198 protein-coding genes, 10 tRNA genes, 1 other RNA gene and 1 pseudogene (2 of these 210 cut by a window edge) are annotated in these 230,686 nt (G+C 66.1%); 131 read left to right on the plus strand and 79 right to left on the minus strand.

Annotation, left to right across the window (positions count from 1 at the left end):
- The 4 genes from M2390_RS03500 to M2390_RS03515 form a co-directional block, all read right to left on the minus strand.
- Positions 1-1,166: the 5' portion of an ABC transporter substrate-binding protein gene (locus M2390_RS03500; RefSeq protein WP_259177069.1), read on the minus strand. The gene continues 214 nt to the left of window position 1, outside the view; only the first 1,166 of its 1,380 coding nucleotides appear in the window; the start codon lies at positions 1,164-1,166; its stop codon lies off the left edge, out of view.
- 21 nt (positions 1,167-1,187) lie between these two features.
- A complete protein-coding gene (locus M2390_RS03505; protein ID WP_259177372.1) occupies positions 1,188-2,894 on the minus strand; it encodes a glycoside hydrolase family 13 protein in 1,707 nt (568 codons plus the stop codon).
- Between the two features lie 209 nt (positions 2,895-3,103).
- Positions 3,104-4,135 carry a LacI family DNA-binding transcriptional regulator gene (locus M2390_RS03510; protein ID WP_259177072.1) on the minus strand — a complete coding sequence of 344 codons (1,032 nt, stop codon included), beginning with the start codon at positions 4,133-4,135 and terminating at the stop codon, positions 3,104-3,106.
- A gap of 255 nt (positions 4,136-4,390) precedes the next feature.
- On the minus strand, positions 4,391-4,912 hold the full coding sequence (locus tag M2390_RS03515; protein WP_259177074.1) for a HEAT repeat domain-containing protein: 522 nt from the start codon (positions 4,910-4,912) through the stop codon (positions 4,391-4,393).
- A 100-nt stretch (positions 4,913-5,012) separates the two neighbouring features.
- Here M2390_RS03515 and M2390_RS03520 point away from each other — a divergent pair, with 100 nt between their 5' ends.
- The gene (locus tag M2390_RS03520; RefSeq protein WP_259177075.1) at positions 5,013-6,332 is read left to right on the plus strand and encodes an InlB B-repeat-containing protein; all 1,320 of its coding nucleotides are present in this window, start codon (positions 5,013-5,015) and stop codon (positions 6,330-6,332) included.
- A 48-nt stretch (positions 6,333-6,380) separates the two neighbouring features.
- On the opposite strand, the gene M2390_RS03525 is transcribed toward M2390_RS03520, so the two are convergent.
- The 3 genes from M2390_RS03525 to M2390_RS03535 all read right to left on the minus strand — a co-directional run bounded on the left by M2390_RS03525 (position 6,381) and on the right by M2390_RS03535 (position 10,436).
- Entirely contained in the window at positions 6,381-7,847 is a 1,467-nt protein-coding gene (locus M2390_RS03525; protein ID WP_259177077.1) for a class I adenylate-forming enzyme family protein, read from the minus strand.
- Between the two features lie 90 nt (positions 7,848-7,937).
- Complete coding sequence (locus M2390_RS03530; protein ID WP_259177078.1) at positions 7,938-9,320, minus strand: aminopeptidase P family protein; 1,383 nt, start codon at positions 9,318-9,320, stop codon at positions 7,938-7,940.
- Between the two features lie 93 nt (positions 9,321-9,413).
- Complete coding sequence (locus tag M2390_RS03535) at positions 9,414-10,436, minus strand: endonuclease/exonuclease/phosphatase family protein (protein WP_259177081.1); 1,023 nt, start codon at positions 10,434-10,436, stop codon at positions 9,414-9,416.
- A 74-nt stretch (positions 10,437-10,510) separates the two neighbouring features.
- Between M2390_RS03535 and M2390_RS03540 the strand changes: the two genes are divergently transcribed.
- Entirely contained in the window at positions 10,511-11,383 is an 873-nt protein-coding gene (locus tag M2390_RS03540; protein WP_259177082.1) for a PHP domain-containing protein, read from the plus strand.
- Positions 11,384-11,442: 59 nt separating this feature from the next.
- Here the strand turns inward: M2390_RS03540 and M2390_RS03545 are convergent, their stop codons facing one another.
- Positions 11,443-12,993, minus strand: coding sequence for a DEAD/DEAH box helicase (locus M2390_RS03545; RefSeq protein ID WP_259177373.1), 1,551 nt, complete (start codon positions 12,991-12,993; stop codon positions 11,443-11,445).
- Between the two features lie 164 nt (positions 12,994-13,157).
- Here M2390_RS03545 and M2390_RS03550 point away from each other — a divergent pair, with 164 nt between their 5' ends.
- Positions 13,158-13,850: a ferritin-like domain-containing protein gene (locus tag M2390_RS03550; protein WP_259177085.1), complete on the plus strand. Its 693-nt coding sequence runs from the start codon at positions 13,158-13,160 to the stop codon at positions 13,848-13,850.
- A gap of 98 nt (positions 13,851-13,948) precedes the next feature.
- On the opposite strand, the gene M2390_RS03555 is transcribed toward M2390_RS03550, so the two are convergent.
- A complete protein-coding gene (locus M2390_RS03555) occupies positions 13,949-14,173 on the minus strand; it encodes a DUF3107 domain-containing protein (protein WP_030148536.1) in 225 nt (74 codons plus the stop codon).
- 180 nt (positions 14,174-14,353) lie between these two features.
- Here M2390_RS03555 and M2390_RS03560 point away from each other — a divergent pair, with 180 nt between their 5' ends.
- From M2390_RS03560 to M2390_RS03570, 3 genes are all read left to right on the plus strand, one after another.
- On the plus strand, positions 14,354-17,827 hold the full coding sequence (locus M2390_RS03560) for a PD-(D/E)XK nuclease family protein (RefSeq protein WP_259177089.1): 3,474 nt from the start codon (positions 14,354-14,356) through the stop codon (positions 17,825-17,827).
- Between the two features lie 2 nt (positions 17,828-17,829).
- The gene (locus tag M2390_RS03565) at positions 17,830-21,168 is read left to right on the plus strand and encodes an ATP-dependent DNA helicase (protein ID WP_259177090.1); all 3,339 of its coding nucleotides are present in this window, start codon (positions 17,830-17,832) and stop codon (positions 21,166-21,168) included.
- 109 nt (positions 21,169-21,277) lie between these two features.
- Positions 21,278-21,901, plus strand: coding sequence for a TetR/AcrR family transcriptional regulator (locus M2390_RS03570; RefSeq protein ID WP_259177091.1), 624 nt, complete (start codon positions 21,278-21,280; stop codon positions 21,899-21,901).
- 197 nt (positions 21,902-22,098) lie between these two features.
- Here M2390_RS03570 and M2390_RS03575 read toward each other — a convergent pair whose 3' ends face one another.
- A complete protein-coding gene (locus tag M2390_RS03575) occupies positions 22,099-23,313 on the minus strand; it encodes a phosphotransferase (RefSeq protein ID WP_259177093.1) in 1,215 nt (404 codons plus the stop codon).
- A 95-nt stretch (positions 23,314-23,408) separates the two neighbouring features.
- Here M2390_RS03575 and nudC point away from each other — a divergent pair, with 95 nt between their 5' ends.
- Both nudC and M2390_RS03585 read left to right on the plus strand, forming a co-directional pair.
- A complete protein-coding gene (gene nudC, locus M2390_RS03580) occupies positions 23,409-24,464 on the plus strand; it encodes an NAD(+) diphosphatase (RefSeq protein WP_259177095.1) in 1,056 nt (351 codons plus the stop codon).
- Between the two features lie 2 nt (positions 24,465-24,466).
- A complete protein-coding gene (locus M2390_RS03585; protein WP_259177098.1) occupies positions 24,467-26,197 on the plus strand; it encodes an ATP-dependent helicase in 1,731 nt (576 codons plus the stop codon).
- On the opposite strand, the gene M2390_RS03590 is transcribed toward M2390_RS03585, so the two are convergent.
- Together M2390_RS03590 and M2390_RS03595 are read right to left on the minus strand one after the other, a co-directional pair.
- Positions 26,169-27,038: a TOMM precursor leader peptide-binding protein gene (locus M2390_RS03590; RefSeq protein ID WP_259177099.1), complete on the minus strand. Its 870-nt coding sequence runs from the start codon at positions 27,036-27,038 to the stop codon at positions 26,169-26,171. The genes M2390_RS03585 and M2390_RS03590 overlap by 29 nt on opposite strands.
- A gap of 172 nt (positions 27,039-27,210) precedes the next feature.
- A complete protein-coding gene (locus M2390_RS03595; protein ID WP_396822480.1) occupies positions 27,211-28,599 on the minus strand; it encodes a zinc-dependent metalloprotease in 1,389 nt (462 codons plus the stop codon).
- Between the two features lie 177 nt (positions 28,600-28,776).
- On the opposite strand from M2390_RS03595, the gene M2390_RS03600 reads away from it, so the two are divergent.
- Together M2390_RS03600 and M2390_RS03605 are read left to right on the plus strand one after the other, a co-directional pair.
- Positions 28,777-29,526 carry a CD225/dispanin family protein gene (locus M2390_RS03600; RefSeq protein ID WP_259177100.1) on the plus strand — a complete coding sequence of 250 codons (750 nt, stop codon included), beginning with the start codon at positions 28,777-28,779 and terminating at the stop codon, positions 29,524-29,526.
- Positions 29,527-29,624: 98 nt separating this feature from the next.
- Entirely contained in the window at positions 29,625-30,740 is a 1,116-nt protein-coding gene (locus M2390_RS03605) for a PDZ domain-containing protein (protein WP_259177101.1), read from the plus strand.
- A 46-nt stretch (positions 30,741-30,786) separates the two neighbouring features.
- Here M2390_RS03605 and M2390_RS03610 read toward each other — a convergent pair whose 3' ends face one another.
- Positions 30,787-31,152 carry a nuclear transport factor 2 family protein gene (locus M2390_RS03610; RefSeq protein WP_259177103.1) on the minus strand — a complete coding sequence of 122 codons (366 nt, stop codon included), beginning with the start codon at positions 31,150-31,152 and terminating at the stop codon, positions 30,787-30,789.
- Between the two features lie 20 nt (positions 31,153-31,172).
- Complete coding sequence (locus tag M2390_RS03615; protein ID WP_259177104.1) at positions 31,173-31,883, minus strand: SDR family NAD(P)-dependent oxidoreductase; 711 nt, start codon at positions 31,881-31,883, stop codon at positions 31,173-31,175.
- Positions 31,884-31,957: 74 nt separating this feature from the next.
- Here M2390_RS03615 and M2390_RS03620 point away from each other — a divergent pair, with 74 nt between their 5' ends.
- From M2390_RS03620 to M2390_RS03645, 6 genes and pseudogenes are all read left to right on the plus strand, one after another.
- On the plus strand, positions 31,958-32,608 hold the full coding sequence (locus M2390_RS03620; protein WP_259177105.1) for a TetR/AcrR family transcriptional regulator: 651 nt from the start codon (positions 31,958-31,960) through the stop codon (positions 32,606-32,608).
- A 103-nt stretch (positions 32,609-32,711) separates the two neighbouring features.
- On the plus strand, positions 32,712-35,633 hold the full coding sequence (locus M2390_RS03625; RefSeq protein WP_396822484.1) for a UPF0182 family protein: 2,922 nt from the start codon (positions 32,712-32,714) through the stop codon (positions 35,631-35,633).
- Between the two features lie 135 nt (positions 35,634-35,768).
- A tRNA-Met gene (locus M2390_RS03630) sits at positions 35,769-35,845 on the plus strand.
- A gap of 130 nt (positions 35,846-35,975) precedes the next feature.
- Positions 35,976-36,052: transfer RNA gene (locus tag M2390_RS03635), tRNA-Met, on the plus strand.
- A gap of 498 nt (positions 36,053-36,550) precedes the next feature.
- Complete coding sequence (locus M2390_RS03640) at positions 36,551-37,405, plus strand: carbon-nitrogen hydrolase family protein (RefSeq protein WP_259177107.1); 855 nt, start codon at positions 36,551-36,553, stop codon at positions 37,403-37,405.
- Between the two features lie 174 nt (positions 37,406-37,579).
- Positions 37,580-37,789 (plus strand): annotated as a pseudogene (locus M2390_RS03645) (CHY zinc finger protein); the annotation flags it as partial.
- Between the two features lie 173 nt (positions 37,790-37,962).
- Here the strand turns inward: M2390_RS03645 and M2390_RS03650 are convergent.
- Entirely contained in the window at positions 37,963-39,159 is a 1,197-nt protein-coding gene (locus M2390_RS03650; protein ID WP_259177108.1) for an aminotransferase class I/II-fold pyridoxal phosphate-dependent enzyme, read from the minus strand.
- A gap of 203 nt (positions 39,160-39,362) precedes the next feature.
- Between M2390_RS03650 and M2390_RS03655 the strand changes: the two genes are divergently transcribed.
- The 5 genes from M2390_RS03655 to M2390_RS03675 all read left to right on the plus strand — a co-directional run bounded on the left by M2390_RS03655 (position 39,363) and on the right by M2390_RS03675 (position 45,653).
- Entirely contained in the window at positions 39,363-41,432 is a 2,070-nt protein-coding gene (locus M2390_RS03655; protein WP_259177109.1) for a S1C family serine protease, read from the plus strand.
- 168 nt (positions 41,433-41,600) lie between these two features.
- Entirely contained in the window at positions 41,601-42,671 is a 1,071-nt protein-coding gene (locus tag M2390_RS03660; protein WP_259177111.1) for a glycosyltransferase family 2 protein, read from the plus strand.
- The gene (locus M2390_RS03665) at positions 42,668-43,480 is read left to right on the plus strand and encodes a CDP-alcohol phosphatidyltransferase family protein (protein ID WP_030148556.1); all 813 of its coding nucleotides are present in this window, start codon (positions 42,668-42,670) and stop codon (positions 43,478-43,480) included. The genes M2390_RS03660 and M2390_RS03665 overlap by 4 nt, the downstream gene beginning before the upstream one ends.
- Positions 43,473-44,381, plus strand: coding sequence for a glycosyltransferase family 2 protein (locus M2390_RS03670; protein ID WP_259177114.1), 909 nt, complete (start codon positions 43,473-43,475; stop codon positions 44,379-44,381). The genes M2390_RS03665 and M2390_RS03670 overlap by 8 nt, the downstream gene beginning before the upstream one ends.
- Positions 44,382-44,423: 42 nt before the next feature.
- Positions 44,424-45,653: a CDP-glycerol glycerophosphotransferase family protein gene (locus M2390_RS03675; protein ID WP_259177115.1), complete on the plus strand. Its 1,230-nt coding sequence runs from the start codon at positions 44,424-44,426 to the stop codon at positions 45,651-45,653.
- On the opposite strand, the gene M2390_RS03680 is transcribed toward M2390_RS03675, so the two are convergent.
- The 5 genes from M2390_RS03680 to M2390_RS03700 all read right to left on the minus strand — a co-directional run bounded on the left by M2390_RS03680 (position 45,650) and on the right by M2390_RS03700 (position 50,014).
- The gene (locus M2390_RS03680) at positions 45,650-46,651 is read right to left on the minus strand and encodes a hypothetical protein (RefSeq protein WP_259177116.1); all 1,002 of its coding nucleotides are present in this window, start codon (positions 46,649-46,651) and stop codon (positions 45,650-45,652) included. The two genes, M2390_RS03675 and M2390_RS03680, sit on opposite strands and share 4 nt — an antisense overlap.
- A 39-nt stretch (positions 46,652-46,690) precedes the next feature.
- On the minus strand, positions 46,691-47,437 hold the full coding sequence (locus M2390_RS03685) for an ABC transporter ATP-binding protein (RefSeq protein ID WP_030148560.1): 747 nt from the start codon (positions 47,435-47,437) through the stop codon (positions 46,691-46,693).
- The gene (locus M2390_RS03690; RefSeq protein ID WP_259177117.1) at positions 47,437-48,243 is read right to left on the minus strand and encodes an ABC transporter permease; all 807 of its coding nucleotides are present in this window, start codon (positions 48,241-48,243) and stop codon (positions 47,437-47,439) included. Before M2390_RS03690 ends, M2390_RS03685 begins: the two co-directional genes overlap by 1 nt.
- 116 nt (positions 48,244-48,359) lie before the next feature.
- Entirely contained in the window at positions 48,360-49,052 is a 693-nt protein-coding gene (locus M2390_RS03695; protein WP_259177118.1) for a phosphocholine cytidylyltransferase family protein, read from the minus strand.
- A 221-nt stretch (positions 49,053-49,273) separates the two neighbouring features.
- On the minus strand, positions 49,274-50,014 hold the full coding sequence (locus M2390_RS03700; protein ID WP_259177119.1) for a hypothetical protein: 741 nt from the start codon (positions 50,012-50,014) through the stop codon (positions 49,274-49,276).
- A gap of 166 nt (positions 50,015-50,180) precedes the next feature.
- Here M2390_RS03700 and M2390_RS03705 point away from each other — a divergent pair, with 166 nt between their 5' ends.
- The 6 genes from M2390_RS03705 to M2390_RS03730 all read left to right on the plus strand — a co-directional run bounded on the left by M2390_RS03705 (position 50,181) and on the right by M2390_RS03730 (position 56,660).
- Positions 50,181-50,987, plus strand: a complete 807-nt coding sequence (locus tag M2390_RS03705) for an ABC transporter ATP-binding protein (protein WP_259177121.1) — start codon at positions 50,181-50,183, stop codon at positions 50,985-50,987.
- Entirely contained in the window at positions 50,963-52,504 is a 1,542-nt protein-coding gene (locus M2390_RS03710) for a hypothetical protein (protein WP_259177124.1), read from the plus strand. Before M2390_RS03705 ends, M2390_RS03710 begins: the two co-directional genes overlap by 25 nt.
- Before the next feature lie 39 nt (positions 52,505-52,543).
- A complete protein-coding gene (locus tag M2390_RS03715; protein WP_043321534.1) occupies positions 52,544-52,834 on the plus strand; it encodes a DUF3039 domain-containing protein in 291 nt (96 codons plus the stop codon).
- Between the two features lie 312 nt (positions 52,835-53,146).
- Positions 53,147-54,535 (plus strand): MFS transporter, encoded by a 1,389-nt coding sequence (locus M2390_RS03720; RefSeq protein ID WP_259177127.1) that lies wholly within the window; start codon positions 53,147-53,149, stop codon positions 54,533-54,535.
- Positions 54,532-55,686: a LacI family DNA-binding transcriptional regulator gene (locus tag M2390_RS03725; protein WP_259177129.1), complete on the plus strand. Its 1,155-nt coding sequence runs from the start codon at positions 54,532-54,534 to the stop codon at positions 55,684-55,686. Before M2390_RS03720 ends, M2390_RS03725 begins: the two co-directional genes overlap by 4 nt.
- Positions 55,683-56,660 carry a nucleoside hydrolase gene (locus M2390_RS03730; protein ID WP_259177130.1) on the plus strand — a complete coding sequence of 326 codons (978 nt, stop codon included), beginning with the start codon at positions 55,683-55,685 and terminating at the stop codon, positions 56,658-56,660. The genes M2390_RS03725 and M2390_RS03730 overlap by 4 nt, the downstream gene beginning before the upstream one ends.
- 48 nt (positions 56,661-56,708) lie before the next feature.
- On the opposite strand, the gene M2390_RS03735 is transcribed toward M2390_RS03730, so the two are convergent.
- On the minus strand, positions 56,709-58,019 hold the full coding sequence (locus M2390_RS03735) for a nicotinate phosphoribosyltransferase (protein ID WP_259177131.1): 1,311 nt from the start codon (positions 58,017-58,019) through the stop codon (positions 56,709-56,711).
- Between the two features lie 295 nt (positions 58,020-58,314).
- On the opposite strand from M2390_RS03735, the gene M2390_RS03740 reads away from it, so the two are divergent.
- From M2390_RS03740 to M2390_RS03765, 6 genes are all read left to right on the plus strand, one after another.
- Complete coding sequence (locus tag M2390_RS03740; RefSeq protein ID WP_259177132.1) at positions 58,315-58,809, plus strand: aromatic ring-opening dioxygenase LigA; 495 nt, start codon at positions 58,315-58,317, stop codon at positions 58,807-58,809.
- Positions 58,810-58,980: 171 nt separating this feature from the next.
- A complete protein-coding gene (gene murI, locus M2390_RS03745) occupies positions 58,981-59,847 on the plus strand; it encodes a glutamate racemase (RefSeq protein ID WP_121686991.1) in 867 nt (288 codons plus the stop codon).
- A gap of 27 nt (positions 59,848-59,874) precedes the next feature.
- A complete protein-coding gene (gene rph / locus M2390_RS03750) occupies positions 59,875-60,618 on the plus strand; it encodes a ribonuclease PH (protein ID WP_030148573.1) in 744 nt (247 codons plus the stop codon).
- Positions 60,615-61,226 (plus strand): RdgB/HAM1 family non-canonical purine NTP pyrophosphatase, encoded by a 612-nt coding sequence (rdgB, locus tag M2390_RS03755; RefSeq protein WP_030148574.1) that lies wholly within the window; start codon positions 60,615-60,617, stop codon positions 61,224-61,226. Before rph ends, rdgB begins: the two co-directional genes overlap by 4 nt.
- 93 nt (positions 61,227-61,319) lie before the next feature.
- On the plus strand, positions 61,320-62,228 hold the full coding sequence (locus tag M2390_RS03760) for a cation diffusion facilitator family transporter (RefSeq protein ID WP_259177137.1): 909 nt from the start codon (positions 61,320-61,322) through the stop codon (positions 62,226-62,228).
- Between the two features lie 261 nt (positions 62,229-62,489).
- Positions 62,490-70,292 carry a hypothetical protein gene (locus M2390_RS03765; RefSeq protein WP_259177138.1) on the plus strand — a complete coding sequence of 2,601 codons (7,803 nt, stop codon included), beginning with the start codon at positions 62,490-62,492 and terminating at the stop codon, positions 70,290-70,292.
- A gap of 177 nt (positions 70,293-70,469) precedes the next feature.
- Here M2390_RS03765 and M2390_RS03770 read toward each other — a convergent pair whose 3' ends face one another.
- Positions 70,470-71,180 carry a DedA family protein gene (locus M2390_RS03770; RefSeq protein WP_259177140.1) on the minus strand — a complete coding sequence of 237 codons (711 nt, stop codon included), beginning with the start codon at positions 71,178-71,180 and terminating at the stop codon, positions 70,470-70,472.
- 251 nt (positions 71,181-71,431) lie between these two features.
- On the opposite strand from M2390_RS03770, the gene M2390_RS03775 reads away from it, so the two are divergent.
- From M2390_RS03775 to M2390_RS03785, 3 genes are all read left to right on the plus strand, one after another.
- Positions 71,432-71,773, plus strand: coding sequence for a DUF732 domain-containing protein (locus tag M2390_RS03775; protein WP_259177141.1), 342 nt, complete (start codon positions 71,432-71,434; stop codon positions 71,771-71,773).
- Positions 71,774-71,903: 130 nt separating this feature from the next.
- Positions 71,904-72,362: a hypothetical protein gene (locus tag M2390_RS03780; RefSeq protein WP_259177142.1), complete on the plus strand. Its 459-nt coding sequence runs from the start codon at positions 71,904-71,906 to the stop codon at positions 72,360-72,362.
- 219 nt (positions 72,363-72,581) lie between these two features.
- Positions 72,582-79,727: a DUF5979 domain-containing protein gene (locus tag M2390_RS03785; protein ID WP_259177377.1), complete on the plus strand. Its 7,146-nt coding sequence runs from the start codon at positions 72,582-72,584 to the stop codon at positions 79,725-79,727.
- Between the two features lie 60 nt (positions 79,728-79,787).
- Here the strand turns inward: M2390_RS03785 and M2390_RS03790 are convergent, their stop codons facing one another.
- Positions 79,788-80,618, minus strand: coding sequence for an aldo/keto reductase (locus tag M2390_RS03790; RefSeq protein WP_259177144.1), 831 nt, complete (start codon positions 80,616-80,618; stop codon positions 79,788-79,790).
- Between the two features lie 67 nt (positions 80,619-80,685).
- Positions 80,686-80,770: transfer RNA gene (locus M2390_RS03795), tRNA-Leu, on the minus strand.
- 64 nt (positions 80,771-80,834) lie between these two features.
- On the opposite strand from M2390_RS03795, the gene prfB reads away from it, so the two are divergent.
- The 6 genes from prfB to ssrA all read left to right on the plus strand — a co-directional run bounded on the left by prfB (position 80,835) and on the right by ssrA (position 85,893).
- Positions 80,835-81,944: a peptide chain release factor 2 gene (prfB, locus tag M2390_RS03800; protein WP_030148581.1), complete on the plus strand. Its 1,110-nt coding sequence runs from the start codon at positions 80,835-80,837 to the stop codon at positions 81,942-81,944.
- A 98-nt stretch (positions 81,945-82,042) separates the two neighbouring features.
- Complete coding sequence (ftsE, locus tag M2390_RS03805) at positions 82,043-83,017, plus strand: cell division ATP-binding protein FtsE (protein ID WP_259177146.1); 975 nt, start codon at positions 82,043-82,045, stop codon at positions 83,015-83,017.
- Entirely contained in the window at positions 83,014-83,934 is a 921-nt protein-coding gene (gene ftsX / locus M2390_RS03810; RefSeq protein WP_121686982.1) for a permease-like cell division protein FtsX, read from the plus strand. The genes ftsE and ftsX overlap by 4 nt, the downstream gene beginning before the upstream one ends.
- Before the next feature lie 98 nt (positions 83,935-84,032).
- Positions 84,033-84,509 (plus strand): SsrA-binding protein SmpB, encoded by a 477-nt coding sequence (gene smpB, locus M2390_RS03815; protein WP_259177149.1) that lies wholly within the window; start codon positions 84,033-84,035, stop codon positions 84,507-84,509.
- Between the two features lie 112 nt (positions 84,510-84,621).
- Positions 84,622-85,359, plus strand: a complete 738-nt coding sequence (locus M2390_RS03820) for a tyrosine-protein phosphatase (RefSeq protein WP_259177151.1) — start codon at positions 84,622-84,624, stop codon at positions 85,357-85,359.
- A gap of 162 nt (positions 85,360-85,521) precedes the next feature.
- Positions 85,522-85,893: a transfer-messenger RNA gene (ssrA, locus tag M2390_RS03825) on the plus strand.
- Positions 85,894-85,988: 95 nt separating this feature from the next.
- Here the strand turns inward: ssrA and M2390_RS03830 are convergent.
- On the minus strand, positions 85,989-86,786 hold the full coding sequence (locus M2390_RS03830; protein WP_259177152.1) for an inositol monophosphatase family protein: 798 nt from the start codon (positions 86,784-86,786) through the stop codon (positions 85,989-85,991).
- 126 nt (positions 86,787-86,912) lie between these two features.
- Between M2390_RS03830 and M2390_RS03835 the strand changes: the two genes are divergently transcribed.
- Positions 86,913-86,988: transfer RNA gene (locus tag M2390_RS03835), tRNA-Lys, on the plus strand.
- Positions 86,989-87,167: 179 nt separating this feature from the next.
- Here the strand turns inward: M2390_RS03835 and M2390_RS03840 are convergent.
- Complete coding sequence (locus M2390_RS03840) at positions 87,168-89,027, minus strand: fibronectin type III domain-containing protein (protein WP_259177153.1); 1,860 nt, start codon at positions 89,025-89,027, stop codon at positions 87,168-87,170.
- 202 nt (positions 89,028-89,229) lie between these two features.
- On the opposite strand from M2390_RS03840, the gene M2390_RS03845 reads away from it, so the two are divergent.
- Positions 89,230-90,219 carry an ATP-binding cassette domain-containing protein gene (locus tag M2390_RS03845; RefSeq protein ID WP_259177154.1) on the plus strand — a complete coding sequence of 330 codons (990 nt, stop codon included), beginning with the start codon at positions 89,230-89,232 and terminating at the stop codon, positions 90,217-90,219.
- Entirely contained in the window at positions 90,216-91,070 is an 855-nt protein-coding gene (locus tag M2390_RS03850; protein WP_259177156.1) for an ABC transporter permease, read from the plus strand. Before M2390_RS03845 ends, M2390_RS03850 begins: the two co-directional genes overlap by 4 nt.
- Before the next feature lie 74 nt (positions 91,071-91,144).
- On the opposite strand, the gene M2390_RS03855 is transcribed toward M2390_RS03850, so the two are convergent.
- The gene (locus tag M2390_RS03855) at positions 91,145-91,759 is read right to left on the minus strand and encodes a TetR/AcrR family transcriptional regulator (protein ID WP_259177159.1); all 615 of its coding nucleotides are present in this window, start codon (positions 91,757-91,759) and stop codon (positions 91,145-91,147) included.
- A 102-nt stretch (positions 91,760-91,861) separates the two neighbouring features.
- Here M2390_RS03855 and M2390_RS03860 point away from each other — a divergent pair, with 102 nt between their 5' ends.
- The 4 genes from M2390_RS03860 to M2390_RS03875 are packed head-to-tail and all read left to right on the plus strand — an operon-like array spanning position 91,862 to position 96,416.
- Positions 91,862-93,313: an FAD-dependent monooxygenase gene (locus tag M2390_RS03860; protein ID WP_259177160.1), complete on the plus strand. Its 1,452-nt coding sequence runs from the start codon at positions 91,862-91,864 to the stop codon at positions 93,311-93,313.
- 21 nt (positions 93,314-93,334) lie between these two features.
- Complete coding sequence (locus M2390_RS03865) at positions 93,335-94,117, plus strand: alpha/beta fold hydrolase (RefSeq protein WP_259177162.1); 783 nt, start codon at positions 93,335-93,337, stop codon at positions 94,115-94,117.
- Positions 94,114-95,490 carry an MFS transporter gene (locus M2390_RS03870; RefSeq protein ID WP_259177163.1) on the plus strand — a complete coding sequence of 459 codons (1,377 nt, stop codon included), beginning with the start codon at positions 94,114-94,116 and terminating at the stop codon, positions 95,488-95,490. Before M2390_RS03865 ends, M2390_RS03870 begins: the two co-directional genes overlap by 4 nt.
- Positions 95,491-95,501: 11 nt before the next feature.
- Entirely contained in the window at positions 95,502-96,416 is a 915-nt protein-coding gene (locus M2390_RS03875) for an AvrD family protein (RefSeq protein ID WP_259177165.1), read from the plus strand.
- A gap of 59 nt (positions 96,417-96,475) precedes the next feature.
- Here M2390_RS03875 and M2390_RS03880 read toward each other — a convergent pair whose 3' ends face one another.
- Positions 96,476-99,673 carry a BTAD domain-containing putative transcriptional regulator gene (locus M2390_RS03880; RefSeq protein ID WP_259177166.1) on the minus strand — a complete coding sequence of 1,066 codons (3,198 nt, stop codon included), beginning with the start codon at positions 99,671-99,673 and terminating at the stop codon, positions 96,476-96,478.
- A 112-nt stretch (positions 99,674-99,785) separates the two neighbouring features.
- Positions 99,786-100,100: a putative quinol monooxygenase gene (locus tag M2390_RS03885; protein ID WP_259177168.1), complete on the minus strand. Its 315-nt coding sequence runs from the start codon at positions 100,098-100,100 to the stop codon at positions 99,786-99,788.
- A 146-nt stretch (positions 100,101-100,246) separates the two neighbouring features.
- On the opposite strand from M2390_RS03885, the gene M2390_RS03890 reads away from it, so the two are divergent.
- Both M2390_RS03890 and M2390_RS03895 read left to right on the plus strand, forming a co-directional pair.
- Positions 100,247-100,322, plus strand: a tRNA-Lys gene (locus tag M2390_RS03890).
- 138 nt (positions 100,323-100,460) lie between these two features.
- Positions 100,461-100,536, plus strand: a tRNA-Lys gene (locus tag M2390_RS03895).
- 60 nt (positions 100,537-100,596) lie between these two features.
- On the opposite strand, the gene M2390_RS03900 is transcribed toward M2390_RS03895, so the two are convergent.
- Positions 100,597-101,511, minus strand: a complete 915-nt coding sequence (locus tag M2390_RS03900) for an NAD(P)-dependent oxidoreductase (RefSeq protein WP_259177169.1) — start codon at positions 101,509-101,511, stop codon at positions 100,597-100,599.
- Between the two features lie 96 nt (positions 101,512-101,607).
- Between M2390_RS03900 and M2390_RS03905 the strand changes: the two genes are divergently transcribed.
- From M2390_RS03905 to M2390_RS03920, 4 genes are all read left to right on the plus strand, one after another.
- Positions 101,608-102,666, plus strand: coding sequence for a D-2-hydroxyacid dehydrogenase (locus M2390_RS03905; RefSeq protein WP_259177170.1), 1,059 nt, complete (start codon positions 101,608-101,610; stop codon positions 102,664-102,666).
- Positions 102,667-102,714: 48 nt separating this feature from the next.
- Positions 102,715-103,506, plus strand: coding sequence for an IclR family transcriptional regulator (locus tag M2390_RS03910; protein WP_259177171.1), 792 nt, complete (start codon positions 102,715-102,717; stop codon positions 103,504-103,506).
- A gap of 158 nt (positions 103,507-103,664) precedes the next feature.
- Positions 103,665-105,056, plus strand: coding sequence for an MFS transporter (locus M2390_RS03915; RefSeq protein WP_121686967.1), 1,392 nt, complete (start codon positions 103,665-103,667; stop codon positions 105,054-105,056).
- Entirely contained in the window at positions 105,056-105,823 is a 768-nt protein-coding gene (locus tag M2390_RS03920; protein WP_259177172.1) for a fumarylacetoacetate hydrolase family protein, read from the plus strand. Before M2390_RS03915 ends, M2390_RS03920 begins: the two co-directional genes overlap by 1 nt.
- Before the next feature lie 180 nt (positions 105,824-106,003).
- Here the strand turns inward: M2390_RS03920 and M2390_RS03925 are convergent, their stop codons facing one another.
- The 3 genes from M2390_RS03925 to M2390_RS03935 form a co-directional block, all read right to left on the minus strand.
- Complete coding sequence (locus M2390_RS03925; RefSeq protein WP_030148604.1) at positions 106,004-106,597, minus strand: helix-turn-helix domain-containing protein; 594 nt, start codon at positions 106,595-106,597, stop codon at positions 106,004-106,006.
- An 87-nt stretch (positions 106,598-106,684) separates the two neighbouring features.
- Complete coding sequence (locus tag M2390_RS03930; protein WP_030148605.1) at positions 106,685-106,870, minus strand: hypothetical protein; 186 nt, start codon at positions 106,868-106,870, stop codon at positions 106,685-106,687.
- An 86-nt stretch (positions 106,871-106,956) separates the two neighbouring features.
- A complete protein-coding gene (locus M2390_RS03935) occupies positions 106,957-107,757 on the minus strand; it encodes a sugar phosphate isomerase/epimerase (protein ID WP_259177174.1) in 801 nt (266 codons plus the stop codon).
- A 91-nt stretch (positions 107,758-107,848) separates the two neighbouring features.
- On the opposite strand from M2390_RS03935, the gene otsA reads away from it, so the two are divergent.
- From otsA to serA, 10 genes are all read left to right on the plus strand, one after another.
- Positions 107,849-109,366, plus strand: coding sequence for an alpha,alpha-trehalose-phosphate synthase (UDP-forming) (otsA, locus tag M2390_RS03940; protein WP_259177176.1), 1,518 nt, complete (start codon positions 107,849-107,851; stop codon positions 109,364-109,366).
- The gene (gene otsB / locus M2390_RS03945) at positions 109,363-110,220 is read left to right on the plus strand and encodes a trehalose-phosphatase (RefSeq protein ID WP_259177177.1); all 858 of its coding nucleotides are present in this window, start codon (positions 109,363-109,365) and stop codon (positions 110,218-110,220) included. Before otsA ends, otsB begins: the two co-directional genes overlap by 4 nt.
- 16 nt (positions 110,221-110,236) lie before the next feature.
- On the plus strand, positions 110,237-111,931 hold the full coding sequence (gene ilvD, locus M2390_RS03950) for a dihydroxy-acid dehydratase (protein ID WP_187977860.1): 1,695 nt from the start codon (positions 110,237-110,239) through the stop codon (positions 111,929-111,931).
- Positions 111,932-111,979: 48 nt separating this feature from the next.
- Positions 111,980-113,797: an acetolactate synthase large subunit gene (locus M2390_RS03955; RefSeq protein ID WP_259177182.1), complete on the plus strand. Its 1,818-nt coding sequence runs from the start codon at positions 111,980-111,982 to the stop codon at positions 113,795-113,797.
- Between the two features lie 3 nt (positions 113,798-113,800).
- The gene (ilvN, locus tag M2390_RS03960; RefSeq protein ID WP_121686964.1) at positions 113,801-114,310 is read left to right on the plus strand and encodes an acetolactate synthase small subunit; all 510 of its coding nucleotides are present in this window, start codon (positions 113,801-113,803) and stop codon (positions 114,308-114,310) included.
- An 83-nt stretch (positions 114,311-114,393) separates the two neighbouring features.
- The gene (gene ilvC, locus M2390_RS03965) at positions 114,394-115,419 is read left to right on the plus strand and encodes a ketol-acid reductoisomerase (RefSeq protein ID WP_121686963.1); all 1,026 of its coding nucleotides are present in this window, start codon (positions 114,394-114,396) and stop codon (positions 115,417-115,419) included.
- Between the two features lie 162 nt (positions 115,420-115,581).
- Complete coding sequence (locus M2390_RS03970) at positions 115,582-116,217, plus strand: DUF4166 domain-containing protein (RefSeq protein WP_259177188.1); 636 nt, start codon at positions 115,582-115,584, stop codon at positions 116,215-116,217.
- A gap of 48 nt (positions 116,218-116,265) precedes the next feature.
- Positions 116,266-116,760, plus strand: coding sequence for a hypothetical protein (locus M2390_RS03975; protein WP_259177189.1), 495 nt, complete (start codon positions 116,266-116,268; stop codon positions 116,758-116,760).
- Positions 116,760-117,284: a hypothetical protein gene (locus M2390_RS03980; protein WP_259177190.1), complete on the plus strand. Its 525-nt coding sequence runs from the start codon at positions 116,760-116,762 to the stop codon at positions 117,282-117,284. The genes M2390_RS03975 and M2390_RS03980 overlap by 1 nt, the downstream gene beginning before the upstream one ends.
- Before the next feature lie 132 nt (positions 117,285-117,416).
- The gene (gene serA / locus M2390_RS03985) at positions 117,417-119,006 is read left to right on the plus strand and encodes a phosphoglycerate dehydrogenase (protein WP_259177192.1); all 1,590 of its coding nucleotides are present in this window, start codon (positions 117,417-117,419) and stop codon (positions 119,004-119,006) included.
- 70 nt (positions 119,007-119,076) lie between these two features.
- Here serA and M2390_RS03990 read toward each other — a convergent pair whose 3' ends face one another.
- The 4 genes from M2390_RS03990 to M2390_RS04005 all read right to left on the minus strand — a co-directional run bounded on the left by M2390_RS03990 (position 119,077) and on the right by M2390_RS04005 (position 122,310).
- Entirely contained in the window at positions 119,077-119,259 is a 183-nt protein-coding gene (locus M2390_RS03990) for a YegP family protein (RefSeq protein WP_259177194.1), read from the minus strand.
- A 1,027-nt stretch (positions 119,260-120,286) separates the two neighbouring features.
- Complete coding sequence (locus tag M2390_RS03995) at positions 120,287-120,991, minus strand: hypothetical protein (protein ID WP_259177195.1); 705 nt, start codon at positions 120,989-120,991, stop codon at positions 120,287-120,289.
- Between the two features lie 54 nt (positions 120,992-121,045).
- Positions 121,046-121,705, minus strand: coding sequence for a hypothetical protein (locus M2390_RS04000; RefSeq protein ID WP_259177197.1), 660 nt, complete (start codon positions 121,703-121,705; stop codon positions 121,046-121,048).
- Between the two features lie 50 nt (positions 121,706-121,755).
- Positions 121,756-122,310: a TetR/AcrR family transcriptional regulator gene (locus M2390_RS04005; protein WP_259177198.1), complete on the minus strand. Its 555-nt coding sequence runs from the start codon at positions 122,308-122,310 to the stop codon at positions 121,756-121,758.
- Positions 122,311-122,399: 89 nt separating this feature from the next.
- Between M2390_RS04005 and M2390_RS04010 the strand changes: the two genes are divergently transcribed.
- Positions 122,400-123,917: an MFS transporter gene (locus M2390_RS04010; protein ID WP_259177199.1), complete on the plus strand. Its 1,518-nt coding sequence runs from the start codon at positions 122,400-122,402 to the stop codon at positions 123,915-123,917.
- Positions 123,918-123,965: 48 nt separating this feature from the next.
- Here M2390_RS04010 and M2390_RS04015 read toward each other — a convergent pair whose 3' ends face one another.
- Positions 123,966-125,207 carry an FAD-binding oxidoreductase gene (locus M2390_RS04015; RefSeq protein ID WP_259177202.1) on the minus strand — a complete coding sequence of 414 codons (1,242 nt, stop codon included), beginning with the start codon at positions 125,205-125,207 and terminating at the stop codon, positions 123,966-123,968.
- 211 nt (positions 125,208-125,418) lie between these two features.
- Between M2390_RS04015 and M2390_RS04020 the strand changes: the two genes are divergently transcribed.
- The 8 genes from M2390_RS04020 (at position 125,419) to M2390_RS04055 (ending at position 133,355) form a co-directional block, all read left to right on the plus strand.
- Complete coding sequence (locus M2390_RS04020; RefSeq protein WP_259177203.1) at positions 125,419-126,906, plus strand: glycosyltransferase family 39 protein; 1,488 nt, start codon at positions 125,419-125,421, stop codon at positions 126,904-126,906.
- A complete protein-coding gene (locus M2390_RS04025) occupies positions 126,903-127,415 on the plus strand; it encodes a hypothetical protein (RefSeq protein ID WP_259177204.1) in 513 nt (170 codons plus the stop codon). Before M2390_RS04020 ends, M2390_RS04025 begins: the two co-directional genes overlap by 4 nt.
- A 74-nt stretch (positions 127,416-127,489) precedes the next feature.
- Complete coding sequence (locus M2390_RS04030) at positions 127,490-128,548, plus strand: 3-isopropylmalate dehydrogenase (protein WP_259177205.1); 1,059 nt, start codon at positions 127,490-127,492, stop codon at positions 128,546-128,548.
- A 19-nt stretch (positions 128,549-128,567) separates the two neighbouring features.
- Complete coding sequence (locus M2390_RS04035; protein ID WP_121686947.1) at positions 128,568-129,677, plus strand: branched-chain amino acid aminotransferase; 1,110 nt, start codon at positions 128,568-128,570, stop codon at positions 129,675-129,677.
- Positions 129,678-129,751: 74 nt separating this feature from the next.
- Entirely contained in the window at positions 129,752-130,519 is a 768-nt protein-coding gene (locus tag M2390_RS04040; protein WP_259177208.1) for a fumarylacetoacetate hydrolase family protein, read from the plus strand.
- A 201-nt stretch (positions 130,520-130,720) separates the two neighbouring features.
- Positions 130,721-132,235 carry a glutamate--tRNA ligase gene (gene gltX / locus M2390_RS04045; protein ID WP_259177210.1) on the plus strand — a complete coding sequence of 505 codons (1,515 nt, stop codon included), beginning with the start codon at positions 130,721-130,723 and terminating at the stop codon, positions 132,233-132,235.
- Between the two features lie 5 nt (positions 132,236-132,240).
- Positions 132,241-133,227 carry an NAD(P)/FAD-dependent oxidoreductase gene (locus tag M2390_RS04050; RefSeq protein WP_259177211.1) on the plus strand — a complete coding sequence of 329 codons (987 nt, stop codon included), beginning with the start codon at positions 132,241-132,243 and terminating at the stop codon, positions 133,225-133,227.
- 56 nt (positions 133,228-133,283) lie between these two features.
- A tRNA-Gln gene (locus tag M2390_RS04055) sits at positions 133,284-133,355 on the plus strand.
- A gap of 153 nt (positions 133,356-133,508) precedes the next feature.
- On the opposite strand, the gene M2390_RS04060 is transcribed toward M2390_RS04055, so the two are convergent.
- From M2390_RS04060 to M2390_RS04080, 5 genes are all read right to left on the minus strand, one after another.
- The gene (locus M2390_RS04060) at positions 133,509-134,945 is read right to left on the minus strand and encodes a sugar porter family MFS transporter (RefSeq protein ID WP_259177212.1); all 1,437 of its coding nucleotides are present in this window, start codon (positions 134,943-134,945) and stop codon (positions 133,509-133,511) included.
- A 159-nt stretch (positions 134,946-135,104) separates the two neighbouring features.
- On the minus strand, positions 135,105-136,334 hold the full coding sequence (locus tag M2390_RS04065) for an ABC transporter permease (protein WP_259177213.1): 1,230 nt from the start codon (positions 136,332-136,334) through the stop codon (positions 135,105-135,107).
- Positions 136,331-137,017: an ABC transporter ATP-binding protein gene (locus tag M2390_RS04070; protein WP_259177215.1), complete on the minus strand. Its 687-nt coding sequence runs from the start codon at positions 137,015-137,017 to the stop codon at positions 136,331-136,333. The genes M2390_RS04065 and M2390_RS04070 overlap by 4 nt, the downstream gene beginning before the upstream one ends.
- Positions 137,014-138,126, minus strand: coding sequence for a peptidoglycan-binding protein (locus M2390_RS04075; RefSeq protein WP_259177216.1), 1,113 nt, complete (start codon positions 138,124-138,126; stop codon positions 137,014-137,016). The genes M2390_RS04070 and M2390_RS04075 overlap by 4 nt, the downstream gene beginning before the upstream one ends.
- The gene (locus tag M2390_RS04080) at positions 138,126-138,644 is read right to left on the minus strand and encodes a hypothetical protein (RefSeq protein ID WP_259177217.1); all 519 of its coding nucleotides are present in this window, start codon (positions 138,642-138,644) and stop codon (positions 138,126-138,128) included. Before M2390_RS04080 ends, M2390_RS04075 begins: the two co-directional genes overlap by 1 nt.
- A gap of 180 nt (positions 138,645-138,824) precedes the next feature.
- On the opposite strand from M2390_RS04080, the gene M2390_RS04085 reads away from it, so the two are divergent.
- Genes M2390_RS04085 through M2390_RS04100 form a run of 4 tightly spaced genes read left to right on the plus strand, consistent with a single transcriptional unit; the run spans position 138,825 to position 142,198 of the window.
- Complete coding sequence (locus tag M2390_RS04085; protein WP_259177219.1) at positions 138,825-139,493, plus strand: response regulator transcription factor; 669 nt, start codon at positions 138,825-138,827, stop codon at positions 139,491-139,493.
- The gene (locus M2390_RS04090) at positions 139,486-140,754 is read left to right on the plus strand and encodes a HAMP domain-containing sensor histidine kinase (RefSeq protein ID WP_259177220.1); all 1,269 of its coding nucleotides are present in this window, start codon (positions 139,486-139,488) and stop codon (positions 140,752-140,754) included. The genes M2390_RS04085 and M2390_RS04090 overlap by 8 nt, the downstream gene beginning before the upstream one ends.
- Positions 140,755-140,801: 47 nt before the next feature.
- Positions 140,802-141,530 carry a GntR family transcriptional regulator gene (locus M2390_RS04095; protein WP_259177221.1) on the plus strand — a complete coding sequence of 243 codons (729 nt, stop codon included), beginning with the start codon at positions 140,802-140,804 and terminating at the stop codon, positions 141,528-141,530.
- Positions 141,530-142,198, plus strand: coding sequence for a GntR family transcriptional regulator (locus tag M2390_RS04100; RefSeq protein ID WP_259177223.1), 669 nt, complete (start codon positions 141,530-141,532; stop codon positions 142,196-142,198). Before M2390_RS04095 ends, M2390_RS04100 begins: the two co-directional genes overlap by 1 nt.
- Before the next feature lie 55 nt (positions 142,199-142,253).
- On the opposite strand, the gene M2390_RS04105 is transcribed toward M2390_RS04100, so the two are convergent.
- From M2390_RS04105 to gmd, 16 genes are all read right to left on the minus strand, one after another.
- Positions 142,254-142,907 carry a GntR family transcriptional regulator gene (locus M2390_RS04105; RefSeq protein ID WP_259177225.1) on the minus strand — a complete coding sequence of 218 codons (654 nt, stop codon included), beginning with the start codon at positions 142,905-142,907 and terminating at the stop codon, positions 142,254-142,256.
- A 107-nt stretch (positions 142,908-143,014) separates the two neighbouring features.
- Positions 143,015-144,106, minus strand: a complete 1,092-nt coding sequence (locus tag M2390_RS04110) for a polysaccharide pyruvyl transferase family protein (RefSeq protein WP_259177226.1) — start codon at positions 144,104-144,106, stop codon at positions 143,015-143,017.
- 9 nt (positions 144,107-144,115) lie between these two features.
- Complete coding sequence (locus tag M2390_RS04115) at positions 144,116-144,745, minus strand: low molecular weight phosphatase family protein (RefSeq protein WP_259177227.1); 630 nt, start codon at positions 144,743-144,745, stop codon at positions 144,116-144,118.
- Positions 144,742-146,220, minus strand: a complete 1,479-nt coding sequence (locus tag M2390_RS04120; protein ID WP_259177228.1) for a polysaccharide biosynthesis tyrosine autokinase — start codon at positions 146,218-146,220, stop codon at positions 144,742-144,744. Before M2390_RS04120 ends, M2390_RS04115 begins: the two co-directional genes overlap by 4 nt.
- 129 nt (positions 146,221-146,349) lie before the next feature.
- Positions 146,350-146,841 (minus strand): hypothetical protein, encoded by a 492-nt coding sequence (locus tag M2390_RS04125; protein ID WP_259177229.1) that lies wholly within the window; start codon positions 146,839-146,841, stop codon positions 146,350-146,352.
- Positions 146,842-147,093: 252 nt separating this feature from the next.
- The gene (locus tag M2390_RS04130; RefSeq protein ID WP_259177230.1) at positions 147,094-149,280 is read right to left on the minus strand and encodes an Ig-like domain-containing protein; all 2,187 of its coding nucleotides are present in this window, start codon (positions 149,278-149,280) and stop codon (positions 147,094-147,096) included.
- Positions 149,281-149,332: 52 nt separating this feature from the next.
- Positions 149,333-150,166 carry an exopolysaccharide biosynthesis polyprenyl glycosylphosphotransferase gene (locus tag M2390_RS04135; protein ID WP_259177231.1) on the minus strand — a complete coding sequence of 278 codons (834 nt, stop codon included), beginning with the start codon at positions 150,164-150,166 and terminating at the stop codon, positions 149,333-149,335.
- 49 nt (positions 150,167-150,215) lie between these two features.
- Complete coding sequence (locus M2390_RS04140; protein WP_259177232.1) at positions 150,216-150,926, minus strand: GntR family transcriptional regulator; 711 nt, start codon at positions 150,924-150,926, stop codon at positions 150,216-150,218.
- A 188-nt stretch (positions 150,927-151,114) separates the two neighbouring features.
- Positions 151,115-152,119: an Ig-like domain-containing protein gene (locus M2390_RS04145; RefSeq protein ID WP_259177234.1), complete on the minus strand. Its 1,005-nt coding sequence runs from the start codon at positions 152,117-152,119 to the stop codon at positions 151,115-151,117.
- A 121-nt stretch (positions 152,120-152,240) separates the two neighbouring features.
- Positions 152,241-154,427 (minus strand): Ig-like domain-containing protein, encoded by a 2,187-nt coding sequence (locus M2390_RS04150; protein WP_259177236.1) that lies wholly within the window; start codon positions 154,425-154,427, stop codon positions 152,241-152,243.
- 41 nt (positions 154,428-154,468) lie between these two features.
- Entirely contained in the window at positions 154,469-155,134 is a 666-nt protein-coding gene (locus M2390_RS04155) for a GntR family transcriptional regulator (protein WP_259177237.1), read from the minus strand.
- Positions 155,135-155,294: 160 nt separating this feature from the next.
- Positions 155,295-156,635, minus strand: coding sequence for an Ig-like domain-containing protein (locus M2390_RS04160; protein WP_259177238.1), 1,341 nt, complete (start codon positions 156,633-156,635; stop codon positions 155,295-155,297).
- Positions 156,636-156,656: 21 nt separating this feature from the next.
- Entirely contained in the window at positions 156,657-157,949 is a 1,293-nt protein-coding gene (locus M2390_RS04165; protein WP_259177239.1) for a hypothetical protein, read from the minus strand.
- 170 nt (positions 157,950-158,119) lie between these two features.
- Complete coding sequence (locus tag M2390_RS04170) at positions 158,120-159,382, minus strand: hypothetical protein (protein ID WP_259177241.1); 1,263 nt, start codon at positions 159,380-159,382, stop codon at positions 158,120-158,122.
- 3 nt (positions 159,383-159,385) lie between these two features.
- Positions 159,386-160,342, minus strand: a complete 957-nt coding sequence (locus tag M2390_RS04175; protein ID WP_259177242.1) for a GDP-L-fucose synthase — start codon at positions 160,340-160,342, stop codon at positions 159,386-159,388.
- A gap of 6 nt (positions 160,343-160,348) precedes the next feature.
- Complete coding sequence (gene gmd, locus M2390_RS04180) at positions 160,349-161,377, minus strand: GDP-mannose 4,6-dehydratase (RefSeq protein WP_259177243.1); 1,029 nt, start codon at positions 161,375-161,377, stop codon at positions 160,349-160,351.
- 162 nt (positions 161,378-161,539) lie between these two features.
- On the opposite strand from gmd, the gene M2390_RS04185 reads away from it, so the two are divergent.
- From M2390_RS04185 to M2390_RS04205, 5 genes are all read left to right on the plus strand, one after another.
- Positions 161,540-162,304 (plus strand): WecB/TagA/CpsF family glycosyltransferase, encoded by a 765-nt coding sequence (locus M2390_RS04185; protein WP_259177244.1) that lies wholly within the window; start codon positions 161,540-161,542, stop codon positions 162,302-162,304.
- On the plus strand, positions 162,304-163,446 hold the full coding sequence (locus M2390_RS04190) for a glycosyltransferase family 4 protein (RefSeq protein WP_259177245.1): 1,143 nt from the start codon (positions 162,304-162,306) through the stop codon (positions 163,444-163,446). Before M2390_RS04185 ends, M2390_RS04190 begins: the two co-directional genes overlap by 1 nt.
- Positions 163,443-164,852, plus strand: coding sequence for an O-antigen ligase (locus M2390_RS04195; protein ID WP_259177246.1), 1,410 nt, complete (start codon positions 163,443-163,445; stop codon positions 164,850-164,852). Before M2390_RS04190 ends, M2390_RS04195 begins: the two co-directional genes overlap by 4 nt.
- Positions 164,845-165,675 carry a glycosyltransferase family 2 protein gene (locus tag M2390_RS04200; protein ID WP_259177248.1) on the plus strand — a complete coding sequence of 277 codons (831 nt, stop codon included), beginning with the start codon at positions 164,845-164,847 and terminating at the stop codon, positions 165,673-165,675. Before M2390_RS04195 ends, M2390_RS04200 begins: the two co-directional genes overlap by 8 nt.
- 189 nt (positions 165,676-165,864) lie before the next feature.
- Positions 165,865-166,869: an LCP family protein gene (locus M2390_RS04205; protein WP_259177249.1), complete on the plus strand. Its 1,005-nt coding sequence runs from the start codon at positions 165,865-165,867 to the stop codon at positions 166,867-166,869.
- A 214-nt stretch (positions 166,870-167,083) separates the two neighbouring features.
- Here the strand turns inward: M2390_RS04205 and M2390_RS04210 are convergent, their stop codons facing one another.
- Positions 167,084-167,287: a hypothetical protein gene (locus tag M2390_RS04210; protein WP_187977909.1), complete on the minus strand. Its 204-nt coding sequence runs from the start codon at positions 167,285-167,287 to the stop codon at positions 167,084-167,086.
- 201 nt (positions 167,288-167,488) lie between these two features.
- Between M2390_RS04210 and M2390_RS04215 the strand changes: the two genes are divergently transcribed.
- From M2390_RS04215 to M2390_RS04225, 3 genes are all read left to right on the plus strand, one after another.
- Entirely contained in the window at positions 167,489-168,214 is a 726-nt protein-coding gene (locus tag M2390_RS04215) for a hypothetical protein (RefSeq protein WP_259177252.1), read from the plus strand.
- Positions 168,211-169,020, plus strand: a complete 810-nt coding sequence (locus M2390_RS04220; protein ID WP_259177253.1) for a zeta toxin family protein — start codon at positions 168,211-168,213, stop codon at positions 169,018-169,020. The genes M2390_RS04215 and M2390_RS04220 overlap by 4 nt, the downstream gene beginning before the upstream one ends.
- Before the next feature lie 297 nt (positions 169,021-169,317).
- Positions 169,318-171,273: a right-handed parallel beta-helix repeat-containing protein gene (locus tag M2390_RS04225; RefSeq protein ID WP_259177254.1), complete on the plus strand. Its 1,956-nt coding sequence runs from the start codon at positions 169,318-169,320 to the stop codon at positions 171,271-171,273.
- Here M2390_RS04225 and M2390_RS04230 read toward each other — a convergent pair.
- Entirely contained in the window at positions 171,270-171,680 is a 411-nt protein-coding gene (locus M2390_RS04230; RefSeq protein WP_259177255.1) for a VOC family protein, read from the minus strand. The two genes, M2390_RS04225 and M2390_RS04230, sit on opposite strands and share 4 nt — an antisense overlap.
- Before the next feature lie 158 nt (positions 171,681-171,838).
- On the opposite strand from M2390_RS04230, the gene M2390_RS04235 reads away from it, so the two are divergent.
- The 7 genes from M2390_RS04235 to M2390_RS04265 all read left to right on the plus strand — a co-directional run bounded on the left by M2390_RS04235 (position 171,839) and on the right by M2390_RS04265 (position 177,104).
- On the plus strand, positions 171,839-172,777 hold the full coding sequence (locus tag M2390_RS04235) for a carbohydrate kinase (RefSeq protein WP_121689067.1): 939 nt from the start codon (positions 171,839-171,841) through the stop codon (positions 172,775-172,777).
- A gap of 242 nt (positions 172,778-173,019) precedes the next feature.
- A tRNA-Glu gene (locus M2390_RS04240) sits at positions 173,020-173,095 on the plus strand.
- A gap of 78 nt (positions 173,096-173,173) precedes the next feature.
- Positions 173,174-173,249: transfer RNA gene (locus M2390_RS04245), tRNA-Glu, on the plus strand.
- Between the two features lie 119 nt (positions 173,250-173,368).
- A tRNA-Glu gene (locus tag M2390_RS04250) sits at positions 173,369-173,444 on the plus strand.
- 91 nt (positions 173,445-173,535) lie between these two features.
- Positions 173,536-174,417: a DMT family transporter gene (locus M2390_RS04255; RefSeq protein WP_259177259.1), complete on the plus strand. Its 882-nt coding sequence runs from the start codon at positions 173,536-173,538 to the stop codon at positions 174,415-174,417.
- 366 nt (positions 174,418-174,783) lie between these two features.
- Entirely contained in the window at positions 174,784-175,788 is a 1,005-nt protein-coding gene (locus tag M2390_RS04260; RefSeq protein ID WP_121689065.1) for a TerC family protein, read from the plus strand.
- Between the two features lie 77 nt (positions 175,789-175,865).
- Complete coding sequence (locus M2390_RS04265; protein WP_121689064.1) at positions 175,866-177,104, plus strand: MFS transporter; 1,239 nt, start codon at positions 175,866-175,868, stop codon at positions 177,102-177,104.
- Here the strand turns inward: M2390_RS04265 and M2390_RS04270 are convergent.
- Positions 177,101-178,315 carry an NAD(P)/FAD-dependent oxidoreductase gene (locus M2390_RS04270; protein ID WP_259177261.1) on the minus strand — a complete coding sequence of 405 codons (1,215 nt, stop codon included), beginning with the start codon at positions 178,313-178,315 and terminating at the stop codon, positions 177,101-177,103. The two genes, M2390_RS04265 and M2390_RS04270, sit on opposite strands and share 4 nt — an antisense overlap.
- 17 nt (positions 178,316-178,332) lie before the next feature.
- Entirely contained in the window at positions 178,333-179,019 is a 687-nt protein-coding gene (locus tag M2390_RS04275) for a TetR/AcrR family transcriptional regulator (RefSeq protein ID WP_259177262.1), read from the minus strand.
- Between the two features lie 179 nt (positions 179,020-179,198).
- Here M2390_RS04275 and M2390_RS04280 point away from each other — a divergent pair, with 179 nt between their 5' ends.
- Both M2390_RS04280 and M2390_RS04285 read left to right on the plus strand, forming a co-directional pair.
- Positions 179,199-180,623 (plus strand): MDR family MFS transporter, encoded by a 1,425-nt coding sequence (locus tag M2390_RS04280; protein WP_259177263.1) that lies wholly within the window; start codon positions 179,199-179,201, stop codon positions 180,621-180,623.
- 93 nt (positions 180,624-180,716) lie between these two features.
- Positions 180,717-181,298, plus strand: coding sequence for a hypothetical protein (locus M2390_RS04285; RefSeq protein WP_259177265.1), 582 nt, complete (start codon positions 180,717-180,719; stop codon positions 181,296-181,298).
- Positions 181,299-181,357: 59 nt separating this feature from the next.
- On the opposite strand, the gene M2390_RS04290 is transcribed toward M2390_RS04285, so the two are convergent.
- From M2390_RS04290 to M2390_RS04320, 7 genes are all read right to left on the minus strand, one after another.
- Positions 181,358-181,546 carry a DUF5302 domain-containing protein gene (locus M2390_RS04290; protein ID WP_259177267.1) on the minus strand — a complete coding sequence of 63 codons (189 nt, stop codon included), beginning with the start codon at positions 181,544-181,546 and terminating at the stop codon, positions 181,358-181,360.
- Between the two features lie 39 nt (positions 181,547-181,585).
- Entirely contained in the window at positions 181,586-182,386 is an 801-nt protein-coding gene (locus tag M2390_RS04295; RefSeq protein ID WP_259177268.1) for an ABC transporter ATP-binding protein, read from the minus strand.
- Positions 182,383-183,243: an ABC transporter ATP-binding protein gene (locus M2390_RS04300; RefSeq protein WP_259177270.1), complete on the minus strand. Its 861-nt coding sequence runs from the start codon at positions 183,241-183,243 to the stop codon at positions 182,383-182,385. Before M2390_RS04300 ends, M2390_RS04295 begins: the two co-directional genes overlap by 4 nt.
- Positions 183,240-184,103, minus strand: a complete 864-nt coding sequence (locus M2390_RS04305; protein WP_259177271.1) for an ABC transporter permease — start codon at positions 184,101-184,103, stop codon at positions 183,240-183,242. Before M2390_RS04305 ends, M2390_RS04300 begins: the two co-directional genes overlap by 4 nt.
- On the minus strand, positions 184,100-185,077 hold the full coding sequence (locus M2390_RS04310) for an ABC transporter permease (protein ID WP_259177378.1): 978 nt from the start codon (positions 185,075-185,077) through the stop codon (positions 184,100-184,102). Before M2390_RS04310 ends, M2390_RS04305 begins: the two co-directional genes overlap by 4 nt.
- Positions 185,078-185,086: 9 nt before the next feature.
- Complete coding sequence (locus tag M2390_RS04315) at positions 185,087-186,595, minus strand: ABC transporter substrate-binding protein (protein WP_259177273.1); 1,509 nt, start codon at positions 186,593-186,595, stop codon at positions 185,087-185,089.
- Between the two features lie 101 nt (positions 186,596-186,696).
- Entirely contained in the window at positions 186,697-187,440 is a 744-nt protein-coding gene (locus tag M2390_RS04320) for a DUF1684 domain-containing protein (protein WP_245601266.1), read from the minus strand.
- Between the two features lie 397 nt (positions 187,441-187,837).
- Between M2390_RS04320 and M2390_RS04325 the strand changes: the two genes are divergently transcribed.
- Positions 187,838-188,548: an Abi family protein gene (locus M2390_RS04325; RefSeq protein WP_259177276.1), complete on the plus strand. Its 711-nt coding sequence runs from the start codon at positions 187,838-187,840 to the stop codon at positions 188,546-188,548.
- 383 nt (positions 188,549-188,931) lie between these two features.
- Here M2390_RS04325 and M2390_RS04330 read toward each other — a convergent pair whose 3' ends face one another.
- Positions 188,932-189,510: a dihydrofolate reductase family protein gene (locus tag M2390_RS04330; RefSeq protein WP_259177278.1), complete on the minus strand. Its 579-nt coding sequence runs from the start codon at positions 189,508-189,510 to the stop codon at positions 188,932-188,934.
- 169 nt (positions 189,511-189,679) lie between these two features.
- Here M2390_RS04330 and M2390_RS04335 point away from each other — a divergent pair, with 169 nt between their 5' ends.
- The 6 genes from M2390_RS04335 to M2390_RS04360 all read left to right on the plus strand — a co-directional run bounded on the left by M2390_RS04335 (position 189,680) and on the right by M2390_RS04360 (position 195,867).
- Positions 189,680-190,369 (plus strand): FadR/GntR family transcriptional regulator, encoded by a 690-nt coding sequence (locus tag M2390_RS04335; protein WP_030149583.1) that lies wholly within the window; start codon positions 189,680-189,682, stop codon positions 190,367-190,369.
- A gap of 139 nt (positions 190,370-190,508) precedes the next feature.
- Entirely contained in the window at positions 190,509-191,945 is a 1,437-nt protein-coding gene (leuC, locus tag M2390_RS04340) for a 3-isopropylmalate dehydratase large subunit (RefSeq protein ID WP_259177282.1), read from the plus strand.
- An 11-nt stretch (positions 191,946-191,956) separates the two neighbouring features.
- Positions 191,957-192,577 carry a 3-isopropylmalate dehydratase small subunit gene (leuD, locus tag M2390_RS04345; protein WP_030148664.1) on the plus strand — a complete coding sequence of 207 codons (621 nt, stop codon included), beginning with the start codon at positions 191,957-191,959 and terminating at the stop codon, positions 192,575-192,577.
- 13 nt (positions 192,578-192,590) lie between these two features.
- Positions 192,591-193,961, plus strand: a complete 1,371-nt coding sequence (gene murA / locus M2390_RS04350) for a UDP-N-acetylglucosamine 1-carboxyvinyltransferase (RefSeq protein ID WP_030148665.1) — start codon at positions 192,591-192,593, stop codon at positions 193,959-193,961.
- A 9-nt stretch (positions 193,962-193,970) separates the two neighbouring features.
- Entirely contained in the window at positions 193,971-194,765 is a 795-nt protein-coding gene (locus M2390_RS04355) for a 1-acyl-sn-glycerol-3-phosphate acyltransferase (RefSeq protein WP_259177284.1), read from the plus strand.
- A gap of 25 nt (positions 194,766-194,790) precedes the next feature.
- Positions 194,791-195,867, plus strand: coding sequence for an NAD(P)H-dependent glycerol-3-phosphate dehydrogenase (locus M2390_RS04360; protein ID WP_396822543.1), 1,077 nt, complete (start codon positions 194,791-194,793; stop codon positions 195,865-195,867).
- A gap of 83 nt (positions 195,868-195,950) precedes the next feature.
- Here the strand turns inward: M2390_RS04360 and M2390_RS04365 are convergent, their stop codons facing one another.
- The gene (locus M2390_RS04365) at positions 195,951-196,442 is read right to left on the minus strand and encodes a DUF3515 domain-containing protein (protein WP_259177288.1); all 492 of its coding nucleotides are present in this window, start codon (positions 196,440-196,442) and stop codon (positions 195,951-195,953) included.
- Between the two features lie 74 nt (positions 196,443-196,516).
- On the opposite strand from M2390_RS04365, the gene thiL reads away from it, so the two are divergent.
- The gene (thiL, locus tag M2390_RS04370; RefSeq protein WP_259177290.1) at positions 196,517-197,524 is read left to right on the plus strand and encodes a thiamine-phosphate kinase; all 1,008 of its coding nucleotides are present in this window, start codon (positions 196,517-196,519) and stop codon (positions 197,522-197,524) included.
- A 107-nt stretch (positions 197,525-197,631) separates the two neighbouring features.
- Positions 197,632-198,042, plus strand: a complete 411-nt coding sequence (locus tag M2390_RS04375; RefSeq protein ID WP_259177291.1) for a hypothetical protein — start codon at positions 197,632-197,634, stop codon at positions 198,040-198,042.
- A 31-nt stretch (positions 198,043-198,073) separates the two neighbouring features.
- Here the strand turns inward: M2390_RS04375 and rsmD are convergent, their stop codons facing one another.
- Complete coding sequence (gene rsmD, locus M2390_RS04380) at positions 198,074-198,634, minus strand: 16S rRNA (guanine(966)-N(2))-methyltransferase RsmD (RefSeq protein WP_121689045.1); 561 nt, start codon at positions 198,632-198,634, stop codon at positions 198,074-198,076.
- 68 nt (positions 198,635-198,702) lie between these two features.
- Between rsmD and M2390_RS04385 the strand changes: the two genes are divergently transcribed.
- From M2390_RS04385 to M2390_RS04430, 10 genes are all read left to right on the plus strand, one after another.
- Entirely contained in the window at positions 198,703-201,000 is a 2,298-nt protein-coding gene (locus tag M2390_RS04385; RefSeq protein ID WP_259177292.1) for an ATP-dependent DNA helicase RecG, read from the plus strand.
- Between the two features lie 98 nt (positions 201,001-201,098).
- On the plus strand, positions 201,099-201,599 hold the full coding sequence (gene coaD, locus M2390_RS04390; protein WP_121689044.1) for a pantetheine-phosphate adenylyltransferase: 501 nt from the start codon (positions 201,099-201,101) through the stop codon (positions 201,597-201,599).
- A gap of 12 nt (positions 201,600-201,611) precedes the next feature.
- Positions 201,612-202,658, plus strand: a complete 1,047-nt coding sequence (locus tag M2390_RS04395; protein ID WP_259177294.1) for a nitronate monooxygenase family protein — start codon at positions 201,612-201,614, stop codon at positions 202,656-202,658.
- A 321-nt stretch (positions 202,659-202,979) separates the two neighbouring features.
- Complete coding sequence (locus M2390_RS04400; RefSeq protein WP_051701566.1) at positions 202,980-203,474, plus strand: DUF177 domain-containing protein; 495 nt, start codon at positions 202,980-202,982, stop codon at positions 203,472-203,474.
- Between the two features lie 3 nt (positions 203,475-203,477).
- Positions 203,478-203,681, plus strand: coding sequence for a 50S ribosomal protein L32 (gene rpmF, locus M2390_RS04405; protein ID WP_030148676.1), 204 nt, complete (start codon positions 203,478-203,480; stop codon positions 203,679-203,681).
- Between the two features lie 11 nt (positions 203,682-203,692).
- Positions 203,693-204,403: a ribonuclease III gene (rnc, locus tag M2390_RS04410; RefSeq protein ID WP_121689042.1), complete on the plus strand. Its 711-nt coding sequence runs from the start codon at positions 203,693-203,695 to the stop codon at positions 204,401-204,403.
- A 1-nt stretch (position 204,404) separates the two neighbouring features.
- A complete protein-coding gene (gene mutM / locus M2390_RS04415; protein ID WP_259177297.1) occupies positions 204,405-205,415 on the plus strand; it encodes a bifunctional DNA-formamidopyrimidine glycosylase/DNA-(apurinic or apyrimidinic site) lyase in 1,011 nt (336 codons plus the stop codon).
- A gap of 173 nt (positions 205,416-205,588) precedes the next feature.
- Entirely contained in the window at positions 205,589-205,981 is a 393-nt protein-coding gene (locus M2390_RS04420) for a nuclear transport factor 2 family protein (protein ID WP_259177298.1), read from the plus strand.
- Between the two features lie 186 nt (positions 205,982-206,167).
- Positions 206,168-206,569 (plus strand): DUF1622 domain-containing protein, encoded by a 402-nt coding sequence (locus tag M2390_RS04425; protein ID WP_259177300.1) that lies wholly within the window; start codon positions 206,168-206,170, stop codon positions 206,567-206,569.
- 480 nt (positions 206,570-207,049) lie between these two features.
- A complete protein-coding gene (locus tag M2390_RS04430; protein WP_259177381.1) occupies positions 207,050-207,244 on the plus strand; it encodes a helix-turn-helix domain-containing protein in 195 nt (64 codons plus the stop codon).
- A gap of 39 nt (positions 207,245-207,283) precedes the next feature.
- On the opposite strand, the gene M2390_RS04435 is transcribed toward M2390_RS04430, so the two are convergent.
- Positions 207,284-207,895 (minus strand): M23 family metallopeptidase, encoded by a 612-nt coding sequence (locus M2390_RS04435; RefSeq protein ID WP_259177302.1) that lies wholly within the window; start codon positions 207,893-207,895, stop codon positions 207,284-207,286.
- A gap of 336 nt (positions 207,896-208,231) precedes the next feature.
- Between M2390_RS04435 and M2390_RS04440 the strand changes: the two genes are divergently transcribed.
- The 9 genes from M2390_RS04440 to M2390_RS04480 all read left to right on the plus strand — a co-directional run bounded on the left by M2390_RS04440 (position 208,232) and on the right by M2390_RS04480 (position 218,560).
- Entirely contained in the window at positions 208,232-209,053 is an 822-nt protein-coding gene (locus M2390_RS04440; protein WP_259177303.1) for a hypothetical protein, read from the plus strand.
- A 34-nt stretch (positions 209,054-209,087) separates the two neighbouring features.
- Positions 209,088-209,651: a PH domain-containing protein gene (locus M2390_RS04445; protein ID WP_259177304.1), complete on the plus strand. Its 564-nt coding sequence runs from the start codon at positions 209,088-209,090 to the stop codon at positions 209,649-209,651.
- A gap of 21 nt (positions 209,652-209,672) precedes the next feature.
- Positions 209,673-210,620, plus strand: coding sequence for a hypothetical protein (locus M2390_RS04450; protein ID WP_259177305.1), 948 nt, complete (start codon positions 209,673-209,675; stop codon positions 210,618-210,620).
- Between the two features lie 60 nt (positions 210,621-210,680).
- Positions 210,681-211,148 carry a hypothetical protein gene (locus M2390_RS04455; protein WP_259177306.1) on the plus strand — a complete coding sequence of 156 codons (468 nt, stop codon included), beginning with the start codon at positions 210,681-210,683 and terminating at the stop codon, positions 211,146-211,148.
- A gap of 103 nt (positions 211,149-211,251) precedes the next feature.
- A complete protein-coding gene (locus M2390_RS04460) occupies positions 211,252-212,259 on the plus strand; it encodes a zinc-binding dehydrogenase (RefSeq protein WP_259177307.1) in 1,008 nt (335 codons plus the stop codon).
- Positions 212,260-212,382: 123 nt separating this feature from the next.
- Entirely contained in the window at positions 212,383-216,030 is a 3,648-nt protein-coding gene (smc, locus tag M2390_RS04465) for a chromosome segregation protein SMC (protein ID WP_259177309.1), read from the plus strand.
- Between the two features lie 44 nt (positions 216,031-216,074).
- On the plus strand, positions 216,075-216,950 hold the full coding sequence (gene ftsY / locus M2390_RS04470) for a signal recognition particle-docking protein FtsY (RefSeq protein WP_121689032.1): 876 nt from the start codon (positions 216,075-216,077) through the stop codon (positions 216,948-216,950).
- Positions 216,951-217,012: 62 nt separating this feature from the next.
- The gene (locus M2390_RS04475; protein ID WP_259177310.1) at positions 217,013-217,510 is read left to right on the plus strand and encodes a DUF2004 domain-containing protein; all 498 of its coding nucleotides are present in this window, start codon (positions 217,013-217,015) and stop codon (positions 217,508-217,510) included.
- 9 nt (positions 217,511-217,519) lie between these two features.
- Positions 217,520-218,560, plus strand: coding sequence for a GNAT family N-acetyltransferase (locus M2390_RS04480; protein ID WP_259177311.1), 1,041 nt, complete (start codon positions 217,520-217,522; stop codon positions 218,558-218,560).
- Positions 218,561-218,573: 13 nt separating this feature from the next.
- On the opposite strand, the gene lipA is transcribed toward M2390_RS04480, so the two are convergent.
- A complete protein-coding gene (gene lipA / locus M2390_RS04485; RefSeq protein WP_259177383.1) occupies positions 218,574-219,539 on the minus strand; it encodes a lipoyl synthase in 966 nt (321 codons plus the stop codon).
- Between the two features lie 182 nt (positions 219,540-219,721).
- Positions 219,722-220,420: a lipoyl(octanoyl) transferase LipB gene (lipB, locus tag M2390_RS04490; protein ID WP_259177313.1), complete on the minus strand. Its 699-nt coding sequence runs from the start codon at positions 220,418-220,420 to the stop codon at positions 219,722-219,724.
- 111 nt (positions 220,421-220,531) lie between these two features.
- Here lipB and ffh point away from each other — a divergent pair, with 111 nt between their 5' ends.
- Positions 220,532-222,088 carry a signal recognition particle protein gene (gene ffh, locus M2390_RS04495; protein WP_187977943.1) on the plus strand — a complete coding sequence of 519 codons (1,557 nt, stop codon included), beginning with the start codon at positions 220,532-220,534 and terminating at the stop codon, positions 222,086-222,088.
- An 82-nt stretch (positions 222,089-222,170) separates the two neighbouring features.
- Here the strand turns inward: ffh and M2390_RS04500 are convergent, their stop codons facing one another.
- A complete protein-coding gene (locus tag M2390_RS04500; RefSeq protein WP_259177315.1) occupies positions 222,171-222,752 on the minus strand; it encodes a hypothetical protein in 582 nt (193 codons plus the stop codon).
- Between the two features lie 110 nt (positions 222,753-222,862).
- On the minus strand, positions 222,863-223,414 hold the full coding sequence (locus tag M2390_RS04505) for a hypothetical protein (RefSeq protein WP_259177316.1): 552 nt from the start codon (positions 223,412-223,414) through the stop codon (positions 222,863-222,865).
- Positions 223,415-223,654: 240 nt separating this feature from the next.
- Between M2390_RS04505 and M2390_RS04510 the strand changes: the two genes are divergently transcribed.
- The 3 genes from M2390_RS04510 to M2390_RS04520 are packed head-to-tail and all read left to right on the plus strand — an operon-like array spanning position 223,655 to position 226,439.
- Positions 223,655-224,743 (plus strand): hypothetical protein, encoded by a 1,089-nt coding sequence (locus M2390_RS04510; RefSeq protein ID WP_259177317.1) that lies wholly within the window; start codon positions 223,655-223,657, stop codon positions 224,741-224,743.
- Positions 224,734-225,357, plus strand: a complete 624-nt coding sequence (locus M2390_RS04515; RefSeq protein WP_259177318.1) for an ATP-binding cassette domain-containing protein — start codon at positions 224,734-224,736, stop codon at positions 225,355-225,357. The genes M2390_RS04510 and M2390_RS04515 overlap by 10 nt, the downstream gene beginning before the upstream one ends.
- Positions 225,354-226,439, plus strand: coding sequence for a hypothetical protein (locus M2390_RS04520; RefSeq protein WP_259177320.1), 1,086 nt, complete (start codon positions 225,354-225,356; stop codon positions 226,437-226,439). The genes M2390_RS04515 and M2390_RS04520 overlap by 4 nt, the downstream gene beginning before the upstream one ends.
- A gap of 32 nt (positions 226,440-226,471) precedes the next feature.
- On the opposite strand, the gene M2390_RS04525 is transcribed toward M2390_RS04520, so the two are convergent.
- Entirely contained in the window at positions 226,472-227,437 is a 966-nt protein-coding gene (locus M2390_RS04525; RefSeq protein ID WP_259177321.1) for a LacI family DNA-binding transcriptional regulator, read from the minus strand.
- Between the two features lie 246 nt (positions 227,438-227,683).
- Between M2390_RS04525 and M2390_RS04530 the strand changes: the two genes are divergently transcribed.
- The 4 genes from M2390_RS04530 to M2390_RS04545 all read left to right on the plus strand — a co-directional run.
- A complete protein-coding gene (locus tag M2390_RS04530; protein ID WP_030148698.1) occupies positions 227,684-228,505 on the plus strand; it encodes an ABC transporter permease in 822 nt (273 codons plus the stop codon).
- Complete coding sequence (locus M2390_RS04535; RefSeq protein WP_245601267.1) at positions 228,502-229,314, plus strand: ABC transporter permease; 813 nt, start codon at positions 228,502-228,504, stop codon at positions 229,312-229,314. Before M2390_RS04530 ends, M2390_RS04535 begins: the two co-directional genes overlap by 4 nt.
- Entirely contained in the window at positions 229,311-230,318 is a 1,008-nt protein-coding gene (locus tag M2390_RS04540) for an ABC transporter ATP-binding protein (RefSeq protein ID WP_259177323.1), read from the plus strand. Before M2390_RS04535 ends, M2390_RS04540 begins: the two co-directional genes overlap by 4 nt.
- 117 nt (positions 230,319-230,435) lie before the next feature.
- Positions 230,436-230,686: the 5' portion of an extracellular solute-binding protein gene (locus tag M2390_RS04545; RefSeq protein WP_259177324.1), read on the plus strand. It continues 832 nt past the right edge of the window; 251 of the gene's 1,083 nt are visible here — the first part of the coding sequence; the start codon lies at positions 230,436-230,438; its stop codon lies beyond the right edge, outside the window.

Genomic DNA, 230,686 nt, shown 5'->3' on the forward strand with positions numbered 1-230,686 from the left:
TTGATCCACTCGCGGGACTCATCCAGGGTGGCCTTGTCGAAGATCGGCAGGGCCGGGGTGCCGACGGCCTGGTTGGCGGCGGCAAGGGTCTTGGCATCGGTGATGGCCGCGTCCTTGTCCAGGTACTTCTGCAGGTAGTAGAAGTTGATCCACTTGACCGCGGCCTTCTTCTGAGCCTCGCTGGCCTTACCGTTGACCACCGAGAGGGTACCGCCGCCGAGCACGGCGCCGTCCTTGCCCTCAAGCGGCAGGGTGGTGATGCCGTAGTGGGCCGGGTCCATCTGGTTTTCGCGGATCAGCGCGGTGTAGAGGTCGCTTCCGCCGGTGAACATGCCGATCTGGCCCGAGGCGAATGCCTTGTTGATGGTTCCCCAGTCGTAGAGGAAGTTCGAGCCCATCGAGTTGTCCTCCCAGCGCAGGTCCTTGAGGAACTGCAGGGACTTCTTGGTGGCGTCGGTGTCGAGGGTCGCGGTGACCTTGTCACCCTTGATCTCCTCCATGCGTCCGCCGTGGGCATAGGTGGCCACGGTGGTCTGCCATCCACCGGTGGCGCCCTGGGTCATCTGCATGTAACCGGCGGCACCGGTCTTCTCGGAGATGGTCTTGGCGGCCGCGCGGACCTCTTCCCAGGTTGTCGGCGGCTTGTCGGGGTCCAGGCCCGCCTGCTTGAACAGGTCGCGGTTGTACTGCAGACCGTTACCGTAGGCCTCGCGCGGGACGGCGAAGATGTGCCCCTTGTCGTCGGTGCCGGCCGAGAGCACGTTCTGGTTGAACTTGTCGTAGAACGGCAGCGCCTTGACCTCTTCGGTGATGTCGGCGATCTGACCGTTTTCGATCAGGGTCTGACCGTCGGTGAAGGGGATGGTGTAGACGATCGGCAGGGTGCCACCGGCGAGCAGCGCGGGGAAGGTGTCGGCCTTCCACTCGTACTCGACCGGCTTGATCTTGATGTCCGGGTTGGCCTTTTCAAACTGCTTGACCTGCTCGTTGAACGCGTCAAACGCCGCCTGCTCGGTTCCGGGGATCAGGCTGACCACCGAGAGCTCAACCTTGCCGTCGGCGGATTCGCCGCCGCCCGGGTTGGCGCCGTTCGAGCAGGAGGCCAGGAGGCCGATTGCTGCCAGTGCGGAGACCGTGAGGGTCAACGCTTTAATGGGTGACTTCATTGTCATTGCCTTTCGTTGTGATTAGTTGGTGCGGGAGGGGTGCTGCGTGAGCCGAAGCCACGCGGTGGTGTCGGCGGGCAGGAGACCGCCTTCGAGGGGGGAACTGGAAAGTAGGAGCTGTGCACGCTCGGGAAGCGCGAAGGGTTCACCGGAGAAGTTGGTGACGCTGATGAATCCGTCGGCTCGGGCGAAGGCCAGCACCTCGGGGCCGAAGCCCGCGTGGTCGGCCGCGGTGAGCCAGCGGAAGGGGCCGTCTCCGAGCGCAGCATCGCGCTCACGGAACTCCAGCATCCGGCGGTACAGGTTCAGCATCGATCCGGGATCCTTGCGCTGAGCCTCAACCGTGTAGGTGTTCCAGTCGGCCGGCTGGGACAGCCAGGTCGGCGCGGTGGAACCCTCGGGTTCGAAGCCGAACGGGGGCTCCTGACCGGACCAGGGCAGCGGCACGCGGCAGCCATCGCGACCCGGGTCCACACCGTTCGAGCGGTGGAACATCGGATCCTGACGCTCCTCATCGGGCAGGTCCTCTACCTCGGGCAGACCGAGCTCGTCGCCCTGCCAGATGTAGAGGGAGCCGGGCAGCGCGGCGGTCAGCAGCGCGGCGGCGCGGGCACGACGGGTACCCAGGGCCAGATCGGTGGGGATCCCGCGACGCTTCTTGAGGAACTCGAACGAGGAGTCCTCACGGCCGTAGCGGGTGACCACGCGGGTCACGTCGTGGTTGGAGAGCACCCAGGTGCAGGGGGCACCGATCGGGGCGTGGGCATCACGCATCAGGTCGATCGAGGCACGCAGCTCCTCGGCCTTCCACTGCCGCGTCATGAAGTCGAAGTTGAATGCGGTGTGCATCTCATCGGGGCGCAGATACGCGGCGAAGCGCTCGGCGTCGGGCAGCCAGATCTCACCGATCAGCGCGCGGCCTCCCAGCGGTGCCCGGTCGCGGTACTCCTCGGCCACCCGGCGCCAGCCGCGGTAGATGGTGTGCAGCTCGTCGCGGTCGGTGTTGGGGTGCTCGCCGGGACCCGGGTTCTCGGGGATCTCGGGCAGGGCGGGGTCCTTAACCAGCAGGGCCGCCGAGTCGATCCGAATGCCCGCTACGCCGCGGTCGAACCAGAAGCGCAGGATGTCCTCGTGCTCCTGGACCACCTCGGGGTGGGACCAGTTGAGGTCGGGCTGTTCGGGATCAAACAGGTGCAGGTACCACTCGCCCGGGGTGCCGTCCGCATTGGTGAGGCGGGTCCAGGTGGGGCCGGCGAAGTTGTTGGGCCAGTGGGTGGGCGGCTGATCGCCGTTTTCGCCGAGTCCCGGGTGGAACCAGAAGCGGGCGCGCTCGGGGGAGCCGGGCTCCGCCGCCAGGGCCTGCTGGAACCAGCGGTGCGCGGCCGAGACGTGGTTGGGGACCACGTCCACGATCGTGCGGATGCCCAGGGCCAGTGCGTCCTGGATCAGTGCCTCGGCCTCGGCCAGGTCTCCGAATGCGGGGTCGATCCGGCGGTAGTTGGCCACGTCGTAGCCGCCATCGGCCAGCGGGGACTCGTACCACGGGGTGTACCAGATCGCGTTGATGCCGAGTTCCTTGAGGTACGGCAGGCGCTGGCGGACTCCGCGGAGGTCGCCGGTGCCGTCGCCGTTACCGTCGGCAAATGAGCGGGGGTAAATCTGATAGATCGTGTCCCCGCGCCACCACGAGTTGGTGGAGGGGGTAAGAAGGGTGCCGAGCGCGTCGATGGACGCCTCGGGGGAGTCGACCGCGGCGGTCGTGGGGTGTTCAACGGTCCTGGACAAACCAGCGCCTCTGTTTCCTGTGCGTAATCCGTGGCGTCACTCGTGTACCGGTTGGGGCAGGAACCCGACCAACGCCGTTGTTGAAACCTAAATGTAAGGGAAGCGACAGAATCACGCAAGAAGGACACAGAACGTAAGAAATTTACAAAGATTTACTCTCTTTTGCGCGCGGAGCGGGTGCGCATCGGCGCGGTGGAGCCTCGCACCACCAGTTCGGGCTCAAACAGGAACTCGTCCCGGGTGGCCGAATCCTCGCCGATCTGACGCAGCAGGAGCTCCACCACCATGCGTCCCATCGTCTCGATCGGCTGACGGATCGTGGTCAGCGGAGGTTCAACCGCGTTCATCAGGGCGGAGTCGTCATAGCCCACCACCGAGACATCGGCGGGCACGCTGAGCCCCGCCCGACGCACCGCACGGATCGCGCCGAGGGCCAGGAGGTCGCTCGCACAGACAAAGGCGGTGGCGTCGGTTTTCTGCAGCAGGCGGGTTGCCGCAACCTGTCCGGCCTCGAGTGAGTAGAGCGAGTGGATGACCCGGTTGCCGTTGAAGTCCACGCCGTTCGCGGCACCCCAGCGCAGCGCGGCCTGATACTTGCGCTGTGAGGGGACGTGGTCCTTGGGGCCCAGAATCAGGCCGATCTGGGTGTGCCCGAGCTGGTGCAGGTGGACCAGCGCCTGCTCCATCGCAACCGCATCGTCGCAGGAAACCGTGGCGACATCCAGGCCCTCGGCCAGGGCGTTGACAAAGACAAACGGCAGGCCGAGCTCGGTCAGGCGGTCGTAGTGTTCGTGGCTGGCGTCGGTCTCCGCGTAGGCGCCGCCGGAGAACACAACTCCGGAAACGCGCTGGGAGAGCAGCAGATCCACATAGTCGGCTTCGGAGATCCCGCCGGTGGTCTGCGTGCACAGCACCGGGGTGTAGCCGTTTTGAGCGAGCGCCCCGGAGACCACCTCGGCGAAGGCGGGGAAGATTGGGTTCTGGAGTTCGGGCAGGACCAGGCCCACCAGGCGGGCGCGTTCCCCGCGCAGACTGGATGGACGCTCATACCCCAGCACGTCGAGGGCGGTGAGCACCGCGTTGCGGGTGGTCTCGGACACCCCCGGTTTTTCGTTGAGGACGCGACTGACGGTCGCCTCACTCACGCCTACCTTGCGGGCTACCTCAGCGAGTCTTCGTGACATGTCGCCACACTAGCAAGTTCTTGCAACAAAAAGTAAGCCTTTTGCGTAGATTCGGTCCGGCTGGGTAAGTTCATCCCCGATTAGCCCCGGAGTGCGACCAAAATAATCTCAAACCGGTGCCGAGGACCGGCGTGGCGCAAGGGGGCGGTGCTTTCGAATGGGCTCGGCTAGCCCGCGCTGATCGGCGCGCCGGTTGTCAGGTACTCGATCAGTTCGGATGTTACTGCTGTAACTAGGCTGTTACAGCGATGCCGGCTACGCGGTGTGTGGGCCGCCGGCGAGGATCGGGTCGTGATCAAAAACCGGGATGGCCTCGGTGCGGACCACCGATTCCGGAGCCTGGGCGTAGACGGCGGCTGCGGCGAGGGTGCGCAGCAGCGGATCCTCCTGCTCGGCCAGGGCCAGGCCCACGAGCACACGAATGGCGGAGTCGGGCAGGTCGCAGCGGGCTAGACCTCGCAGAGCCCACACGCGCAGATCCTCGTCGGGGTCGCGATTGGCCACGCCGGCCAGGATCTCGCCGATCAGGTTGCGCGCGGCATCCAGCTCCTCATCGAAGAGGCGGCCGGGTTCCTCCCCATCGATCGCCGCGATCAGCGCCAGGGCGCGGGCGGCCTCGGTGCGCACGGCAGGATCTTCGGCGGTGTCTTCAACCAGGGTGATCAGGAAGTCGACCCGGTCGGAGTCGGCACCGGCTTCGCAGCCGCGCAGGAGTCTGGCGCGACGATCGGGGTCGGCGCTTCGGAAGGCATCGATCAGATCCACGGTGGCGGTCATGCCTCTATTCTGCGCGCTCGAATGAAATCTGGCCAGAGAAAGTCGCGAATTGTGAAACAATACATTGTTTAGTGTTTCTGGTAGTTACGAGGGAGTAGCAGTGGGTTCTCATTCTTTCCAACGGGTGGCGGTGATCGGCGCGGTTTCCGGGCTCGGTCTGGCCGGCATCCTTGCCGGAGTTGTGCCGGCCGGCGCCGCCGATTCGGCAACCTGTGACGCCGGCGGCGTCCCGATTGGCCCGGCGATCTGCGAGGTCACCATCAACGGTGGATCCTCGGCAACCTTCACCCCGACCGCCGAAATGACCTCGCTTGAGGCGCTGGTTGTGGGCGGTGGAGGAAGCGGCACCGTGAGTGACAACGGCGACTATTACGCGGGAGGGGGTTCCGGGGGCGTGGTGGAACTCCAGGGGTTTGATGCCGATCCCGCACGTCCGCTGGAGATTGCCGCCGGTAACGCCGGGGTCGTCAGTAGGGTGAGCCAGCCCGGTGTTCCCGAAGTTCTGGCTTATGCGGGCCCGCGCGGTACAAACGGCAACTCGGGTCTTGGCGCCTCCGTCGGGAACGGAGAAAATCCGAGAAACGGGGTTACCCCGGCCCAGCTTGCCGCTGCGGGATCACCATTCGCCGATGACACTCGCTGCTTCGGCGGCGGTGGTGCCTTCGTCGCCTCGACGGCGGTTGAGGCCAGCATTCCGGCCCTGTGCGGCGCGGGTGCGGTGAGCCTGAGCGGGGCCGGCTCGTCAATTGGCGTGGCCCTGGCAAACAGTGGAGCCGGCGGCGGCGCGGTTCAGGCGATCGCGGGGCGCGGGAGCACGAATGGGGGATCGGGTGTTGTGATCCTTCGGTGGAAGCAGCTTCGGGTCGTCAACGTTTCGTTTGACCTCGGTGGGCACGGCTCCGCCATTGAGCCGCGGGCGATCGCCATCGGCGGGCTGTCGGAGCGTCCGGCCGACCCCACCGCCGAGGGATTCACCTTCGAGGGGTGGTTCACCGATTCGGCGCTGACCCGGGAGGCGGACTTCTCGGCCCCGCTCACCGCGGATCGGGTCTACTTTGCCAAGTGGGCCCTGGTAGCCGTGGAGCCGACCCCGACCCCGACGCCGACTCAGCCCGAGTCGACGCCGACTCAGCCCGAGTCGACGTCGACTCCGACCGCGACGCCGACCCAGCCGGGGTCCACGCCGACCTCGACGCCGTCCGACCCGGCCTCCGTGCCCCCGGTTACAGCCTCACCGAGCGCACCCGCTCCGGGGGCCTCGACGAGTGCGGTGCCGTCGCCTTCGGCCGGTCCGGTGCAGGCCGCCGGCCTCGCGCACACCGGTGCCGACGCCGGCCCCACCTGGATCGCCCTCGCGGTGGGGGCGCTGGCAGCCGGACTGGCGATGACCGGGTTTGCCGTTCGCCGTCGTCGCGGATAGGTTGCCGGACACGGGGTGGTGTGGGGGTTTTCCCCCCTGCACCACCCCTTACGCGTGCAGCGTGGGGGCCGTCGGCGATTCGGAGAAACGCGCCGTGAGTTCCCGGCGCAAAACCTTGCCCCCGCCGTTGCGCGGAATCTGCTCGACGCGGACAATCAGCGTGGGCAGACCGTGGCTGATGTTTTCATTCAGGGACCGGACGAAGCCGTCCGCATCAAACCCCTCGCGGGGAACCAGGGCGAGGCCGAACCTGGAGACGCCCCCGCGATCACGATAGACAAATCCCGCGGCATCGCGAACCAGCGGATCCTCGAGAGCCCGGTGGTCCAACACCGTTGGGTCAAGCTTCACCCCGTCGGCGTTGAGAACCTCGGACTCCCGCCCGGCCAGGACAAGCTTGCCGTCGACAGTGAGCATCCCGAGATCGCCGGGGTAGTACCACCCGTCGGTGAAGGCCGCGGCGCTGGCTTCCGGATCGTTTAGATACTCGGTGGCCATATGGGTGTTTTGGTAGCGGATACGACCCACGACACCCGGCGCGAGCACCGAGTCCGTGGCATCCACGATTTCGATGCGGGCGGTGGGTGAAACCTCGCCGAGGTCGGTGGGATCGGAACTGTCTCGATAGCGGGCGCTCACCAGCAGGCCCTCGGTCGACCCATAGGCCATGTGCAGCTCACAGCCGTCGGCTACCGCGCGCATGCGTGCGGCCACGATCGGAGACAGTGCCGCCCCGGCGGTGAATACCGTGTCCAGCAGCGGGAGTCGTTCCCCGCGTTCCTCAAGCCTTTCCAGCACGGAAGCCACCTGAGCGGGGGAGCCCTTAAGCGCGGTGGCACCCGACTGGCGGGCAAGCTCGATGGTGTGGTCCGGATCGCCGGGATTCACCAGCCAGAACGTGTTCTCGGATCGGACGCTGGCGTAGAAGGCGGCAAAACCGAAGAGGGAACCCGGAGGCATCATCATCAGGAATGGTGCCCCGCGCAGCCAGGTTGTGTCGGGATCGGCGGTGAGGGTATCCAGGGCGCCGAACGATGTGGCAATGGCCTTGGGGCGTCCGGTGGTGCCGCTGGAAAAATGTATGCGGGCGGGGAAATCCCGATCGAATTCGATCACCGGATCATTCGAGGCGACGCGTGCCTCGGCGCGACGGAGAAGCTCGGCGTCAACGATGAGGGTACGCTCCCACCGACGGGTGTTGGAGGCCGTCACCAGCAGGATGCCGGTGGGAATCGAGTCGCTGGGAATGTGTGCGGCTAACGGGACCCCGGTGGCCCCCTCGTGCCAGAGGGCCAGGGTGAAGAGCAGGTCCAGCGTGGCCGGCAGCTCGAGGGCGACCAGATCGCCCGCCCGCACCCCCTGCGCGCGCAGTTCGGCCGCGATGCCGTCTACCGAGCGCAGGGCCGCGGCGCGTCCGATGCGGAGGGCACCGGTGTGAACGAACGCGTCGTCCGGGTGTCGCACGGCGGCGTTGCGAAACGCGAGATAGGGGGAGGGGATCTTCGTCGAACTCATTGCTACAGAATATCGCGTTTATCGAATCCGCGTGTTAACCAAACGTGGCGACCCCTCACGAATGAGGGATCGACACGTAAAGGTATGAGCCTAGGCGTTGAGGCGCGCGATCCACGCCTCGACATCGTCCGCGGTGCGCGGGATGTGAGCCGAGAGGTTTTCGGCACCGTCGGCGGTGACCAGGATGTCGTCCTCGATCCGCACGCCGATTCCGCGGAACTCCTCGGGCACGGTCAGGTCGTCGTTCTGGAAGTACAGACCGGGCTCGATCGTGAAGATCATGCCCTCCTCGACGATGCCATCGTGATAGAAATCACGGCGGGCCTGGGCGCAGTCGTGCACGTCGATGCCCAGGTGGTGGCTGGTGCCGTGCACCATGTATCGGCGGTGGTACTGGTTCTCGACCAGCAGCGACTCCTCGGCCGAAACCGGCAGCATGCCCCACTCGGCGGTCTTCTCGGCGATCACGCGCATGGCCTCGGCGTGGATCTCCTTGAACACGATGCCCGGACGCACGATCGCCAGGGCGGCGTCGGCGGCCTCGCGCACGGCCTCGTAGACCTTGCGCTGCACGTCGGTGAAGGTGCCGTTGATCGGCAGGGTGCGGGTGATGTCCGCGGTGTACAGGCTCTCGACCTCGACACCGGCATCCACCAGGATCAGCTCGCCCGGGGTGACCGCGCCGTCATTGCGGGTCCAGTGCAGGATGCACGCGTGGGATCCCGAGGCGGCGATGGTGTCATAACCGACGGTGTTGCCGTGCTCGCGGGCGTGGGCGTTGAAGACGCCCTCGACCACGCGCTCGCCCCGCGGGGAGGCGATGATGCGGGGCAGCTCGGCGATGAACGCGTCAAAACCGCCGGCGGTGGCGTTCACAGCCTCGCGCATCTCGGCGATCTCGAAGGAGTCCTTAACCAGGCGCAGCTCGGAGACGAACCGGGTCAGGTCCTCGTCGTGGTCGATGCGCAGGTCCGAGTCGGTGGCCACAAACTCATCCAGGTGGGCGGTGGCCAGGTTCAGGTCGGCGGCGACCTGGGCGAGGGAGGGGCGCGGGCCGATCCAGAACTCGCCGATCGCGTGGTTGGCGTAGAACTCATCGGAGTCGCGGCCGGCGCGCTCGCGGAAGTACAGGGTGATCTCGTGACCCTCGCCCGCGGGCTCAAACACCAGCACGGCGCCGGGCTCGGAGTCGGCACCCCAGCCGGTCAGGTGGGCAAAGGCCGAGTGGGCGCGGAACGGGTAGTCGGTGTCGTTGGAGCGCTGCTTGGGGTCGCCGGCCTCGATCACCACGCGCGCACCGGTGAACGCGGCGCTCACCTCGGCGCGGCGCTTCTCGGCAAACGCCGCCTGGACGCGCGCGGCGGGCAGCTCATCCGTGCGGTCGGCCCACTGGGAGCCGATGTAGTCCTGGAAGCGATCGGATCCGGGGGTGGTGGATCGGGCGTCCTTGGTCTCTTCGCTACTGGTAGTCATGCCTTACATTCTCGCACTGTTCGTGCCCCGGTTTAAAGCACCTGGCGTGTCTGTCTGCCTCGGGGCGCTCACCGCGGTGTCGCGCGTTACCGACTAGTCCGCGGCGGCCGGTTCCAGGCGCACGGTGATCGGGCGGTGATCGCTGCCCGCCTGATCGAACTCGCTGTGCACCTTCATGCCGGCGATGTCCCAGATCGGGGTGGCGAAGACGTGGTCGATCGGGGAACCCAGCAGCGCCGGGATGCTCGTGGGCCAGGTGCCGAGGGCGGCGGTGCGGGTTGCCTGGCCCGCGTCGTTGCAGCGGCCCAGGGCTGCACCGTCACGGCCGAGGCCGGCCATACTGTCCACGGTGGCGTTGAAGTCGCCGGCGATGATGACGTTCTCGGCATCACACTGTGCGGCCAGCCAGGCCAGATCCTCGCGCCAGTTGTGCATCTGCGGGGTCGAGGGGGAGACCGCATGGCTTGCGATGATGGTGGGTCCGCGCCCATCGGCGGGTCGGAGCACCACGCTGGGCACCACGAGCGTGTTCGAGGCACCCACACCGTTGCTGCTGGCCTGCGTGTATGCGCCGAGCGAGGGGGAGACCAAAACCGTGGTTGAGCTGGCGGCCGCAATCTTGCCGAACGACTCGGTAAACACGTTCATGGGTTTGCCGGCGGCCTTCATTGCGGCGGCCACCTCGAGTCCGGTCTGATTGCGTGTCTCGGGCAGGGCGACGATATCCGCCCCGGAGTCCAGCGCGAGCTTGGCGATGGTGGCCGAACCCATCGCGTTACCCTTGGTGTTCCAACTGAGCACGTTGATGCTGCTCTCGGTTTTTGCCGGCATCGCATTGTTGTCAAACCCGCGGTAGACCAGGATGCCGGTGTTGGCCACGGCTCCGAGGAACATGACCACGGCCATGCTGCCGGCGAATCCGCGCAGCGGGCGAATGATCCCGATGATTAAAAAGAGGATCAGCGCGGCGACGCAGCAGGCCACCAGGAGGCCGCGCATCGCGGTGATCTGGGCGACGATCACGGTGGTCTGGAGTCCAAACAGCGGGGGCCAGGTCACGATGAGCAGGCCCAGTGCAACCGCAAGGGTGAGGAGTGCGCCGAGGAACTTGAACATGACCCGGTCAGGATATCGGGCGAAATCTGGGAGTTCCCGGGAGGATGCTGAGCATGCGGCCTACACTGGTCAGTATGCCCCTGCAATCCTCCCTCCGTGGTCCCGCCGATCTGCACACTCATTCCAGCATCTCCGACGGCACCGAAACCCCCGGAGAACTGGTGCGGGCGGCGGCTGCGGCCGGATTGGGCACGGTCGCGCTGACCGACCACGACACCACTGCGGGCTGGCCCGAGGCGATGGTTGCGGCCCCTGAAGTGGGGGTGAACCTGATTCCCGGAATGGAGCTGAGCACCCGCCACAACGGCATGAGCGTGCATATGCTCGCCTACCTGTTTGATCCCTCCAATCCCGCGCTCCTGGCCGAAACCGAGCGCATCCGGGTGGCCCGCAAGACACGCGCGGCCGAGATCGTGGAAAACATTCGGGTGGACTATGACCTCACCTGGGAGGATGTCCTCGCCCAGACCACCCCGGGGGCCTCGATCGGGCGTCCGCACATTGCCGACGCGCTTGTGGCCCGCGGCCACTCGACCGATCGCAGCGCCGCGTTTGACACCATCCTGCACCCACGCAGCGGTTACATCATCCCGCTCTATGCGCCGGATCCCATCGTGGCCATTCGGATGATCCGTGAGGCCGGCGGTGTGCCGGTCATCGCCCACCCGGCCACCGGAACCCGGGGGCGCCTGATCCCCGAGGACGTGGTCGCCGAGATGGTTGAGGCGGGACTGTTTGGGATGGAGATCGACCACCGCGAGAACACCCCCGAGGGGAAGTCGTGGCTGCGGGCGCTGGCCGCCCGCTACAACCTGGTGCTCACCGGATCCAGCGACTATCACGGGGCCGGCAAGCCTAACCGGCTGGGGGAGAACACCACGCCGAGCACCGTTGTGGACGCGATCGTGGCCGAGGCCACCGGGTTCGCCCCGATCATCGCCGGCTAGCTCACATACACAACGCCCGCCCCGTCCGAGTCGGAGGGGCGGGCATTGAGTCTCTGCGGCTATTCGGCGGCGGGAGCGGCCTCGGCGGGAGCTGCACCCTCACCGCGACCGCGACCACCACGCGAGCGACGACGACGGCGCGGAGCACCCTCGCCATCCTGCGGTGCCGAGGCGGTAACCGGGGCACCCTCAACCGGGGTGACGCCGGCGGCGGGACCGGCAGCCGCGCCGCCACCGCGGGTGCGACGACGGTTACGCGAGGGGCGAGTGGAGTCTCCGCCGACCTCACCCGAGCGTGCGGGACGCTCGGCGCGAGCCTGACCTTCGCCACGAGCCTGACCTTCGCCGCGTGCCGGACGCGATCCGTTGCCACCGCGGGCACCACCGCTGCGGGCGGCACCCTCGCGCGGGGCCGCCGGGGCGGCGGGCTTCAGGCGGCCCTTGGTGCCGGCGGGGATGTTGAGGTCCTCAAACAGGTGCGGGGAGGAGGAGTAGGTCTCGGTGGGCTCGGGCTGACCGAACTCCAGCGCCTTGTTGATCAGGGCCCACTTGTGCAGGTCTTCCCAGTCGACGAAGGTGACGGCGATACCGGTCTTTCCGGCGCGGCCGGTGCGGCCCACGCGGTGCAGGTAGGTCTTCTCGTCGTCGGGGATGGTGTGGTTGATCACGTGGGTCACATCGTCCACGTCGATTCCGCGGGCGGCCACATCGGTCGCGATCAGCACGTCCTTCTTGCCCGCCTTGAATGCGGCCATGCCGCGCTCGCGCTGCTCCTGGCCGAGGTCTCCGTGCACGGCGGTCGCGTTGAAGCCGCGGTCGTTGAGCTCGTCCATCAGGCGGGCGGCGGCACGCTTGGTGCGGGTGAAGATGACGGTCTTGCCGCGGCCCTCGGCCTGCAGGATGCGGGCGATAACCTCGTCCTTGTCCAGCGAGTGCGCACGGTAGATGACGTGCTTGATGTTGGCCTGGGTCAGACCCTCATCCGGGTCGCTCGCGCGAATGTGGATGGGCTTGGTCATGAACCGGCGCGACAGGGCGACGATCGGACCGGGCATGGTGGCCGAGAACAGCATGGTGTGACGCTCGGCGGGGGTCTTGGAGAAGAGACGCTCGATGTCGGCCAGGAAGCCCAGGTCGAGCATCTTGTCGGCCTCATCCAGCACCATTTCCTGGATCTTGGAGAAGTCGAGCAGGCGCTGGTTGTTGAGGTCGATCAGTCGGCCCGGGGTACCCACGATGACCTGGGCGCCGGCCTTGATCTCCTCGATCTGACCCTCATAGGCCTTGCCGCCGTAGATGGCGGCGATCTTGGTGGGACGGTTGCTGGCAGCCAGCACCATGTCCTCATACACCTGGACGGCCAGTTCGCGGGTAGGAACCACGATCAGCGCCTTGACGCCGGGCTCGGGGTTGTCGCCGAGGCGCTGCAGTACCGGGAGACCAAAACCGAAGGTCTTACCGGTACCGGTCTTGGCCTGGCCGATGATGTCCTGGCCGGCGATGGCCAGCGGGATGGTCTGTTCCTGGATCGGGAACGGCGCGGTAATTCCCTTACCGGCGAGGGCGTCCACCATATCCTGGGCGACGCCGAGTTCAAGAAAAGTCACGATATTTAATGCCTGTCATGCAGTGATGTGGTCTACGCCAACGGATTCTGCGTGCGGGCGTAGGGTCCCATTCCAACGATGAGACACTCCCAGCTTACCGGGACGCGTAGACTGAGCGTGTGATTTCCTGGTTTCGGCGGCGTGGCCCCTCCTCAAACGAATCCCAAGTGGTACTGCGCGAGAGCACGGTTCCCACCACCCGGGTGGACTTTGCTGAGCTTGCCTCCGACACCTCCGACTTCCTCGGGCAGTCGGCCTACTTGCAGCTCGCGGTGTTCCAGCAGTACTCGGCGATCAGCCGCGACAGCGGTCGCCTGCTGACCACCGAGTTGATCGCGGGGCCCGCCGGGCTTGCGCTGCGTAAGCATCATGAGCTGGTGGGCGAGATTCGCCGTCGCGGCGAGGATCCGCAGCTGCTGATGGCCCCCTACGTGCCGGCGATCGACCGCCTGCTGGGCATTGCCCGCGGCGACTCGATCAACGAGGGGCTGCTGGGCCTCTACATCACCCAGGGCTTCCTGGACGACTTCTTCCGCGGCCTGGCCGCGCGCCTGCCCGCCGATCTGGCACCCCGGATGGAGCGCGTCCTCGGGGCTGATAACGGCTCCTCGGTGGTGGTGGGAATCCTGCGCGATGCGATCATCGAGGATCCCCGCCGCGCCCACCGCCTGGCCCTCAGCGGACGCCGCCTGGTGGGCGACATCATGCTGGTGTGCCATGCGGCGCTGCGCCTCGAACCGGTGGGCACCGACACCACCGATCGCGCGCCGGGAAACACCCCCGAGCGGGTCGAGCCGGTGTTCACCGAGCTGATCGGTCGGCACACCCAGCGTATGGATGCGCTGGGCCTGACCGCCTAGCCCCCGACCGCCCAGCCCGCGACCGCACATCGCCCGAAAACAGCGCAGCGCCCCACCGAAATGGTGGGGCGCTGCGCGGTACGGCGGAAGCAGGCTACCTAGCCCACAAAACCGATGCGACGGGTCTCTTCGCTGCCGATCTCAACATAGGCTACCGAACCGGTGGCCACGATGTAGCGCTTGCCCTTGTCGTCGGTGAGGGTGAAGTGCGGGGTGCCGGAGCTGATTGCGTCGCCGACAATCTTCTCGACGTCGGCCGCGCTCTGGCTGGATTCGAAGCCGAGTTCGCGGGGGCTGTTGATGATGCCGATACGGATATCCACGTTGGTGCCTTTCGGTTGCCGGGGAACGGATCCTGGGTTGATTCCAGCGTACGACACCGCCGCCCACCGAAACCCGTTATCCGCGCGTGCCCAGAGCGAACACGCGTCGCGCCGAGTCGGTGGTCCCCGCATCGGCGGTGTCTTCCGGGGGATATCGGTGGCTCACGCTAGCGTGGGAGCGTGAGCGAATCCGAACCCCTCGATCAAGACCGGTTGTCCGCGAGCCTGGATAACAGCCAGCGTGCCGTGCGGGATCTCCGCGACGGTGCCCACGCGGCGGTGCACGGTGCGCCCGGTTCGGGGAAGACGCACACGCTGACCGAGGTGGTGGCCGACCGGATCATCACCCGCGGCTATCCCACCGACGATGTAGTCGTCTTGGCAGCCGACCGCCGATCGGCCACCGCGCTGCGGGACACCCTGGCGCTGCGGATCGACCGTCCCACCCGGGGCCCGCTGGCGCGCACCCTGGGCTCGCTGGCCTTTAGCTTTGTGACGGCCGCCGCGGTGGCCGACGGGGTGACCGTTCCGCGGCTGCTGACCGGTGCCGATCAGGATACGATCCTCGCCGATCTGCTGGCCGGAGAGGTGGAGGACGAGGTCACCGCCTGGCCCGAGAGCCTGGGACCCGATGTGCGTGCGCTCGGCGGCTTCCGCACCGAACTGCGTGAGCTGATGATGCGGCTCGTGGAAACCCGCACCCGCCCCGCCGAGCTGGCCCGCCTCGGGCACCAGCACGAGCGTCCCGAGTGGGTGGCCGCGGCCGCATTCATCGCCCGCTATGAGCACGTGATGGACCAGTATTCGCAGCCCCGATTGGACGCCGCCGAGGTGATCGCCGAGGCAACCACGCTGCTGCGTGAGGGTCGCGTTTCGGCCCCGCGCCTGATCATCGTGGACGACTTCCAGGAGCAGGGACCGGGCACGCTGGGATTCCTGGCGGCCGCGGCCGCCGCGGGATCCACGATCCTGGCGTTCGGGGACCCCGACGTGGCCAGCGCAACCTTCCGCGGCTCCGATCCGGCGGCGCTCAGCGGACTCAACCTGATTCTGGGCGCCCCGGTGGAGACGTTCACCCTCACGCAGGTGCATCGGCACGGCCCCGAGCTGCGCGCCGTGATCACCGAGCTGAGCGACCGGGTGGGTGCCGCCGGACGGGTCGAGCATCGCCGCGCGGCCTCGGTGCTGCCCGCCCAGCCCGCGCCCGCCGCGGACACCACCGGCGACGCCGCCACACCGCCCACCGAGCAGTCCGCCACGCCGCCCGCCGATTTGGCTGCCGACAACCCCGTGGGCCAGGCCTCCGGGGTCGCCGCACAGGCCCCCGTCCACCCGGCCGACGAGTCCGAACGGGGACCCTGGAAGGTTCCGCCCACGCTGCCGGTGGTGCGCATTCGCGCGACCTCCCCGGCGGCCGAGCAGCAGGCGATCGCCCGGATGCTGCGCGAGCGCCACGTGTATCACGGGGTGCCCTGGTCGCAGATGGCGATCGTGGTGCGCTCCTCGGCGTCCATTCCCGTACTGGCTCGGGCGCTGGCGATGGCCGACGTCCCCACCTCGGCGGAGACCGCCGGCGAGGCCCTGCGTGACCGGTATGCGGCGCGCGCGCTGATCCTGGCGCTCGCCGTCGCCCTCGAACGCATTCCGGTGACCGCCGCCCGCTACACCGAACTGCTGCTGGGGCCCCTGGGCGGCTTTGACGGGATCGGCCTGCGCCGTCTGCGTCGCGCGCTGCGTCACGAGGAGCTGCTGGGTGGAGGGCATCGGGGATCGGATGATCTGCTGCTTGAGGCCCTCGCCGCCCCCGGAAGATTCGCAACCCTCGACACCCCCGGTGCGCGCCGAGCCCAGCGTTTCGCCGAAACCCTGGCGCAGGTGCGGGCGGGTTATGCGGCGGGCAACAGCGCCGAGGAGCTGGCCTGGATCGTCTGGGACCGCAGCGGGCTGGAGAAAACCTGGACCACGCAGCTGGGCCAGGGGGGCCTGCTCGCCGAGGAGGCCAACACCAACCTGGATGCGGCGGTCGCCCTGTTCACCGCGGCCAAGCGCGCGGCCGAACGCGACCCCGATGCCGACGCCGGTATCTTTATCGACTCACTCCTGGAGGCCGACCTGGGGGAGGACTCGCTGGCGCCGCGGGCGCGCGGGGAGGCCGTCTGGATCGGCACCCCGAGCGCGGTGGTGGGCCGCGAGTTCGACGTGGTGGTTGCCGCCCGGGTGCAGGCCGGTGCCTGGCCCAACCTCCAACTGCGCGGGGCGCTGCTGTATCCGCAGCTCTTCAGCCTGGTGGTCGCGGGCCTGCCCACGACCCTGCTGGATGCGCGGGCCGAACTCCTCTCCGACGAGCTGCGCCTCTTTGTTCTCGCATGTTCGCGGGCGCGCACCCAGCTGGTGGTGTCCACCACCGATGGCGATGACGAACAGCCCTCGCCCTTCCTCCGCTTCCCGACCCTCGATGGTGCGCCCGTGCGCACCGGGACCGGCGAGTATCCGCTGACCCTGCGCGGCATGGTGGGTGCGCTGCGCCGCCGCCTGGTGCGCGCTCACGAGGCTGGGCGTCCCGAGGAGGCTGCCGAGGCGGCAAGCCTGCTGGCTCGACTATCGGACGAGGGGATCGCCGGGGCCTCCCCGGATTCCTGGTACGGTCTGGCGGAGCCCTCCACCACCGAACCGCTGGTGGACTTGAAGGACCCCGACGCACGCGTGCGGGTCTCGCCCTCGCGGATGGAGGCGTTCGAGAAGTCGCCGCTGAACTGGTTCATCGAGGACGTGGCGCGGCCGCCAAGCACCGTGGCGGCGGGCATCGGCACGATCATCCACGAGGCGTTTGAGCGCGCGGGGATGATCCCCGCGGACCAGATCACCCCCGCCGATATCGCCCCCGAGCGGCTGTGGGAGCACGTCTCTGAGCGCTGGGGTGAGCTCAGGTTTGAGGCACCCTGGCTGGCTCAGCGGGAGCGCGCCGGCGTGGACGAAGCCCTGGTGGGTGTGGCCGCCTACCTCTCCGACGCCCTACGCGCGGGCAACGTGGTGCTGAGTACCGAGGGCGGGTTCCGGCTCGAGGTGGGTCAGATCATCATCGGTGGCTCGATCGACCGGATCGAGCGGCGTCCGGCCACCGGAGCGGACACCGAACCGGTGATCGTGATCATCGACCTCAAGACCGGGCGCAGCATTCCCACCCAGAAGTCGATGCTGACCCACGCCCAGCTCTCCGCCTATCAGCTCGCGCTGACCCGCGGGGCCGTGTATACCGAGGTGCCGGATGAGGCCGCTGCCGAGGCATCCACCGGTGCGGCTGCGGTCGCGGCTCACGTTGCTCCACTGGCCGATTCGCCAGCCGACGCGACCGCCGAGGCACCCGTTGCCCCGGTCGCAGCCCCCGCAGAACCCGCGGTCCGCCGCCACCCGATCACCGGGCGCTCGGGCGGCGCGATGCTGCTCTACGTGCGCACCCCCACGGTCAAGGCCTACGCCGAGCGTGTGCAGGAGGTCCAGACCGAGGAAGAGCTTGCGGCCTTTGAGGAACGCGTGGAAACCGTGGGCACCGGCATGGCCGCCGCGACCTTCGTCGGCGTCTTCGGCGAGGGCGAGCACGATCCCCTCACCCGCCTGACCTACCGTATCCACCTCATCGCGGCCGTCTCGGAGTAATCATGACCCAGTCGAATCAGACCCCCGCCCTGAGCGCGCTCGACATCGCCGCGCTGCTGGGGCTGCCCGCCCCCACCGCCGAGCAGATCGCGGTGATCGAGGCTCCGCTGGAACCCGCCCTGGTGGTGGCCGGCGCCGGCAGCGGGAAAACCGAGACGATGTCGAATCGGATCGTCTGGCTGCTTGCCAACGGCCACGTCCGGGTGTCCGAGATCCTCGGACTCACCTTCACCCGCAAGGCCGCCGGTGAGCTGGCCGAGCGGGTTCATCAGCGCATCACCCAGCTGCGTCAGGCGCTCGCGGATCGGGGCGGTCAGGGCGTCGAGATCGACGTGCTCGAAGCCCCCACCATCGCGACCTATAACGCGTTTGCCAGCGGCCTGTTCCGGGAGTATGCGGCGCTGATCGGTCGGGAGGCCGACGCCACGGTGATCGGTGAGGCCTCGGCCTGGGCGCTCGCGCGTCGGGTGCTGATCGAGAGTAAGGATCCGCGGCTGGTCGAATCCGCCCGCCCGCTGCCCGCGCTCGTGCAGGGGGTGCTGCGGGTCTCCCGCGGGATCAGCGATAACGATGCGCGCGAGCACACCGAGAAGATCGTCGCCCTGGCCGAGGAGTTCCAGGGCCTCACCCAGCTGCCGATCAACGATGAGACCACCGGCAAGCGCAAGCGCAGCCCGAATAAGGACCTGGTGGCCGCGGCCGCCGATCTGGCCGAGCTGCCGATGCTGATCGAGCTCGCCGATGAGTATGCGGCCCGCAAGCGCACCCGTGGGTTCATCGAGTTCTCCGATCAGGTCGCGCTGGCCCTGGAGATCGTGCGCACCCTGGAGCGGGTATCGGTCGAGTATCGGGCCCGCTATCGGGTGGTGATCCTGGACGAGTATCAGGACACCTCGGTCGTGCAGACCGAGCTGCTGTCGCGCCTCTTCGGTGGGCACGGGGTCATGGCCGTGGGCGATCCCAACCAGTCGATCTACGGCTGGCGCGGGGCCTCGGCGGCCAACCTCGCCCGCTTCTCCCGCGACTTCTCGGTGGCCCGGACCCCGGGATATCGCCCCGCGGACACCGCCGCGCGCTTCACCCTGTCCACCTCCTGGCGAAATCCGGGCCTGGTCCTGGACGCGGCCAACGCCCTGGTGGCGGCCCTGCCGGTGGCCGAGGGCGTCCCGGTCAAGACCCTGGCTCCGGCAACGTTCGCCGGTCCCGGTGGTGTGCGAATCGCCTTCGAGCAGACCGTCGAGGATGAGGCTGAGGCGGTGGCCGAGTGGTTTGCCGCCGAGCTGGATCGTCCGCGCGGAGACAAGGAGCGTGGCGAGAAGGCTCGCTCGGCCGCGCTGCTGTGCCGCTCGCTGAAAAAGGTGGATCCCTTCCTGCGCGCCCTCGAAGCCCGCGGGGTTCCCTACCATGTGCTCGGACTGGCCGGGCTGCTGGACCAGCCGGTAATCGTGGACCTGGTGTGTGCGCTGCGGGTGCTGCACGACCCGAGTGCCGGATCCGAGCTGATCCGTCTGCTGGCCGGCGGCCGCTTCCGCATCGGCCCCCGGGATCTGCGCGCGCTGGGCAACCTGGCCCGCTGGCTCGGGGAGCGCGATCACCGCCTCGCCCGGGTGCCCCAGGAGGTTCGCGATAAGCGCTTCGGATCCGCCGATGCCGAGGACAACCCCTCACTCGTGGACGCCCTCGACTTCCTGGAAAACGCCCCCGCCGATCACAAGGCGCTGGCGGATTTCACCCCGATCGCGCTGGAGCGCATGCGCGAGGCGGCAACCCTGCTGACCGGACTGCGTCGCCGGGTGGGCCTCGGCCTGCACGAGTACGTGGGCCTGGTGGCCCGAGAGCTGGGACTCGACCTCGAGGCCGCGGCGAATGAGCACCAGGTGCTGGCCGGGCCGAGTCTTGAGGCGTTCGCCGAGCAGATCACCGCGTTCTTGCAGGTGGATGAGACCGGCACCATCGGGGCGTTCCTGGAGTGGCTGGAACAGGCCGAGCAGCACGAAAACCTCAGCCCGCGCGGCGAGGAACCCGAGCCGGGGACCGTTCAGGTACTCACGATCCACGGGGCCAAGGGCCTGGAGTGGGACAGCGTCGCGGTCCCGCGCATGGTGTCCGGGGAACTCCCCGGAACCCCGCGCAGCCGCCGCGGCTGGACCGCGTTTGGCGAGCTGCCCTATGCGTTCCGCGGTGATGCCGCCGAGCTGCCCGAGCTCGCCTGGCGCGGGCTTGAGAGCCAGCCCGCGTTTGAGCTGGCCTATGCGAGCTTCGGCGATCAGATCGACACCCAGCACGCACACGAACAGCGCCGTCTGGCCTATGTGGCGGTCACCCGGGCCAAGGACACGCTGCTGCTCTCGGGATCGTTCTGGACCAATGCGGTCAAGCCGCGCGAGCCCGGGGCGTACCTCTACGAGGTTGCGCAGGCGGTGCCCGTGGCCTGGGGCGGGGACGCACGCTACGAGGATCCCAGCCTGCCCTCCTCGCCGCTGGAGGAGGAGAACCCGCGCACCGATCAGATCCGCAGCCTGGTGTGGCCGCGGGATCCGCTGGGGGAGCGACGCCGGGCCGTGACCGCGGCGGCCGCGGCGATCCGGAGCGCCGATCCGCGCCCGCTCGATCCCGAACACCCGAGCGAGGATGCCAGCAACGTGGATCTGCTGCTGGCCGAACGCCATCACATCCTCACCGGTGGACCGGCCCGGGTGGATCTGCCCGCACGCATCCCCGCATCCAGGTTCAAGGACTTTGTGGTGGATCCGATCCAGGTAGCCGCGCGCATTGCCCGCCCGGTCCCCGAGCGTCCCTACCGCCAGACCCGGCTGGGAACCCTGTTCCACGACTGGGTCGAGCATCGTGCGGGCCTGATGGGATCGCAGGAAACCATCGACGCCCAGATGTGGGAGATCGACGACGAGGAACTCGGGGGCACCCTGGCGCCCGTTGCCGAGGCCGAACGCGAACGTCTCGAGGAGCTGCAGGCCACCTTCCTGCGCTCGGAGTGGGCGGACCTGGCACCGATCGCGGTGGAAATCGAGATCAACTATCGCCTGGCGGGCAAGCTGATCATCTGCAAGCTCGACGCCGTCTATGAGCGTGAGGGGCGCATTCAGATCGTCGACTGGAAAACCGGGAAGGCGCCACGTTCGGACGAGGAGCTGCGCGAGCGTCAATACCAGTTGGCGCTCTACCGTGAGGGCTACGCTCGCTGGACCGGAACCGACCCGCGCCTGATCGACGCCGTGTTCTACTATGTGGCCGATGATCGGGTCCTGCGCCCGGAAAAACTCTCCGACGCAGACGAGCTGGTCCGGGCCTGGGAGAGGGCCGTGGCGACCCACTCGATGTAACCTGCGTATGGCCCCCAAACGGGGCCTATCGCGGGCCGAACGGGACCCCTATTCTGGGCACAGATGACCGGTCCAACCGGCACCGGCCGCAACCTGGTCAGGGGGACCAATGAGCGAACAGCGTCGAGATGTAATTATTTCAGCCGCGGGCACCATGATCGCGGAGTCCGGCCTCGCCGGCCTCAGCATCGCCGCGGTTGCACGGAATGCGGGATTTGGGCCCGCGACCGTGTACTCACTATTTCCAGCCAAAAATAACCTGATCGCCGCGGTCACGGTGCATGCGTATTCGGTCATGGCGAATCGCATTCGAGCGGCGATCGGTCACGATGATCCATTCCGCAGCCAGCGATCGGCCGCCGAACGCCTAGACACCGTGGTGCGCGAATTTGCCCGGGTTGTGCTGGGCGAGCGGGCGTTTGCCACGGCCCTGATTCATGAGCCCGCGGGCCCCGAGGTGGTGCGCGAACGCGTGTATTGCCGTCGGGACGCGGCAACCCTGGTTGAGGAGATCCTGCAGGACGGTGTTGCCAGCGGGGAACTGCCCGAGCAGCCCACCGCCCTGATCGCCGGGGCGATTGTGGGAGCCCTGATCGAGGGCCTGGTGGGTGGAAACTCACCCAGCTCCGCCGAACTCGCCGGAAATCCCGCGGGGGAGGGCGCCTGTGTGGATGCGCTCTCGCGGTTTATCCGGGGTGCCAGCGGGATCCCCGGAGAGCTGCTGGTGGCCTAGCCAGAAAAGCGTGAAGACAACGCCGCGGTCCGAGCTGATCGGACCGCGGCGTTGGTTGTCTACATCGCGGGTGAGTGGGCGGTTCGGATCGTCCTGAGCCGCCTGAGCCGCCTGAGCCGCCTGAGTTGCCTGGGCTGCCTGGACCGCCCGGATCTCCTGGCAGCCCGTGCCTTCGGGCAGACTGCGCCGTCGGGGAGCTAGCGCCCCGAGCCGCCTGTGCCCTCTGAGGTACCCGCGCCGCCCGAGGGAATCTCGCGGGTTTCCTCCTGATCGGGATCACCCGTCCCGGAGGCACCGTCGGCGTTTCCCGCGGATTCGGAGCCGTCCTCACCCAGGACATCCTCGGGCAGACCAATCGGCCCGGTCTCATTGGAGACCGCGGTTTCCTCATCAAAGTCGTAGGTGTCGGTTTCCATACCGATCTGCGCGGTGGAGGGCGTGGTTTTTGGGGTGCTCTTGAGCAGGGTCTCAACGTCCCCCACGGCAAGCACCGGGTCGGCCTCGGGATTGATCGGCTCGGAGAGGTTGCCCAGGACGCTGTCCACGAGCCCGTCGAGCAGCCCCACGGCGTCCTCGATGACCTCCTGGTTGCGGGTGTCCAGTCCGTGCAGGAGCCAGCGCGCCAGTTCGAGTTCGGCGTGCAGCAGCGCCCGCTGCCGGATAAACCGATCCGGGGTGCGGGTGCAGGACATCCGGTAGGAGGCAAACACATCATCGGCGGCCTCGGGGGCCGCGCTGAGCCAGTGCAGGTCGCGGGCGGGATCGCTCACCCGCAGGCCGCTCCACCCGACCAGTCCGCTGACCACCGGTCCCACCTCATGGTCGGTGATCAGGAAGGATTCTGCGCTAAGGGTGCCGTTGATGACCACGGGCTGGAACTGCCACAGGCTGTCATCGTTGGCGGCGTCGCTCCAACGCTGGCGGATCGCCGCGGGCAGACGCCGGGTGGAGGCCGCCCGTTCGATCACGTTCAGGGCTTCGTTACGGCACTGTGCGGCGGTCAGGGCGGGCAGTCCGATCTCGGTCACGAAGGAGGCGGGCAGGGTGTGGATTGCGGCGATGGCCCCGCCGATCGAGGTGGCGACCCCGTCCCCCGGGGGAATGTATGCGGCGGGCACATGGAAACCGGGCAAGAATTTGGACACCACGATCCGGCCGGGGCTTGCCGGTGCCTGGCCGATGACGGTGGGCACCTCGAACGGCAGACGGCTGCGAATGCCCGCGGTCATGGCCTGGAGGGCGATGAGTTCGATGGCCTGTTCGCCGGCCGCACGCTCGTTGCTGGGGATGCGCACCACGACGTCCTCGTCGGTGCCGGTACGCAGGAGCGCCGAGTCGAAATCTCCGGATCCATCAAGTGCCAGGGTCCCGCTTGCACGCACCTCGAGTCCGGGCACCGCAGCGGTCGCCAACGCGGCTAGAGTTAAATGCGATCTGACCATGTTCTCTAGGTTAGATCGCGACGACCCGTGATGCGGGCCGCCACGCCCGTTCACAGAGGGAGCCCATGTCCAATCATCTTCAGGCCGCAGCCGACAATTCGGACCGTTTCGGCATCCTCGCCGACCTTCCACTCTCCCGCAGCGAGATTGACCGCGACTATACAACCCGCGAGAATCCGGACCTGGCGATCGAGCTGCTCGCCGATGCCGACGCTCGGTATCTGCTGATGCGCGCGGGAACCACCGCGGTGGAACACGCCCGATTGCGCCTGTTTCGGGCCAGTGAGCTCCCCGCCGATATTGCGACGCTGCCGCCAACCTACCTGGGCCGTGCGCTCCGCGATGAGGCGGGTACCCCCGCCGGGGCTCGCATCGTGAGCCTGGATCTTGACGTGCTGAACGGCGCGGATGCCGCCGGAAGCGAGGCCGATGATGCCGCCGCCCGGGTGCACCCGGGCGGCGAATGGGGGAGCCTGCGGGACTTCGGAGCGGTGTTTGAGGCGCGCGATGCCGGGCTGCTCACCGAGGCTCTGGCCCTGGTGAACTGGCACCGGTCGAGCACCTTCTGCTCCCGCTGCGGCCACCCGACCGAGGTGCGACAGGCCGGGTGGTCGCGACACTGCCCGAACTGCGGGGCCGAGCATTTCCCGCGCACCGACCCGGCGATCATCGTGTTGGTCACCGACGCCGAGGACCGGGTGCTGCTGGGTTCCAACGCACTGTGGCGGGCGGGACAGTACTCGCTGCTGGCCGGCTTTGTCGAGGCGGGGGAGTCCCTGGAACAGGCCGTGGTGCGCGAAATCTTCGAGGAGGCCGGGGTGCGCGTGGTGGATCCGCGCTATCGCGGGTCCCAGCCCTGGCCGCTGCCGCGCTCGCTGATGCTCGGCTACACGGCGCGGGTAGCGGCGGATCAGGACCCCCGTGCGGTCACCCCCGACGGCGAGGAGATCCTCGATCTGCGCTGGTTCTCCCGGGAGAGCCTGCGCGCCGAGGCGGGCACCCTGACCCTGCCCGGAACCACCTCGATCGCTCGCGCCCTGCTGGATGACTGGCTGAGCGCCGACGGCGGAGGAGACATCGCCGCCGCCCAGGCCGACCGGTCGGGACCCGCCTGGGCATGAGCATGAACCTTCAACCGGTATCCACCGATCCCGAGGCCCTGCTGGCGGGGCTGGATCCCGACCAGCGTGTGGTTGCCGAGTCCCTCGGCGGCCCGGTGTGCGTGCTGGCGGGTGCCGGCACCGGAAAGACCCGGGCGATCACCCACCGAATCGCCTACGGGGTGGCGACCGGTACCTTCGCGGCGAACCGGGTATTGGCGCTGACCTTCACGACCCGGGCCGCGGCCGAACTGCGCTCCCGGCTCCGGGTGCTCGGGGCCCATGGAGTATCGGCGCGAACCTTCCACTCGGCGGCTCTGAGCCAGCTGAACTACTTCTGGCCGCACACCGTGGGCGGGGCCTTCCCCACCCTGATCAGCGGTAAGGGCAAACTCCTGGGTCAGCTCGCCGAGGCCCGCAGGCTCCGCCTGGACACCGCCGCGCTGCGTGATCTGGCCGCCGAGATCGAATGGCGCAAGGTCAGTGGGCTCAGCATCGAGCAGTATGCGGAGTCGGACCGGCCCGGTATCGGCTCGATCTCGCTCGAGCAGGTGGCGACCCTGCAGCAGGGATACGAGGATCTCAAGGATGAGCGCAAGCAGCTCGACTTTGAGGACGTCCTGCTCACCTGTGTGGGCATGATCCACTCCGAGGCCTCGGTGGCGATGCAGGTGCGCGAACAGTTCCGGCACTTCGTGGTGGACGAGTACCAGGACGTTTCTCCGTTGCAGCAGCAGCTGTTGGATGCCTGGCTGGGCCCGCGCAACGATCTGTGTGTGGTGGGTGATGCCAGCCAGACGATCTACACCTTCGCCGGGGCACGCAGCTCCTATCTCTTGGATTTTGAACGCAACTATCACGACGCGACCATCGTGCGTCTGGAGCGGAACTATCGCTCCACGGCCCCCATCATTAAGGACGCCAACGCCCTGATGCGGGGACGGGCGGGCGCCCTGGAACTGCGGGCCGCGGACACCACCGCCTCGACCGATACCGCGGGCCGCGCGGCCGCGAGCCCGGCACCGATCACCGCCCGCTTCCGCGACGATCTTGCCGAGGCGCGCGGGGTGGTCTCCCGGATCCTTGAGCTGCATGAGTCGGGAACCGAGCTCGCCGACATCGCGATCCTGTTCCGGGTCAACGTGCAGTCCTCGGTGTTTGAACAGGCCCTGAACGAGGCCGGTCTGGCATTCCGTATGCACGGCGGGACCCGCTTCTTTGATCGGCCCGAGATTCGTCAGGCCCTGATGGAGCTGCGCGGAGCATCGGTATCGATCGTGGGTGAGCCGCTGTTCAAATCGGTGAGCGACGTGCTGCGTGCCCACGGCTGGACGGTGGATCCACCCGAGCAGCCCGGCGCGCTGCGCGAACGCTGGGAGGCCCTGAACACGCTGATGGACCTGGTGGACCGCGCGGCACCGGGCACAACCCTGCGCATGTTTACCGATGAGCTCCTGGAGCGTCAGGCGGCCGGAGCCGAACCCACCCAGCAGGCCGTCACCCTGGCCACGATGCACTCGGCCAAGGGCCTGGAGTGGGAGACGGTGTTCCTGGTGGGACTCAGCGAGGGACTGGTGCCGATTAGCTACGCCACCACCGAGACGATGGTGGATGAGGAGCGGCGACTCATGTATGTGGGCATCACCCGCGCCCGCTCGCGCCTGATGCTCTCCTGGGCGGAGGGCGCACCGCGCGGTGGTGGGAGCCGAATGCCGTCCCGTTTCCTCACGGAAATGGGGCACTCAACCCGTTAGTCCCGGGTCCCGAGCCCGCGGGGTCGCCGGCACCGCAGGCGCACTCGGGGTGCGGGAAGATCTGTTCTCGCCGACCGCGGATCGAGGACCCATCCATCACCAGGATCCCCGTGCGGAGCTCTCGGCTATCCGCCCGCAGCCGCGCATGGACCGCAGCCAACACCGGCCCCACGGCCAGGGCCGAGAGCGGCGGTTGAGCGCTTGCTGCCAGGCTCCGATGTGCCTGAATCGCCAGGGATGCCCAGGTGGGATCGCGGGCCGCCGCGGAGCGCTGGACGCACCCGATGCACGGGCCGGTGCCGGGTTCCACGAGCGGGCCGATTCGCACCTGACGATCCCAGCACACCACGGCCAGGTGGGGGATCTCCTCGGAGAGCCAGGGGGCGTAGCGGTGGGGCGGAATCACAAAGTTATCCACCAGGACCACGAGCGCGGGGCGCCGGGTGGCCGCGAGCGTGGTGCGTGGAGGATCCAGCCGCACCGAATCCGCGGTCTGCGCGATCGCGCGTACCAGCGGGTGCGGATGCCCGCGGAACTGTCCCAGAATTGCCCATCGGGGAATGCGCGATCGGCGGCGGTCCGGACCCGCGTCGGGATGGTCCTCGAGCGCGGGATCGAGCACCCTGAGCAGCGCATGAACCTCCGCGATGGTCAATCCGCCCCGTGCCCCGAGCTCCTCCAACAGGGACACGGTGGCACCGGCGCAGAGCGCCCCCAGCAGGTGCTCAACCGCGGGCGTCACGGCGGTGAGGGTGATGGCGGCGGGTGGGTCAAAACCGATCTGAAACTCGGTTGGGGTGCGCCACAGCAGCGGAAGGGTGGGGTTGAGTTTGATCATCATGGATCGAGTGTGCGCCCCGGCGCTCCGGATCACCCGGACATGCGCTGTGCGAATGGGGCGGACTCGGGACACAGCTCCCGCCGCCTGACCGGTCTGTCCGGTGCAGCCCCCCCCCGAACACACACATGCGCGAGATCCCGAGGGATCTCGCGCATGTGTGTGTTCGCCTTGATTAGGCCGTGGGGGTGTCCGGACCAGGCTCGGTCGAATCGGTCGAGCTGCCGTCGGTGCTTCCGAATTCGCCGCGCAGCAGCGCATCCAGGGCGTCATCCATTTCATCGCGCTCGGGTGCCTCGCCGCGGGCCAGCGCGGTGAGGCGGGCAATGAAGCCCTCGGGGTCGTCGATGTCCGCGGCGGTCGGCACCAGATCCGGGTGTGCCCAGAGTGCGTCGCGTGCCTCGGTACCCACGGCCTCGGTCACGGCCTGCCACAGCGCCGCGGCTTCGCGCAGTCGGCGCGGACGCAGTTCCAGACCCACCAGCGCGGCGAAGGCCGATTCGGCGGGGCCGCCGGTCGCGCGACGACGACGCACGGTTTCGGCGATAGCCTGAGCCCGCGGCAAACGCACGGTGGCCTGGGCCGTGACCACGTCGACCCAGCCCTCGATCAGCGCGAGGGTGGTTTCCAGCGATGCCAGCGAGGCGAGCTGAGACTCGGTCTTGGGCGGAATCAGCGAGCCGTTGCTCAGCGCGCTGCGCAGCTGCTCGGGGTTACTCGGGTCAAAGTCCTCGGCCAGGGATTCCATCGCGTCGATGTCGATCGAGATACCGCGGGCAAACGCGGTAATCGCGGAAATCAGGTGCAGGCGCAGCCAGCGGGCATTGCGGAACAGGCGCGCGTGCGCGAGTTCGCGCACGGCCAGGTAGAGCTGAACCTGATCGGTGGGGATATCCAGGCCCTCGCCAAAGGCGGCGATGTTCTGGGGGACCAGGACCGCGTGGTTATCCTCCATCAGCGGGATGCCGATGTCGCCACCGGACACCACCTCGCTGGAGAGCTGACCCACAACCTGTCCCAGCTGCATCGCGAACAGGGCACCGCCCACGCTGCGCAGCATCTGGCTGGCACCGGCGATCATGCCTCGCAGCTCCTCGGGTGCCTGCTCCTGCAGGACCGTGGCGAGCGCATCGGAGATGCTGCTGGCAACCGGCTCGGCCACCTCGGTCCAGACCGGCATGCTCAATCGGGCCCATTCGGCACGGCTGACCAGGGTCGGGGAGGCGCTCAGCTCGGAGAATGTGGTCGCATCGGCGAGCCACAGCGAGGCCACGTTGAGAGCCTGTTCTAGAGCATGGCGCTGCTCCTCGGGGGTGTCCACGCTCTGGGCGTTGGCGATCTGGCGTGCCTGATCTCCGGCCACACCCCAGTTGACGCCGCCATCGGTGGATCCGCGCATCGCGTTTTGCAGCTGGCTCAGCATGGCCGAGAGCGCGGCGGGATCGGCGGGCAGACCGGCGGCACCGGCGAGCTGCGACGGGTCGATACCGCCCTGCCCGGAGATGAACCGGTTCAGCATTTCGCGGAACTCGTCCTCGGGGTTGCCTGCGTTTTCGTCTGGCACGTGTGCCACCTTTCCGAATGCTCCAAGTAGCCCTTTCTACGCTACAGGTAGGTCCCGAAGCGGCATCGGTTTTTCGGGCAATTATCGTCCGCCCGCCGCGAACAGTGTGCGTGCCGAGCCGAAAACCGGGCCCCGGACAAATTCATGGTTGGATGGAGGAGTAACATCCCCGAAGGAATGGACCCGAGTATCAGCCCGCACACCCCGGATCATGACGCTGGCGACCCGTCGGCGTCGTTCCCGCATGAGGTGAACGAGGTGGATCCGGCCCAGGCCCTTCCCAGCTTCCCGGCGCCGCTGGACCGTGCGGCCCCCGAGGCTACCGATGCCGAACCCGCGCTGCTCCGTGAGACCGAGGTGGTGCCGCTGCGTCCCAACCTGGCGCTGGCGATCACCGGAACAATTCTGTTTTTCCCGGTCGGAATCTTTGGCCTCTGGCAGTGCATCCTGGCCCGGCGCGGCCTGGCCACCGGTGCCGGCGCGGTGGCGATTCAGCGCGCCGGACGCGGTCGCACCCTGTCCATCGTCGCCGTATGTGTGGGGGCACTGGGCTGGCTGATGGTGGTGCCGCTGTGCCTGCTTTTGGGATTAGGGGTTGCGGTGAACAGCGGCGGCGTCGCGGGAACCCGGATCGTGGATGTGACGCCCGCCGAGGGGTCACGGACCATCAGTGTCGAGTTCCGGGCTTCCTCTCCCGTACCCGCCCGCTATACCGTGCTGCGTCCGGATGGCTCCGAATACTCCGACACCCTGATCGCGTTGAAACCCATTCGGCTGGATATCGGGGTGGGCGATTATGCGGAGATTCGGATTGTCAGCGAACAGCCCGACGGCGAGGTCTCCTGCACGCTGCGTGGCGAGGATGAGGAACTCACCACCCAGCACGGCGCGGGCTTCGCCCTGTGCGGTGTCGCCGGTGTGGAGTGAGTGGATCTCAGTGAATTTGAGGTTTCCAGGCCCTAGTCTGGATGTCTATGCCCCATCATGGCTCCCATGGTGCGGCTCTGTGTTGAGGAAAGGCCCCCGTGTCGCTATTTGAACAGCCCCATGCCGCACAGCAGAGTGACCCGCGTGCGCGTCGTCGCCGCACCGGTTGGGTGTTTCTGCTGGTCGCGATGGGCCTTTTGCTGATTCTGGCCTTCGCCCCGAGTACCTATCTGGTGCAGCAGCCGGGCCCGGTGGAAAACACCCTGGGCACCACGATGATCAAGAACAAAGAGGTCCCGATCATCGAGATTAACGGTGAGCAGACCCATAAAACCACCGGCAACCTTGACCTGCTGACGGTTCAGCTGCTGGGCGACCGTGAGCGTCCGGCCACCTGGCTCAGCGTGATCGGTTCCTGGTTTGATCGGGAGCGCACCGTGGTCCCGATTGACGAGATCTACCCGGCCGGTGTGACCACCGATCAGCGCAATGAGCAGAACCAGCAGCTCATGGTCAGCTCCCAGCAGGACGCGATCGCCGCGGCACTCAAGCACCAGGGGTATGCGGTTCCCTCGCACCTCCGGGTCACCATGATTCAGGGCGGTGCTCCGGCCGATGGCAAGCTCAAGGTCGGCGATGAGGTCGTTTCGGTCAACGGAACCCCGGTGGAAGACCTCGAGGGTGTGCAGAAGCTGGTCAAGGAGAACGGGACCGAGAAGGCGCTGACGATGGAGGTCACCCGCGATGGTGCCCCGCTGAAAATCGATATGACGCCGACCCTGGCCACCGCGAGCGACGGCTCCCAGCGCGCGGTAATCGGCGTGGGCACCGGTGAGGTGTTCGATTTCCCCTTCGAGGTCAAGATCAACCTGGCCGACATCGGTGGACCCAGCGCCGGCATGATGTTTGCCCTGGGGATCATCGACAAGCTCTCCGGTGATGATCTCACCGGCGGCGCGCATGTGGCCGGCACCGGAACCATCGATGCGGCCGGAACCGTGGGGCCGATCGGCGGAATTCGGCAGAAGCTCTACGGGGCCAAGAACGCCGGGGCAACCTACTTCCTGGCCCCCGCCTCGAACTGTGACGAGGTCGTGGGTCACGTGCCCGACGGGCTGCGGGTGTTCTCCACCGAGAAACTGACCGACTCGCTGAAGGTCCTGGATACGATCAAGAACAAGGGCGACCTCGACGCCCTCCCCACCTGCAAGTAGGGTGGGGAGGCCGCCGTGCCCGTTAGCCGAGCGGCGTCGGGCGCACCTAGACGTGATAGTGCTCGATGAGCCACTCATCATCGACCCGGGTGAGCAGCACGGTGAGGTGTGTGGCCACCACCGGGCGTCCCGGCGCGGCGAAGTCCACGGCGAGGAAGGCGAGGATTGTGTGCTCACCCAGTGCCCGCACGTCGAGCGGGGTGAACGTCGGTGTCAACCCGATGGGCTGGTGGGCGTAGTAGTCGGCGACGCCCGCACGATCGCGTTCGGGGCCGGGCCGCAGTCCCTGGAAGACCGGCGTCGCCGTATAGAGGTCGGCAATGCGGGCGGTATCTCCGGTCGCCACCGCGGCACCCCAGCGGTTCAGTGCCGTGGTGAGGATGTCCCGGGCTTCGGACTCTGTTGCGTTCATTTTTGAGCCGTCCGACATCACTAGTGGCCCGCGCTCTGTCCGCCGTCGACGTGCAGGATCTCACCGGTCACGAATCCCGCATCCTCGAGATAGAGCACACCGCGCACGATGTCCTGGATGTCACCCATGCGTCCGAGCGGGTGCATGCCTGCATAGGTCGCGTGATATTCCTCGGGGTGCATGGGGGTGCGAATGATGCCGGGGGAGACCGCATTGACCCGCACGCCGCGGTCGGCGTATTCGATTGCCAGCCCCCGGGTTGCCGCGGTGATGCCACCCTTGGTGAGCGCGGCCAGGGCCGCGGGAACTCGGGCATCGGCGTGCTCGACCAGCGTGGTGGTGATGCTGACCACGTGGCCGGAGCCGGACTCGATCAGGGCCGGCATCGCCGCCTGAGTCAGGTGGAAGAAGCCGCCGATATTGGTGCGGATGGTGGCCTCATAGTCCGCGGAGGTGAACGCGGTCAGCGGCTGGGAGGCGAAGAGTCCCGCGTTATTGATGACGGTGTCGACGCGTCCAAAGCGCTCGAGGGCCGCGCGTACCGCGCGTTCGGCGGTTGCTGGATCTCCGATGTCCCCGGCGATGGCCACAATGTCCGGGTCGGTATCCTGCTCGATCGAACGTGAGGTCGCGATGACCCCGTATCCGCGCTCGCGGTAGGCGGCGACCAGGCTGGCGCCGATGCCCTGGGATGCGCCCGAGATAATGGCGACGCGCTGCTGATTATTCATGATGATGTCTCCTATAGACGGTCGGTCAACTAATGACATTTCCATTAATAGATGACCGGTCGTAAAATAGCAACATGGGACGAACCTCGGATGGCCGCGAACGACTCCTCGCGGCGGCCGCCCGCCTTCTCGGGCAGCGGCCCTATAACGCGATCGGAGTCGCCGAAATCTGCGCGGAAGCGGGGGTTCAGAAGGGCAGCTTCTACTACTACTTCGAGTCCAAGCAGGCGCTCGCGCTGGCGGTGGTGGATGCTCACTGGGAGATACAGGGTGCGCAGTGGGCGCAGATTCTGAGTGCGCCGGTGGGCATTCGCGAGCGTCTGCAGAATCTGTTTACGCTGACCGCTGAAGTCCAAACCGATTCCCTGCGCGACACCGGGGCGATCACCGGATGCCTCTTCGGGAACCTGGCGCTGGAAATGCGGGGGCAGGATGAGGTCATTCGAGACCGGCTGCAGGTCATCTTTGAGGAGCAGCTGGATCTAATCGAGGCCGCGCTCACCCAGGCCGTCCAGGCCGGAGATCTTGCACCCTCCCTGGTGCCGGCGCGGGACACCGCGCGTGCACTGGTTGCTCAGCTGGAGGGGCTGGTGCTGTTTGCCAAGGTGTTCAATGATCCCGCACAACTGGATCGTCTCTGGATCACCAGCCTGAACATTCTGGGAACAACCGGTGCCGCACCGGTTACACCGGCTACCCCCGAAGTGGGGACACCCGCCTCCTAGGGGAGTGCCGACAGCGACATGAAATTGCGCCGCCGGGCGGGACTCGCCCGGCGTTTCCCGCGTAGACTGGGGTAACGACCCCGAATACCAACGAAGGCCTACTGTGACGTCAGCATCAAATACTGCATCAACTTCAGCCCCCAGAAAAAAGAGGTCTCCCCTTGCCCTGACCGTGATTATCGTCGGCGTGCTCGTCGTCGCATTCTTCGCGTTCTCCGGCTTCTATACGGACTTCCTCTGGTATGACCAGCTGGGATTCACCGAGGTGCTTGCCACCCAGTGGATCGGGACCAGCGCCATGTTCCTGATCGGTTTTATCGGCATGGCGGTGCCGGTGTGGCTCAGCATTCAGCTGGCCTACCGCCTGCGGCCGGTCTATGCCAAGCTCTCCAGCCAGCTGGATCGCTACCAGGAACTGATCGAGCCGCTGCGTCGCCTGGCGACCTACGGCATTCCGGTAGTCCTGGGCCTCTTCGCGGGTCTTTCGGTGGCCGGACGCTGGAAGGAGGTTCTGCTGTGGTTCAACTCGACCCCGACCGGAACCACCGACCCGCAGTTTGGTCTGGACGCGTCGTTCTACATGTTCGACCTCCCCTTCTTCCGCGGCGTGGTGGCCTTCGCCTCCGCCGTGATCCTGCTCAGCCTGATCCTCACCGCCGTGGTGTCCTACCTCTACGGTTCGATTCACCTGAGCGGTCGCGAGCTGCGCATCTCCAAGCACGCCCGCGTGCAGATCGCCGTGCTCGCCGGCGTCTACCTGCTGCTGCAGGCCGTGTCGATCTGGCTTGACCAGTATGCGACCCTGACCACCGTGTCCAGCCGGTTCACCGGTGTGAACTATGCCGATGCCAATGCGACGATCCCCGGCAAGATGATCCTCGCCGGTATCGCCGCCCTGGTGGCCATCCTGTTCTTTGTGACCGCGTTTGTTGGCCGCTGGCGCCTGCCCGTGGTGGGTACCGCGCTGCTGCTGGTGTCCGCGCTGGTTCTGGGCCTTGCCTACCCGGCGCTGGTTCAGCGCTTCCAGGTTCAGCCGAACGAGAAGGCCCTGGAAACCCCCTATCTGCAGAAGAATATCGACCTAACCCGGGCGGCCTACGGGCTGAGCGATGTGGAAGAGATTCCCTACGCCGCCACGACCGATGCCGAGCCGGGCGCACTGCGTCAGGACGCCGAGACCACCGCAAACATCCGGATCATCGACCCGGCCGTGGTGACCAAGTCGTTCCAGCAGCTGGAGCAGTTCAAGCAGTACTACAGCTTCCCCAAGGTTCTGGACGTTGACCGCTACGAGATCGACGGCCGCAGCCAGGACGCCGTGGTCGCCGTGCGTGAGCTCAACCAGGCCGGCCTGGACGCCAACTGGGTGAACTCCTCGCTGGTCTATACCCACGGCTATGGCCTGGTTGCCGCCTACGGTAACAAGCGCTCCTCCGATGGTCAGCCCGTCTTCATGCAGTCGGGAATCCCCTCCACCGGTGAGCTGGGTAAGTTCGAGCCGCGGGTGTACTTCGGTGAGCAGTCGCCGCGCTACTCGATCGTGGGCGCCCCCAAGGGCACCGACCCGATCGAGCTGGACTACCCGGCCAGCCGCGAGGGTGACCAGCAGGCCTACTACACCTTCTCCGGTGATGGTGGACCCAAGCTCGACAACATCTTCAAGAAGCTGGTGTACGCGCTGAAGTTCCAGTCCGAGCAGATCTTCCTGTCCTCGGATGTGACCAACGACTCGCAGATCCTCTACGACCGCGACCCGGCGGCCCGCGTGAAGAAGGCGGCCCCGTACCTCGACCTGGACTCGGACCCGTACCCCTCGGTAGTGGACGGCCGGATCGTCTGGATCGTGGATGGATACACCACCTCGGCCGACTTCCCCTACTCGAAGACCGTGAGCCTGTCGAACTCGATTCAGGACTCCGAGGGTGGACAGTCCTTCGCGCTGGATGACATCAACTACATGCGCAACTCGGTCAAGGCGACCGTGGACGCGTATGACGGTTCGGTGAAGCTCTACGCGTGGGACACCGATGACGCGATCCTGAAGACCTGGCAGAAGATCTACCCCAACACGATCCGCCCGATCTCCGAGATGAGTGGTGACCTGCTGAGCCACGTGCGCTACCCGAGCGACATGTTCAAGGTGCAGCGCAAGATCCTCGGTGACTACCACGTCACCAACGCCGGCCAGTTCTTCTCGGAGACCGACAAGTGGATCACCCCGTCCGACCCGCAGTCCAAGAAGGACGACCCGCGCCTGCAGCCGCCGTACTACCTGACGATGCAGATGCCGGGTCAGGACAAGCCGAGCTTCTCGCTCTACTCGTCCTTCATTCCGCCGGGCAAGGGTGAGGACAGCCGTAACGTGCTGACCGGCTACCTGGCCGCCGATGCAAACGCCGGAAACGAGAAGGGTAAAAAGAGCGCCGACTACGGCAAGCTCCGATTGCTCACGTTGACTTCGGGGGATGCGATCCCCGGACCGGGTCAGGTGCAGAACACGTTCAACGCGAACCAGGAGGTCTCGAAGGAGATCAACCTGCTGAAGCAGGGTCAGACCGAGGTGATCAACGGTAACCTGCTGACGGTTCCCGTGGGTGGCGGTCTGCTCTACGTCCAGCCCGTGTACGTGCAGTCCAGTGGTACCACCAAGTTCCCGCTGCTGCAGCGTGTGCTGGTGGCCTTCGGTGACAAGATCGCGTTCAAGTCGACGCTGGATGAGGCTCTGGATGAGCTCTTCGGTGGAGACTCGGGTGCGAGCGCCGGCGACGGCGGCATCGTGCCGACCGAGCCGGGTGGGACCGAAAACCCGGGAACCGGTGAACCGGATCCCGGTACCGAGACCCCGAGCACCGATGCGCCGGTGGACCCGGCTAAGGCCGAGGACCTGCGCACCGCCCTGAATGATGCCGCCCAGGCCATGAAGGACAAGCAGAAGGCGCTCGAGTCGGGAGACTGGGCCGCCTATGGCACCGCCGACAAGGCGCTGAGTGACGCGGTTGACCGCGCCAACGCCGCGCTGAAGTAACCGGCACCCGCACGAATGGCGTCATCCCTCGGGTGGCGCCATTCGTGTTGTGAGGGTGGGGGAGGACCCGCGCCACGCCGACGGAATCGCTCGATTGGCGCTTCGTGGATCTACTCGGTAGAGTAATAAACGTAACGCGGGATGGAGCAGCTCGGTAGCTCGCTGGGCTCATAACCCAGAGGTCGTAGGTTCAAATCCTGCTCCCGCAACCATGGTGGAAACACCCTAATCCCCGGATCGAAAGATCCGGGGATTTTTTGTTGCCTGGCCCCGCGGGGGACGCGCCGACCCCGCGGCTCGAATTGGTTCGTCTGCGGGGGCGTGATAAGCTAATAAACGTAACGCGGGGTGGAGCAGCTCGGTAGCTCGCTGGGCTCATAACCCAGAGGTCGTAGGTTCAAATCCTGCCCCCGCAACCATCGCGACAAGATCGCAAGAAAAGGCCCCCGGATTCCGGGGGCCTTTTGCTATGCCCTGTACGCCGCAGGGCTGCCGCGGTGCGGCGACAATGTGGCACACAGATTGCGACAGCACTCTCGGTGCTCGGGAATGCCCGCCATAGTCTTTACTTAGTGATTCACCCGGTTCTGAGATTCGGGTTCAAAGAGTCGGCACCGCAGCAGTGCGGTGTGGGATATGTGGTCGGGGGACCCCGTATCACGTGGATCATTCGGGTCGACCGTTACCTTGGGGGGAACACGGTCGACCATTAGCCTGAACGATCCACCCCGGGACCGACCGCACGCTCGGGTCCCGGGGTGGATCGAATTGGGAGTGCGTGATGCGACACGCATCCGAAGCTCTGGACGCACGCTCGGATCGCTCAATGATCCCCGCCCGGCCTCGTTCAACTGCACGTCCGTGCACCACGCCGCGGGGGCCGCCACCTCGGCGTTCCCGGGGCTAGGCTGGATTCCATGACCGTCGAGACCCAGGACTCCGCCATCGTACGTGTGGCCGTCGGACAGTTCGCCCCCGATGACCAGCCCGACCACAATCACACCGAGATGCTTCGACTCGCCCGCGCCGCGCGGGATCGTGGTGCCCAGCTGATCGTGTTCCCCGAGTACTCCGCCTGGTTCCGGCCGCCCTTCGGCCCCGAGGTGCGCGAGTTTGCCGAGCCTTTGGACGGTGCCTTCGTTCAGCGGATCTCGGCGATCGCCCGCGAGCTGGGGCTGTGGATTGTGTTTGGGATGTTTGAGTCCCTGGGCACCGATCACGTCTCCAACACCGTTGTCGCCCTGGATCCGAGTGGTCGTATTCAGGCGCGCTACCGCAAGCGGCACCTGTACGACGCCTTTGGCACCCGGGAGAGCGACTGGATCGCCCCGGGCGACACCTCGGGTCCCGACGAGCTCTTCCGGATCGATGGGCTCACCTTCGGGCTTCAGACCTGCTACGACCTGCGCTTCCCCGAGTCCTCCCGAGTGCTGGTGGATGCCGGCGCCGACGTCATCCTGGTGCCCTCCGAGTGGGTTCCGGGTCGACACAAGGAGCATCACTGGGCCACGCTGACCGCGGCTCGGGCGATCGAGAACACCGCCTATGTGGTGGCCGCCGATCAGAGCGCACCGGGGGGCATCGGAGCCAGCGTGATCGTTGACCCGGCCGGGATCGCGCTGGCGACCCTTGGCGCGGAAACCGGTCTGGCCCTGGGAGACCTCGATCCGGCCCACATCGAGGGTGTGCGCGAAACCAATCCGGCGCTCTCGCTGCGCCGCTATCGGGTCCTGCCCCGTGCCGGATCGCCGCTCCCCACAAAAACCGAATAGATCCGCGGATTTACGCGAGATTTCGCTATCAATCGTCGCTCCTGGCATCGCTTTTGCCCCCCAACTGGGGCCGCTTTACCGGCCCTAATCTGGGGAAAAACCTCGGAAATACCTGTGATTTGCGGTAATCTCGGTGGCACATGAGCAAACGAAAAATGCCTTGGGGAGGGCAACGTGCGAGTATATGGAGCAACCCTGGACGAGGAGACTCGTTGCGTTCACTATTCCGGTGATCGCGACATTGTCGCATTCCTCGTGCCGTGCTGCTCTCGCTATTACCCGTGTTTCCGCTGCCATGATGAAGACGCCGATCATCGGCTTGAGCGTTGGCCGCGCTCAGCCTGGGGTGAATCGGCGATTCTGTGTGGGGCGTGCTCAGCCACGCTGACAATCGCGACGTACCTGGAGATAGATCGCTGCCCCGACTGTGCGGCACGGTTTAGCTCGGACCTCGCGGTGCACGCCCCACACTTCTTCGATGCCGAACGGACGGCCATGTTGGCCACTGAGCGTCCGGCAATGTTCGCCACCGAGCGTGAAATCGAGCGCGCGGCAGCCTAGACCGTGAGGGTCTCCAGACGGGTAAGTGCCTCGCTGAGAACCTCGTCCCGCTTACAGAACGCGAAGCGCAGCAGACTGCGGGTGTGATCGCGATGTTCGGGCAGGACAAAGGCCGACACCGGAATCGCCGCGATTCCGATTTTTCCGGGGAGCTCGCGCGCCAGCTCGGTCGCATCGGCAAAGCCCAGCGGCGCGGTATCGGCGACGATGAAATACCCGGCGTCGGGTAGCGATACTCCGAATCCGGCCGCTGAGAGTCCCGCTGCCAGGCGATCGCGGCGTCCTCGCAGCGTTGCTGCGATCCCGGTGAAGTAGGTGTCGGGCAGGCGTAGTCCCACCGCAATCGCCGGCTGGAACGGGGCGCCATTGACGTAGGACAGGAACTGCTTGACGGTGGTCACCCGGGTGATGAGCTCCGCCGGGCCGCTGATCCAGCCGATTTTCCATCCGGTGGTGGCAAATGTCTTGCCGCCCGAGGAGATGGTCAGCGTGCGTTCGGCCGCGCCGGGGCGCGTGACCACGGGCACATGGGTGCGCTCGAAGGTCAGATGCTCGTACACCTCATCGGTCACGATAATCGCGTCGTGACGGTGGGCGAGCTCCACCAGCAGGTCCAGGATCTCGGTTGAGAGCATGACGCCGGTGGGGTTATGCGGGGTGTTCACGATGATCAGCCGAGTGCGGTCGGTAATGACTCGCCGCAGCTCATCGGGATCGGGAGTAAACGTCGGGGCGTGCAGCGTTGCGGTCACGTGGGTGGCACCGGCCAGCGCGATCAGGCCGCCGTAGGCGTCATAGAAGGGTTCGAAGGTCACCACCTCGTCCCCGGGCTGGGTGAGACCCAGGATGGTGGCCGCGAGGGCCTCGGTGGCGCCCGCGGTGACCAGGATCTCGGTGTCGGGATCGGGGGTGTCGCCCCAGAAGCGAGAACGGTGCTCGGCGATTGCCAGGCGTAGGTCCGCGGTCCCGCGTCCGGGCGGGTACTGATTGACGCCGGCGGCGATGGCCTCCCGGGCCGCGTTCAGGACCTCGCTCGGGCCGTCCTCATCCGGAAATCCCTGCCCCAGGTTGATCGCCCCGGTTGCACTCGCCAGGGCGCTCATCTCGGAGAAGATTGAGGCGGCCGGGGCACCCGTGGGGGAGAGGAGCCCCGCACCTCTTGCGGCTCGAGACCAACCAGCGAGAGCGTTCATGCCCAGTCCTTTTGCTAAAGAATGTGTAAGGGTCGGCGTCATTTCCGGCCCGCTCCAGCCTAGCGGCGGCTACGATGAAGAAGTCGTATCGTTACGGAACCCCGGAAATCCGGGGCAAAACAGGGCGCTGGATACTCCACAGCTGGCGCTTAAGAAACGTTCAGGTTCGCACGACAAGCTGGCTGTGCTTGGAAGGAGCAATCATGACTCACAACCCTCACGAGGTCGATCCGACTACCGGGGCCGACGGCACCGGCGAAACGTCCGCCGTTACCCCCAACACCACAGACGCCACGGACACCCAGACCGAGACGCGGGTTCTGCCCGAAGTATCGGCCGACCAGACCGAGACCGCGGTTCAGCCCGAGGTGCCGGCCACCGATGCCCCCGCCGCACACCGTGCCACGGAAGCCGCACCGGCCAGCCCGGCCGGATCGGCAGCGCCGGTGAGCCCGGCCGCCCCGGTCACCCCCGCCGCGCACCAGGCCACCGAGCCGCGTCCGGCTCCGCCGCTGCCCACCCACGACGGATACACCGCCGCGGGCCCCGCCCAGTCGCAGCAGCCGGCGACCCCCGCCTACCCGTCGGCACAGCAGCCGACCAACGCGTATAGCGCCGCACAGCAGCACACGGATCACCAGCCGACGGCACAGCAGCCCACGGCATCGACCCACGCCGCTCAGCCCGCGAGCCCGGCCCAGCACACCGCGCCGACCCAGCCCGTGCAGCCCGCAGCCCCGGCACCGACCGCTGCGACCACCCCGATTCAGCCCGGACACGCGGCTCAGCCCACCGCGGCCACCACGCCGATCGCCCCGGCCGCTCACGGTGCCGCGCCCACCGCGGCCACCACCCCGCTGGCACCGGGTGCCCACGCCTCGACTCCGGGGGCCTACGGGGCCGCGGCTCCCGCCTACCCGGGGGCCGCTCCGGCCTACCCCGGCTCGGGTGCCCAGCACCCCGGTGCCCACGCCGCCGGCGGATCCGGCTTCGGTGGCACACCCCCGAACTCGGGGAACGCCTTTGCGGCCCCCGGGCCTAAGAAGCGTCGCGCCCCCGTCCTGGTGGTCGCGGGCTTCGCGGTTGGTGCCCTGCTCGGCGGTGGAATCGGTGCGGCCACCTATGCGCTGATCGCCCCGAACCAGTCCCACATCTCCTCCACCGGAAACGTGGGTGCCGGCACCGTCTCGGTCAACGATGAGACCAAGGTCGACCAGATTGCCGCCGCCGCCCACCGTGCGCTGGCCAGCACCTTCACCATCTCGGTGCAGTCCCAGGGCGGCAGCGCGACCGGTTCCGGTGCCGCGCTGACCAAGGACGGTTACATCGTCACCAACAACCACGTGGTCACCCTGGATGGTGCCACCACGGATGTGGCCATCAAGGTGCAGGACAGCAACGGTCGTCGCTACGACGCCAAGGTTGTTGGCAGCGACCCGCTGAACGACCTCGCCGTGATCAAGGTGGACGGCGTGAGCGACTTCACCCCGATCAACTTCGCCGACTCCGACAAGCTCAATGTCGGCCAGGCTGCCATCGCCGTGGGTGCCCCGCTGGATCTGCCGAACTCGGTGACCAACGGTATTGTCAGCGCGCTGAACCGCTCGCTGAGCCTGCCCTCCACCGCGGTGCCGAAGAATGATTCCAGCGCCGGCGGAAACGACCAGAACGGTGATTCGGGTAACTCCGACGGTCACAACTGGGGCTTCGACCTGCGCGGTCAGAACCCGCAGACTCAGCAGCCGAGCCAGCAGAAGGCTCAGGTGCCGATCGGCGTGATCCAGACCGATGCTCCGATCAACCCGGGTAACTCCGGTGGACCGCTGGTGGACTCCAGCGGATCGCTGATCGGTATCAACGTGGCCATCGTGGACCCGGGTAAGAGCGACAACAGCACCCAGGGTGCCAGCGCCGGTCTGGGCTTCGCGATCCCGTCGAACACCGTCAAGCGGATCACCGACGAGATCATCAAGACCGGAACCGCAACCCACGGCCTGCTGGGTGCCTCCGTTCAGGATGCCTCGACCGTGGCCGATGCGACCACCGCCGGCGCCCTGATCAAGGACGTCACCGCGGGTGGACCCGCCGAGGCCGGCGGACTGCGTGCCGGTGACATCGTGACCGCCGTGAACGGCAAGCCCGTCTCCAGCGCCAACGACCTGACCGCTCAGGTACGTGCCTACGCCCCGGACACCAAGGTGGAGATCACCTACGTACGAGGCACCACCCAGGGCACCGCCAACGTGACCCTGGCGACCCTCTCGGTGAAGTAGGCCCGATCCCTCGGCTTCCTTCCAGAGCCACCGCGCGCCCGTCGTGTTTTCCAACACGGCGGGCGTCGCCGTTTCTGGGGACGTGAACACCCGGCTGCGGCGTTCCCGCAGCATGACCCCGGATGAGACTGATACGCTCTAGTTCGGACAATACCGCGAGCGGAGACCATGTCGGAGCATTTTTCTGCCCCTTCCGAGACCACGTTACCCGGCGTCTCATACGTTATGCCGGTGCTCAACGACGTCACCCACGTACGTGCGGCCGTTGATTCACTGTTGGCTCAGGACTATACCGGCCCCTTTGAAGTGGCGATCGCCGTGGGGCCCAGTATCGACGGCACCAATGAACTGGTGGCCGCCCTCTCGGCCGAGGACCCCCGGATTCGGGTGATCGACAACCCGGTGGGTTCCACCCCGGCCGGGCTCAACATCGCCATTCGTGCCACCACCCTGCCCATCGTGGTGCGGGTGGATGCCCACTCGGTGCTGCCGCCCAACTACACCTCGGTGGCGGTAGAGACGATCCTGCGCACGGGTGCCGCCAACGTGGGCGGCATCATGGATGCCCGGGGCACCACCCCGTTTGAGCAGGCGGTGGCCCGAGCCTACGGCAGCCGGGTGGGACTCGGTGGCAGCCCCCATCACGTGGGTGGTACCCAGGGGCCGGCCGAAACCGTCTACCTGGGTGTGTTCCGTCGGGATGCGCTGGAGGCCGCGGGGCTCTTTGACGAGCGGATCAAACGCGGTCAGGACTGGGAGCTCAACCACCGCCTGGCCAAGGGCGGCGAAACGGTCTGGTTCACCCCCGACATGCGTGTGGTCTATCGTCCGCGACCCAGCCTGAACCGGCTGATTCGCCAGTTCTTCTCCACCGGCCTCTGGCGCGGGGAGCTCAGCCGCACGTTCCCGAGCCGGGGAATCATCCGCTACTTTGCGCCGCCGCTGATGGTTCTCGTGGTCACCGTGGGCATCATTTTGGGCATTATTGGCACGGTGGAAGCCGTGCTGGGCACCCCGAATCTGCTGGTGTGGGGATGGGTGGCGCCGGCCGGCTATGTGCTGTTGGTGTTGCTGGCCACCCTCACCGTGGGATCCAAGGATTCCCCGCGGGCGATGGCCTGGTTCCTGCTTGTCATCCCGTGTATTCACTTCTGTTGGGGCATCGGGTTTATCCTGGGATATCTCTCCCTTGCCGGGTCCACCTCGGCGCTGAAAAACGAAGGTAAGAACCGCCGATGACCGACTCTCAGCCTCGCTACACCCGACCCGGCTCGCTGGCCGAGCTGCGCGCCGTGGCTCAGCCGCCGGAGGTTCGATCCCGACGCAACGCCGAGCACTGGGTCGCCTCGCTGTATCTGCGTGACCTCTCGCCGTATCTGACCATGGCGCTGCTGCGAACCCGGATCAGCGCCAACGGTGTCACCGGCATCATGATCCTCACTGGATGGTGTGTGGCCGGAGTCCTGCTGATCCCCGGCATCTGGGGTGCGGTACTCGGCCTCATCTTCGGCCAGCTGCAGATGCTTGTGGACTGCTCGGATGGCGAGGTGGCGCGCTGGCGCAAGACCTCGTCCCCGGCTGGCACGTTCTTGGACTCGGTGGGACACTACTCAACCGAGACCCTGATCCCCATCGCGCTGGCCATTCGCGCCGCCGGCTACCCGTTCGAGGCCCCCGAGGACTACCTCTGGACCACCCTGGGCATGGGGCTCGCGATCGTGATCATTCTGAACAAGGCGCTCAACGACATGGTCCGCAATGCCCGTGCCGCCTACGGTGCCCCCAAACTCACCTACAGCGTGAGCGAGTCGGCTCCGCAGCCGGGTCTGCTGCAGGCGGCCCGTCGGATCGCCCGCTTCCTGCCCTTCCACCGCCTGTTCCACTCGGTGGAGCTCACCATGGTGATCTTCGTGGGGGCCGTGGTGGGACTGTTCATCGGCGGCGAGCTGGCGATGCGCGGGACCCTGGTGTTCCTGCTGGTCTTTGGCATCATCACCCTGTTTGGGCACTTTGTGGCCATCATGACCTCGAAGCGGCTGCGTGCCTAGCGGCGGAGGCTCCGGCACGGACCGGGCCGGCGCGGGTCAGCCGAGCGTGGGCGTCGCGATCCTCACCCAGGGTCGTCGCCCCGAGGAGCTGCGCCGCGCGATCGACAGTGTGCTCGCCCAGACCGGCGTTCACCTCGACATCGTGGTGGTGGGTAACGGCTACCAGCCGGTGGATCTGCCCGCGGGTGTGCGCGCCCACGCCCTGGCCACCAACGAGGGCATCCCCGCCGGGCGTAACCGCGGTGCGGCGCAGGTTTCCGGGGAGTACATCTACTTTCTCGATGATGACGCCTGGTTACCCGACACCGACTACCTGTCCCGGGCGATCGGGCTGATCCGGGCCGACCCCAGCATCGGTCTGGTGCAGCCGCGGATGATGGATCCCGAATCGGGGGAAACCCTGCGACACTGGATCCCGCGCGCGGGCAGCCCCGACCCGAGCGAATCCGGTCCGGCTTTTTCCTGCATGGAGGCCTCGATCCTGCTGCCGCGCGCGGTCTTTGACCGCACCGGCGGCTGGGCGGAGCCGTTCTTCTATGCCCATGAGGGGATCGAACTGGCGTGGCGGGTGTGGGATCAGGACCTGCGCGCCTGGTACGCGGGAGACCTGCGGGCGTTCCACCCCGTCGTGCAGCAGACCCGGCACAGCCAGTATTATCGGTTAACGGCGCGTAACCGCGTCTGGATTGCCCGGCGTAATCTCCCGCTGCCGCTGGGGATCGCCTACGTGGGAATCTGGACCCTCGCCACAATCGCCCGATGGTGGCGCAAACCTGAGGCGCTTAAGCCCTGGTTTGGCGGCTGGCGCGAGGGAATTCGCACACCCCCGGGTGGACGCATGCGCCTGAGCTGGCGCACAATTTGGCGGATGACCCGGGCCGGGCGTCCACCGATCTACTAATCTGCAACGAACACAACGTAAACGACTGGATACGAAACGTACATGGGTGTCATCTCCGACGGCCGCAAGGCTCTAAACCTCCTCGGCGAGGCGATCGCGAATCGCCGTGCGCGGGCCGATCTTGCCCATCGGCTGGCCGCACTGACCCCGCTGACCCCCGGTCACTTCAAGATCGCCGTCTATTTTGCCGATGGCAAGGTCAACATGTACCAGATGCGTCAGTGGTATCAGCCGCTCGCGGGTCTCGCCGAAAAGTGGCCGGTGGTTGTGCTCACCCGCACCGCGACCGCGGCCGCGCAGCTCCTGGAGGAATCCCCGCTGGATGTGGCCTACGTGCGCACGGTCCGCGAGCTGGAGGACACCCTCGAGGAGCAGGACATTCGTATCGTGTTCTACGTCAATCAGAACGCCAAAAACTTCCAGATGTTCCGTTACGGGCGTCGCTGGCACGTGTTTATCAATCACGGTGAGAGCGACAAGATGTATATGACCACGAACCAGTTCAAGTCATATGACTACGCCTTCATCGCCGGAGACGCCGCCCGAGAACGGCTCACCCAGGCGCTGTGGGACTACGATCTGGATCGCCGCACCTTCGCGATCGGTCGCCCGCAGGCCGATCACTTCGCCGGTCGACTGCCGTTTGTTCCGGATGAGCGCACCGTGGTGCTTTACGCCCCCACCTGGGAGGGGGACCGGGCCTCGGCGGCCTATGGATCCATCGCGACGCATGGTGTCACCCTGGTCAAAAACCTGCTGGCCACCGGACAGCATCGGGTGATCTATCGCCCGCATCCGCGGTCGGGCGTCATGGACCACGCGTATGCGCAGGCCAATCGCGAGATCATTTCGATGATCCAGCACGCCAATCATGCCGACCCCCAGGCCAAGCACGTCTACGACCAGGGCATCGAGCTTGGGTGGCAGCTCGCCGCCTCGGACGTGGCCATCGTGGACATCTCGGCAATGATCTACGATCGCCTCGCCGTGGGCAAGCCCGTGCTGGTTACCCGTCCGGTGAACCCCGCGGCGGAGATCGACGCGGGCGGCTATCTGCAGGAGTGTGAGTGGCTCACGACCGAGGGGGCGGCACGGATTGTGGCCGAGGTTGGGCGGGTGCGCGATGACGCCGACGCGACCGCCCGTTTGCGCCGCTGGTCACGCCACTACTTTGGCGACACCAGCCCGGGGGAAGCGACCGCACGCTTCCACGCGGCCGTGGACACCCTGATGGAGCGGTGGGACGAATACGCCGCCCAGGAGAACGCCTAGGCGAGATTCTGAGGGTCCTCGGGCCGCGATGTGCGGTTCTTCCCGGGGGCCTCGGGCTTTCCGGGGCGTCGACGTCCGGGTAGGGCTCGCGGGATCTTCTCACCCAGGTCGCGGATGCCCGAGCGGACACGTCCCACCAGGGGCTCGGCGCGTTCCAACGGTTCGAGCTCCTGGGGAAGACGCACGGGGGCCGGGCCAAAGGCCGTGCGCGCGCTGGTGACTACCCCGCGCCCGGCCACATGGTTGCCCACCCCGCCGATGGCCGCGCCGATGCCAAAGGGCACGGCCTTGCCCACCAGGGTGGTGCCCTGGGTGGCGACAAAGTGCTTCATGAAGCGAGACTTCACCTGGTCGGCAAAGGGACCCATCACCATTTGCGGCATCGAGGAGGCAATCGTGCGTCCCCAGTGCGCCCGGCGGCTGTTACCCTGCCCGAGCATATCTCCGGTGAAGTTCTTGACCAGGTCGCTGCCGGCATTGCCGAGCATCAGGGTCATCACCAGGGCGCGCGCCCGTAGCGGATCATTCACGGCGATCCCGTGGACCTCGGCCACCGACTGCGCAAACAGGGCGGTGGCCTCCAGGAAACCGGCGGTCTCCACGCCGGAGAGGGCGATGGTGATGCCGGTACCGATCGCGGGCACCATCGCGGTGGCCCCGACCGCGGCGCCGCCGGAGGTGACGGCGGTCAGATAGCGGCGCTCCAGGATGCGCACCATCTGATCACCGGTGGCATGGGGATGGCGGCGACGAATCGAGCGAATATGTGCGAGCACCAGCGGACGCTGAACCGAAAGCAGGCGGTCGATCCCGCGGACCCAGGCTGGATCGGTCGTCGAGCCCACGGGGCCCGGCTTACCGGGGCGACGTGAAGCGCCCTGGATCGCCGACGCGGTGGTGTCGGGGAGCAGGACCGCATCGATGCTGGCGGGATCAGCGGGGGAGCGTTCGGGCTCGGGAACCCCCGTCACCACGTAGACCGGTGGTTTCTTCGCCATGCGTGCCCCTTCCCCCCTGTCCGGACGGGTCCGCCCGGATTAGGACGTGGGATTATTATAATCCTCGTTATAGCGATCGAGAACCTCGCCGATAGGCCCATCCAGGACCAGCTTTCCCTTGTCAAGGTACAGGCCCCGGCTGCAAAAACGCCGAAGGTCACGTTCGTTATGCGAGACGAAGAACAGGGTTCTCCCCGCCGAAAGCAACTCGTCGATGCGGCGGTAGCACTTCTCGCGGAACGACTTATCGCCCACCGCCAGCACCTCGTCCACCAGGATCACCGGCTCATCCAGCTGCGCGATTACCGAGAACGCGATGCGCACCTTCATGCCGCTGGAGAGGTGCTTATACGGGGTGTCAACAAAATCCTGGATCTCGGCAAAGTCGATGATCTCATCAAATCTTGCGGCGACCTCGGCCTTGGACATGCCGTGTAGCCCGGCGGTCAGATACACGTTATCGCGCACCGACAGGTCGCTGACAAAGCCGCCGGTGATCTCGATCAGCGGTGCAACTCCGGCCCCGACCCGAACGCGACCCTCATCGGGCAGGATGACGCCGGCCACCAGCTTGAGCAGCGTGGACTTCCCCTGGCCGTTTCGGCCGACCACGCCGATGGCCTCGCCGGGTGCCACGTCAAAGGTGAGGTTGCGGAACGCCCAGAACTGGTTCGGGCGCGCCCGCCGCTTACGTCCGGCGAACAGGTCCTTGAAGCTGCGGCGACGGGCCTTATTGCGGCGGAACTGGATGCCCAGGTCGGTCACCGAGATGATCGGTTCGGTCATTAGATCTCCTTGAGAACCGCGCGCTCACAGCGCCGGAAGACGAGCAGGCCGATGCCCAAAACCACCACCGAGATGATGACGGACATGATCACCGGGAAGGCCACCAGCTGTTCGGGATAGAGCCCCGAACGATACAGCGCAAAGATGCCGCTCAGCGGGTTCAGCGCGGCCCAGGACTGAATCTCCTTGGGCATGTCCAGGGTCGAGTAGACGATTGGGGAGGCGTAGAACATGAAGCGCAGGATGAGTTTCACGGCGCGCTCCAGATCACGGAAGAACACCACCAGCGGTGCCACGATCAGACCGATGCCCAGCACCAGGGTTGCCTGCAGGATGATCGCCAGCGGATACGTCCACACCAGGGACCAGTTGGCGTGCGCCCCAAAAATCACCGCAAAGATCACCAAAACCGGGATCGAAGCCAAAAACTCCAGCCCCTTGGAGAGCACAAGCCGGGCGACCCAGATGGTGCGGGGGATCGAGGTGGAACGCACCAGCTTGGCCTCGCGCAGGAACGCGCGGGTGCTGTCGGAGATGGTTCCGGTGAACCACATCCAGGGGAGCAGGCCGGCGATCAGAAAGACGATATACGGGTCCTCGCCGATCGTCCCGTCCCGCTTGAAGACCACAACAAACACAAACCAGTAGATTCCGGCCATGACCAGCGGGTCCAGGATGGACCAGAAATACCCCAGGGCACTGGTGGAATAGCGCACACGCAGGTCCCGTTTGGTGAGCAGCCAGAGCGCGCTGCGATAGCGCTCGGCGCGGGAACGGCGCGGCCGGGGTGGGGTGGTCGTACTCATCACAGCCTCAATCTACCGGCAAAAACGCAACACCCTGTGACGCCGACCCGCAGGCGGGCCGAAGACTCGGGGTGTTCAAAGCGTGGGAAATGGGTGGCTACCCACCCGCACACAATCTAGACGAAGAGGTTCGCGCGCTCGAGATCCTCGGCGAAGTCGACCTCGACCGCGTAGAAGTCGGAGATGTTCATCGGCTCAACCAGCATGCCGTCCTGCTCGATGGCGAGCTCGATGCCGCGCTCAAAGTAGTCCTGGTCATCCACGCGACCCAGCTGACGCAGCAGCGCAGCCTTATCGCTCGAGGAGACGTAGTTGATGCCCACGGCCTCGCCGAGACCGCCCTTGACGGTCTTGGAGAGTTCCTTGATGTATCCCTCGGCGCCGACCGTGTACTTGACCTCCTCATCGGAGACCTTGTCGGTGTTGACGGTGACAAACGAGGAGTCGGTGGCCACAACCTTGGCCGCGCGAACCAGAACCTCGGGGTCAAAGACCACGTCACCGTTCATCCACAGCACGCCGCCGTTGGAGGAGGCTGCCAGGGCGCGCATCAGCGACTTGGAGGTGTTGGTCTGGTCGTACTGCTCGTTGAAAACGAAGTCGGCATCCGGGAATGCCTCGATGATGTGCTCAAGCTTGTAGCCCACCACCACGGTGATCTTGACCTTCTTGCCGAAGGCGTGGTGGATGTTGTCGAACTGCTGCTGCATGATGGTGCGGCCGTCGCTGAGTTCGGTCAGTGATTTGGGGAGCGAGCGCCCCAGACGCGTGCCCATGCCCGCGGCGAGGATTACTACCTGTGTCGTCAATGTAACTCCCTATCAGAGCGGTGTTGCATCCGGAGTGGGCGGGTTTGCCAGTTGTTCACCGGACAGATGTTGTATGCGCACTCCGTCATGCACCTGATCTACGTTAGCCCGCAAATGCCCAGTTCGGGGCACAGGGCGGAGGGTCGTTGTCGTTTCGTAACACGACGTTCGGATATTTCTCAGGTTTGAGTTGTGCCACGCGGCCGGTCCTAACCGGGATCTTATCCATCGGTTGGTAGTTTGTAAATGCAGGGAAAACCGCGGAAATCCGAGCCGCGTCGGTGCGCCGGGCACGGTCGAAACTCCGGTAACGAAGACGTAAAAATGATGGGGGCATCAACTGTGGGAACCACAGAATCAGGGCCGCAGCCGGAGGCGAATGCCGAGCGGGACGCCGAAGGATCCAAGTCGGCGGCCGACTCGTCAACACCGGTGACCTCCGCGGGCGTGCGCAAAACCGCCGCCGGTTCATCGGGAACCGGCGCGCCCTCCGCCGCTCGGAAACCCCCGGCGGCGAAAAAGGCGCCGGCGGCGAAAAAGGCTCCGGCGAAGCCCCGCACTCCGCGCGCGACCACGGCCAAGACCGCCGCGGCGCAGGCGGCCCCCGTGCGTCCGCAACCCGTCAAGGATCCGTCCGATTCCGGTGCGCTGCCTCGGGATTCGGAGGAGAGCGCCCCCGCGACGGTGCCCGCGAAAAAGGTCGCGGCGAGAAAGGCTCCGGCGAAGAGGGCGCCCGCTGCCAAGGCTCCCGCGAAGACGACTGCGGCTGCGGCTCCGACCTCGGAAGCTCCGGCGGCAACGTCCTCCGCGAAAACACCTCCCGCTTCGAAGGCTCCGGCGACGAAGGCTCCGGTGGTGAAAGCTTCGGCGACGAAGGCACCGGCTACGAAGGCCCCGGCGGCGAATGCACCGGCTGAGAAGGCGCCGGTGGCGAAGGCTCCTGCTAAGAAAGCTCCGGCCAAGAAAGCTCCGGTCCGGAAGGCTCCCACGGCTGCGGCTGCGGCTGCGGCTGCGCAAGACTCCGCTCAGGCGACTCAGGCGACTCAGGCGACTCAGGCGACTCAGGCAGGTCCGGCGGTTCCGGCCGGATCGGCCCAGTCCGCGAAGACCTCCGCGAAGGCAGCCCCGGTGGCGGCGACACCCGCGACGAAGACCGCGACCTCCGCCGAGCCCACCGAGGACGTCCTGGTGGTGCGCGGGCTGACCCGTCACTATGGCGGCACCCACGCGGTGGACAACCTGGATCTGCGTGTGCCCACCGGCACGTTCTCGGCAATCGTTGGACCCAACGGCGCGGGCAAGACCACCGCACTGTCGATGATCACCGGGCTGCTGCGTCCCGACGCTGGAGAGATTCTGGTCAACGGGGTCGATGTGTGGGCGGATCCGGACCGGGCCAAGCGCACCATCGGAGCCCTGCCCGACCGCATGCGGCTGTTTGAGCGTCTCACCGGTGCACAGTTCCTGCACTACTCGGGCACCCTGCGTGGGTTGAGCGCCGCCACCGTGCGCACCCGCATCGCCGATCTGGCCGCCGCAATTGGTCTCACCGAGGCGCTGGGGCGCCTGGTGTCGGACTACTCGGTGGGTATGCGTAAAAAGGTCGCCCTTGCCGCGGCGCTGATTCACTCCCCGCGTCTGCTTGTACTGGATGAGCCCTTTGAATCCGTGGACCCGGTGTCGGTGGATCGACTCCTAACGCTCCTGCGTAACTACGTGGATCACGGGGGTACCGTGGTGCTTTCAAGCCACGGTATGGAGCTGATCGAGCGGGTATGCGATCACGTCTCGATCATCGTCAGTGGCACCGTGTTGGCTCAGGGCACCGTGGCCGAGGTGCGTGGAAACGGCACCCTGGCCGAGAAGTTTGCCGAGCTGTCCTCGCCCACCGATCCCGCGGAGGGCCTGGAATGGTTGCACAGCTTCTCCGACTAAGAGTTCAGACCCTCCTCAACGCCTTTCGGGGGGAACCGCGGGCCGTGGCCGGGCGGGTCCTCCTCCTGATCCTGGCCGCGGCCGCCTGTTATCTGTTTGCGACGCTGTTCCAGGAACCCACCGAGGTGGATCCGGCACTGCTGCGCGCTCTGATCGGCGTGGGCGGCAGCGCGGTCCTCCTGGGCTGCTTTCTGGTACCCCTGGTGTCTCGGGTGTCCAGCACGCTGGATCCCCGGGGATACGCGGGCTTCGGCATCGCCCCGCGCACCCTCGCCGGTGGGCTCATCCTGTCGGGACTGCTGAGCCTGCCGACCCTGGTGCTCCTGCTGCTTGGCGGCATCGCGGGGTTCGGGTTGGCATCTGCTCAGAGTGACGCGGTCGGTCCGGCACTGGCGACCACCGTCCTGGTTCCGCTGACCGGGTCACTCCTGATCCGGGTGGGATCGGCGCTCGGTGGGCAGCTGCGTGAGCCGGCCCGTCGCGGGCTACGCGGTCTCGTTACGGTGATCCTGGTGGTGCTGGCTCTCGGGACCGTGGTGCTCGCGCTGGGGAGTCCGGAACGTCTGGGCTCGGTGTCCGAGGTTGCCGGGTGGACCCCGCTGGGTGCCGCCTGGCTGCTGGCCGAACCGGGCAGCGGCGGGGCACTGGCCGGAAGGCTGGCGATCGCCGTGCTCACGGTGATCGTGCTGTTTGCTGCCTGGGGTGTGCTCTGCACATATCTGGTGCGCTCGGTGAGTAGGCCCGACGTGCCGGCCGGCATCCACCTGGGCTGGTTCGCCCGGGTTCCCGCCGGGGCTACCGCGGCCGTGGCCGCACGCTCGCTGACCTACTGGCTCCGTGATCCGCGCTACATCACCTCGCTGTTGATCGTGCCCCTGGTCCCGATCGTGGCGGTATTTGCGCTGAACATTGCCGGGGTATCCTGGTCGGCGCTCAGCCTGCTGCCGCTGCCGATCATCGTCCTCTTTATCGCCTGGGCACCGCATAATGATCTGGCCCTGGATTCCTCGGCCCTCTGGCTGCACGTGACCTCCGGGGTTTCGGGCCGCGCGGATCGGATCGGTCGGATCCTGCCCGTCTTCGTGCTGGGTGTCCTGGTGATCGCGATCGGAGCGCCGATCTCGGTGACTCTGGGTGGGGTGCCCGAGATGTTGCCGGTGCTGATCGGTGTGTGTGGTGGGATCCTGCTCACCGGCCTCGGTCTCGCCTCGTACTTCTCGGCGCGCACCCCGTATCCGGCGGTTCAGCCCGGAGATAGCCCGTTCCAGCAGCCGCAGGCGGGTGGTGGCTATTCGGCTCGGGTGCAGGCGCTGAGCCTGATCGGCACCGTGGTGCTGAGCGTCCCGGTGGTCTTTCTCGCGGTCCGGGCCTTCGGGGGTGCCACCTCGATGATCTGGCCGACCCTCGCGGTGGGCCTCGGGGTCGGGGTGCTGGTGCTCGTGCTGGGAGTGATTGCCGGGGCACGCTATTACACGCGTCACACCGCGGAGCTGATGGAGTTTGCGACCTCCCACTAGGGACGCGCATTATCCGGGTAAACGTCCTAAACTGAAGGCATGAGCGACGTGAACCTGAGTATCTCCGACCCGAACGGTACGCCGGACGGCGGCGGCACCGCCCTGCTTGACCGCGAGCTGGAAAAGCTTCTCAACGAGGAGGCCATCGAGCCCGGCGATCACGAACGCTTCTCGCACTACGTGAAGAAGGAAAAGATCCTGGAGTCTGCGATGACCGGTAAGCCGGTGCGCGCGCTCTGTGGCAAGAAGTGGACCCCCGGTCGCGACCCGGAAAAGTTCCCGGTCTGCCCGGCCTGCAAGGAAGTGTACGCGCGTCTGCGCGATAGCTAGACCCACCAATCAACGCCCCGCTGCCCGGCGGGTTCTCGCGGTTGTTGACCCCACCCCGCATGGTGGCGGTCGCCACGGCCGCGAGGACCGGACCTCGCAAGCGGGGCGTTTTGTGTGTGCCCCGAGGGGGTAAGCCCGGGCGACGAGTGGGTGAACAGTGGGTGTTTTGCGGCCACGGGGCTTGTCAAGCATCGCGGGTGCTGCTTACCGTAAGCAGGTGTTCTACCCGCGTAGATTTTGCGCAGACTCTACGCGGGTAGACCCTTCTCCCCGCCCAGAGCCGCGGCACAGACCGCGTGAAAGGAAACCCCCGTGGAACCCTCCCAGTCCGCCCCCGTCCTCGTGACGGATGATGCGCTTTCCACCCCCGAGGGCAAAAAGAGCTTTCGGACCGCCACCCTCTCATCCTGGCTTGGCACCACGATGGAGTACGTCGACTTCGCGCTGTACGGCCTCGCCACCGCACTCGTGTTCAACACCCTGTTTTTCCCCGAGTCCTCGCCCACCATCGCGCTGCTGGCAAGCTTCTCGACTTACGCGGTCGGCTTCTTTGCCCGCCCGGTGGGTGCCTGGTTCTTCGGCCGGATCGGCGACCGGCACGGCCGCAAGGCGGTCATGGTCATCACCATCGCGCTGATGGGAGGGGCCACCACCCTGATCGGACTGCTGCCGACCTATGACCAGGCCGGCGCGCTCGCCCCGATCCTGCTGTTGATTCTGCGAGTGTTGCAGGGCTTCGGGGCCGGTGCCGAGCTCTCCGGCGCCGCGATCGTGCTGACCGAGTTTGCCCCGTTTAAGCGCCGCGGACTGGTGGCCTCGATCGTCGCCCTCGGGTCCAACAGCGGTACCCTGCTGGCCTCGACCGCCTGGCTCCTGGTGGTTCAGCTGCCCAAGGAGGATCTGACCAGCTGGGGGTGGCGGATCCCGTTCCTGGCCAGCATTCTGATCGCCGGCTTCGCCCTGGTCCTGCGCCGCACCATGAAGGAGACCCCGGTCTTTACCAAGCAGCGCGAGCAGATTGCCGCCCGCACCGAGGCCATTCGCGCGGTGGACACCCGCTCGTTCTGGCGTCGCAACCGCGCGTTCTTTGTGATGCTGGGGCTGCGCATCGGCGAGAACGGTCCCTCCTATATGGCCCAGGGGTTCCTGATCGGCTATGTGGCCACCGTGTTGATGGTGGATAAGTCGGTGCCCACCGCCGCGGTGCTGATCGCCTCGCTGATCGGCTTTGCGGTGATCCCGTTTGCGGGCTGGCTCTCGGATCGCTTCGGACGTCGGATCACCTATCGCTGGTTCTGTATTCTGCTGGTGGCCTATGCGTTCCCGGCGTTTGCGCTGATCCAGTCCCGCAACACCGCGGTGGTGATGGCGATCATTATTGTGGGGATGAGCATCGCCTCACTGGGAATCTTTGGTGTCCAGGCGGCCTACGGCGTCGAGCTGTTTGGTGCCCGCAACCGCTTCACCAAGATGGCGCTGGCCAAGGAGATCGGATCGATCCTCTCCGGAGGCACCGCACCCGCCGTGGCGGCCGGCTTGCTGGCCGCGTTTGGTGCGTGGTGGCCGCTAGCATTGTACTGGGTGGTCATGGCGGCGATCGGGCTGTTCACCACCTTCAAGGCCCCGGAAACCCGCGGCCGCGACCTCAACCTGATTCACGATGCCACCGATGATGCCGAGGCTCGGATGGGAACCGTGTGAGTAGGGAAAAAGTAACCCGCACCGACGTGGCCCGGGTGGCCGGAACCTCGGTCGCCGTGGTCAGCTACGTGGTCAATAATGGTCCGCGCCCGGTCGCCGAGGCGACCCGGGCGCGGGTCCTGGCGGCGATCGAGTCCACCGGGTATCGTCCCGACGGGATCGCCCGGGCCCTGGCTTCGGGATCCACCCGCACCTTCGGGCTGATCGTACCCAATATTGCCAACCCGTTTGTGGCCGCCCTCGCGCATGCGATCGAGGGGGCCGCCTACCGGCGCGGCTTCACCCTGCTGCTTGGCGACTCCGCGGATGATCCGGCCCGCGAGGCGGATCTGGTGGGCACCTTCCTCCAGCACCGCATCGACGGACTGCTGTTTTACGGGGTGGACCGGGACCATCCGTGGCTGGATCAGGCCGTGGGTAAGGTCCCGGTGGTGGTCCTGGACGAGCCCCCCGCGGGCCCCGGGATCATCGGCGTGCGAGTGGATGAGCGGGCAGCCTCGGCCGCGGCCACCCGGCATCTGATCGAGCACGGTCGAGACGCGGTGGCGATCATCACCGGACCGTTGGAACAGCAAAATGCCCGCGACCGACGCGAGGGTTGGCGGGACGCGCTCGGTGACGCCGCCCGCGCCGATCTTCAGATCGAGGGGACCTACACCCGGGGCGGCGGGTACCTCGCCGGGCGGGCACTCCTGGAGCGCGAGACCCGTCCCGATGCGGTGTTCGCCTCCAATGAGCAGCAGGCCCTGGGGCTGCTGGCGGCGGCGGCCGAGCTTGAGGTGCGGGTGCCCGAGGACCTCGCGGTGATCTGCTTCAACGGCACCACCAACGCCGAATATTCGATTCCGGCCCTGTCCACCATCGAACAGCCGATCGAGGCGATCTCGGATCGTGCCATCGACCTGTTGATTCGGAGTGCTCGAGCCGAGTATCCGGTGACCGTCTGCGACGTCGAGCTGGTCCGCCGACGCTCCTGCGGGTGCGAGTATCGACGCACCCCGTCGGAGCGGGCGCTGCGCGCCGCGTCGGGCTCGGCGGGGGAGCGGCGGGCAGCGGAGCAACCCGCGGCCGAACGGCCGACAACGGAGCAAGTGACGGTGGAAAGGACCGCGGCCGAACGGCCCGGGTCGCGGACGGGGGCTTCTTCGTGAGGATCGTGATCGACTGCGATCCCGGTAACGGGGTGCCCGGGGCCAATGTGGATGACGGGCTGGCCCTGGCGCTCGCCGTGGCCGCCGATTCCGAACTGACCCTCGCGGCCATCACCACGGTTTCCGGCAACACCCCGAGCGCGCTCGGCTTTGCCGCGGCGCAAACCCTGATCGAGAATTTCGGGGTTGAGGTGCCAATCTACCTGGGGGCCGAGCGTGCGCTGGTGGAGCCGCCCGAACGCTGGCGCACACACCTGGACCGGGAGGACGCCGATGCCACGGTGACCAAAACCTGGGGATCGGCCCCGCGTCCCCGCGCCGCCCACGATGTGCCGGGGATTCCCGCGGCTCAGGTGCTCGGTGAGATGGTCCGGGCCCATCCCGGCGAGATCACGATTGTGGCGATCGGTCCGCTCACCAACCTGGCGCTGGCCACCCGTCTGTTTCCGGACTTCGCCCGGAACGTGGCGCGCATCATCATCATGGGTGGCGTCTTTGAGGTGGAGGGCTATCCGGTAGACACCAACTTCGGGGTGGACCCGGATGCGGCGGCGATTGTGCTCTCCAGCGGTGCCCGCATCACCCTGGTCCCGATGGATGCCACCACCACGACGCTGATGACCCACGCGGACCTGGACCGGATCGAACGCCTGGACACCCGGCTGACCCGCGCACTGGTGCCCACCCTGCGACCCTGGATCACCTATTCGGCCAGGACCCGGGGCATCGGCGGGATGTGGATTCACGATGTGGTCACCGTGGCACTACTGCTGGATCCGGGCACCGTGGACACCCGCGATCTGGACATCAGCGTGGACCTGCTGCCGGGGCCGACCCGTGGTCGCACGGTGCGCTGGGCCCCGGATGCGCTGCCCGCGCCGGGTGCCGCGCCCGCGCCGATCGAGGTGGTGACACGCATCAATAATGCGCGCCTGCTCGACCTGCTGACCGGCACCCTCGCCGCCCACGGCTAACGAGAGAGGGGCCCGCCAGCCGGCGGACCCCTCTCCTCTTATTCGCGGCTAGTTACCGATAAAGACCGTGGGAATCGCCGCGTCGCCGCGTCCCAGGCGGAAGGCCCCGGCCGGCAGCTCGCTCACCGCGGTGGCGCGGTGCTCGCGGGCCAGCGCGGTGCCGGCGGCACCCAGGTAGCGTTCCTCGATGACGCCGTCCACGATCAGCGGCACGTTCAGTGCTCGCTCGGTCACCTCGGTCTCGGGGGCCGTGTCGCCGATGTAGATGCGCTCCTGGTTGGCGCGGCCCGAGGCCGAGAGGCGACGCATCGGCGTCTTCTTGCCGCCGATCGAGGCCTTGCCCTCGGAGTTCTTGGCCAGCGGAATCCAGGAGCCGTCCTCGCCGCGACGGGCCACCAGCTTGTAAACCATGCTCGCGGCGGGGGAGCCCGACCCGGTGACCACCGAGGTGCCCACGCCGTAGGAGTCCACCGGGGAGGCGGCGAGGGTTGCGATGGCGTGCTCGTCCAGGTCGTTGGTTACGGTGATCTTGGTGCCGGTGGCACCCAGCGAGTCGAGCTGGGCCCGGACCTCGGTGACCAGCGTGGGCAGGTCACCCGAGTCCAGACGGATCGCGCCGAGTTCGGGCCCGGCCACCCGGATGGCCGTCTCCACACCGCGGTGCACATCGTAGGTGTCTACCAGCAGGGTGGTTTTGGTCCCGAGCTTGTCGATCTGCGCCTGGAAGGCCTCCTCCTCGCTCGCGTGCAGCAGGGTGAAGGCGTGGGCGGCGGTGCCCATCGTGGGAATGCCCCAGCGGCGTCCGGCCTCCAGGTTGCTGGTCGCGCCGAAGCCGGCGATATAGGCGGCGCGCGCGGCGGCCACGGCGGCCTCCTCATTGGCCCGGCGTGAGCCCATCTCCGAGAGCGGGCGGCCGATGGCGGCCGTGACCATGCGGGTCGCGGCGTTGGCTACCGCGCTGTCATAGTTCAGGACACTGAGTGCCAGGGTCTCCAGGATGACCCCCTCGGCAAAGCTGGCCTCGACGGTCAGGATGGGGGAGTTGGGGAAGTAGACCTCGCCCTCCTGGTAACCCCAGATGTTGCCGCGGAATCGGTAGTCGGCGAGCCAGTCCAGGGTTTCGGTGCCCACCACGTTGTTGTCACTGAGCCACCGCAGCTCGGACTCGCCAAAGCGGAAGTCCCGGATCAGTTCGAGCAGACGGCCGGTTCCGGCCACGACGCCGTAGCGGCGCGCGCCGGGGAGGCGGCGGGCAAATACCTCGAAGAGACAGTGCTCGGTGGCGGTGCCGCGCGCGAACGCGGCATCGATCATCGTGAGCTCATAGCGGTCGGTGTGAAGTGCGGTTGAAGTGTTCACCTCGCCAGCCTAGCCAGTTCGTGAACCTTTCCGCATCCGGGGTGCACGAATTAACGGATCGGGATCGCGCCGATCCGCAGAAATCCGCGACATTCGTTGTCTATCTTCGCGATCCGACATCAGCCCCATACTGGGGGCGTCATGACCGAAACGGAATGGCTAACACACGATTAGCATGCAAGTACTCGCACCGTGAGCATCGCAGTTCCCGGGCAGGTTCCGGGGGCGATTGTTGGTCGAAAGACCACGTCGGGATTGCGTCACAAACGCGATCACCCAACTACAAGGAGCAGTTATGTCCGAAACCACAGCACCCGTCACCCTGAGCATCACCCCCGGCAAGGCCCTCGCACTGCGCTGGGCCGGATTCATCGCGCTGCTCGCCGCAGCCGTGATGATTATCGCCGGTGGAACCGTTTGGGGCGTGGTGACTAGCCAGCTGCGCGCCGAGAAGATCACCGTGAGCGAGGATGCCGCCTTCCTCGGTGGTGCCGACGTGGCCGGTCCGTTCTCCGCGTTTGCGCAGGCCGACATCATCAGCACCCACGCCAAAAACATGACCGACGGCAAGACCTACGCCGAGCTGGACAAGGAAGACCCGATGCGCGCAACCGTGATGAACGCGTCGTTCCTGCGTACCTCGCTGTTTACCTCGGTGGTGTCCTACGGCGTCTCGGCGTTTGTGATCGGTGTGGGGATCCTCTTTGGCATCATCGGCTGGGTCATCCTGACCATCGCGCCGCGTCGTCGCGCGGCCGCCGCCACCATTCCGGTTACCCCCGCCGAGTAAGCCTCCCGGCAGCCGCCGCACCCCGGCCCACAAGGCCGCCGGGTGCGGCATCGGGGTGCCCCGACGACGTCCTCATCTCCCGCAAACCGGCCGGGGAGGTGGGGACGTTTCTGTGTCCCGCGCCGTCCCGGTGCACGAGGGGTGCCGGGGCGCGGTAGTAGGGTTGAGGGTGTGAATGATGCACCAATTGGGATCTTTGACTCCGGCGTTGGGGGACTCACCGTCGCCCGCGCTATTCAGGATCAGCTGCCGCGAGAACAGATCCTCTACGTGGGGGATACCGCCCACTCTCCGTACGGCCCCAAGTCCATCGCGGATGTGCGTCGCTACTCGCTTGAGGTGATGGACGACCTGGTCGCCAAGGGTGTCAAGATGCTGGTGATTGCCTGCAACACCGCCTCCTCGGCGGTCCTGCGGGATGCGCGCGAGCGCTACTCGGTCCCGGTCATCGAGGTCATCCAACCCGCCGTGCGCAGCGCCGTGCGGGTCACCCGCACCAACCGTGTGGGCGTGATTGGCACCGCCGGTACCATCCGCTCCCGCGCCTATCAGGACGCGTTTGCCGCGGCCCCCGAGCTGGAGCTGTTCACCCAGGCGTGCCCGAAGTTTGTGGAGTTTGTCGAAAACGGCATCACCACCGGCCCAGAGGTGCTGGCCGTCGCCGAGGAGTATCTGGGACCGCTGCGTGAGGCGGGCGTGGACACCCTGGTGCTCGGCTGCACCCACTACCCCTTCCTCAAGGGTGCGATTAGCTACGTGATGGGGCCGGACGTGACCCTGGTCTCCAGCGACTCGGAAACCGCCAACGACGTCTACCGCCAGCTGGTATCGATGGGGCAGGAGCGCACCGCGATCACCCCGCCCCAGCACCACTACGAGGCCACCGGCCAGAGCGAGAGCGAGTTCCTTGAGCTCGCCACCCGCCTGGTGGGTCGCGAGATCTCACACGTGGACCTCGTGCAGACCGGCGTCATCGACCTCGGCGATCTGCGCACCCTGCAGCGCGAAACCACCACCCAGAACCCCGCCGCGAGCTAGGCTCGCCCCAACCCGAAGGAGCTCCGCGTGAGCAACACGACCCGCGCCGATGGCCGGACCCCCGATCAGCTGCGTACCATCACCATCGAGCCCGGCTGGAGCGCTCAGGCCGAGGGATCGGCGCTGATCAGCTACGGCAACACCAAGGTGCTGTGCACCGCCTCCTTCACCCCGGGTGTGCCGCGCTGGCTCACCGGGAAGGGCAAGGGCTGGGTCACCGCCGAATACGCGATGCTGCCCCGGGCCACCAACTCCCGCAACGACCGCGAGGCCGTCAAGGGCAAGATTGGTGGACGCACCCACGAGATTTCCCGTCTGATCGGTCGCAGCCTGCGCGCGGTGATCAATACCAAGGCACTGGGCGAGAACACCATCGTGATCGACTGTGACGTGCTGCAGGCCGACGGCGGTACCCGCACCGCCGCGATCACCGGCGCCTATGTGGCGCTGGCCCAGGCGATCGAGTGGGCGCGTGAGCGTAAGCACATCGGTCCCAAGGCTCAGCCGCTGACCGACTCGGTGGCCGCGGTCTCGGTGGGCATCATCGACGGCGTGCCGATGCTGGATCTGGCCTACGTCGAGGACGTCCGCGCCGAGACCGACATGAACGTGGTGCTGACCGGTGACGGCCGCTTCGTCGAGGTGCAGGGCACCGCCGAGGGCGCACCGTTTGACCGTGACGAGCTGAACAAGCTGCTGGATCTGGCCGTGGCTTCCTCCGCCGAGCTCAAGGAGCTGCAGTTCGCCGCCCTCGAAGGTGGCGCGCGATGAGCATCGAGGTGGTCCTGGCGACCCACAACCAGCACAAGGTGGAGGAGTTCCAGAAGATCCTCGGCGGCGCGCTGCCGGGACTGAACATCGTCGCCTATGACGGGCCCGACCCGGTGGAGGATGGCACCAGCTTTGCCGAGAACGCGCTGATTAAGGCCCGCGTGGCCGCCGCGCACACCGGCAAGATCGCGCTCGCCGATGACAGCGGTATCGCGGTGGACCTGCTGGGCGGTGCCCCCGGCATCTTCTCGGCACGCTGGGCCGGCCCGGGCAAGAACGACCGCGCGAACCTCGAACTGCTGCTCGCACAGCTTTCGGATATCGCCCCCGAGCACCGCGGCGCACAGTTTGTCTGCAACATCGCGATCGTGAACCCCGGCGTGGACGGCTCGGAGCCCAGCGAGGACGTGGTGGTGGGCATCTGGACCGGTGCCCTCGCCCGCGAGCCCCAGGGTGAAAACGGGTTCGGCTATGACCCGGTGTTCCTGCCCGCCGAGTTTGAGGTCTCCGCCGCCGAGCTGACCCCCGAGCAGAAGAATCAGGCGAGTCACCGGGCCCGCGCGTTCGAGCGTGCGATTCCGGTGCTGAACGGTCTGATCGGGGCCTAGAAACCCCCGGTCAGCCGGATATTGATAACTGCTATCATTCCTATCTACGGTGTCGGCCTAGCCCTTTCGGAACGGGCTTTGTAGCGTGGAAGCATGGCACACGATCACGCACCCGCAACCACGTCCAAAAAACGACTCCTGATTGTCATCGGCATCGTTTCGACGGTGTTTGTGGCCGAGGTCATCGGTGGCCTGCTCACCGGCTCGCTGGCCCTGCTGGCCGACGCCGGGCACATGCTCAGCGACCTGATCGGCCTGATCGTGGCCCTCACCGCGATGACCCTCGCGGCCCGCCCCGCCTCCGCCCGTGCGACCTATGGATATCGCCGGACGGAGGTGTTTGGCGCGCTCATCAACGGTCTGATTCTCTGCGGCGTCTCGATCAGCATCGCCCTGGAGGCGATTCAGCGGCTGACCGCCCCCACCGAGGCGGAGATTCTGCCGGTGCCGATGCTCCTGGTGGCCATCGTGGGTCTTGCCGCCAATATCGTGTCGATGTTGATTCTGCGGGCCGGGGCAAAGTCCTCGATCAACCTGCGCGGTGCCTACCTCGAGGTGTTTGGCGACATGGTGGGATCGGTGGCCGTTATCGTGGCCGCGATCATCATCATGCTCACCGGCTGGGCGCCCGCCGACGCGATCGTGTCGTTGGCGATTGCCGCGTTCATCCTGCCGCGGGCCTACCTGCTGCTGCGCGATGTGTGGCGTGTACTCAACGAGTCCACCCCGGTGGACACCTCGGTTGAGGACGTGCGTGCCCACATCGCCCGGGCGGACGGGGTGCGCGAGGTCCACGATGTGCACCTGTGGTCGATCACCTCGGGGGAGCACGTCTTCACCGCCCACGTGGTGGCCGAGGACGAGGTCTTCGAACGCGGGGAGGTGGGGGCGCTGCTGGACCGGCTCTCCGACTGCCTGCACGACCACTTTGATGTGGAGCACTCGACCTTCCAGATCGAACCACCCAAGCACGCCGAGCATGAGCGTGAGGTGCACGTCTAGGGAAACTGGTGGGAACGGGGCCTGCCCGCGAGCGATCGTGGGTGGGCCCCGTTTTCTGCGTTTGGCCACCCACCGAACGGGGTATGAATTTTCCCGTGCGGGCGCGCGGCCGGGCGTGCCACACCCGATACACTGAGGGGGAACGCCGGGTTCTGGTGGCGTTCACCCTCTCCCACGATTCCCCCGTTTCGCTCCCCGGCGTGTACCCCCTGCCCCGCCGGGCCGATGGGGAGTTCCGGTCGGACCCGAAAGCACCCCGAAATGCCCAAACACGCCCGCCTGCCCGTGACCCGTCCTGCTCGGCGACGCCTCGCGCTTCGTACCCTGGGGATTCTGGGGTTCGCGACCCTGGCAGGGCTCATGATCGGGGCGCAGGCGTCGGCGCAGCAGGGGACGGCACCGACGGCACCCTCGCAGGCGCTGTTGGTGGCCGCATCCGGCGCACCCGAGGCCACCGCGGATGCCTCGTCGGCACCCGCGGCCTCGACACCCGCATCCCGGGGATCCGCGGGCACCGGCCTGGCGACGCTGAAACTCCCCGACCTCACCGCCGCGACACAGGCCCGCCCAACGTTCACCGAGACCGCCCCGCCCGAGACCGCCCCGCCCGAGACCGCCCCGCCCGAGACCGCCCCAACCGAAACCGCCCGGGCGATGGCCGCCCAACCGGCCGACTGGGATTTGGGTGTGACAATTGCGGCGGCCAAGACCCCCAACCCGGCCGCGGCGCTGCGTCCGGGGGACCAGGTGACCTACACCGTCACGGTCACCAACACCGGAGTCAACGCGTGGACCCGGGCGAACCCCGCGAAGGTCAGCCTCGACATCGCCGACCTCCTTGATGACGCCCGCCTCACCAATTCTGGGCTGTTTGCCCGGGCCGGTAACGCGCCCACACTGACCTGGTCGGGGGAGCTGGCCGCCGGGAAGTCCCAGGTGCTCACCCTGATCGCGCAGGTGGATGACTTCCGCCGCGGCGACGATCGGGTCCGCGTGAGCGGATGCGTGAGTGGTGCCCCTGCCGGCGCGGGGATCGACCCGATCGAGCGCTGCGCCGAGAACACCGCGACCCTGGTGCACTCCGCCGCCGACCTTGAGGTGACCCAGAGCTGGGCCAAGGTGAGTGGGAGCACCGGCGGCGACCTGGTGCCCGGGGACGTGATTCAGTTCTTCGTGACGGTAAAAAACACCGGCGACCTCAATCTGATCGGCCCGAATTCCTGGTCCCCGGATCGCCGCGCCAATGTGGCCCTGGACCTCTCCGGTGTGCTCGACGATGCGGCCTTCGGCGGGGCGATCTCGGGGGTGTCCAGCCTGTGCAGCACCAACACCTCCTGGAACCCGGCCTACTGCCCCTCGGTGGGAAACCCGAGCGCCGGTGGGATGATCAACGTCCCGATGACCCTGGCCCCCGGCGGGATCCAGTACCTCAGCGCCCGAGCGGTTTTGCGCAACGATTTCACCGGCGACCTCAAGCTGAACTCCCGAGTGGGGGTGAGCGTGGATACCGGCGATACCACCCGTCCCGACGGCCCGGTGCTGACCCGCGGTGCCGCGGTCTCCCCGGAGGTGACCCCGCTGTATCCCGAGCTGACCATGACCCAGGTCATCACCAAGGTTGCCGGGTCGAGTGGATCGGGGATCCTCCCCGGCGACACCATCCAGATCGCCGTGCGCGCCACCAACACCGGCAAGACCGGGTGGACGGCCCCCACGTCCACCACCGCCGACAAGCTGCTGAGCTACAGCCAGGACCTCTCCGGGTTCCTCGACGACGTGACCTACGCCGGGGCGAACCAGGGGACCTCGGGGAACTGTCAGCCGATCAATGCCTGGGACGGCAACTACTGCGCCAACGCGGGCCTGCCGAGCGCCGACGGCAAGCTGAGCATGAAGTTCTCGCTGCCCGCGGGCGCGACCCAGGCGTTCAACATCCGCGGGGTGGTGCGCAACGATTTCGCCGGCGATCAGCGGATGCGCACGGCCGTGCAGATCTCCGGGGAGTCGGGAAACCCGAAGCTGGATAACGGCGGACGGATTGTGCTCACCAAGGAGGACATGCTCGGGTTTGATCGGGTATACCCCGAGGCCGAGATGACCCAGACGATGACCAAGGTTGCCGGATCCACCGGCACCGACCTGCTGCCCGGCGACGTGGTCCAGATCGCGGTCCGCGTGAAAAACCCCGCCAAGACCGGCTGGACCGACGCGACCTCCTGGTCGGTGGATAAGCGCCTGACCTACGTGCAGGACCTCTCCGGGTTCCTCGATGATGTGACCTACGGCGGGGCAAACCAGGGTACCTCGGGGAACTGTCAACCGATCAACGCCTGGGATGGAAACTACTGTGCCAACGCGGGCCTGCCCGGCCCCGACGGCAAGCTGAGCATGACGTTCTCCCTGCCCGCGGGGACCACTCAGGCCTTTAACATTCGCGGGATCGTGCGCAACGACTATCCGGGAGATCAGCGGATTGTGACCTCGGCCCTGCTCACCGGTAACCCGCGGGATACAAGTAGCGAGAACGACGGTCGGATCACCCGAACCGCGCAGAGCGAGCTGAGCTTCGCCCGCACCTTCCCCGAGCTGGAAATGACCCAGACCATGGCCAAGGTGTCCGGGTCCGCGGGCTCCGAGATCCTGCCCGGGGACACCGTGCAGATCGCGGTGCGGGTCAAGAACCCCTCGAAGACCGCGTGGACCGGACCCTCCAGCTGGTCCTCGGATAAGCGGCTCACCTATACCCAGGACCTCGGCGGCTTCCTCGACGATGTGTCCCTCGTGGGCGCCCTCCAGGGCACCTCGGGCAACTGCCAACCGCCGGCCAGCTGGGACACCAACTACTGCCCGGTGATGGGGGCCGTGGGGGCTGACGGAAAACTCACCTGGACCTTTTCCCTGGCGGCCGGAACCACCCAGGCGTTCAATATTCGGGGTGTGATCCGCAACGACTTCCCCGGCGATCAGAACCTGCGCACCACCGCCACGGTGACCGGGAATCCCGGGGATGCAACCCAGGCCGACGGCGGCGTGCTCACGCGCACCGCGCAGGCCACGCTGGGCTTCAATCGGGCCTATCCCGAGGCCGAGCTGACCCAGACGCTGACCAAGGTGAGCGGCTCCGCCGGTACCGACCTCCTGCCCGGGGACGTGGTCCAGGTGGCCGTCCGGGTGAAAAACCCCGGCAAGACCGGGTGGACCGGCCCCTCGAGTTGGTCGGTGGACAAGCGACTCACCTACACCCAGGACCTCTCCGGATTCCTCGACGATGTGAGCTACGGTGGCGCCCAGCAGGGCATCTCGGGGAACTGTATGGCCCCCAACGCCTGGGATCCGAACTACTGCCCCGGTTTTGGCAGCGATACCAGCGGTGGAAAGGTGACCCAGACCTTCGCCCTGGCCGCGGGCACCACCCAGGCCTTCAACATTCGCGGTGTGGTGCACAACGGCTTCACCGGGGACCAGCTGATCCGCACGGCCTCGGTGGTCACTGGAAACACCGGCGACACCACCCGGGCGGACGCCGGGGTCATCACCCGCACCGCGCAGAGCCAGCTGGCCTTCCAGCGCACCTATCCCGAGCTTTTGGCGACCCAGAAGATCGTCAAGGTCTCCGGTTCCCCGGGCACCGAACTGCGCACCGGCGATAGCGTGCAGATCGCGCTGCGCATCAGCAACCCGGGCAAGACCGGGTGGACGGGAGCATCGTCCTGGTCGGTGGATAAGCGCCTCCGGCTGAGTCAGGATCTCTCCGGATTCCTCGATGATGCGAGCTGGTTTGGCTCGCAGACGGGGATCGCCGGACCCTGCCAGCCGGACAACGCGTGGCAACCCGTCTACTGCACCTCCTACGGCGACCCCACAGAGGCTGGCAAGATCGACGTCACCTTCCCGCTGGGGGCGGGAACCACCCAGGCCTTCACTATCCGCGGAACCATCAGGAACGATGTGCCGGGGGATCAGATCCTCACGGCTCTCAGCGTGGTCACCGGGGAAACCGGAAACCCGGATCTGCCCGAGGGAGGACGCCTGGTGCGCGAGCTGCGCACCGAAACTCCGTTCACCGCGGTATTCCCCGAGATGAAGCTGGGCAAGCAGTGGGCCAAGGTCTCGGGCAGCCCGGGAACCGAGATTCGCCCGGGCGACGTGCTGCAGTACGGCGTGGCCGTCACCAACCCGTCGATCTCGGCGTGGACGGCCCCGAGCAGCTGGGCGGCGGATCGCCGGATCACCGTGACCCAGGATCTCTCCGGGGTCCTGGACGATGCGGTGTTCCTCGGTTCCCGGGTGGGGGCCTCGGCCGCGTGTGCGAGCCCCACCTCCTGGAGCTCGGACTGCGCCGTCGTGGATCCCAAGATCGAGGGAACCACGCTAACCCACACGTTCCCGCTGCCGGCCGGGGCCACGATGTATGTGGCCTACCGGGTGCAGGTGAGCGACCGCTATACCGGCGACCTGCACCTCACCGCGCACTCCTGTGCCAGCGGCGACTCGGGGAATAAGGCGCTGCCCGATGGTCCGCGGATCACGCAGTGCGCCGACTGGGACAACACCGTGAGCCGGGTCTACCCCGAGCTGGGGATCACCCAGGGCCTCACCAAGGCACCCAACCCGAGCCGTCCGCTGCGCGCGGGGGACGTGGGCGAGTACACAATCACGATCAAGAACCCCGGCCAGGGTGGGTGGAATACCGCCTCCGGCTGGGCGGCCGGTAATCCGGTGACCCTGAGCGAGGACCTCGGCGACATCCTCGACGATGGTGCCCTGGTGGGCATTCCGACCGGCGGAGCCACGGTGGTGGACAACCGCCTCAGCTGGAGCGGCCCGCTCGCGGCCGGTGGGACCAAGGTCATCACGTTCAGGGTCCAGGTTATGCAGCAGCCCGCCGCCGGCGGCACCACCCCCAAGATGCTGGATGGTGAGGCCTGCGTGAGCGGTGATAGTCGCAATCCCGGGGTGACCGATCCGATCCTCAGCGCCTGCGACCGGCTGAAGATCGGCGTGGGTGAAAACTGGCGGATGAACCTCAGTGTGACCGATCAGCACGGTGCCGAGCTCACCAGCGGATCTCCGGTGAGCCCGGGCGACCGGCTCACCTATCGGATCCGCGCCGAGGCCATCGGCGGCTGGCCCGTGGAGGGTGTGCAGATTCAGGCGAATCCGTCTCAGACCCTCGGCGTGGCCGAGCTCGCGGGTGATCCCACCCTGACCGTGGGATCCGCCGCCCCGACCACCCTGAAGCTCGCCGCCGGCCGGGTGACCACCCCGCGCTTTGAACTGCCCGGGGATCAGCCCGCGGTCCTCGCCTACACGGTGACCGTGCCCGAGGACCTGCGCCGAGGCACCCTGCGGGACGAGGCGATCGGTACCGCCGAGATCCCCGGAATCGGCACCATCGCCCCGGCCACCTGCGGCCCGGCGACCCAGCCCTGTGCGGTGCAGCTACAGCTCGCCCCGGCGGCCCCGCGGGTAAGCGGTGAACTGCTGCGCGACGGTGAGGCCTTCGCCGGTACCGCCCTGCGCGGCGAGCGCCTGGACTACCGGCTGACCGTCGAGAACCCCGGTCCCGGTGCCTGGTCCGAGCGCGCCCCGCTCGCGGTGGATAACACCCTGGCCGGTGTCCTGGATGATGCCACCCCGGTGGGTGAGGCGGCGACCGCTCGCATCGGCGACGGCCCCGAGTTCGAGGTCCCGATCGTGGACGGACACGTGCGCTGGAGCGGTGCCCTGGCCGCCGGGGAGAAGCTGACCCTGACCTACCCGGTGACCGTCAACGCCCGCACCGGCAGCGGCGACCGCTCGCTGCTGAACCGAATCTGCGCCGGGGAGCCCGGCGAGAATGCCGCCCGGGTGTGTGCCGAGGTGACCACCCCGATCCTGAGCGCCTGGACCCTCTCCAAGGTGGCCCTGGATGCCGACGGTCACCCGCTGGCCGCCGGTGCCGTAGTGACCGGCGGCGACATCGTCCGGTACGAGATCACCGCGCGCTGGCTCTCGGGCAACACCGCCGAGGACGTGGTGCTGCGCGACAGCCTGGCCGGTGTGCTCGCCTCGGCCGAGCTGGTGGCGCCCCCGAGCCTGCGCGTGGGGGAGGCGTCGCCGATCGCGGTCCTCCCCTCCGCGAGCCAGCAGCTCGTGACGCCCGCATTCGATCTGGCTCGCGATCAGAGCGCCGTGCTCAGCTATGCGGTCCGCGTCGCCGAGGGGCAGCACGGCAAAGCCCTGCGTAACGACGTGCGTGGCAGCGGCGTGAACACACCCACGCGCTGCGCGGTGGGCGATACCGATGCGGGCCTGAACGCCGCGTGCCGCACCGAACTGGTCATCGTGGATGATCGGGTGTCGCTCGCCGACCCGAGCATCACCCAGGCGATCTGCCTGCCCGAGGGTGGCGTCTCGGTGCCCGACGTACGCCTGCCGGTGTCCGACGGGGTGCGCTATGAGATGAGCGGCGACCTGGTCGCCGGGGGCAGCGTGACCGTGACCGCGACCTCGCTGGATGGACGTGCGCTGCGCCCGGCGAACGGTTGGACCCTGGCGGCGGATAAAACCAGCGCGTTCCGGGTCATCGCCCTGAGCCTGCCCGACTGCACCCCGACCACCCCGGACCCGGGGCCCGGAACGGACACCCCGGCCACGCCCGAGGACCCCTCCTGGCCCACCGCACCGGTGTGCACCGACGGGGAGCCCGAGGCTCCGTGGATCAACGTGCCGGTGACGCCCGGAATCTTCTACACGATCGCCGGCGAGGTGGCCTTCGGGCACACGGTCACGATCACCGCCCACGCGCGGGACGGTTTTGCCCTGGTGGTGCCGCCCGGATGGACGCCCGCCGAGGACGGAAAAACCGCACACCTCTCGGTGAGCTTCGCCGCGGCCCCCGACTGCGGATCCGGCGGCCCCGAGACCCCCGGTACCGGCGGGGGAAATGACGGGGGTACCGGTCCCGGCGGCGGAACCACCCCCGCCGAATGGTCGATCGGCAAGCACGCGGAGAACTCCTCCGGCGCTCCGATCGGCGCGGGCACCAGCCTCGCCGTGGGCGACGCCATCACCTACGAGGTGCGCGCCAGCGCGCGAGCCGAGAACCGGGGCCCGGTGACCGGCATCGTGCTGACCGATGACCTGAGCCAGGTGCTCGGTGCCGCACGCCTCGACGGCGACATTACCCTGAAAATTGGTGATCGCGAGCCCCTTCGGGTGGAACCGCCTCAGCCCGGCAGCTCCTGGCTCCGCACCCCGGCCTTCGACCTGGCACCGGGGGAGAGTGCGGTGCTGCGCTACCGCGTGGTGATCACCACCACCAGCGCCCAGATCCATGAGGTTGGCCTGGTTAATCGCGTGTGGGGTACCGGATCCTCGGCACCCGCGTCCTGCACGTCACCCACCGACGAGACCGAGGGGTGCGCCACAACGACCCCGATCGATCCGCCCCGGGAGGGTGGCGGCCCCGGAAGCCCCGGCACGGGCGGCGGCGACAACCCTGATCCCGAGCACCCGGGAACCGGGACCGGCCCGGGAACCGATGGTCCGGGTGAGGTGGAGAATCCCATCCCCGCGACCCCGCGGGATCCGACGGTGACCGAGCCCGGCTGTGTGGCCGGCGTGTATGTGCGTCCGACCCTCAGCGTGCTGCTGACCCCGGGGATCTGGTACGAGGTGACCGGCGAGTTTGCCCCGGGAAAGTCCGTGGTGATCACCGCGCATGCCGAAGCCGGCTACCGGGTGGAACCGCGGGCCGGCTGGGTGAGCGCCGCCGACCGGCTCACGGCCACCAAAACCGTGACCTTCCCCGCATCGGACTGCCCGATAATCCCCGAAGACCCGCGAGAGCCCACCACCCCGGGTACCCCGACGGTTCCCACGGTCCCGACGCTGCCCGCTCACCCGGGGCTGCCGAGTGTGCCCCACGGTCCCGGAGACCCGGCCACCCCGAAGCCGATCATCGCCGAGACTCGGCTGAGTAGCACCGGTGGCGGAGACGCCTCGGGCACCCTCACGCTGCTGGCGGGGGCGCTGCTCGCGGCCGGCCTGGTGCTGATGCGGCGCGGCCGGCGGGCCTAGCCCGGCGGTCCCTGCGGGCTCGGCTCGGAGGGGCCTCAGTACACGGCCTGCTGCGCCCCGGGGGACCAGCTCTCCGACACGGCCTGCCGTGCCCGGGGTGCAGCCCTCACACACACTAAAAACGGCGGCCGCCGGATCCCTGTGGATCCGGCGGCCGCCGTATGGATGGGGGAGGAACTAGGCTGCGGGAGCCTCGTCCTCGGGTGCCTGAGCGGCCCGGGCGGCCTCCTCGGCGGCCAGACGCTTGCTCTTGCGGAAGGCCATGAAGTAGTGCACGGCGGCGGGGCCGACAGACAGGGCCACGGCGGCCAGCAGGATCACGTCGATGTAGGAGCTCACGAAGTTTGCCACCGGCGGGATGTAGCCGATCAGGTAGCCGAAGTAGGTGAGGCCGGTGCCCCAGATCAGCGCGCCGATCAGGTTGTACAGGCTGTACTTGCGGTAGTTCATGTGCGATGCGCCGGCCGCAACCGGGGCGAAGGTGCGCACCACGGGCACGAAGCGGGCGATGATGATCGCCAGCGCGCCCCACTTTTCAAAGAACTTATTGGTCCGGTTGACGTTTTCGATGCTGAACAGACCGGTCTCTTTGCGCTCAAAGATCTTGGGACCGGCGCGATGCCCAATCAGGTATCCCACCTCACCGCCGATAAACGCGGCGATTCCAATCAGGATCGCGACCCACCAGATCGGCATGCCGAGACCATCGCTGGTGCCGTTGTTGCTGGTGAGGCCGGTGATGACCAGGAGGGTGTCTCCGGGGAGCATGAAGCCCACCAGCAGGCCGGTTTCGGCAAACACGATGAGGCACACGACCAGAACGGCCCAGGGGCCAGCCGCCTGCAGGATTTCGTTGGAGTCAAGCCAGGGAATGAGAGCGGTATGCATCGATGAAAGGCTCCGAATTGTTGGTGGCACACCCGCAGACGTACCGTGAAGGGACACCACGAGTCTACTGCCCGCGGACAGGCAGGACGGGCGTGACCTACAAGATCATTCCAGCGGATGACGGAAGGGCGCCCCAGACGCGACGAGCCTGGGAATGCCGTAACGATTTCCGCGCCGTCCGGGGTGCGCGCCGTGACGGTGAGTCGTCGCTCGGGGGATTAGGATACTGATTCGGAAGGGAGTTCCCGATCATGAAGCACAGGTTTGCAGTCGCGGCAACAATTGTGGCGGTGGCGCTGCTCAGCGGGTGCGCCCAGGGCCCGGCCCCGATCAACAACGGGGAGTTTTCGGCACGAGCACAGTCGCTCAAGAGCTATTCCACCCTCTCCACCGGCCGCCTGATCGAGTTCGCCCAGGACTACTGCTCGCGCCTGGATAAGGAACGCGATAATGCGGCGGGCCTGCGCAAGGTAGCCGACGAGTATAAGCAGAGCTCCCTCAGTGATGGACGCACGGCCGAGGATGTCGACTCCTTCATGGATACCGCGACCGCTCGGTACTGCCCCGACCTGGGCGAGGCGCTTACCAAGTAGGTCCGCTGGGCTGAGGGCCCTCCTCCGTCCGGGCGATGTTGGGGCCACAGAGATCAGCGTGGAGACCGAAGCGTCGGGATCCTGTTCCTCGATAGCGTGATGTTCAGTCAGTGAACACACCGGAGGAAACATGATGAAGACCGCAGGAATTTGGGCAAAAACGGGCATTGCGCTGGGGGCCGCCGCTCTCGTGGGTGTGGGCCTGAGCGGATGTGGCCTGGTGGATTCGATCAAGAATTCCACCGCCGATGCCTGGTCGGTGACCTACGCGGTGACGGTGTCCGGAGCGGGCACCCCGACCCTCCCCGCGGTGACCTTTGGCGAGGCCAAGTCTCGCGGCGAGGATACGGTCACCAAGAACCTCCCGAACCTTCCGCTGGAGGTGGATGCGACCGCCCCCGAAAGCTCGCGCTGGGAAAAGACGGTCATGGTGACCGCGACCCAGCCCGCCTCGATCGTCGCAACCCCGGGCGAGGGCCAGCGGGCAACCTGCCAGATTCTGCTGGACGGGAAGCGGCAGATCGCGGCGGTGGCCGGGGAGCCCGGTCAGCCGGTGACCTGCGAGGCAACCACCCCGAAGTTCGACTAGGTCGTGTGAGGCCCGGCGGCCCCCACGCTCCGTCGGGCCCTCCGCCCAGAAAATGACCCCTCATCTGGGGGTAATTCTCTCCCCACGCGTGAATTTCGGTTGTTTATCCCGAATCACGACTCCTATGCTGGGACCAGACTGTGCGTCTTACCAATAGGACAGGGGAGTTCGGTGGCACCGATCAGGGGACAAAAACGCTCGCGTATGCGGGGCGTGGCAATGGGATTAGGTGCGCTTCTTGCACTGGGATTTGTGTGGACGCCGAGTTCCACCTTTGCCGCGGAGGCACCCACCGCGGTGCTCGATGTGAAAAAGACCGCCTCCGCCGAGCAGGTCAAGCCCGGCGAGACGCTGACCTACACGATCGAGGTCGCCTGTTCGACCCTGACCGATGTGGGGTGTAACAATGCCGTCTTTGCGGACGCGATCCCACCCGAGTTTGAGATCCAAAACGTGGTGGTGGCCAACGCGCCCTTCCAGACCCCGATCATCGACGGGCAAAACGTCAGCGTGGTGTTCAACGAGCAGTTGAGCGAGGGCGTGATCGGTCTGATCGACAACGCTAACGCCACCATCACGATCACCGTCAAGCTGCGTGAGGATGTGCCGTTCGAGCAGAACGGAGTCAACATCCCCAACACCGCGCAGGTGACCGCGGATAACGCGAAGAAGGCAACATCAACCGCCAACGTGAAGCCGGTGCTGGAAAAGCACCTGGCCACCGATGCCACCAAGTCCTTCAGCCCCACCGCGGGGCAGGCGAAGCCCGGCACCGAAACCACGCTGACCCTCTCGGGGGCGAATAAGTCCAACGCGGGCGTGGACACCCTGAGCCTGACCGACCCGGCCGATCCGAACGCCGCGGGTAACCCGTTTGACTACCTGGCCATCACCGGGATCGACTCGGTGCAGTGGCCCGAGGGTGCCACCACCGCCACGGTGGAGTACTGGAACGGAACCGCCTGGGTGCAGGGATCGGTGGCCACCAAGCCCGGTGCCCCGAATGCACCGCCGGCCTCGGCCACCGGAATCCGGGTGACCTTCACCGGCCCGAACGGAACCACGATTCCCGCGGGGGCCACCGGAGGACTGACCCTGAAGCTCGAGCAGCGTGAGAACGTCGCCGACCTTGAGGAGAGCATCACCCTCAAAAACACCGTCGAGTCCGCCGTCACCAATGGAGATGACCGAGCGACCGACACCGATGACGCGACCTATAAGGTTGTCACCGAGCCCCTGAGTGTGGCGGCCAAGAAGTCCTTCGACCCGGATGTGGTGCTGCCCGGCGGTGCCTCGACCGTGTCCCTGTCTGGCTCGAATGCCGGAGACACCCCGCTGTCCACGCTGACCATTCGCGAACCGGCTAGCGGCGACTTCGATTCCCGCCTGGACTTCACCGGGTTCACCTCGTCGGTTGAGTTCCCCCAGGGCGCCGACACCGGCGAAATCACCCTGGTCTACCTGGACCGCGCCGGTGTCGAGCAGAGCGTCACCGTGACCCTGACCAACGGCGGCCAGTTCCCGGCCCTGCCGGTGGATTTCGGATCGCTGAAGCACTTCGAGATCACCTTTACCGACACCACCGGCGAGCCGATTATCGCCGGCGCCGAGTCGAACCTGACCTTCGGGGTCACCGCCGCCGAGGGCCTGGCCAAGGACACCACCATCGACAATGTGGTGGGTGTGACCGGCACCGCCGGCGACCAGAAGGCAGATACCACCGCTACCGACACCCTGACCCTGGATGAGCACCGGATCGAGCTGGAAACCCAGAAGAAGATCAGCCCCGGACAGATCTGGGGCACCGAGGGGGAGAAGGCCACGATCCAGCTCCCCACCACCGTGGGCAAGGGGTCCACCGCCAACGCGACTCAGATCCTGGTTAATGATCCCGAGCTGAAGGCCGACGGAACCCCCAAGGACTCGGACTGGTGGGATCACTTCCGCCCGACCGCGATCACCAAGACCGATGTGCCCCCGGGTGCCATTTTGACCGTGCGTTACTTCGACACCGTCAGTAACACCTGGGTGGTCCTGGCCGAAAACGTCGTGGGTGCCACCTCGTTCTCGATGGAGATTCCCGAGGCGGTTCGCGACCAGATCGGCGGACTGCAGTTCGAGTTCACCAGCGACGAGCCGGGCTTTGCACCGGGTGCCACGGTGCAGCCGAACATCACCACCGAGCTCAAGGAGAGCCTGGCCCCCAAGCCCGCCGGGAGCGACATCTCGGTTGAGAACTGCTCGAGTGCCTCGGCCACCGCGCCGGGTGCGACCGCGGGGGCTGCAACGGTGAACCCGTGCCCCTCGATCGAGATTCTGGCACCAACCCCGGGGGAGTATGACTTCCTCACCAAGCGCTGGATCGCCCCGGCCGACCAGATCGTGGTGGCCCGCTCCGGGGATCACGCAACCTCGCGCCTGAACTGGTCCACCGGTGGACACGGTGGCTATGAGCAGATGGTGATCGCCGACACTCGTGTGGGCAAGACCCCGAACGCCGGCCCGGCCGACCCGGTGGAGAAGACCACCTATCAGGCCTTCAACCTGGTGAAGATCAAGGCGATCACCCCGGCCATGGATCCGCTGCTGGCCTATGACCAGATCACCGCGGTGGAGCTGTGGAACGGGAGTGCCTGGGTCCCGGCCTCCGGCGCGACCGCGCTGCCCTACACCGGATCGCTGCCCGAGATTGCGCTGAACGCCGCCGAGCAGGCATCCACTCAGGGTGTGCGCCTGATCTTCGCCGAGAACACCGCCGCCCGCGAGGCCGCGACCGACGTGGATGCGCCGGCCGTCGGCTCGGGGGTTGCCCGCTCGAACGGAAACACCCGTCAGATCGACCTGGAGTGGGAGCTGCGCGACACCAAGCGGGTTCCGGCCTCTCCTGCCGTGCCCGTGCTGGGTAGCGAGCTCTACAACACCGCCGACACCGGCGACGTGAACAACATCGCCAGCGCCAGCGGCATTACCGGCGGGGCCGTGGCCGCGCACGATGAGGACTCGGACCTGATCTCGATCCTCGACCGTCCGCTCAACGTCTCCGTGAGCAAGGGCTGGAGCGGCGGACCGATCGGCATCCCGCCGGCCGGGACCCCGGAGAGCGCGTACCCCAGCGGTCGGGTGACCATCACCGCAACCAACGCAACCGTGGCCAAGGTGGACACCCTGAAGATCGTGGACCCGGCACCGGGCAGTGCAACCCAGCCGTTTGACACGTTCAACCTGGCCAAGATCGTGGGCATCACGGTGCCCGCGGGTGCCGTTGCTGCCGAATCCCTGGTGCAGCTCACGCGCGCCGGGGGTGGTATCGACGCCTACTCGATCGATCAGGCCAAGGCCCTGAGCGCGGCAAACCTGGCCGACGTGGTCGGGATCGAGGTGTCGCATCATGGACGAATCGTCTCCGCCGGCAAGTCCACCCTCACGATGGACCTGCGCCTGCGGGCCACCCACCGCGACGGTGGTGCCCCGGTTACCGTGGTGAATTCGCCGGTGCGCAACGAGGCTTCGGCCACGGTGCTTGATCCCGGTGGGGTCAACGGTATCCATGAGACCACCGCAAAGGACACCGCCCAGATTGCGCTGGCCGAGCTGAACATCGGGATCACCACCACCAAGTCGTTTGACCCCCAGGTCCAGTACGCTCAGATCCTGCCGGAGGAGCCCGGCTATGCGGATGAGCCCTGGGACTCGATCACGATGACCCTCTCGGCCCGCCCGACCGGGTCGGCCCGTCCGGCCCAGATGGTGGTCACCGATGACACCACCACCTTCTGGAACGCGTACCGGTTTGTCGACTTCGATCCCAGCTTCAAGCTCACCGCCCCCATCCTGCGCGTGCAGGTGGATGCGCTGGTCGGGGGAACCTACGACACCACCACCGGCGACGCCAATCCGCTGAGTCTGAACGGAGCCACCTGGACGCTCGGCACCCCGGCGGCCGCCCCGGTCCTGCCCGCGGGTGTCACCGCGGCCGACGTGCGCGGACTGCGCTTCACCTTCACCCGGACCGACGGCTCCCAGTGGGAGAACCCGTCGAGCCCGCGTCAGGAGATCCCGCTGACCGTGCACCGTCGCGCCTACCTGGCTTCCAACCCGGGTGTGCCGGTTCCCGATGACTCCCAGCCCTCGGCTCCGGGCGAAAAGATCAAGCCCTTCGGCGGCGGTGGTGTGTTCACCAACTCCGTCCAGGGTGAGGTCACCAGCTCGGTCAACGGTCCGGGATCACTCCCGCTGACCGCGACCCACGAGACCACCGCGCAGGCCTTCTATGAGGCCGGCGGAACCGAGATCAGCATCAAGAAGACGCCGATCGGGGCGCAGCTGCCGGGACAGGTCATCCCGTTCACCCTCACCGTGTCAAACCCGGCACCGGCGAACAGCGGTTTGGAACGAGCGATCCTCGACCCGAAGATCACCGACATCTTGCCGACCGATATCAACACCAACGATCCCACCGGGAAGCCCTGGCTGATCTTTGATGAGGACAGCGACGACCCGCGGTACGAGTTCGGTTACCAGCCCGCGGGTACCACGCCCTCGCCGAACCTGCCGATGCCCACCGATCCCGCGCAGATCACGATCACCGAGGGGAAAAACGCCGACGGTGAACCCACCAGCATCGGCTTCGCATTCCCCAAGGGTACGGTCCTGATGCCCGGGGACACCTATACGATCACGCTGAACATGATGTTCCGTCCGGGGATTTCCGCGGGGCAGCATGTGACCAACACCGTGAACGTCGAGGCCGCCCAGCCCTTCCAGTTCTGCAACGGCGAGGAGCACGAGGTCTTCTCCTGTGTGGCGGACACCGACGTGTACCCGACCGAGGTGGGGGCGCTGCGTGGACAGAAGTTTGTGAAGGCAGACGACACCGAGCTGGGTGTCACCGATGTGACCAATCCGGCCGCCGTGTGTGAGCCGACCCTGGATGAGTACTACTCGGGCAACTGCGTGCCGATCACCAAGCCGCTGGGTACCCACACCTGGCGTGAGCGCGTGCAGAACTCGGGCACCCTGGAGATGGACAGGGTGGTCACGATTGACCGTCTGCCCACCCCGGGCGACCAGGGTGCGCTCGTGCTGCTGCCGCGCGGCAGTCAGTGGGAGCCGAGCTGGACGGGGCCTGTGACCCCGGTGACCGCAGACGGTTACCGCACTCCCGAGGGCGTGGAGTACTACTACTCCTCGGCTCAGGATCCCTGTGTGGCAGACCTCTCGCCGTCCCAGACCGCGTGTCCGGATGGGGCCTGGCTGCCGCTGACCCCGGAGGTGGCCGCGACCGAGGTGAAGCACATTAAGACCGTGTTCCTCTTTGGTGAGAACCACTTCCGTCCCGGCGACGTCCTGGGCTACACGTTCCAGACCCGCACGCCGGCCTCCTCGCCGGTGGCGACCTCGGACACCGTCGCCTGGAACACCATCGCGATCGGTGCTCAGACGGTGACCTCGACCGGCACCCGAATCGGCTCGGTTCTGCCGACCGAGGGACGCCGGGTGGGTGTCGCGCTCGCCACGGGCCCGCTCGCGGTGCAGAAGACGGTAACCGGCGACGCCGCGGCGTTTGCTCCCGAGACCTTCGAGCTGCAGGTGCTCTGCACCGTGGGGAAGGGGACCGCGCTGGAGACCGTGCTGCCCCCGGTCACGGTGACCGTCGAGGGCGGCAAGCCGGTTACCCTCGAGGAGCAGTTCCCCTACGGGGCCGAGTGTGTGCTCGCCGATGTGCCCGGAGCCAACGGCGAGAGCTCCTCGCTTGAGGGTCCCGCGGTGACCATTGGGCGCACTGCGAGTCTACTTCCGCTGGCCACACTGACCAACGTCTACAGCCTCACCTCGCTTGAGGTGACCAAGACCGTGACCGGCGCGCTGGATGAAAACGGTGACCCGGTGGATTACGGATCCTTCCCCTTCGAGGTGTCCTGCACCTTCCTGGGCAAGCCCGTGGTGGCCGACGGATTCGAACTCTCCCCGATGGCGTTCAGCCTGACCGATGGGAAGCGCCGTACCCTGAGTGGCCTGCCCGTGGGCAGCGAGTGTGAGATCACCGAGACCGATGCGCACGGCGCGGATGTTTCGGTGACCACTCCGGGCGAGGATGGTCCGGTCACCACCGAGGGGGCGACCGCCACGGTCACCCTGACCGCGGATGAGGCACCGACCCGGGCCGCCCTGGTTCGCTTTGTCAACAGCTTCCCGCTGGGTGCCATCGACCTGTTCAAGCGGGTCGAGGGTGAGGGCGCGGCGGCCGTGGACGACGGCACCGACTTCGTCTTTGAGCTCACCTGCCGGGTGGGATCGGATGTGGTTTATGACGGCGCGCTGCACCTGACCAAGGCCGAGGCCATCGCCGGCAAGCACGTCACGGTGGACACCCTGCCCGCCGGTGCCCGCTGTGAGCTGGACGAGACCGACAGCGGTGGTGCTAGCACCACGGTCATCACCCCGGACACCAAGGCCGCGGCGGTCTCGGTGGGAACCCTGCGCGAGCCGCTGCAGTTCACCGCGATCAACACGTTTGCCGCCGGGGACCTGCTGGTGACCAAGGAGATCACCGGACCGGGTGCCGAGCTGTGGGGGACCGGACCGTTCGAGGTCGCGCTGGCCTGCACCCTGGACGGTGCGGCGATCGCGATTCCCGAGGGAGCCACCCGCGAGCTGAACGTCGAGAACGGCTTCGAGACCGACTTCACCGGTCTGCCGAGCGGTGCCGCGTGTGAACTCACCGAGTCCGCGACCGGCGGTGCCACCACGAGTGAGATCGTGGATGCCGACGGGGAGGCGGTGACCGAGCCGGTGATCATCGGATCGGGATCAACCGTGGCGCTGCGTGTGATCAACACCTTCGAGGTGGGTGGCATCACCGTCACCAAGACGGTCGAGGGTGACAACGCCGCGGCCGCCGCCGATGCTCAGTTCCAGGTGGAGCTGGTCTGTACCCTCGACCGAGACGGCGTCAGCACCGCGCTGACCATCCCCGAGGGCGCGACCCGCACACTGTCCGCCGCGACCGGGCTGAACGCCGCCTACACCCAGCTGCCCACGGGCGCCGTGTGTGAGCTGCGCGAGACCGTAACCGGCGGTGCCAATGCGAGCGCGATCACTCCGAACGCCGGTGATCCGGCCGTGGGTGTGGCGATCATCGGCTCGGGCACCAGCGTGGCCCTGAGCGTGGTCAACACGTTCACCAAGGATCCCAGCATCACCCCGCCGGGCCCCGGCACACCGGGAACCCCGGGCGGCGAGCTGAGCGGCACCGGCGCCAACCCGCCGTGGGGCTGGCTGATGGCCGCGCTGGGTCTGCTGCTCGGCGGCACACTGCTGGGCATCCGGCAGATCCGTCGCCGCGGAACCGGTGACCTCGCCTAGGTAATACACAAACGGCGGGCGGTGGAGATGATCTCCACCGCCCGCCGTTTTGCTTTGGGGCTAGAACTCCTCGTAGACCGCCGGGTCCTGGTCGCCCAGGCGGCCGTCGGGGCGGCCGAGGGCGGTGATCAGGGCGATCTCCTCGGTGGAGAGTTCGATGTGGGCGGCGGCGATGTTGAGTCGCTGACGCTCGGGGCTGGCCGAACGGGGGATCGGGACCACCCCGCGGGCCACGTGCCAGGCCAGCACAATCTCGGCCGGGGACACATCGTGTCCGGTGGCGATGCGCTCGATCACCGGATCGGCGGTCACCCCGTTGCCGCGGCCCAGCGGACTCCACGCCTCGGTGACGATGCCGCGCTCGCGGTGGTAGGCCACGGCCGACTCCTGCGGGAACCACGGGTGCAGCTCGATCTGGTTGACCACCGGACGCACCCCGGTCTCGGCCTCCAGCCGCTCGATGTGCTCGGGCAGGAAGTTGGATACCCCGATGTGCCGGATCAGCCCGCGCTCGCGGGCATCGATCAGGGCCTCCCACGCCTCGACGTATTTATCCACGCGGGGGTTTGGCCAGTGGATCAGGTAGAGGTCGATGTGATCGAGGCCGGTGCGGAACAGGCTCTCCTCGATCGTGAACGTGGCCTCGGCCCGGGCATGGCGGCGGCCGGGCAGCTTGCTGGTGACGATGAACTCGTCGCGGGGGATCCCCGCGGTACGCACCGCGCGCCCCACGGTGCCCTCGTTTTCATAGTTGAAGGCCGAATCCAACAGGCGGTACCCGGCCTCAAAGGCCGAGTGCAGGGACTCGATACCGGCCAGGCCGTGTGCACGTCCGGTACCAAATCCGATCGGGGGAAGCGAAAGCTCTGAGAAACTCAACGACGCTGTCATTCACCCATGCTACCCACCGGGCCACGCATCGGGTCAAGAGGAGATCCCCACGGGGACCATCAAAAACTGGTGCGCAAGGCGGGACTTGAACCCGCACGCCCGAAGGCACAGGAACCTAAATCCTGCGTGTCTGCCAATTTCACCACTCGCGCTTGTTTCTCCAGTGTAGCGTGCGGGCATGCACGCGCGGTGCAGGCCCGGCTAGGATGGGTCCATATGTTAGATCTTGACCTGAGTGCCGAAATCGCCGCGCTGCGCAGCACCTTTGCGACCATCAGCGACGTGCTGGACCTTGACCGTCTGCGCGCGGAAATTGCCGAGCTCAGCGAGCAGGCCGGTGCGCCCGACCTCTGGGACAACCCCGATGAGGCACAGAAGGTGACCAGTGCGCTGAGTCACAAGCAGGCCTCGCTCGGGCGTGTCACCCGGGTGGCCAACGGGCTGGATGATCTTGAGGTTCTGATCGAACTGGCCAACGAGGAGGGCGACGAGGCCTCCGCCGCCGAGGCGCGTGCCGAGCTGGAAAAGCTGCGCACCGCGATCGGTGACCTCGAGGTGCAGACCCTGCTCAACGGTGAGTTCGATCCGCGTCCCGCGGTCATCACCATCCGGGCCGGTGCCGGGGGAGTGGACGCCGCCGACTTCGCCGAGATGCTGCTGCGGATGTATCTGCGCTGGGCCGAACAGCACAAGTATTCGGCCACCGTGCTCGACACCAGCTACGCCGAGGAGGCGGGCATCAAGTCCGCCACCATCGAGATCGACGCCCCCTACGCCTTCGGCACGCTGAGCGTCGAGGCCGGCACCCACCGCCTGGTGCGGATGAGTCCCTTCAACTCCGCCGGTAAGCGCCAGACCAGCTTCGCCGCGGTCGAGGTCGTGCCGCTGATGGAGGTTACCGAGTCCATCGACATCCCCGACAACGACATTCGCGTCGACGTCTTCCGCTCCTCGGGCCCCGGCGGCCAGTCGGTGAACACCACTGACTCCGCCGTGCGGATCACCCACCTGCCCACGGGTATCGTGGTGAGCTGCCAGAACGAGAAGTCGCAGATCCAGAACCGTGCGGCGGCCATGCGGGTGCTTCAGTCCCGCCTGCTGCTGGTGCAGCGCGAGCAGGAGAACGCCAAGAAGAAGGAGCTCGCCGGCAACATCACCGCGAGCTGGGGCGACCAGATGCGCTCCTACGTCCTGGCGCCGTACCAGATGGTCAAGGACCTGCGCACCGACTACGAGGTGAACAACCCGAGCAACGTGTTTGACGGCGACCTCGACGGCTTCATCACCGCGGGCATCCGCTGGCGCAAGAGCGCCGACCGCGACTAGTCCCGCCCGCCCAAAAGGGTCCCCGAAACCCGAGAGTGTGACCCCTCTTGGCGTGTCAGCGCGCAAAAGCCCAGCGGCATGCTTAGGCTCGAAACGTCATGATTCGCTATGAGAACGTCACCAAAATGTATCCCGGGTCCAAGCGACCCGCGGTCGACGGGATCGACTTCGAGGTCGAGCGCGGGGAGTTTGTGTTCCTCGTGGGCGCCTCCGGGTCGGGAAAGTCCACCTGTCTGCAGCTGATCCTCAAGGAGGAGCGGCCCACGTCCGGCACCATTCACGTGCTTGGAAACGACCTGGGTTCGATCTCGAACCGGAAGGTTCCCTACTTCCGTCGGCAGCTGGGCGTGGTGTTCCAGGACTTCCGCCTGCTCCCCAACAAGACCGTGTACCAGAATGTGGCCTTCACGCTGCAGGTCATCGGCAAGTCCCGCGGGTTCATCCAGGAGGCCGTCCCCGACGTCCTCAAGATGGTGGGCCTGGATGGCAAGGGTGAGCGCTACCCCCATGAACTCTCCGGTGGTGAGCAGCAGCGTGTGGCCATCGCCCGCGCCGTGGTCAACAAGCCCCCGGTACTCCTGGCCGATGAGCCCACCGGTAACCTTGACCCCGCCACCAGCGCCGGCATCATGCAGCTCCTGGAACGCATCAATGCCGGCGGAACCACCGTGGTGATGGCTACCCACGAGGCGGGCATCGTGGACAAGATGCGCCGTCGCGTGATCCAGCTGCACGAGGGCAAGGTTGTGCGAGACGAGCGTTCCGGCGGATACGGCAACACCGGTATCGTGCCCGAGCTGCGTCCGCAGGAGGTCAAGGGTGAATCCGCCCTGGCCGCCCAGGCAGCCGTGGCCTCCGAGGCTGCCGCCGCCGAGCTGGAGACCCGCGCCCAGCCGATCATTCCGGCCGTTCCGGTCACGCCCGCGGCTCCGGCCCACACCTCGGCGATCACCCTGCCGCAGGTCGACACCGACGATGCCGCCGATCACCTCGGCATCGCCGAGAGCCTCGGCCTGCGCCGCGATGGTGACCAAATGGGAGAAGACGAGCAGAACGTGGGGCCGGTTAAATGAGAATGTCGCTGATTTGGGGCGAGGTTTTCACCGGCCTGCGCCGCAACCTGTCGATGGTGGTTTCGATCATCCTGGTGACCTTCATCTCGCTGACCTTCGTGGGGGCCGCCGCCCTCATGCAGATGCAGATCGGTCAGATGAAGGGCTACTGGTATGACCGTGCCCAGGTGGCCATCTACCTCTGCCCGCAGGACTCGCTGAGCGAATCCTGCGCCGGCGGCGCGGTCACCGACGACCAGCGTAAGGGCGTCGAGGACGCACTGAAGTCCGCGGCCCTGGCCCCGGTGATCGAGAAGTTCTACTTCGAGTCCAAGGATGAGGCGTATAAGCGCTTCCAGGAGAAGTTCGCCGGTAACGAGATCACCAAGTACGTGACCCCGGACCAGCTGCAGGAGACCTACTGGGTCAACCTGAAGAACCCGGCCCAGTCCAACGTCATCTCGGAGGCGTTCTCGAGCGTCCCCGGTGTGGAAGAGGTCACCGACCAGCGCAAGTATCTGGACACCATCTTCTCGGTCCTGAACGTGGCCTCCTACACCGCGATCGGCATCGCCGCGCTGATGCTGATGGCCGCCGTGCTGCTGATCGCCACCACCATCCGCCTGTCGGCCTACTCGCGTCGCCGTGAGATCACGATCATGCGTCTGGTGGGTGCGTCGAACAGGTTCATCCAAACACCCTTCATCCTTGAGGGGGTGATCTCCGCCTTCATTGGGTCCCTGCTCGCGGGCGGAGCGATCGTCGCGATCGTGCACTTCTTTGTGCAGGGCTACCTCAAGGACAATGTGCCGTCCTCGATGTCCAACCTGGTCGGGCTGGGAGACGCGTTTATCGTGGTTCCCGCGCTGATCCTGGTGGGCATGATCCTGGCCGCGCTCTCGGCGAACTTCGCGATCAAGCGATACCTGAAGGCGTAACTTCCGGTCCCAACCGGATATACTGATGGGCTGCCCGGGTTTCCCGGGCAGCCCGAGTCATTTACCGGGCCCAGCTGTGCCCAAAGAAGGAGAACACCGTGCCCAAGGAACGTGGTGAAAAAGTTGTCGCAACCAACCGCAAGGCGCGCCACGATTACCTGATCGAGGACACCTTCGAGGCGGGGATGGTGCTCACCGGCACCGAGGTTAAGTCGTTGCGGATGGGACGCGCCTCCCTGGTGGACGGCTATGCCTTTGTGGAGGGGAATGAGATCTGGCTGGATGCCGTCCACATTCCCGAGTACTTCCAGGGCAGCTGGAACAACCACAGCGCCCGACGGAAGCGCAAGCTGCTGCTGCACCGCCAGGAGATCAACAAGATCTCGCATAAGGTGGCCCCCGGCGGATACACGATCATCCCGTTGAAGATCTACTTCAACAACGGCAACGCCAAGGTGGAGATCGCGATCGCCAAGGGTAAGAAGGAGTACGACAAGCGTCACGCACTGCGTGAGCGTCAGGACACCCGTGAGGCCGCCCGCGCAATGGCGACGCGAAACCGCCTGGGCGAGTAGTGCTTTGATTTTGCGGCGATCCTCGGAGACGAGGGTCGCCGTAAGACGTGAGGGGCCGGACATTGTCGGCAAAATCCTTGCACCCTCGGGGCTCACACGCCAGGATATTGGTATGACCGCATCCTCAGCATTGCCCGTGCCCGGTACCGTCAACTTTCGTGATCTTGGGGGCTATCCGGTCCCCGGCGGTCACACCCGTACCGGCGTCATCTATCGCTCCGATGCCCTCCACAATCTGGGGGAGGCCGGACGTGCGGCGCTGACCGAGCGCGGGATCCACTCGATCATCGACCTGCGCGATGAGCCCGAGCGCGCTGCGATGCCCGACGACGTGGAGGGTCTGGGCTTCCAAGACCTGCACCATGCGGTGTTTGAGGGATCGGTGGATGCCGCGGCGACCCCCGGACTCGGGCTCGGCGACCTGTATCGGGCGATCCTGTTCCGCCACACCGATGTCGTGCGGGCGGTGTTGACCGAGCTCGCCGAGCCGGCAACCACCCCGGCAATCATCCACTGCACCGCGGGCAAGGACCGCACCGGCGTGCTCAGCGCGCTGGTGCTGCTGACCGTGGGGGTCGACCGCGAGGACGTCCTGGACGACTATGAGGCCACCCAGGCAAACCTGGCCGGGGCCTGGGCCGAACATATGACCGAGATGGCGCGCAGCCAGGGCATCGAGGTGACGCCGCAGCTGCTGGGGATCATGACCGAGAGCCCGCGGGACGTGCTCGCATCGGTCCTGGTTGACCTCTATGCGGTCCCCGGTGGACTCGAGGGATACCTCGACTCGGCCGGCGTGGGGTCCGAGATTCGCGAGCGTTTGCGCGCGCTGCTGGTCGAACAGGACTAAGCCGCGCGAGGCGTTCGCCTGCGCGGCTGATCGCCTGGCGCGAACGTGGTTCCCCACCCGGGCAATCCCGGATATACTGGGGACATCCCTTCGGGGTTCGCGGGCTTCGGCTCCTGATAATTCAACAGCGTGTGACATGACCCATTCTTCGTGAATGTGCATGGGGATGATCGGTTTCGACATTGCCTGTGAAACTGCGAGAAGCGGGTCGAGGATTCAGGGTTATCTCGTTAACGATCTCTGAAAAACCAATAAGTGCCAACTCTAAGCGCACTGACTTCGCCCTCGCTGCCTAAGCGAGCCCGAATAGTCCGTCAGACCGGGTTTGTTTCCGCCCCGGTTCCTGGCGTCATTTAGGAAACTTGCTGTGTGCCGACGCCTGAGCGGTACGCGGGACTAATACTCTGGCTGGGCCTGTCAACCTAACCGCCTTCGGTAAAGGTTGGGGCCGAGAAAACGTTTTCGAAGGATACACCCGTAGAAGACGCAGAATTGCAGCAGTGGACCGGGGTTCAATTCCCCGCATCTCCACCATCGGTCATGTCACACGCTGGCGAAGAGTAAAGCCCGGTTCCTCTTGAGGAACCGGGCTTTTGTTTTTGCTCTGTGCTTGCAGGTGTCGGGTCGGGCTACTTGGTGACGATGCTCAGCACCTGGTCGTGCAGCAGGCCGTTGGTGGCCAGCGCGCTGCGCCCGGCGATGGTGTCGGTGCCGTCGATCGCGGTAAAGCGCCCGCCGGCCTCGGTGATGATCGCCACAAACGGGGCGATGTCGTACTCCTTGACGTCGAACTCGGCGACGATATCCACCAGGCCCTCGGCCAGCAGACCGTAGGACCACATGTCGCCGTAGGCGCGGTCGCGCCAGACGGTCTCGGCGAGGGTCAGCAGCTGGGGGAGATAGCCGGCGTCGCGCCACTGTCCGATGGACTGGAAGCTCAGCGAGGCATCCTCGATGCTGCGCACCCCGGACACTCGCAGGCGGCGTGGCTCGGCCGATCCCTCAACCAGCCAGGCACCGGCGTCCGGAGCCGCATACCAGCGCTTCTGGAACGCCGGGGCGCTGGCCACGCCCACCCGCGGAACGCCGTTCTCGGCCAGGGAGATCAGGGTCGCCCAGTTGGGGACGCCGCGCAGGAAGTTGGCGGTTCCATCGATCGGGTCGAGGATCCACTGTCGCTCGGTGCTGCCCTCGGTACCGTACTCCTCGCCCAGGATGCCATCGCCCGGACGTTCGGTCTCGATGATCGCCCGCAGCGCCCGTTCCACGGCCAGATCGGCGTCGGTCACGTGGGTACGGTCGGGCTTGGTGTCCACCCGGAGGTCTCCGGCGCGGAAACGCTCGAGTGAGATCTCATCCGCAACATCGGCCAAACGCAGGGCCAGCGCGAGGTCTTCTTCGGGGGTCCAGGAGGCATCGAGAGTCATGCGCAATAGCCTAGCGTTTTCCCCTGGGCATCCGCGCCATCCCGGGCGACACGGCGACACGCGTCCCGATTGGAAAAGAGCGTGCGGCACTGGTAAAGTCTTCTCTTGTCCGGTTATCCGGACAACGCACCTCTAGCTCAATCGGCAGAGCAACTGACTCTTAATCAGTGGGTTCTCGGTTCAAGTCCGAGGGGGTGCACCATCAACCCCGACCGGTTTCCGGTCGGGGTTTTGTGCTGTCCGCGAGCCCCGGAAAAACGGTGCCTCGGTTACGAAATTTTCCTGCCCGTGTGTCCCGGAAAGCTCAGAGCCTCCGGTCCCGGATACGCCGATGCCCTCGGTCGCGGAGTGATCCGCGGCCGAGGGCATTTGGGGTGAGGGCTAGCCCTCGTGTCCGGCGCGACGCGCACGTGCGCGCATCGCGATGCCGGCCATCAGGATGAGAACCGCGATACCCACCAGGGGCAGCAGGTTATCGGAACCGGTCTTGGAGAGCTGACCGGGATCGGTCGGCTTCGGGGTAACCACCGGCGGGTCGCTCGGGTCCGCGGTCGCGGGAGTGGGGCCGGCGGTCGGCGTCACCGTGGGATCCACGGTGGGCGTCGGATCCACGGTGGGTGTCGGATCCACGGTGGGTGTCGGATCCACGGTGGGTGTCGGATCCACGGTCGGGGTGGGTGTCGGCGTGACCGTGACCGCCGGCGTGGCCGTGACGATCATCGGGTCGCCCATTCCCGCCTCGCTCACCGCGCGAATCCGGAACGAGGTCTCGGTTCCGTTGGTCAGGCCCGTGATGGTGCGGGTGGTGGCGGTGCTGGCGGCCCGGGTGGTGGTGCCAGCGGGGGCGGCGGTCCAGGTGGTGCCGCCATCCGTCGAGGTTTCGATGAAGTAGTCGAGCACCGGGACCTGGCCATAGCCCTGGGGCACGGCGGTCCAGGAGAGCTCAACCTGGGCGTCGCCCGCGGTGGCGGTGGCTCCGGTCACCGGATCCGGGGTCAGTGCGAAGGCCTGCACAACCGAGCGCTTATTGCTGGTCGCGGTGGTGTCCTGTGCACTCGCGTACACGATGCCCGAGCTGTCCACGTCGATGCCTCGCACCACGGAGGTGCGCCCCTCGGACTGAGCGCCGCCGGTGGAGGTGCCGAGGGTTCCCAGGCGTGCACCACTGGATGAAAGCCAGTTGATCTTGCCGGTGCTGGCGGAGTAATACACGTCGCCCGTGTTCTTGTCCACGGTCAGCCCAAATACGTGATTCTTAATCAGGAACGCCTTGGGAAGCTCCACATAGCCGCCGGTGCCGAAGGTGGGATCAATCTTCCAGGTCCAGCCCGCCGGGTTGTTGCCCGGGTCCACGTTGTGGTCGGTGGTCTTGGTGAGCAGCAGCTTATGGATGCGGCCGGGGCGGCCCTCATCCTGAATGTCACCGATATAGACGGCACCGCGCTTGGTATCCACGGCGACGGCCTGCACGCCGGTCAGATCAACAAAGGGCAGCTTCTCGCCATCGGCCCAGTAGACGCTCCACCAGCTGAGGAATTTACCGTTGTTGTCCCAGACGGTCACCGCGCTGGTGCCCTGGCTGGTGACGTATACATTGTCCTGTTCGTCCACATCGATGCCCACGGGCCAGTTGATTGATCCGGGTGTGTGCCCATCGCCAAAGGACAGCAGCAGCTCGCCGGTGGGGGAGTACTTACGAACGTTGGGGACCGCGTCCGAACTCAGCACAAACACGTTGCCCTGCGAGTCGATCGCGGTGCCGCGCTGACCGCGGGGACCCTTGGGGTCGTCCGGTGTTTGCCACTTGGGCTGGACAATTCCCTGCGGGTTGGCATCGGTTTCATGGGTTTCCACGGCCCACTTGCCATCGCCCAGATAGGCGCCGTTGGTGCCCAGCCCCGGCTGCAGGGTGAAGGTCTGCAGGTTGTGCCCGGCGGCCTGCTGGTTGGGGGCCTCCCAGGTGGCCAGCCCCGAGTCGCCCACGGCGATGACGCCATCGCGGACCGAAACCCCGTAGGGGTAAGCGAAGTCGAGGGGTTTGGGGGTGGTCTGAGTCTGGCTAATGCCGAATTGGCCCACGTAGCCGTAGGCGCCGCTACCCATGGTGCGGCCGGGGAATTCGGTCGAAGGGGTGGCGGCAATCGCCGGGGTTCCCGGGATCAGGACCACCGAGAGCAGGACGCCGGCGCTGAGAGCCGCCAGGGCGCCGCGAGACTTGGTGCGAGCTTGAATTCTGGACATACTGCCACGCTATGGCGCGCGCGAAAGAAGTAAAACACCGGTTTCACCTGTGGGGTGATTCAATGTCGCATCATCGCTGCGCCATTTCGTGAGGGAGAACCGGGCGGGCCTTCTTGCGGGCACTGACGCGCGTCGGTGGCCGCGTCGGTGCGGCGTCAGTGTGACCGGGCAGTGTGTACCTCGAGACGTTGAAAGGACACCTGTGAACACACACACCGAATGGGCCGTCGAGGCCGACGGACTCGTGAAGACTTTTGGAACCAACCGTGCGGTGGACGGGGTAGACCTTCGGGTTGCCACCGGCACCGTATACGGTGTGCTCGGCCCCAACGGGGCGGGCAAAACCACCACCATTTCGATGCTGGCCACGCTGCTGCGTCCAGACGCCGGGCAGGCCCGCATCTTTGGTCACGACGTGCAGCGCGAATCGCAGATCGTGCGCCAGCTGATCGGCGTGACCGGACAGTATGCATCGGTGGATGAGGGGCTCTCGGCCACCGAGAACCTCGTGCTCTTCTCCCGCCTGCTGGGACTCGGGCGCCGCGAGGCCAAGATCAAGGCCAACGATCTGCTGGAGGAGTTTGGACTCACCGAGGCCGCCTCGCGCCCGCTGAAGAAGTTCTCCGGAGGAATGCGCCGTCGGCTGGATCTGGCGGCAAGCCTGATCTCCCAGCCACCGCTGATCTTCCTGGACGAGCCCACCACCGGCCTGGACCCGCGCACCCGTGCGCAGATGTGGGAGACCATCCGGCGCCTGGTCGCCGGGGGATCCACCGTGCTGTTGACCACCCAGTATCTGGATGAGGCCGACCAGCTGGCCGACCGGATCGCCGTCATCGACCGGGGCCGCGTGGTGGCCGAGGGCACCGGGGACGAACTCAAGGCCCAGGTGGGAACCTCCTCCCTGGAGCTGCGGCTGGGCGAGCCGATCCTGGCCGCGCGGGCGCTGGGCATTGCCGAGCGTGTGCTCGGGGTATCGGGCACCACCTCGGCCGAGGCCGCGCGGATTACCGTGCCGCTGAGCGATCCCGAGCGGGTGACCGACCTGCTGATCGAACTGCGCGGGGAGGGCATCCGGCTGGAGGAGTTCAGCGTGCACAAGCCGAGCCTGGATGATGTCTTCCTGAGCATCACCGGGAAACCCACCGACGACACCGAGAACGCCGCGATCCCCGAGGGAGCACACGCATGAGTACCACCACCGCACCCACATCCCGCACCCACGATCTTGCGGGCAGCACAATCGTCCCCGCACACGAACGCACCCTGAGAAATCGTGTGAGTCTGGGCGAGAGCATCCGGCACTCGCTGACGATGGCCTACCGGGGCCTCCTCAAGATCCGGCGCACCCCGGAGCAGCTCTTCGATGTGACCCTGCAGCCGATCATCTTCACCGTGATGTTCACATACATTTTTGGTGGCGCGATCTCCGGGGACGTCTCGAACTATCTGCCGGTGATTATCCCGGGCATCCTGGTTCAGACGGTGATTACCACCTCGGTGGTCACCGGAACCCAGCTCCGCGAGGACATGGATAAGGGAGTGTTTGACCGCTTCCGTTCCCTCCCGATCGCCCGCATCGCGCCGCTTTCCGGGGCGCTACTGGCCGACACCGTGCGCTATGCAATCGCCACCACCCTGACCTTTGTGATGGGCTTCATCATGGGGTACCGTCCGCACGGAGGAATCTGGTCGGTCATCGGTGCCGCGCTGCTGGTGATCGTCTGCGCCTGGGCGATCAGTTGGATCTTCGCCTTCTTTGGCGTAATTGCCCGGTCGGCCTCGAGTGTGCAGGGCATCTCGATGATCATCCTGTTCCCGCTGACCTTCCTCTCCAACGCGTTCGTCCCGGTGGACACCATGCCCACCTGGCTGCAGGCGTTTGTGAACATCAACCCGGTGTCCCACCTGGTCACCGCCGTACGCGATGTGCTCAACACCGGTGCCTTCACGACCGAGGCCGTCTGGCCGTTGCTGGGTTCGGCCGTGATCGTGGCGATCTTCGCGCCGCTCACGGTGCGCGCCTACATGCGCCGGGCCTAGCGCCTCCTCCGCGCTCTCCCCAGGGGTCGGCCTCCGCCGGCCGGGGAGGGCGCGGTTCTGTGTTCCCGGAAGCGCTAGAGCGTTCGTCCGGTGCCCACACCGTGGAGGAGTGAATCAACGATGCGTCGGGTCAGCGTGTCCTCATCGACCGTCTCCGCGTCGAGGGAGTCGAAACCGGTCGCCGCATGGATGATGGCATAGAACAGGACGCGCACCCATCCGGGATCCACGTCGTTGCTGATGATGCCCTCCGACTGGCACTGTCGCACCAGCCGGATGGCCGTGTGGGTCATCTGCTCCTGATACTCACTCACGATGGGATCGTCGGGCAGGGCCAGGCCACGCGTGTAATCGAGGCTGACCTTGACCCCGATCACGTTGCGGGTCGCCTGATAGAGCGCTACATAGGCGGGGGCGACTTCGATACTCGCACGCTCCAGGGCCTCGGCAATCCTCCCCACCGCCCAGCGAGACAGGGTCAGGATGAGAAGCTGGCGGGTGGGAAACCTGCGATAGACCGTGGTCCGAGACACTCCGGCCTCGACACCGATGTCTTCGAGAGTGGCGGACGGGTTCGTGCGAAGAAGACGATCCGCGGCGACAAGAATACGTGTGGTTTTTGCGACGGTACCGTCGGAGAGGCTCTGGCCAAAGACCTTTTCCCGGAGTTCTTCGCTCAGTTCACTCATCCGATAATTGTACAGATGGCATCCACTTTTTGTGAAACATAGAACTTAAAGTCCTGTAGTCATGCCTAGCATGAAACATTCGTGTTTCAGTTAGGGGATGTGATGACAGGCGTGAACGATGCCGATGTGTTGATCGTCGGGGCGGGGCCGGTAGGGCTCCTCATCGCCCATGAGCTCGCACACGCCGGTGTTCGCGCGAGGATCATCGATCATCGCGAGCGTGCCACTCGGCACAGCAAAGCCAACGTGTTGTGGCCCCGGTCTCTGGAACTTCTGGCCCGGCTCAATCTGGCTGAGCCCCTGTTGAGGCAGGCGCATCAGATTGAACGGGTCGGATTCACTCAGCGGGGACATCCACCGCAGATCCACGATCTCGCTGAGCTGACGGATACGGAGTTTCCGTTTGCCCTGACGCTGCCTCAGCCAGATATTGAATTCCTGTGTGAACAGCGACTCCATCAATTCAGGGTGCACGTCGAGCGCGGCACCGAATTTCTGGATGCGTCGCAGGAGGCAACCGGGGTGCTCGCGACGCTGCGTCAAGCAGACGGAACACCCGAGTACGGGCGGTTCGCCTGGGTGATCGGTGCCGACGGCAGTAAATCTCGTGTACGGGAGTGCGCCGGAATCGCCTTTGTGGGGGAGGTGGTGCCGGTCGACTATACCCTCGTGGACGCAGTTGCCCAGGGCATCGCCGCCGATCAGGGCTCGTACTATTTCGATTCGCAGCGCAGCCTGGCGATTGCCCCCATCGGTGCCGACCTCTTTCGGTTCGCCACCAGCAACCTTTCCCCGGAGGAGGGATCCGTCAGGCTCGCCATACAGCACCTCCTGGATAGCTTTGAGATCTCGGGGCGGATCGGCACGGTTCGGTATCGGGCAGGCTTTCGATCCGAGACTCGCCAGGCCGCCACCTACCGCGCCGGTCGGGTGCTGCTGGCCGGTGATGCGGCCCACGTGGGTACTCCGGCCTCCGGACAGGGGATGAACACCGGCATCCAGGATGCGATTGCACTCGGCTGGAGGCTGGGCCGGGTGCTTCTGGGGCACCTGGGCGAAACTAGCCTGGATGACTATGCCCGGGAGCGCCGTGCCCACGTGGACACGGTTCTTGCCCTCACCCGCGCGCAAACAGCCCGGGTGGACGAGCATGGTGAGGACGGGCGGGAAGCGCCCACTCTCCCGAACCTGCGCCAGCTAGCGCAGCTTGACACGGAGTATGGGGCGGGTCACGTCCGGGTTCCGCCCCTGCCCGCCTCGGCGGCGCATCGCCGCGCCTCGATCGACGGGACCTCACCCACCGTTTTGCTTTATCCGGGGTCCGTGTACTCCGCCGCGCAGTGGCAACGCACTGTGCTGCGCGTGCGCGCCGAGACACCCGGGTATTTCCGAGTGGTCGACCTGGCCGGGATTGCCGGTGGTCTCGGATTCCGCGCCGTGATTGGTCCGGCGCGCACGGCGCTGATTGTTCGTCCCGACCAACACATCGATCAACGCCTGGATCCCGATGCCATCCGTATGAATAGCTTCACCCAACTGGGGTGGCGGCGATAGCCGAATTCGAAGGGATAGAACATGCCATTCATCCGCGTCAACACCATCAACCTCCACTACACCGATGTGGGGGAGGGACCGCCCCTGGTTTTTCTCCACGGGTGGGGAACTAGCGGGCGCGTCTGGGACCAACAGGCCGCGCACTTCGCCGCGCGATATCGGGTGATTCAGCCCGACTGGCGAGGGTGCGGCTACACCGAGGCGCGCGCCGAAGGCAATACCATCGCGCAGATCGCCTCCGATGTTGTCGAGTTCCTGGAGGCCCTGAACCTGCACCGGGTCACGCTGGTGGGCACCTCGATGGGGGCAACCTTCGCAATCGAAGCCGCGCGGGAACACCCACAACGGCTGCGGCGCATCATCGCCGTCGACGCCCCCTTTCATCTGGGGACCCGTTCGCCCGATTCTGCCGTCCTGTCCCTAATCGAACAGCTGGCGAGCAATCGAATCGCCACCCTGTCGCGGATGGTCTCCTCGTGGTATTCGGGCGCGGATTCCGAGGCATTCGGTGCGTGGGCTCGGGCGCAGGTGTTTGCATCCAGCCCGTTTATCGCCGCACTCTACGCGGATCACCGGGGATACGACCCGAGAGCCTATCTTCGTGACATTGTGGTCCCAATCACCCTGATTCACGGTGCCGAGGACCCGGATGTGCCGGTGTCAATCGCGCACGAAATCGCCGACCTTTTGGGTCAGGAGCCACCCCACGTGATCGAGCATGCGGGACACTTTCCCCATCACACGGAAGCCGTGGCATTCAACGCGGTCCTTGAGTCCATCCTCGTATCCGGGGAGTCCACATGATCCGGACGGCGCCGGGCCGCACCGTGCACCCGCGAGCATCACGACCCGGGCAACGCTCTCGACTGGCGGCCGCCGTTCTGATCGCGGTATTTGTGGTGCCGCTGTCGGTCTCGGGGACCGCGGTTGCGCTCGCCGATATCGCGGCGGCCCTCGGCTCCGATCCGGTGGGTCAACAGTGGGCGCTGAACGGGTTCAACATCACATTTGCCGCGTCGACGCTGGCGTGGGGGTCGCTCGCCGATCGCATCGGACGCTGGCGGTCCTTTATTCTCGGCGGGGCGATCTTTATCGGTGCGTCCATTGTGAGCTTCTGTGCCCCCGACTATCTACTTCTCGACGCGGCTCGGATTCTTGCCGGCATCGGTGCCGGTGCCGTCTTCAGTGTGGGCTCGGCGCTGCTGTCGCTCGCCAGCGGGCCCACCCTGAGCGGAATCGTGACACAGGCGGTGGGCTGGAACCATATCTTTGCGATCCAGGGTGTGCTGCTGATCCTGTCCGTAGTCATCATGCTGACCTGCCGGAACGTTACCCGGAGTGAACCGCGGGCACCGGGCGCGTTTGATTGGCCGGCAGCCGTGCTCTTTTTTGGTGTGATTGCCGCACTCGTATCCGCATTTGTGGCGGGATCCTCGGGGACCTGGATCACCCCGGGCACGCTGATTCCGGTGGCGATTGGAGTGCTGTGTGTGCTGGGCCTGACCCTTCGAGAGCGTCGAGTCCGGGTGCCGCTCCTCGATTTTCGGCTCATCGGCCGGCCGCGCTTTCTGGGGGTCACCCTCGTGGTGGTGGTCGCCAGCTTTAGCTTTGCCTCGTGTGTGACCTATGTGCCGAGCCTGGTGCAGGCGGCCTGGGGCCTGAGTCCCACCGAATCCGGACTCTTTGTGATGTTTATGACCCTGCCGACGCTGGGCGTCCCGCTTGTGGCCGGCTTCCTGGTGGCCCGGGGCGCGGCCCCGCGGACGGTCTTGGCCGTCGCGGTTGTCCTGATGGTGCTCGGGTCGGCGGCAATAGCCGGGCTCGCCGGTTCCCCTCCGGGTGTGCTGGCCGCGGTCATGGTGGTGCTCGGTATCGGATTTGGACTGCACGCCGGGCTTGTTGATAACGAGGCTCTCGCGGTGGCTCCGGAAAACAACGCGGGCATGGCGGCGGGCTGGATCAACACGATTCGTGTTGGCAGCGAAGCCGTCGCCGTCTCGCTGTTTGGGGCGGTGTTCATCCCCGCCCTCGCCCGCGCCGATTCGGTGACGGCATTCCGCTCGGTGGGGATCGCCGGTGCCGTGATTGCGCTGGTATTTGGTCTTGTCTCGATCATCACCATGTACTGGCGACGAGGGCACGTTCGGATCGGAACTACCGATCGGAGTGAGAAATGAGGGGTAACACCATGAATACACCAATCAGAGCCGCGTCCATCGATGAGCTCTTGGGTGACGCGTCCGGCCGATTTTTCGGTTCCCTCTATCGAGGTGCGCAACAACAATCCTCGCTGAGCTTCCAGGCCAGAGATCCGCAGAGCTGGAGCGTCCAGGGCTCGGCGATGGTGCGATATCCGGCGGACTGGGGCCGACGCGGTCAGGTGCAGCGTCTGCCGCACCTGAGCACCATCGATGTGGTGCTCTTCCTTGCTCATATTGGCAGCCGGTTTGGTGAGCTGAACCGGCGCAGCGGCAGCATCGCGCCCACAGATATCGCCGCGCTGACCCACGTCGTCTTGAGAGCCGGGTCGGCCCCCATCGAAGCGCTCGACAACGTCCCCATCCTCGGGATCCTGTCGGTCCAGAATCGGGCCGTGCACGCGGAGGTGAAAATCGGCAACATGCGCACCTCGGCCGACTACGCCATCATCACGAACGACTGGGGCGAAAGCGGTCGAGCCTCGCACCGGGCCGGAGACGCCCCCGTGATTACGCTCACCCAGGCGGAGGTGGATGCCGAGGCACACACGGCGCGCTGCAGAATCGCCCTCTCCGGTCGGGTCGAGGCGGTGCCCGGAGACCTGCGGGTGGTCGCAAATATCGTCGCGTGCTCCCAGACCGCTCAGGCGCTGATCGCGGCGGTTGATGACCTCTCTCGCGAGGACAGCGACACCCTATGGATGCGGAAGTATGAGGGCTGGATTAATCCACCCGGGAATCCAGACCAGGCCGAGGCGCGCGTGAGCGTTGACCAGCATCGCACGATGAACGTGGGCGACCGGGTTTTCAGCATGTTCGCCGGGCAGGCACGTGGCTACGGCGTGGACTCCCGGTTTTCGTTGGCTCACGCGATTCCGCACGGTCCGGTGGCCCGGGCTGCCTGATGCTCTCGATCATTCGTTCGCCAGGACGGACGGGCCTCAGAGATATCGACGCTGTGCGTTTAGGCCCCCGCGGCCCGCCAGCGTGGGTCTCGGAGAATCGTGACGGCGCGCTCCACCCGGGCCCGGGCGCTCAGCGCATCGGCCGCGGTCAGTGCCCGGGCCACCACCTCGGGGCCGGCGACCTCCACGTGGGCGGCCTCATGAACGGAGTAGCGCAGAGCCGGGAGCTCCTGCCGGGCCGAGAATGAGCGGCAGACGGCAAAGAGTTCCAGGGAGAGGTCCGAAACCTCGGGGGTGCTGAGCCCCAGCGTGGAAACCGCGAGCAGGGCCGAGCCCCACACGGGCATGTCCGTGTGGATACCGCCGATACGCTGCAACGCGATAGCACGGGTGCGCAGGCGACGGAACATCGCAGGTTCGGGCTCGCGGGCCAGACCGTGCGCGGCGAGGGAGCCCGCCGCCACCATCGTGTACCAGGCATAGGCGCGGGCAATCGGGGTGGCAAAGTTGCGTTCGGCGAGACGATACTGTTCCAGACCGCGGGCGCGTTCGCCGTTTTTCAGCGCGAGTTCGGCACGACCGGCCCACGCGACCGATCGGAAATCCTCCTCGGTGCTGTTCATATGTGGGCTGGGCTCATCGCTGATCAGCGGTTCCAGCTCGGCGGGAGACTCGGTGTAAATCGCCAGCAGCCAGAGGATATGACGTCGGTTCTCGGCCAGCCCCAGGGTCGTGAGTCCGGGCAGTGCGAGCTTCGCCCAGGCAATGGAGTCTTCGATATCTGCGACCTCGCTGGTGAGCTGGGCAAGGACCACCCGGGTCATTGTGAGTGTCCACAGATCGCCGAGCGAGTGCGCGAGCTTCTCGGCGCGCAGCGCGAAGTTGATGGCCTCCTGGGCTCGTCCGGCATTCTCGGCCAGCTGTGCCGCCAGGAGCAGACCGTAGACGGCAACCTGGGGCTCGGGGTCCTCTGCCATCGTGTGGAGCACGGTCATCACACGCTCGGGCGCCGCGGAGCCACGCAGCATCCGATAGAACGCCTCGATCCGGCGATCGGTGACCGCCCCCGCGTCGAGCATCTTGCGAATTCGGGTGAGCGCGGTCACCCCGGTCCGAAGATCATCAAACAGCCCAAAGACGCCGAGCACCACAAATCCGAGCCCCGCGGCATTTGCGCGCACCCCGGTGTAGTTTCGCTCCACGCGCGGCAGGGCAAGGATGGCCGCGGCCAGCCCATCGGCGTCGGTGTAGATGCTGAGCCGGGCCTGATAGAAGGACACCAGTCCAAAGATCGCCAGGGCCGCGTGTGCATTGCCCCGTTCCAGGGCACCACGCAGGGCCCACATGAACGTGTCATGCTCGAGTCGCACCAGGGCAAACCCCTGCGCCTGTTCGGGACCGTCGGTGCGCGGCAGAAGCTCCAGCGCGCTCGCCTCGGCCCAGTCGATGATGCGATCCCGAAACGCATCGGTATCCCCGCGTAGCGCGAGCTCGGCGGTGCCAAACTCACGAATGGTCTCCAGCATGCGAAAACGCATCGTTCCGGTGACCGGATCCTCGGTGGCCCGAACCAGCGATTGGAGGACCAGGCCCTCCAGATCTTCGGAGGCATCGTGCCCCAGGGCGGACGAGGCCGCGGGAAGCCCAAACCCGTCGGGGAAGAGCGAGCAGACGAGATAGGTTTCCCGTTCGCGTTCGGTCAGTAGGTTCCAACTCCACCCGATCACCGCGGTGAGGGTGCGGTGGCGGTCCGGCGCGATCCGGTTACCACCCGAGCGCGGGGGATCCAGCACCCCGAGACTGTGTTCAAGTCCGCCCAGGATCTGCGGCAGGGTGAGCACCCGGGTGCGCGCGGCGGCCAACTCGATGGCCAGCGGGAGCCCGTCCAGGCGCTCACACAGCTCGGTCACGAGGACCGGATCGAACCGGGCATCCGGCCGGGCCGCGCGGGCGCGCTCGGCAAAGAGCAGGAGCGCGGGGCCGGGCATCTCGGCATCCCCGGAGGCCAGCGGTGTGGGTTCATATACCCGCTCACCGGGGATGAGCAGCGGGGACCGCGAGGTGGCGAGCAGACGTAGTTCCGGGCAAGCCCCCAGCACGTCCGCGCTCCAGGCGGCAACCGCATCAATCAGATGCTCACAGTTATCCAACACCAGCAGGGTCGGGGTTTGTGCCAGGGCCGCGAGAACACGTTCGGCGAGGTCCAGGCGTGGAGCATCGCCAACGCGGGCATCGGCCAGATTGTCGCGCAGACCCAGCAGCGCGGCGAGCGTCCGGGGAAGATCCTCCGCGCTTCGTACACCGGCCAGCTCGGCCACCACGATCCGCGATATTTGACCCCGCCAAGAGTGGGCGACCGCCTGGGCGAGCCGCGTCTTTCCGAGACCACCGGGACCCAGGATGGTGACCAGACGGTGCTGGTGGAGGGCCTGCTCGAGGGTGTGGACATCGGCGTCGCGGCCGATCAGGGCATCGGCAAATCCGCGCAGTCCCATACACACGGTCACGGGAGTGAGATCGAGGGTGTCCACGGCCGTGGGGGTGCGAACCTCGACATCGCTCGCGGCGGAGTCTGCACGCAGGAGGCGGGCATGCTCGGCGCGCAGCGCGGGGCTCGGGTCGATGCCCAGCTGGTCTGCCAGGCGTTCACGCAGGGATGCGAAGGTGGCCAGAGCGGCCGCGGGTTCTCCCAGGGCGTCGAGCACGCCGATCAGGATGAGATGATCGTCCTGATTGGGCGGTTCCAGCGTGCACAGCTCGGCGAGCACACCGCGCGCGGCGGCGGGATCGGTTTCGGACAGGAGCGTGCCGAGTGCTCGAAGCAGTGCACTGCGAATCTCCCGGGCCCGCGTTGCCAGGTCCTCGGCGACGGGGAAGGGGATCAGATCCGGGCCCGGATCTCCGGTCCAGGATCCGAGAGCGGTATGCAGTGCCTCGCCATCCTGCGGAGTGCGCAGGGCGGCGTGGGCTTGGCTCAGGTCCGAGTCGAGGGTCAGTCGATAGCCGGCCGGTTCCCGGACCAGTGTCCCCGCGGGTAACAGCTTTCGTACCCGGGAAACCAGGGCCTGGAGTGCGCCACGCTGATCCGCCGGCGGGTGATCGGGCCAGAGCTCATCGGCGAGGTAACCGGGGGAGCGGGCCTCGCCCCGAGCGAGGGCCAGGACCGCGAGGAGCACGCGGGCGCGCTCGCCGGAAACCGGGGTCTCGCCTACCCGGATTGGGCCGAGAACACGCAGGATCGGGTCGGCGAAGCTCACGTGCCGATTATACGATTCTCGGGCACCGGTGTGGCGGTTCGGGTTCGGGATTGCGCGGTCATCGTGTGCCCCGACTCGAATTCTGCTTCCGGTTTCCGCGGTGTGGGTTGGGCTACAGGGTGCCGCGAATCGGGTCTCCCACGGGGATCGGGATCAGCCGAGTCACCTCGGCGGGGCTCTCGAGCAGGCCCACCAGTGCGGCGTTGAGGGCAGCCACGGCCGGTCCCTCGCCGTGGCGGTCCAGCTGTTCCACACTCGACCACTTCTCGATCATCACGATGTCACCGTTCGGGTGCTGGTGGATCGCATAGAGTTCGCATCCCGACTCGGTCTGCACCGCCTCGATCGCCGGACGCAGGGCGTCCAGTACGGCCTCAAGCTGACCCTGCACGGGTGTGAACACGGCGGTGACTACAACGGCAGACATGGTGCGTCCCTTGATCGACGGGCAAAACTATATGCCCCGATGCTATTGTGCCGCGGGCGAGACGCGCCCGGACGTGTCACGAATAGGAGGTGTGTGGGATTGTGTGTATAGTTGTGACGTTGCCAAAACACCGCAGTGTTTAGCGCGCACCTCTAGCTCAATCGGCAGAGCAACTGACTCTTAATCAGTGGGTTCTCGGTTCAAGTCCGAGGGGGTGCACCAGCCCATTCCACCCCGATTCCGCATGGAATCGGGGTGTTGTGTTTTTCCGCGACGCCGGGTGGTGCGCCACGCGGGTGTCGATTTTTTCTCGCTGCCTTCTCTGGGTACAGTGGAGGTATCACGTCGGTTACGGCGTGGGCACCTCTAGCTCAATCGGCAGAGCAACTGACTCTTAATCAGTGGGTTCTCGGTTCAAGTCCGAGGGGGTGCACCAAGAAAGTCCCGGCGGGTTTCCCGCCGGGACTTTTGGTTTGTGGGCGCCGGCCGAACGAACCTAATCGAGTGGGTCGATCTCGGCGAAGCGGTGCACCACCGCCAGGTCCTCGTCCCCGAGGCCCGCGTCCACCAGGTCCGTGAAGACCCCCAGGTTGGTGCGCAGCTGGCGGGCGGCGGTGCCGGTGGCGTCGGCCTCGGCCACCGCGGCGGTGAGGTCTTTGACCATAAACGCGGCGATCCCGGTCGGGGTGTAGTCCCGGGTGATGATCCGCTCAGCCTTGGTCTCCAGCACCCGCGAACCCGCATACCCGCCCTGGAGCAGGGGGAGGAGCGCGGCCACGTCGATGCCCGCCCGCTCGGCGACCACGGCCGCCTCGGCCACCGCGGTCATCGTGGCGGCGACGATCATCTGGTTACAGGCCTTGGCCACCTGGCCCGAGCCCAGTGGCCCCAGGTGCAGGGGTGTCCCCATCGAGGACAGGATCGGCAGGACCCGCGCCACGTCTGCGGGATCGCCGCCGACCATGATCGAGAGGGTTCCCGCCTCGGCCCCCTCGGTGCCGCCGGAGACCGGAGCATCCACCACGCGCAGCAGGCCGCCGGTGTCGGCATCCAAGCGCTCGGCCAGGTCGCGCAGTCCGGCGGGGGAGACGGAGGAGCACACCACCAGGAGGGTCGGTGTCGTGATCCCCGCGAGCAGACCGTCGGGTCCCGCCAGCACCTGTTCCAGCTGTGCGAGATCCGGGAGCATCACGATCACGATCTCGGAATCGACTGCAAGCTCGCGCGGGGTATCGCGCGCGGTTGCGCCCGCCTGGACAAAGGGCACCAGTTTCTCGGGGCGACGGCCCTGAACAAAGACCACCACATCATCCGCCCCGCGGGAGAGCAGATTGTGGGTCATCGGCGCACCCATCGAGCCGAGTCCGATCACGCCAACACTGGTTTTGGGAACATCATTGATCACCATCATGCGGCCACTATATCGAACTCCGTTCAGAGAGTTGGCCTCCGGGGGTTAGGATGGGGGCAGACCCCGCTCATCGTCGAAAGGAAGGTCCGCGTCGTCATGACCGATTCCCCCACCCGCCTCCGCGTAGTTGTGGCCACCCCGCTGCCCGAGGAACTCGCCACCCTGATCACCGAGCGTGAGCCGCGAATCGACCTGGTGCGCGAGGCCGACCTGCTGCCCCCGATGCGCTTTGCCGCCGACTTTGCCGGCGACCCCTCCTTCACCCGTACCCCCGAACAGCAGGCCCGCTTCGAGGAGCTGCTGGACTCGGCCGATGTCCTCTACGGCATCCCCGATGTGAACCCCGCGGCCCTCGCCCGCAGCGTGGCCGCCAATCCCAAGCTGCGCTGGGTCCAGATCATGGCCGCCGGGGGTGGCGGGCAGGTCAAGGCCGCGGGACTCACCGAGGCCGACCTTGCCCGGGTGACCTTCACCACCTCCGCCGGCGTGCACGGCGGACCGCTGGCCGAGTTCGCCGTGTTTGGTGTCTTCGCCGGGGCCAAGACCCTGCCGCGCCTGCAGAAGCAGCAGGCCGAGCATGCGTGGACCGATCGCTGGGAGATGGGTCAGGTGTCGGAGCAGACGATTCTGGTGCTGGGCCTGGGCGGTATCGGTGCCGAGGTTGCGCGTAAGCTCGACGCCCTGGGCGCGCACGTCATCGGAACCAGCCGTCGTCCGGTGGACGTTCCCGGCGTCTCCGAGATCGTGCACCCCGACAACATCGCCGACGTGATCGGCCGCGCCGACTCGATCGTGGTGACCCTGCCCGGGACCGCCGCCACCGAGAAGATGCTCAGCGCCGACCTGCTCGCGCGGGTGAAGCCCGGCGTGACCGTGGTCAACGTCGGCCGCGGCACCGTGATCGACGAGGACGCCCTGACCGTGGCGCTGCAGGACGGTCGGGTGGGTTTTGCCGCCCTGGACGTCTTTGCCGCCGAGCCGCTGGATGCCTCCAGCGCCCTGTGGGATCTGCCCAACGTGCTGGTCAGCCCGCACACCGCCGCGCTGAACGCCGCCGAGGAGCGTCGCATCGCCGAGCTCTTTGTGGCTAACGCCACCGCGATTCTGGATGGGTCCACCCCCAAGAACGTGGTAGACACGGTTCAGTTCTACTAGAAACTCCCCGCGAGAACACAGCCCTCGATGAAAGCGAGCCCAGCGCGCATGACCGACGCACCCCGTACCGAGAAGACGGCCGCCCCCGCGGTGACCCGAGCCATCGCGATTCTTGATGTCTTGGCCTCCGCCCACGGGCAGCCGCTCGGGATTAGTGAGTTGGCCCGCGCGCTGGGCATCGCCAAGTCCTCAACCGCCAACCTGTGTGTGGCGTTGGAGGAGGGTGGGCTGATTCAGCGCGGCGACCTCGGTTACCGGCTGGGTCGGCGCACGGTGGAGCTGGGCGGTGCGTATCTGGCGAGCTTTGATCAGGTGCGCGAGTTCTACCGGGTGTGCTCCGAGTCGCCCGAGCTGAGCCATGAGCTGGTGCAGATCGCGGTGCTCGACGGGACCGATGTGCTCTACCTGGCCCGGCACGAGGGTCGCGCGCCGCTGCGGCTCACTGCCGGCATCGGTGACCGCTATCCGGCCGCGCTGACCGCCGTGGGCAACGCCCTGCTGGCGCGCCTGGACGACGAGGAGATCCGCGCGCGCTTTGCCGATCCGGAAACCCGTCCGCGGGTCACCGAGGCCTCAACCACGGACCTGGATGCGCTGATCGCGAAGATCAGACGTGCCCGTGAGGCGGGTTTCGGGCTCGATGAGGGGGAGATGTTCCCCACGGTTACCGGCGTCGCGGTGGTGATTCCGCCGCGCAATGCGGGGGATCAGCCGCTAGCGCTGGGTGCCTCGATGATGGGTTTGGCCCCCGAGGATGGTCGTCGCGAGCGCGTGACGCGTGCCCTGGGGACGGCCGCGGCCGCCCTGTCGAACCCGCTTCTGGTGGGGGACGTCGCCTAGTTCGTTCAATATGTTGAACTTCGTTCAGCATGCTGTTAGTGTGGGGGCGTGGGCACCGACGCCCACATCGAGGTAACCCTCGCGTCAAGGTAGACGGCCCCCACCCACGGTGAACCCGGGAAGTCTCCAGATGCGAGCCGTCCCGAAAGGTACAGACCGTGTCCACATCCCCCGCCGCAGAGGTCCGCGGATCCGACGATCCGGAATACGCCAACAACCTGCGCCGCGCCACCCTTGCTTCCAGTGTCGGAAGCGCGCTTGAGTACTACGACTTCGCCCTCTACGGGCTCGCCTCCGCGCTGATCTTCGGTCAGCTCTTCTTCCCCGCCCTCGGCACCGGAGCCGGCATCGCCGCCGGTTTCGCGACCTACGCGGTGGGATTCTTCGCCCGCCCCTTCGGCGGAATCTTCTTCGGTGTGCTGGGCGATAAGCTCGGCCGCAAGTGGGTCCTGATGGCCACCATCGGCCTGATGGGTGGTGCCTCGACCCTGATCGGTGTGCTGCCGACCGGCGAGCAGATCGGCATCTGGGCCCCCATTCTCCTGGTCTTCCTGCGGGTTCTGCAGGGCCTCGGTGCCGGAGCCGAACAGGCCGGTGCCACCACGCTGATGGCCGAGTACGCGCCGGTACGCCGCCGTGGATTCTTCTCCGCCCTGCCGTTTGTGGGCATCATGGTCGGCACCGTGCTGGCCTCGATCGTGTTCTACCTGCTGGGCCTCGTGGACCAGCAGATCGTGCACGACTGGCTGTGGCGTGTGCCGTTCCTGGCCTCGATCCTGCTGATCGCCGTCTCGGTGTTCATCCGGTACCGCCTGGCCGAGTCGCCCACCTTCGTCCAGCTGGAAAAGCAGGAGCAGGAGCAGCACTCGCCGCTCAAGGAGGTCTTCACCAAGTCCTTCGGTAGCGTCATTCGCGGCATCGGCCTGCGCATGGCCGAGAACGGTGGATCGGCGCTGTACCAGACCCTGGCGATCTCCTTCATCACCGTGTATGTGGGTGTGGAGAGCTGGGTTGGCCCGCTGGCCATCGCGATCGGTGCGACCCTCGGTGTGATCATCCTGCCGCTGGCCGGTGCGCTGAGCGACCGCTTCGGACGGATGCCCGTCTACCGCGCCGGTGTGATCATCCAGCTGGTGCTGGCGATCCCCGCCTGGTGGCTGATGTCTCAGGGCAACGTGAGCGTCATCATCCCGGTGCTCGCCCTGACCTACACCCTCTCCATCAACGTGATGCTGGGTGCCCAGTGTGCGACCCTGCCCGAGCTGTTTGGTAACCGCCACCGCTACGTGGGTGTGGCCGTCTCCCGCGAGTTCTCCGCGGTGCTCGCCGGCGGTATCGCCCCGCTGATCGGTGCCTCGCTGCTGACCGCGACCACCGGATCCTGGATCCCGCTGGCCGGCTACGTGCTGCTGCTCGGTGCGATCACCCTGTGGGCCACCTTTGTCACCCCGGAAACCCGCGGCCGCGACCTGACCCTGCACGGCGACGCCCTCTCGGACACCGCCGCCCAGATCGCCGAGCGCCCGCTGGCCACGGTCGGACGCTCCTAGTGCGCCGGGCCAGACTGCGCATCGGGGGCGGCACACCCGCCGCCCCCGGCCTCACCCAGATCGTCCCGGTCCGCGAGATCGACGGCGCCTGGTATGAGGTCGCCGATGAGTGGGCCGCGGTTTCGCCGCTGACCGGTCGCTACTGGCCGCTCGAGGGCGCGCTGCTCGCCGCACCGAGTGACCCCCGGGTCATCCTCGGCATGGCCCACAACGGTTCCGCCGCCGACCGGGCCATTCCCCGGCAGGCGTTCATGAAGTCCGCCAGGTCCGCGATCGGTTCGGGGGAGCCGATTCGGATCGTTCCCGGACACGGAAACGTGGTGGCCGAAGCCGAACTCGCCGTGGTCATCGGGGTGCACTGCCGCAACGTCAGCGCCCGGGATGCCGCCGAGGTCATCGCCGGCTATACGATCGGCAACGACGTGACCGCGACCGACCAGATCGCCCTCGACGAAAAGATGATCCAGTCCAAGAGCGGAGACGGTTTCACCCCGCTCGGCCCCTGGCTGGTGAGCGACCTGGACCCCGACTCGGTTCCGCTGGAACTCCTGGTCAACGGGGAGCTGCGCTGCCAGAGCGACACCGACCGGCTCGCCTGGAACATCGCCGAGCAGATCGAATACCTGAGCGAGTATATGACGCTCGGACCCGGGGATGTGATCCTCACCGGCTCGCCGGAGACCGCGTCCCCGATCAAGCCCGGGGATACGGTGCGGGCCGCGCTGGACGGCATCGGCATCCTCGAAAACCCGGTGATTGCTCTCTAGGCGCACCGATTATGCGGGGCCCTCACGACGTGTTCGTGAGGGCCTCGCTCACGGTGCGGGGCAGTTTTTCGAGGCCTGGACGGCATCGGCATCCTCGAAAACCCGGTGGTTGCCCTGTAAGAGGGCACCACCGGTACAACAAAACCCCCACGGGAAACCGTGGGGGTTTTGTGTTGGGTTCTATCCCGAAGTCGGATTGCCGTTCCAGGTGGCCGGGACCATGACCCACAACAGCTCGGCGCTCTCATCCCCGAGCACCTTCCAGGAGTGGGGTTCGCGCCCATCCAGGGTTAGCGAATCCCCGGCCCCCAGTTCCCAGACGGCGTCGGCAAAGCTCATCTCGATCCGTCCGCGCACCAGGTACACCAGGTCCAGCTCGGCGCTCACCGAGTACGGGGCTTCGCCGCTGTGGCCGCCGGGATCCACGATCGTGCGCACCACCTGGACACGCTTCTCGGTTCGCGGAGACACCAGGAGCTCCAGCATGCCCTCGCCACCCAGGGTGATCCGCGGGGCATCGGCGCCGCGCACCACGAGCTGCTCGGAGCGCTTAAAGAGGTCGCCCACGGCTACGTTCAAGACGTCACACAGCGCCACCAGGGTGCTCACGCTCGGTGAGGTCTGGTTGCGTTCCACCCGGGAGATGAATCCCTTGGAGAGACCGGTGGTTTCGGCCAGCTGCTCGATGGTCAGCAGCTGCGCCTGTCGTGCGGCACGCAGCCGATGCCCAATCGCGGTGCGGGTGGGGTCTGGAGAGACGGGAAGGGCGCGCATAAAACTCCCGAAGGCGAGTCGAAGTGTGGGCGTGCGTGTATTCCCGGTCAGTCTAGGTCAGAACCGGGGAACGGCGCAGGAAAAAATTTAGTCGCGTTCGATGCGCGGATTGTCTTCGGCAACGGTCCCGATCGCCAGCGCGAGCGAGATCAGCCAGCTGAACCACAGCAGGGCCAGGCGCCAGTTGCGCGGCCCGGAAGCGGTAGCCCGGATCAGGCCCACCGCACCAAACGCGGCGCTGATGACACCAATGTTCAGAAGATACTTACGCATGCGCCCTCATTTCGAACCGGAACCCTTCAACCCTAGCGTGCGACCGGGGCCAGGCGGGAATATACCCGCCGTGGAGACGCAGAAATCTATCGCGTGTGCAGACCCAGGTGGGTGCGGGCAAACCGCACGGTCTTGCGCAGCGCCTTGAGCCGTTCGGCGTCCGACTTGGCGCGACGGGTATTAATCTCGGCCACCACCGCCCCGTCCCAGTTTTTGGCCGCGAGATACTCCAGGGTTTCGGCCACCGGCTGGGTGCCCATGCCCGGGATCAGGTGTTCGTCAAAAATCTGGCCATCGTCCTGGGAACCCGAACCATCACACAGGTGGATATGACGAAGTCGATCGCCAAAGTGCTGCGCGAGTTCAAGCCCACTCTGGCCGGCCAGGGAGGCATGGGAGAAGTCCAGAGTGACGTTATCGCAGTCCCAATCACTGGGATCCCAACCGGGGGCGTAGGCGGCAACCGAGCGGCCCTTCGCCTTCCACGGGAACATGTTCTCCACCCCGATGTTGATTCCGGAGGTGGTTTCGATCCGACGTACGATCTCGAGGAAGTTCTCCGAGTAGTCCTTCTGCCAGCGAAACGGCGGGTGGACCACCACGGTGTCCGCCCCCACGGCGGCGGCCAGCTCGGCCGAACGCTCTAGTTTCACCTGCGGGTCGCGCCCCCACACGAACGTGGTGAGCAATAGTACCGGTGCGTGGATCGACAGGATCGGCAGGTGATACTTCTTACTCAGCTTCCGCAGTGCAACCGCATCACGGGTGGTTGCGGCATTGGTCACCATGACCTCAACGCCGTCAAAACCGGCCTCCCGTGCGAGCTGGAACGCCCGCTCGGTCTCGAGCGGGTATACGCAGGACGTGCTCATTCCGATCTGTATCATCGGGGCCAGCATAGACCCCACAGGTGAAAATGAGGTGAGATCTGCACATCTTCGACTGATAGCCTGTCTGGCAACCACGGGGAGTATAACGATGACATCAGGTACCAACCAGTCCGAAGCCCGCTTTGACTTTGTGGTGGTGGCCAACCGTTTGCCGGTAGACCGCTACACCACGGCCGAGGGCGAGCCGGGGTGGCGGACATCTCCGGGAGGGCTGGTTACCGCCCTCACCCCGGTGATGGAGCGCCTGGGTGGCGCATGGGTGGGATGGGCCGGTGCCGATACCGAGGGCATCTCGCCGTTCACCCACAACGGCACCCGAATCGTGCCGGTTCCACTCAGTGCCGAGGAGGTGGAGAGCTACTACGAGGGCTTTTCCAATGACACCCTCTGGCCGCTCTATCACGACGTGATCGCGCCGCCCACCTATCACCGCGAGTGGTGGGACTCCTATGTGAAGGTCAACCGGCGCTTCGCCGAGGCCGCCGCCGAAACCGCGAACGAGCGCGCCACCGTCTGGGTGCACGACTACCAGCTGCAGCTGGTGCCGGGTATGCTGCGTGAGCTGCGTCCCGACCTCACCATCGGTTTCTTCAATCACATTCCCTTCCCCGCCTACGGCCTGTTCTCGCAGCTGCCCTGGCGGACCCAGATCATCGAGGGCCTGCTCGGCGCCGACGTGATCGGTTTCCAGAGGGTCGCCGACGCCTCCAATTTCACCCGGGCGGTGCGTCGCCTGGTGGGTTATGAAACCAAGGGCACCAGCGTCTATGTGCCGCTGGAATCCGACTCCTCGCCCGGCCAGACCGGCGGCTATCGCCGCGGCGGCCCCACCCGTCATGTGCTTGCCAAGCACTTCCCGATCTCGATCGATTCGGCCAGCTTCGAGGCCCTGGCGCGCACCCCCGAGGTGCAGGCCCGCGCGGCCGAGATCCGCTCGGACCTGGGGGGCTCGGGCAAGATCCTGTTCGGTGTGGACCGGCTGGACTACACCAAGGGCATCCGTCACCGCCTGAAGGCGTACGGGGAGCTGCTGGCCGACGGACGGATCGACCCCGCCGACGTGACCCTCATCCAGGTCGCCAGCCCGAGCCGCGAGCGGGTGGAAACCTACCGCCAGCTGCGCGATGAGATCGAGCTCACGGTGGGCCGGATCAACGGCGACTTTGGTCAGATCGGGCACTCGGCCGTGCACTACCTGCACCACGGCTATCCGCGCGAGGAGATGGTGGCGCTCTACCTCGCCTCCGACGTCATGCTGGTCACCGCGCTGCGCGACGGCATGAACCTGGTGGCCAAGGAGTATGTGGCCACCCGGTTCGATCAGGACGGCGTGCTGGTGCTGAGCGAGTTTGCCGGGGCTTCGGATGACCTGACCCAGGCGCTGCTGATCAACCCGCACGACATCGAGGGTCTGAAAGACACCATCATGACCGCGATCAACATGCCTCAGCCCGAGCGCGCCAAGCGGATGAAGTCGATGCGGAAGAAGGTGCGTGAGAACGACGTGGAGCGCTGGTCCACCGCCTTCCTGGCCGAGTTGGAGCGTTCGGCCGCCGCCCGCCTGGATGAGGCGCGCGGGCACCGGGTCGGGGCGGAGCAGCAGTGACGGCGCCTGGCGACGGCGCATCGGCTTCACGTCTCCACGGTGCCGAGGTGAACCCGGCGGCGGACCTCGACCCCATCCTCGAGGCGGCCCTGAGCCGATTTGCCGAGAACCCCCGCATCCTGGTGGCCCTGGACTTCGATGGGACCCTGGCCCCGATCGTGGATGATCCGATGAGTGCCCGCGCGCTGCCCGAGGCCGCCGCGGCCATCGCCGAACTGCGCGGCCTCACGGACACCACCGTGGCCCTGGTTTCGGGGCGCGACCTGGCCTCGCTGGATGCTCTGTATCCGGACTCCGCGGGCATCCTCATCGTCGCCTCCCACGGCGGCGAGTACCGTCTGGGTGAGGACGCCGGACCCGAGCCCACCGAGGCCGAACGGGCACGGGTCGCGGCACTGGTGCAGGCACTTGAGCGTGGAGCCGCCGGGATCGCCGGGGCCTGGGTGGAACCCAAGCCGCTGGGGGCCGCGGTCCATACCCGCCTGGCCGAGCAGGTCTCGGTGCCGGCCCTGCACGGTGCCGTTCGCGCCTGGGTGCGGGCCAATGATCCCGAACTGAGTGAACGTACGGGAAAAGATGTGCTGGAATTTAGTATTTTGTCGGCCACCAAGGGCGACGGGATTGCACGTTTGCGCGCACATACCGGTGCCGATGCGGTGTTCTATGCCGGGGACGATGTGACCGATGAGGACGCCTTCGCGGCCCTTGAATCCGGGGATTTTGGACTCAAGTGTGGGCCGGGGGAGACGCGGGCCGAGCATCGGGTCGCGGGCCCGCGCGAGGTTGCGCTGGTACTTCGTGCGCTCGCCCGTGCACGTGCATCACGCGCATATGCCAAAACGGTCACGGATTAGGTCCTAGACTCTCTTTATGTCCGAGATTGACCTGAAGCCGCGAAGTCGCGCAGTAACCGATGGAATCGAAGCCACCACGTCCCGAGGCATGCTCCGTGCCGTCGGAATGGGAGACGCCGACTGGGACAAACCCCAGATTGGTATCGCATCCTCGTGGAACGAAATTACCCCGTGTAACCTCTCGCTTGACCGGCTTGCTCAGGGCGCCAAGGAAGGCGTCCACTCCGGTGGCGGATACCCGCTCCAGTTCGGCACCATCTCCGTCTCCGACGGTATCTCGATGGGCCACGAGGGCATGCACTTCTCGCTCGTCTCGCGCGAGGTTATCGCCGACTCGGTCGAGACCGTGGTCATGGCCGAGCGTCTGGACGGCACCGTCCTGCTGGCCGGCTGTGACAAGTCGCTGCCGGGCATGCTGATGGCCGCCGCCCGCCTCGACCTGGCCAGCGTGTTCCTCTACGCCGGATCGATCGCCCCGGGCTGGGTCAAGCTCTCCGACGGCACCGAGAAGGACGTCACCATCATTGACGCCTTCGAGGCCGTGGGTGCCTGCAAGGCCGGCACCATGAGCGAGGAAGACCTCAAGCGCATCGAGTGCGCGATCGCCCCGGGTGAGGGTGCCTGCGGTGGTATGTACACCGCCAACACCATGGCCTCCGTGGCCGAAGCCCTGGGCATGAGCCTCCCCGGCTCGGCCGCGCCGCCCTCGGCCGACCGTCGCCGCGACTACTTCGCCCACCGCTCGGGCGAGGCCGTGGTCAACATGCTGCGTCTGGGCATCACCGCTCGCGACATCCTGACCAAGAAGGCGTTCGAGAACGCCATCGCCGTGGCCATGGCCTTCGGTGGTTCGACCAACGTCGTGCTGCACCTGCTCGCCATCGCCCGCGAGGCCGAGGTCGACCTGACCCTGGACGACTTCAACCGCATCGGCGACAAGGTTCCCCACATCGGTGACCTCAAGCCCTTCGGTAAGTACGTCATGAACGACGTGGACCGCCACGGTGGTATCCCCGTCGTGATGAAGGCGCTGCTGGACGCCGGCCTGCTGCACGGTGACGCACTCACCGTGACCGGCAAGACCGTGGCCGAGAACCTCGCCGAGCTGAACCCCGACCCGCTGGACGGCGAGGTCATCCGCACCCTGGACAACCCCATCCACGCCACCGGTGGTCTGACCATCCTGCACGGTTCGTTTGCCCCCGAGGGTGCCGTGGTGAAGACCGCCGGCTTCGACGCCGAAATCTTCGAGGGACCCGCCCGGGTGTTCGAGCGCGAGCGAGGTGCCATGGACGCACTGACCGAGGGCAAGATCAACGCCGGAGACGTAGTGGTTATCCGCTATGAGGGGCCCAAGGGTGGACCGGGTATGCGCGAGATGTTGGCCATCACCGCGGCCATCAAGGGTGCGGGACTCGGAAAAGATGTACTACTATTAACGGACGGTCGATTCTCAGGCGGCACAACCGGACTGTGCATCGGCCACATAGCACCCGAAGCAGTGGACGCAGGTCCTATTGCATTCGTGCGCGATGGTGATCTCATTCGGGTCAATATCGCAGCTCGCTCTCTTGACCTACTTGTCGAGGAGTCCGAGCTGGCCGCCCGCCGTGAAGGCTGGGCACCGCTTCCTCCGCGCTATACCCGTGGCGTACTCGCAAAATACTCTAAGCTCGTTCGATCGGCCGCTGAAGGCGCGATCACCGGCTAATTTTGCGTCCCCAGTCAGATCATCATCACTTGAGGAATCATTTGTCACATGTCAGCTGACACTCCCACCCCACGTCCCCAATCCGATAGCCCGATCCCGGGCCCCGCACGCACCGAAAACTCGGTGCTGACCGGTGCCCAGGCGGTTGTGCGCACGCTGGAACTGCTGGGGGTGACCGACGTGTTCGGTCTCCCCGGCGGGGCCATCCTGCCGGTCTATGACCCGCTGATGGACTCCACCGAGCTGCGCCACATCCTCGTTCGTCACGAGCAGGGTGCCGGCCACGCCGCTCAGGGTTACGCCGCGGCCACCGGCAAGCTCGGTGTCTGCATCGCGACCAGCGGTCCCGGTGCCACCAACCTGGTAACCGCGATTGCCGACGCCCACATGGACTCGGTCCCGATGCTCGCGATCACCGGTCAGGTGTTCTCGAACCTGATGGGAACCGACGCGTTCCAGGAGGCCGACATCGTGGGTATCACGATGCCGATCACCAAGCACTCCTTCCTGGTGAAGGACGCCAAGGACATTCCGGCAACCCTGGCCGCGGCGGCACACATCGCCACGACCGGTCGTCCCGGCCCCGTCCTGGTGGACATCACCAAGGATGCTCAGCAGGATTCGGTGCCCTTCATCTGGCCGGTCACCCTCGACCTGCCCGGCTACCGTCCGGTCACCAAGGCTCACGGCAAGCAGATCAACGCCGCCGCGCAGCTGATCCTCGAAGCCAAGCGTCCGGTGTTCTACGTGGGCGGCGGCGTGATCCGCGGCCGTGCCTCGGAGGAGCTCCTGGAGCTGGCCGAGCGCACCGGTGTGCCGATCGTCACCACCCTGATGGCCCGTGGTGCCTTCCCGGATTCGCACCCGCAAAACCTGGGCATGCCCGGCATGCACGGAACGGTTCCCGCGGTGCTCGCGCTGCAGGAATCCGACCTGATCGTGGCCCTCGGTGCCCGCTTCGATGACCGTGTTACCGGCAAGGCGGACCTGTTCGCCCCCGACGCCAAGGTTGTTCACGTGGACATCGACCCGGCCGAGATCTCCAAGATCCGGATCGCCGATGTGCCGATCGTGGGCGATGTGAAGGACGTCATCGGCGACCTCTCCGCCGCCTACGCTCAGGCCCTGCCCGAGACCACCCCGGACATCGCCGAGTGGTGGACCCGCCTGAATGGTCTACTCGCCGAGTTCCCGCTGGGATACGCGCCGACCACCGACGGCCTGCTCGCCCCGCAGCACGTGATCTCGCGGATCGGTGAACTCACCGGCTCCGAGGGCACGTTCGTCTCGGGTGTGGGTCAGCACCAGATGTGGGCCGCGCAGTTCATCAAGTATGAGCGCCCCAACGGTTGGATCAACTCCGGTGGTGCCGGCACCATGGGCTACGCGGTTCCCGCCGCGATGGGTGCCAAGGTTGCCGAACCCGAGCGTGTGGTCTGGGCGATCGACGGCGACGGCTGCTTCCAGATGACCAATCAGGAGCTCGCCACCTGCCGCCTCAACAACATCCCGATCAAGGTCGCGGTGATCAACAACTCCTCGCTGGGTATGGTGCGCCAGTGGCAGACCCTGTTCTATGACGGACGCCACTCCAACACCGACCTCAACACCGGCCACGACACCGTGCGCATCCCCGACTTCCTGAAGCTCGCGGACGCGTATGACTGCCTGGGCATCCGGGTGGAGCGTGAGGACCAGATCGACGCCGCCATCAAGCTCGCGCTGGAAACCAACGACCGCCCCGTGGTCATCGACTTCGTCGTCTCGGCGGACTCGATGGTGTGGCCGATGGTTCCGCAGGGAGTATCCAACAGCTTTGTTCAGTACGCTCGGGAGCACGCTCCCGCATTCGATGAGGAGGTCTAAGCCATGTCGCGTCACGTTCTCAGCCTCCTCGTGGAGGACAAGCCGGGTCTGCTGACCCGCGTTGCCGGTCTGTTTGCCCGTCGCGGATTCAACATTGAGTCGCTCGCGGTGGGTGCCAGTGAGGTCGAAGGCCTCTCGCGCATCACCGTGGTCGCCGAGGTGGACGGTCTGCCGCTCGAGCAGGTCACCAAGCAGCTCAACAAGCTGATCAACGTGATCAAGATTGTGGAGCTGGACCCGACCCAGTCGGTGGAGCGCGAACACCTGCTGATCAAGGTTCGGGTGGATAACACCACCCGCTCGCAGGTTCTCGAAGCCGTGAACCTGTTCCGTGCTCGTGTGGTCGATGTGGCCACCGACGCCCTGGTGATCGAGGTCACCGGAGACACCGGCAAGACCCAGGCGTTCCTGCGCGTCCTTGAGCCCTTCGGGATCAAGGAGCTTGCACAGTCGGGCCTGCTCGCGATTGGACGCGGTTCGAAGTCCATCACCGAGCGCGTTTTCAAACACTAAATTTCCGTGCCCCAACGGGGAACACGGTCCAACACTTGCGGATCCGCACCGGCGGCCGCGGGATCAAACAAGGAGAATAACCAGTGACTGAGATTGTCTACGACCAGGACGCCGACCTGACGCTCATTCAGGGCAAGAAGGTAGCCATCATTGGCTACGGCTCGCAGGGCCACGCACACGCGCTCAACCTCCGGGACTCGGGCGTTGAGGTCGTTATCGGCCTCAAGGACGGCTCCAAGTCCATCACCAAGGCCGAAGAGGCCGGCTTCGCCGTCAAGAACGTTGCCGACGCCGCCGAGTGGGCCGACTTCATCATGATCCTGGCGCCGGACCAGCACCAGCGCTCGATCTACACCGAGTCGGTCAAGGACAAGCTGACCGAGGGCAAGACCCTGGCCTTCGCCCACGGCTTCAACATCCGTTTCGGTTACATCGAGGCACCCGCTGGTGTCGACGTTGTGCTGATCGCCCCGAAGGCTCCGGGCCACACCGTGCGTCGCGAGTTCGTCGCCGGCCGCGGTATTCCGGACATCGTTGCCGTTGAGGTTGACGCCACCGGCACCGCCTGGGACATCGCCCTGTCCTACGCCAAGGCCATCGGTGGAACCCGCGCCGGTGTCATCAAGACCACCTTCACCGAGGAGACCGAGACCGACCTGTTCGGTGAGCAGGCTGTTCTCTGCGGTGGCGTTTCGCAGCTGGTTCAGTACGGCTTCGAGACCCTGACCGAAGCTGGCTACCAGCCGCAGATCGCCTACTTCGAGGTGCTGCACGAGCTCAAGCTCATCGTGGACCTGATGTGGGAGGGTGGCATCGCCAAGCAGCGCTGGTCGGTCTCCGACACCGCCGAGTACGGGGACTACGTCTCCGGCCCCCGCGTGATCACCCCCGAGGTCAAGGAGAACATGAAGGCCGTTCTCTCCGACATCCAGACCGGTGCATTCGCCAAGCGCTTCATCGACGACCAGGACAACGGCGGCAAGGAGTTCCTGGAGCTCCGTGCCAAGGCCGAGAAGCACCCGATCGAGACCACCGGTCGCGAGCTGCGTTCGCTCTTCGCCTGGAAGCAGCAGGACGAGGACTACACCGACGGTTCGGCCGCACGCTAACCATTAGCTGTTAGCTGTTAGCTGTTAGCTGTTAGCTGTTAGCTGTTAGCTGTTAGCTGTTAGCTTCTAGCCGAAACCCGCCCCGGAAGATTTCTTCCGGGGCGGGTTTTTGTCTCCTGCTAGGGTGGGCCACAGCACCACGCGCGAAGGGGACCCGCACGCATGACCGATCAGCACACCATTCGATCCGTGTACACCGAGGCGCTCGGCGCGGATATCGACAGGCTCAAGCCCGAGGTGCGCGAGTACGTGGTCGGCCCGGGGGAGTCCGGTGTCGGTCTGGGCACCGGCGTCTTCGAATCCGCCGGAACCAAGTTTGGCCGGCTGACCTGGCTCGCTATGCCCGTGGTGGGTCCGGCGATGCTGCTGGACCGACACGAGAAAAACGTCCCCTTCACGATCCTCAACCAGCCCGGAACCGACGAGCATGGAGCCCCCACCCTCGCCGCCTTCCGTCTGTTCCGCTTCCGCCGGGTCTCCCGGGCCATGAGCGACATCCTCCTCGCCGGCCCCACACCGGGCACCCTGCGCAACCGCGTGGGTACCTGGCGTGTGATCGAGATCATCCTGCGCTGCACCGCGACCGAACGGGGCCACCTGTCCCTGCGCTCGGAGGAGTGCGCGCTACGCCTCGGCCCGCTGCGACTGCGTCTACCGCGCCTGCTCGGCGTGAGCGTGCGCGTAGAGGACGGCTGGGATTCGGAAAACAATCGCCGCACCGTGCAGGTACTCGTGACCAATCCACTGCTCGGCACCGTGACCAACTACCGCGGCCATTTCACCTACTCCCTGGTCTAGGTTCGCCGCGCGGGTATGCCGGGGGAGCGCGTCCGGTAATCTGGAGGTATGAGCACCCCCTCCGATGACGACGCCCTGAGCTGGGCCGGCGACGCGACCGATGCCACCCTGGTTGGTCAAACCCCGGCCGTAGCGCCCAAGAAGAAGCCGATCAAGGAATCCACGGTCCCGGCCGAGGTCACCGAGGTGGCTCCGGGTTGGCGCGTGGTGGGCGGGCCCAAGGCCGAGGTTGCCGTCAACACCGGGGGCACGCAGATGAGCTCTGTCCTGCTTCTCGTGCACGGGATTCTCGCCGGCGTGTACCTGCTCTACATGATCGGCTGGCTGCTCTCGATTGGAACCATCGTCTTTGGCGGTGCCGACCCGCTGGCCACCGGAATGACCTCGATCGGTAAGATCTTCGCCGTCCTGGCACCCGCACTGTGGTTTGGCGCCACCCTGTGGAACACCCGTCAGGCCGAGTCGCTGCGCTGGCGTGTGGTGGCCCTGATCGTCGGTGCCATCGTCCTGGCCCCGATTCCCTTCCTGCTTGGAGTGCGCTAATGACCGAATCCACCCCCGGCACCACCCCGACCCCTCGCTCCGACCGGGCCCAGGAGTCGCCGAACGAGGCACAGATTTCCGAGACGACCATCGCCGAAGCCGAAACCTCCTCGGGGGACACCACCTCGCCTGACGCACGGATCGAGAACGCGGATTCTGCCGATGACGACCTCGATGCCCTGGCCACCCCGGCCGAGAAGGCGACCCCGATCTCGAAGGTTCGCCGCTGGCTGACCATCGCGATTGCCGTGGTGTTTGGTCTGCTCTTCGCCTACCAGGTGTGGGGCGGTGTGGGCAGCGCGATTACGATTCCGCGTCGGGTCTCCGAAGCCGGTGGCTCGGTATCGGCGCTCGGCTGGACCATGCTGATCCTCAGCATCATCGTTCCGCTGATCACGTTCTACCTCTCCTACCGGATCGGTCGTCGTCGTGGCTGGATCTCGATGATCCTCACCTATCTGGTCGGTGTGGCTGCGTCTTCGGCCATCGCGCTGAGCCTTGCCGCCGCGTTTTTCCTGGCGTAATACCACCCCGGGATGAACGATCGTTCATGCGCGGTCAAACGGGCATGAATCACCTAGTAGAGTGTACGTACCTGGCGTCCCGATGATGCGGCGCGAGTCTTCCCAACCCTCGTTCCAGAAGGATTTGTTTTCGTGTCGAAACCCGTCGTCCTGATTGCTGAAGAACTCTCGCCCGCCACTGTCGATGCCCTCGGGCCCGACTTCGATATCCGTAACGTGGACGGCACCGACCGTCCCGCCCTGCTCTCGGCACTGGCCGAGGCAAACGCCATTCTGGTGCGCTCGGCCACCCAGGTAGACGCCGAGGCCATCGCCGCGGCCCCGCACCTGCAGGTCATCGCCCGCGCCGGCGTGGGCCTGGACAACGTGGACATCAAGGCTGCCACCAACGCCGGTGTCATGGTGGTCAACGCCCCGACCTCAAACATCATCTCGGCCGCCGAGCTGACCGTGGGGCACATCCTCTCGCTCGCCCGTCACATCCCCGCCGCGCACAACGCGCTGGCTCAGGGACAGTGGAAGCGCTCGAAGTACACCGGCACCGAGCTGTTCGAGAAGACCGTCGGTATCATCGGCCTCGGCCGCATCGGCGCACTGATCACCGAGCGTCTGAAGGCCTTCGGCGTCAAGGTTGTGGCCTATGACCCCTACGTCACCTCGGCTCGTGCGCAGCAGCTCGGCGTGACCCTGCTGAGCCTGGACGAACTGCTCGCCCAGTCCGACTTCATCACCATCCACATGCCCCGCACCCCCGAGACCATCGGCATGATCGGGGCCGAGCAGCTCAAGGCCATGAAGAAGACCGCGTATGTGGTCAACGTGGCCCGCGGTGGCCTGATCGATGAGGACGCCCTGCACGACGCCCTTGTCGCCGGTGAGATCGCCGGTGCCGGCCTCGACGTCTTCGTGAACGAGCCCCCCACCGACCAGAAGCTGCTGGGTCTGGAAAACATCATCGTGACCCCGCACCTGGGCGCCTCGACCGAGGAAGCACAGGAGAAGGCCGGCGTTTCGGTGGCCAAGTCCGTGCGTCTCGCTCTCGGTGGCGACCTGGTGCCGGACGCGGTGAACGTTGCCGGTGGCATCATCGACCCCTACGTGCGTCCGGGCATCTCGCTGGTCGAGAAGCTGGGTCAGATCTTCTCCGCCCTGACCGTCTCGCCGCTCTCCAGCGTCGAGGTCGACATTCGTGGTGAGATCACCAACTTCGACGTTTCGGTGCTGAAGCTGGCCGCTCTGAAGGGTATCTTCAGCCAGGTTGTAAGCGAGTCGGTGTCCTACGTGAACGCCCCGCTGCTGGCCGAGGCCCGCGGTGTCGAGGTGCGCCTGGTCACCGACCCGGTGAGCGAGGACTTCCGCGACGTCATCACCCTGCGCGGTGCGCTGGCCGATGGCTCGCAGATCTCGGTGTCCGGTACCCTCACCGGTCCTAAGCAGATCGAGAAGCTCGTGGCCATCAACGGCTACGACATCGAGGTCCCGATCGCCGAGCACCACGTGGTCATGCTCTACACCGACCGTCCCGGAATCGTTGCCCAGTACGGTGCACGCTTTGGTGAGGCCAACATCAACATCGCCGGCATGCAGATTGCCCGTACCGAGGCCGGCGGCCAGGCACTCACCGTGCTGACCGTGGACTCCCCGGTCTCGGAGGAGCTGCTCGAGCAGGTACGCACCGACATCGACGCCGCGATCGTCCGCGCCGTGGGTATCACCGCGTAATACTCACACACAAAACGGCGGGGCCGGAGGATTTTTCCTCCGGCCCCGCCGTTTTTGGTCTGTGACGACGCTACTTTTCGATTTCCACGACGGGGGACTCGGGGGCATTACGTCGCACCGAATCGATGCCGTTCAGGGCACCGGACTTTGAGGCGTATCCCTCCGAAACCGCAATGACCTCGCCGTTTCCCGCCTTGAGCCGGAAACGGTACTCGCCCGCCTTGTCCGTGTAGAGCTCAAACTTTCCCGCCATGATGCCCCTTTCTCCGGTCCGGCGCGGCGCGCCCGAATCCTGATGTCAGATTAGTTGCGTGCCGTGCGGAAAATAGCCCCCAGTGCGGGTCACGCGCGCGACCCATCCGGTCCGGGGATAGCTGTCCACAGACCGACTCCGCCCTCAATTTCTCCACAGCTTTGGCCACCAAATACTTTTTGCATCCGCGATTCATAGCGTTGACGGGGAGGAGAAAACACGGGGAGCGATGGCAAATAAATTTGGACCACGAAAACGACAACGGACGGAGCGCGAAACCCGGAGATCGAGGCGCGCGGACGGTAAGGCCGGTCTTTGGTTTCCCAGAGGCCAACCGACCGACGAATCCACTGAAGAAATCGATCTTCCCCGGAGCTTTACGATGGTTATCCGTCGCGTCCGCCTTGTCCGCAGCGGAATGCTGGTGGAGTTCGCCGTTGTGCTTGCTCAGCGGGATCATCGTGGGAAATCACATGAGGTGATGTCGATAGATACCCGGAATCACGGGACCGTGCACCGACACGGGCCTGGGCACGGTCCGCCCGAGACGATTGAGGAGATCTCCTCGCCAAACATTTTGGAACGTGCTCTGTCGGAGGCCATAGACGAGACGTATGCTGCGTACAACCGGATCATAGATGGGAATATCGAATGACGTCGCACTCACGCATCCGCGTGCACACTGAGGCCGCCAGAAGGATCACATACAGCCTGATTTCACCCCAAATCTCTCCAACGGTTCACCGAGACACACGGGGCCGCTCCGCCTACGTCATCGTCCTGCATGACTCTCGAATATCCGAAGCCCTGCACCGCGTCACCGAGTTGGGTGTCACGGTTAACGTCATGGTGGCTTTTGAGCAGAGTTTTGTTCCGATCCAGGTGACCCCGGGCCGCGGGAGGCGCGGCATCGGTGTGCCGGCGGTGATGCTGGAGACTTCGAGTACGGCGGAGGCCTTCTGTCACCTCCTTGAGTACCAGCCGACAGATGAGATCCGTCTCCGCTGGGGCAATCAGACCTTCAGCGTTACACGGACTCGGGAGCGATGGGCGTATCAGGCCGCCGAGGTGCCCGCGGGCGGCGGCCCAGGGACTGCTTGAGTTCCCGCACAAAGGCGGCGTTTGCCTCACGGCTCAGGTGGGTGGCAAGAACACCCTGCATCCCATAGAGTTCGATCACCAGCGGGGGCTGATCGTCTCGGGTATCGATCGTGAACACCACGCCGTGATGGCGCATACGTTGGGCCACCACAAATCGTGATTCGATTTTCACGATGTCTCTTCTGCCCACCTCAAAGATCTTATGATTGCCGCGACGTTTCCCGTGCCACAGCTGAAGCGAGCCACGCGAGGCGACGAGGGTGAGACCACTCAGGGCGGAACGCTCGCGGAGTCGAATTCCGGTATGCGGTTCGAGCCGTTGGGGGAGGCTCCTGCCCGGTGCGACCCACCACACCAGCGCATCGGGATTCGCTTCGCGGAGAGCACGTGCGCGCAGGCGGGGATAGCGCGAACGCCAGGCGATGAATGGTAGGACGATGGCGATTCCCAGCACGGTACCGATAATGATGGCCAGCATCGCGTCCCCATCGGGGACAACCTGAATAATCCCGAAGAGCACAACGTAGATCAGAACGATCACAAAAAAGATCAGGACCGAGCGGATGACGAGCTCTTCGCGTATGGTCTGCCGAAGGGTTTTGGGCCCTGAATCGTCAACAATGGTGATCATGCATTCCCCCGAGAACCCATCCTAGTGTGACAGTGGGGAACGCCCGTGGTGAGGCTAAGCGGCCTGCTCCGTGGACTCCGCGAGGGTACGGCGGATCTCGGCGGCGAGGGCCAGGGTGGCGTGCTGGGTGAGGAAGGCGGGCAGCACGTCGTGGACCCCCAGGAAGCCCAGGAGGTGCTGATTGCCGGCCCGATCACGCACGGTCAGCGCGATCCCGATGCGACGGCTCATGCCGGCGGTCAGGCGCCCGGTTTCCACCCGGATGATGGAGTCGGCCGGCAGGGTCAGGATCTGTCGGGAATCGGTGCGCTCGGTCTGAAAGAAGCCCAGCCCGGCGGGCTCGGCGACCAGGGCCAGACCGTCGGCAAGTTCCCGGCGGGTGAGGGCTGGGCCGCCCAGCGCGGAGAGTACGGGTCCAAAACTATCGGCCGGCGTGATCCACCACACCAGCGCATCGGGGCGCTCGGTGCGCAGCGCACCGATCCGGCGACGGGCACGCACGCTCATCAGGGCGAGTATCCCGATCCCCGCGGCGATCACCACCAGAATGCCCAGGGCGAGGACCAGGATGCGGGGGATCGGCAGGATCTGATCCAGCACATCCAACAGGACAAACACCACCACAATCGCGACGACGACTGCCAGCGCGGTGTAGGCGGCAAATTCGATTCGGTTTGAGCGGCGCAGGCGCGCTCGCGGGTGCGGGCGGGTCATTGCAGTTCTCCTCTTCGTGTGGGGATCTGGTTCGTGTGGGGGAACGGGGGTTATGAGGTTTTGGTGGGAATCAATCGGTGAACAACCGCCAGGATAGCCTCGGCGGGCACCGCATTGGGAGTGGGAACGGTGCTGTCCTCGGGCGTGCGCAGCACCGAGTCATAGTACATACCGTCGCTGATCAGCATCACCGTCTCGGCAAGGACCGGATCGCCCAGTTCTTTCTCCAGCAGGGCGATGGTGTCGCGGCGGAAGCGCTGTAGGCAGGCGATGGCCCGGTGATCCTCCTGCGCCAGCCGGTTCAGGGCGATGGTGGCGTGATCGAAGCGGTCGTCGCTGAACAGCGAGGTGCGGATCAGGCTGTCCACGACCCCGTCGGGGGAGGCGGTCATCTCGGCCAGATACTCGGCGGAGAGGATATCGGCCCGGTAGATCAGGCCCAGGATCAGCGCGTCGCGGGAACCGAAGTGATAGAGCAGTCCGCCCTTGGAGATGCCCGCCTGAGCGGCGCAGGCCTCGATGGTGGTGGCGCGTTCCCCCTGGGTGATGAGCAGGGATTCAAACGCATCGAGAATGCGTTCTCGCGTGCTGTTCTCGGCAGCCACGGGGCTCCTTTCGACAAGTTTTCACGATCATATTGATTGTATACCGTCCAGACGGTACAGTAAAGAAGTTCGTAATTGAAGAGGTGAACATGCTTTCCGTCAACCGCACCGCGGCAGACTCGCTCAGCCGCACCCGCCGCTGGGCCGCACTCGTTGTGCTGATGCTCCCGGTGCTGCTCGTATCGGTGGACAATACCGTCCTAAACTTTGCCCTCCCGGCCATCTCGGAGGCGCTGACCCCGTCGGCGACCGAGCTGCTGTGGGTGGTCGATATCTATCCGCTGATCCTCGCGGGACTGCTGGTCCCGATGGGCAGCCTCGGCGACCGCCTGGGTCGTCGAAAACTCCTGCTGATCGGATCGATCGGCTTCGGTCTGGTCTCGGTCTTTGCCGCATTCGCCGGATCGGCGGGACAGCTGATCCTTGCCCGCGCACTGCTGGGCTTCTTCGGTGCGATGCTGATGCCCTCGACCCTGTCGCTGCTGCGCAACATCTTTACCGACCGTAACGAGCGTCGCCTGGCGATCGCCGTGTGGGCCAGCGCGTTCTCCGCCGGTAGCGCCCTGGGTCCGGTCGTGGGTGGCCTGCTGCTGGGCAGCTTCCCCTGGGGTTCGGTCTTCCTGCTGGCCGTGCCGATGCTGCTGCCGCTGGTGATCCTGCTGCCCATCCTGATCCCCGAGTCCAAGGACCCCAACCCCGGCAAGATCGACTATCTGTCGATCCCGCTGGCTCTGGGTACCATGGCCCCGTTTGTGTTCTCGATCAAGACCTTCGCCGAGGGTGCGAACGTGCCCCTGGCGGTTATCACCCTGCTGATCGGCCTCGCCTGCGGTATCACCTTCGTGCGTCGTCAGCTGCGCATCGAGAGCCCGATGCTGGACATGACCCTGTTCCGCCGCGGCCAGTTCTCCGGTGCGGTGCTGATCAACCTGCTCAGCGTGGTTGCGCTGGTGGGTGGACTGTTCTTCGTCTCGCAGCACCTGCAGCTGGTGCTGGGACTCAAGCCGTTTGATGCGGCGCTGGTGCTGGTGCCCGGTCTGATCGTGATGATCATCGCGGGCCTCGGTGTGGTGCCGGTCGCCAAGCGGGTGCGTCCCTCGATCGTGATCCCGGTCGCCCTGCTCACGAGTATCGCCGGCTACGTGCTGGTGGCCCTCACCGGCGGCGACATCGGCGCCTACGAGATGATGGTGGCCTTCGCCCTGCTGGGCCTCGGAATCGGTGCCGCCGAAACCGTGTCCAACGAGCTGATCATCTCCGGTGCTCCGCCGGAGAAGGCCGGGGCGGCCTCGGCCGTGTCCGAGACCGCGTATGAGCTGGGTGCGGTGCTGGGTACCGCGACGCTGGGTACCGTACTGTCCGCCTACTACCGTGCCGGGGTGGTGCTGCCCGAGGGTCTGACCCCCGAGCAGGTGCACGCCGCCGGGGAAACCCTGGGTGGCGCGGCCAACGTGGCCGAGACCCTGCCGCCCGAGCTGGCCGCGACCCTGCTGGAATCCGCCCGTCACGCCTTCGACAGCGGTGCCGGTGTGGTGGCCTGGATCGGCGCGGGCCTGGTCGCCGCCGCCGCGATCATCGGTGTGTTTACGCTGCGAAACGCACGCTAGTCTCACCCCACACAACCCCGGATGCCTCACGCATCCGGGGTTTCGTGGTTAGCGCAGCGGATCGAACGGGGTGAGGACCTCGGGGGCGATACCGGTCATGATCTGCTCGGTCAGGAGCTCCGCGGTGATCGGTCCGAGCACCATGCCCCACATCCCGTGCCCGCCCGCAACATAGACCCCGGGGGCTCGGGTGCGCCCGATCAGGGCGAGGCCGTCGGGGGTCACCGGGCGAGAGCCGACCCACTCGTGTGAGCGATCATCCAGGTCGACCCCGCGAAACAGTGGGCGCACCGAATTGACGATCGCCTGGATTCTGCGCTGCTGCAGGGGCTCGTCGGGTCCACGGAATTCCATGGTTCCGGCCACCCGTAATCCGCCGCGGAACGGGGTGCAGGCCACCCGCTGGGTGGGGAAGTAGATGGGACCCTGGACCGGTTCGCTGGTGGGCACGCTGAACGAGTATCCGCGACCCGCCTGCACGCGGGTACGGACCCCGAAGCGTCGGGCGAGATCGGGAAGCCAGGCACCGGTCGCGATGATCGCCGCGTCGGCCGTGTGGACCGAGCCCGAACGCGTGCGCACCCGCACCTCGCGGCGGTCCTGGCCACGCTGCGGGTCGATGCGGTCCACCCGCTCGCCGGTCAGGATGGTGCCGCCGTGTTCGCGCAGGACCCGTGCGAGGTCGGCGACGAAGGGGCCCGGTGCTAGGTAACGCTGCCCGCTCAGCGTATAGACGGCACTCACCGCGCCGGAGAGCTGGGCCGGGGCCGTGTGAACCCGTTCGAGCGTCACATCCTGTCCGGCTCGGGCGACGCGAGCCAGCTCATCCACGAATCCGCGTGCGTCCCGGCTGCGCTCGAAGGCGACCGTGTACGGGGTCGCCTGGGTCGGCTCGGCCACCCCGGCGGCGGCCAGCCGGTCAAAGGCGTCCAGGGCGAGGGTGTCCAGCGTGGTGAGCGCCGCCATCGTGTGGTCCCAGCGCCGGTGCGTGGTCTGGGCCGCGAAGCGGGCGAGGAATCCCCAGAGGCGGGGATCGATCCGCGGGGGAATGTGCAGGGGCGCGTCGGGATCCAGCAGCGAGCGGATCGCGTTGGGCCAGATGGCCGGGTCCGCGAGGGGCATCGCCAGCCCCGGACTGATCCACCCCGCGTTGCCGAGGGAGGCACCCGCGGCCACCCCCTCGCGATCCAGGACCGTCACGGCGACCCCGCGCCTGGTGAGGTCCAGGGCGGTGGCCAAACCCACCATTCCCGCACCGATCACGATGGCCGAACGCGGAGCAGTGAACATGGTTCCTCCTTCTGCACCGGAGTCCTCGTTGATCCCGTGTGCCGGGCCGCGCCTTTTGGGCAGGTCCCGCCTCCATCCTTGCCGCGAAAAGCCAGGAAAACAAGGGGGTGGGACGCTCGGCAAACACACGGGTAGGCGGCGCTAGGGTTGAGCTCTACCGCGTATCCCACCCGGGTGGCACCCCGTGATTCGGGGAGAGAAAGGACCCAGCTTGCCCGCGACCGTGCGCACCCCCTTGAACGCCCGCCTTCTGAGCGGGATGCCCACCCTCGCGGTCCTGCTCGGGCTGGTTGGGGCCGGGGTGTCCTGGATCGGAAGCGCGATTCCCTCGTTCTGGTTTGATGAGATCGCCACGCTGATGGCGGCACGCCTGGATGGTCCGGGACTGTGGCAGTTCCTGCAACATAAGGATGCGGTGCACGGGCTCTACTACGCCCTCATTCACGTCTGGATTCAGGTGTGTGGTGACTCCTCGGTCGCGCTGCGCGGGTTCTCGGCGCTCGCCGTGGGTCTGGGCACCGCGGGCATGGTGGTGCTGGGAACACGGCTTGCCGGGGCCCGGTTCGGCGTGATCGCCGCGGTGATCTATCTGGTCCTGCCGCGCACCACGTTCATGGGCATCGAGGGTCGCTCCTATGCGCTGGGTGCAGCCCTCGTGGTGTGGGGAGTGATCGCGCTGATCGCCGCCGCCCGGCGCAATACCTGGTGGTCCTGGATGATCTATACGGTGCTGAGTATCATCACGATCTACCTGTTTATGTATGCCGGGCTGATCCTTGCCGCACACCTCGCCTACCTGCTTTTTGCCCAGCGAGATCGCCGGACCCTGCTGCGCTGGGGTATCTCGACGCTGATCATCTTGGTCGCCGTGATTCCGCTGGTCCGTGCCGGGTATGGACAGCGTGGCCAGATCGCCTGGCTCTCCGGGCAGCCCATCGTCAACGCCTGGACCACGCTGGTCGAGCCGTGGCTGGATGGATCCTGGCTGCTGGCAATCCTTGTGATTGTGCTCCTGATCATCGCCGGGCGTCGCCTCCCGCAGATCCTGGCCCGGTTTGGTACACCGCCGGTGGCGCTCGCCGCGGCCTGGGCGTTTGCCCCGCTGATCCTGATGCTGATCGCCAACTCGCTGTTCGGCCCGCTCTACACCTCGCGCTACATGTCATTCACCACCCCGGGGTTCGCGCTGCTGCTGGCGCTGGCGGTTTCGGTGTTTTCGCGGCGATGGATCGTCTGGGCGCTCGTGGGCGTGATTGCCCTGGCGAGCCTTCCCACCTATGTGGCTCAGCGTGGACCCAATGCCAAGCAGAACGGCGTTGACTTCCTCCAGACCGCGCAGACCATCGCCGAGCATGCCTCGCCGGGGGATGCGTTCTTCCTGCAAAACGACAAGACCACCACGATTCGACCGCGGCTCACCGTCAACGGCTACCCCTCCGCCTTCGCCAGGCTTGATGATCTTGCCTTTGTGCGCAGCGACCTGGAGAACGGCAACTTCAACGATGTGACGCTGCCGCCGCGCAAGCTGGGGGAGCGGTTGCACGGTGTTCGCACCGTCTGGGTGGCCGGATCAACGCACACCACCCCGGAGATTGCCGCAATGAAGCGGGAGCTGGCGAGACACGGGTTCGTGGAGCAGGAGCGTTATCCGCTGCGCCGCACCGTGGTCACCGAATACGTCCGGGAGGAGACCCGATGAGTATCCCCGCGCCGGTGCCCCCGCGCACCTCCTCGGTGTTTGCCTGGATCGCCTTCGTGTTTGTGGCCACCCTCGCCTCGATTCCGCGCTATCAGGTGCTGGTGGATCAGGTACGCACATCCACGCATAAGGAACTCCTGGCGCTGCTGCGCGACCCGGTGCGCGCCGAGCAGGTCGCGACCCTGAGCGTGGTGGGCGTCGCGGTCTTCTTTGTGATCGTGTTGATCGTGGTTGCCTGCACCGGTAACGCACTCGAGCGCCGCTTTGCCCGCAGAACCTGGCACCTGGGCCCGGTGGATATCGGTACCGGATGGGTGACCGCGGCCCTGATGACCCTGCCGGTTCAGCTGGTCTGCGGGATTCTCGGCATCGGTACGGTCCCTCCGCTGGCGATGGTCTACGTCCTGATCGTGGCCGCAATCCTCCCGCCACTGCTACTGCGCCCCGAACGCTTGGGCTATGGATACGCGGTGACACTGCCACTCGCGGTCCTGCTTCTGCTGCAGTAACCGCGTCCACACGCACTCCCGCGCACGAGTAAGGTGGATTCAACAACACCCACCCCAGGCTGAGCAGGAGCATAATGTCGCGCAGTGTCAAACTTGCCGTGATTCGCGGAGACGGAATCGGACCCGAGGTTGTAGCCGAGGCGGTGAAGGTCCTTGACGCCGTCGTGGAGGGCTCCGAACTTAGCATCGACAAAACCGAGTTTTCGCTCGGCGCGGCCCGCTATCTGGAGACCGGCGATGTCCTGACCGACACCGATCTGGAAGCCATTGCCGCGCACGACGCGATCCTGCTGGGCGCCATCGGTGGCGTTCCCGGAGACCCGCGACTGCGCGACGCCAACATCGAACGCGGTCTGCTGCTCAAGCTCCGCTTCAGCCTGGACCACTATGTGAACCTGCGCCCGACCAAGGTCTACCCGGGTGTTCCCAGCCCGCTGGCAGACGCCGGGGACGTGGACTTCGTGGTGGTTCGTGAGGGCACCGAGGGTCCGTATGTGGGCAACGGTGGCGCGATTCGCGTGGGAACCCCCGCCGAGGTCGCCAACGAGGTCTCGGTCAACACCGCCTACGGTGTGGAGCGCGTTGTCCGCCACGCGTTTGAGATCGCCACCCAGCGTCGCAATAAGCTGACCCTGGTACACAAGATCAACGTGCTGACCTTCGCCGGTAAGCTCTGGCAGCGCATCGTCAACGAGGTCGCCACCGAGTACCCGCAGGTTTCTGTGGACTACCTCCACGTGGACGCCGCAACTATCTTCCTGGTCACCGACCCTGCTAGATTTGACGTGATCGTCACGGACAACCTCTTCGGCGACATTCTCACCGATTTGGCCGGCGCAATCAGCGGCGGCATCGGACTGGCTGCCTCGGCCAACATCAACCCCGACGGCACCTTCCCCAGCATGTTCGAGCCGGTACACGGGTCCGCTCCCGACATCGCTGGGAAGCAGATCGCCGATCCCACCGCGGCGATCCTCTCCACAGCACTGCTGCTTGATCACCTCGGTGCCCCCGAACTCGCCCAGCGAGTTGTGGCCGCCGTGGATGCCGATATCGCCGGTCGTAACGGGGCTACCCGTTCCACCGCTCAGGTGGGCGACGCGATCGCCGCCCTGATCACCGCAGCACAGTAACGTTTGAAGGATTTGAATCATGGCACATGACACCACCACCGCCCCGCTCGCGTTCTCGCACGAGGCCAACACCTCCCCGCGCAGCGCGGAGGAGGTCGCACAGATCCTTGCCAACCCGGGCTTTGGTAACCACTTCACCGACCACATGGTGCAGATCGACTGGACCGTGGAAAACGGCTGGGCCGACGCCCGCGTCATTCCCTACGGCCCGCTGATCCTCGACCCCGCCTCCTCGGTGCTGCACTACGGCCAGGAGATCTTCGAGGGTCTCAAGGTCTACCGTCACGCCGACGGGTCGATCTGGACCTTCCGTCCCGACCAGAATGCCGAGCGTCTGCAGCGCTCGGCCGCCCGCCTGGCCCTGCCGCAGCTCTCGGTCGCGGACTTTGTGGAGTCGGTGCGTCAGATCGTCAAGGCCGATGAGCGCTGGGTTCCCAGCGCCCCGGACACCAGCCTGTACCTGCGTCCGTTCACCATCGCCAACGAGACCTTCCTCGGTGTGCGCTCGGCGCACAAGGCCAGCTACCTGGTGATCGCCAGCCCCGCCGGTGCGTACTTCACCGGTGGCATCAAGCCGATCTCGATCTGGCTGTCCACCGAGTACTCCCGCGCCGGACGCGGCGGTACCGGTGCCGCCAAGTGCGGTGGTAACTACGCCGCCTCGCTGCTCCCGCAGGAGGAGGCATACCGCAACGGCTGCGCCCAGGTCATGTTCCTGGACGGCGAAACCGGCACCCGGATCGACGAGCTTGGCGGCATGAACGTGTTCTTCGTCCGCAACGACAAGACCGTGGTCACCCCCGAGCTCACCGGCAGCATCCTCGAGGGCATCACCCGCGCGAGCATCATCCAGCTGCTCCAGGACCGTGGCTACACGGTGGAGGAGCGCGCCATCGGCATCGATGAGTGGCGTGCGGGCGAGGCCGACGGCACCATCACCGAGGTGTTCGCCTGCGGTACCGCCGCGGTGATCACCCCGATCGGCCAGCTCAAGTCCACCGATTTCACCATCGGATCCGAGGACGCCGAGCCCGGCGAACTGACCCTGAGCATCCGCGAGGAACTCACCGACATTCAGTACGGTCGCCGCGAGGACCGTCACGGCTGGATGGTCCGCGTCGACGGCTAATCCAGGCATTCACGACACCGCCCCGGCTCGGAGATTCGAGCCGGGGCGGTGTCGTTCAGGTTTAGGATAGGGGCATGAAGATCGCACGTTTTAGTCACGACAATCGCATCGCCTACGGCATCATCGACGAGACCGAGATCGTGGTTCTCGACGGGGACCCCATGTACGCGGGCTTCGACACCACCGGCGAGCGTGTGCCGCTGGGCGAGGTGACCCTGCTGGCCCCGGTGATCCCACGCTCGAAGATCGTCGCGGTGGGCAAGAACTACCGCGACCACGTGACCGAGATGGGTGGCGCGGATGCGACCCCGCCGGCCGAGCCGCTGCTGTTCTTCAAGCCCAACACCTCGGTCATCGGGCCGGAAAACCCGATCGTGATCCCGCCGATCACCACGCGCGTGTCCTATGAGGCGGAGCTGGCCATCATCATCGGTTCGGTGGCCAAGAATGTGCCCGCCGCCGACGCCGACAAGGTCGTGTTTGGGTACACCATCGCCAACGACGTGACCGCCCGCGACCTGCAGGAATCCGACGGCCAGTGGGCCCGCGCCAAGGGCCTGGATTCGTTCTGCCCGATCGGCCCGATCGTCGAGACCGAATTTGATCCGGCCGGCAAGCGCATCATCTCGCGCCTGAACGGCGAGGTGCGCCAGGACGGTGTGCTGGATGACATGATCCACGACATCCCCAAGATCATCGAGTACGTCAGCGCCGCCTTCACCCTGCTGCCCGGCGAAATCATCCTCACCGGCACCCCCGCCGGCGTGGGCGAGATGAACCCCGGCGACCGCGTGGAGTGCGAGATCGAGGGTCTGGGCATCCTGAGCAACCCGGTGCGCTAACCCGACTCTCTTATTGGGCCCCTCCTTGCCGTATTCGCGGTCGAGGAGGGGCCCTGTGCCGTAGGTGGGCCAAAATCCGCCGCGCGCCCACTCGAATACCGACGCCATCCTCGATTGACGCATTCGACGCTGTTAGCGTCGTAACCATGAGGCACATACTCGTCGGGTCCGCGCGGGCCGGTTCGCGATAGAATGAATCCGATGTCTACCTCTCTCTCACACCTCGTAACCACCGCGACCGGCTCCGACATTCGTGTCCGTTTCTGCCCGTCGCCCACCGGTACCCCGCACGTCGGTCTGATCCGCACGGCGCTGTTCAACTGGGCCTATGCCCGCCACACCGGCGGCAAGCTCATCTTCCGTATTGAAGACACCGATGCGGCCCGCGACAGCGAGGAAAGCTACCAGCAGATCCTCGATGGCCTGCGCTGGCTCCACATCAACTGGGATGAGGGTGAGGGTGTCGGCGGCGAGCACGGCCCCTACCGTCAGTCCCAGCGCTCGGAGATCTACGCCGAGGTCATCGAGAAGCTCAAGGCTTCCGGTCACCTCTACGAGTCGTTCTCCAACGCCGAGGAAATCGACGCCCGTAACGAGGCCGCCGGTCGTGCCAAGCAGCTCGGTTACGACAACTTCGACCGCGACCTCACCGACGAGCAGAAGGCCGCCTTCCGCGCCGAGGGCCGCGAGCCCGCGCTGCGTCTGCGCGTCCCGGACACCGACCTGAGCTTTGATGACCTGGTGCGTGGCGAGATCACCTTCCCCGCCGGTTCGTTCAGCGACTTCGTGCTGGTGCGCCCCAACGGTCAGCCGCTGTACACCCTGGTGAACCCGGTGGATGACGCTCTGATGGGCATCACCCACGTGCTGCGCGGCGAGGACATCCTGCCCTCGACCCCGCGTCAGATCGCCCTGTACTCGGCCCTGATCGAGATCGGTGTCGCCACCGCGATTCCGCGCTTTGGTCACCTGCCCTACGTCATGGGTGAGGGCAACAAGAAGCTCTCCAAGCGCGACCCCGAGTCGAACCTGTTCCTGCACCGCGAGCGTGGATTCATCCCCGAGGGCCTGGTCAACTACCTGGCGCTGCTGGGTTGGGGTCTGTCCGCGGACCGCGACGTGTTCAGCATCGACGAGTTCGTCGCCGCCTTCGACGTGGCCGATGTGAACCCCTCACCGGCACGCTTCGACCTCAAGAAGGCCGAGTCGATCAACGGTGACCACATCCGACTGCTGGATGTGGCCGACTTTGCCGAGCGCACCATTCCCTACCTGCAGACCGCGGGTGTGCTGGGTGCCGAGGTAACCGAGGCCGAGCGCGAAATTTTGGCCTCGGCCGCCCCGCTGGTGCAGGAGCGCATCGGCCTGCTGGGTGAGGCTCCGGCCATGCTCGGCTTCCTGTTCACCGACGCCGCCAGCCTGGACTACCAGGAGGACGCGCTGAAGAGCCTTCCGGCCAACACGACGGATGTGTTGACCGCCGCAATCGCCGCACTGCAGGGTGTGGCAGATTTCACGACCGACCCGATTCAGGAGGCGCTGAAGTCCGCCCTGATCGACGGCCTCGAACTCAAGCCGCGGATCGCCTATGGTCCGCTCCGGGTGGGAATTTCCGGTCGCCGGATCTCCCCGCCGCTGTTTGAGTCGATGGAAATCCTGGGCAAGGCCGAGACGCTTGCGCGTCTCGAGCGTCTGTCCGCACTGCGAGGGGAATAGAAATAATGATGGATGTTGATGTTGTGGTTGTGGGCGGGGGCCCCGCCGGACTGTCCTGTGCACTGAACCTGGTGCGCGCGCGCCAGCGTGTGCTGGTGCTGGATGGAAACCGTCCGCGGCACGCCGCGACGTTGATGTCCCACGGTTTCCTCACCCGGGACGGGGTGCCGCCGCTTGAGCTGCGACGCCTCGCTCGGGAGGACGTGGAAGCCTACGAAAACGGAACCGTGGCCTTCGCCCAGGTCGACAGCATCACCCCGGAGGGGGAGGGCTTTGTGGTTCGTGCCACCGGCGTGCGCGGGGCCGCCAACCACGAGGTGCGTGCGCGCCGCGTGGTGCTCGCTACCGGGCTGACCGAGCGTCTGCCGCAGGTCCAGGGCCTGCGCGCGTTCTACGGCACCTCCGTTCACTCCTGCTTCGAGTGCGACGGGTTTGAGAAGAGCGACCAGCCGCTGCTGATGCTCGGCGAAACCGAGGATCTGGTGCGCCGCGCACTGCACACCTCGCTGTGGTCTAACGATGTGATCGCGCTGAGCAACGGCAGCGACCGCGTTCCGGCTACCGCCGAGGCTGAGCTGGCCGGGGCGGGGATCCGCCTGGACCGTCGACCCATTGCCGAGCTGGTGGGTGACCGCACCGGACTGACCGGTGTCAGGTTTGCCGACGGTGAGGTTCTTGAGCGCAGCGCCGGTTTTGTGCGCCCGGAGTGGACCGTTCCGGACAGCTTCCTCGCCGACCTGGGCCTCGAGCGTACCGTGAGTGCCCATGTGGGCCCGGCGGCGGATTCTGCCGACCCCGAGGTGGGCGCACTGATCACCGTGGATGCCGAGGGCCGTACCAGCGTGCCCGGCGTATACGCGGTGGGGGATATCACCCCTCCCGGTCCGCAGCAGCTCATCGTGGCCGCCGGTGCCGGCGCGCGCACGGCCGCAGCGGTGCTGCGCGACACGCTCGACACGCGCATTCACGCCGTCGATTTGGCGTCCAGCTAAGCCTCGGGCTATTCTAGAAACATCAGCACGGCACTGAGAAAAAAGTTCCGAACTGATGGGGTATGGTGTAATTGGCAACACGGCTGATTCTGGTTCAGTTGTTCTTGGTTCGAGTCCAGGTACCCCAGCAAATCAACTCCTCGCTTTTCGAAGCGGGGAGTTTTTGTTTGTGGCGGTGCGGGATCTGGCGTTCCCGAGGTTGTTTGTCCTATTGCGTAAACATCGTCTCAATACAGAACCCCCTCGGAAAGCCGAGGGGGTTCTGTCGTTGTGTGGGGTGATTAGCGCTGGGCACCATGCCGAGCCTGCGAGACCGTGTCGGCTGCGCCCGCGGTGTCTTCCCAGCGGCCACCGGCCGCCCAGAACTGGCCGATTTCCTCGAGGTCGCGGCCCTTGGTTTCCGGGGCGAAGCGGAGGACGAAGGCGAAGGCGGCCAGGGCGAGGATCCCGAAGCAGAGGAATGCTCCCGAGCCGCCGAGCTGGGTGAGCACGGTGAGGAACAGGGATCCCACCAGGATGTTGCCCACCAGGTTGGCCGAGAGCATCGTGCTCGCCCCGAGCGAGCGCAGGTGCGTGGGCATCGTCTCGCCCGCGTAGACCCAGACCAGCGAGCCGAAGCCGAACGAGAACCCCGCGGTGAAGAGCATCAGGCCGATAAAGCCCAGCGTGGTGAGCGCACCGGTGAAGGTCCCGTTGCCCACCAGAAACACGGTGACCAGGAGGGCGTTGGCGAGGATCATGGTGCCGATACCGATCAGCAGCACCGGACGGCGACCCAGGCGATCGATGAACGCCAGTGCCAGGAACACCGCGGCCAGGCCCGCGGCCTGCACCAGCGCCGAGAGGCCCAGCTTGGTCACGTCGTCGGTGAAGCCCATCGCCTCGAAGATGCGCGGGCTATAGTAGACGATCGCGTTGATTCCGGTGATCTGCACAAAGAATCCCAGGCCCACGATGAACAGCGTCGCGCGCAGGAACGGGCGGCGCAGCATGTCCCGCCAGGTTCCCTTCTTGTGGGTGTTCATGCTGTCCTGGATCAGGGCCAGCTCACGCTCCACGTCGCCACCGTCGCCCTCGATGCCGGCGAGGGTCCTACGGGCCTCGTCGAGCCGGCCGTGCAGCAGGTACCAGCGCGGGGTGTCCGGCAGCTTCAGCAGAACGAAGGTGATCACCAGGCCGGGGATCGCGGCAAGGCCGAGCATCCAGCGCCAGTTCTCCGAGGGGGCGAGCGCCATGACGATGAGGTAGCCGAGGATGATGCCGATCACGGTTGCCACCTGATACATGACCAGGAACGCGCCGCGCGAGCGCGCGGGGGCCGACTCGGCCACGAATACCGGCACCACCACGACCGAGACGCCGATGGTGGCCCCCAGGAGGAAGCGGGCGAGGATCAGCAGCTCCAGCGTCGGAGCGAGCCCGGATGCGAGCGAGAAGAGCGCGAAGGTCGCGGCAACCCCGACCATGACCGCCTTGCGTCCGAAGCGGTTGGAGAGGTATCCGCCGAAGATCGCGCCCAGGATCTCTCCAACCACGACGGTGGTGGTCACCAGCTGCTGCTGGTCCAGCGAGAGGTTGAAGTCCGTGGCTAGGTAGAGCATCGCGCCGCCGATATTGGACGAGTCGTAGCCATAGATGATGCCCACCGTCGTGGCGGCGATGCCGATCAGGAGGGCCAGCCGGGTGGGGCGGCGCCGGATGCCGGGTGTCGTCTGCATTGAGAAACCTCGTTCGTGTTATGAGTCTAATATTTCACTCTGAAATCGACCCTGCCACACTGAACGTAAAATCTCGATATTATCTAATATTCCTTTTCCTGGACATGCGTATCGGCACACGAAAAATCCCCCGGACCGTGGGGTCCGGGGGAAGATTCACTAGCTCGCCAGCGCCGCCGTGGGCGGCGTGCGAGCCGCGCGGATCGCCGGGTAGAGGCCGGCGATGGCACCGATCACGATCGTGGCCGCGACACCGCTGAGGATCACCAGCGGCGGCACCGAAACCGGCCAGCCGTTGGCATTGGCAAACACCGTGATCACCACCATGCCGATCCCCACACCCGCGACCCCGCCCAGGGCGGAGAGCAGCAGAGCCTCGGCGAGGAACTGCGAGCGGATGTGTTTCCGGGTCGCCCCGAGGGCTCGGCGCAGGCCGATCTCGCGTCGACGTTCCAGCACCGAAATGACCATCGTATTGGCCACGCCGATCCCACCCACCAGCAGCGCCACCGAGCCGAGCCCCACCAGTAGGCCGGTAAAGGCGGTGTCGGCGGCGTTCTTGGCGGCCAGCGCATCCGAGGGGCGCGAGACCTCCACCTCCTCGGGATTTTGCGGGTTCACCGCGCGGGGGAGGAGGTCGCGAATCGCATCCACGGCCTCATCCGAGGAACGCTCATAGATCGTGGTGGGGTTCTTTTCCCAGCCGAACGCCTCGATCGCGGTGTGCTCACTGAACATCGCCATGGTATCCAGCTCGGGTGCGAGTGGGACCGGATCCAGGACACCCAACACGGTAAAGAGCTGGTCCCCGATCCAGACCTGCGTTCCCGGCGTGACCACGCCTAGCCGCTGTGCAGCCTTGGCCCCGAGGACCACCGTGGGATAGTTCGCGGTGGCCGAAGTGAACCATGTTCCGGCCTTCATGCTGGCCTCGGTCACATCGAGCAGATTATCCGACACAGCAGCACCGGTGATACCCCCGGACTGTCCGGGATCGATGAGTCGACTGCGATAGCTCTTTACTCCTTCCAGCTCCGCTAACCAGGCAGTCTTTTCCACGCCATCGATGCGAGATACTTGCCCGGCCGCAGTTTCGGGAAGTTTGGACTGGTCGCCAAACATGGATTTTCCGGCTCCCACCGTGAGCATGTTGGTACCGAGTGAGCTGAGCTGTTCGTTCAGCCTCGCCTGGCTGGAGGTAGAGATTCCCACCACCGCGATCATCGCGGCGATCCCGATCGCGATGCCCAGTGCCGAGAGCACCACCCGGGTCGGCCGAGACTTTAGTCCCGAGGCACCCAGGCGCAGTACGTCCTTCCGCAGCAGGCGCGAGCGTGACTTGGCCAGGAGCGCACTCACCGGTTCCGCCGCGGTTCTCCGGCGTCTCATGGAGTGTCCTTACTGTCGGAGACCACGCGGCCATCACGAATCATGATGCGTCGCGGGAGTTTCTCGGCGAGTTCCACATCGTGGGTGATCACGACGATCGTGGTGCCATCCCGGTTGAGCTCGTGTAGCAGTTCAACCACGCTGGCCCCCGACGTTTGGTCGAGGTTACCCGTGGGCTCATCGGCCAGCAGGAGCGGCGGGCGGGAGACCACCGCACGCGCGATGGCCACCCGCTGCCGCTCGCCACCGGAGAGCTGTGAGGGCTTATGGGTGGTGCGGTGACCGAGCCCCACTCGGGTGAGAGCATCGCTCGCCCGGCGCCGGCGCTCCCGCAGACCCACCCCGGTATAGAGCAGGCCGTCGGCCACGTTGTCGATGGCAGAGACCCCCTCGGAGAGGTGGAACTGCTGGAACACAAACCCGATCCGGTAGGCCCGCAGCGCCGAGAGCGAGTTATCGCTCAGCCGCGCCACGTCCGCCCCGTCGATCAGGGCCGAACCGGTGGTGGGTCGATCGAGGGTGCCGATGAGGTTGAGCAGGCTGGATTTTCCCGACCCACTCGGCCCTACGATCGCCACCATCTCGCCGGTTTCCACGGTGAGTGAGACGCCGTCAACGGCGCGCACCGGCGGACTCCCGTGTTCCCGGGTCACCTGGTTGAGTTCGATCACGTGTGCACTCATAGTTTCGGAATCACCACCTGGTCGCCCTCGGAGACACCGTCGCCACTGATTTCCACCGAGCCTCCGGCAAACAGCCCCGGAGTGACGGGAACCTTTTTGGTGGTGCCGTCGGAATTCAGTACCTCGATCAGATATCCATCCTTACCATCCGGAGTCAGCGCGCCGACCGGAACCACGAGCACGTTTTCCGCACTCTTGGTGGGGAAATCGATCGACACCGCGGCTTCCTGGAGGTTTTCACCTGCGGCGGGGTCGTCCAGGGAGATTTCGACTGGAATCACGGTGCTGGCTTTGTCGCCGCCTCCACCTCCACCTCCGCCATCGCCGTCGCGGCTGGTCGGAGTGCCGACCGATGCGATTGTGCCGGTGGTCTTGGTACCGTCGGGGAGATTGACGGTGACCTTGCCGCCCACGGTCGCAATCGACTGCTGGGCGAGCTTGAGATCCGCGGTGATTTTGCGTCCCAGGCCGGTGATGGTGAGGATCGGCTTCTCGCCGCCTGCCATACTGCCGAGCACGGTTTCCACCGAATTTACCCGAACATCCTCGGGCTCAAATACGATGGTCCCGAGCGCGATGGTGCCGGTCTGTTCCAGGCCCAGCGACTTTTGCCACTTCTTGATCGCGGTGGTGGTCGCCGCGGTGAACTTTTCATCTGGTGTTCCGCCAAAGAAACCCAGGTCGGCCAGGCTCTGCTCTAGCTGCTTAATGTCCGGTCCCTTGTCCATACCGGCGGCAAACTCGCGCCAGGCGGGGATGCTTCCGCGAAGGAGCGTCACCGGCTTATTGTCTACCGAGAACAGGGTGTGACCCAGGCCGATCGTGGCACCACCGGCGGGCAGGCCCGTGATGGTGCCGCTCAGGGCGGTGGCCAGATCGCGAGCGGCGCCATGGCCGAGCTTGCCCTGGGCGGTGATGGTTTCCTGCAGGGTTTTGCGCGTTACCTCGGTGGTGGGAGGCGGTGCGGCTGCCGGTGGCGGATCGGCCGCGGCGCTTCCGCCACGCACCATGAAGAAGGTGGCGCCGGCGCCGATGGCGAGGACCGCCACGAGCGCAATGATCAGGCCCGCGCGCTTTCGGCGGGGACGAACGCTTGTTGTCTCTCCCATTAGCTAGCTCCGATTCCGGCTTCCTTGTTGCACTTTTCCAGCACGGCCTTGTCGGCGTTCTGCGGTACCGTGATGGCACCGGGTCGATCGCTGTCGGGCACGTCGACGCCGTTGTCGCGCAGGCACTGGGCGAATTTCAGAGCCGCTTCGTTGACCTCCTCCTTGGATTTCTTGTTGGCGCCCGGTGCCTCGCCCACTTCCTCAACGCACTTGTCCGAATCGGCGAGAAGTGCATCGAGCTCGGGTCCCTCCTCCATGCCGGTCATGGCTTCTCCGGGGGCGGGCATGTCGTGGCCGAGCTTTTCCATGCAGCCATTGAACTTCAGCACCCATTCGTCGTACTGCTGATCGGTGGTGCCGCCGCCGTTGCCCGAGGCGGGTTTGCTGTCTCCGCCGGCGTCTGGGGAGGGGCTGCCCGTCGGGGAGGCTGCGCTACATCCGCTAATCAGCGCGATGGTGAGTGGGACGATGGCCAGGGCTGCGGCCAGGCGTGCTGTGCGGACGGTGGTGGTTTTCATGATGGTACTCCTCGTGTGTTGGTGTGTTCGGGGTGAACGTGAATCCAGTACAGCCGAGGGGCCGTTCAGGTGATGTCAATAAAAGAATTGATATTTTCTTTACATCTAATGTGCTTAAATATCTGTATATTAGATGATCGTCAATCGGGCGATCGTCGCGACGTCCGGAAGGGGCGACCGATGCGAGTTTTGATTGTTGACGATGAGGAGCTCCTGGCTCAGGCAATTCACGAGGCGTTTCGGCGTGAGATCATTGCGGCCGATATCGCCTATGACGGCGCGACCGCCCTGGAGATGGACTCGGTGAACGAGTATGACGTTGTGGTCCTGGACCGAGACCTGCCGGTCATCCACGGCGATCGGGTCTGTGCCGAGCTCTCCGCCGCCGGATCGCGCGCCCGGGTGCTCATGCTGACGGCCTCGGGTCGCCTCACCGATAAGGTGGAGGGCTTCCGGCTGGGAGCCGACGACTACCTTGCTAAGCCCTTCGCCTTCCCCGAGCTCATTGCCCGAGTGCGTGCGCTGGGTCGCCGCACCGCCGAGGCGACCCCGGTGGTCTACGAGTATCACGGCGTGCGTCTGGACGCCTTCCGGCATGATGTGTTCCGCGACGGTGCCTACATCCGGTTGAGTAAAAAGGAGTTTGCGATCCTTGAGGTGCTGATGGCCGCCGATGGGGCGACCGTGAGTGCCGAGCGGATCCTGGAAAAGGCGTGGGATGAAAACGTGGATCCCTTCACTAACTCCATCCGAGTGACCCTCTCGACCCTGCGCAAGAAGCTTGGTCAGCCGGGAATCATCGAGACGGTGTCGGGTGTGGGCTATCGAATCGCGGCTCCCGTTGAGTAGCGCACCGGCGCCCACGCGACCCTCGCTGCTCTCCTGGCGGCCGCGGGTCACCGCCCGTGCGCGCCTCACCCTCGTGTTTACTTCGATGTTGTTGGGGTGCGGGCTGCTGATGATGGGGGCTCTCTATGCGGTGATGAAGTATGTACCGACCTACGCCATTACCAGCGCAATCACCCCGGGTACGTTTCAGCAGGGCGACGGGCACATGACGCAGCTGGAGCCGCCGGCAACCAGTGCTCCCGCATCTCCAGGGTCAGGCAGCAACGGCAACGTGGTGGTGCGCAGTGTGCATGACTTGCTCGCGGTTCTCCTGGAAAGCTCCGGCGCGATTCTGGCCGTGGTGGTGCTGGTGGGTGGCCTGATCAGTTGGGTTGTGGCCGGCCGACTACTGCGTCCGGTCCACGAGATTACCGTGGCCGCGCGCCGCGCCGCCGAGGGGTCGCTGGATCACCGGGTGGGCCTGACCGGCCCGCGTGATGAGTTCTCCGAGCTCTCCGACACCTTTGATTCGATGCTCGCCCGGCTGGAGCGCTCCTTCTCCGAGTATGAGCGCTTCGCCGCCAACGCCTCACACGAGTTGAAAACTCCGTTGGCGACCACGCAGGCCCTGCTCTCGCTTGCGGCCGATAGTCCCGACTCCACCGACACACGGCTGCTCATCGCCCAGCTACAGGAAACCACCGCGCGCAGTGTGGATACGGTGACCGCGCTGCTGGAATTGGCCGAGGCTGCCCACGGTGAACTGCAGCGGGAGGAGGTGGATCTGGGCAAGCTTGTCGCCGAATCCACCCTCGCGCTGAGCTCGGAGGCGCGCACCCACGGGGTGTACATCGAAAACGACTGCCCACTGGGCTACGTGGTGGAAGTCAACCGCATTCTGTTCGCCCGGCTGGTAGACAATGTGCTCACCAATGCGGTGCGACACAACATCGACGGCGGAAGGGTTGCCGTGGAGTTGATCAGACAGGATGACCTAGTCCGGCTGATCATCGTCAACACGGGGGTCCACCTGGGGAGCGAGGAGCTGGAAAAGATCACCGAACCCTTCTATCGTGGTGCGGGACGCGTGCGCGTGCCCGGACGAGTGCGAGGCAATGGGCTGGGACTCGCCCTGGCGTGCAACATCGCCCGCGCGCACGGGGCCCAGCTGGAGGTGAGGGCGAACCCGGATGGCGGGTTGATTCTCGAACTGGCGTTGCCCATGGTTGCCCCGAGCGCACCCCTGGCGCTCGCCAGAGCCCACGATTTGGTAGAAAAATAGCATTGGTATATTAGATATTTACAGACTCTCTCGGTTAGTATGGGCACATGCCAGTGCCCAAGAAACCCAGCGCCACCCCGCGTCTTCTGCTGCGGGATCAGGTGTATGACCGCATTCTCACCGCGATCGTTTCCGGGGAGTTTGAACCCGGACGCACGCTCTCGGATAAGGAACTGGAAACCTGGCTGGGTGCCTCGCGCACTCCGATCCGCGAAGCCTTGGGACGCCTGGCAAACACCGGCCTGGTTGAGGTTTTGCCGCAGAAGGCCACCCGGGTGGCCGCCATTGATCCGGTCGAATTCGGTGAGATGATGGAGGTTCTCGACGCGCTCTACGCCGCCGCGATCCGTGAGGTGGTGCCGCTGCTCACCGACGCCGACCGCAAGACCCTGACCGCGCTGCTGAAAAAGCTGGTCGGTCCGGCCGGACGTAAGGCCGCCCAGGCCCCGGAGATTTTGACCTCGATCTTCGAGGTGTACATCACCCGCTATGACAACCGGGTCCTGCTGCGCATGCCCGCCCGATTCGATCCGCACGTGCAGCGCATTTTGCGCGCGCACAGCGACCAGATCAGCCGCACCTCGACCTACGATGCGATCCGCGAGATGATCGACGCGACCCTGGTCGGAGACTCCCTCGAAGCCTCGCGTGCGTGCACCCGGTACTTCGAGTCCGAGGTGAGCGACTTCCACGCACAGATCCTCGCGGCCAGCCCCGAGGCTGCCCTCGAATCCCCGTCAGCATCCACCTCGGCACCCACAGAGAAGGCCTCCTAATGCCCCGCACCGGACGCGCCCCGATCCGTCGCCGCCTGCTGCGCGATGAGATTTACGACACCATCCTCAACGCGATCCTCGACGGTACCCTGGAGGCCGGCGAGCAGCTGCACGATGAGGAGCTGCTGACCTGGCTGGGCACCTCGCGCACCCCGATCCGCGAGGCCCTTAATCGCCTGGCCGAGAACGGCATCGTCGAGCTGGTCCCGCATAAGTACACGCGGGTGGCCCCGCTGGATTTCCGCAATATCAACGAGGCGATCTTCACCACCGGTGTGCTGCACGAGCACGCGGCCCGCAAGACCGTGGGCAACCTGAGCGCCGACCAACTGGCCGAGCTTCAGGGCTTCGCCGAGGACGCCCGCGCGTGCCTCAAGGGGGACAACCTGGCCGGGCTCGGACCGGCAATCCGGGACTTCTTCCTGGTGTTTGAGAAGGCCACCGGCAACCGGATCATGGTGGAAACCGTCGAGGGCCTCTCGCTCCAGCTGCTGCGCTTCCTCACCCCGCGTGAGGGCCTGACCGGGGTAAACGAGATCGTTGAGCAGCTTGAGGCGATCAACGCCGCCGCACACACCGGCGACGCCGCGGCCACCGGCGACCTGATCTATGCGATGTACGAACCCACCCGCCGCAACTTCATCGAAACCTTCCGCGGCCAGGACTAGCCGCCCGTATACAAAACGCCCGCCCCGGCAACGGGACGGGCGTTTTGTCTGTACGCTACGCGGTGGGCAGCGGCAGCTGGAAGACGGTTTCGATCGCGAGCTCGGCGGCGATCGAGTCGCCCGCCTGAAGCGCGTCGATCAGGGCCGGATAGCCGGCCTCGAGCGCGGCCCAGTCGGTGCTGGCGGCGTCGCGGGTGATGGTGAGCTGGTAGCCCAGGCCATCGATCCGGTCGCGAGTGGCGGCAACCAGGATGTGGTTGGGGCAGAGGTCCAGGAACAGGTACACCATGTCCCAGCCGAGCTTTCCGTGCGACTCATAGTCGCGGCCGAGAACCGTGCCGGCGGCGGTGCGCACGGCGGCGATCAGCTGGTCGCGCTGCTCATCGGTGAGACCGGGCACGGTGACCCGCACCACGCCACCCACCAGGGCACCGAGGGTCTGCATGATCAGCGTGCGATCCTCGGGGCGGGGCTTGGCCACCCGGGTGTAGCGCTGCGGGGCCATCTCGATCAGGCCGTAACGGGCCAGATCGTTCAGGGCGTCGCGCACCGGGGTGCGGGAGATGCCCAGCCACTCCTGCAACTCACCATCGTTGAGGTTCTCACCCGGCTGCAATGTACCGTCAAGAATGGCCGCGCGGATCTGTTCCGCGGCGGACTCACGCAGCGATTTGCGGGCGACGGGCGCGCCGCCGGAAGCGATAGGCATGGTGCCTCCTCTGGGATGGGGGTTCACTCGATGGAGTACCACGATCCTATCGGAGCGATCCTGGGTGAGAGTCCCGGGGCACGCGGAGTATCCACGCACCGATTGGATTAAATTGTGGGACCGGACGGGGCCGGGTGCAGTAGTTCGGTGGTGCTGGACTGTCCGGCCAGCCAGCGGTTGATGCGTTCGGCGGCGCGACCCAGGGTTCCCTGCAGCGCCCGCACCTCGCCCGCCACAAAGGCCTGATAGGCGGGCTCGCGCACGGCACGGATCTCGGCCAGCAGCTCATCGGCATCGTGTCCGACGGTGATTGGGGAGCGCGAACCGGTGACGCTGAGCCAGAAATCATCACACTTGGACGCGTAGGATAGCGCGACCGTGGGTACCCCGAGGGAAACCGCGGCTACCGCGCCGTGTAGACGCTCGGAGATGAACAGGCCACACTCGGCAATCGAGCGCATCGTGTCGCGCACATCACCGTCGTAGTAGACAACCTCGGCCAGCGGACCGACCATCCGGGCGAAGCGTTCGGCACCCTCACGGTCGGTGGCGGAGAGCGCAAACACGCGCACCCGGTCGATCCGCTCGGCCATGCTGATTCGGCGCAGCGCCTCGGCGACCACGTGCGGATCGAAGCGGGACTCGGGATCGGCCCCGAGAGCCACGCCGATCATCGTGTCATCGCGCTGTGCGGGAGCCACATCCACCAGGGTCGGGTAGAGCAGGGCCGGATCACCGATCACCGGGGTGGGGATCCAGTTGGCGGCGCACTCGCGTGCCGTGAGCGGACCGCGCACGCCCATCAGCGCGACCCCGGAGAGATCGGCCCAGTCGGACCAGCCCTGCTCCTGGAGGCCCAGCGCAAATGTGTCGGTGGACTCGGCGGCGCCCGCGCCGGGGATCAGGATTCCGTCGGCATCGTAGGCGATCTGTGCACGGCGTGCGTGCCCCGCCCAGTTGGCAAAGCCCACGGTGGTGCCGCCGCCCAGCAGGACCAGGCGTTCGGCGCCGGCGGTGCGCATCCGGTCCATCGCGACCCGGGGTGCCTGGGTCACGTAGTCGCGGCGGGAGAGCGGGGCGGAGAGGGAGAGGTCGTCGGTGAGGGCGGCCTGCCAGCTGTCGCGCAGCAGGTCGTCGCCGAAGTTCATGAAGCCGTGCCAGCCGAGATACACCAGGCGGCGGGAGGTGGGGGATGCCATGGGGTGCTCCTAGTTCGAGGTCGAAGGGTGGGGGTCCGCGGCACCAAGCCGGGTGAGGGTGTCGAGCAGGGGGATCAGGGCCGCGTCGATCTGGGCGGCCATGGTGCGAAACGCGGCGTCGTCCAGCCCATAGGGGTCCAGGACGTCGTCGTCGGCGGGATTAGCCGCCTTGGCGTCGGTGCGGTGACGCAGCGCGAGCGGGGTGAGCGCGCGCCAGCGGTCGGGGAGGGTGTCGGCGCTCGCCGCGGCCCGGATCTCTTCCGAGGAGGGGGCGGCCGTGCAGCTGGAAAGCAGTCGGGCAAACTCGCGCAGGGTGAAGGTGCGACGCAGCGCCCCGGGCACCAGATCCAGCACCTCGGCGCGATGTTCGCGGGCGAGTCCCAGCACCAGGTCGGCCCCGGTCACCATGTCGGCGGTGAGCTGGCGGGCAACCGGCCCGGCCGTGGGGATGCCGTGCTCGGTCAGGATCCGCGCGGAACCCGACTCCATCCCGCGGCCCACGACCGCCCGGGTGCCGGCGCTGGTGACGCTGAACGCTCCCGGGGCGATTCGGTCGGCCAGGGCCTGCAGCGCCCGCTCGGCGTAGGGGGAGCGGCAGATGTTTCCGGTGCAGACCACCAGGATGTTCAGCGGGCTCATACGATCGCCTCGTTGTGACGGGCACCCGCGGTGGCGGACTTACGGACGGGACCCGATGGCACCTTGGCCTTTTTCGCGCCCTTCTTGGCGTTCCGCGCCGACTTGCGCATCTCGCGCCGCGAGGGCTCCACGGTGTCCTGATAGCCGTAGGTGGAGTAGGCGCTGGCGCGCTGCGGCATGCGGTTGAGCGCGATGCCGAGGATGCGCGCCCCTACGCCGTCGAGGTTGTCGAGTCCGGCTCGCAGCTCGTCGTTGTGCAGGCGACCGTCGAGGGTCGTGACCATGAGCACACCGGAGGTGATGGTGGACAGCACGGCCGGATCGGTGACCGGCAGGGTGGGCGGGGCATCAAGAATGATGGTGTCGTAGTGCTCCTCGAGGGAGCGCAGCAGGGTGTTCATCGTCGCGGAGCCGAGCAGCTCGCTGGGGTTCGGCGGGATCTGCCCGGAGGTGAGCACGTCGAGCTTGCTGCGGTTGCCCACCGACTGGATCGCGTCGGCCACGTCGACCCGTCCGGCCAGCACCGTGGTCAAACCCACGGTACCTTCGAGGCCCAGGTAGGTGGCCACGCGGGGACGGCGCAGGTCGGCGTCGATCAGCAGCACACGGCCGCCGCCCTCGGCGAGCATCAGCGCCAGGTTGATCGAGGTCGAGGACTTGCCCTCACCGGGCAGACTCGAGGTGACCACCACGCTCTGCGAGGTGTGATCGAGATTGGTGAACTGGAGCTGGGTACGCAGCTGACGGAAGTTCTCGGCGCGCACACCGTAGGGATCGGTGAGGATCGCCAGCGGGTCCTGGTCGAGGCCCGGCTCCTCGGCAATCACGCCGAGGATGCTGGCGTCGGTGATGCCGGTGACACCCTCGCGGGTCCGGATCCGGGTATCCAGGAAGGAGCGCAGCACCGCGTAGAGCACACCCAGCGCGCCACCCACGCCGATGGCCATCAGCAGGTTCTTCTTGATGTCGGGGGAGGACTGCACGGTGGGAACCACGGCCTCCTCGGCCACGCTCATCTTGATCAGCGAGGTCGAGGCCGACCCCTCCACGACCTCAACCTCGGAGACGAGGCTTTCGGCCACCGCGTCGGCGATGCGCTTGGCGGTTTCGGGATCTGGGTGGGTCACGGTGATGTTGATCAGCACGGTCGTGGGGGGAGAGGCGGCGCTGATCGCGGCCTTGAGCTGGTCGAGACTCATATCGAGATTCAGCTTGTGGATTACCGGTTCGAGGACCCGCGAGCTGGTGGCCAGGCTGACGTAGGAGGACACGCGGCGCTCGGAGAACGAGTTGCCCTGGGCGAGGTCGCCCACCGAGTCGCCGCCGCCCACCGAGACGAACAGCTGGGTTTTGGACTGGTACTGCGGGGTCGCGACGGCGGTGGCGACTCCGGCGATTCCGCAGGCGATCACAATGGCGATCACCACGGCGATCCAGTGACGGCGTACGGCCGCTATGTAGTCGGTGAAGTTCATTGCTGGGCTCCTGGTGATCTGCTGTCGGGTGTGGTGCGGGAAGGGGGTGGAATGTGGCGTGCCATCTAATATTTCGATGGCCGGGGCGTAATTCCCTCGGACCGGGTGTATCCGAGGGAATTCAGGGGACTAGCGGGTCTTGGCTTCGTTCTGCTCACCCTTGTCGTCGATCTTGGGGGTGTTGTCGGTGGTCAGGGTGTTGGCGCTGCCGGCGAACGTGGCGCTCTGCACGGTGGTGCCCTGAATGTCGTTGATGGCACCGTTGACGGTGAGGTTGGTGGTGGCGCCGAGGTGGATGATCGAGTTGCTGGTCTCGATGATGACGTTCTCGCAGTCGGGGACGGTCACATCGCCGTTACCGTCGGTGACCTTGGCAGTGCCGTTTTCGCACTTGGTCTGGAACTTGTCCAGCTGTGCGGGATCGGTGATGTCCTTAGCCTCCTCCTTCTTACCCTCGTCCTTGGTGGCGTCGGTCTTGCCGTCGGGGGAAGCGGAGGCGGAAGCCGAGGACGAAGCCTTGGCGTCGTCCTTCTTGGGAGCATCGGCGGTGCAGGCGGCCAGGCCGGCAATCAGGCCGAGTCCGGCCAGGGTGGTCACGATGGTGCGGGTGGCGGTCTTCATGGGGTTCCTTACGGGTAGGGGCCGGGTGGCTCGTGTTGGGTGGGGACCAGGGTGGTGTCCCCGACAACGCTCTGACAATCTGATATTTCAGAACATAAACGAGTCTGTCACAAAACCCGACTAAGCGCAACACCATCTAATATTTTACTTTGATTTGTGTGGTGATGCTCATCTCCGGGTTAACCACGACCGGGGCACGACAGGAGGATCCTGTCGTGCCCCGGGGTGCGCGGACGGACCGCGCGGGTGGTGTTACTTGACCTCGACGGTGAAGGTGAGGTCGGTGTGCTTGAGGTCGCCGGTGTTGACGTCTTCCTGGCTCACGCGGAACTTGTAGGTCGAGTTGGGGAGGTCGAAGTCTCCGTCAACGCTCCAGGTGCCGTCGGCCTTGACCGTGGTCGAGGCGACGGGGCGGGTGGTTCCGTTGATGGTGATCTTGGATCCGGGCTCGCCCTTTCCGGTGTAGGTGACCTTGTGGGTGTCTACGGTGGAGTTGTTTGCCGGGGTGGTTACGACTACGTCGCTGGAGGCACCGGTGCGGATGCCGAACTTGACGGTGTCGGTGCTGGTGGCGGCGTTCGTGGGGGTCTGGGTGACGTTGAGGATCAGGTCACCGGCCAGGTCGAACTCTGCCGGGGCTTCCCAGGTTCCGTCGGCCTTGACCGTGGTGGTGGCGACGGTGCGGGTGGTGCCGTGAACGCGGATCGCGGCGCCGGGCTGTCCGGTTCCCTTGAAGAGGGGTCGGGCGTTGTAGACGGTGGAGTTGTTGGCGGGGCTGGTGAACTTCACCGGGGTTGCGGTGGTGTTGTAGGCGCGGGTGAAGTTGACCGAGGTGGTCGAGGGGATGGTGCCCGAGGTCTGGACGACCTGGAAGGCGTACTTTCCGTTGGCCAGGGCGATGGTGGAGTCACAGGTCCAGGTGCCGTCGGCCTTGACCGTGGTGGTGCAGATGGACTTGCTGGTGCCCTTGACCTCGATGGTGGCGCCGACGGTTCCGGTTCCGGTGAAGGTGGTCTTCTCGGTGGTCACGGTGCCGTTGTTCGCGGGGGTGGTGACCTGGACGCCCTGACCGAAGTCGATGGTGGCGAGCACGGTGTCGGAGGTTCCGGTGCCGAATACCTGGGAGATGTTCATGGCCTGGTGGCCGTTGCCCTGGAAGGGCACGTCGATGGACCAGGTACCGTCGGTGCCGACGACCTTGGTGCCGACGATGTCGTTGGCGGAGTTGCGGACGTTGATGGTGGCGCCGGGGATGCCGGTGCCGGAGAGGGTGTTGTGGTTCACGGTGACGGTGGGCTTGGCCACCTTGTTGCTAACGGTCACCTTGTATTCAACACGAGCAGTAGCAACGTCTCCAGCGCTCATCGTCCCCACGCCGCCGCCAAAAACAGTGCCGGGGACCGCGTTATTGGGGGTGTTGATGAGGAAGTTGACGGTGCCTGACCACGAGCCGGTGGGCTGACGGGTGAGGGTCTTGCCATCGGCCGAGACGACGCTACCGGACGGCTGGCCGGTCGTGGCGAAGGTGGTTCCGGCCGGTGCGGTCAACGTCATCGTTCCCCAGATTTGGGGGCTGAATACCATCGGGATCCGGGCGACTGCGCCGGCGTCCACAACCTGGTCGGTTGCCCGAATGGTTGCAGTTGTGGTGGCGGCGAATGCGTGTGAATCGACGACTACTCCGTCATAGATGACCTGAACGAGGCCGTCGCTATAGGTGCCGGGGAGGTAAGCGCCATCGGATTCCAGGGTTACCGCTCGGTCGCCAATCCAATAATCGGTGTTTGCCCCACAGATTGCTGACTTCTTATCGGCCGAAATAGTGCAGAGTGAGTTGTCAATTGCCTTGATGCGAGTGCCGGAGGGGGCAATGAACTTCAGCTGCCCGTTTGCTTGAACATCAAACTTTACCGTCGATGTCCCATTGTATGCCTGGCTGAATGACGGCGTTGAAACGGACTTCAATGCGGACTTTACCGTTGCGCCGAAGTCGAGGGTCTTATTGGTCACCCCGTCCTTGATTACTTCAACCTTCCCTCCCGTCAGAGCGGTGCCAGCAACGTTTGTATTCAGTACCGCGAACGTTACCGTCCGCTTGGCGTTCCAGTAGTCGCTGTTTTTTCCCATGAGGGCGTAGGAGCCGTCCGGAGCGATGTATTCGGTCCAGTCGGTGGCGGTGATCTTGGTGCCCGCCGGAGCGGTGACCTTGATCTGTCCGTAGGCGGTTCCGCCGGGGAACGACAGGGTGCCGGTGACGCTAGCCCCGCGCACGCCGGTAATTGCGCTCATGGCCAGGTCCGCGTTTACCTGGTTGCTTGCGGTGGTTGACGCCTTCGGCGACGGGTCAATCAGGGTGGTGGCGAATGCGGGCTGCGCGATGAGCGAGCCCAGTGCCACGGTGCAGAGCGCCGCGGCGGTCATGGTTTTACGCATGGACATGTGTTGTGAACCTTTCGGGTTTGTTTGTATTTGTGAGGGAGAAAAAGTCTTGTTAGTAGGCACCGCGCGAACCGAGCACCATCGGGACGGTGCGGGCGAGGAGCTTGATATCGAGCGCGAGGGAGCGGTTCTCGACGTAGTGCAGATCCAGGCGTAGGCCCTCGGACCACTCGAGGTCCGAGCGTCCGCTGACCTGCCACAGCCCGGTGATTCCGGGGGAGACCAGCAGACGGCCGTGTGCGTGGGGTTCGTACTGCTCAACCTCGCGGGGGAGCCCGGGGCGCGGGCCCACCAGGCTCATCGATCCGCCCAGCACGTTGAACAGCTGGGGGAGCTCATCGAGGGAGAGGCGGCGCAGAACGCCGCCGACGCGGGTGATGCGCGGGTCCTCCTTGATCTTGAACAGCGGACCGGCACCCTCGTTCAGCGCCATCAGCGAGTCCACCTGCTTCTCGGCACCCACGCTCATGGTGCGGAACTTGATGATCGAGAACTCGGTGCCGTTGAGGCCCACGCGGGTCTGTCGGAAGAAGACCGGGCCACGGCTGTCGAGCTTGACGATCAGCGCGATCACCGCGAGTACGGGGGCCAGTGCGATCAGGCCGCAGATCGACCCGAACAGATCCAGGGCCCGCTTGGCCCAGGTTCCACGTGAGAGGTCGCGCTTGCTGATCGACATTCCGGTCGAGGCGATGATTCGCTCGGCCGCCGAGGCGGCGGTCACCGCGTGTGGAGCGAGGGCCGGGGCGGCCTGGGCGGCGGCTAGGTCTGCCTCATCGTGGGTCGCGGTGATGTCGAGGTGGGTGGATACCAGCCGAGAATGGCTCGGTGCCGGATGGGTGCCGGAGGTAGTGCGCAGCGGGGAGGAGGTGGTGGTCGTGGACATGGGGTCCTTTCGTCGGGAAACCGTGGGTTGAGACAGTGGTGGGAGGGGGTTACGCGTAGTGCGATTCGGTGGGGGTGGTGGCCTGCAGGAGCGGTGCCAGGTGGGTGACATAGTCGAGAACCTGGCGCTTAGCCGAGTCGCGATCGCCGGCGCGGACGGCCTCGGCCAGTCCGCTGAGGCACGCGGTGCGCGGGCGCTCATCTCGGGTGAGATCCACACCGTGGGCGAGCATCACCGGGGAGGTGAAGTACAGGGCCAGCGGGTGCAGAAGCTCAACCAGTACGCGGTTGACCGATCGGCTCCAGGGCGAGAAGGTGATGTCTTCGGCCACCTCGAGGAAGAGCTGAATGTCGGTGTGGGCACCGCGCGGTGCGCCCTCGTGCTGTGCCGCCTCATACTCGGGAGCGGCGATGCGCAGCTCGGTGAGGTCAAAGCGTGAGTCGGTCAGGGCGAGGGCCACCAGGCGGCCGGCCATCACCAGACGGTCGTGCATGTCGGTGGCATCCCAATCGGCAATCTGGGTGTGGCTGTTGCGGGCCACCTCCACAAAGCCGGTCCAGGCGAGGCGGGTGATGGCCTCACGAACGGGGGTACGAGATACGGCGAGCTCATAGGCGAGGTCGTCGACTCGAAGCCGCTCATGCGGGGTAAATCGACCGGAAATGATGTCCGCCAGCAGGCGTTCAAATACGGTGTCGCCAAGGAGCCGCTGCGCGATCGCACCGCGGTGACGAGAGGCACTACGGATTGATTGAATCATCGACTTCTCCACATCTAGTGATCTAATATTTCAGAACATGGAAAGTCTTACATAAATTTAAACTGATCGCAACACCATCTAATATTTCTGTTAGGAAATTTGCGATAAATTCACCACAAGGATGGGCGGAGAAAGGAAAACGCTGGCCGAATCCGCGGGGGATTCGGCCAGCGAGGGGGCGTTCGGTGCTACTTGGCGTTGACGGTGAAGTTCAGCGGGATCGACTTGGCATCCGCTCCGCCCTGATTTTGGATGACATTCAGCTTGTAGCCACCGTTAGCGAGGTCGAAGTTCGCCGTGGCGCTCCAGGTTCCATCGCCGTTGACGGTGGTGTAAGCCACGCCTCGCGTGGTGCCCATGACCGCAATCTTTGCCCCGGCGGTGCCGGTTCCGGTGAAGGTCACCCGCTTGGTGGTGACCGCGTCGCCGGATTTCGGAGAGGTCATCGCCAGCTCGTTGTCCACGGCCTGCTTAACGGTGAAGGCTACGGCCTCCACGGTGGTGGATTCACCGTCGCCACCGGTCTGCTCCACGTTGAGCTTGTAGCCGCCGGCCAGATCGATGGTCGAGGGCGCTTCCCATACGCCGTTGTCCTGCACGGTGGCGGTGGCGACGGTGCGCGAGGTGCCAAAGATGCGAATGGCGGCACCGGGCTCGCCGGTGCCGGCAAACACGGGCTTGGCGGTGGAGATGGTGGCATCGGCGGCGGGGAAGCTGGTTCCCACCGGGTTGATGACCGAGACCGAGTAGTCAAAGCCGACAACCGGGGTGCCAAAGCTCTCCACGGTGACCGAGCCGCCGGTGAGGACGGTGCCCACGGCGACCGAGGCGTCCACCTTGAGGGTCAGCTTCACAAAGCCGCCCCAGCTGTCGAGGTTGGAACCACACTCGGCGGTGAGTCCGTCGGGCGCAATCACGCACTTTGACTTATTGACGGAGACGATCGAGGTCCCCGCGGGGGCAACAATCTTCAGCTTGCCCTGCTGGAGGCCGGGGATGTTGACCGTCTGAATCCCGTTTTCGCCCGGCGGGATGGTCGCGTTGGGCACGGTGGTGTTTGCCCGAGCCGTGGACTGAGTTTCGGCGGCGGGGGCATCGGGGGTGAGCGGGGCCGCAAACGCGGGCTGCGCCATAAACGATCCCAGTGCCACGGTGACAAGTGCGGCGGTGGTGAGTGATTTCTGGAAGGCCATGAAGATCTTACCTTTCGGGTATGAAGTACTCTCCTCCGGTTGGAGGGGAGGGAGGGGCACCGGAATGGCGTTCCGGTGCCCCGTATCGCGCGCAATCCTGGTGGTCGCGGCGAATCCTGTGTTAGTTGGTCCTGATCGTGAAGGTCAGGGCCCCGGTCTTGACCTCACCGGTGTTGGCGTCCTTCTGGGTGATCGACAGGCGGTAGGTGCCGTCGGCGAGATCGAAGGTTCCGGTGGTGGTCCAGTTGCCGTTGATGTCCACGGTGGCGTGGGCTACCGGACGAGTGGTGCCGCTGATTGTGATGTCGGCACCGGGCTCGCCCTTACCGGTGTAGGTCACGCGCTTGGTTGCGATCGTGGAGTTCTGCGCCGGCGTCGTGGCACTCGGTGCGGTTGCGGTGCCGGTGCGAATGCCGAAGTTTGCCACCTCGCGGGTGGGGGCCGCGCCGTTGGTCGGGGTCTGCTCCACGGTCAGTGCGAGCTTGCCCGACAGGTCGATTGTGGCCGGCGCCTCCCAGGTGCCGTCCGCCCTCACCGTGGTGGTGGCAACGGTGCGCGAGGTGCCAAACACACGGATTGCGGCACCGGGCTGTCCGGTGCCCTGAAAGAGCGGACGCGGGGTGTAGACGGCGGTGTTCTGGGCGGGGCTGATGAGCTTCACCGGGGTGGCCGCCGCACTGTAGGCGCGGGTGAATGAGATCGATACGGTCGAGGGGATGGTGCCGGAGGTCTGGACGACCTGGAAGGTGTACTTGCCGTTGGCCAGTGCGATGGTGGAGTCACAGGTCCAGGTGCCGTCGGTCTTGACGGTGGTGGTGCAGATGGACTTGCTGGTGCCCTTGACCTCGATGGTGGCGCCGACGGTTCCGGTTCCGGTGAAGGTGGTCTTCTCGGTGGTCACGGTGCCGTTGTTCGCGGGGGTGGTGACCTGGACGCCCTGACCGAAGTCGATGGTGGCCAGCTGGGTGTCCGAGGTGCCCGTGCCGTAAGCCTGCGAAACGTTCACGGTGCGGTGGCCGTTGCCCTGGAAGGGAACCGCGATCGACCAGGTACCGTTGGTGCCCACGATGGCCGAACCGACGATCTGATTGGCGTCATTGCGGACGTTGATGGTGGCGCCGGGGATGCCGGTGCCGGAGAGCACGTTGTGGTTCACGGTGACGGTGGGCTTGGCTACCTTGTTGCCGACGGTGATCTTGTACTCGGTGCTGGCGATGGTCTTCCCGCTGGCGTCAAGAACCTTGGCGATACCGCCGCTATAGACGGTGCCGGGGGCCACGCCCGCATTGATCGTGAAGGTGAGAATCTTGTCCGCGCCCCAGTTGGGCTGGTGTCCGCAGTCGGCGGTGGTGCCATCCGCCGAGATTACGCAGTAGGGGGAATTGATTGCGGTGAAGGTGGTTCCGGCCGGTGCCACGAACTGCAGGGTGCCGTCGAGGTTCTTGGTGAACTTGACGGTCGCGGTGCCGCTTTCTCCCGCGTTGATTACGGCGTCGGTGGGGACCAGGTTCGAGGTCACGGTGGCCTTGAGGGCGATCGAGTCGCGTACCTGGCCGTCGTAGATGGCCTCGACCTTGCCGTCGGTGAAGGTTCCGGTGTGGGTGCCATCGGACTCGAGGGTCACGGTGCGATCCGCACCCCAGGTATCGGTGTTGACGCCGCAGAGCGCGGTGAGCCCGTCGGGGGAGATGGTGCAGTTCGAGTAGTTGATGGCCTTGATGCGGGTCCCGGTGGGGGCGGTGAACTTCAGCTGGCCAAACAGGTTCTTGGTGAACTTGATGGTGGAGACGCCGGTGAGGCCCTGAACAAATGAGGGCACGCTGGCCGAGGCAAATGCGGTGTTCAGGGTGAAGCCGAAGTCCACACTCTTGGTGATCGAGCCGTCCTTGATGACCTCAACCTTGCCGCCGGTCAGCGCCGCGGGTGCGGTGGTTCCCGGGGTCGCCTGGAGTGAAACCCTGCGGCTCAGTGTCCAGGTGTCGGTGTTTTTGCCGAGGATCGCGGTCTTCCTATCGGCGGAGATGACCGCATCGGTGGTGTCTACCTTGGTGATGATGGTGCCCGCGGGGGCCGTGTACTTAATCTGGCCGGCCACGGTGCCATTGGGGAACGAGACGGTGCCCTCCACGTCGGTCCCGCGGTAGCCGCTGAAGGCGGTCACGGCGATATCGGCGGCCGCCGTCTGATTGTTGGTGGTGGCCTTGGTCGAGGGATCGACCAGGGTTTCGGCGAAGGCGGGCTGCGCGATCAGCGAGCCGAGAGCCACGGTGCAGAGCGCCGCGGCGGTCATGGTTTTACGCACGGACATTGTGTGTGCCTTTCATTCGGATGTGATGGTGATGGTGTGGGTCAGCGGGGTTCGAAGAGTGGGACGAGGGCGTCGAGATAGTCGCTCAGATGGCGCACAGCACCGCCGCGATCCTCGTCTCGCAGGGAGTGGGTGAGTGACGTCAGTGAGGTTGCCCGCATGGCCGCATTCACGGAGAGGGAGATTCCGTGCTGCTGAAGCAGCGGCGAACAGAGGTAGAGCCGAAGCGAGCGGTGCAGCTCATCGAGGATTCGGTTGACCGAACGACTCCATGGGGCGTGGACGATATCCTCGATTAGTCCGAGGTAGCTGCGGGTGTCGCAGCCGGTGGCGAGATCCGCGGGAGTCATGTGGGCGAGTCGGAGGCTGCGCAGCTCGAGGCGTTCATCCTCGAGTGCGAGCAGCGTGAGTTCCCCGCTAACGCGGAGGCGATCGCACATGTCCCCGGTGTTCCAGTTTGTGATCTGGGTGTGGCTGTTGCGGGCCACATCGACAAAGCCGGTCCACGCGAGTCGGGTGATCGCCTCCCGCACCGGAGTGCGGGAAACCGCGAGCTCGCGGGCAATTTCGTCGACCCGTAGGCGCTCATGCGGGGTGAACCGGCCGGACATGATGTCGGCCAACAGTCGCTCGAAGACGCTCTCGCCTAGCAGCTGCTGCGCATGTGCCCCATACTGACGTATTCCGTGTCGAGTGGACCGATCCATGATTTGCTCCCCATCTAGTTATCTAACATTTCACGATAACGTAGGGCTGGGCTGGGGAATTACCGAGGATGAGAAGCTATCTAATATTTATTTATTCCGGGGGCGTCGACGGTGAGGTGGCCGGGGTGCTCGCGGGGAATTCGAGCACCCCGACGTTGTGTTATCGCGTGGCGATGGAGAACGCGTGGGAGATAATCTGGGGCGCGGCGGTCCCGTTCTTCTGCTCCACCGAGAGCACGTAGCGTCCGGCACTCAGATCAAACTGTGCGGGTACACTCCAGGTGCCGTCGGCATTCACCGTGGTGGTGGCCACCGTGCGCGAGGTGCCGAAGACCCGAATCGCGGCCCCCGGATGACCGGTCCCGGTAAAGGTCGGTCGACCCACCGGCTGGGCGGCATCCGAGCTCGGACCGGTGATGGCTACCGGGGTGGTGATGGTGGGAACCGCCTGGGTGAATGACACCGTGGTGGTCGAATCCACCGCGCCGCTGCGCTGGGTGACGGTCAGGTCGTAGCGGCCGTTGGGGAGGGCGAAGGTGGCATCGCAGCTCCAGGTCCCGGTCGCGTTCACCGTGGTGGTGCACACGGTGCGGGTGGTTCCGGCGACGGTGATCCTGGCGCCCGGGACACCGGTGCCGCCAAAGGTTACCGGGTTGGTCGTGTTGGTGGATCCATGTGCGGGGCCGCTCACGGTGGGGGCGACGGTGGCGCCGTCCACGGTCACCGTGAAGGTGGCGGCGCTCAGCAGAACGCCGTTCTTGGTGACCCGGGCCGAACCGCCGGAGAGGACGGTGCCGGGGACGATTGACTCATCCACGCGCAGGGTGAGGCTCAGCGGCATCGTGGGGCTCGCGGTCACATCCGCGCAGGTGGCAGTGCGGCCGTCGGCCGAGATGCTGCAGCGCGGGTTGTTCGATCCGGTGAAGGTGGTGCCCGCGGGGGCCGTGTATACGTGGTCACCGCGCAGGCTCGTGGTGTAGTGGGTATCCAGGGTGCCCTCGGCGCCGGCGTTAATGATCGGGTTGAACAGCTCCAGGCTTGCCTTGACGGTGCCCGAGAAGGCGAAGGAATCCACCCGCTGGCCGCCGCGAAGAATTTCGAAGAGCCCGTCGGTGCGGTTGCCGGGGGTGGTGACGCCATCCCATCCAAATTCGACCCTGGGGCTGCCTGACCAGACGGTGTCGTCCTCGCCACACAGGGCGACGCGGCCGCCGTCGCTGAGCTGGCAGTCCAGGCCGCCGAGGCTTGTGATGGTCATGCCGGTGGGGAGGGTGATGCGTAGCTGGCCGGTCACGGGCTTGGTCAGGCGCGGACCGTTGCTGGTGGTCTTCCCCTGGAATACCGAGAACGAGACCGGCAGGGAGCCAAACGCGGTGTCGGTGGCGGCGGCCTGGGCGGTGGCTGTATCGGGGTTGCTCACCGCGAAGGCCGGTTGTGCCAGCATCGGGGTAAGTGCGGCGGCGCAGAGGGCCGCGGTCGCGAGGGTTTTTCGCATGGTCATTGGCGTGTGCTTTCTGTGGGGCTAGGGGGTGACGGTAAAGAGTACGGAGTCGTGTGACGCGGCGGCACCGTTGGTGGGGTGCTGCTCGACACCGAGCTTCAGGGATCCGCTGAGATCAAACTGGGGAGGAATTTTCCATGCGCCGGAAGAGTCCACGATGGCGGTGCCGATGGTGCGAACCGAGCCAAATACACGCACGGTGGATCCCGGCTCACCGGTTCCCTCAAACAGCGGCCGTCGAGTGGTCACGACGCCGGCGTTGGCGGGGCTGGTGAATTTGACGTCGGCGGCCGAAGCCACTGGTTCGCGGGTGAATGTGACCGTCTGGGTGGAGATGGCGGTGCCGGTCTGGCGTGCGGTCACCGTGTATTTTCCCGGCGATAGCGGGAAGACCGCATCGCAGTTCCAGGTGCCATCATCGCTCACCACGGTTGTGCAGATGGTGCGCGAGGTGCCGGCAACGGTGACCGTAGCCCCCACGGTGCCGACTCCGCTGAAGCTGGCCGGGGTTCCGGTGAGCTTCCCGTTGTGCGCCGGGGAGGTAAGGGCCAGGCCCTCGCCAAAATCCACGGTGACATTGGTGGGTGCCGAGCCGCCCGTGCCCAGCGTCTGAATCAGGCTGAAGATGTGTTTTCCGCGGCCGGCAAAGGGGATGTCGATGCCCCAGAGTCCGTCGCCGCGCACCTCGGTCTGTGCGACCGGAGCGCCCTGGGCGTTGAGCACCGCGATCGTTGCACCGGGGATGCCCGTGCCCCAGATCGAGTTGAGCTGCTGTTCGAATTTTGGGGTGGCCAGGGTGTCGCCCACGGTGACGGCAAAGGTGGCACTGTCGATGACCGTGCCTCCAGGTGCCGCGACGCGGGCGGTTCCGCCGGTCAGCACGGTACCGGTGGGGATCTCGGGGTCGACCGTGATCGTCGCGATAAACGGTTCGAGCCAACGAATCGGGCCGGCGCAGGTGATGGCGGTGCCGCCGGTTGAAATCCGGCAGCGCTCATCGGAGGTCTGGATGAAGCGGGAGCCCCGCGGGGTGCTGAGACTGAGATAGCCGGTGGTGGCATCCTGGAAGCTGACGTTCAGATCGGCGGAAGCGCCAAGCTGAACGGTGCGATTCGACGCCGTCATGTTGGCAGGTGCCGCCGAGGAGGGTGCCGTCGAGGACGGTGCGGCCGGCGCCGGGGTCGCCGGGCTGGGAGCTATGGACGCGCTTGCCGCGGAGGCGAGGGCGGTGGTCGTTGCCGCGAGTGCCGGCTGAGCGAGCAGCGCGGTGAGTGCCGCGGCCGTAAGTGCGGCGGTCGCGAGGGTCTTTCGCATTGGGTAGGTGCCTTCCACGCGGGAGCGTGCAGGGACTTTCCCCCGTATCACACTCCCCATCTAGTCGCCTGATATTTCAAGCACTGTCGAGTGTGCCAAAGAGCCCGTCCAAATGCAACAACATCTAATATTTAAAGGAAAGGTGTGGGAAAACCGGGCCGGTAGCGCGCTCAGACACGCCGAGCCTCCGGTGCTGCGTCTCGCGCTCGCACCGGACGCCAGCACGCCAAGCTAAAGATTCCCGGCAGGATAAGCCACGGCAGTCCGGCGGCCATAATCGCCGTGTCCAGGGTGGCCAAACCGGTCCCAAAGAGCAGGATAAACGTGGCCAGCGAGCCAACAATGGTGATGATACGCAGGGCAAAGAGCCCGTGGCTCGAATGGCGATAGCGCAGGAAGGTGGACAGCACCGAGGAGGCACCCAGGATGCCGATCAGCAGCGAGGACGCCAGCGCGAGCCGCGCGGCCTGGGCCCACACCTCCTGGTGAAGGAGTGCGGCGAGCCAGCCGCCGGCGAACATCGCGACCGTGCCGTACAGGGCGCCGGTGGCGACAAACGCGGCGATCATGACCGCCGGTTCCCCGAGCGAGGATCTCCGAGCATCCAGGGCTGAATCTCGCTCAAATCCGCGGGCGGACGCGCGTAAACGGCGCACCAGGAAGGGAGAGCTCGCGGTCTGGAGGAGCTGCAGCGGACCCACAAACAGTGACACCGAGGTGCGGAATGCGCCCGCCAGCTCGGGAGAGCCCAGCGCGCCGGCGAGGAACACAAATCCGTTCACGGTGGAGGCCATCAGCAGGGAATCCAGGGTGAGAAACGGGATGTCCCTGCCGAATTTGCGCCAGTAGCCGCGGATGCGCAGCGAGCCCGAGTGCGGCTGCGCGAGCAGGGAAACTGCCGTGCCGACGCCGTAGGCGAGGGCCATCGTCGCGGGCACCACAATCTCGGTGGGGGTGCCGGTGAAGGCGGTGAGCAGGCCGAGCACCAGGATTCCGAACATCACCGCATCGCTGCGAATGACCCGGGTAAACGCCCCGAGCGAGAGGTCGATGGTGCGTGCCAGATCGTAGAGACAGTAGGTAATCGTGGCGAGCCCCACCAGGATCCCGGCGGCCGGCATGCCCACCGAGAATCCCACCAGGGCGGGAATGACCCCCGCCAGGGAGGAGGTGAGCGCGGTCAGAATGAGGGCGGGGCGTCGGGCCCAGAGGATCCCCTCGGTATCTCCGGACAGGAATACCAGGATTGGGATTGAGCCCACGCCGCGCACAAACGCGACCACGATGAAAAATGCCGACAGGATGATCGCGACCCGCCCCCAGGCGTCGGGGGCCATCGCCAGGGTGCCCACGAGGGTGACCACCATTCCGGCGATACTGTAAAGCCCCTGGGCACCAATCGGTGCGGCGAGTGAGCGAATCTTCCCCATCATGGGCTAACCTCGCAGATCGCCGCGGTGCGCGCGGTACCACGCCACGGTGCGGGTGATGCCCTCGGCGAGAGACACCTGCGGGGCCCATCCGGTGGCGGTGATCCGGGAGATGTCGAGCAGCTTCTGCGGGGTGCCGTCGGGCTTGGTGGTGTCCCACTCGGTGTCGCCCGCATAGCCGGTGGCGGCGGCGATCGCGGCGGCCAGTTCGGCAATCGAGACGTCTTCGCCCACGCCCACGTTGACGTGTTCGGGGGCATCGTAGGTGTTCAGCAGGTGCACGCAGGCGGCGGCCATATCGTCCACGTGCAGTAGCTCGCGGCGCGGGGTTCCGGTGCCCCAGTTGGTGACCGAGGGGGCGCCGGTTTCGGCGGCCTCGGCGTAGCGCCGGATCATCGCCGGGACCACGTGCGAACCGGTCGGGGAGAAGTTGTCCCCGGGGCCATAGAGGTTGGTGGGCATGGCCGAGATCCACTTCAGCCCGTACTGGCGGCGCACGGCCTGGACCTGGATGATGCCGGCGATCTTGGCGATCGCATAGGCGTCGTTGGTCTCCTCGAGGTGTCCGGTCAGCAGCGAATCCTCCCGGATGGGCTGAGGCGCGAACTTCGGGTAGATGCAGGACGAGCCCAGGAAGAGGAGTCGTTCGATGCCCACCTCGGCGGCGGCGTCCATCACGTTGACCTGAATCTGCAGGTTTTCGGAGAGGAAGTCGGCCGGATAGGTGTTATTGGCGTGGATACCGCCCACCTTGGCGGCGGCGAGGATCACCACGTCGGGGCGCTCCACCGAGAGGAATTCGAAGACGGCACCGCGATCGCGCAGATCCAGCTCGCTCGAGGATCGTCCAATCAGGTGGGTGTGCCCGAGGGATTCCAGGTGTCGCCAGATGGCGGAGCCCACCAGGCCTCGATGGCCGGCCACGAAGATGCGGGTTTCGGGGGTCAGGGTCAGGGAGGTCATCGGGGATTACTTCTTCCAGCTTGCGAGGTTGACGGTGTCGATCCAGTTCTTGCCCGGGTGGTTCAGCGCCTCGATATCGGCGTCCACCATCAGGCGGGCCAGGTCATCCGGGCGCACGGTGGCTTCCCAGCCCAGCTTTTCGCGAGCCTTGGAGGCGTCGCCAACCAGGGCGTCCACCTCGGAGGGGCGCAGGTAGCGCTCGTCGAACTTGACGTGGTCCTCCCAGTTGAGGCCCGCGTGGCTGAAGGAGATCTCCAGGAAATCCTTGACCGTGTAGTCCACACCGGTGGCCAGCACGAAGTCCTCGGGCTCGTCCACCTGTAGCATCCGCCACATGCCCTCGACGTACTCTGCGGCGTAACCCCAGTCACGCACGGCGTCGAGGTTACCCATATAGAGGTGCTCCTGGGTGCCGGCCTTGATCGCGGCCACGGCACGGGTGATCTTGCGGGTCACGAAGGTCTCGCCACGACGGGGCGACTCGTGGTTGAACAGCACGCCGTTCACGGCGAACATGCCGTAGGCCTCGCGGTAGTTCTTGGTGATCCAGTAGGAGTACATCTTGGCCACGCCGTAGGGGGAGCGGGGGTGGAACGGGGTGGACTCGCTCTGCGGCGGCGGGGTCGCGCCATACAGTTCCGAGGAGGAGGCCTGGTAGAAGCGGGTGTCGATGCCGGACATGCGCACGGCCTCCAGCAGACGGACGGTTCCGGTGCCGGTGGCATCCGCGGTGTGCTCGGGCTCATCGAAGGAGACGCGCACGTGGGACTGGGCGGCCAGGTTGTAGACCTCGTGGGGCTTGATCTGCGAGAGCAGCGTAACCAGTCGGCCTCCGTCGCGCAGGTCGCCATAGTGCAGGAAGAGCTTGGCGTCCTCGTTGTGCGGGTCGGTGTAGAGGTGATCGATGCGCGAGGTGTTGAAGGTGGATGCTCGGCGAATCAGGCCGTGGACTTCATAGCCCTTGGAGAGCAGGAGCTCGGCGAGGTAGGAGCCGTCCTGGCCGGTGATGCCGGTGATAAATGCGCGCTTGGTCATTGCTGTTCCTTTTGTTAGGGGTTCGGGATTCGCCGGAGTAGTACGGGTGGCGAGGCGAGGGAAGATCTTGTCGACCCTCTTGATGTTTCAGCATGTCTTGTGCTTTACTACTAATATATTAGATGGTAACCCGAAATGTCCACTCAAGTTTGGAAAAAAATTATGAGCCTGCAAAACATCACCACCACGGCCATCGCCGGACTGCCGGTTTGCGCCATCGCACCCGAGGCTGCATCCACCGCCGTGTGTGAGGCCGCCGCCAAGCATGAGGCCGCCGACATTCACCTGGCCAACGCGTTTGTGGTTTCCCTCGCGCATCAGGATGAGCGCTATCACGACCTGCTCGCGCAGAGCGCGGCCATTTTCCCCGACGGAAAGCCGCTCACGTGGGCGTCGCGCATTAAGAGGGGCAACAACCTCTCGCAGGTGCGCGGACCGTCACTGTTTGAAAACGTGATCAGCGAGGGTCGGGCCACGGGGCTCCGCCACTTCTTCCTGGGGAACACCCCCGAAACCCTGGCCATGCTGACCGCCGAGCTTGAACACCGCTACCCGGGCATGATCGTCGCCGGCGTGCACAGCCCGCCCTTCCGCGCGCTGAGTGAAACCGAGCTGGCCGCCCAGGATGAGCTGATCCGCCAGACCCGTCCGGACATCGTCTGGGTGGGCCTCGGTACCCCCAAGCAGGATGCCGAAGCCCGCCGCGTGGCCGAGGAGCTGGGCCTGGTCGCCATCGCGATCGGTGCGGCCTTCGACTTCATTGCCGGCACCAAGAAGGAGGCCCCGGAGATCCTGAGCAAGCTCGGCCTGGAATGGGTCTTCCGCTTCGCCTCGGAGCCGCGCCGGCTGTGGCGTCGCTACCTGATCGGCAACCTGGTGTTTTCCTGGGCCGTGCTGAAGCCCCGCGCAAAACGGGTCGCGGCGTAATGAGTACCGCACAGCCCGAAACCGTGGACGGTCGGCACAGCCGCGTCATGGTCATCAGCCAGCTGCCGCCGCCCCTGCACGGCAGCACCCTGATGACCGCCCGACTGCTCGATATCCTCGCCCAGAGCGGCTGGATTACCCGGCTGGTGGATCGCCGCTTCAGCCAGGACATCGGTCAGGTGGGGGAGGCCTCGGCGCGCAAGATTTTGCTGGCCATCGGCCTGTGGTGGCGCACCCTGTGGACCACGCTCACCTGGAAGCCGCGCGCGGTTGTGTTCTTCGCCACGACCCGCACCGGATCGTTCCTGGTCGACTGGGTCGTCTCCGAAATTCTGCGTCTGTGCGGTGCCCGAACCGTCCTCTATATCCACACCGTGGGGTTCCGGGACCTGGCCGCCCGCGGCGCACTCTGGAACTTTTTTGTCCGCCGCATGCTCGGGTCCGCGCACCGCATCGTGACCCTCGGGCCGACCCTGGTCGCCGATGTGGCCCCGTTTGTCGCCCAGCCCGAGTCCACCGTGGTGTGCATCGCCAACACCCCGACCGGCCTGCCGGACGCACTCGCGCCGCGGCTGCCCACCTCCCGCAACGTACTTTTTCTCTCCAACATCATTCCCGGAAAGGGGGCCGACGTGTTTGTTTCCATCGCACTGGCCCTGTTCCGCGACCGCGACCGTGCCACCTTCGCCCTGGCCGGACCCGCCGGAGACGCGGCCCTGGCCGAGAACATCGACGCCCGCATCGGCGAGGTCGACGCCTCCCACGCCATCACCCGGCTGGGCGCGGTGGCGGGGGAGACCAAGTGGGATGCGCTGACCGGTGCCACCTGCCTGGCCTTCACTTCCGAGCTGATCGAGGCGCAGCCCCTGACCATCATCGAGGCCATGGCCTGCGGGATCCCCGTGGTCGCCTTCCGCGTGGGCGGCATTCCCGACCTGATCGAGGACGGCGTCACCGGCTTCCTGGTGGACGCCGGCGACACCGCCACATTCGAGGCGCGCGTCCGCACCCTGCTGAATGACGCCGTCCTGCGCGAGCGGATGGCTCGCGCCGCCCGTACCCGGTTCGAACAGAACTTCTCCGAGCTGGCCTTCGCCGGATCCTGGACCGCGGTCCTCAGCGAAACGGGTGAGATGCGATGAGCGCCACGACCTCGCGCCGGATCCGCCCGCTGCGCCCGGCACTCCCGTTGGGAAAGGCCCGGGTCATCAACCACGGCGCCGTCCAGATTGCCGCGCCCGCAGCCTCCGCTCCCGTTTCGCCCGCCGTTTCGGCCGAGGTCGTCCCCGCGCTGCCGAAGGCACGCACCCCCTGGATCGTGCTGCTCGCCTGCGCGATTGCCGCGCTGATCAATATCCCCGCTGCCTGGGCGGTTGGTCCGGTCAATGCCTCGGCCGCAATCACGCTGCTGGTCGCGGTGGGCTTCATCGCCTGCATCCCGCTGCTGCTGCGTCGTCCCACCCGGGACCGGCGACTACGCGGAGCAACGGTATTAGGTTCCGCCGGAACGCTGCATTCGGCCCGTTCCGTCGCGGCCACCCGTCGCGCTCGGGTGCTGCCCATTTCGCTCGGGCTCTTCCTGGTCTATGCCGGCGGTCGACTCATGATGGACCCGGCAATCGAGGGCATCCAGAACGTCGCCGTCTTCACCATGTTTATCCTGGGGATCGCGTTTGCCGCTCAGGGCGTGACCCTGGAGCGCGCGGCACGTGCGCTCCAGGCGCTGCGCTGGACCGGCGTGATCGTGGCGACTCTCTACTTTGTCACCCTGGCGATCGGGACTCAGCTCTACACCGCGCGTGCGCTGGCCCTGAGCGCCCTGATCCTGCTGGCCCCAGCCATCGCCATGCCCGCGAGCGGCCTGATCATGCGGCTCTCGCCATTCCTGATCACCGGAGCCATCGTCTCCAGCCTCTCCCGCACCGCCTCGGTCATCGCCGTGACCCTGTTCGCCTTCTTTGTGGTGCGCCTGCGCCGCGGCAACCGGCTGCTGCTGGCGATCATCACGCTGAGCATCGCGCTGGTCGGCGTCTGGCTGCTGGTCACCACCTATGAGCCGCTGCGCGAACGCTTCCTCGAGGGGGACAACGCCGCAGACTTTGGGGGGCTAACCATCAACACCTCGGGCCGCTCGGTGCTCTGGGAAATGACCCTGGACAGCGCCGCACAGAGCCCCATTATCGGCAACGGTGCGGGCAGCGCGAGTGCGCTGATCTCCGCCCACTTCACCAACATCTCCCATCCGCACAACGAGTACCTGCGCCTCTATCACGACTACGGCGTGATCGGCCTGGCCCTGTTTGTCTGGGGCTTCGCCGCGCTGCTCGGGCGGGTTGGCCGTCGCGCCGCCCACTCCGATAACCCGATCCACTGGGCCGCGCTGATCGCGATGGTTGCCGTGGCGCTGGCCGCCACCACCGACAACGTCATCATCTACCCCTTTGTCATGCTCCCGCTGGGCGCCCTCGTGGGCCTATCCCTCGGCCTCCCCGGAGAGGTCGCCGTGTCCACCCCCAACCCGAAGAAACGAGTACCCGCCCGTGTCTAACACCCCCAAAATCTCCGTCATCATGGCCGCCTATAACAACGAGGCCACGATCGGCGCCGCCCTGGAATCCCTGCTGGTGCAGACCATGCCGGACTTCGAAATCGTCGTGTTTGACGACGGATCGAGTGATCGCAGCGGCCTGATCGCCTGCGAGCTCAACGACCCCCGGATCCGCGTGATCGGCCTGGGCCGCAACGTGGGCCGGGCCGCCGCCCGAGACCACGCGATCCGCGCCGCCCGCGCCGAGATCATCGCGATTGCCGACGCCGACGACGCCTCGCTGCCCACCCGCCTCGAGGACCACCTGGCGATCTTCGCCGCCCATCCCGAAGCAAACGTGACCTACGGCCAGATCACCTCGGTACTGCCCGACGGCACCCCGCACAATGCGCTGCGCTTCCCCGAAACCTCCGCCGAGGTGGATGCGCAGATCCGCCGCGGCCGGATGCCCGTGCCGCACACCGCCTCGGCCTTCACTCGCGAGTGGTACCTGGCCAGCGGCGGGTACGACGGCAGCATCCGCTGGTGTGAGGACTACGACCTGTTCGCCCGCGCCTGGACCCCCGGGGCGTATGTGCCTGGCACCCGCGTGGGAGCCCGCTACACGATTGCCTCGCGCTTTCCCTCCTGGCGGTACTGGTGGGAAAACGAGCGTCACCTGCGCGCGATCAATGCCCGGATCCAGGCGGTGGGCCGCCCCGCCGCCGGTGACGAACCGTTCTCCCCGTTCCTGCAGCGCAACTCGCGCGGCATGGTGCGAGCGATCGAACTGTTCCGCTACGTCGCCGTCCGCCTGCGCGACACCCTGCGCGGCACCCACTAGAGCGCCGACACCCGCGATTCAGGTCGCCCACCACCCCATCTTTTCCCCCGAATTACCCAAAGGACATCCCGAACATGAATACCCCCGAAACCCCCCATTGACGAGCTACTCTCCACCGCCGAGACCGAGGTCCCCACGCGGGCCGAGCAGCGGGCCGCGAAGAAGCCGTGGACCCGCACCCGCAAGATTGTGGTGTGGTCCACCTCCTCGATCCTGGCGATCCTACTGATCGGTATCGCGATTGCCGGATCGTATGTGGCGAGCCTCGCCGACACCTATAACAGCAACGTCACCGTGCTGCCCAGCGCCGAAACCTTCCCCCAGGAGGAGTCGCGGCCGCCGCAGGCCACCGACGGGTCCCGCAACATTCTGCTGCTGGGATCGGATTCCCGCGGCGATGCGACCATCGCCGGTGAGGACACCGGGAGCAACCAGCGCTCGGACGTGCTGATGCTGGTGAACATCGCGGCCAACCGCAAGGACGTGACCGTGATGTCGATCATGCGTGACCTGTGGGTGCCGATTCCCGGCCACGGCGACGCCAAGATCAACGCGGCCCTCGCCTGGGGAGGTACGCCGCTCGTGGTGGAGACCGTGGAATCGATGCTGGGTGTACGCATCGACAACCTGGCGATCATCGACTTCGAGGGGTTCCGCGGCATGACCGACGCCCTGGGCGGCGTGGACGTCAATGTGGAAACCGGCTTTTTCCGCAAGGACGAGAACATGACCTTCCCGCAGGGCATGAACCACCTCGACGGCGTGCACGCCCTCGGTTTTGTGCGTGAGCGCTACGCGTTCCCGACCGGTGACTTCCAGCGGGTGCGCAACCAGCAGCTCTATTTGCAGGCGCTGGGTTCCGCACTGCTGAGCAAGGATACGCTGACCGATCCCACCAAGATCTCCAACTTTGTGACCGAGACCTCGAAGTTCCTCTCGGTGGATTCGGGTTTCGACTTCCCGACGATGGTTGAGCTGGGGCTCAGCCTGCGCGATCTGCGGGCCGAGAACATCCACTACTTCACGATGCCCACCGCCGGGACCGGCTGGTCCCCGGACCACAAGCAGTCCATCGTCAACCTGAATTCCGCCGCCATCCCCGCCCTGCGCGAGGCCATCGCCCACGACACCGTGGCCGACTATGCGGCCAAGGTTGCCGCGGGAACAGCGCCGGGCATCGCCCCGGCTAAGTAGCTGGTAGCTGGTTAAATGGCGGATGCGTTGGCTGGTGGGGTGAGGGTTAAATGGCGGATGCGTTGGCTGGTGGGGTGAGGGTTAAATGGCGGATGCGTTGGCTGGTGGGGTGAGGGTTCGGGGTGAGGGTTAAATGGCGGATCCCCGGGGGAGGGAAAACCCGGGGATCCTCTTCATCCCGATTCATCCCGAGTTCACCCGGGGAAGCGGGGGCTTATGAGCCGGCGAGCGGCGAGTGCAACCGGACGGCGGCGTTGTCGAGATGGCTGGTCGGGGCGAACCGCTCGGGCAGGGTGCCGGAGGTTTCGGCGGCGGTGTCCATCGGCAATGGGATGGAAACCACCGAGGTGGTGCCGCACGTAATTTCGAGCGACCAGGCGAAAACGTCGGAGACGGCGGAGCTGGGAAGAACGGACATTGGGTGACCTCCTGTGGTTGTATCCCCATTCAACGTGATGACCGGTTAAGTCAGCGTTAACACACTGAAATCCTCTGTGTCCGTCGACGGTGCAAGCATGGCGGCCCCGGGGGAGTGGCCGTTTGCGGTGATCGATTATTTTCGGCCGCGAGGGCCGCGGTCGGCCTGCTCGCTGGTAAATTCGGGGGTGGAGGTGCCATCATGGCCGATCACGGGCAGGACAACGAGGATCAGACTCCGGAAACCGACTCGGAGAATACCCCGGGGCGTAAGCCGGAGCGAACCCCGGATGTGCGGCGCACGCCGCCCTGGGGGCGCGAGGGGGAGCGCCGTCGTCCCGGCAGCGGCGAGGATGTGCGCCGCGACCTGCGCCGGATGATGCAGCAGGCCGACGCCGCAGTACCCGACGCCGCCGTACCCGGCGACCCAGGCCCCGGCACGCATGAGCCGGGTGCTCACGGCCCCGGGTCCCATGAGTTCGGTGATCGCCGCCGCGGACGCCGCGAGGGTGGACCCTGGGCCCCGGGTAATGAGCGGCGCGGGTTCGCCGACCTGCGCTTCACTCGCGGGGTCTTTGCGCTGAGCGATCAGGGCTGTAGCGCGCAGGAGATTGCCGATCGGCTCGAGGTTCCGGTGGAGGAGATCACCCGCCGGCTCGCCCGCCGCGAACTCTATCGAGGATCGGTGGACCTGCGCGACATCGTGCTGGATCGTCAATCCGGCACGATCACCACCGAGGAAATGATCCGCCGGCTGAGCGCCCTGAGCCTGACCGCCCACACCCCGGGCACCCGCGGTGCCTACGATGGTGCGGCGAGTGCCACCGGAACCGCGCGTCAGCTGATGGCCGTGCTGCGGGATGGGCTGATCACCGAAGCCGAGTATGAGGCCGTGCGTCAGGCCGCCGCGCGGCGCAGGGCCCGGTGAGCGCCGCCCGAGAGCGGGTCGCCGCACAGTTGGAGCAGGTGCTACAGCGCGACGGACTCGACAATCCCTGGGGTGATCGCGAGGACGCCTCGACCCGCTGGATCTTTGGCGACGGCTTCCTCTATGACACCTCCCGACTGCGCTTTCAGGAAGACCTCATCGCGACCGCCCGCGACCGTAATCCCGGCTCGTTTGGGGGAGTACTTGCCGCCGTGGTGACCGCCGGTCCGCCCGGGGCGGGGAAATCCACCGCGCTGGCCAGCGACCCGCGCCTGGCCGGTTTTCGCGATATCGACGCCGACGACTTCAAGGACGCCCTGCTGCTCGATGCGCGGGATCGCGGCCTGTTGGATCACTGGTTGAGCACGAGCCTGGACGATGGCCGCCCGATTATGCCACGTGAGTTGGCGGGGTTTGTGCACGCCGAGTCCACGGCGATTGCCGATGCGATGCGGGAGGCCTGCCTGATCGATGGCGAGAATATCGTCATTCATGGCACCCTCTCCAGCATCGACTATGTGGGTGCGTTGCTGGCCGAGCTGGATGAGTTCGGATACGAGCAGCTGATCATCTACGACGTCGAGGTACCCGCCGAGGTTGCCGTGGAACGCGCGCTGGACCGTTGGTGGAGCGCGCGCGAGATGGGTACCGATCCACTGGGTGGCCGTTTTGTGCCGCCCGCCGGGATTCGTGCGTACTACCCGGATGATGCGGCTCACGCCGTAACCGCGGCCAATGCTCAGGCGCTGCATGATCGCGCCTATCGACTCGGCTGGGACGTGGATCTGACGATTGTTGCCCCCTAAAAGTCGAGAGAACATAAGGATCGTTCTGCGCTGTTGGATACCGCCGCGATCACCAGGCCGCAGGGGCTGATCTGAGCGCGTTCCGGGCACGCCGTCCCCGACCCCTGTTTTGACACGTCAATGACGTGTCGAAACAGGGGTCGTTGTGCGGCATCGGGGTTCCGCGGCACCGGGCACCGTGAACTCGGCGATCGAACCGCACCGGACTCCGTGAACTCGGCGATCCAGCTGCATCCCTGGTCAAAATACAAAATGATTGTTATTCTTGCGCCACACGCTGACGTTCAGGGGGAACGCATGAAGACCAAAATCGCTTCGCTCGGGGTTGGAGCACTGGTTCTCAGTGCCGCGGTGCTGATGCCACAGAACGCCTTCGCCGCCGAAACGACGGTCACCAGCGCCGTGGACGGCGAGCCCGGATCGCTGCGGAACCTGATCGAGCAGGCAAATGCCGAACCCGGCGCGCACACCATCACGATTCCCGCGGGCATGACGGTTCCGCTGAGCGGCGCCAAAATCGAGGTGACCGGCAACGTGACCGTGATGGGAGCCTCGACGCGTCCCACCATTCTCAGCGACACCGGCTTTGACCCGAACGACCCCCTGTTTCACGTGGTCCCGGGCGGATCCCTGAGCATCTCACAGGTCAACCTCGACGGCACCTCGCTGCGAATGACCGGCATCAAGGGAGAATACGGCGCCGGTGAGGTGCACGTCTCCGATGTGGATATCCGGCAGGCCGGCACCGGTATCGAACTGGGTGATGTTTCAGCCCCCACAACCGTGGAGCGCGTCCGGTTTTATGGGGGGTGGGACGGCATCAACATGGCACACGTATCGGGAACTTCGGGATTCACCGTGCGCGATTCCGTCTTCACCGGATTGCAGGGACGCGCCATCTATATGGGTGGTGTCAGCCCCGGAGGAAACGCGGGCGTGGTCCTGAGCGGGAACGTGTTCCGAAACATCGGCAACGGTTTCCAGGGCGACCGGGTGATTACGGTGGCCGGAATCGACGCGACCACTCTGGGAAACACCCCGGCCGTGGACATCCGGGACACCCAGATCGAGGGCACACTCATGGATCAGGAGCTCGGTTCGATTATCGCGATTGGCTCCACCGCCCAGTATCCCGCCGGAAGCACCACCCCCACCGTACGCATCGCGAACACCTCCGTGGTGCGCACTGGCAACGTGGCCCTGATCAGTGCCCAGACCCTGGATTCAAACGATCGTATCCGGATCGAAAACACCACGATTATCGGCCCCACCTCGGCACCCGTCCTCTTCAATATGGCACCGGATGAGGATCCCGCCTATCTCACCATGCTCGATATCGATCACTCGACCATCCAGGGCACGCTGCACAGTTCACCCGCGGAGCGTCTGCGGGTGAGCCTGGATAGCACCGTGGTGGATAGCGGTGTTCTGCCCACCTTCAACGCCCCGCTGGAGCGGACGGCTGTGGCCAGCGTGCTCACCGTGGCGGATCCCGAGCTCTCATCGGGAACGCGCGTGATCCCCTCCGCGGACCTGGGTCTGTTGCCCCCGACCCCCGGTCCCAACGGGATGCAGGAGCGGCTCCTGAACCCGGACTCACCCCTGCTGAATGAGGGAACCCCCACCTCGGTGCTGTCGACGGATCAGCGTGGGAGGGCCCGGGTGTCCGGTCCGTCCAGCGATGTGGGCGCGGTGGAAATGCAGTATGCGACGCTCAGCGTGGCCGACGCCGGAGACGTGCCCGCGGGCTCCGATGCGAAGTTTGTGGTGAGCATCTCCACACCCGGTGAGCTCCCCGTCGCCGCCGAGGTTGAGACCCGGGCCGGAAGCGCCCAGGCGGATGTCGACTTCAGCACCCTGCGGCACACCCTGACCTGGCCCGCCGGGGAAACGGACGAGCAGGCGGTGGAGGTTCCCACACTGGTACGCCCGGGCAATCACGGCAGCACCTTTGAGCTCGCTGCCGGGACCGTGAGTGGGGCGAGCATCCTGCGTCCGGTCGGAACCGCGCGGATTGTGGAGACCGCATCGCCCACACCCACCGGACCCACACCAACCGGTGAGGCGACGGCCGTCGCCCCGACCCCGGGAGTGAGCCCGACGGATCCCGCGGTAGCCGGGGGAGGAACCCTGGGTCAGACCGGTCTTTCGGGCGGTCCGTTCTGGGGTCTGGGTGGCGCGGCCGTGCTCCTGCTGATCGCCGGAGCCGGAGCCCTGTTGCGGCGTCGAAGGGGCGTAGCCGACCTCGGTTAGCTCGCGGAGTGCGCCGAGGAAAGCGGCGCGAAGAGGTCGATCGAGTTGCCGTCCGGGTCGAGGACGGTGGCGTAACGCTGGCCCCAGGGGGCGTCCCACGGCGCCACATGCCCGGGGTATCCGGCCTCCTCGAGTCGAGTGAAGGTGGCATCCACCTCGGCGGGGGAACCGTGGGCGAAGGCCAGGGCGATGCGGTGTCCGCCGGTGGGCACCGCATAGTTCGGGTCAAACGAGCGAATCACCTCGACGGTGTCCCAGGCCAACGTTGTTCCGTCCGGGAGGACCGCATCCACGTGGGGCGCGGTTTCCGCGCCGGCGGGGATATCGACCCCGAGAGCACGGTAGAAGGCCAGAGCCGCGGGCATGTCCGAGGTGACGAGTCCGATGAATCCAAGTGTGAGTGTCATGCACCCAGGCTAGTCCGAGCCGGTGTCATTACGGGGAACAGAACGGACGTGTGTGCGGCGATCGCAGACAGCTGTCAGTTCGCGGAATACCGGGGTGGATATACTCAGAGGGATCGCGGATACCACCCGGTAGCCTCGCGAGATGAAGTGGAGCGTTCGTGGTTGTAGCGGTAGTGGGCGAGGCCCTGATTGATCTCATTCAAGAGGCGGATGGGCGTTACCGCCCCACGCCCGGAGGTGCCCCGGCAAACGTCGCCATCGCACTGACCCGACTGGGCATCAACACCCGCTTCTTCGGACGCCTCGGAAACGACCGCTTCGGTGCCCTCGTTGGGGAGAATCTGCGCCGCAACGGCGTCGCCCTCGACGACTGCGTCCAGGCCTCCGAACCGACCTCCGTGGCCGTCGCCAATCGGGGACAGGGTGGTGCGGCCGAGTACTCCTTCTATATCAACGGCACCGCCGACTGGCAGTGGACAGATGCCGAACTGGCCGCACTCGGCAAGGGTGCCCGTGCACTGCACCTCGGATCGCTCGCCGCGATCATGGAACCGGGTGCCTCGGTCATCGCCGAACACGTCGAGAAAATCTTCGCCGCCGGCAAAACCCTGATCTCCTTTGACCTCAACCTTCAGCCGAGCCTCGGGGTCTCGCGGGAACGCGAACACGAGCGGGTCTCCCGCCTGGTCGCCTCCGCCCACATCGTCAAGACCAGCGTCGGCGATCTGCGCTGGCTCTACCCCGACCGTCTGCCCGGCGAGGTTGCCGAAATCTGGTCCCGCTCCCGCGCCGTGGTGTTGACCCGGGGAGGCGACGGGGTGAGTCTCTACCGTCCCGGCGTCCGGCCGGTCGACGTGCCCGCGCGCCCCACCACCGTCGTGGACACCGTCGCCGCCGGCGACACCTTTGTCGCCGCCCTGCTCTACCGTTTGCTCAGTGGTGTCGGCAAGGACCCGGCCGCGCTGCTGCGTCAGGGACCCACCGAATGGATCGAACACCTGCGCTTCGCCAACGCCGCCGCCTCCCTCGCCTGCGAGTGGCCCGGGGCAAACCCGCCGATGCTCAGCGAAGTCAATCGCGCCTTTGACGGCAACTAGCCCGCAGACAGCCTCGGAACCGAGCCGAGTCCTTTGGCGACGGCAACTAGCCCCAACCTCTACGTCAGCTTCGGCGACACGCCCACGGGTGTGTCGCCGAAAACTGTTTTGGCTGGTTTTGGGCCAAATACGTCCCCGTGAATTCGCGGTGAAAGGCCCCCAAACACGCCCGCTGACGGGGCGTGTTGCGGCTCGATTTGTGTCCACCTCGAATCCCGTGGCATACTTTTACACGTTGCTTCGGTCCCATCGTTTAGCGGCCTAGGACACCGCCCTCTCACGGCGGCGGCACGGGTTCAAATCCCGTTGGGATCACCATCGCAATCACCTCGAGCAATCGGAGTGTGAGCAGGTAAAACGAAGTTACATAGCAGTGATGTGTACATGACTGTGTTTGGTCCCATCGTTTAGCGGCCTAGGACACCGCCCTCTCACGGCGGCGGCACGGGTTCAAATCCCGTTGGGATCACCACTAAAGCGGGTTTTCATCTCAGGATGAAAACCCGCTTTGTGTTTGTCTGCGCGTAAGCGCCGGCGACACGCCGGATTTTTGCCCGGCGGTGGTTGTGTGTCATACTTATCAGGTAGTTCGGTCCCATCGTTTAGCGGCCTAGGACACCGCCCTCTCACGGCGGCGGCACGGGTTCAAATCCCGTTGGGATCACCACACTGAAACTCCCTCGGTTTATCCGGGGGAGTTTTGCTTTGCGCCGATGCACACCCGATGGCTCGGCCCGATCATCGAGTGAGGAATCTGAATGAGCGCTGCCGCATCGTCCAAGGGCCGTTTGACCGGAGTGGCCCTGGTCCTCGCCGGTATGGCCTGTCAGGACGTGGGTGCGGCCTTTGCGATCCTGGTGTTCCCCCAAACCGGTGCACTGGGAATGGTGGCCCTGCGGATGGGGTTCTCGGCTATCCTGCTGCTCCTGATCGCACGACCCAGCCTGCGTGGTCGCTCCCGGGCGCAGTGGCTCACGGTCCTGGGCTTCGCGTTCTCGCTGATGCTGATGAACGCGCTGTTCTACCTGGCGATCGAGCGGATACCCCTCGGCCCAGCTGTCGCCATCGAGGTGCTTGGTCCGCTGACCCTCTCGGTGATTACCGGTCGCGGTCGGATGCGCTGGCTGTGGGCCGCGCTCGCCCTGGCCGGCGTCGCACTGCTCGGCCACGGGGGATGGGGCACGATGGACCCCATCGGTGTGCTGCTGGCGCTTTCGGCCGGCGTGATGTGGGCACTCTACATCGTGACCTCGGCCCGCACCGGGGCGAGTTTCCAGGGGTTGGATGGCCTGGCGATCGCCATGACCATCGGCGCGGTCATGATCCTGCCCTTCGGCCTGATCGCATCCGAGGGCGCGGTTCTTGCCCCGCAGATCCTGGCGCTGGGCCTCCTCATCGCGATCATGTCCTCCACCATTCCCTACGCGGCCGAGCTCAACGCGCTGCGTCGGTTGCCCACGGCCGTGTTCTCGGTCCTCATGTCACTGGGGCCGGTCGTGGCTGCCCTGGCCGGACTGTTTGTCCTGGGGCAAACACTGGGGCTGTTTGAGGCGTTGGCGATCGTGCTGATCGTGTGCGCGAGTGCCGGAGCCGTCCAGTCCTCGCGGCCGCGTCAGGCACCGCCCACCCTCGACGTCTAGACGCCACCACTCCGGTGTGGCGAATATTCGCTTCCGGGCATGGAGGGAAAGCACACACTCACGCGATACGTTCGGCGAGATGGGCTTCCACGGCCCGTTGAACACGGGGGTTTCGGGGGAAGCTCCCGGTTCGTGAGGCTCCGATATGCCGACGGGGGAGAGCGGTCATCGGAGCCTCACCCATTCCCCGCTGTGCATCCCGCGGTGGATACGATATGCTGATCCACGCGAAGGGGAGTATCCCATCTCGCCGCGATCGTCATCACGATCCACCACGACGGTGGGTCCGGGCGCGGCGGCAGTTATCTAACTGCGGGAGAGACTTTCACGGCTTTGCCCTACCCGGGCATCATCGTGAAGGATAAAATGCACCCCCAGTTACCGCTTCTCTTCGAGATCATCACGTGTGTGGTTCTCGTCCTGGTCCTCGTGGCCGATCTGCTCATCGTCACCAAGCGCCCGCACATTCCCTCGATGAAGGAATCCGCCCTGTGGGTGAGTTTCTATGTGGCCCTGGCCCTGATCTTTGCGGTCCTGATGTACTTCCTCGCCGGGCACGAGTTTGCCGGCCAGTTTGTCGCCGGTTGGCTCACCGAGTACTCACTCTCGATCGATAACCTCTTTGTGTTTGTGATCATCATGGCCCGCTTCTCGGTGCCACGAAAGTTCCAGCAAGAGGTGCTCATGGTGGGGATCATCATCGCCCTGGTGCTCCGCGGAATCTTCATCCTCGCCGGTGCCGCGCTGATCGAAAACTTCTCCTTCATCTTCTACCTGTTTGGCGCCTGGCTGCTCTACACCGCCTGGCAGCAGGCGTTTGGCCACGACGGCGAGCAGGAAGATAACCGCTTCACACTGTGGCTGAAGAAGCGGATGAAGGTCGCCGACGACTACGACGAGAACAAGCTGCGCACCACGATCAACGGCCGTCGCTACTGGACCCCGATGATCATCGTATTCATCTCGATCGGCACCACCGACCTGCTCTTCGCGCTGGACTCGATCCCCGCGATCTTCGGCATCACCCAGAGCCCCTTCATCGTGTTTACCGCCAACGTGTTTGCGCTGATGGGTCTGCGTCAGCTCTACTTCCTGCTGGGTGGTCTGCTTGAGCGCCTCGAGTACCTCAAGTACGGGATCGCCTTCATCCTGGCCTTCATCGGCGTGAAGCTGGTGCTGCATGCGATGCACGAGAACGAGCTGCCCTTCATCAACGGCGGACAGAGCTTCGAGTGGGCCCCGGAGATTTCCACCTGGACCTCGCTCGCGGTCATCCTCGCCTCGATGGCCATCGCCACCGTGGCCAGCCTGGTGAAGTCGCGCAATAAGCCCAAGGCGGAGGTCTCCGCGGGCGACTCGGACCAGCACTAGTCACGACACCCCGGCACGGCACCTCCCTAACGAGCGGTATTCTGAGGAGATTGTTTGATTTCCGAAGAAGGGGTGCCGTGCCGCATCGTTCCGCCGTTCCGCGCGAAGTATGGGTGCTGGTAGCCGCCTCGTTTGTGATTGCCCTGGGGTACGGGATCGTCGCACCCGTGCTGCCGCTCTACGCCCAGCGCTTCGGCGTGGGCAATACCGAGATATCCGCGGTGGTGAGTGTGTTTGCCGCCATGCGGCTGATCTTCGCCCCCGCCTCGGGTTGGCTCGTTCAGCGCTTCGGTGAGAAGCACATCTACATTTCGGGCCTGCTGATCGTGGCCATCAGCACCGGCGCCTGCGCGTTTGCGGGGGAGTACTGGCAGCTGGTGGCGCTGCGCGCGGTGGCCGGTATCGGATCCACGATGTTTACGGTGTCGGCGATGGGCCTGCTGATTCGGATCAGCCCGGCCAGCATGCGTGCCCGCATCTCCAGCCTGTATTCGGGCAGCTTCCTGATTGGTGGTGTGGCCGGACCGATCCTCGGTGCCCTGGCCGCGCCCTTCGGGCTCCACGCACCGTTTGTGATCTACGCGATCGCGCTGTTTGCCGCCTGCGCCGTGGTGGCGCTGGCCCTCGGTCGGGTCCAGGTTCCCGTGGGGACCGAGCCCGGCGGCGTGGCCGGGACCGGCGTGGACGTACGTCCCGTCCTGACCCTCGCCGCCGCCTGGGCCCGCAAGCCCTACCGTGCCGCCGTAGCCGCCAACTTCGCCAACGGCTGGACCGCCTTCGGGGTGCGTGTGGCCCTGGTTCCTGTGGTCATGGCCGCCTTTTTCCCCGGCACGGCCTCCGCGGCGGCTCTGGCGCTGACCACCTTCGCGCTGGGTAACGCGGCGATCATCCTGCCGGCCGGACGCTGGTCCGATCGCTACGGTCGTCGCCCCTTTATCATCGGCGGCATGGCCCTGGCCGGGGTTGCCACCGCACTGTTTGGGTTTGCCGACAACCTGGTGATCTCGCTGATTCTCTGTGCGATCGCCGGGGTGGGAACCGGACTGTGCGCGCCCTCGCAGCAGGCCGTGGTGGCCGATGTGGTGGGGCGTCATCACCGCGGTGGGCCGGTTCTGGCCACCTTCCAGATGGTGTCCGACCTCGGCGCGGTGATCGGTCCGCTGGTGATCGGTGCCCTCGCCGACCTCGTGGGCTTCGGCCCGGCGTTTGCGGTGACCGGGGCACTTCTGGTCCTGGGGGCGATCGTCTGGACCTTCACCCCGAACGAGCCCGAGCGCACCGAAACCGGCGCGATCGACGTGGTGCCGCGGGTTTAGCCTCGGCCCGAGTCCGGTGAGCCTGTGCCTATTTCGCCTGTGCCGGTCCAGTTTGTGCCGGGCTCGGTGTCTCCGGCGAACCGCGTGAACATCTCGACCAGGGGGCGCGGGGAATCCTCGCTGAACATCATCTCCAGGCTCTCGGCGGAGTCCCCGGCAGCCTCGGCGGCACGCGGGAACAGGGCCGCCTCATAGGAGGAGAGGGCCGCTTCGATATCTTCGGGATGCTTGATGATCGCCTGTGCGAGCTCGGAGGCGTCGTACATGGCGATGTTGGCACCCTCGCCGGCGAACGGGCTCATCACGTGCGCCGCATCGCCCAGCAGGGTCACCCCGGGGACGCGGTCCCAGCTGATGCCCACCGGCAGGGCGTTGACCCGGCGCGGGGTGAGCGCGGTGTCGGCGTGGGCAATCAGGCCGCGCAGCGACTCATCCCAACCCTCTAAGCGATCCAGAACCGCGGCGGTGGATGCTGCGGCATCGTCCCAGTCCACCGTGTCGATCCAGGACTCGGGGACCTGGAATCCCACGTAGGTGTGCAGTGAGCCGTCGGTTTCGCGGTGTCCGAGGATTCCGGTGTTACCGCGGAAAGACATCATCATGCCGCCGCCCATTGCCGCAGCCTCGCGCGGGTGACGGGTATCGGCGTCGTGCAGATCGGCCTCGATGAACGAGATGCCGGTGTAGGACGGGGTCAGGTCGGTGAGCAGCGGGCGCACCTTGGACCAGGCCCCATCGGCACCGATCAGAAGGTCGGTGGTGATGACCTCACCGTCGGTGAACTCGATCGCATGGCGTCCGGGATGTCCGGGGACCTCGCTCACCGAGCTAGCCTTGCGGCCCCAGCGGATGGTGTCCGCGGGGAGGGAATCGATCAGCAGATCACGCAGCTGGCCACGCTCGACCTCGGGACGGTTGAGCTCGCCATCATCCTCCTGCTCCACCAGTACGTTCGCGGTGTGATCGAGGATGCGCATCGACTCCCCACCCGGGTGAATCAGGTTGGTGAAGGGCTCCCAGAGGCCCGCGGCGCGGATGGCCAGCTGGCCGTTATAGGTGTGGATATCCAGCATGCCGCCCTGAACGCGGGCGTGACGGTCCGGTTCGAGGTCGAAGACGGCCGCCTCGATGCCGCCGAGGTGCAGGACGCGGGCGGCGGTGAGTCCGCCCAGGCCGCCGCCAAGAATAACGATGGGGAAGTGTGTGGTCATGAGGGTGTTCCTTTGGATTAGAGGGGGAGTGGGGTCGCCGTGATTCCGGCGATCAGTGCGCGAATGGCCCAGGATGCTCGCTGCTCGGGGGTGCCCGAGAGGAGCAGTTCGGCGTGTTCGGCGATGTGCGGGACCTCGCGGGCGTCGGCCTCACGGATGGTCTTGTTGATGGAGGCCACCACGTCGGGGGCAAATGCTCCGGCGTAGGTGTCCTCGGGGGTGGGTGCGCTGTGCTCGGCGGCACTCGCGGTGGCGTGCTGCACCAGGATGTCGGCACCCCAGGCGGCTCGGTCGGCGGCGACGCCACCCTCCAGCAGCAGGCCGAGTACCCGGTCAAACAGCCTCACCGTATTGGGGCCCATGGGGCGCAGCTGGAGAGCCGAGCGGGCCAGTCCGGGATAGCTGAACAGGAGGTGGCTGTAGGCACCGAGCAGCGCTTCCAGCCGCTCTGCCCAGGTGCCCTCGGGATCCGCGGGCAGGGTGCCGGTCAGCTCGTCGGTGACGGCCGCGTGCAGCTCCGCGGTGTTTGCGATGTAGACGTACAGGGATGCTGGCCCGGTGTCGAGGGCGTTTGCCACGCGACGCATGGTGGCCTTGGCGAGGCCCTCGGTCTGGGCGATCTTGATCGTTTCGGCGATGATCCACTCCCGCGACAGTGGGGGCTTTGCGGGACGTTCGCGGCGACTGCCAACTGATGATGTCATGCTCACACCCTAGAACGAACGCGTTCGCTCCGGCAAGCGGATTCGGTGGATTCTCAGAAACGAACATATTCGTTGCGAACGCGTTCGTTAATCTATATGGTGCTTAAACGAACGTGTTCGTTGAGTCTGCGCGCCATCGTGGCGCGCCCCGAATACGCCCCGAAAGGCAGCGCATCACCATGAGTACACTCGGCACCCTCCCCAAGAACGACACCCGACATATCGGCCTCGCCATCCTCGGCGTCATGTTTGGTCTCCTGCTGTCCATGCTGGACGGTTTCATCGTGGGGACGGCGATGCCCACGATTGTGGGTGAGCTGGGGCGCTCGGACCTGCTGGCCTGGGTGGTCACCGCCTATGCGCTCACCACCGCGGTCAGTACCCCGATCTGGGGCAAGCTGGGTGACCTATTCGGTCGCAAGCGCATGTATCAGCTCGCGGTCATGCTCTTCATCGCCGCGAGTGTGCTTGCCGCCCTGGCTCCCACAATGGAGCTCCTGATCGCCGCCCGCGCGCTCCAGGGTATCGGTGCCGGTGGCCTGGCAGTGAGCGCGTTTGCGGTGATCGGCGACCTGGTACCACCGCGCGAGCGTGGAAAATATCAGGGACTGACCGCCATCGTGGTGGCCACCGGAACCATCGGTGGTCCGCTTGCCGGCGGGTTCATCACCGAGGCATTCGGCTGGCGTTGGGCGTTTATGATCAACCTACCGCTGGGCATCATTGCAATCCTCTGGACGGCCATTTTCCTGCGTCTGGCGAAGGCTCCCCAGCGTCGCGTGCGCATCGACTGGCTGGGTGCGGTGCTGCTTGGAGCAGCCGTCTCGGCCATCGTGCTGCTCACCACCTGGGGTGGCACCGAATTCGCCTGGGCATCCTGGCAGACGGCAACAATGATCGCCTTCATCGTGGTCGCGTTTGTGGCGTTTGTTCGCTGGGAGCTGCACACGTCCGAGCCGCTGGTACCGCTGCTGGTATTTCGCAATCGGAGCTTTACGATGGCAAGCATTCTCGGGTTCATGTCCGGAGCGGTGATGTTTGCATCCGTGCTGTATCTGCCGCTGTTCCAGCAGGGGGTGCAGGGGGCGTCGGCGAGTGAGTCGGGGCTTCAGTTGCTGCCGATGATGGTGCCCGTGGTGATCGTCTCGATCATTGCCGGACGCGTGATGACCAGGACCGGGCGGTACCGAATCTTCCCGATTATCGGGTCGGCGTCGATGATCATCGGTGGGGCGCTGCTATCCACGATGACCGCGGATACCACCTGGCTGGTCACGGGTGCGTTCATGGTGTTCATCGGGATCGGATCGGGTCTCACTCAGCAGATGACCACGACGATCGCCCAGAACAGCGTGGAACAGCGTGATATTGGCGCGGCCTCGGGAATCGTCACGCTGCTGCGCACACTCGGCGGGTCCATCGCCGTGGCCGTATTCGGATCGATTGCCGCCGCGCACACGGCGGGGCTGACCGGGCATGCCCTCGCGGTCGGGGTGGCCGAAAGTACTCAGATCATCTTCCTGATCGTTGCCGCGCTCTCGGCCATCAGCCTGCTCGCGGCATTCGCGATCCGGGAGGTCCCGCTGCGCGGCCGCGCGGGGTAGGTGCCGCGCATATCCGGGAGAGGAGCCGACACCTCGGCATCCCGCAAGCGCGCTGTGATGGCGTGAAGCACCGGCATTTGTCAGATTGGAATAATGTCAGGTTCGAGTAAGCCCCGCTGGTGGCGAATTACCAGCACCGTGTTTCCGATCGTTGTGGTCGCCGCCATCGCGTTCTACGTGTTTGTGATCCAGGGCGTGGGCCAACCGTTGCCCGGACACAGCTTCGAGGAGGCGAACCAGCAGATCGAGCAGATTGACGGCTTGGACGCGAGTATTGTCACGCCCGAAACCGAGAAGGCCGGGCGTCAGATTCGGATCCCGCGCTCGGCGGTGCTGGCGATTGCCGTGAAACCCGAGACGCCGCTGGCCGCGCGCGACCGGCTGATTTCTTGGGGCACCGAGAACCTGATGTCGATTCACGACCGTCAGTTTGCCGACGAGACCGAGGTGTTGTTTGTGTTCAACGATGAGGCGCTTTACCAGGCCTGGGCCGCCGATTTCGCCGCGCGTCCGGTGGCCGAACCCTACAGTCAACAGGCACACCAGTTTGATTCGGTGAGCGCCCAGGGCCTCACCATCTCGGTGACCATGTCAATGGATGACCTGAAAAATACCTTCGGGGAGTGGCCCATCGACGCCCCCGAGGTTCCGGTCAACCTGATGACCGCCTCCTAGCAGGGAGACAAAACCGCCACGGTCCCGGAGGACCGTGGCGGTTTTGTGTGTGCGTGGACCTATCCGCCGCTCTTGCGACGGAACTGACGCTGTGTGGGTGCCTTACCCTGGGTCTGCCGCACGCTCCCGGTGGAGTCGAGGTGGTCCTCGCCCCCCTGGGCACGCTGCTTTTTACGATCGAGTGCCTCGCGGAACTTCCGCTTGGTTTCCTCGGCGCTGGCCTGGGCCGCATCATCGGTGGAACTCATGATGTCCTCCTTCGTCGGTGACGCTTCAGTCTACCCGGACTACCCCTCGATGCGGGGCAGGCGGGGGATCGCCGCAAGCAGGGTGCGGGTGTAGGGGTGCTGCGGATTGGCCAAAACCTCGGAGGTGTGGCCTTCCTCGACGATGCGACCGTCCTGGAGCACGGCCACACGATCACACAGGGCGGCGACGATGCTGAGGTCGTGGGAGACGAGAAGCAGTCCGGTCTGGTGTTCATCCGGGACCGCAGGGTTGGTCCGGCCGAGACCACGCAGCAGTTCGATGATCTGGGTGCGGACCGACATATCGAGGGCGGATACCGGTTCATCGGCGAGGATCAGCTGCGGGTTGGGAGCCAGGGCGCGGGCGATCGCGATGCGCTGACGCTGCCCGCCGGAGAAGGCGTGCGGGTAGCGGTCGGCGGCATCCGCGGGCAGATCCACGGCGGCCAGGAGCTCGGCGACGCGGGACTTCAGGGCGTGGCGGTCGCGCTCGATCCCCAGGGAGCGCAATGGCTCGGTGATGGTGCGTCCCACGGTGGCCCGCGGATCCAGGGCACCGTAGGGATCCTGGAACACGTTCTGTACCGCGCTGCGGAAGCCGCGCAGGCCGGCGCGATCACGCAGGTTGAGCGGCTCTCCTTGGAAGCGGACGGCCCCGCTGGTGGGGGCGTCCAGGCCGAGGAGCAGGCGCAGGATGGTCGATTTCCCGGCACCGGATTCGCCCACCAGACCCACACGTTCGCCGCGGCGCAGGGCTAGGGTGATGCCGTGCAGGGTGTTGGTGTCGCGCCCCGGATAGCGGAAGTCCACGTTGTCCGCGGCGAGCAGGTATTCGTTCATGCCTGGTTCTCCGTGGGTGTTGTGAGCGGGGTGGTGTGGCCGGACGGACTGCCCGGAGCCTGTGCGGATACCTCGGGCAGGTAGGCCTCGAGGCTGCGGGCGGTGTTCACCAGCAGCCGGGTGTACTCGGCCTCCGGGGCGGTGAGCAAGTGCCGGGTCGAGCCCTGTTCGATGCTCTCTCCTCCGCGCAGTACCAGCAGCTGCTCGGTCATCTGGGACACCACGGCCAGGTCATGGCTGATCAGCAGCAGTGACATCCCACGCTCACGCACGGCGGTGTCCAGCAGGTCGAGGATCTCGGCCTGCACGCTGATGTCCAGGGCCGTGGTGGGCTCGTCGGCGATCAGGATGTCGGGATCGCAGGCCAGGGCGAGGGCGATGGCCACCCGCTGACGCTGTCCACCGGAGACCTCGTGGATGTAGGACCGGGCGATCTTCTCGGGGTTGGGCAGCGCAACCGCCGCCAGCGCCTCGATGATCGCCTTCTGGAGCGCGTCCCCACGCAGGCCGCGGTGGTGCGAGAGCGGCCAGGCGAGCTGCTTGCCGATCCGCATCAGCGGATCCAGTGCGGTCAGCGGCTCCTGGAAGACCGCGGCGATCCCCGATCCGCGCACGCCGTTGAGGGTGCGTGCCGAGGCGCCCACCAGCTCGGTGTCACCCAGGCGGATGCTTCCCGATGCGCGCAGGCCCGAGGGCAGCAGGCCGAGGACGGCGAGGGCGGTGAGGCTCTTGCCCGAGCCGGACTCGCCGATAATGCCGAGGCGCTGCCCGGCGGGCAGATCGAACGAAACGTCGGACACCAGGTCACGCCGGTCCTCGGTGTGCACTGAGAGGTTCTGTACTGAGAGTGCGGTCACTGGGCCCTCCGCAGGGTTGGGTCGAGCTTTTCACGCAGGCCGTCGGCGAGTAGGTTCGCGCCCACCACGGTGATCACAAGCAGGATGCCGGGCAGGATCGCGCTGAGCGGAGCCACGGTCACGGTGGCCTGAGCCTCCTGCAGGAGGCGTCCCCAGGACGCGTTCGGGGGCGGGGAACCGAGGCCGAGGTAGGACAGCGATGCCTCGGCGAGGACCGCGCCACCAAACTGCAGGGCGGCGGGGACCACCAGGGTGGGCCAGAGGTTCGGCAGGACGTGCTCCCGGGCGATACCGAGCGTGCTGGTTCCGGCGATCCGTGCGGCGGTCACATAGTCCTGCGCGAGGATGCGCTGGGTGACCACACGGGTGAGCCGGGCGATCACCGCGGAACCGGCGAGCCCGATCGCGATGATCGCCGAATCCAGCGAGGCACCGCGCCAGGCGACGATCAGCATCGCCAGCAGCAGGGTGGGGAAGGCGATCGCGATATCCAGCAGGCTGGTGAGGGCATCGTCCACCCAGCGGGTGGAGAATCCGGCGAGCAGGCCGATCAGGATGCCGAGCACCGCGGCGATCAGGACCGAGCCGATCCCCACGGTGATCGCCAGGCGAGCACCGATCAGCAGCTGGGTGAAGACGTCACGGCCGAGCTTGTCGGTGCCGGCCCAGTGGGTTCCGTCGGGATCGGCGAGGCGTCCACCGGTGGTGTCGGCCGGGTCAAACGGGGTCCAGAATATCGAGACGATCGCGGCGAGCACGATGATCCCGAGCAGGATCCCACCCACCACGAGGTTGATCGAGCCGAGCGCACGTCGCCGCGGCCCCCGGACGGTGGCACCCTGGGTCATCACGGCGCTCATGCGGCGGCCTTCACTCGACGGTTTCCGGAGAGCGATGAGCGCAGGCGCGGATCAAGCAGGCGCTGCAGCACGTCGCCGAGGAATCCAATCACGAGCACCAGTACGGTGGAAAACAGGAGTACTCCCTGAACGTTGGGGAAGTCTTGTTGGCGGATGCCGGCGATCAGCATGTCTCCGAGTCCGGGCAGGGCGAAGACGTTCTCGACCACGACCGCGCCCACAAAGGTGGTAGCCAGCTGGATCGCCAGGATCGAGATCACCGGGACGATCCCGTTGCGCAGCGCGTGACGCCACAGCGCCGTGGAGAACGGCTGGCCCAGCGCGCGGGCGGTGCGCAGGTAGTCGCGATCGAGGATGTCGAGCGTCGCGCTGCGTACATAACGGGCAAGCTCCGAGCCGGAGACGATCGCGATGGTCAGCACGGGCAGCGTGAGCGAGGTGAGCGCATCCAGCGGATCGGCCCAGTCCTGGCGCGGGAATCCGCCGGCCGGCAGCACCCCGAGGTTCAGTGCAAACAGCGTAACCAGCAGGATACCCACCCAGAACACGGGGATCGCGCCGCCGAGCTGGCTGAGCGCTGAAAACGCGGTGCCGTACCAGGTGCGCGACTTCCAGGCGGCGATGAAGCCCACCGGGATCGCGATGATCACCGAGAGGGCAAAGGAGATGAGGGTCAGCGGCACGGTCACGTTGAGGCGACGCAGGATCTCGTCGGACACGGACAGGTGCGAGCTGAAGGAGGTGCCGAGGTCGCCGCGGAACAGGCCGCCGATGTAGTCGGCAAACTGAACAAAGATGGGGCGGTCAACACCCAGGGCTGCCGAGGCTGCGCGAATATCCTCGGGCGTGGCCTCGAGGTTGATCAGCGCATAGACGGGGTTGCCGAGCAGTCGGAGCACGACGAACAGGACCGTCACCGCGAGCGCAAGGCTCAGCAGCAACAGTCCCGTTCGTCGCAGCAGATAGGATCCGATGAGTAAATCCTAGCCGCGGGTGATCTTGCTCACATAGAACAGCGAGTTCATGCCGTTGACCGGCACACCCTTGATGTCCTTTGCGGCGACCCGCAGCTGCGGGTTGAGGTACAGCCAGACGCTGGCCGCGTCATCGGAGATCTGCTTGTTGGCCTTGGCGATCAGCTCGGACTGCTCCTGGGGAGTAGCGGCGGCCTCGGCCTCGTCCAGCCACTTCTGCACGTCGGCGTTGTTGTAGCCCCAGTAGAAGTCGGGGTTCTGGTAGAAGTAGATGTCGCGGTCGTTCACGTGGTCCTGCATGGTGGCCTGGAAGTCGTGAGCGCCGTAGACCTTCTCGGCCCACTTGTCATCGGTGATCAGGTTGATCTTCACATCGATGTTGATCTTCGCCAGCTCACCCTTGATGAACTCGGCGACGGTGGGGTGCACGCCGGAGTCCGGGGTGTCCAGGGTGAAGGAGAATCCGTCGGCGTGACCGGACTCGGCCAGCAGCTTCTTGGCCAGGTCGACGTCGTAGGGGTTGTTGTCCTTGAGATCCAGGTAGCCGGGCTCGGACGGGGGAACCATCGCACCGATCAGCTGGCCGCGGCCGTCCCAGATGCTCTCCAGGAGCTTCTTGCGGTCGATGGCCGAGTAGATGGCCTTACGGACCTGCACGTTGTCGAACGGGGCAACCCGGTCGTTGAAGGCGAGCAGCTCCTTGGTGGTCGAGGTGCCCTCGATGATGTTGAACTTGCCCGACTTCTCAAACTGGGGCAGCGCGTCCGGGCTGGTCAGACCGGTGATGACATCCACCTGTCCGGTCAGCAGAGCGTTGTTCAGCGCGGTGGGGTCGGTGTAGTAGTGGAACTCGATCCCGGCGTTCTTGGGCTTGTCACCCCAGTACTTGGCGTACGGGCTCAGCGAGATCGAGGAACCCTTGCGGTAGTCGGCGAGCGTGTAGGGACCCGAGCCGTCCTCGGTGCTGGTGAGGTCCTTGGCCTTGTGGTTGATGATCCACACGTAGCCGAGGTTGTAGACGAAGCTCGAGGACTTCTTCGACAGGGTCACGGTCACGGTCTTGGGGTCGGTCGCAACCACGTTTTCGATGACCGAGAGCTGCTTCTTGCGGGCACCAAGCGACTCGGGGCTCAGGATGCGGTTGAGGCTGAAGACCACGTCCTCGGCGGCGACCGGGTCACCGGAGTGGAAGGTCGCATCGCGCAGCGGGAAGGTGTAGGTGAGGCCGTCTTCGGAGACCTTGTAGCCGGTGGCGAGCAGGGGCTCAACCTTGGCGTCGTCGGTGATCCGGAACAGGCCCTCGTATACGTTGCCGGTGAAGGCCTCGGTGATACCGGAGGAGCCACCCTTGATCGGGTCGAGGCTCGTGGGCTCGTAGATCGAACCAACGTTGATCGGGTCCTTATCGGATCCGGCGTTACCGGAGCCGGCGTTGCTGGAGCAGCCGGTCAGCGCAATCGCGGAGATCGCGAGGGCTGCCAGGCCCACCAACAGGCGGGGGCGTCGGGTAGATGACATGGTGATTGCTCCTTGTGGAGGATGGGGAGGGGATAAATCGTGGGCGCAGAAAGCTGCCGCGCCCGGGGGACGCGGCAGTTATCGGCCGAGCCAGGGTGGGGCTAGAGGGAGAAACCTTCGGTCCAGATGACCTTCTTCTCGCCGGCCGTGATGGCCTCGGTGAAGCGGTTGCTGGCCGGGGGCAGCGGACAGTTCATCTGGTTGGAGAATCCACAGGGCGGAACCACCGCGTGGTTAAAGTCCAGGGTGACCGGGAACCGGGTGCCGGGGGTCTGATCCGCCGAGACATCCGGACGCGGAATGAACAGGAATCGGCCCGAGGCGTAGGTGTCGGTACGGCTGGTGGCGTCGGCGAAGACGAGCTGCAGCTTGTCTCCGGCGTCGAACGCGGCCAGGCGGTGCTCGACACCGTTCAGGGTGAACACGATGTCGCCCGAGACGGGCAGGCCGCGGGTGGCACCGGAGTCGCGCAGGTGCTCAAACGGCATGAAGCGGGACTCGTCCACGTACTCGAACTCGGCGTCGATGATCCACTCGGGGTTGAACCCGTAGGATCCGATGCCCTGGAATGCCTGCTGAGCGGGGGACTGGGTGTCCCAGATGCGGTAGCCGTGCTCAAGCTCGCCGTTGTCGATGTTGTCGCGCTGCAGCCGGCTGAAGATGACGTGCGCGGGCCAGTCGGCGCGGGCCACATCCTCGGCTACGGGCTCTTCCCCGGCCTGTCCCCAGTGGGTGAACACCAGCGAGAGCGGGCCGTGGGCGCCGGTCACGTAGGCGGTGCGAGCGCGGTGCCAGCCTTCGAGGGCGGCCGCGGCGTCAACGGTGGAGATATCTGCGGGGGTCATTTTTTCCATTTTCCCGGTCGGGACGAGGCTCGCCCAACCGATGACAGATTATGTCGAAAAGTCGGTGTTACGACTCGAAATAACCGCGATATTGGCGATTTCATTCCATCCGGGGGAGAAATGTTACGAAGCCTGTGGGTCTTCGTAAAGCGTTTGCCCCGCACGATCCCCGGCCGCGCAACCGATACGGCAGATGCCCGCGGTGTCCGCAACCGTGTGGGCGGGAGAATAGTTCTCGGGAAATGTACGGAGACACTTATTGGAGTTCGGTCTGTATTTTTGCGCAGATACGAGAAAACCCCTCGCCGAGGCAAGGGGTTTTCCGAACAAAGCGCACGGGTCCAAGCCCCGTACATCTGATCTCAAACCTACGCTAGAGCTTATGGATATACAAGAGATGGAGGAGCTCCTTGGCAGACCACGGTTTGCCGTGTACCTGCGCGCAATGAACAATGATCCGACCGAGGCCGTGCGCCTCTATCGGTGGAACGCGGAGGTCGCGGCTGAATTTCACAAGCACACGGCACATTTTGAAGTGATCCTGCGAAACGCCATAGATCGAGGTTTGTCGCGGTGGAACCAGGAACAGGTTGCGGCAGGCCATCTTCTCGGGCCCGATTGGACGGAACAACGTGGTGCCGGTAACGCGCTCTACCGTGCTATCGGTCGCAAGATTGCCGATGCGCGCAACTCCGCCGATCAGATATCTCGGAACCGGCCGATCGGGCATCCACGGCGTGGGACAACTCCAAACCACGATGATGTGCTTTCAACCCTGATGTTTGGAACGTGGACTCAGCTGATCGTTGGACTCGAACGGTTTCCCGCTCCGCAGATTCACCTCTGGTCCGAGGCACTGAGCCTAGTCTTTGCCGGTACCCGATTGAACGGTGACGATGCACGAGTGGACATCGGTCGTAAGCTCAACCTCATCCGGTTGGAACGGAATCGCGCTGCACACCATGAAAGCTTTCTTGGGGTCAAGCCCCTGCATCGACTCAACGACATGCTCGCCGTTCTGGCTGCAATTAATCCGCGATACCCCGACTGGTTCATGCAGAGAAGTAACCTCCGTAACCTCGTCGAGCAGGATCCCCGGCGCGAGTAGGCCCGGCTTGCGTGCCGCGAAGTGCGATGCGCGGCTGCTCGCGAGGTCCGTGACTATCGCGCCGCTCGGTGCTTTCTGATGGCGGTCGTGACCACGAACGAATCGTGTGCTGCCGCGGAGACTCGCGAACTGACGCCGATTTTTCTTCGGTAAAAGGTGAAGCCGCCGTGATCGATGATCTACGGCGGCTTCCAAACCCACTGCGGCCTCTGCCGGGGGACTATGTCTCCAGCCTAGGCTCGAACGCATGATTCCACAACTCTCTCAGGTCGAGCAGTCGGCCATGATTCTTAGGTTGGCCAAACAGGAGTTACGTCGATTCCGTGCGGCTTCGTAGGGGGAGTGAGTGGCAATGTTGCTGGACATTCTCGACTCAGTAGTCCCTACCTCAGCACCCGATAGCTCGACGTGACGAAGCCGTTCTCGGCCACCGCGGTGCCGCGGTGTTCGAGGCGTGCCTCGGGAAGGCCCGTGCCAAAGAGGGGGAGTCCCGAGCCCAGGACCACCGGGATGCGGGTGATGGTGATCTCGTCGATGAGGTCGCGGGCGAGGAACGAGCGGATCACGCCGCCGCCGTCCACATAGACGCCGCGCGATCCGGCCGTCGCAAGGAGCGCCAGCGCCTCGTCCAGGTCGCGAGCCACGGTGACGTTGGGGTCATCCGCGACCAGAGTCGAGCTCAGCACGATGACGCGGTGGTCGGGATAGGGCCAGAAGCCGAAGGTGAGGACCTTCTCATAGGTGGCGCGGCCCATCACCAGGGAATCCACCGAGGCCATGAAGGCGTCGTAGTCGGTGATGGCACCCTCGTCGGAGTGCGCGGGGCCATGCTCGGCCGCGAGCGTGATCTCCTCGAGCCAGGAAATGTCGCCGTCGGGTCGGGCAATAAAGCCGTCGATGCTGGCCGCGATGAACACGCGGCCGGTGAAGGTTCGGGCGGGGGTCTCGGTCTGAACGGTCATGGTTCCACGCTAGCGGGAGCCACCGACGGTGGGCGGGTAAGGCTCACCTTGCTCGACGCCCCGGACAAATCGAGTTACATTAGACAGGTCAACAGACAACTTTGATGAAGTGGCCGAGAAACCGGCCCAAGCAAAGCCGGCCCGAGAGATACCGGCGAAAGGAGACGTGATGCCGAGCACCCTGCAACCCGCACCGCGCGCGTCTCTGGCCGACGGCGTCGCGACCCAGTTGCGCGAGGCCCTGGCCGCCGGCACCTTCGAGGTCGGAACCAAGCTGCCCACCGAGCGTGAGCTGACCGAGTCGTTCCGCGTGGGCCGCACCACCATCCGTGAGGCCGTACGCGCGCTCGCCGCCGAGGGCCTGCTGGTCAGTCGTCAGGGTTCCGGCGTGTTTGTGGCCGCGAGCACCCCGCTGGCCTCGCTCGAACGCCGCCTGTCTGCAGCTTCGCTGTTGGATGTGCTGAACACCCGCTTCGCGCTGGAAACCCACGCCGCCCGCCTGGCCGCCGAGAACCGCGACGATGCCGAGGTCGAGGCGCTGGACGCCCTGCTGCGCGAGCGCGACACTCATGCCTCCGGCTCGCCCGCGTTTGTCGCGATCGACTTCGATTTCCACCGGGCCATCCTGGTCGCCAGCAAAAACGGCGTCCTGGTGGACGTGTTTGACGCCCTGGCCTCGCGCCTGGCCGACGCGTTTGCCGACGTGGTCGAGTTCGAGCTGAGCGATGACATCCTGGCCGAGCACACCGAGGGCCATCACGGTATCGTCCGGGCCATCGAGCGTCGGGATGCCGACGCGGCGGGCCGCATCTCGGGGGAGATCCTCGCCGATACGATTCGGCTGGTGTCCCGTGGCTAATTTGTTGATCACCGTCCCCACCACCGGTCTCCTGCTTCGTCGCCGCGACGAGGTTTAGCAGAATCGGAACCCTCGTCGCGGAGTCGCATCGTCGCCCTCCGGTCACCCCACAGTAGTTCCCAAGCGAAAGCACCCCACAATGAGCACCTCAACCAAACCCCGTACCCTGGCCGAGAAGGTCTGGGATGACCACCTCGTCGCCAAGGGTGAGGACGGCACCCCCGACCTGATCTACATCGACCTGCACCTGGTGCACGAGGTCACCAGCCCCCAGGCCTTCGACGGTCTGCGCGTGGCCGGGCGTCAGCTGCGTCGCCCCGACCTGACCATCGCCACCGAGGACCACAACACCCCGACCTGGGCGATCGACAAGCCCATCGCCGACCTCACCAGCCGCACCCAGATCGAAACCCTGCGTAAGAACTGCGCCGAGTTCGGGGTGCGCCTGCACTCGCTGGGTGACATCGAGCAGGGAATCGTGCACGTTGTGGGTCCGCAGCTGGGTCTGACCATGCCCGGCATCACCGTCGTATGTGGCGACTCGCACACCTCGACCCACGGCGCCTTCGGTGCCATGGCGTTTGGTATCGGTACCAGCGAGGTGGAGCACGTCATGGCCACCCAGACGCTGCCGCTGAAGCCCTTCAAGACCATGGCGATCAACGTCGAGGGCACCCTGCGCCCTGGCGTGACCGCCAAGGACATCGTGCTGGCGATCATCACCAAGATCGGCACCGGCGGCGGCCAGGGCTACGTCCTGGAGTTCCGCGGCAGCGCGATTCGTGCGCTGTCGATGGAGGGTCGCATGACCATCTGCAACATGTCGATCGAGGCCGGTGCTCGCGCCGGTATGGTCGCTCCCGACCAGACCACCTTCGACTACCTGGAGGGTCGCGTTCACGCCCCCAAGGGTGCCGACTGGGACGAGGCCGTGGCCTACTGGAAGACCCTGCCGAGCGATGAGGGTGCCGTGTATGATGCCGAGGTTTTCCTCGACGCCGACACCCTGGAGCCCTTCGTGACCTGGGGAACAAACCCCGGCCAGGGTGCCTCGCTGAGTGACCCGGTTCCCAACCCCGCCGACTTCGCCGACCCCAACGAGCGTGCCGCCGCCGAGCGTGCGCTGGAGTACATGGACCTGACCGCCGGAACCCCGCTCAAGGAGGTTCCGGTGGACGCCGTGTTCATGGGTTCCTGCACCAACTCGCGGATCGAAGACCTGCGCGCCTTCGCCTCGATCATCAAGGGCCAGAAGAAGGCCGAGGGCGTGCGCGTCATGGTGGTCCCCGGATCTGCCCGCGTGCGCATCGAAGCCGAAGCCGAGGGCCTGGACAAGGTCATCAAGGAATTTGGTGCCGAGTGGCGCTTCGCCGGCTGTTCGATGTGCCTGGGCATGAACCCGGACCAGCTGGCTCCGGGCGAGCGCTGCGCATCGACCTCCAACCGTAACTTCGAGGGCCGTCAGGGTAAGGGTGGCCGCACCCACCTGGTGTCCCCGCTGGTGGCCGCCGCCACCGCGATTCGCGGCACCCTGTCCAGCCCCTCCGACCTGGCCGATCTGGCCGTCGCTAAGTAAGGAGTATCCCCATGGATAAGTTTGAAACCGTCACCGGGATCGCCGCTCCGCTGAAGCGCTCCAACGTTGATACCGACCAGATCATCCCCGCCGTCTACCTCAAGCGCGTCACCAAGACCGGCTTCGAGGACGCCCTGTTCGCGGGCTGGCGCACCGACCCCGAGTTTGTGCTGAACCAGGAGCCCTACTTGGGCGCAGAAATCCTCGTCGCGGGCGCCGATTTCGGGACCGGATCCAGCCGTGAGCACGCCGTCTGGGCGCTGCGTGACTTCGGCTTCAAGGTGGTGCTGAGCCCCCGCTTTGCGGACATTTTCCGCGGAAACTCGGGCAAGCAGGGGCTGTTGGCCGCCGTCATCTCCGAGGAGGACCTGGAGGCAATCTGGGCCATCCTGGAGGAAACCCCCGGCATTAACATGACGGTTGATCTGGAAGCGAAAACGGCCACCGTCGGCGCGCTGACCGTTCCCTTCGAGGTTGATGATTACACTAGGTGGAGACTGCGTGAGGGTCTGGACGACATCGGCCTGACCCTGCGCAACGAAACTCAGATTTCGACGTTTGAGGAAACCAGGGCTTCCTGGCGACCGAAGACGCTGCCGATCCCCGCTCCCTCGGGAGCGCCCACAGAATAGACGGACACACCGGGTGAACTCACTGCTTCAGGATGCCGCACGAGCCGGCGCAAGCGTTGGCATGGCCGCCGACACCATCACGATCACCGGCGGTACGCCGCTGAACGGTCGTGTTCAGGTGCGCGGCGCGAAGAACCTTGTCACCAAGGCGATGGTTGCGGCCCTGCTGGGGGAGACCCCGTCCACGCTGCGCGACGTTCCGAAGATCTCCGATGTTCGGGTGGTTCGCGGACTGCTGGGCGCCCACGGTGTGAAGATCACCGACGGGGACGAGGATGGCGAGCTCATCCTCGACCCGTCGGCGGTCGAGTCCGCTCACTTCGCCGAGATCAACGCGCACGCCGGTTCCAGCCGGATCCCGATCCTGTTCTGTGGACCGCTGCTGCACCGCCTGGGCGAGGCCTTCATCCCCGACCTGGGTGGCTGCCGTATCGGCGACCGTCCGATCGACTTCCACCTCGACGTGCTGCGCCAGTTTGGTGCAATCGTTGAGAAGCTGCCCAGCGGCATCCGCCTCTCGGCCCCGCAGCGTCTGCGTGGCACCAAGGTTGAGCTGCCCTACCCCAGCGTTGGTGCCACCGAGCAGGTGCTGCTGACCGCGGTGCGTGCCCAGGGCACCACCGAGCTGCGCGGTGCGGCGATCGAGCCCGAGATCATGGACCTGATCAACATCCTGCAGAAGATGGGTGCGGTCATCTCCGTGGACACCGACCGGGTGATCCGCATCGAGGGTGTGGACCGCCTGGAGGGGTACACCCACCGCGCGCTGTTCGACCGCAACGAGGCCGCCAGCTGGGCCGCCGCCGCCCTGGCCACCGAGGGTGACATTTTCGTGGCCGGCGCCAAGCAGGCCGAGATGGGCACCTTCCTCAACGTCTTCCGCAAGGTGGGTGGCGTGTTCGAGATTCAGGATGATGGCATCCGTTTCCGTCACCCGGGTACCCCGCTGAACCCGGTCATCATCGAGACCGATGTGCACCCCGGCTTCATGACCGACTGGCAGCAGCCGCTCGTCGTGGCGCTGACCAAGGCCACCGGTGTGTCGATCGTGCACGAGACCGTATACGAGCAGCGCTTCGGCTTTGTCGACGCCCTGATCGAGATGGGCGCCACCATTCAGGTGCACCGCGAATGCCTCGGTTCGCAGGCCTGCCGCTTCGGTCAGCGCAACTTCCAGCACTCCGCCGTTATCTCGGGTCCGTCGGCCCTGCGCGCCGCGGACATTGCGGTCCCCGACCTGCGGGGAGGCTTCTCGCACGTGGTCGCCGCGCTGAGCGCCGAGGGTGCCTCGCGGGTGTCCAACGTGGGCATCATCAGCCGCGGATACGAGAACTTCTTCGAAAAGCTGACCGCACTGGGCGCAAACTTCACCCTCGAGGCGTAGGTTAGATTCGTGACCAGCGTTACCCGCGTAAACCGCGACCCCGAGGGGCGCAAGCTTGAGAAGTCGCCGGAGAAGTCCCGGCCCTCATTCCTGTGGCCGCTCGCGGCGATCGTGAAGCCGTTGACGGTTCCACTGTTCCGGCTGGATATTCGCGACGCCTATAAGCTGCCGCGATCGGGCCCGTTCATCCTGGCCCCCAACCACTACTCGGAAATTGATCCGATCGTGGTGGCGCTGGCCGTTTGGAAGATCGGTCGTGCGCCGCGGTTTATGGCCAAGGCCGGGCTTTTTAAAAACCCGGTGGTCGGCTGGATTCTGCGTTCGGCCGGTCAGATTCCGGTCGAGCGGATGGGCTCTACCCGCGGCAACGATCCGATCACTGCCGCGGGAAAACTCGTGGAAACCGGGCAGGGTGTGATCATCTATCCCGAGGGTACGCTGACCCGCGAACCGAACCTGTGGCCGATGCGTGGCAAGACCGGCGTGGCCCGGATGGCGCTGACCCACAACCTGCCGGTGTACCCGATGGCACACTGGGGAACCCAGCAGGTCATGCCGCGGTACGGCAAGAAGATCTCGCTGTTCCCGCGCAAAAACATCAAAATTGTGATCGGTGATCCGGTCAACCTCGACGAGTTCCTGGGCAAGCAGCAGGACTCGGCCGTACTGCACGGTGCCACCGACAAGGTTATGGACGCGGTTACCGAACTGCTGGAGACCCTGCGGGATGAACAAGCCCCGGCCGAACGCTGGGACCCGAGCAAACACAATCAGACGGAGACCGGTCGTTTTGACGAAGCGTAGTACCACCGCCCCCACCCGAGTAGCCGTGCTGGGCACGGGAAGCTGGGGAACCACGTTTGCGAAGATCCTCGCCGACAGCGGGGCGGATGTGTACATGTGGGCGAGGCGCGCCGAGGCCGCCGCGGCCATCGATCGCGAACACCGAAACGCCGAGTATCTGCCCGGCGTGACCCTTCCGCCGAACCTGCGTGCCACCTCGGATCTCAAGGCCGCCATCACCGGTGCGGCCGTGGTGTTTATCGCCGTGCCCTCGCAGGCGCTGCGAGATAACCTGACCGCGATCAAGCCGCTGCTCGGACGCGACACCATCGTGGTGTCGCTGATGAAGGGCGTGGAAAAGCAGACCGGTCTGCGGATGAGTCAGGTCATCGAACAGTGCCTGGAAATCGAGCCCGAGCGTGTGGCCGTGGCCAGCGGGCCCAACCTGGCGATGGAGATCGCCAAGGAACAGCCCACCGCCGCGGTCATCTCCTCGGTCTCGCTGGAGACCGCGCAGGAGGTCGCGCTGCTCGCGCGCAACCGCTACTTCCGCACGTTTGTGAACACCGACGTGATCGGGACCGAGTTTGGCGGGGTTTTGAAGAACCTCATCGCGGTGGCCATCGGCATCGTGGACGGTGTGGGCTACGGCGAGAACACCAAGGCGTCGATCATCACCCGCGGCCTGGTTGAGATGACCGACTTCGCCGTGGCCCAGGGCGCCCACGCGGAAACCCTGTCCGGCCTGGCCGGCCTCGGTGACCTGATCGCCACCTGCCAGAGCCCCCTCTCGCGCAACAACACCGCCGGACGCCTGCTCGGCCAGGGCTACTCGCTGGCCTCCGTGGTAAAGCAGATGCAGCAGACCGCCGAGGGCCTCGCCTCGGTCGCCCCGGTGCTGGAAATCGCCGCCGCGAGTGGCGTGGAAATGCCGATCGTGCAGCAGGTTAAGCGGGTCATTGAGGGCACCATGGACCCGCGCGACATCGCCCCGCACCTCACCACCGCCTCGGATGAGCCGCAGAGCGAGCACGGGGAAACCGGCGAGATTGCGCCGCTCGGCACGGGCTCGGTCAAGCCGGGCTCGGGACTCTGGCGTCGCCTGTTCGGTTCGGGGCGGTAGGTTTCTAGGGGCACCGTCTGCCCGGTTCGGGGCGGTAGGTCTCTAGTACCGCCGCCACTAGCTTTGAGGGCCGTGTTTTCGCGCTAGCGAACCTCGCTGACGTTCAGGCACTTGCTGACCTGGGGGAGACGCCCGATCGAGGAGCCGAGATCCGAGAGCACCGCGGTGCCCGAGACGCCACTCTTTTCGGGGTTGGAGCTGATAAACACCTCGACAGCGGGTACCCGACCGTAGGTGGTGAAGCGGAAGAGTTCTTCCTTTTCCTGGGAGTCGTCAAAGACCCAGTCCACGCCATCCACGGTGACGCAGCGGTCGGTGGTCGGGCCGGGAGGGGTCACCCCGCAGTGCAGCAGCACGGCCGCGGGATCGCCCCAGGCACCGGTGGCCTGCGCATTGGTGCGACGTTTGTCCAGGCCGGCCAGCTTATCCGGCAGGGTCACGGTGATATCGGCGCAGTGCGGGTTGTTGGCATCCGCGGCGGGCTCCATCGGGACCTCCTGCACGCAGCCGGTGAGGGTGAGCGCGGCAAGGCCCACGGCGAGTAGGGTGAGCACGGAGCGAGAGGCGACAGACATGGTCCCTCCAGGTTACCGTGGAACCTTCGCCGCGCCGTTCAGCTCGCCCGGCACGGACCCGATAGCGTTGGTGCATGCCCGAAACTCCCGCCTCCTCCGTTCCACGCCGCGTTCGCGATGCCAGTGAGGCCGAAATCCTTGACCGTCTGCTGCCGCGCTATGCCGCCGCACGGGGGGCCGAGGTGGGCCCCGGGGACGATGCCGCGGTCATGATTCAGCGCGGGGATCGTTACGTGGTCACCACGGACATGATGATCCACGGCCCGGATTTCCGCTGGGCCTGGCACACCCCGTTTGAGCTGGGATGGAAGGCCGCGGTCACCAACCTCGCCGATGTGTATGCGATGGGTGCGCGTCCCACCGGACTGGTGATTGCCCTGGCGGCCACCGCCGACACCGAGCTCACCGCCCTGGAGGAGCTCGCCGACGGGCTGACCGCGGCCTGTGCGCGGCTCGCGCCGGGCTGCGCCGTGGTGGGCGGGGATCTCTCGGTCTCGGACACGTTTACCATCGCCATCACCGCGTTTGGTGACCTGGAGGATCGCGCGCCGGTCCTGCGCTCGGGTGCTCGGGTCGGAGACGTCATTGCCCTGGCCGGAGATGCCGGGCGCGCCGCCCACGGGCTCGACCTCCTGTTTGCCGAGGGGGTGGATGCCGCTGGGGCCCCCAACGCGGAGGCGACCGCCGCGCTCCGTGCCCGGGAACCCGAGCTGGTCGCCGCCCAGCTCACGCCGAACCCGCCGATCCCTGCGGGTATCGAGGCGGCGCTGGCCGGTGCCACCTCGATGATGGACGTCTCCGACGGTCTGGCCCTGGATGCCTCCCGGATCGCCCGCGCCAGTGGCGTGGCCCTGGACCTGAACTCCGCCGCCTTCGCCGCCGAACCCAACCTGGAGCGGGCACTGCGCGGCGGTGAGGACCACGCACTGTTGGCCACATTCCCCGTCTCCTCGACCTTGCCCGAACCGTTCCGGGCGATCGGCGTGGTGCGGGCGGGCGCGGGGGTCCTGCGCGACGGTGCCCCGTTGACCGGGAAGCTCGGCTGGGACCCCTACACGGCCTGGGACGGACAGCTCGGCTAGGCATCGCCGTGAGCCGGTCCGGCTAGCCATCACACATTACATACGGTATTTTGGTGGAGATGACACCGGCCGCGCCGGACAATCGGCGGGACAGAATTCGGGGGAACATGTCCGCAACACGAATCATTGCCGCGAGCCTCATTGCGATGGTGTGTGGGGCCTGCCTGGGGGCCGTTCTGGTTGCGCTGCCCGATCCGGCCCGTCTGCTGACCCACTGGGATACCTCGGGTGGAGCCCTCGTGGGCGCGATTACCGGAATCGCCGCCTTCCTCGCCGGGTACGCCGCCTGGGCCTCGCTCCGACGGCATCGGATGGCTGTTCGGCGCGGAGTAGCGGCCGGCCTCTCGGCCCTGGTCGGCGGGATCGTGGTGACCTGTGCGGAAATGTCCACCCACGCCGTGCACCCGTTCATCCTGCCCGTGGTGGCCGCGGCACTGATTCTCTGCATGGCGAGTATCGGCGCGCGCACCCAGGGTGCACGATTTGATGCGCCCACGCGCGAACTGACCAGCGTCTAGTTCTCCGCGTTTCTCGCTCTCCGTGCGGGGCTTAGCGCGTGGGTTCGGCCCACCACACGGTGGTTTCGCCGTACTTCTTCTGCACGAAACGCTCAAGGCCCGCGGGCCAGGTGGGCTCGGGGGAGCGAGTGGAGCGCTCAACCACCACCAGGGCGTCCTCCCGGAGGCGGCGCGGCAGGGCGGCGAGCAGCGCGGTGAGCTCGTCCTCGGTGTAGTCATAGGGCGGGTCGATGAAGACCAGATCGTAGTCCTCGGAACCCTCATCCACGAATGGCTGGGCCCCGCGCACCACGACGCGGATGTCGGCCCGGCCGAGCGCCTGAGTCAGCGCCTTGGCATTCTGGGTGCAGATCTTGGCGGCCGAGGCGGCCTTTTCCACCAGCACCGCGCTCGCGGCCCCGCGACTGATCGACTCGAGCGCCAGCGCACCGGATCCGGCAAACAGGTCCAGGACGTGGGCATCCTCCAGGTAGCCGCGGGATTCCAGCGCCGAGAACAGAGCTTCGCGCACGCGGTCGCTGGTGGGACGGGTGCCCGCGGAGGGAACCTTGAGGGCCAGGGAGCCGGCGCGGCCGGAAACGATACGAGTCACCCGGCAAGTTTAGCGGTCCGGTGAGCCCGTCGTCCGTCGGTGTCGGCGGCTCGCCATAGACTGGGGTCATGAGTGTCTCCGCCGTTGACGCCCGCCTCGACGGGGTTCTGGGTGGCCGCACGGCCGCCGCGTTCGAGCGCGCCTTTGACGTGCACACCGTCTCGGACCTCCTCAGCCACTATCCGCGCCGCTACGCCAAGCGCGGCGAGCTGACCGCGATGGACAGCCTGCCGCTGGGCGAGTCGATCACCATCGTCGCCGATGTGGTGGAGGTGCGTGAGCGCACGATGCGGGCGCGTCGTGGGTCGATTCTTGAGGTCAAGATCACCGATGGGCGCGGCGTCCTGGTCCTCACCTTCTTCAACCAGGCCTGGCGGGCGAAAGACCTGGTGCCCGGTGCCCGCGGGATCTTCGCGGGTAAGGTCGGTGACTATCGCGGGACGCGTCAGCTCGCCCATCCCGACTATGAGCTCTTCGACCCGGCCGAGCGCGCCCTGGATGCCGGGGATGCCAGCGCGAACCGCTGGGCAAACCAGCCCATTCCGATCTATCCGGCCACCGCGACGGTGGCCAGCTGGCAGGTCGCCAAGGCCATCGAGGTGGTCCTGGACGCGCTACCGCCGCTCGAGGACGCGGTGCCCGCATCGGTGCGCGAGCGTGAACGGCTGCTCTCCTATCGCAAGGCCGTCGAGCTGATTCACCGTCCCGAACAGGACGCCGACTGGAAGCAGGCCCGGCACACACTGCGCTATCGTGAGGCGTTCCTGCTCCAGGCGGCGCTCCTCCAGCAGCGGGCTCGTGCCCGCGTGCACCCCACCACGATCCGCCAGGCGACCCCGGGCGGATACCGTGACCGGCTCGACGCGGGCCTGCCGTTCTCGCTCACCGAGGATCAGCAGACCGTCGCCGGGGAGATCGAACACGACCTCGCCCAGGTGGCCCCGATGAACCGTCTGGTGCAGGGTGAGGTGGGCTCCGGTAAGACCCTGGTGGCGCTGCGGGCGATGCTCGCGGTGGCCGATTCCGGGGGTCAGTCGGCCCTGCTGGCACCCACCGAGGTGCTGGCGGCGCAGCACCTGCGCTCGATCGTGAACTCACTCGGTCCCGATCTCTCGGCCGAGCTGATGCCCACACTGCTGACCGGGTCGATGCCGCAGTCCGAGCGGAAGAAGGCCCTGCTGCGGGTTGTGTCGGGGGCGGCCAAGATCGTCATCGGCACCCACGCGCTGCTCTCCGATAACGTGCACTTCTTTGACCTGGGCCTCGTGGTGGTGGACGAGCAGCACCGCTTCGGTGTGGATCAGCGCGAGACCCTGCGCGAGAAGGGCCATCGTCCGCCGCACACGCTGGTGCTGACCGCCACCCCGATCCCGCGCACGGTCGCGATGACCGTGTTTGGTGACCTCGACGTGTCCACGATCGCGCAGCTGCCCGCCGGACGGCAGCCGATCGAGTCGTTTGTGGTGCCGCTGGCGGATCGCCCGGGCTGGATGGGCCGGGTCTGGGAGCGGATGGGGGAGGAGGTCGCCCGCGGACGGCAGGCCTTTGTGGTGTGTCCGGCGATTGATCCCGATCCGGCCGCCGAACCCGCTCCCGCGCCCGAGACGGCCCCCGCCAAAACCGGTCGGCGCGCGCCGATGCGGGTGTCCGAGGACGTTCACGCGGTACCCACCACCGGCGGTCGCGGATCGCGGCAGAGCGCCGAACCCGAGCCGACCCCCGAGCCCGCCCCGGGCGAGGGACCGCCGCGTCCCCGCGCCGCGGTGGAGACCGTGCTCGCCGAGCTGCGCCAGACCCCGGCGCTCGCGGGCCTGCGCATCGAACCGCTGCACGGCCGAATGAGCGGCGATGAGAAGGACGCCACCATGCGGGCGTTCCAGGCGGGGGAGATCCACGTGCTGGTGGCCACCACGGTCATCGAGGTGGGTGTGGATGTGGCGAACGCCTCCACCATGGTCGTTCTTGATGCCGACCGTTTCGGCGTCTCCCAGCTGCACCAGCTGCGCGGACGCGTCGGCCGAGGCGGACTTCCCGGACTCTGCCTCCTGGTCACCGCCGCTCCGCAGGAAACCACGGCCCGCGAGCGGGTCGAGGCCGTGGCCTCCACTCAGGACGGCTTCGAGCTGGCCCGCATCGACCTCGAACTGCGCCGCGAGGGCGACGTGCTCGGCAGCGTGCAGTCGGGCGGCCGCTCCTCGCTCAAGCTGCTGCGCGTGGTGGATGATGCCGAGATTATTCAGCGCGCCCGCGAGGATGCCGACCTGCTGGTGGGCACCGATCCCGAGCTGACCGATCAGCCGCTGCTGCGCGAGGCGCTGGATCGCCAGGTGGATGCCGCGGCCCGCGCCGCCCTCGCCAAAAACTAGCCGTAACGGTTCGAGGCCCGAGGAAACACAGTGCGACATCTGAGAGTTCGCTGATGGTTACTGGTGTTTGGGGGAGGGGTGTTCGATAGGGTGAAGTCATGAAGCGGATTGCCGTTGTCCCCGGATCCTTTGACCCCGTTACCCTCGGGCACCTGGATGTGATTATCCGTGCGGCGGGCCTCTACGACGAGGTCCACGTGCTGGTTGTCCATAACCCTGGCAAGACGGCGCTGCTGCCGATCGCCCAGCGGGTGTCCCTGATTGAAACCTCGCTGGCCGAGGCCGGTGCCCCCACCAATATCGTGGTGGCGTCCTGGAGCATGGGCCTGTTGGTTGACTATGTGACCGATGTGGGCGCGCAGGTGCTGGTGAAGGGCATTCGCTCGCAGATCGACGTGGCCTATGAGACGCCGATGGCGATCGTCAACCGCAACCTTGCCGGGGTCGAAACCGTGTTTATGCTGCCCAACCCCGCGCACGCGCACGTGTCCAGCTCGCTGGTCCGGCAGGTCTCGGCCCTCGGGGGCGATATCGCGCCGTACGTGCCCGACGCCGTGGCGCGCTTCCTGACGGCCCCGCACGCGGTTGACGTCCGATAGCCGGAGGCCACGATGTCCGCCGCACTGACCCAGCTGGGATTCTCGGTTCCGATCGTTGCCGCGCCGATGGCCGGCGGCCCGAGTACCCCGGCGCTGGTGTCCGCGGTGGCCGATGCCGGTGGGCTGGGTTTTGTGGCCGCAGGTTACCTGAGCCCGGACGCGCTGAGTGCGCAGCTGGAACAGCTGGGCGGGCGCCGCTTCGGCATCAACATCTTCACCCCGAACGAGGCCGACCCGGGCATCGACCCGGCCGTCTATGCGGCCTACCGTGAACAGCTGTTGGCCGGGGGTGGGATCGATCCGGTCCTCCTGCCCGAGACCCCGCAGCGCTCCGACGATCACTACGCCGAGAAGGTCCGTATCGCCCTGGCCAGCGAGGCGGCGTTTGTGTCGTTCACGTTTGGATACCCGGATCCGGCGATCATCGAGCGCCTCCAATCGGCGGGCAAGCGGGTCGTGCTGGGGGCAACCTCACGCGAGGGCATCGATGCCGTGCGCGAGACCGGGGCGGATGTGCTGAGCATCCAGGGTCCGCGCGCGGGTGGGCATCGCGCCACCGTGCTCGGGATCGACGGGGAGGACGCCGACGATCAGGACCTGCGCGAGCTCATCCGCTATGCCCGGTCCCGGTCCGATCAGCCGATTTTTGCCGGCGGCGGGATCGCCGACGCCGCGGACGTGCGGGACATTCTGGCGGCCGGCGCGACCGCCGCTCAGGTCGGCACCCTGTTCCTGGGGGCGACCGAGGCGGGCACCAAGCCCGCCCACCTGGCGGCCCTACACGATCTGCGCCATCGCGCCACGGTCCTCACCCGCGCCTTTACCGGGCGAACGGCCCGTGCCGTGAGTAATCGTTTCACCGAGGCGTTTTCCGACCAGGCACCCACCATGTATCCGGCGCTGCACTTTCTCACCGCGGGGGTGCGTGCCCAGGCGGCGGCCCAGGCCGACCCCGAGCAGCTGCACCTGTGGGCCGGTGCGGGCTTCGAGGGCGTGCGGGTGGCTCCGGCGGCGGAGATCGTCTCCTCGTTGACTCGGGAGCTTCCAGCGAGCTCCTAGGAGCCGCTCGAGGTGGCCGCACGCCGCTCACTCGGGTTTCGGTGCGCATCGCACGGTCGCGACACGCCGAATGGGGGACGCGTCATCAAAATTCGCCGGGCACGGAGCGAGCCGTTCTAACATTCCGAGCATGGAGGTGCCGGATCCTTCATCCGTGACCCGGATCGGGCCGCGGAGGTCCGGCGGACACCGCATCCAGGAAGCCCGGGGCGAACCGGGATCCCATCGGGGGGTTCAGCCTGTAGACTTCCTGACGTGAGATACGTGAAAAAAGGACCGCTTGCGGTCAATGTTCGAGACCTTCACGGTCGTCCCGGAGAAATGCGGGAGCAGGAAATCACCCTCGCCCTACCGGAGCAGTTCGGTGAGGGTTTGATGGTGGTTCCGGCCGGGAAAGAGCTGAGTGTTCAGGTCCGACTCGAGTCCGTTCACGAGGGTATTTATGTGACGGCGCAGGTCGAAACCGAGGCCGTCGGCGAGTGCGGACGATGCCTGGATGAGTTCACTGAGCCTGTCGAAGTCGAATTTGCCGAGCTTTTCGCGTACTCTAGTGATGAAGCCTCCGAACATGAGGTTCACGATGACCACGTGGATCTTGAACCTCTGATCAGAGATGCAGTGGTTTTGTCACTGCCGTTTCAGCCGGTTTGCCGGCCAGACTGCCCCGGTCTCGATCCCGAGACTGGCGAGCGTCTGGCAGATATTCCGGACTATGAACCCCGTAAAATCGTTGACCCTCGTTGGGCCGCGCTCGCGGAGTTTTCCCCAGACCAGGGCGCCGGCACTCCGGACGCCGGAAACACAGAAGAGAGATAAGTCATGGCTGTTCCCAAGCGGAAGATGTCGCGCTCCAACACCAACTCCCGTCGTTCGCAGTGGAAGGCTCAGGCCCCCGCACTCGTGAAGACCGTTGAAAACGGCAAGGTTACCTACAGCCTGCCGCACCAGGCCAAGGTTGTCACCGACTCCGCCGGAACCCCGCTGTTCCTGGAGTACAAGGGCCGCAAGGTCGCCGACGTCTAAGCCGGTTTTTTGTGACTGACTCCGTGAAGGATTCAGGCTCTCGGGTACACCGAGGATCGCTCGAAGCGATCCTCGGTGTCTCGGTTAAGCCGGAGATTCTTGATCTTGCCCTGACCCACCGCTCGTACGCCTACGAGCACGGTGGTGCCCCGCATAACGAACGTCTGGAATTCCTGGGCGATTCGGTGCTGGGCCTGTCGATGACGGCCGAGCTGTACCGCGAGTACCCCGATCACTCCGAGGGGGAGCTCGCGAAGATGCGTTCGGCCGTGGTGTCCGAGGTCGCGCTGTCCAAGGTGGCGCGCGAGCTGGGCCTGGGGCGTTTCATCAAGCTGGGTCGCGGCGAGGAGCGCACCGGGGGTCGCGATAAATCCTCGATCCTTGCCGACACCATGGAGGCGATTTTTGGTGCCGTCTACCTGGATCAGGGCATCGAGGTGGCCGAGGCGCTCGTTCTGCGTCTGATCCGCCCGCTGCTGGCCGATCCCGAGCGGATGAGCGCCGCGCACGACCCGAAGACCGCGCTGCAGGAGATTGCCGCCGCGCGCCAGCAGGAACCACCGCGCTACGAGATGACCTCGACCGGTCCCGACCACAACCGCGTCTTCACCGCGACCGTGATCGTGGGCACCCTGGTCAGCGCAACCGGATCGGGCACCAGCAAGAAGCAGGCCGAGATGGCTGCGGCGCTGGAGGCCTGGACCAACCTGAACAAGGCGTAGCGTGCCCGAGCTGCCCGAGGTTGAGGTGGTGCGCGCGGGCCTGGAGCCCGCGGTGACCGGTGCGGTCATCTCCGGTGTGGAGGTGCTAGATCAGCGTGCGCTCAAGCGACACGATCCGGTCCGCGGCGACTTTGCCACCCTGCTCACCGGTGCCCGGCTTCGCGGTGCCGTGCGGCGCGGGAAATACCTGTGGTTCCCGCTGGCGGGATCCTCGACTGAAGCGGACGTGCCGGCCGATTCCTCGGTTGGCGGCGATGTCCTGTCCGGCGGTGATGTGCTGGCAGGCGGAGACGGGCTCGCAAGCGGGGACGTGCTCGCCGGTGGCGATGTCCTCGCCGCCCACCTCGGGATGAGCGGGCAGATGCTGCTGCGCGAGCCCGGACGCGACGATAAGCTCACCCGGATTCGGCTGACCCTGGAGCATCCCGAACACGGCGAGCTGTGGCTCAACTTCGTGGATCAGCGCCTGTTCGGCGGCATGATGATCGACTCGCTTGTTCCTACCGCGGACGCCCGGCCCGCGGGCTTCGGGGGAGCGCTTGAACCCGGTGCGTGGATTCCACGCACCGCGGCCCACATCGCCCGCGATCCGCTGGACCCACACTTCGATGACCGCGCCTTCTTCGCCGGCCTGGCCCGCCGCCGCACCGGTATCAAGCGCGCGCTGCTGGATCAGACGCTGATCAGCGGTATCGGAAACATTTACGCAGACGAGGCCCTGTGGGCTGCCCGTCTGCACTATGACCGCCAGGCCGCAGGCATCCCGCTCACGCGCCGCCGCGACCTCCTGGAGCAGGTACGCGGTGTGCTGCGCCGCGCCCTCGCCGAGGGCGGCACAAGCTTTGACGCGCAGTATGTAAACGTCAACGGCAACTCGGGCTACTTCGCCCACTCGCTGAACGCCTACGGCCAGCAGGGCAAGGCGTGCCCGCGCTGCGGCGGGGAGATCGTGCGGGAGAGCTTCATGAACCGGGGATCGCACTTCTGCCCGCGGTGCCAACGCGCTCGCTGACCTGAGTTCCTCGCGGGCGAGAGGTCTCTCGTCCCTGCGAGTGCTCGGTGCGTGAGCGTTCGTGATCTGTGGCGGTGGGCGCTCCAGCTCCCACTGTGGGCCTCTGTTGATCGCTTTCTCGGTTTCCGGGCGGACGCCGGGGCCATACCGGTGATGCGTGATAATCTCGGCTCATGAGTACGCGAGACCGTGCAGGCCGGACAATCGACGACACCGAAACGGAACTGCTCGATGCGATGCGAACGAGCGACCTTGTGGCGCTCGACCGGCTCATCTCCGACCAGTTGACGTTCATTGGCCCGGACGGTGCCATTCTGACCAAGCAGGCCGACCTTGAGGCCCACCGCACCGGGGCCACCTCGTTCGAGAAGATTGACGTGCTCAGCCGTGACGCAACGGAGACTGACGAGGGAGCACGCACAAAAACCGTCGCCAATGCGGTGCTTCGCGTTGGGGAGGAAACCGTAGGCGTGCGACTCACGTGGCATCGAGAGTGGCGAGTCGTCGATGGCCGCTGGCAGGTCGTTTCCGGAGCGGTCGAGGCACTGGCAGACCACTCCGGCTGAGGGAGCGAACTACCGCCTCCGGTGCGGCGCGCGAGGTGCTGCACCATGCCCGCGCTGCGGCGTACGGATCGTGCGGGAGCGCTTCATAAACTGTGGCGCGCGCTTCGGTCCGCGGCGTCAGCGGAAGTGCCGATCTTACGTTTGTCGCGGTGAGGACCGCAACGATATGACCCCTATACTGTGCTCATGATCACTGAGCCGCTGTTCGAAGTCGTCGTCATGGTTATTGAATTCATCGGTGTCTGTGTGGTGGTGGTCGGGTTCGTGATTGCCGCCGTGCTGGCCACGCGAGCACTGCGTCGTGGTGCCGGGGGTACGGCCGCCTTCCAGACGCTGCGCACCACGATCGGGGGATCGATCCTGCTGGGCCTCGAGGTTTTTGTGGCGGCGGATATCATCCACACGCTGTCCGCGCCGTCGCTTGAGGACGCGGCCGTGCTGGGCCTCATCGTGATCATCCGAACCATCCTGAGCATGTCGATCCAGATCGAGATCGAGGGAACCCTGCCGTGGCGGCGCGCGCTGCTGACCAGCGGTGGTGAGGTCGTGGCGAAGGAGATTTCACGCGAGGCGTCGGCGGCGAAATAGCAAAACCCGGCCGATGCGATCTCGTTCTTGCTGTCGCCCAGGGCAGTGGCCCTCTGCCTCGCGGTGCGGAGGAAGAGGGTAGTGAATCGGGGGTTTCAGCATGGCTAACGATCCCCGTAGTATTGCCCCATGCGATCGGACACGCATGATGCGCTGGCCAGATTCAAGATCGCCAGACTTGGTAATAAGCCGCACATCGAGGCCGCGCAGGAACTGGTTCGTGCCGACGAGCCTATCTTCTCTATAACGGGTACCAACGCGTCGATCGCGGAGGATGTCACGAGAGCAACCCAAAAGCTACTGGGGGCCCATTGTGCGTACGCCCGAGCGCGTCTTCTTTCGCTACAAGACTCTGCTGGAGCATCGCGTACTTGAGGCTCCACTCACGGAAATCCGGGCCATCTCGGCGAAAGGAAACGGGCTGACCGGTGGGCACGTGCACCTGCAAACGATGGTCACTACCATCGATATCCCCGTGAGCTGCGGGTGAGAGCGGGGCTCACCCAGGCGGAGCGTGCCTCGCGGATTGGGGTCGGTCAGCGCCAGGTGTCGAAGATTGAACATGGAGAGCTCGACAACGCCCGAGCCCGAACCATCCGCCGATATCTTGAAGCGGTCGGCAGAGAGTTCTCGGCGGAGTTCATCATTGGTGATGAGCATGTACGCGTTGCCTAGGCGCGTCCAGATCTGGTTCTGAGTCTTTTCTCGCGCACATCACGACACCTCGACAACCGCGCCGGTGGGTTGAACGAGACCGGTGAAGGTGAGCGGGAGTGCGCGCGCACTGAGGGGATCCGCGGAATCCATCGCCTGGAGGTGAAGGTGGGGTTCGGTGGAATTGCCGGAGTTTCCACACTCCGCGAGGCGATCGCCAACGCCCACGTGCTGTCCCGCTTTCACGGTGATGCTGCCGAGTCGTAGGTGACAGAGTGCGATCACGCCGTCGGCCGACTGGATCATGATGTGGTTCCCGGTGAGCGCATGCCACCCCTGGGATATGCGCCGTCGTTGAGAAAGTGCAAATCCCACTGAGGGAAATCCCCGGTACGCATCGTGATCGTCCTCGCCATCGTGCACGCTCACCACGGTACCCTCCACGGGGCTGAGAATCGCTCGGCCAAAACCGGGGAAGCGCGTCGCGGGTTCGGGCAAAAAGAGTGAGCGCAGCGAAAACCGTACCGTGCGGTGACCCGAGTAAACCGGAACAAAATCGATCGCGTGCGAGGTTGCAAAGAGTGCGGTGCCGTGGCTGGGAACGCGCGAGGTCGGGCTGTTGCGCACGAGCCACCGCCCGGTGAAGGGGTAGGCCAGATCGAGCGGTCGCATGGTAAGAGTCTGACATGGTCCTCGCGCTTGGGCCCCAACTGTCACCGGTGGGATCCTATGCTGGCAGCATGACCACGGGGACTTCCCGATTGCTTCCGCCGAGTGGGCCGGGTGGACCATCCCGGATGAGGTCCTGCGACCGGTTATCAGCCATCGAGATTCCTCGAAAACTCTCATACCCATCGCCGCGCTTGAGGAGAACCACCATCCCCGTGCCCGTTCTGTCCGAACCGGGGTGCTCTGGGCATGACAAAATACGAGGAGCCGAGTGTCATCGCCACGTTCCGCGCGCGGATCACTGATTGAGCCTCGTCCGACTCGGCAGGATAGGTTGGTGTGATGACATGGGGAACTGATCGCATTCTGGGGAACAAGTCGCGACGTCGAGATATCTTTTGGTGGCTCACCGGGATCCTTGCCGCATCGGGCATTGCCATGGCGTTTATCGCAGCATCCGGCGTATTCGATTCGGTCGGGTACTCACTCGTCTGGCGAGTGTTCACCGCCGACCTGTATCTGATCGCTTCCCTGGCTGCCCAACACGTCTGGCTGCGCCGATCAATCTGGGTAGGTACGGCCGCTACCCTGGCTATTGGCCTGATCAACACCTTTGCACATTATATTCCCGCCGGGGCACCGGCCCGTTTCGAGACCCGGAGTGATCGATGGTTTGGGGTTGAGCAAGACGTTGAGGTGGCGGCAAACATCATCGTTATCACCCTGATCGTGCTGGGGTTCATCTCGCTGGCATATCGGTGGTTGGCCGAGGACTCTGTGCTCCGTGGCACGTATGTTGCGACATTCTGTCTGATCGTTCTGGGAATGCTGCTCACGGTCATCGATATCATCGATTCTCCGAGCCGGTGGGGAATCTCCCAACATTTTGGTCAGATCCAGTCGGGCGTATTCATTTTGGCCTTCACCGGTGCCGCCATCGTCACCATCGGAGGCTTCTTCCTGCGTAAATCGGCCCTGGGTCGGATGCGCGACGAAAGCGTTCGAGCCGCCGCGCTCGCCGCCGCGAAAAAGCTCGTTCCCGTTCCCCCGTCAGACCCGGGCACTGTGGGAATCACCGCCGGGGAGGATGAATTGCGCGCACTCGTCCGTAAATATGTGGATGAGTACCTGGCCGAGCGCGAGCAGTTTCGTCACGAATAGAACCACGCCGAGTGGGGCTGGATAGGATTGCGCCATGAGACAGGATGCGGAAGTCGCGCTCAAGCGATTCAACGTTGTGACCTTTGGCAAAAAGAAGCACCTCGAGAGGGTGGAGGCTGAAATCAGCCCCGATGAGCGAATCATCTTCATCACGCCCAGTAACACAACCTTCAGCGACCACACCACTCGAAAGCGCGAGACACTTCCGGGGGTGTTTGTGCTGACATCCGAGCGCATCATCGTCGACTCCAAGGTCCTGCTTGATCAGAAGACGTTTACGATGCCACTGACCGAAATCCGATCGGTATCCGTTCGAGGAAACGGTCTCACCGGCGGCTACGTTCAGCTTCAGACTCAGGTGAACACCATCGAGACCCTGGTGACCTATAAGAAGGACGTTATTCGCGAGATTAGTGAGGCCTTCACCGAGGCAATCGAGGAGGCAAAACACGTTGCCCAGCGCACCTCAACTCCTCAGGCGTCTGCACCCATCGATCTCGCCGAGCAGATTGAAAAGCTCTGGAAACTCCTGCAAGCCGGAGTGCTCACCCAGGAGGAATTTGACCTGAAAAAGGCCGAGATGCTTGGTCGGCTCTAGGTTCAACGCATGTGGAGAAATGTGGTTTTCACCGCGACGCGAGATGGCGTGGCGGCTGGTGATCACGCCAGTGAGAACCCGATTCAGATGTCCATTGCGCCGGGAACGACGCTGAGTGAGCTCCTGGAACGGCGCTCTCCGGTCGGGATGATGGGACCGGAAGTGCCGTGGATGGCTGTTGCTGATGGGCGCGCGGTCGCGGTCTGTACCGGGGAGTTTGGCGTGTGGCTCCTGGTGGACGATTATCGCCTCACCCGACGCCGGCACATGGACCTCCTCGACTTCAAATACCTTCCCGGTGTTGACCCCCGATGGCTGTATGACCAATTGGCCGCGGGAGCCGCTCCCGAGCGAAACGAACTCCAGAGTGAGTATCGGGAGGCCCACTCCGCCACCGGGAACTCCGAACTGTCGTTGCGGGCAGAGCGCCGGGCACACGCGGGCAGGAGGATCGAGTATCTGGCTGATCAGCGTCCCGATACGGCACGGTTTGCGGACCAGCTCCTGGAGGACGGCAACCCCATCGTCGAGGTGATGGGGCCGGTGCAGATGGGAGTGTGGCACCTCGTTATTCAGTGCGGGCACTGGCAGGTGGCGTTCCATGGTGAGCGTGGGATTGCGGAGCGTGCACGGATCAAAAAATCGGATGCGACGCGCCCCACCTGGCACGATGACGTGGACCTAAGTCTGGCGATTCTCGCCTGGGCGAGGGCAACCGGAAACCCCTATCGGCTCGACCTTTTTGACAGGTTTGACTATCCTGCCAGGCCGCATGCCGATCTCGGCCTCGTCGAGTACGGTCGGCAGACGGTAGCGTGGCTGAACCAGGGTAACGAGGAAGTCTTCGCCCGGGTGGTTGCGGTGTGGAGGGACTACATTCACGCCTGTGGGCAGTCCGGCCGGGATGCGCGTGCGGCTCTGGTCGAGGAAACCCTGCGCCGGATGGAGGATGCGGCCACGCCGCGCTGATCGCCAGGCGACACCGCCCCGGATACGACAATCCGGGGCGTGCTGTGCTTAACTCGACTCATGAGTGAGATCCCCACCACGTTTAGCGCCGGTACGGCCGAGTTTGTTCGCATCGAGTCGCCCGAGGAGTTGGCCTTCTGGGTCGCTACGGTAAACGGTGCCGACGGGGAGCACGAGGTGAGCCTGATCATCGAGCCCGCCGCGGCCCCCGAGGCGGATGTGGTGGAGGTGGCTGCGGCCATCGTCGCCGACTTCGACGAGCTGGTTCGCGACGCCCTGGAATACCTGGACGAGGCGCTGCGCGGACCGGAGTGGGCGCTGTCGGACACGGATCTGGCAATTCTGGACGGTGCTGGTGCTGACGCTGCCTTTGGCGAGCCCGAGGCCGTGATCTGGGGCGACGGCACCTGGATGCTGCGCTTCCAGGAGTCCGCCGTCTCGATCGCCGAGGAGTTTGGAATCGGCGTCAACTTTGTGGGCCGTGTTCCGCAGAGCGTGGAAGATCTCTCGGACTCGGAAGAGCTCTAACCCGCCGTCCGGTCTTACGCCCGTGGTCGGTGAAGGCGACCTGGCCCACGTCATGTTGTGCACTAATCGGTAATCCCGGCCCGCCGCGGATAGTCTCGACAGCATGACAGACGACCGATCCGAGTCCGCACCTGCTCGGTGGGCGGCACCAATCGAACGCTTCGATATGCTGCCCACTCAGCCCTCGCTGCACCCACTCCGGCATCGCTCGGACCGGGCCGTGGTGCGGGTCACCCACGCCTCGGTGGGGGTGACGGATGTGATGGCCGCACGCGGGGACTACCTGCTGCATCCACGTCCCGGATTCATCCCCGGCTACGACCTGGTCGGGGAGATCGAGTCGCTACCTGCGGGAAGCAGCGGACTGCGAGTAGGACAGCGGGTCGCGGCGATTCTGCCGGGGATGGGCGCGCATACCACCCGGGTTACACTGCCGCCCTCGCTCTTGGTCCCGGTACCCGAAGCGCTGGACTCGGTGAGTGCGGCAACCGCACCACTGGATGCGGTCACCGCACACTTCGCACTTGCCGCGCTACCGCCGGGAAGCACAAGCGTGCTGATTCAGGGCATCGGGGGAGCGGTAGGGGCCTGGGCCGCGCAGCTGGCGCAGGCTCGTGGACTGCGGGTCTGGGGGACCGCGTCGTCACGCTCGCAGGCGTTTGCCGAGGGACTGGGCGCGCACATTCTGGACTATCGCGATCCGGACTGGATGAACACACTGAACATCCAGTCCGGCGGAGGCGTGGACGGCGTGATTGATGCCACCGGAAACCGGGACCTGCGCCGGGTGGTGGCACCGCGTGGGCGCATCGTCAGGCTCGCGTTTGGTGGGCCGATCGGCAGGCAGAAATCCGCCACCGCCCGCGGGTTTGTGCGCACCGGACTGCACCGGTTTGCCGACCCGAGCGAGCGGGTCTGCTCCGCGCCGATGATCGTGGCCCTGAGACGTGACGCCTATCGCCGAGTGCTGGCGGACATCCTGGCCGGCCTGGATACGGGGAGTCTGCGCGCACCCGAGCCGGTGATCTATCCACGTGATCGAGTTGCCGAGGCGTTTCCGGCGGCCGGATCAGCCGCGCCGGGCACCAAGGTTGTGCTGGGTCTCGGCTAGTGCGATCTCGCGAATTCGCCACACCCTAGATTCGCTCAAAACCCGCGCAATCACGGGCCGGGTCGCCGGTTCTTGGTACGGTAGTGCAGACGTATCTTCGAACCGGGAAAGGGGTGAGTGCGCGTGTATCTCAAAAGCCTCACCCTGAAAGGGTTCAAATCCTTCGCCCAGCCGACCACGTTTGCGTTTGAACCCGGGGTGACCTGCGTGGTTGGGCCCAACGGCTCCGGCAAGTCCAATGTGGTTGACGCGCTGGCCTGGGTGATGGGTGAGCAGGGCGCAAAAACCCTGCGCGGCGGCAAGATGGAGGACGTCATCTTTGCCGGGACCTCCACGCGGGGTCCGCTGGGCCGCGCCGAGGTCACGCTGACCATCGACAACTCCGACGGCGCGCTGCCCATCGACTACACCGAGGTCACGATCTCGCGCACGCTGTTCCGCAACGGCGGATCCGAGTACGCGATCAACGGTCAGAGCTCCCGCCTGCTTGACGTGCAGGAACTCCTCAGTGACTCGGGCCTGGGCCGTGAGATGCACGTGATCGTGGGGCAGGGCCAGCTGGACGCCGTGCTGCGGGCAACCCCCGAGGAGCGTCGCGGTTTCATCGAGGAGGCCGCCGGCATCCTCAAACACCGCCGGCGCAAGGAAAAGACCCTGCGCAAACTCGACGGGATGCAGGCCAACCTCACCCGGCTGAGCGACCTCGCCGGGGAGATCCGCCGGCAGCTCAAGCCCCTGGGCAAGCAGGCCGAGGTGGCCCGTGAGGCCCAGTCGATCCAGGCCATTGCCCGGGATGCGCGAGCCCGACTGGTCGCCGATGACATCGTCCGGCTCGATACCGACATCCTCGCCTTCTCCGGGACCGAATCCGACCGGCTGGCCGAGCGCGCGATCCTTCAGGAGCGCGCCGACCATACCCGCGCCCGCATCGCCCTGCTGGAGCAGGCGCAGATCGGGGACGCGGTGGATCGGGCGCGCACGGTGGTCTTCGACCTGGAGTCCGTCCGCCAGCGCCTCGACGCGCTGACCGGGCTGGCCACGCAGAAGGTTGCCCTGCTGGATGCGCAGGGGGAGCGGCCCGCGCCGGCTCCGGGGATCTCACCCGAGGCGATCGAACGGGCCGAGGCCGAGGTGACCCGACTGATCGAGGGGATCGATGCTGCCGAGGCAGGCTGGGAACGTGCACGGCAGACAGCCGCCGCGGCCCGGGCTTCCCTCGACGCGGTGGATACCGAACTAACCGTCCAGTCCGAACTCCTCTCCGCCCACGACCTGGAGGTCCAGGCGGCCACCGGCCGCGCCGAAACCGCCGCCTCGCGCCTGGCCGCGCTTGCCGCCGAGGCCGAGCGTCAGGAGCGGGCCGAGACCGCGGCCACCGAGCGCGCCGAGGAGGCTGCGCGGGCGCTCGCCGAAGCCGAGGCGGGGGCGGGCGTGATCGACGCCGACACCACCGGACTCAACGATGCCTACCGTGATCAGCAGGAACGAGTGCAGTCTGCCGAGACCGAAATTGAGCGCCTGCGCGAGCTCCTGCACGCCGCCGAACGCGAGCGCGATGCCCTCACCGCCCAGACCACCGCGCTGGCCCGCGCCCTCGACATTCGCGACGGTGCCGCCGAACTGCTGGCCCGTGAGCTCTCCGGTGTGAACGGTTTGGTTGCCGCCGGGATTCGCGTGGATTCCGGGTATGAGCAGGCGATTACCGCGGCACTGGGGCGCTTTGCCGACGGCGTGATCGTGGCCGACGCCGACGCCGCGCACGCCGCCTTGGATCGGGTCGAATCCGACACCCTGGGCCGGGTCGATCTGGTGATTGCCGCCGCCGGAGCCGCGAGTACCGCACCCGTGGCCGGGCTGATTCCCGCCGATTCCCTGGTTACCGGTCCCGACGGTGTGCGCGGATTGCTCGCCGGGGTGTTTGTGGCCGAGGACCGCGAGGCCGCACGCCGCGGACTGAACACCCTGCCCGCGGACATGCCGGTCACCATCGTCACGGTCACCGGAGACGTTCTCACCCGCTTCTCGATCAGCGGCGGCTCGGGGGAGGGGCGGGGCCGGATCGCGCTGCGCGCCGAACACGATACCGCCGCCGAACGCCTGGCCGAGGTCCACTCCTCGATCGACACACTCCGGGTGGATCTCAGCACCGCTCGCGCCGAGGGCCAGTCGGCCAAGCAGGCCTCGGCCGCGGCGCTGGCCGCGCGGCGTGAACTTGATGCGAGCCTCGCCGCCGAATCCGAACGCCTGCACCGAGCGCGGGGACAGCATGAGGCCGCCCAGGCCGAACGTGAGCGCCTGCAGACCGCCCGATCCGCCTCCGCCGCGGGTCTGCGCGAGGCCGAGGCTGCCTCCGCAGCTGCCGAACGCGCGGTGGAAACCGTGCGGGCGAAGCCGCGGCCCATCCTGGATGGGACCCTGCGCGAGAGCCTGTGGGCCGAGCTGGAAACCGCCCGTGAGGCCGAGGTTGAGGCGCGGTTGCGTGCCGAAACCGCGCGTGAGCGGGTCCGTACCGAACAGGATCGCCTCGCCTCGCTGCGTCGTCGTTACCGTGCCGAGCGCGACGCTGCCGAGGCCGAGGCCCGGCGCGCGGTGCTGCGCGCCCGGCAGCTGGAGGTGGCCCGCTCGGTGTTGACCGACCTGCCCGCCGTGCGCGAGGTCCTGGAACGCTCACTCGCCCAGGCATCGCTGGAACTGGCCCAGGCCGAGCACCAGCGCGGAGAACAGACCCGCGAACTACAGGAGCTGCGCGCCGAGGAATCCGGCGCTCGCACCCGGCTCGACGCCATCGCCGACTCGATGCGCGGCCTGGAAATGCAGATCTACGAGCGCCGAGTACAGCTCACCTCGCTGCTCGAGCGCGCACAGTCCGAGCTGGGCCTGGATCGGGACGCGCTGGTTGGTGAGTATGGCCCGACCACCGGGGTGCGCCTGACCGCGAGTGAGCAGGACGAGCTGACCCGCACCGGTCGGGTGTCCTGGCTTCGCGCGGGGGCGAGCCTCGATGCGCAGGCGTATGCAGGTGCAGGTGCAGGTGCAGATGCGTTTGCGGATGCGGATGTCGCGGCCGCCGACAGCGACCCCGCCGAGCCCACCCTGCCCTACGTCCGCGCCGAGCAGGAACGCCGGCACCAGGCCGCACAGCGCAAGCTCGGTCAGCTGGGGCGCGTCAATCCGCTCGCCCTGGAGGAGTTTGCCGCGCTGGAACAGCGCCACGCGTTCCTCACCGAGCAGCTGGCCGACCTCACCCGGACCCGCGCCGATCTGATGACGATCATCGAAGAGCTGGACACCAAGATGCAGACCATCTTCGGCGCCGCCTTCGCCGACACCCAGGCGCAGTTTGCCGAGGTCTTCCCGATCCTCTTCCCCGGCGGCACCGGCAGTATTTCGCTCACCGAACCTGAGAACCTGCTGACCACCGGTATCGAGGTGCGGGTCCGCCCGGCGGGCAAGAAGATCGAGCGCCTGTCGCTGCTCTCCGGCGGGGAGCGCTCGCTCGCCGCGGTCGCACTGCTGGTCGCGATCTTCCGCGCCCGTCCCAGCCCGTTCTACATCATGGACGAGGTCGAGGCAGCCCTGGATGACGCCAACCTCGGGCGCCTGCTGACCATTTTTGAGGGCCTGCGCGAAAACTCGCAGCTCATCGTGATCACCCATCAGAAGCGCACGATGGAGATCGCCGACGCCCTCTACGGTGTCTCGATGCGCCAGGATGGCGTTTCGGCGGTTGTGGGTCAGCGTGTGGTGGATCGGGCGGCGGTCGCCGAATAGACCCGGACGGCCGGTCGTGGACGCAAAACCGCTAGGCTAGGGGTATGGCAGAACGCAGCACATGGTCCCTCGGTGGTGCCCTTCGGGGACTGTTCCAGAAACCCACGATCGATGACAACACGTGGGATGATCTGGAGCACGCACTCATCACCGCCGACTTCGGAGCCGACGTCGCCGAGGACATGATCGAGGAGCTGCGCGCCAGCGTCGCCCGCTTCCACACCACCGATCCCCGCGACCTGCAACGGATGCTGCGTGAGAACGTCGAGGAGCGCCTGGCCAAGTACGATCCCACGCTGCACCTCAGTGAGCGTCCCGCGGTGGTCCTCGTGGTGGGCGTGAACGGTGTCGGAAAGACCACCACGATCGGAAAGTTCGCCAACTACGTGGGCACCTTCGGGCGCTCGGTTGTAGTGGGCGCCGCGGATACGTTCCGTGCGGCCGCCGTCGAACAGCTGGCCACCTGGGCCGAGCGTGGCGGGGCGCAGATCGTGCGTCCGCAGCACCACGGTCAGGACCCGGCCTCGGTTGCGTTCCAGACCGTCGAGTTTGCCAAGCGCAACGGCGTGGAAATCGCCCTGATCGACACCGCCGGACGGCTGCAGACCAAAAACGGTCTGATGGACGAGCTCTCCAAGATTCGCCGGGTGATCGAAAAACAGGCCCCGATCTCCGAGGTACTGCTGGTCCTGGACGCCACCACCGGACAGAACGGCCTGGCACAGGCTGAGGCCTTTATCCAGCATGCCGGGGTCACCGGCCTGGTGCTGACCAAGCTGGACGGCTCTGCCAAGGGCGGGTTTGTCCTGGCCGTGCAGGAACGCACGGGCATCCCGATCAAGCTGATCGGGCAGGGCGAGAGCATCGGGGACCTGACCGGTTTCACCCCGCACGCCTTCGCACAGAAACTGGTGGGCTAGCCGAACATGCTCGATCTGGACTTCACCCCGCACGCCTTCGCACAGAAACTGGTGGGCTAACCATGGCACTCGAACACGACTTCTTTGGCCTGCTCTCCACCGGCGGACCCGGCGGAATCTACTGGTCCGAAACCGTGGAGTTTGGCGACCAGGCGGTGGGCGTCTCGCTCAGCGCCGAGGACGCCCAGAACGTCACCGAGGAATCCCTCGAGGTGGCCGCCGCGATGATCTCCTCCCTGGAGGAACTCGATCTGCGCGCCCGCGAGGCGATGATCGCCGAAATCTCGTCCCGGCACACCGCGGTGAGCAAGTTCATCGCGCTGCTGGAAGACGAGCACGGGGAGGACCTGGAGGACTACTTCAGCCACATTTCCGGCGACCGCGACATCGATCTGCTGCGTGCCATCGCGGTGATCGGGGTGCGCTTTAGCCCCTCCCACGCCGGCGAGGACAACACGTTTGTGGTCTTCGAGTACGCGCTCAGCATGGACGAGTCCGACGACGTCCTGCTGGTGTCGCTGAATAACCGCGGCGAAGCCGTTTCGATCGAACAGGACTAGCAACACGTCATGAGCATCACCCTCGTCCGCACCCACTGGTCAGATCCGGTGGGACGGGAACTTCGCAGCGCCCAGCAGGCAGACCTCACGGTTCGCTACGGTCCCTGGCAGGGCGGTCCGATCCCGGACCTGAACCCGGCCGAGGTGGAGGCCTTCATCGTCGCCTTCGAGGACGGAAAGCCGATCGGCTGCGGCGCGATCCGCCGCGAAAGCGCCGACATCATGGAGATGAAGCGCATCTTTGTGGTGCCCGAGGCGCGCGGTCGTCGCCTGGCCGGAATCATCCTGGAGGCGCTGGAGCGCGAGGCCGTGGCCCTGGGAGCCCGCTACATGCGCCTGGAAACCGGCACCCAGCAGCCCGAGTCGGTGCGCCTGTACGAGCGCTACGACTACCGTCCGATCGACGCGTTTGGATACTTCGCCGACGGAGATGACACCCTGTTTTACGGCCGCGATCTGGACACGGTGGCTGCCCGCCCGGCCCAGCCCGCCGTCCGCCGGATCCACGGTGTGCTGCACGAGGTCGATGGTGCGCTGATCCCCAGCGAGAGCGCCGGCGTGATGATCGCGGACCTTGCCGGGGGATATGCGATCCGCCGCGCGAGCAGCACAGACGTGCCCGCCCTGCTGCGTCTGCTCGCCGACGACGACGTGGCCCATGCCCGCGGCGATGCCCCGGACACCGATCCCGCCGCCGACATCAGCGCCTTCGAGCGTGCGTTCTCCCGAATCGACCGCGATCCCGCACACCTCCTGGTCATCGTGGATTCCCCGGCCGGCGAGGCCGTGGGCACGATGCAGCTGACGGTGCTGCCGGGCCTGGGTCGTGGCGGCGTGAACCGCCTGCAGATCGAGTCGGTCCACGTAGCCACGTCCGAGCGTGGGGCCGGGGTTGGCTCGGCGATGATCCGCTGGGCCCTGGCCGAGGGCGTTCGCCGCGGTGCCGCGATCACCCAGCTCACCTCGGACCTTCGCCGCACCCGCGCGCACGAGTTCTACGAGCGCCTGGGCTTCGCCCGCTCGCACGCGGGGTTCAAGCACCTGGGTTAGCGGAGCTCGTGCGCTATCCGGCATGCACCGCCTGCGGCGCGCTGGACGCGCGATCCAGGTGGGCGAGGGACTCGGGGATCGGGCGGCACTGGGCGCGCATGGTTTCGGCCCAGAGCCGGCCGGCCCGATAGGAGGAGCGCACCAGGGGACCGGCGAGGACCCCCGAGAAGCCGATTTCCCGGGCGGCGACCTCGAGGTCGAGGAACTCCTCGGGACGCACCCAGCGGGCAACCGGGAGGTGGCGCGGGCTCGGGCGCAGGTACTGGGTGATGGTGATGATGTCGGTGCCCGCGGCCTGCAGGTCCTCAAGCGCGGTCAGGACCTCGGCGGGTTCCTCACCCATGCCGAGAATCAGGTTGGACTTGGTGACCAGGCCCGCATCCCGCGCCCGGGTAATCACGCCCAGGGAGCGCTCGTAGCGGAACGCCGGGCGGATGCGCTTGAACAGCCGAGGCACGGTTTCCACGTTGTGCGCAAACACCTCGGGCCGCGAGGCGAACACGGTGTCCAGCAGCTCGGGATCCCCGGAAAAGTCCGTTGCCAGGATTTCCACGCCGGTTTCGGGATTGGCCTCGTGAATCGCGCGCACGGTTTCCGCGTGCAGCCAGGCCCCCTCATCGTCGAGGTCATCGCGGGCAACGCCGGTGACGGTGGCGTAGCGCAGCGCCATCCGTAAAACTGAATCGGCAACCCGGCGCGGCTCATCGCGGTCATACGCCGAGGGCTTGCCGGTGTCGATCTGACAGAAATCACAACGCCGGGTGCACTGCGCGCCGCCGATCAGGAACGTGGCCTCGCGATCCTCCCAGCACTCAAAAATGTTGGGGCATCCGGCCTCCTGACACACGGTGTGCAGGTTCTCGGTCTTGACAAGCTGCTGGAGCCCGCGATACTCCGGGCCCATTTTCGCGCGGGTCTTGATCCAGGAGGGTTTGTGCTCGATCGGGGTCTGCGTGTTGCGGGTCTCGATCCGCAGCATCTTGCGTCCCTCGGGTGCGGCCAGCGGTTCGCCGGCTACCGTCGGGAGCAGGGTGGCGCCGGGTCCTGTTGCGCCGGGCGGCTCGGCCATCAGCAGGCCCAGGGACGCGGGAATCATCGGGGCCGAGGATTCCACGGCTGTGGCTTCCGGAGGAGTGCCGATCGAGCCGAGGTTGCGTGCGCTCATTTTTTCCCGCCCACGGTGTGTGCGAGGGCCGGACTGCTTTCGGGTTCGGGGGAGTAGTACCAGTCATCGAAGTGGGCGGCGATGAGGATCGCCGCATCCGCCGTGGTGATGGGGTGCCCGGCGGCGGCGCTGAGCGAGCTCACCCCGGCATCCCGGATCCCACAGGGCACAATCTGGGCAAACCCGGCCAGGTCTCCCGAACAGTTCAGGGCGAAGCCGTGCAGGCTGGCCCCGCGCTCGACCCGAATCCCAATTGCCCCAATCTTGGCCTGTCCCGCGCCATCCTCGACCCAGACCCCGCTGCGTCCGGGAACTCGAAACGCGTGCACCCCGAGGGCCGCGGCTGTGTTGATCAGAACGCGTTCGAGGCTGCGGACGTGCCCCACCACATCCACCAGGTTGGAATCCTCGCCGATTGGCTCCAGCCGCATGATGGGATACCCGACCAGCTGACCGGGACCGTGCCAGGTGACCCGCCCCCCACGGGTCACCGGGACTACCGGGGTCCCATCCGCCGGATACTCATCGGGACGGGCCGATCGTCCCGCGGTATACACGGACGGATGCTCGCACAGCAGCAGGGTGTCGTCGGTGGTTCCGGCGACCACACCCTCATGCAGGGTGCGCTGGTGGGTCCACCCCACTCGATAGTCGAGGTATTCGGGGGCCAGTCCCAGCTGTGCGATGCGTACCATGCGCCCAATGTAGCATTAATGTACGCGGTCCAATAATTAAATCGAGGGGCCTGCGCGTATGCCCGGCCGGGCGCACCCATCGCGTCCGGGAAATTGGTAAACTGGCATCAAATGGCTACTTTTGGAAATCTCTCAGATCGGCTCGCCGATACCTTCAAGAACCTTCGGAAGAAGGGAACCCTGTCGGCTTCCGACGTGGACGGCACCGTCCGCGAGATTCGCCGCGCACTGATCCAGGCCGACGTCGCGTTCGACGTCGTGAAGGAGTTCACCGGCCGTGTGCGCGAGCGCGCCCTGGGCGATGAGGTCAACAAGGCCCTGAACCCCGCCCAGCAGGTGGTCCAGATCGTGAACGACGAACTGGTGCAGATCCTCGGTGGCGAGCAGCGTCGCCTGGAGTTTGCCAAGACCGGAACCACGATCATCATGCTCGCGGGTCTGCAGGGTGCCGGTAAGACCACCCTGGCCGGAAAGCTGTCGAAGTGGCTGATCAAGGAGGGGCACACCCCGCTCCTGGTCGCCGCCGACCTTCAGCGTCCCAACGCCGTCACCCAGCTCGGCGTCGTGGCCGAGCAGGCCGGCGCGGCCATCTATGCGCCCGAGCCGGGTAATGGTGTCGGCGACCCGGTCAAGGTTGCCAAGGACGGTGTGGCTTACGCCGAGCGTAACCAGCACGACGTCGTGATCGTGGACACCGCGGGTCGCCTCGGTATCGACGAGGAGATGATGAAGCAGGCGTCGAAGATTCGCGCCGCCATTAACCCGCACGAGGTCCTGTTTGTGATCGACGCGATGATCGGTCAGGACGCCGTCAACACCGCCAAGGCCTTCCAGGAGGGTGTGGACTTCACCGGTGTGGTGCTGTCCAAGCTCGACGGTGACGCCCGCGGTGGTGCCGCACTCTCGGTGGCCTCGGTCACCGGACGCCCGATCATCTTCGCCTCCACCGGCGAGAACCTCGACGACTTCGAGCCCTTCTACCCCGACCGGATGGCCAGCCGCATCCTCGACCTCGGTGACATCCTCACCCTGATCGAGCAGGCGCAGTCGGCCTTCGACGAGGAAGAGGCGATGAAGCTCGCGGAGAAGTTCGCGACCGACACCTTCACTCTCGATGACTTCCTGAAGCAGATGCAGCAGCTGCGCAACATGGGCTCGATCAAGAAGATGATGGGCATGCTCCCGGGCATGGGCCAGATGAAGGAGCAGCTGGACAACTTCGACGAGTCCGAGCTGAACCGCACCGAGGCCATCATCCAGTCGATGACCCGCGCCGAGCGGCAGAACTCCAAGCTGCTCAACGGCTCGCGTCGCCTGCGGATCGCCCGCGGTTCGGGATCCACCGTGACCGAGGTCAACCAGCTGGTGAACCGCTTCGAGCAGGCCGCCAAGATGATGAAGACCATGGCCAAGGGTGGCATGCCGCAGATCCCGGGCATGGGCCCGATCCCCGGCGGACGTCCGAAGATGCCCAAGAAGAACGCCAAGAAGAAGGGTGGCTCGCGCTCGGGCAACCCGGCGAAGCGCGCGGCCGAGGCCAAGGGCATCACCGCGGCACCCGCGGCGCCCACCGGCGGCGGTTTCGGCCTGGGTAAGGGCGGTGCCAAGGGTCAGCCCAGCGAGGATGACATGGCGACGATCCAGCGCATGCTGGGCGGCCAGGGCTAGTCAGGCTCACTCTCACAAAACGGCGGCGGTGGACATCAGGTCCACCGCCGCCGTTTTGTGTCCGGAGACAAACGCCGCGAGATCAGTACCCGTAATCGACGTATGGAAGCCCGGGAAACAGCTCGTCGATGGCCTGGGAGAACACCCGTTGGATCGCGGTGAAACGCGCCTGGTCATCGGCGGCATCGACGAAGAAATCGCCAAACCGGGTCTCGGTGCCGGTGGTGGAGATTCCCGCAAGGTCGAGTCGGGGCCGCACCGTTTCGAGGAGGACCGCATCGATCTGTGGTGGGTTCTGCTTGAGGTACTCCTCCTGGACAAAGCCCAGCTCACCCGGGTTGCAGTCGACCGCCTTTTCGTTGACGGCCTCGACATCCGTCTGGCCCGGGGCAAGGGTCTGCTCGGCGAGATAGGTGCGGCCATCCATCGGGTTGAGGATCGGTTCGCCCACCACATACCCCGCATCCTCGGTGCAGCGCACGTAGTTGGCGAAGGCCTCCTTGTACTCGTCAAACCCGATCTGTTCGCGGGAGAGAATGTCGCGCTGCGCCGGGGACGCCACCGAGGGATATTTCTGCGCTTCCGGGTCCTCGGACGAGCACCCGGTCAGTCCCGCGATGAGGACGGCCCCGAGTGCCGTGGTGATCGCAAAACTCCTGCGCATGGATCCCCTTTCGATCGCGTGATGGCGAAGGCCAGGCTAGCGTGTGCGATCCTCGCGGCGGCGTGCGCCGAGCCCTGGTGTGCCCAGAACTGCCCCGATCTGGGGGTGCGTCAGTACCCGTAGCCCCAGGTGGTGACCTCGGGGTAGAGCGCCCGGGCTGCGTCGAGGAGGACGGCGTCGACCGCGGCGGTGCGTGCGGCGTCCTCGTTGCCGTTGGGGAAGAAATCGCCGTAGTTGGTTTCGGTGCCGGTGTAGCTGACCCCGGCGCGTTCCAGACCGGCAAACACCCGGTTTAGCAGCGCCGGGTCCATCCGCTGTGGGTTTTGCCGCACATATTCGCTATCCACGTGGACCAGCTCGGAGACCTGGCAGTTTTGCATGGCGTCATTGTCGAATTGAGCACCCGGGATGACGTCGAGATCCCAGTTATAGCGGCGGCCGCTGATGGGGTCGAGGGTCGGGTTGGTTGCCCGATACCCCGAGTCGCTGTTGACCAGGCACTGGGCGTAGTTTGACCACGCCTCCTTGTACTCGTCAAACCCGATGGTGTCGCGATCGAGGAGGGCCTGTTGGGCGGCGGAGATACCGGATTCCGTGGTGCGCCCGTCCGCGTGTTCCGCCGTGGGTGTGCAGCCGGTCAGCACCAGCGCAAGACCAAGCATCGTTACAACGGAGATACCCCTGAACACTGATTGCCCCCAATTCACGGCGCACGTCGGCGACGCCTGGACCCATGGTATCGGGAGTGGGGAGCCGGCGGCCCCTCCACAACGAGTGTTATCAAATTGACCCGGGAGGGGGCAGCCGCTACCTTGAGACCGTGCCCGCGCGGGAGCGGCACGCAACCGGGTGTGCGATCCCCGGAAATTTTGGGGCGCAGCTGCGCCGAACAGGGGGACGTCATGGCCACGCGCCGCTCGATCGGAAAATCCGTGCTGCTCTGGGTGGGTGCCGGTGCCTGGGTTGTGCTGCCGTTTGGGTTGATCGCGGCGATCGTGTTGTGGAGCGGGCAGGTACGTTTCACCGAACCGGTCGAAACCTGGACGCCGGTGGAAACCGGGCAGGCGAACACCGATACCCCGATGGACCTGGCGCTCGGCTGGGAACAGGGTCCGGTGCTGCGCGCCCCGGCCTGGTCCGGTCTGATCACCGCCGTGCGCCCGCAGGTCACCTCGATTGGGCCGGGCGATGTGGTGGTCACCATCGACGGCATCGATCGCCTCGCCGCCCGCACCCCCGGTCCCTTCTGGCGTGCGATTGGACCCGAGACCACCGCCGGCAGCGACATCGGCTGGCTCAACACCCTGCTGGGAGACCTGGGACTTGCCCGCGGTACCGGCAACACGTTTAGCGCCTCCACCGCCCGGGGCATCACCCAGCTGGCCAAGAAGATCGGGGCCGAGGGGGAGACCTTCGACCCGTCCTGGGTGGTACACCTGGCCGAACCTCGGATCACCGTGGGTGCCCCCGCGTTCTCGGTGGGTCAGCCCGCGCCCGCGGCCGGCGAGGCACTGTTTGCGCCGCGTCCGCGGATCACTGCGGCGCTGCTTACCGGCGAGGGCCTGGCCCCGATCGCCCCCGGACCCCAGGGCGGAGATAAGACGGAGCTACCGGTCCTCGACCAGGAGCGCATCGTTCGTTTGCCCGTGCCCGCCGATGCGGTCTTGAAGCTGGGCACCACCGAGCTTCCCCTCACCGAGACGCGTGATGCGATTACCCCGGACGGCCTCATCGCCCTGACCGAAACCACGGCGGCGGGGGAGCCGATGGTGCGCACCCTGATCGCCCAGACCGTGCAGACCTCGGGATGGCGCATTCCCGCGGCCGCCGTCTTCCAGGTGGGAGCGAATAGCTGCGTGCTGACCAAAACCGGCCCGGTCGCGGTGCAGGTGGGCGCGGGCGAGGGTGGATCCGTGGTGGTCACCGGCGAGCTTGATACAACCGACCGCGTGCTGCTCTCGGTGCCCGCGGAGCGGCGCGAATGCCGGTAGTCGCGCGAGATATCTCGGTCGCGTTCGGGGAGCGCCGGGTCCTGACCGATTTCACCGCCGAGTTTGTGGAGGGCAGCATGACCGCGCTGCGCGCCCCCTCGGGCTTTGGGAAGTCCACGCTGCTCGCGGTCATCGCCGGACACCAAAAACCCGATGAGGGCACGGTGGCCTTCACCGCGGCCGACGGGACCGAGCACGCCCCTCAAATTTCCTGGATCGACCAGTCTTCACCGGTGTTCCCACACCGCACGGCTGCCCACAACGTGGCGATCGGCGCGCTCTCGCGCGGGACCACCTGGGAGGACGCGCTCCTGATCGCCGACGGACATCTCGAACGCCTCGGACTCGATGAGGTGCGTGATCGACTCGGCAAGCGCCTCTCCGGGGGCGAACGGCAGCGGGTCGCGGTTGCGCGTTCGATGGCCGCCGAGACTCCGATCATCCTCGCCGATGAGCCCACCGCCTCCCTCGATGCCGCCGCCCGCGGACTGGTCATCGGGGCGCTGCGCGCCGCGGCCGACGCCGGGGCGATTGTGATCATTGCGACCCACGACGATATCGTGGCCGAGCGTGCCGACCGCATCATCCGGATGGACCGGCTGGTGCCCGCATGAGTCACGGGTTTCGCACCGGAGAGTTCGTCCGCGAACACGCCCGCGGGCTGCGAGCCCGGCCGTGGCGTGCCCTGCTGATTGCGCTCTGTGCGGCGCTGATCGGCATCGCCGTGCCGCTGGTTTCGCTGATCGAAACCGGTGGCCTGCGCGAGTCCTGGGAGCAGCAGCGCGCCGCCGGGCGCTTTGTCCAGGTGATTCGGGCGGGGACGATCGAGGGATTCCCGGTCTCGTACTGTGAGAACATCGCGCGCACCGAGGGGGTGATCGCGGCCGGGGCGATCCTGCACCGCGAGCAGATCCAGCTGGCGACCTTCCCCGGGCAGAATCGTGAGCTGCTGCGGGTGAGCCCGGGCATGATCGCGATCGCCTGGCCCGGACTGGTGGTCTCGGGATCGGGCATCGTGGCCGGCAAGGACCTGGCGGCCCAGACCGGTTTGGTGCCGGACACCACGGTGAACCTGACCCGTGGGGGCACGAGCGAGGCCCGCGACATTGTGAGCATCGCGGGGGAGCGTTCCCGGGTGGACGGCCTCAACACGGCCCTCCTGGAGCCGGACGTTCGCTCCGATCAGTACACCCGCGAGTGCTTTGTCGAGATGTCACCGGGTGCGGCCAGCGCGGTGATTCCCACGCTGACCGAGGCCGTACCGCCCGTGTATCAGGCGAACCCTGGGCCGTATCTGGCCAAAAATGCGCTGGTGGTGGACCCGGAAAAGAACCTGCCGCTGCGTGCGAGCGCGTGGGGCTGGGCCGTCGGGGCCGGGGTCCTGTTCCTCCTTCTCGGTGTGCTCTGGTGGTCGGGGCGCGCGGAGATGGCGCTGTATCGAGCCTTCGGGGCGCGTCCGGCGCAGATCACGCTGGCGCTCGCGGTCGAGGTAATCGCCACGGTCCTGGTGCCGGTCGCGATCGGGGCGAGCGTGGTCATCGCGGTGGCCGGATTCACCGGCGGCATCGGCACACAGGAGTACCTGCTGGCCGGCGCCGATATCACCCGACTGCTACTTGCGTTGCTGCCGCTTCCGCTGCTGGGGGCCGCGCTGGCGCACGCGATCTCACCCTCGGCGGTGTTCAAGGGGGCCTAGGACCTACGGCCTATAACGTTCAGCCCTACGCTCTACGCGGGTTCCCGCTCGCCGAGGTCCCAGTCCACCGAGACGGGCAGGCGCAGGCGGGGGATTTCGCCGCCGGGGGTCGCATCGAGGCGGGCAAGCAGAGTGTCCATCGCCTGGCGGCCCAGCTCCAGGCCGTCCACCTCGAGGACGGGCACATTGGCCGATCCCAGCGCGTCGGCGATGCCGCGATCAGCGCTCACCACGAGGTTGGTGATCCCGCGGGACTGGAGTCCAAACATGATGCCGGTGGACAGCGAGGAGGAGTAGGAGATGACCGCGGTGGCACCGGAGGTCAGAATTTCACCCACCACGCCCACCCCCGCGGCGAAGGTCGAGCGGTGCGGTCCGAGCACGGTCAGGGCGGCCTTGCCACGCAGGGCCTCGATCACGTGGGCCACGCGGCGGAGGTTCTGCCAGGAGCGGCCGGGGCCACCCACCAGTGCGATGTGTCGGTGCCCCTGCTCCACCATGCGAAGCGCCAACTCGGCAAAGCCGGTGGCCGAGTCGGCGACCACCGAGGGCACCCCGTCGATCTCGCGGTCGATCAGGACCGTGGGCTTGAGCTTGCACGCGGGCTCCACAAACTGGTCCTTACCGCGCGGGGCGGCCAGCAGGAAGCCGTCCACCTGCGGGGCGAGCCGGGCGAACTGGTCCACGTCCTTGTCTTCGAGAAACGCGGTGGCGGCGACGGTCAGCAGGTAGCCGGCGGCATCCGCGCGGTCCTGGGCTCCCTGGATGATCGGGGTGAAGAACTGGTTTTCCAGGGTGGGAACCACCATCGCGATGACCCCGGTGCGTCCACTGGCCAGCGCGGTTGCCGTGCGCGAGGGCGCAAAATGCAGTTCCTGGGCGGCACGCTGAACCCGCTCGATGGTCGCGGCGGCGACCAGTTCGGGCTTGCTGAGGGCGCGCGAGGCCGTGGCCTTGGATACCCCGGCGAGACGCGCGACGTCCTCAAGTGTGCTCACGGAGCCTCCGATTTATGCGGGTGTGCGAGGTAAACGGGCTCGCAAGGGGATGGGCGTGACGGCGAATTGCGGCGTCGTCGGGGGAGAAAAAGAAGTGTTTGTTTCTTCGATAGAACTTAGCGTATAGTGTGTGAAACCGGTTGTGCAACCGGTTTCATTGCCCGTTTCGGCGTTTTGCGTCGAAATCGCCCGCCCGTGCGTGGGGATCCCCGTCCCGCACCCACACCACCGCCAATGGGGGCACACATGTCTCGAAAACCAGCCTGGCTGTTGCTGCCCGGTCTGGTGTTTATCCTGCTCGGATTCGCCATTCCCTCGGTCGCGATGCTTATCGCGCCGCCCGGGGTCAGCACCGGAGACGTCTTCGCGCGTCTCGGCCAGATGCTCACCGACCCCTACTCGCTCGGCATCATCGGCCGCACCCTCGGCCTCGGACTGATTACCACCGCGACCTGCCTGGTGCTCGGCTTCCCGATCGCCTACCTGCTGGCCCGCTCGACCTCGCGCTTTGCCGGCATGTGGCTCGCGCTGGCGATCTTCCCGCTGCTGCTGAGCAACGTCGTGCGCACCTTCGGATGGATCGTGCTGCTGGGTAGCCAGGGCGCGATCGGCCAGCTCATCACCGGCCTGGGTCTCGCCTCCGAGGCCCCGCAGCTGCTCTACACCGAGCTCGCCGTGGTCCTCGGTATGACACAGCTGTTCCTGCCGCTGGCGATCATCTCCTGCTACTCGGCCGTCGCCCAGGTGGATCCCGGACTCGATGACGCCGCCCGCGGACTCGGCGCCAGCCGCACCCGGACCCTCTGGACCGTGGTGCTGCCGCTGTCCGCCCCGGGCCTCGTGGTTGCCACGACCCTGGTCTTCGCCGGTGCCGCAACCGCCTATACGACCCCCTACCTGCTGGGTGGATCCAGTCAGCGGATGCTCGCCACCGAGCTCTACAACTACTCCAACGTGACCGTGGACTGGGCCTCGGCCTCGGCCACCGCGCTGATCATGACGCTGCTGGTGTTCCTGGTTTCGGGCCTGAGTTCGCTGCTGTCGCGGGGAAAGAGCGTGCAGTCATGAGCATGATCAAAACTAATAACGCCCGCCCGGTGCTCGGTACCCTGGCCGTGCTCGGCTACATCATCATGATCGTCCCGATCCTGTTTGTGGTGAGCACCGCGTTCTCCACCGGACGCACCGTATCCTTCCCGCCAAAGGGTTTCACCCTGGACTGGTTTGGCGCGGCCCTCGGCAACAACACGTTCATGTCCTCGCTGGGGCAGAGCCTGCAGCTCGCGCTGATCGCGACCGTGATCGCGCTGGCCATCGGAGTCCCGGCCACCATCGCGATGCACCGGGGCAAGATCCCCGGCAAGTCCCTGGTTCAGGGCCTGTTCCTCTCCCCGCTCGTGGTTCCCGAGCTGGTGGTGGGCCTCGCGCTCTACCAGCAGATCATGGTGGTGCTGGGGCAGTCGAACTCGATCGCCCTGCTGATCGGACACACCGCGATCCTGCTGCCCTATGCGGTGCGGGTGACCGGAGCGTCCCTCGCCCTGGCGGATCCGGCGATCGAGGAGGCCGCGCGCGGCCTCGGTGCCTCGCCGCTGCGCGCATTCTTCACGGTGACCCTGCCGCTGCTGCGTCCCGGGATCTTCTCCGCCGCGCTGCTGAGCTTTGTGACCTCGTTCAACAACGTGCCGCTGTCCCTGCTGCTGCAGGACCGCAGCTTCCGCACGCTCCCGGTCACGATGCTCGACTACATTCAGCAGAACTATGACCCGACCATCGCAGCAATGTCGACCCTGCTGCTCGCCGCAACCGTCGTGGTTGCCATCATCGCCGAGCGCACGGTCGGCTTCGCCAAGATCTTTGGAGGTATCAACAAGTGATTCCCGCAGCCGAATTTGTCGGAGTAACCCAGGCGTACGGTGACTTCCTCGCCGTGGACAACCTGGACCTCACCATCGAAGAGGGAAAGCTGACTACCCTCCTGGGCCCCAGTGGATGTGGCAAGACCACCTCGCTGCGGATGCTCGCCGGTTATGCCCGCCCCACCGCGGGCAAGATCCTGATCGGCGGCGAGGATGCCACCGCCCTGCCGCCGGAAAAGCGCGGCCTGGGCATGGTGTTCCAGTCTTATGCGCTGTTCCCGCACCTCACCGTCGCCGACAACGTGGGCTACGGACTCAAGCTGCGTAAGGCGCCCACCGCCGAGCGTAAGGCTCGCGTGGCCGAGGCACTCGAGCTCGTGGGTCTCGGTCACCTGGCCGCCCGCAAGCCCAAGGCCCTCTCGGGTGGACAGCAGCAGCGCGTGGCGCTGGCGCGGGCCATCGCGATCCGCCCCAAGCTTTTGCTCCTGGATGAGCCGCTCTCCAACCTCGACGCCCGCCTGCGGGTGCAGATGCGTGCCGAGATTCGTCGCATCCAGGCCGAAACCGGCCTCACCGTTGTGCTCGTCACCCACGATCAGGACGAGGCCCTGGAAATGAGTGACACCATGGTGCTCATGCGCGCCGGCAAGGTCATGCAGACCGGTGCCCCGGATGAGGTCTTCCCCGCCCCGGCCAACCGCTTTGTGGCCGAGTTCCTGGGCTATGAGAACTTCATCCCCACCGCCGAGGGCCTGTTCACCGTGCGTCCCGAGCAGCTGCAGATTGCCTCCGCGGCCGCCACCACACCGGGCCTGAACCTCGACGGCGTGATCACCAGCAGCGCCTACCGCGGCGTCGACCTGGTGGTCGGCGTGGATGCCGCGGCTCCGGGTGGCGAAACCGTGCCGCTGATCTCGGTGCTGCGTCGCGACGCCCTGCCCGCCGGACACACCGGGTTCACCCCGGGGGAGCGGATCTCGGTAACCGCACCGGCACCCGCGCTCGTCCACCTGCCCGAATAGCCCGCGGTCGGCACCTGCACCCGTACCCGCACTCGGGCCCTGATGCACCTGCCCGAATAGCCCCGACCGGCCCCACACACTCCCCACCACATCCCTTTCACAGTAAGGACCCCTCCGATGAGTTCCCGTATCCCCGTTCGCGCCCTGGCGACCGCCGCGGCTCTGCTCACCTCGACCGCTCTGCTGGTCGGCTGCTCCGCCACCCCCGGTGGCAACACCGGCGGCGACGACAACAAGACCATCGTGGTCAGCACCTTCCCGTTCGGTGTTGACGAGTTCACCAAGGCCATCATCGACCCGTTCGAGAAGGCCACCGGCTACAAGGTTGAGGTGGATACCGGATCGAACTCCGAGCGTCTGTCCAAGCT

The sequence above is a fragment of the Mycetocola sp. BIGb0189 genome, from assembly GCF_024810155.1.
GTDB classification, from domain to species: Bacteria; Actinomycetota; Actinomycetes; order Actinomycetales; family Microbacteriaceae; genus Mycetocola; species Mycetocola lacteus.

Excerpts from the sequence above, each read along its gene's own strand:
- M2390_RS03510 (WP_259177072.1), bottom strand. The coding sequence starts at position 4,135 with ATGTCACGAAGACTCGCTGAGGTAGCCCGCAAGGTAGGCGTGAGTGAG.
- M2390_RS03515 (WP_259177074.1), bottom strand. The coding sequence starts at position 4,912 with ATGACCGCCACCGTGGATCTGATCGATGCCTTCCGAAGCGCCGACCCC.
- M2390_RS03525 (WP_259177077.1), bottom strand. The coding sequence starts at position 7,847 with ATGAGTTCGACGAAGATCCCCTCCCCCTATCTCGCGTTTCGCAACGCC.
- M2390_RS03530 (WP_259177078.1), bottom strand. The coding sequence starts at position 9,320 with ATGACTACCAGTAGCGAAGAGACCAAGGACGCCCGATCCACCACCCCC.
- M2390_RS03535 (WP_259177081.1), bottom strand. The coding sequence starts at position 10,436 with ATGTTCAAGTTCCTCGGCGCACTCCTCACCCTTGCGGTTGCACTGGGC.
- M2390_RS03540 (WP_259177082.1), top strand. The coding sequence starts at position 10,511 with ATGCCCCTGCAATCCTCCCTCCGTGGTCCCGCCGATCTGCACACTCAT.
- M2390_RS03565 (WP_259177090.1), top strand. The coding sequence starts at position 17,830 with ATGACCCAGTCGAATCAGACCCCCGCCCTGAGCGCGCTCGACATCGCC.
- M2390_RS03570 (WP_259177091.1), top strand. The coding sequence starts at position 21,278 with ATGAGCGAACAGCGTCGAGATGTAATTATTTCAGCCGCGGGCACCATG.
- nudC (WP_259177095.1), top strand. The coding sequence starts at position 23,409 with ATGTCCAATCATCTTCAGGCCGCAGCCGACAATTCGGACCGTTTCGGC.
- M2390_RS03585 (WP_259177098.1), top strand. The coding sequence starts at position 24,467 with ATGAACCTTCAACCGGTATCCACCGATCCCGAGGCCCTGCTGGCGGGG.
- M2390_RS03590 (WP_259177099.1), bottom strand. The coding sequence starts at position 27,038 with ATGATGATCAAACTCAACCCCACCCTTCCGCTGCTGTGGCGCACCCCA.
- M2390_RS03600 (WP_259177100.1), top strand. The coding sequence starts at position 28,777 with ATGGACCCGAGTATCAGCCCGCACACCCCGGATCATGACGCTGGCGAC.
- M2390_RS03610 (WP_259177103.1), bottom strand. The coding sequence starts at position 31,152 with ATGAACGCAACAGAGTCCGAAGCCCGGGACATCCTCACCACGGCACTG.
- M2390_RS03615 (WP_259177104.1), bottom strand. The coding sequence starts at position 31,883 with ATGAATAATCAGCAGCGCGTCGCCATTATCTCGGGCGCATCCCAGGGC.
- M2390_RS03620 (WP_259177105.1), top strand. The coding sequence starts at position 31,958 with ATGGGACGAACCTCGGATGGCCGCGAACGACTCCTCGCGGCGGCCGCC.
- M2390_RS03640 (WP_259177107.1), top strand. The coding sequence starts at position 36,551 with ATGACCGTCGAGACCCAGGACTCCGCCATCGTACGTGTGGCCGTCGGA.
- M2390_RS03650 (WP_259177108.1), bottom strand. The coding sequence starts at position 39,159 with ATGAACGCTCTCGCTGGTTGGTCTCGAGCCGCAAGAGGTGCGGGGCTC.
- M2390_RS03655 (WP_259177109.1), top strand. The coding sequence starts at position 39,363 with ATGACTCACAACCCTCACGAGGTCGATCCGACTACCGGGGCCGACGGC.
- M2390_RS03660 (WP_259177111.1), top strand. The coding sequence starts at position 41,601 with ATGTCGGAGCATTTTTCTGCCCCTTCCGAGACCACGTTACCCGGCGTC.
- M2390_RS03665 (WP_030148556.1), top strand. The coding sequence starts at position 42,668 with ATGACCGACTCTCAGCCTCGCTACACCCGACCCGGCTCGCTGGCCGAG.
- M2390_RS03675 (WP_259177115.1), top strand. The coding sequence starts at position 44,424 with ATGGGTGTCATCTCCGACGGCCGCAAGGCTCTAAACCTCCTCGGCGAG.
- M2390_RS03680 (WP_259177116.1), bottom strand. The coding sequence starts at position 46,651 with ATGGCGAAGAAACCACCGGTCTACGTGGTGACGGGGGTTCCCGAGCCC.
- M2390_RS03685 (WP_030148560.1), bottom strand. The coding sequence starts at position 47,437 with ATGACCGAACCGATCATCTCGGTGACCGACCTGGGCATCCAGTTCCGC.
- M2390_RS03690 (WP_259177117.1), bottom strand. The coding sequence starts at position 48,243 with ATGAGTACGACCACCCCACCCCGGCCGCGCCGTTCCCGCGCCGAGCGC.
- M2390_RS03710 (WP_259177124.1), top strand. The coding sequence starts at position 50,963 with ATGGTTGCACAGCTTCTCCGACTAAGAGTTCAGACCCTCCTCAACGCC.
- M2390_RS03715 (WP_043321534.1), top strand. The coding sequence starts at position 52,544 with ATGAGCGACGTGAACCTGAGTATCTCCGACCCGAACGGTACGCCGGAC.
- M2390_RS03740 (WP_259177132.1), top strand. The coding sequence starts at position 58,315 with ATGTCCGAAACCACAGCACCCGTCACCCTGAGCATCACCCCCGGCAAG.
- rdgB (WP_030148574.1), top strand. The coding sequence starts at position 60,615 with ATGAGCATCGAGGTGGTCCTGGCGACCCACAACCAGCACAAGGTGGAG.
- M2390_RS03760 (WP_259177137.1), top strand. The coding sequence starts at position 61,320 with ATGGCACACGATCACGCACCCGCAACCACGTCCAAAAAACGACTCCTG.
- M2390_RS03765 (WP_259177138.1), top strand. The coding sequence starts at position 62,490 with ATGCCCAAACACGCCCGCCTGCCCGTGACCCGTCCTGCTCGGCGACGC.
- M2390_RS03770 (WP_259177140.1), bottom strand. The coding sequence starts at position 71,180 with ATGCATACCGCTCTCATTCCCTGGCTTGACTCCAACGAAATCCTGCAG.
- M2390_RS03775 (WP_259177141.1), top strand. The coding sequence starts at position 71,432 with ATGAAGCACAGGTTTGCAGTCGCGGCAACAATTGTGGCGGTGGCGCTG.
- M2390_RS03780 (WP_259177142.1), top strand. The coding sequence starts at position 71,904 with ATGATGAAGACCGCAGGAATTTGGGCAAAAACGGGCATTGCGCTGGGG.
- M2390_RS03785 (WP_259177377.1), top strand. The coding sequence starts at position 72,582 with ATGGGATTAGGTGCGCTTCTTGCACTGGGATTTGTGTGGACGCCGAGT.
- M2390_RS03790 (WP_259177144.1), bottom strand. The coding sequence starts at position 80,618 with ATGACAGCGTCGTTGAGTTTCTCAGAGCTTTCGCTTCCCCCGATCGGA.
- prfB (WP_030148581.1), top strand. The coding sequence starts at position 80,835 with ATGTTAGATCTTGACCTGAGTGCCGAAATCGCCGCGCTGCGCAGCACC.
- ftsE (WP_259177146.1), top strand. The coding sequence starts at position 82,043 with ATGATTCGCTATGAGAACGTCACCAAAATGTATCCCGGGTCCAAGCGA.
- ftsX (WP_121686982.1), top strand. The coding sequence starts at position 83,014 with ATGAGAATGTCGCTGATTTGGGGCGAGGTTTTCACCGGCCTGCGCCGC.
- M2390_RS03820 (WP_259177151.1), top strand. The coding sequence starts at position 84,622 with ATGACCGCATCCTCAGCATTGCCCGTGCCCGGTACCGTCAACTTTCGT.
- M2390_RS03830 (WP_259177152.1), bottom strand. The coding sequence starts at position 86,786 with ATGACTCTCGATGCCTCCTGGACCCCCGAAGAAGACCTCGCGCTGGCC.
- M2390_RS03840 (WP_259177153.1), bottom strand. The coding sequence starts at position 89,027 with ATGTCCAGAATTCAAGCTCGCACCAAGTCTCGCGGCGCCCTGGCGGCT.
- M2390_RS03850 (WP_259177156.1), top strand. The coding sequence starts at position 90,216 with ATGAGTACCACCACCGCACCCACATCCCGCACCCACGATCTTGCGGGC.
- M2390_RS03855 (WP_259177159.1), bottom strand. The coding sequence starts at position 91,759 with ATGAGTGAACTGAGCGAAGAACTCCGGGAAAAGGTCTTTGGCCAGAGC.
- M2390_RS03860 (WP_259177160.1), top strand. The coding sequence starts at position 91,862 with ATGACAGGCGTGAACGATGCCGATGTGTTGATCGTCGGGGCGGGGCCG.
- M2390_RS03865 (WP_259177162.1), top strand. The coding sequence starts at position 93,335 with ATGCCATTCATCCGCGTCAACACCATCAACCTCCACTACACCGATGTG.
- M2390_RS03870 (WP_259177163.1), top strand. The coding sequence starts at position 94,114 with ATGATCCGGACGGCGCCGGGCCGCACCGTGCACCCGCGAGCATCACGA.
- M2390_RS03875 (WP_259177165.1), top strand. The coding sequence starts at position 95,502 with ATGAATACACCAATCAGAGCCGCGTCCATCGATGAGCTCTTGGGTGAC.
- M2390_RS03885 (WP_259177168.1), bottom strand. The coding sequence starts at position 100,100 with ATGTCTGCCGTTGTAGTCACCGCCGTGTTCACACCCGTGCAGGGTCAG.
- M2390_RS03900 (WP_259177169.1), bottom strand. The coding sequence starts at position 101,511 with ATGATGGTGATCAATGATGTTCCCAAAACCAGTGTTGGCGTGATCGGA.
- M2390_RS03905 (WP_259177170.1), top strand. The coding sequence starts at position 101,608 with ATGACCGATTCCCCCACCCGCCTCCGCGTAGTTGTGGCCACCCCGCTG.
- M2390_RS03910 (WP_259177171.1), top strand. The coding sequence starts at position 102,715 with ATGACCGACGCACCCCGTACCGAGAAGACGGCCGCCCCCGCGGTGACC.
- M2390_RS03925 (WP_030148604.1), bottom strand. The coding sequence starts at position 106,597 with ATGCGCGCCCTTCCCGTCTCTCCAGACCCCACCCGCACCGCGATTGGG.
- M2390_RS03930 (WP_030148605.1), bottom strand. The coding sequence starts at position 106,870 with ATGCGTAAGTATCTTCTGAACATTGGTGTCATCAGCGCCGCGTTTGGT.
- M2390_RS03935 (WP_259177174.1), bottom strand. The coding sequence starts at position 107,757 with ATGATACAGATCGGAATGAGCACGTCCTGCGTATACCCGCTCGAGACC.
- otsA (WP_259177176.1), top strand. The coding sequence starts at position 107,849 with ATGACATCAGGTACCAACCAGTCCGAAGCCCGCTTTGACTTTGTGGTG.
- ilvD (WP_187977860.1), top strand. The coding sequence starts at position 110,237 with ATGTCCGAGATTGACCTGAAGCCGCGAAGTCGCGCAGTAACCGATGGA.
- M2390_RS03955 (WP_259177182.1), top strand. The coding sequence starts at position 111,980 with ATGTCAGCTGACACTCCCACCCCACGTCCCCAATCCGATAGCCCGATC.
- ilvN (WP_121686964.1), top strand. The coding sequence starts at position 113,801 with ATGTCGCGTCACGTTCTCAGCCTCCTCGTGGAGGACAAGCCGGGTCTG.
- M2390_RS03970 (WP_259177188.1), top strand. The coding sequence starts at position 115,582 with ATGACCGATCAGCACACCATTCGATCCGTGTACACCGAGGCGCTCGGC.
- M2390_RS03975 (WP_259177189.1), top strand. The coding sequence starts at position 116,266 with ATGAGCACCCCCTCCGATGACGACGCCCTGAGCTGGGCCGGCGACGCG.
- M2390_RS03980 (WP_259177190.1), top strand. The coding sequence starts at position 116,760 with ATGACCGAATCCACCCCCGGCACCACCCCGACCCCTCGCTCCGACCGG.
- M2390_RS03990 (WP_259177194.1), bottom strand. The coding sequence starts at position 119,259 with ATGGCGGGAAAGTTTGAGCTCTACACGGACAAGGCGGGCGAGTACCGT.
- M2390_RS03995 (WP_259177195.1), bottom strand. The coding sequence starts at position 120,991 with ATGATCACCATTGTTGACGATTCAGGGCCCAAAACCCTTCGGCAGACC.
- M2390_RS04000 (WP_259177197.1), bottom strand. The coding sequence starts at position 121,705 with ATGACCCGCCCGCACCCGCGAGCGCGCCTGCGCCGCTCAAACCGAATC.
- M2390_RS04010 (WP_259177199.1), top strand. The coding sequence starts at position 122,400 with ATGCTTTCCGTCAACCGCACCGCGGCAGACTCGCTCAGCCGCACCCGC.
- M2390_RS04015 (WP_259177202.1), bottom strand. The coding sequence starts at position 125,207 with ATGTTCACTGCTCCGCGTTCGGCCATCGTGATCGGTGCGGGAATGGTG.
- M2390_RS04025 (WP_259177204.1), top strand. The coding sequence starts at position 126,903 with ATGAGTATCCCCGCGCCGGTGCCCCCGCGCACCTCCTCGGTGTTTGCC.
- M2390_RS04030 (WP_259177205.1), top strand. The coding sequence starts at position 127,490 with ATGTCGCGCAGTGTCAAACTTGCCGTGATTCGCGGAGACGGAATCGGA.
- M2390_RS04035 (WP_121686947.1), top strand. The coding sequence starts at position 128,568 with ATGGCACATGACACCACCACCGCCCCGCTCGCGTTCTCGCACGAGGCC.
- M2390_RS04040 (WP_259177208.1), top strand. The coding sequence starts at position 129,752 with ATGAAGATCGCACGTTTTAGTCACGACAATCGCATCGCCTACGGCATC.
- gltX (WP_259177210.1), top strand. The coding sequence starts at position 130,721 with ATGTCTACCTCTCTCTCACACCTCGTAACCACCGCGACCGGCTCCGAC.
- M2390_RS04050 (WP_259177211.1), top strand. The coding sequence starts at position 132,241 with ATGATGGATGTTGATGTTGTGGTTGTGGGCGGGGGCCCCGCCGGACTG.
- M2390_RS04060 (WP_259177212.1), bottom strand. The coding sequence starts at position 134,945 with ATGCAGACGACACCCGGCATCCGGCGCCGCCCCACCCGGCTGGCCCTC.
- M2390_RS04065 (WP_259177213.1), bottom strand. The coding sequence starts at position 136,334 with ATGAGACGCCGGAGAACCGCGGCGGAACCGGTGAGTGCGCTCCTGGCC.
- M2390_RS04070 (WP_259177215.1), bottom strand. The coding sequence starts at position 137,017 with ATGAGTGCACACGTGATCGAACTCAACCAGGTGACCCGGGAACACGGG.
- M2390_RS04075 (WP_259177216.1), bottom strand. The coding sequence starts at position 138,126 with ATGGGAGAGACAACAAGCGTTCGTCCCCGCCGAAAGCGCGCGGGCCTG.
- M2390_RS04080 (WP_259177217.1), bottom strand. The coding sequence starts at position 138,644 with ATGAAAACCACCACCGTCCGCACAGCACGCCTGGCCGCAGCCCTGGCC.
- M2390_RS04085 (WP_259177219.1), top strand. The coding sequence starts at position 138,825 with ATGCGAGTTTTGATTGTTGACGATGAGGAGCTCCTGGCTCAGGCAATT.
- M2390_RS04095 (WP_259177221.1), top strand. The coding sequence starts at position 140,802 with ATGCCAGTGCCCAAGAAACCCAGCGCCACCCCGCGTCTTCTGCTGCGG.
- M2390_RS04100 (WP_259177223.1), top strand. The coding sequence starts at position 141,530 with ATGCCCCGCACCGGACGCGCCCCGATCCGTCGCCGCCTGCTGCGCGAT.
- M2390_RS04105 (WP_259177225.1), bottom strand. The coding sequence starts at position 142,907 with ATGCCTATCGCTTCCGGCGGCGCGCCCGTCGCCCGCAAATCGCTGCGT.
- M2390_RS04110 (WP_259177226.1), bottom strand. The coding sequence starts at position 144,106 with ATGGCATCCCCCACCTCCCGCCGCCTGGTGTATCTCGGCTGGCACGGC.
- M2390_RS04115 (WP_259177227.1), bottom strand. The coding sequence starts at position 144,745 with ATGAGCCCGCTGAACATCCTGGTGGTCTGCACCGGAAACATCTGCCGC.
- M2390_RS04120 (WP_259177228.1), bottom strand. The coding sequence starts at position 146,220 with ATGAACTTCACCGACTACATAGCGGCCGTACGCCGTCACTGGATCGCC.
- M2390_RS04125 (WP_259177229.1), bottom strand. The coding sequence starts at position 146,841 with ATGAAGACCGCCACCCGCACCATCGTGACCACCCTGGCCGGACTCGGC.
- M2390_RS04130 (WP_259177230.1), bottom strand. The coding sequence starts at position 149,280 with ATGTCCATGCGTAAAACCATGACCGCCGCGGCGCTCTGCACCGTGGCA.
- M2390_RS04135 (WP_259177231.1), bottom strand. The coding sequence starts at position 150,166 with ATGTCCACGACCACCACCTCCTCCCCGCTGCGCACTACCTCCGGCACC.
- M2390_RS04140 (WP_259177232.1), bottom strand. The coding sequence starts at position 150,926 with ATGATTCAATCAATCCGTAGTGCCTCTCGTCACCGCGGTGCGATCGCG.
- M2390_RS04145 (WP_259177234.1), bottom strand. The coding sequence starts at position 152,119 with ATGGCCTTCCAGAAATCACTCACCACCGCCGCACTTGTCACCGTGGCA.
- M2390_RS04150 (WP_259177236.1), bottom strand. The coding sequence starts at position 154,427 with ATGTCCGTGCGTAAAACCATGACCGCCGCGGCGCTCTGCACCGTGGCT.
- M2390_RS04155 (WP_259177237.1), bottom strand. The coding sequence starts at position 155,134 with ATGGATCGGTCCACTCGACACGGAATACGTCAGTATGGGGCACATGCG.
- M2390_RS04160 (WP_259177238.1), bottom strand. The coding sequence starts at position 156,635 with ATGACCATGCGAAAAACCCTCGCGACCGCGGCCCTCTGCGCCGCCGCA.
- M2390_RS04165 (WP_259177239.1), bottom strand. The coding sequence starts at position 157,949 with ATGCGAAAGACCCTCGCGACCGCCGCACTTACGGCCGCGGCACTCACC.
- M2390_RS04170 (WP_259177241.1), bottom strand. The coding sequence starts at position 159,382 with ATGATGGGGAAGATTCGCTCACTCGCCGCACCGATTGGTGCCCAGGGG.
- M2390_RS04175 (WP_259177242.1), bottom strand. The coding sequence starts at position 160,342 with ATGACCTCCCTGACCCTGACCCCCGAAACCCGCATCTTCGTGGCCGGC.
- gmd (WP_259177243.1), bottom strand. The coding sequence starts at position 161,377 with ATGACCAAGCGCGCATTTATCACCGGCATCACCGGCCAGGACGGCTCC.
- M2390_RS04185 (WP_259177244.1), top strand. The coding sequence starts at position 161,540 with ATGAGCCTGCAAAACATCACCACCACGGCCATCGCCGGACTGCCGGTT.
- M2390_RS04190 (WP_259177245.1), top strand. The coding sequence starts at position 162,304 with ATGAGTACCGCACAGCCCGAAACCGTGGACGGTCGGCACAGCCGCGTC.
- M2390_RS04195 (WP_259177246.1), top strand. The coding sequence starts at position 163,443 with ATGAGCGCCACGACCTCGCGCCGGATCCGCCCGCTGCGCCCGGCACTC.
- M2390_RS04210 (WP_187977909.1), bottom strand. The coding sequence starts at position 167,287 with ATGTCCGTTCTTCCCAGCTCCGCCGTCTCCGACGTTTTCGCCTGGTCG.
- M2390_RS04215 (WP_259177252.1), top strand. The coding sequence starts at position 167,489 with ATGGCCGATCACGGGCAGGACAACGAGGATCAGACTCCGGAAACCGAC.
- M2390_RS04225 (WP_259177254.1), top strand. The coding sequence starts at position 169,318 with ATGAAGACCAAAATCGCTTCGCTCGGGGTTGGAGCACTGGTTCTCAGT.
- M2390_RS04230 (WP_259177255.1), bottom strand. The coding sequence starts at position 171,680 with ATGACACTCACACTTGGATTCATCGGACTCGTCACCTCGGACATGCCC.
- M2390_RS04255 (WP_259177259.1), top strand. The coding sequence starts at position 173,536 with ATGAGCGCTGCCGCATCGTCCAAGGGCCGTTTGACCGGAGTGGCCCTG.
- M2390_RS04260 (WP_121689065.1), top strand. The coding sequence starts at position 174,784 with ATGCACCCCCAGTTACCGCTTCTCTTCGAGATCATCACGTGTGTGGTT.
- M2390_RS04270 (WP_259177261.1), bottom strand. The coding sequence starts at position 178,315 with ATGACCACACACTTCCCCATCGTTATTCTTGGCGGCGGCCTGGGCGGA.
- M2390_RS04275 (WP_259177262.1), bottom strand. The coding sequence starts at position 179,019 with ATGACATCATCAGTTGGCAGTCGCCGCGAACGTCCCGCAAAGCCCCCA.
- M2390_RS04280 (WP_259177263.1), top strand. The coding sequence starts at position 179,199 with ATGAGTACACTCGGCACCCTCCCCAAGAACGACACCCGACATATCGGC.
- M2390_RS04285 (WP_259177265.1), top strand. The coding sequence starts at position 180,717 with ATGTCAGGTTCGAGTAAGCCCCGCTGGTGGCGAATTACCAGCACCGTG.
- M2390_RS04290 (WP_259177267.1), bottom strand. The coding sequence starts at position 181,546 with ATGAGTTCCACCGATGATGCGGCCCAGGCCAGCGCCGAGGAAACCAAG.
- M2390_RS04295 (WP_259177268.1), bottom strand. The coding sequence starts at position 182,386 with ATGAACGAATACCTGCTCGCCGCGGACAACGTGGACTTCCGCTATCCG.
- M2390_RS04305 (WP_259177271.1), bottom strand. The coding sequence starts at position 184,103 with ATGAGCGCCGTGATGACCCAGGGTGCCACCGTCCGGGGGCCGCGGCGA.
- M2390_RS04315 (WP_259177273.1), bottom strand. The coding sequence starts at position 186,595 with ATGTCATCTACCCGACGCCCCCGCCTGTTGGTGGGCCTGGCAGCCCTC.
- M2390_RS04320 (WP_245601266.1), bottom strand. The coding sequence starts at position 187,440 with ATGACCCCCGCAGATATCTCCACCGTTGACGCCGCGGCCGCCCTCGAA.
- M2390_RS04325 (WP_259177276.1), top strand. The coding sequence starts at position 187,838 with ATGGAGGAGCTCCTTGGCAGACCACGGTTTGCCGTGTACCTGCGCGCA.
- M2390_RS04330 (WP_259177278.1), bottom strand. The coding sequence starts at position 189,510 with ATGACCGTTCAGACCGAGACCCCCGCCCGAACCTTCACCGGCCGCGTG.
- M2390_RS04335 (WP_030149583.1), top strand. The coding sequence starts at position 189,680 with ATGCCGAGCACCCTGCAACCCGCACCGCGCGCGTCTCTGGCCGACGGC.
- leuC (WP_259177282.1), top strand. The coding sequence starts at position 190,509 with ATGAGCACCTCAACCAAACCCCGTACCCTGGCCGAGAAGGTCTGGGAT.
- leuD (WP_030148664.1), top strand. The coding sequence starts at position 191,957 with ATGGATAAGTTTGAAACCGTCACCGGGATCGCCGCTCCGCTGAAGCGC.
- M2390_RS04365 (WP_259177288.1), bottom strand. The coding sequence starts at position 196,442 with ATGTCTGTCGCCTCTCGCTCCGTGCTCACCCTACTCGCCGTGGGCCTT.
- thiL (WP_259177290.1), top strand. The coding sequence starts at position 196,517 with ATGCCCGAAACTCCCGCCTCCTCCGTTCCACGCCGCGTTCGCGATGCC.
- M2390_RS04375 (WP_259177291.1), top strand. The coding sequence starts at position 197,632 with ATGTCCGCAACACGAATCATTGCCGCGAGCCTCATTGCGATGGTGTGT.
- M2390_RS04385 (WP_259177292.1), top strand. The coding sequence starts at position 198,703 with ATGAGTGTCTCCGCCGTTGACGCCCGCCTCGACGGGGTTCTGGGTGGC.
- coaD (WP_121689044.1), top strand. The coding sequence starts at position 201,099 with ATGAAGCGGATTGCCGTTGTCCCCGGATCCTTTGACCCCGTTACCCTC.
- M2390_RS04395 (WP_259177294.1), top strand. The coding sequence starts at position 201,612 with ATGTCCGCCGCACTGACCCAGCTGGGATTCTCGGTTCCGATCGTTGCC.
- M2390_RS04400 (WP_051701566.1), top strand. The coding sequence starts at position 202,980 with ATGCGGGAGCAGGAAATCACCCTCGCCCTACCGGAGCAGTTCGGTGAG.
- rpmF (WP_030148676.1), top strand. The coding sequence starts at position 203,478 with ATGGCTGTTCCCAAGCGGAAGATGTCGCGCTCCAACACCAACTCCCGT.
- M2390_RS04420 (WP_259177298.1), top strand. The coding sequence starts at position 205,589 with ATGAGTACGCGAGACCGTGCAGGCCGGACAATCGACGACACCGAAACG.
- M2390_RS04425 (WP_259177300.1), top strand. The coding sequence starts at position 206,168 with ATGATCACTGAGCCGCTGTTCGAAGTCGTCGTCATGGTTATTGAATTC.
- M2390_RS04435 (WP_259177302.1), bottom strand. The coding sequence starts at position 207,895 with ATGCGACCGCTCGATCTGGCCTACCCCTTCACCGGGCGGTGGCTCGTG.
- M2390_RS04445 (WP_259177304.1), top strand. The coding sequence starts at position 209,088 with ATGAGACAGGATGCGGAAGTCGCGCTCAAGCGATTCAACGTTGTGACC.
- M2390_RS04455 (WP_259177306.1), top strand. The coding sequence starts at position 210,681 with ATGAGTGAGATCCCCACCACGTTTAGCGCCGGTACGGCCGAGTTTGTT.
- M2390_RS04460 (WP_259177307.1), top strand. The coding sequence starts at position 211,252 with ATGACAGACGACCGATCCGAGTCCGCACCTGCTCGGTGGGCGGCACCA.
- ftsY (WP_121689032.1), top strand. The coding sequence starts at position 216,075 with ATGGCAGAACGCAGCACATGGTCCCTCGGTGGTGCCCTTCGGGGACTG.
- M2390_RS04475 (WP_259177310.1), top strand. The coding sequence starts at position 217,013 with ATGGCACTCGAACACGACTTCTTTGGCCTGCTCTCCACCGGCGGACCC.
- M2390_RS04480 (WP_259177311.1), top strand. The coding sequence starts at position 217,520 with ATGAGCATCACCCTCGTCCGCACCCACTGGTCAGATCCGGTGGGACGG.
- lipA (WP_259177383.1), bottom strand. The coding sequence starts at position 219,539 with ATGCTGCGGATCGAGACCCGCAACACGCAGACCCCGATCGAGCACAAA.
- lipB (WP_259177313.1), bottom strand. The coding sequence starts at position 220,420 with ATGGTACGCATCGCACAGCTGGGACTGGCCCCCGAATACCTCGACTAT.
- ffh (WP_187977943.1), top strand. The coding sequence starts at position 220,532 with ATGGCTACTTTTGGAAATCTCTCAGATCGGCTCGCCGATACCTTCAAG.
- M2390_RS04500 (WP_259177315.1), bottom strand. The coding sequence starts at position 222,752 with ATGCGCAGGAGTTTTGCGATCACCACGGCACTCGGGGCCGTCCTCATC.
- M2390_RS04505 (WP_259177316.1), bottom strand. The coding sequence starts at position 223,414 with ATGCTTGGTCTTGCGCTGGTGCTGACCGGCTGCACACCCACGGCGGAA.
- M2390_RS04510 (WP_259177317.1), top strand. The coding sequence starts at position 223,655 with ATGGCCACGCGCCGCTCGATCGGAAAATCCGTGCTGCTCTGGGTGGGT.
- M2390_RS04515 (WP_259177318.1), top strand. The coding sequence starts at position 224,734 with ATGCCGGTAGTCGCGCGAGATATCTCGGTCGCGTTCGGGGAGCGCCGG.
- M2390_RS04520 (WP_259177320.1), top strand. The coding sequence starts at position 225,354 with ATGAGTCACGGGTTTCGCACCGGAGAGTTCGTCCGCGAACACGCCCGC.
- M2390_RS04530 (WP_030148698.1), top strand. The coding sequence starts at position 227,684 with ATGTCTCGAAAACCAGCCTGGCTGTTGCTGCCCGGTCTGGTGTTTATC.
- M2390_RS04535 (WP_245601267.1), top strand. The coding sequence starts at position 228,502 with ATGAGCATGATCAAAACTAATAACGCCCGCCCGGTGCTCGGTACCCTG.